At 52.7% G+C, this 230,686-nt stretch carries 166 protein-coding genes, 1 tRNA gene and 1 pseudogene (1 of these 168 cut by a window edge); 80 read left to right on the top strand and 88 right to left on the bottom strand.

Annotated elements, in window-relative coordinates; genetic code table 11:
• Nucleotides 1-1,026: 1,026 nt before the first annotated feature.
• The 5 genes from H7U12_RS09275 to H7U12_RS09295 form a co-directional block, all read right to left on the bottom strand.
• Nucleotides 1,027-1,278: a glutaredoxin family protein gene (locus H7U12_RS09275; RefSeq protein ID WP_186636450.1), complete on the bottom strand. Its 252-nt coding sequence runs from the start codon at nt 1,276-1,278 to the stop codon at nt 1,027-1,029.
• Nucleotides 1,279-1,354: 76 nt separating this feature from the next.
• Nucleotides 1,355-2,374, bottom strand: a complete 1,020-nt coding sequence (locus tag H7U12_RS09280) for a glycosyltransferase family 9 protein (protein WP_186636452.1) — start codon at nt 2,372-2,374, stop codon at nt 1,355-1,357.
• 442 nt (nt 2,375-2,816) lie between these two features.
• Complete coding sequence (locus tag H7U12_RS09285; RefSeq protein WP_186636462.1) at nt 2,817-4,202, bottom strand: M28 family peptidase; 1,386 nt, start codon at nt 4,200-4,202, stop codon at nt 2,817-2,819.
• A 114-nt stretch (nt 4,203-4,316) separates the two neighbouring features.
• A complete protein-coding gene (locus tag H7U12_RS09290; RefSeq protein ID WP_186636464.1) occupies nt 4,317-5,312 on the bottom strand; it encodes a DUF1028 domain-containing protein in 996 nt (331 codons plus the stop codon).
• Between the two features lie 196 nt (nt 5,313-5,508).
• Nucleotides 5,509-7,155: an ABC-F family ATP-binding cassette domain-containing protein gene (locus tag H7U12_RS09295; RefSeq protein ID WP_186636465.1), complete on the bottom strand. Its 1,647-nt coding sequence runs from the start codon at nt 7,153-7,155 to the stop codon at nt 5,509-5,511.
• 405 nt (nt 7,156-7,560) lie between these two features.
• Here H7U12_RS09295 and H7U12_RS09300 point away from each other — a divergent pair, with 405 nt between their 5' ends.
• The 3 genes from H7U12_RS09300 (at nt 7,561) to H7U12_RS09310 (ending at nt 10,930) form a co-directional block, all read left to right on the top strand.
• Nucleotides 7,561-9,228: a S8 family peptidase gene (locus tag H7U12_RS09300; RefSeq protein ID WP_186636466.1), complete on the top strand. Its 1,668-nt coding sequence runs from the start codon at nt 7,561-7,563 to the stop codon at nt 9,226-9,228.
• A gap of 478 nt (nt 9,229-9,706) precedes the next feature.
• Nucleotides 9,707-10,000, top strand: a complete 294-nt coding sequence (locus H7U12_RS09305) for a hypothetical protein (RefSeq protein ID WP_186636467.1) — start codon at nt 9,707-9,709, stop codon at nt 9,998-10,000.
• 201 nt (nt 10,001-10,201) lie between these two features.
• Nucleotides 10,202-10,930 (top strand): porin family protein, encoded by a 729-nt coding sequence (locus tag H7U12_RS09310; RefSeq protein ID WP_186636469.1) that lies wholly within the window; start codon nt 10,202-10,204, stop codon nt 10,928-10,930.
• 128 nt (nt 10,931-11,058) lie between these two features.
• Here H7U12_RS09310 and surE read toward each other — a convergent pair whose 3' ends face one another.
• On the bottom strand, nt 11,059-11,892 hold the full coding sequence (gene surE, locus H7U12_RS09315; RefSeq protein ID WP_186636471.1) for a 5'/3'-nucleotidase SurE: 834 nt from the start codon (nt 11,890-11,892) through the stop codon (nt 11,059-11,061).
• Nucleotides 11,893-12,015: 123 nt separating this feature from the next.
• On the opposite strand from surE, the gene H7U12_RS09320 reads away from it, so the two are divergent.
• On the top strand, nt 12,016-12,741 hold the full coding sequence (locus tag H7U12_RS09320; protein WP_186636474.1) for a hypothetical protein: 726 nt from the start codon (nt 12,016-12,018) through the stop codon (nt 12,739-12,741).
• Nucleotides 12,742-12,891: 150 nt separating this feature from the next.
• Here the strand turns inward: H7U12_RS09320 and H7U12_RS09325 are convergent, their stop codons facing one another.
• Nucleotides 12,892-13,713 (bottom strand): pentapeptide repeat-containing protein, encoded by an 822-nt coding sequence (locus tag H7U12_RS09325; RefSeq protein ID WP_186636477.1) that lies wholly within the window; start codon nt 13,711-13,713, stop codon nt 12,892-12,894.
• Between the two features lie 199 nt (nt 13,714-13,912).
• Here H7U12_RS09325 and H7U12_RS09330 point away from each other — a divergent pair, with 199 nt between their 5' ends.
• The 7 genes from H7U12_RS09330 to H7U12_RS09360 all read left to right on the top strand — a co-directional run bounded on the left by H7U12_RS09330 (nt 13,913) and on the right by H7U12_RS09360 (nt 20,248).
• Nucleotides 13,913-14,353: a DoxX family protein gene (locus H7U12_RS09330; RefSeq protein ID WP_186636480.1), complete on the top strand. Its 441-nt coding sequence runs from the start codon at nt 13,913-13,915 to the stop codon at nt 14,351-14,353.
• Nucleotides 14,354-14,540: 187 nt separating this feature from the next.
• Entirely contained in the window at nt 14,541-16,292 is a 1,752-nt protein-coding gene (locus H7U12_RS09335) for a M14 family metallopeptidase (protein WP_186636483.1), read from the top strand.
• 397 nt (nt 16,293-16,689) lie between these two features.
• A complete protein-coding gene (locus tag H7U12_RS09340) occupies nt 16,690-17,055 on the top strand; it encodes a BlaI/MecI/CopY family transcriptional regulator (protein WP_186636486.1) in 366 nt (121 codons plus the stop codon).
• A gap of 1 nt (nt 17,056) precedes the next feature.
• Entirely contained in the window at nt 17,057-17,254 is a 198-nt protein-coding gene (locus H7U12_RS09345; protein WP_186636488.1) for a hypothetical protein, read from the top strand.
• A gap of 12 nt (nt 17,255-17,266) precedes the next feature.
• Nucleotides 17,267-18,418, top strand: coding sequence for a M56 family metallopeptidase (locus H7U12_RS09350; protein ID WP_186636490.1), 1,152 nt, complete (start codon nt 17,267-17,269; stop codon nt 18,416-18,418).
• Between the two features lie 157 nt (nt 18,419-18,575).
• Complete coding sequence (locus tag H7U12_RS09355; protein WP_186636510.1) at nt 18,576-19,478, top strand: ABC transporter ATP-binding protein; 903 nt, start codon at nt 18,576-18,578, stop codon at nt 19,476-19,478.
• Nucleotides 19,475-20,248 carry an ABC transporter permease gene (locus tag H7U12_RS09360; protein ID WP_186636512.1) on the top strand — a complete coding sequence of 258 codons (774 nt, stop codon included), beginning with the start codon at nt 19,475-19,477 and terminating at the stop codon, nt 20,246-20,248. Before H7U12_RS09355 ends, H7U12_RS09360 begins: the two co-directional genes overlap by 4 nt.
• A 116-nt stretch (nt 20,249-20,364) precedes the next feature.
• Here the strand turns inward: H7U12_RS09360 and H7U12_RS09365 are convergent, their stop codons facing one another.
• From H7U12_RS09365 to H7U12_RS09390, 6 genes are all read right to left on the bottom strand, one after another.
• Nucleotides 20,365-21,060 (bottom strand): hypothetical protein, encoded by a 696-nt coding sequence (locus H7U12_RS09365; RefSeq protein WP_186636514.1) that lies wholly within the window; start codon nt 21,058-21,060, stop codon nt 20,365-20,367.
• A gap of 280 nt (nt 21,061-21,340) precedes the next feature.
• Complete coding sequence (locus tag H7U12_RS09370; protein WP_186636516.1) at nt 21,341-22,543, bottom strand: bifunctional 3,4-dihydroxy-2-butanone-4-phosphate synthase/GTP cyclohydrolase II; 1,203 nt, start codon at nt 22,541-22,543, stop codon at nt 21,341-21,343.
• A gap of 338 nt (nt 22,544-22,881) precedes the next feature.
• Nucleotides 22,882-23,907 carry a potassium channel family protein gene (locus H7U12_RS09375; protein ID WP_186636518.1) on the bottom strand — a complete coding sequence of 342 codons (1,026 nt, stop codon included), beginning with the start codon at nt 23,905-23,907 and terminating at the stop codon, nt 22,882-22,884.
• Nucleotides 23,904-25,904 carry a DNA primase gene (gene dnaG, locus H7U12_RS09380; RefSeq protein WP_186636521.1) on the bottom strand — a complete coding sequence of 667 codons (2,001 nt, stop codon included), beginning with the start codon at nt 25,902-25,904 and terminating at the stop codon, nt 23,904-23,906. Before dnaG ends, H7U12_RS09375 begins: the two co-directional genes overlap by 4 nt.
• Nucleotides 25,905-26,049: 145 nt before the next feature.
• Nucleotides 26,050-26,955: a DUF6252 family protein gene (locus tag H7U12_RS09385; RefSeq protein ID WP_186636524.1), complete on the bottom strand. Its 906-nt coding sequence runs from the start codon at nt 26,953-26,955 to the stop codon at nt 26,050-26,052.
• Between the two features lie 494 nt (nt 26,956-27,449).
• The gene (locus tag H7U12_RS09390; RefSeq protein WP_186636528.1) at nt 27,450-27,974 is read right to left on the bottom strand and encodes an META domain-containing protein; all 525 of its coding nucleotides are present in this window, start codon (nt 27,972-27,974) and stop codon (nt 27,450-27,452) included.
• Nucleotides 27,975-28,171: 197 nt separating this feature from the next.
• On the opposite strand from H7U12_RS09390, the gene H7U12_RS09395 reads away from it, so the two are divergent.
• The 4 genes from H7U12_RS09395 to H7U12_RS09410 all read left to right on the top strand — a co-directional run bounded on the left by H7U12_RS09395 (nt 28,172) and on the right by H7U12_RS09410 (nt 32,662).
• On the top strand, nt 28,172-29,275 hold the full coding sequence (locus H7U12_RS09395) for an Mrp/NBP35 family ATP-binding protein (RefSeq protein ID WP_186636530.1): 1,104 nt from the start codon (nt 28,172-28,174) through the stop codon (nt 29,273-29,275).
• A gap of 4 nt (nt 29,276-29,279) precedes the next feature.
• Entirely contained in the window at nt 29,280-29,549 is a 270-nt protein-coding gene (locus tag H7U12_RS09400; protein ID WP_186636532.1) for a NifU family protein, read from the top strand.
• A gap of 694 nt (nt 29,550-30,243) precedes the next feature.
• Nucleotides 30,244-31,521 (top strand): fumarylacetoacetase, encoded by a 1,278-nt coding sequence (gene fahA / locus H7U12_RS09405; protein WP_186636534.1) that lies wholly within the window; start codon nt 30,244-30,246, stop codon nt 31,519-31,521.
• A 238-nt stretch (nt 31,522-31,759) separates the two neighbouring features.
• Entirely contained in the window at nt 31,760-32,662 is a 903-nt protein-coding gene (locus H7U12_RS09410; protein WP_241749272.1) for a flavin reductase family protein, read from the top strand.
• A gap of 465 nt (nt 32,663-33,127) precedes the next feature.
• Here H7U12_RS09410 and H7U12_RS09415 read toward each other — a convergent pair whose 3' ends face one another.
• From H7U12_RS09415 to porX, 3 genes are read right to left on the bottom strand one after another with little or no spacing between them, the layout of a single operon-like run.
• Nucleotides 33,128-34,363, bottom strand: coding sequence for an alanine dehydrogenase (locus tag H7U12_RS09415; RefSeq protein ID WP_186637014.1), 1,236 nt, complete (start codon nt 34,361-34,363; stop codon nt 33,128-33,130).
• Nucleotides 34,344-34,808 carry a tRNA (adenosine(37)-N6)-threonylcarbamoyltransferase complex ATPase subunit type 1 TsaE gene (tsaE, locus tag H7U12_RS09420; RefSeq protein ID WP_186636549.1) on the bottom strand — a complete coding sequence of 155 codons (465 nt, stop codon included), beginning with the start codon at nt 34,806-34,808 and terminating at the stop codon, nt 34,344-34,346. Before tsaE ends, H7U12_RS09415 begins: the two co-directional genes overlap by 20 nt.
• On the bottom strand, nt 34,801-36,363 hold the full coding sequence (gene porX, locus H7U12_RS09425) for a T9SS response regulator signal transducer PorX (RefSeq protein WP_186636551.1): 1,563 nt from the start codon (nt 36,361-36,363) through the stop codon (nt 34,801-34,803). Before porX ends, tsaE begins: the two co-directional genes overlap by 8 nt.
• Nucleotides 36,364-36,507: 144 nt before the next feature.
• Here porX and H7U12_RS09430 point away from each other — a divergent pair, with 144 nt between their 5' ends.
• Nucleotides 36,508-37,746, top strand: a complete 1,239-nt coding sequence (locus H7U12_RS09430; protein ID WP_186636553.1) for an HD domain-containing protein — start codon at nt 36,508-36,510, stop codon at nt 37,744-37,746.
• A 337-nt stretch (nt 37,747-38,083) separates the two neighbouring features.
• On the opposite strand, the gene H7U12_RS09435 is transcribed toward H7U12_RS09430, so the two are convergent.
• Genes H7U12_RS09435 through H7U12_RS09450 form a run of 4 tightly spaced genes read right to left on the bottom strand, consistent with a single transcriptional unit; the run spans nt 38,084 to nt 46,354 of the window.
• Nucleotides 38,084-40,132, bottom strand: a complete 2,049-nt coding sequence (locus tag H7U12_RS09435; protein ID WP_186636555.1) for a hypothetical protein — start codon at nt 40,130-40,132, stop codon at nt 38,084-38,086.
• An 18-nt stretch (nt 40,133-40,150) separates the two neighbouring features.
• On the bottom strand, nt 40,151-41,332 hold the full coding sequence (locus H7U12_RS09440) for a glycan-binding surface protein (RefSeq protein WP_186636557.1): 1,182 nt from the start codon (nt 41,330-41,332) through the stop codon (nt 40,151-40,153).
• Between the two features lie 30 nt (nt 41,333-41,362).
• Nucleotides 41,363-43,108 (bottom strand): RagB/SusD family nutrient uptake outer membrane protein, encoded by a 1,746-nt coding sequence (locus H7U12_RS09445; protein WP_186636562.1) that lies wholly within the window; start codon nt 43,106-43,108, stop codon nt 41,363-41,365.
• A gap of 21 nt (nt 43,109-43,129) precedes the next feature.
• A complete protein-coding gene (locus H7U12_RS09450; protein ID WP_241749274.1) occupies nt 43,130-46,354 on the bottom strand; it encodes a SusC/RagA family TonB-linked outer membrane protein in 3,225 nt (1,074 codons plus the stop codon).
• A gap of 1,522 nt (nt 46,355-47,876) precedes the next feature.
• Here H7U12_RS09450 and H7U12_RS09455 point away from each other — a divergent pair.
• Nucleotides 47,877-49,103, top strand: a complete 1,227-nt coding sequence (locus tag H7U12_RS09455) for a glycoside hydrolase family 88 protein (protein WP_241749276.1) — start codon at nt 47,877-47,879, stop codon at nt 49,101-49,103.
• A gap of 210 nt (nt 49,104-49,313) precedes the next feature.
• Here H7U12_RS09455 and H7U12_RS09460 read toward each other — a convergent pair whose 3' ends face one another.
• From H7U12_RS09460 to H7U12_RS09495, 8 genes are all read right to left on the bottom strand, one after another.
• On the bottom strand, nt 49,314-51,740 hold the full coding sequence (locus H7U12_RS09460) for a glycosyl hydrolase family 95 catalytic domain-containing protein (RefSeq protein WP_186636564.1): 2,427 nt from the start codon (nt 51,738-51,740) through the stop codon (nt 49,314-49,316).
• Nucleotides 51,741-51,843: 103 nt separating this feature from the next.
• The gene (locus H7U12_RS09465) at nt 51,844-52,491 is read right to left on the bottom strand and encodes a GDSL-type esterase/lipase family protein (protein WP_186636568.1); all 648 of its coding nucleotides are present in this window, start codon (nt 52,489-52,491) and stop codon (nt 51,844-51,846) included.
• A 412-nt stretch (nt 52,492-52,903) separates the two neighbouring features.
• The gene (gene galB / locus H7U12_RS09470) at nt 52,904-55,354 is read right to left on the bottom strand and encodes a beta-galactosidase GalB (protein ID WP_186636569.1); all 2,451 of its coding nucleotides are present in this window, start codon (nt 55,352-55,354) and stop codon (nt 52,904-52,906) included.
• A 273-nt stretch (nt 55,355-55,627) separates the two neighbouring features.
• Nucleotides 55,628-57,007, bottom strand: coding sequence for a hypothetical protein (locus H7U12_RS09475; protein ID WP_186636571.1), 1,380 nt, complete (start codon nt 57,005-57,007; stop codon nt 55,628-55,630).
• Between the two features lie 121 nt (nt 57,008-57,128).
• Nucleotides 57,129-58,718: a RagB/SusD family nutrient uptake outer membrane protein gene (locus tag H7U12_RS09480; protein ID WP_186636574.1), complete on the bottom strand. Its 1,590-nt coding sequence runs from the start codon at nt 58,716-58,718 to the stop codon at nt 57,129-57,131.
• An 18-nt stretch (nt 58,719-58,736) separates the two neighbouring features.
• On the bottom strand, nt 58,737-61,820 hold the full coding sequence (locus tag H7U12_RS09485) for a SusC/RagA family TonB-linked outer membrane protein (RefSeq protein WP_186636585.1): 3,084 nt from the start codon (nt 61,818-61,820) through the stop codon (nt 58,737-58,739).
• 47 nt (nt 61,821-61,867) lie between these two features.
• The gene (locus tag H7U12_RS09490) at nt 61,868-64,726 is read right to left on the bottom strand and encodes a TIM-barrel domain-containing protein (protein ID WP_186636587.1); all 2,859 of its coding nucleotides are present in this window, start codon (nt 64,724-64,726) and stop codon (nt 61,868-61,870) included.
• A gap of 699 nt (nt 64,727-65,425) precedes the next feature.
• On the bottom strand, nt 65,426-69,601 hold the full coding sequence (locus tag H7U12_RS09495) for a hybrid sensor histidine kinase/response regulator transcription factor (RefSeq protein WP_186636589.1): 4,176 nt from the start codon (nt 69,599-69,601) through the stop codon (nt 65,426-65,428).
• Nucleotides 69,602-70,299: 698 nt separating this feature from the next.
• Here H7U12_RS09495 and lpxD point away from each other — a divergent pair.
• Genes lpxD through H7U12_RS09515 form a run of 4 tightly spaced genes read left to right on the top strand, consistent with a single transcriptional unit; the run spans nt 70,300 to nt 74,167 of the window.
• Complete coding sequence (gene lpxD / locus H7U12_RS09500) at nt 70,300-71,322, top strand: UDP-3-O-(3-hydroxymyristoyl)glucosamine N-acyltransferase (protein ID WP_186636590.1); 1,023 nt, start codon at nt 70,300-70,302, stop codon at nt 71,320-71,322.
• A gap of 31 nt (nt 71,323-71,353) precedes the next feature.
• Nucleotides 71,354-72,748: a bifunctional UDP-3-O-[3-hydroxymyristoyl] N-acetylglucosamine deacetylase/3-hydroxyacyl-ACP dehydratase gene (locus tag H7U12_RS09505; RefSeq protein WP_186636591.1), complete on the top strand. Its 1,395-nt coding sequence runs from the start codon at nt 71,354-71,356 to the stop codon at nt 72,746-72,748.
• A complete protein-coding gene (gene lpxA, locus H7U12_RS09510; protein ID WP_186636592.1) occupies nt 72,745-73,536 on the top strand; it encodes an acyl-ACP--UDP-N-acetylglucosamine O-acyltransferase in 792 nt (263 codons plus the stop codon). Before H7U12_RS09505 ends, lpxA begins: the two co-directional genes overlap by 4 nt.
• Nucleotides 73,526-74,167, top strand: coding sequence for an ABC transporter ATP-binding protein (locus tag H7U12_RS09515; protein WP_186636593.1), 642 nt, complete (start codon nt 73,526-73,528; stop codon nt 74,165-74,167). The genes lpxA and H7U12_RS09515 overlap by 11 nt, the downstream gene beginning before the upstream one ends.
• 585 nt (nt 74,168-74,752) lie before the next feature.
• Here the strand turns inward: H7U12_RS09515 and H7U12_RS09520 are convergent.
• Together H7U12_RS09520 and H7U12_RS09525 are read right to left on the bottom strand one after the other, a co-directional pair.
• Nucleotides 74,753-76,033: an erythromycin esterase family protein gene (locus H7U12_RS09520; RefSeq protein WP_186636594.1), complete on the bottom strand. Its 1,281-nt coding sequence runs from the start codon at nt 76,031-76,033 to the stop codon at nt 74,753-74,755.
• A 387-nt stretch (nt 76,034-76,420) separates the two neighbouring features.
• Nucleotides 76,421-77,164, bottom strand: coding sequence for a DUF4197 domain-containing protein (locus H7U12_RS09525; protein ID WP_186636597.1), 744 nt, complete (start codon nt 77,162-77,164; stop codon nt 76,421-76,423).
• Nucleotides 77,165-77,236: 72 nt separating this feature from the next.
• Here H7U12_RS09525 and H7U12_RS09530 point away from each other — a divergent pair, with 72 nt between their 5' ends.
• The 3 genes from H7U12_RS09530 (at nt 77,237) to H7U12_RS09540 (ending at nt 80,790) form a co-directional block, all read left to right on the top strand.
• On the top strand, nt 77,237-78,499 hold the full coding sequence (locus tag H7U12_RS09530; RefSeq protein WP_186636600.1) for a competence/damage-inducible protein A: 1,263 nt from the start codon (nt 77,237-77,239) through the stop codon (nt 78,497-78,499).
• Between the two features lie 164 nt (nt 78,500-78,663).
• A complete protein-coding gene (locus tag H7U12_RS09535) occupies nt 78,664-80,034 on the top strand; it encodes a dihydrolipoamide acetyltransferase family protein (protein ID WP_186636601.1) in 1,371 nt (456 codons plus the stop codon).
• A gap of 213 nt (nt 80,035-80,247) precedes the next feature.
• Nucleotides 80,248-80,790: a hypothetical protein gene (locus tag H7U12_RS09540; RefSeq protein WP_186636602.1), complete on the top strand. Its 543-nt coding sequence runs from the start codon at nt 80,248-80,250 to the stop codon at nt 80,788-80,790.
• 401 nt (nt 80,791-81,191) lie between these two features.
• Here H7U12_RS09540 and H7U12_RS09545 read toward each other — a convergent pair whose 3' ends face one another.
• From H7U12_RS09545 to H7U12_RS09555, 3 genes are all read right to left on the bottom strand, one after another.
• The gene (locus tag H7U12_RS09545) at nt 81,192-83,825 is read right to left on the bottom strand and encodes a valine--tRNA ligase (protein WP_186637023.1); all 2,634 of its coding nucleotides are present in this window, start codon (nt 83,823-83,825) and stop codon (nt 81,192-81,194) included.
• Between the two features lie 294 nt (nt 83,826-84,119).
• Nucleotides 84,120-85,403, bottom strand: a complete 1,284-nt coding sequence (locus H7U12_RS09550) for a hypothetical protein (protein WP_186636603.1) — start codon at nt 85,401-85,403, stop codon at nt 84,120-84,122.
• 661 nt (nt 85,404-86,064) lie between these two features.
• Complete coding sequence (locus H7U12_RS09555) at nt 86,065-86,412, bottom strand: 4Fe-4S binding protein (protein WP_186636604.1); 348 nt, start codon at nt 86,410-86,412, stop codon at nt 86,065-86,067.
• 124 nt (nt 86,413-86,536) lie between these two features.
• Between H7U12_RS09555 and H7U12_RS09560 the strand changes: the two genes are divergently transcribed.
• Both H7U12_RS09560 and H7U12_RS09565 read left to right on the top strand, forming a co-directional pair.
• Nucleotides 86,537-87,556: an acyl-CoA reductase gene (locus tag H7U12_RS09560; protein WP_186636605.1), complete on the top strand. Its 1,020-nt coding sequence runs from the start codon at nt 86,537-86,539 to the stop codon at nt 87,554-87,556.
• A gap of 154 nt (nt 87,557-87,710) precedes the next feature.
• Nucleotides 87,711-88,013 (top strand): hypothetical protein, encoded by a 303-nt coding sequence (locus tag H7U12_RS09565; RefSeq protein ID WP_186636606.1) that lies wholly within the window; start codon nt 87,711-87,713, stop codon nt 88,011-88,013.
• A 91-nt stretch (nt 88,014-88,104) separates the two neighbouring features.
• Here the strand turns inward: H7U12_RS09565 and H7U12_RS09570 are convergent, their stop codons facing one another.
• The 9 genes from H7U12_RS09570 to H7U12_RS09610 all read right to left on the bottom strand — a co-directional run bounded on the left by H7U12_RS09570 (nt 88,105) and on the right by H7U12_RS09610 (nt 99,358).
• A complete protein-coding gene (locus tag H7U12_RS09570) occupies nt 88,105-88,968 on the bottom strand; it encodes a nucleoside phosphorylase (RefSeq protein ID WP_186636607.1) in 864 nt (287 codons plus the stop codon).
• A gap of 139 nt (nt 88,969-89,107) precedes the next feature.
• Nucleotides 89,108-90,076, bottom strand: a complete 969-nt coding sequence (gene trhO / locus H7U12_RS09575) for an oxygen-dependent tRNA uridine(34) hydroxylase TrhO (protein ID WP_186636609.1) — start codon at nt 90,074-90,076, stop codon at nt 89,108-89,110.
• A 198-nt stretch (nt 90,077-90,274) separates the two neighbouring features.
• The gene (locus H7U12_RS09580; protein ID WP_186636614.1) at nt 90,275-90,907 is read right to left on the bottom strand and encodes a NeuD/PglB/VioB family sugar acetyltransferase; all 633 of its coding nucleotides are present in this window, start codon (nt 90,905-90,907) and stop codon (nt 90,275-90,277) included.
• Nucleotides 90,908-91,068: 161 nt separating this feature from the next.
• The gene (locus H7U12_RS09585; RefSeq protein ID WP_186636617.1) at nt 91,069-92,364 is read right to left on the bottom strand and encodes a hypothetical protein; all 1,296 of its coding nucleotides are present in this window, start codon (nt 92,362-92,364) and stop codon (nt 91,069-91,071) included.
• Nucleotides 92,361-93,662 (bottom strand): DUF2851 family protein, encoded by a 1,302-nt coding sequence (locus tag H7U12_RS09590; RefSeq protein ID WP_186636629.1) that lies wholly within the window; start codon nt 93,660-93,662, stop codon nt 92,361-92,363. Before H7U12_RS09590 ends, H7U12_RS09585 begins: the two co-directional genes overlap by 4 nt.
• A 141-nt stretch (nt 93,663-93,803) precedes the next feature.
• Nucleotides 93,804-94,634 carry an orotidine-5'-phosphate decarboxylase gene (pyrF, locus tag H7U12_RS09595; RefSeq protein WP_186636631.1) on the bottom strand — a complete coding sequence of 277 codons (831 nt, stop codon included), beginning with the start codon at nt 94,632-94,634 and terminating at the stop codon, nt 93,804-93,806.
• 205 nt (nt 94,635-94,839) lie between these two features.
• On the bottom strand, nt 94,840-95,493 hold the full coding sequence (locus tag H7U12_RS09600) for a LolA family protein (protein WP_186636633.1): 654 nt from the start codon (nt 95,491-95,493) through the stop codon (nt 94,840-94,842).
• Between the two features lie 37 nt (nt 95,494-95,530).
• A complete protein-coding gene (locus tag H7U12_RS09605; RefSeq protein ID WP_186636636.1) occupies nt 95,531-98,245 on the bottom strand; it encodes a DNA translocase FtsK in 2,715 nt (904 codons plus the stop codon).
• Nucleotides 98,246-98,329: 84 nt separating this feature from the next.
• Entirely contained in the window at nt 98,330-99,358 is a 1,029-nt protein-coding gene (locus tag H7U12_RS09610; RefSeq protein ID WP_186636639.1) for a quinone-dependent dihydroorotate dehydrogenase, read from the bottom strand.
• A 356-nt stretch (nt 99,359-99,714) separates the two neighbouring features.
• On the opposite strand from H7U12_RS09610, the gene H7U12_RS09615 reads away from it, so the two are divergent.
• The 4 genes and pseudogenes from H7U12_RS09615 (at nt 99,715) to H7U12_RS09630 (ending at nt 101,960) form a co-directional block, all read left to right on the top strand.
• Nucleotides 99,715-100,248, top strand: coding sequence for a GAF domain-containing protein (locus H7U12_RS09615; protein ID WP_186636642.1), 534 nt, complete (start codon nt 99,715-99,717; stop codon nt 100,246-100,248).
• On the top strand, nt 100,245-100,541 hold the full coding sequence (locus H7U12_RS09620) for a hypothetical protein (RefSeq protein WP_186636645.1): 297 nt from the start codon (nt 100,245-100,247) through the stop codon (nt 100,539-100,541). Before H7U12_RS09615 ends, H7U12_RS09620 begins: the two co-directional genes overlap by 4 nt.
• Entirely contained in the window at nt 100,514-100,885 is a 372-nt protein-coding gene (locus H7U12_RS09625) for a hypothetical protein (protein ID WP_186636648.1), read from the top strand. The genes H7U12_RS09620 and H7U12_RS09625 overlap by 28 nt, the downstream gene beginning before the upstream one ends.
• 334 nt (nt 100,886-101,219) lie before the next feature.
• Nucleotides 101,220-101,960, top strand: a pseudogene (locus tag H7U12_RS09630) (DUF72 domain-containing protein).
• A 457-nt stretch (nt 101,961-102,417) separates the two neighbouring features.
• On the opposite strand, the gene H7U12_RS09635 reads toward H7U12_RS09630, so the two are convergent.
• A complete protein-coding gene (locus H7U12_RS09635) occupies nt 102,418-103,446 on the bottom strand; it encodes an LLM class flavin-dependent oxidoreductase (protein ID WP_186636650.1) in 1,029 nt (342 codons plus the stop codon).
• Between the two features lie 162 nt (nt 103,447-103,608).
• Between H7U12_RS09635 and H7U12_RS09640 the strand changes: the two genes are divergently transcribed.
• Nucleotides 103,609-106,086, top strand: coding sequence for a penicillin-binding protein 1A (locus H7U12_RS09640; RefSeq protein WP_186636659.1), 2,478 nt, complete (start codon nt 103,609-103,611; stop codon nt 106,084-106,086).
• Between the two features lie 297 nt (nt 106,087-106,383).
• On the opposite strand, the gene folB is transcribed toward H7U12_RS09640, so the two are convergent.
• Genes folB through H7U12_RS09655 form a run of 3 tightly spaced genes read right to left on the bottom strand, consistent with a single transcriptional unit; the run spans nt 106,384 to nt 108,712 of the window.
• Nucleotides 106,384-106,743 (bottom strand): dihydroneopterin aldolase, encoded by a 360-nt coding sequence (gene folB, locus H7U12_RS09645; protein WP_186636661.1) that lies wholly within the window; start codon nt 106,741-106,743, stop codon nt 106,384-106,386.
• An 11-nt stretch (nt 106,744-106,754) separates the two neighbouring features.
• The gene (locus H7U12_RS09650; RefSeq protein WP_186636668.1) at nt 106,755-107,786 is read right to left on the bottom strand and encodes a DivIVA domain-containing protein; all 1,032 of its coding nucleotides are present in this window, start codon (nt 107,784-107,786) and stop codon (nt 106,755-106,757) included.
• Nucleotides 107,783-108,712: a WD40 repeat domain-containing protein gene (locus tag H7U12_RS09655; RefSeq protein WP_186636670.1), complete on the bottom strand. Its 930-nt coding sequence runs from the start codon at nt 108,710-108,712 to the stop codon at nt 107,783-107,785. The genes H7U12_RS09650 and H7U12_RS09655 overlap by 4 nt, the downstream gene beginning before the upstream one ends.
• 82 nt (nt 108,713-108,794) lie before the next feature.
• Here H7U12_RS09655 and H7U12_RS09660 point away from each other — a divergent pair, with 82 nt between their 5' ends.
• The 4 genes from H7U12_RS09660 to H7U12_RS09675 all read left to right on the top strand — a co-directional run bounded on the left by H7U12_RS09660 (nt 108,795) and on the right by H7U12_RS09675 (nt 113,905).
• Entirely contained in the window at nt 108,795-109,436 is a 642-nt protein-coding gene (locus tag H7U12_RS09660; protein WP_186636674.1) for a 4'-phosphopantetheinyl transferase family protein, read from the top strand.
• Between the two features lie 94 nt (nt 109,437-109,530).
• Nucleotides 109,531-110,124, top strand: a complete 594-nt coding sequence (locus tag H7U12_RS09665; RefSeq protein WP_186636676.1) for a redoxin domain-containing protein — start codon at nt 109,531-109,533, stop codon at nt 110,122-110,124.
• 662 nt (nt 110,125-110,786) lie between these two features.
• The gene (locus tag H7U12_RS09670; RefSeq protein WP_186636678.1) at nt 110,787-111,431 is read left to right on the top strand and encodes an O-methyltransferase; all 645 of its coding nucleotides are present in this window, start codon (nt 110,787-110,789) and stop codon (nt 111,429-111,431) included.
• A gap of 206 nt (nt 111,432-111,637) precedes the next feature.
• The gene (locus tag H7U12_RS09675; protein WP_186636686.1) at nt 111,638-113,905 is read left to right on the top strand and encodes a LysM peptidoglycan-binding domain-containing protein; all 2,268 of its coding nucleotides are present in this window, start codon (nt 111,638-111,640) and stop codon (nt 113,903-113,905) included.
• A gap of 643 nt (nt 113,906-114,548) precedes the next feature.
• On the opposite strand, the gene H7U12_RS09680 is transcribed toward H7U12_RS09675, so the two are convergent.
• Entirely contained in the window at nt 114,549-115,892 is a 1,344-nt protein-coding gene (locus tag H7U12_RS09680) for an MFS transporter (RefSeq protein ID WP_206683905.1), read from the bottom strand.
• A gap of 485 nt (nt 115,893-116,377) precedes the next feature.
• Between H7U12_RS09680 and H7U12_RS09685 the strand changes: the two genes are divergently transcribed.
• The 4 genes from H7U12_RS09685 (at nt 116,378) to H7U12_RS09700 (ending at nt 120,455) form a co-directional block, all read left to right on the top strand.
• Entirely contained in the window at nt 116,378-117,463 is a 1,086-nt protein-coding gene (locus H7U12_RS09685) for an AI-2E family transporter (protein WP_186636688.1), read from the top strand.
• 191 nt (nt 117,464-117,654) lie between these two features.
• Nucleotides 117,655-117,894, top strand: coding sequence for a copper chaperone (locus H7U12_RS09690; RefSeq protein WP_186636691.1), 240 nt, complete (start codon nt 117,655-117,657; stop codon nt 117,892-117,894).
• Between the two features lie 143 nt (nt 117,895-118,037).
• The gene (locus tag H7U12_RS09695) at nt 118,038-119,219 is read left to right on the top strand and encodes an SDR family oxidoreductase (protein WP_186636694.1); all 1,182 of its coding nucleotides are present in this window, start codon (nt 118,038-118,040) and stop codon (nt 119,217-119,219) included.
• Between the two features lie 342 nt (nt 119,220-119,561).
• Nucleotides 119,562-120,455, top strand: coding sequence for a cyanophycinase (locus H7U12_RS09700; protein ID WP_186636697.1), 894 nt, complete (start codon nt 119,562-119,564; stop codon nt 120,453-120,455).
• Nucleotides 120,456-120,501: 46 nt separating this feature from the next.
• On the opposite strand, the gene H7U12_RS09705 is transcribed toward H7U12_RS09700, so the two are convergent.
• Entirely contained in the window at nt 120,502-120,810 is a 309-nt protein-coding gene (locus H7U12_RS09705; RefSeq protein WP_186636700.1) for a DUF3817 domain-containing protein, read from the bottom strand.
• Nucleotides 120,811-121,091: 281 nt separating this feature from the next.
• Between H7U12_RS09705 and dnaE the strand changes: the two genes are divergently transcribed.
• Together dnaE and H7U12_RS09715 are read left to right on the top strand one after the other, a co-directional pair.
• Nucleotides 121,092-124,727: a DNA polymerase III subunit alpha gene (gene dnaE / locus H7U12_RS09710; protein ID WP_186636703.1), complete on the top strand. Its 3,636-nt coding sequence runs from the start codon at nt 121,092-121,094 to the stop codon at nt 124,725-124,727.
• A 517-nt stretch (nt 124,728-125,244) separates the two neighbouring features.
• Nucleotides 125,245-125,790 carry an REP-associated tyrosine transposase gene (locus H7U12_RS09715; RefSeq protein ID WP_186636706.1) on the top strand — a complete coding sequence of 182 codons (546 nt, stop codon included), beginning with the start codon at nt 125,245-125,247 and terminating at the stop codon, nt 125,788-125,790.
• Between the two features lie 253 nt (nt 125,791-126,043).
• Here the strand turns inward: H7U12_RS09715 and H7U12_RS09720 are convergent, their stop codons facing one another.
• Nucleotides 126,044-127,201 (bottom strand): SMP-30/gluconolactonase/LRE family protein, encoded by a 1,158-nt coding sequence (locus H7U12_RS09720; RefSeq protein ID WP_186636708.1) that lies wholly within the window; start codon nt 127,199-127,201, stop codon nt 126,044-126,046.
• A gap of 195 nt (nt 127,202-127,396) precedes the next feature.
• Between H7U12_RS09720 and H7U12_RS09725 the strand changes: the two genes are divergently transcribed.
• Both H7U12_RS09725 and trxA read left to right on the top strand, forming a co-directional pair.
• Complete coding sequence (locus H7U12_RS09725; RefSeq protein WP_186636711.1) at nt 127,397-128,161, top strand: hypothetical protein; 765 nt, start codon at nt 127,397-127,399, stop codon at nt 128,159-128,161.
• Between the two features lie 236 nt (nt 128,162-128,397).
• Nucleotides 128,398-128,724 (top strand): thioredoxin, encoded by a 327-nt coding sequence (gene trxA, locus H7U12_RS09730; RefSeq protein WP_186636714.1) that lies wholly within the window; start codon nt 128,398-128,400, stop codon nt 128,722-128,724.
• 136 nt (nt 128,725-128,860) lie between these two features.
• Here the strand turns inward: trxA and H7U12_RS09735 are convergent, their stop codons facing one another.
• Complete coding sequence (locus H7U12_RS09735) at nt 128,861-130,789, bottom strand: hypothetical protein (protein WP_186636716.1); 1,929 nt, start codon at nt 130,787-130,789, stop codon at nt 128,861-128,863.
• 162 nt (nt 130,790-130,951) lie between these two features.
• On the opposite strand from H7U12_RS09735, the gene H7U12_RS09740 reads away from it, so the two are divergent.
• Nucleotides 130,952-132,583: an ArnT family glycosyltransferase gene (locus H7U12_RS09740; protein WP_186636718.1), complete on the top strand. Its 1,632-nt coding sequence runs from the start codon at nt 130,952-130,954 to the stop codon at nt 132,581-132,583.
• A 187-nt stretch (nt 132,584-132,770) separates the two neighbouring features.
• On the opposite strand, the gene H7U12_RS09745 is transcribed toward H7U12_RS09740, so the two are convergent.
• Nucleotides 132,771-133,340 (bottom strand): hypothetical protein, encoded by a 570-nt coding sequence (locus tag H7U12_RS09745; RefSeq protein ID WP_186636720.1) that lies wholly within the window; start codon nt 133,338-133,340, stop codon nt 132,771-132,773.
• Between the two features lie 78 nt (nt 133,341-133,418).
• Here H7U12_RS09745 and H7U12_RS09750 point away from each other — a divergent pair, with 78 nt between their 5' ends.
• Nucleotides 133,419-133,949 (top strand): DUF4385 domain-containing protein, encoded by a 531-nt coding sequence (locus H7U12_RS09750; RefSeq protein ID WP_186636722.1) that lies wholly within the window; start codon nt 133,419-133,421, stop codon nt 133,947-133,949.
• An 82-nt stretch (nt 133,950-134,031) separates the two neighbouring features.
• On the opposite strand, the gene H7U12_RS09755 is transcribed toward H7U12_RS09750, so the two are convergent.
• The gene (locus H7U12_RS09755; protein ID WP_186636723.1) at nt 134,032-136,257 is read right to left on the bottom strand and encodes a protein-disulfide reductase DsbD family protein; all 2,226 of its coding nucleotides are present in this window, start codon (nt 136,255-136,257) and stop codon (nt 134,032-134,034) included.
• Between the two features lie 217 nt (nt 136,258-136,474).
• On the opposite strand from H7U12_RS09755, the gene H7U12_RS09760 reads away from it, so the two are divergent.
• The 14 genes from H7U12_RS09760 to H7U12_RS09825 all read left to right on the top strand — a co-directional run bounded on the left by H7U12_RS09760 (nt 136,475) and on the right by H7U12_RS09825 (nt 153,881).
• The gene (locus H7U12_RS09760; RefSeq protein WP_186636724.1) at nt 136,475-137,785 is read left to right on the top strand and encodes a hemolysin family protein; all 1,311 of its coding nucleotides are present in this window, start codon (nt 136,475-136,477) and stop codon (nt 137,783-137,785) included.
• 593 nt (nt 137,786-138,378) lie between these two features.
• The gene (locus H7U12_RS09765; protein WP_186636726.1) at nt 138,379-139,092 is read left to right on the top strand and encodes an SDR family oxidoreductase; all 714 of its coding nucleotides are present in this window, start codon (nt 138,379-138,381) and stop codon (nt 139,090-139,092) included.
• A gap of 27 nt (nt 139,093-139,119) precedes the next feature.
• Nucleotides 139,120-140,238, top strand: coding sequence for an NAD-dependent epimerase/dehydratase family protein (locus H7U12_RS09770; protein ID WP_186636728.1), 1,119 nt, complete (start codon nt 139,120-139,122; stop codon nt 140,236-140,238).
• 45 nt (nt 140,239-140,283) lie between these two features.
• A complete protein-coding gene (locus H7U12_RS09775; RefSeq protein WP_186636731.1) occupies nt 140,284-142,347 on the top strand; it encodes an SDR family NAD(P)-dependent oxidoreductase in 2,064 nt (687 codons plus the stop codon).
• Nucleotides 142,348-142,356: 9 nt separating this feature from the next.
• Nucleotides 142,357-143,361, top strand: coding sequence for an MDR/zinc-dependent alcohol dehydrogenase-like family protein (locus H7U12_RS09780; RefSeq protein WP_206683906.1), 1,005 nt, complete (start codon nt 142,357-142,359; stop codon nt 143,359-143,361).
• Between the two features lie 258 nt (nt 143,362-143,619).
• Entirely contained in the window at nt 143,620-144,666 is a 1,047-nt protein-coding gene (locus tag H7U12_RS09785; RefSeq protein ID WP_186636734.1) for a Gfo/Idh/MocA family protein, read from the top strand.
• The gene (locus H7U12_RS09790) at nt 144,656-145,780 is read left to right on the top strand and encodes a glycosyltransferase (RefSeq protein WP_241749278.1); all 1,125 of its coding nucleotides are present in this window, start codon (nt 144,656-144,658) and stop codon (nt 145,778-145,780) included. Before H7U12_RS09785 ends, H7U12_RS09790 begins: the two co-directional genes overlap by 11 nt.
• A gap of 168 nt (nt 145,781-145,948) precedes the next feature.
• Complete coding sequence (locus H7U12_RS09795) at nt 145,949-147,088, top strand: CgeB family protein (protein WP_186636737.1); 1,140 nt, start codon at nt 145,949-145,951, stop codon at nt 147,086-147,088.
• A complete protein-coding gene (locus H7U12_RS09800; protein ID WP_186636740.1) occupies nt 147,078-148,205 on the top strand; it encodes a CgeB family protein in 1,128 nt (375 codons plus the stop codon). The genes H7U12_RS09795 and H7U12_RS09800 overlap by 11 nt, the downstream gene beginning before the upstream one ends.
• Nucleotides 148,206-148,506: 301 nt before the next feature.
• Nucleotides 148,507-149,634, top strand: a complete 1,128-nt coding sequence (locus H7U12_RS09805; protein ID WP_186636743.1) for a CgeB family protein — start codon at nt 148,507-148,509, stop codon at nt 149,632-149,634.
• Nucleotides 149,635-149,834: 200 nt separating this feature from the next.
• A complete protein-coding gene (locus H7U12_RS09810; RefSeq protein WP_186636747.1) occupies nt 149,835-150,452 on the top strand; it encodes a hypothetical protein in 618 nt (205 codons plus the stop codon).
• Nucleotides 150,453-150,503: 51 nt separating this feature from the next.
• On the top strand, nt 150,504-152,156 hold the full coding sequence (locus tag H7U12_RS09815) for a carboxylesterase/lipase family protein (protein ID WP_186636749.1): 1,653 nt from the start codon (nt 150,504-150,506) through the stop codon (nt 152,154-152,156).
• Nucleotides 152,157-152,304: 148 nt separating this feature from the next.
• Nucleotides 152,305-153,183 carry a 3-keto-disaccharide hydrolase gene (locus H7U12_RS09820; protein WP_186636751.1) on the top strand — a complete coding sequence of 293 codons (879 nt, stop codon included), beginning with the start codon at nt 152,305-152,307 and terminating at the stop codon, nt 153,181-153,183.
• Between the two features lie 95 nt (nt 153,184-153,278).
• The gene (locus H7U12_RS09825) at nt 153,279-153,881 is read left to right on the top strand and encodes a transposase (RefSeq protein WP_241749280.1); all 603 of its coding nucleotides are present in this window, start codon (nt 153,279-153,281) and stop codon (nt 153,879-153,881) included.
• Between the two features lie 82 nt (nt 153,882-153,963).
• Here H7U12_RS09825 and H7U12_RS09830 read toward each other — a convergent pair whose 3' ends face one another.
• On the bottom strand, nt 153,964-154,755 hold the full coding sequence (locus H7U12_RS09830) for a polysaccharide deacetylase family protein (protein WP_186636753.1): 792 nt from the start codon (nt 154,753-154,755) through the stop codon (nt 153,964-153,966).
• 261 nt (nt 154,756-155,016) lie between these two features.
• Here H7U12_RS09830 and H7U12_RS09835 point away from each other — a divergent pair, with 261 nt between their 5' ends.
• The 4 genes from H7U12_RS09835 to H7U12_RS09850 all read left to right on the top strand — a co-directional run bounded on the left by H7U12_RS09835 (nt 155,017) and on the right by H7U12_RS09850 (nt 158,881).
• Nucleotides 155,017-155,832, top strand: coding sequence for a TIGR04290 family methyltransferase (locus H7U12_RS09835; protein WP_186636756.1), 816 nt, complete (start codon nt 155,017-155,019; stop codon nt 155,830-155,832).
• 89 nt (nt 155,833-155,921) lie between these two features.
• Entirely contained in the window at nt 155,922-156,479 is a 558-nt protein-coding gene (locus H7U12_RS09840) for an NUDIX hydrolase (protein ID WP_186636759.1), read from the top strand.
• Nucleotides 156,480-156,638: 159 nt separating this feature from the next.
• Nucleotides 156,639-157,223, top strand: a complete 585-nt coding sequence (locus H7U12_RS09845; protein WP_186636762.1) for a Pycsar system effector family protein — start codon at nt 156,639-156,641, stop codon at nt 157,221-157,223.
• 191 nt (nt 157,224-157,414) lie between these two features.
• Nucleotides 157,415-158,881 (top strand): glycoside hydrolase 5 family protein, encoded by a 1,467-nt coding sequence (locus tag H7U12_RS09850; RefSeq protein WP_186636766.1) that lies wholly within the window; start codon nt 157,415-157,417, stop codon nt 158,879-158,881.
• A gap of 455 nt (nt 158,882-159,336) precedes the next feature.
• Here the strand turns inward: H7U12_RS09850 and H7U12_RS09855 are convergent, their stop codons facing one another.
• Together H7U12_RS09855 and H7U12_RS09860 are read right to left on the bottom strand one after the other, a co-directional pair.
• Entirely contained in the window at nt 159,337-159,621 is a 285-nt protein-coding gene (locus H7U12_RS09855) for a hypothetical protein (protein WP_186636769.1), read from the bottom strand.
• A 529-nt stretch (nt 159,622-160,150) separates the two neighbouring features.
• A complete protein-coding gene (locus tag H7U12_RS09860) occupies nt 160,151-160,753 on the bottom strand; it encodes a histidine phosphatase family protein (RefSeq protein WP_186636772.1) in 603 nt (200 codons plus the stop codon).
• 357 nt (nt 160,754-161,110) lie between these two features.
• Between H7U12_RS09860 and H7U12_RS09865 the strand changes: the two genes are divergently transcribed.
• Together H7U12_RS09865 and H7U12_RS09870 are read left to right on the top strand one after the other, a co-directional pair.
• Nucleotides 161,111-162,223 (top strand): polysaccharide pyruvyl transferase family protein, encoded by a 1,113-nt coding sequence (locus tag H7U12_RS09865; protein ID WP_186636774.1) that lies wholly within the window; start codon nt 161,111-161,113, stop codon nt 162,221-162,223.
• Nucleotides 162,220-163,608: a Coenzyme F420 hydrogenase/dehydrogenase, beta subunit C-terminal domain gene (locus H7U12_RS09870; RefSeq protein ID WP_206683907.1), complete on the top strand. Its 1,389-nt coding sequence runs from the start codon at nt 162,220-162,222 to the stop codon at nt 163,606-163,608. The genes H7U12_RS09865 and H7U12_RS09870 overlap by 4 nt, the downstream gene beginning before the upstream one ends.
• Before the next feature lie 164 nt (nt 163,609-163,772).
• On the opposite strand, the gene H7U12_RS09875 is transcribed toward H7U12_RS09870, so the two are convergent.
• From H7U12_RS09875 to H7U12_RS09935, 13 genes are all read right to left on the bottom strand, one after another.
• Nucleotides 163,773-164,714, bottom strand: a complete 942-nt coding sequence (locus H7U12_RS09875) for a glycosyltransferase family 9 protein (protein ID WP_186636776.1) — start codon at nt 164,712-164,714, stop codon at nt 163,773-163,775.
• Between the two features lie 317 nt (nt 164,715-165,031).
• Complete coding sequence (locus H7U12_RS09880; protein WP_186636778.1) at nt 165,032-165,916, bottom strand: beta-xylosidase; 885 nt, start codon at nt 165,914-165,916, stop codon at nt 165,032-165,034.
• Between the two features lie 340 nt (nt 165,917-166,256).
• Nucleotides 166,257-167,054, bottom strand: coding sequence for an alpha/beta hydrolase (locus H7U12_RS09885; protein ID WP_186636779.1), 798 nt, complete (start codon nt 167,052-167,054; stop codon nt 166,257-166,259).
• A gap of 354 nt (nt 167,055-167,408) precedes the next feature.
• Nucleotides 167,409-168,152: a hypothetical protein gene (locus H7U12_RS09890; RefSeq protein WP_186636781.1), complete on the bottom strand. Its 744-nt coding sequence runs from the start codon at nt 168,150-168,152 to the stop codon at nt 167,409-167,411.
• A gap of 86 nt (nt 168,153-168,238) precedes the next feature.
• On the bottom strand, nt 168,239-168,613 hold the full coding sequence (locus H7U12_RS09895; protein WP_186636783.1) for a nuclear transport factor 2 family protein: 375 nt from the start codon (nt 168,611-168,613) through the stop codon (nt 168,239-168,241).
• A 217-nt stretch (nt 168,614-168,830) separates the two neighbouring features.
• Entirely contained in the window at nt 168,831-169,304 is a 474-nt protein-coding gene (locus H7U12_RS09900; RefSeq protein ID WP_186636785.1) for a hypothetical protein, read from the bottom strand.
• 57 nt (nt 169,305-169,361) lie between these two features.
• Nucleotides 169,362-170,669, bottom strand: a complete 1,308-nt coding sequence (locus H7U12_RS09905) for a serine hydrolase domain-containing protein (RefSeq protein WP_186636787.1) — start codon at nt 170,667-170,669, stop codon at nt 169,362-169,364.
• 95 nt (nt 170,670-170,764) lie between these two features.
• Nucleotides 170,765-171,220 (bottom strand): hypothetical protein, encoded by a 456-nt coding sequence (locus tag H7U12_RS09910; protein WP_186636789.1) that lies wholly within the window; start codon nt 171,218-171,220, stop codon nt 170,765-170,767.
• Nucleotides 171,221-171,322: 102 nt separating this feature from the next.
• Entirely contained in the window at nt 171,323-171,895 is a 573-nt protein-coding gene (locus H7U12_RS09915; protein ID WP_186636791.1) for a hypothetical protein, read from the bottom strand.
• An 834-nt stretch (nt 171,896-172,729) separates the two neighbouring features.
• A complete protein-coding gene (locus H7U12_RS09920) occupies nt 172,730-173,260 on the bottom strand; it encodes a gamma carbonic anhydrase family protein (protein ID WP_186636793.1) in 531 nt (176 codons plus the stop codon).
• A gap of 557 nt (nt 173,261-173,817) precedes the next feature.
• Nucleotides 173,818-174,798 (bottom strand): radical SAM protein, encoded by a 981-nt coding sequence (locus H7U12_RS09925; RefSeq protein ID WP_186636795.1) that lies wholly within the window; start codon nt 174,796-174,798, stop codon nt 173,818-173,820.
• 365 nt (nt 174,799-175,163) lie between these two features.
• Entirely contained in the window at nt 175,164-177,611 is a 2,448-nt protein-coding gene (locus H7U12_RS09930; protein WP_186636797.1) for a TonB-dependent receptor, read from the bottom strand.
• A gap of 448 nt (nt 177,612-178,059) precedes the next feature.
• Complete coding sequence (locus tag H7U12_RS09935) at nt 178,060-178,659, bottom strand: endonuclease III domain-containing protein (protein ID WP_241749281.1); 600 nt, start codon at nt 178,657-178,659, stop codon at nt 178,060-178,062.
• Between the two features lie 211 nt (nt 178,660-178,870).
• Here H7U12_RS09935 and H7U12_RS09940 point away from each other — a divergent pair, with 211 nt between their 5' ends.
• Nucleotides 178,871-179,590, top strand: a complete 720-nt coding sequence (locus H7U12_RS09940) for an MBL fold metallo-hydrolase (protein WP_186636800.1) — start codon at nt 178,871-178,873, stop codon at nt 179,588-179,590.
• Between the two features lie 106 nt (nt 179,591-179,696).
• Nucleotides 179,697-180,335 (top strand): DUF2238 domain-containing protein, encoded by a 639-nt coding sequence (locus tag H7U12_RS09945; RefSeq protein ID WP_186636802.1) that lies wholly within the window; start codon nt 179,697-179,699, stop codon nt 180,333-180,335.
• 82 nt (nt 180,336-180,417) lie between these two features.
• On the opposite strand, the gene H7U12_RS09950 is transcribed toward H7U12_RS09945, so the two are convergent.
• From H7U12_RS09950 to accD, 3 genes are all read right to left on the bottom strand, one after another.
• Nucleotides 180,418-181,044 carry a hypothetical protein gene (locus H7U12_RS09950; protein WP_186636803.1) on the bottom strand — a complete coding sequence of 209 codons (627 nt, stop codon included), beginning with the start codon at nt 181,042-181,044 and terminating at the stop codon, nt 180,418-180,420.
• Nucleotides 181,045-181,262: 218 nt separating this feature from the next.
• Nucleotides 181,263-181,982, bottom strand: a complete 720-nt coding sequence (locus tag H7U12_RS09955; RefSeq protein WP_241749283.1) for an OmpA family protein — start codon at nt 181,980-181,982, stop codon at nt 181,263-181,265.
• 207 nt (nt 181,983-182,189) lie between these two features.
• The gene (gene accD, locus H7U12_RS09960) at nt 182,190-183,074 is read right to left on the bottom strand and encodes an acetyl-CoA carboxylase, carboxyltransferase subunit beta (protein ID WP_186636813.1); all 885 of its coding nucleotides are present in this window, start codon (nt 183,072-183,074) and stop codon (nt 182,190-182,192) included.
• Between the two features lie 549 nt (nt 183,075-183,623).
• On the opposite strand from accD, the gene H7U12_RS09965 reads away from it, so the two are divergent.
• The 4 genes from H7U12_RS09965 to H7U12_RS09980 all read left to right on the top strand — a co-directional run bounded on the left by H7U12_RS09965 (nt 183,624) and on the right by H7U12_RS09980 (nt 187,665).
• A complete protein-coding gene (locus tag H7U12_RS09965) occupies nt 183,624-184,334 on the top strand; it encodes an OmpA/MotB family protein (protein ID WP_186636815.1) in 711 nt (236 codons plus the stop codon).
• Nucleotides 184,335-184,631: 297 nt separating this feature from the next.
• Entirely contained in the window at nt 184,632-185,627 is a 996-nt protein-coding gene (locus H7U12_RS09970) for an OmpA family protein (protein WP_241749285.1), read from the top strand.
• Between the two features lie 335 nt (nt 185,628-185,962).
• Complete coding sequence (locus tag H7U12_RS09975) at nt 185,963-186,427, top strand: MaoC family dehydratase (protein WP_186636817.1); 465 nt, start codon at nt 185,963-185,965, stop codon at nt 186,425-186,427.
• 164 nt (nt 186,428-186,591) lie between these two features.
• Nucleotides 186,592-187,665 (top strand): NADH:flavin oxidoreductase/NADH oxidase, encoded by a 1,074-nt coding sequence (locus tag H7U12_RS09980; RefSeq protein ID WP_186636820.1) that lies wholly within the window; start codon nt 186,592-186,594, stop codon nt 187,663-187,665.
• 115 nt (nt 187,666-187,780) lie between these two features.
• Here H7U12_RS09980 and H7U12_RS09985 read toward each other — a convergent pair whose 3' ends face one another.
• A complete protein-coding gene (locus tag H7U12_RS09985; protein ID WP_186636823.1) occupies nt 187,781-190,678 on the bottom strand; it encodes a ligand-binding sensor domain-containing protein in 2,898 nt (965 codons plus the stop codon).
• Between the two features lie 252 nt (nt 190,679-190,930).
• Here H7U12_RS09985 and H7U12_RS09990 point away from each other — a divergent pair, with 252 nt between their 5' ends.
• The 5 genes from H7U12_RS09990 to bglX all read left to right on the top strand — a co-directional run bounded on the left by H7U12_RS09990 (nt 190,931) and on the right by bglX (nt 201,539).
• Nucleotides 190,931-194,011 (top strand): SusC/RagA family TonB-linked outer membrane protein, encoded by a 3,081-nt coding sequence (locus tag H7U12_RS09990; RefSeq protein WP_186636826.1) that lies wholly within the window; start codon nt 190,931-190,933, stop codon nt 194,009-194,011.
• An 11-nt stretch (nt 194,012-194,022) separates the two neighbouring features.
• The gene (locus H7U12_RS09995) at nt 194,023-195,609 is read left to right on the top strand and encodes a RagB/SusD family nutrient uptake outer membrane protein (protein WP_186636828.1); all 1,587 of its coding nucleotides are present in this window, start codon (nt 194,023-194,025) and stop codon (nt 195,607-195,609) included.
• Between the two features lie 28 nt (nt 195,610-195,637).
• Nucleotides 195,638-197,020 (top strand): PKD domain-containing protein, encoded by a 1,383-nt coding sequence (locus tag H7U12_RS10000; protein WP_186636830.1) that lies wholly within the window; start codon nt 195,638-195,640, stop codon nt 197,018-197,020.
• Between the two features lie 66 nt (nt 197,021-197,086).
• Nucleotides 197,087-199,201, top strand: a complete 2,115-nt coding sequence (locus H7U12_RS10005) for a family 16 glycosylhydrolase (protein WP_186636842.1) — start codon at nt 197,087-197,089, stop codon at nt 199,199-199,201.
• 76 nt (nt 199,202-199,277) lie between these two features.
• Complete coding sequence (gene bglX, locus H7U12_RS10010) at nt 199,278-201,539, top strand: beta-glucosidase BglX (RefSeq protein ID WP_186636844.1); 2,262 nt, start codon at nt 199,278-199,280, stop codon at nt 201,537-201,539.
• 242 nt (nt 201,540-201,781) lie between these two features.
• On the opposite strand, the gene H7U12_RS10015 is transcribed toward bglX, so the two are convergent.
• Together H7U12_RS10015 and H7U12_RS10020 are read right to left on the bottom strand one after the other, a co-directional pair.
• The gene (locus tag H7U12_RS10015; protein ID WP_186636846.1) at nt 201,782-202,465 is read right to left on the bottom strand and encodes a hypothetical protein; all 684 of its coding nucleotides are present in this window, start codon (nt 202,463-202,465) and stop codon (nt 201,782-201,784) included.
• Between the two features lie 470 nt (nt 202,466-202,935).
• Complete coding sequence (locus H7U12_RS10020; protein ID WP_186636860.1) at nt 202,936-204,075, bottom strand: cystathionine gamma-synthase; 1,140 nt, start codon at nt 204,073-204,075, stop codon at nt 202,936-202,938.
• 126 nt (nt 204,076-204,201) lie between these two features.
• Between H7U12_RS10020 and H7U12_RS10025 the strand changes: the two genes are divergently transcribed.
• The 4 genes from H7U12_RS10025 to H7U12_RS10040 all read left to right on the top strand — a co-directional run bounded on the left by H7U12_RS10025 (nt 204,202) and on the right by H7U12_RS10040 (nt 206,784).
• Complete coding sequence (locus tag H7U12_RS10025) at nt 204,202-204,897, top strand: TVP38/TMEM64 family protein (protein ID WP_186636862.1); 696 nt, start codon at nt 204,202-204,204, stop codon at nt 204,895-204,897.
• Nucleotides 204,898-204,974: 77 nt separating this feature from the next.
• A tRNA-Arg gene (locus H7U12_RS10030) sits at nt 204,975-205,048 on the top strand.
• A 494-nt stretch (nt 205,049-205,542) separates the two neighbouring features.
• Nucleotides 205,543-205,800, top strand: coding sequence for a hypothetical protein (locus H7U12_RS10035; RefSeq protein WP_186636864.1), 258 nt, complete (start codon nt 205,543-205,545; stop codon nt 205,798-205,800).
• A 117-nt stretch (nt 205,801-205,917) separates the two neighbouring features.
• On the top strand, nt 205,918-206,784 hold the full coding sequence (locus H7U12_RS10040; RefSeq protein ID WP_186636866.1) for a hypothetical protein: 867 nt from the start codon (nt 205,918-205,920) through the stop codon (nt 206,782-206,784).
• 307 nt (nt 206,785-207,091) lie between these two features.
• On the opposite strand, the gene H7U12_RS10045 is transcribed toward H7U12_RS10040, so the two are convergent.
• From H7U12_RS10045 to H7U12_RS10110, 14 genes are all read right to left on the bottom strand, one after another.
• Nucleotides 207,092-209,212: a CehA/McbA family metallohydrolase domain-containing protein gene (locus tag H7U12_RS10045; protein WP_186636868.1), complete on the bottom strand. Its 2,121-nt coding sequence runs from the start codon at nt 209,210-209,212 to the stop codon at nt 207,092-207,094.
• 73 nt (nt 209,213-209,285) lie between these two features.
• The gene (locus H7U12_RS10050) at nt 209,286-210,326 is read right to left on the bottom strand and encodes a TlpA disulfide reductase family protein (RefSeq protein WP_186636870.1); all 1,041 of its coding nucleotides are present in this window, start codon (nt 210,324-210,326) and stop codon (nt 209,286-209,288) included.
• A 68-nt stretch (nt 210,327-210,394) separates the two neighbouring features.
• On the bottom strand, nt 210,395-211,813 hold the full coding sequence (locus H7U12_RS10055) for a glycoside hydrolase family 125 protein (RefSeq protein WP_186636876.1): 1,419 nt from the start codon (nt 211,811-211,813) through the stop codon (nt 210,395-210,397).
• Between the two features lie 57 nt (nt 211,814-211,870).
• Nucleotides 211,871-212,905 (bottom strand): glycoside hydrolase family 43 protein, encoded by a 1,035-nt coding sequence (locus H7U12_RS10060; RefSeq protein ID WP_186636880.1) that lies wholly within the window; start codon nt 212,903-212,905, stop codon nt 211,871-211,873.
• A gap of 120 nt (nt 212,906-213,025) precedes the next feature.
• A complete protein-coding gene (locus tag H7U12_RS10065) occupies nt 213,026-215,518 on the bottom strand; it encodes a glutaminase family protein (protein WP_186636883.1) in 2,493 nt (830 codons plus the stop codon).
• Nucleotides 215,519-215,573: 55 nt separating this feature from the next.
• Complete coding sequence (locus H7U12_RS10070) at nt 215,574-217,706, bottom strand: hypothetical protein (protein ID WP_186636885.1); 2,133 nt, start codon at nt 217,704-217,706, stop codon at nt 215,574-215,576.
• A gap of 89 nt (nt 217,707-217,795) precedes the next feature.
• Entirely contained in the window at nt 217,796-218,917 is a 1,122-nt protein-coding gene (locus H7U12_RS10075; protein WP_186636887.1) for a glycoside hydrolase family 76 protein, read from the bottom strand.
• 80 nt (nt 218,918-218,997) lie between these two features.
• On the bottom strand, nt 218,998-221,301 hold the full coding sequence (locus tag H7U12_RS10080; protein WP_186636889.1) for a GH92 family glycosyl hydrolase: 2,304 nt from the start codon (nt 221,299-221,301) through the stop codon (nt 218,998-219,000).
• Nucleotides 221,302-221,469: 168 nt separating this feature from the next.
• The gene (locus H7U12_RS10085; RefSeq protein ID WP_206683909.1) at nt 221,470-223,611 is read right to left on the bottom strand and encodes a glycoside hydrolase domain-containing protein; all 2,142 of its coding nucleotides are present in this window, start codon (nt 223,609-223,611) and stop codon (nt 221,470-221,472) included.
• A 93-nt stretch (nt 223,612-223,704) separates the two neighbouring features.
• Entirely contained in the window at nt 223,705-224,445 is a 741-nt protein-coding gene (locus H7U12_RS10090; protein WP_186636900.1) for a basic secretory protein-like protein, read from the bottom strand.
• A gap of 49 nt (nt 224,446-224,494) precedes the next feature.
• On the bottom strand, nt 224,495-225,403 hold the full coding sequence (locus H7U12_RS10095; RefSeq protein ID WP_186636904.1) for an ROK family protein: 909 nt from the start codon (nt 225,401-225,403) through the stop codon (nt 224,495-224,497).
• Between the two features lie 163 nt (nt 225,404-225,566).
• Nucleotides 225,567-227,879: a GH92 family glycosyl hydrolase gene (locus H7U12_RS10100; RefSeq protein WP_186636908.1), complete on the bottom strand. Its 2,313-nt coding sequence runs from the start codon at nt 227,877-227,879 to the stop codon at nt 225,567-225,569.
• A 186-nt stretch (nt 227,880-228,065) separates the two neighbouring features.
• Complete coding sequence (locus tag H7U12_RS10105) at nt 228,066-228,986, bottom strand: PorP/SprF family type IX secretion system membrane protein (RefSeq protein WP_186636916.1); 921 nt, start codon at nt 228,984-228,986, stop codon at nt 228,066-228,068.
• A 14-nt stretch (nt 228,987-229,000) separates the two neighbouring features.
• On the bottom strand, nt 229,001-230,686 hold the 3' portion of the coding sequence (locus tag H7U12_RS10110; protein WP_186636917.1) for a T9SS type B sorting domain-containing protein. It continues 1,383 nt past the right edge of the window; 1,686 of the gene's 3,069 nt are visible here — the last part of the coding sequence; the start codon falls outside the window, past its right edge — the gene reads right to left on this strand; the stop codon is at nt 229,001-229,003.

Raw genomic sequence — 230,686 nt, forward strand, 5'->3', positions numbered from 1 at the left:
GATACGAGAAGACAGCCGGCAGTTTTGCCGGATTCGTTTTCCTAGCAGCAGCCATGATCCTGCTACACTAATTGTCAACACGCCCTAGCTAAAACAGGCTTGAAACGCTTTTTCCTTTTTATGGCTTTGGAAGGATTTGTCCTTTTTGCTGATGCTAATGAAGTGTCTGGGAGGATTTTGGGCTTGCAGTATAACGACGGGTTTCCTGCACCTGCAGTTTGCTTGTGCTGACGTAGATTATATGGATATTCTTGGGAATGTAGTCCGATGCACTGGTAAATTGGTTAGAACCTATGTGCACGTGGTTAGTACCTAGGTGCACGCATACTGTTTGTGCTGGCGGATGACCGTTATTGGCGTGGGTGCATTAGCTTTTATTGTTTCATAGCTGGGCTCCGAGCGCTCACGGCCGCGAGGCCTCGTCTTCCGGGTTCGCGCTGTTGTTTTAGCCTTGCCCAGCAGGCCTGCCGCGTGCGCGGCACCAGGTCTAAAACAAAGGCGCTCTCCCGAAAGACTGGTTTTGGTGTGTTTAGTAGAAGTCCCTACCACCTGAGACAGCGAACCACCCCCAGCCCCTCCTTAGCCAAGGAGGGGAGCTTTTCTGTAAGTCTTATTCCCCATCTCGGCTCTACGGAGCCTTATTCCCCTCCAGGGAGGGGTAGGGGTGGGTTTCTATACCCATGGTTAAAGTCTGTGACTTGGACCTAACATGATCTGCAGTTTGTAACTGCCGTGAGGCGCTAGCCTCATATTGCCAAACATCTGCGTAAAGCATCACAAGGCAGATCTGCCGCATTCCTTATAAACCCAATATCAGTATGCCATAGCCATTGTTGGTATCTCTCCCATTGTTGGTGTTCTCACCAACAATCCAACTCAGCCTCAAACAGGAATCGATCAACTGCTTTCACTGCAACTAAATGGTAATGCTTTCTTGCTAAACAAGACATACGCGTTTTACAGCCGTTTTCCGGAAAACAGCCCTAAAGTAGCAAGTGGTAAAAAACGAGGAGGAGGAGATTTCCTTTACCTATTGTTTTCGGCTAGGGCAGCGTCTAACTCTTCGGGCGAGGGGTTTTTCAGGGGTTTCTGCTCACCCACAACCACCATCGGGAACCGGACTCTGCCGCGGTTCATGTCCTGGATGGCCTGCATGGCCTCATCGCTTTTCTCCACGTTGATGTAGTCGTAGGCGACGTCGTGCGTTTTGAAATAGTCTTGGATGGCGATGGTCTTCTTGCACCAATCGGCACCGTACAAAATGGGTTGAGTGGCCATAACACAGAGCGTTGCTTTGCCGTTTTGTACGTCTTTTCCAGAAAACAGGCTGAAAACGAAATGCGCTCAGAACGCCTTAGGCGCGGCGTTCTATCACTGGCAACTGAAACTCGAACTTGATTTCCCGCATGCACCGGAAGTGGCGCTCGGGGCATTTGGAATAGCCAATTTTGGAGCAGGGCCGGCAGTAGAGGTTCTTCACTTCCAGCACTTCGAAATCCTGGGTGTACGGGTACATCCCGAAGGCGGGCACGGTGTTGCCCCAGATGCTGTAGATTTTCTTCTGGAAAGCGGCCGCAATATGCATCAGGCCGGTATCATGGCTGAAGACGGCCTGGGCCTGGCGCACCAGCGAGGCCGAGCCGTTGAGGTTGTACTTTCCGCAGGCGTTGTAAATAACCGTTCTATTGTTGGGGTACGGAGTCTCGCTGGAAAAATAGGGTTCTGACGTGAAATACATCTCGATCATCTTGCCTACCTCCGCGTCCTCTTTTCCGCCCAGCAACATAACCGGGCCGTTGATTTTCTCGCAGAGTTCAATCAGCCGATCGACGGGCAGTCGTTTGGTATAGTGCTGCGCCCCGATGGCGATGGCGTAATACCCGTTCTGGTGCGTGGCGGGCAACGTATCTAGGTCTACTTCGTCTTTTTCGGGGATGAAATAGTCCAGTCCTTTGCCGTCGTTTTTCACGCCCAACGGAGCCGCGGTCGCCAGGTAACGGTCCACGATGTGCACACCGGGCAGGCGGTTGATCTTGAACTTCACCAGCAGCCACTTTCGGTAATTGAGCTTATCGAAGCTTCTGCTGGGACGGCCCAGTCTTGCTTTCAGGATGCGAGTGCGCAGGTTGTTGTGCAAATCCAGAATCAGATCATAGTTCTCGGCGCGGAGTTGCTCCAGCAGTTCCTTGAGCGATTTCTCCAGGCAGAATACTTTGTCCACGTACGGATTGCTGGCCACGATATTCCGGAAAGCGGCTTTGGTACAGAAATGGACCTCGGCCCCCGGGACCTGCTCTTTCACGCACCGGATGACCGGCGTAGTCAACACAATATCGCCAATGGACGAGAACCGGATGATGAGGATTTTTTTCAAGCGAACACCGTTTTATGCATCAGCAAAGGTACAGGTCTTCGGGGAGATTTCCCGCGGATGACCGCGCCAGCTTTGCCCCCTCCTGTTTTAGCCTTGCTTTTTGAAAAAGGCCACCAAAACGGCAATCAGGGAAAGCGCCACCGCGAGGTAAGAAAGGTAGTCTGATTTGCTGGTTTTCTGCGCTCCAGGTTGTTTTTGGTGGTTGTTCCGGTAAGCGATTTAGTATTTTCTGTAGGGGCAATCCCTTGTTGTTGCCCTGAAACGGCAGCAAACGCGAAAGGGCAACCACAAGGGATTGCCCCTACACAGCATAAAGTATTCGAACTATTCCTCTTTCACTCCACGCTATAATGCCTTACTGTTTTAGGACCGTTTTCTGAAAAACACATCAAAAAAAGCCTGCAGTTTACACCACAGGCTTTCCTTCTAATGTGCGCGATCGTTACAAGCCGTACTTATCCAGCAAATACACCAGAGCGGCCATGGAGGCGCCGCCGAGTTCCAGTTCGCGGCGGTTGACTTTGTCGAAGGTGTCGTTGGCGGTGTGATGGATGTCAAAGTAGCGCTGGGAGTCTGGTCGGAAGCCGATGAGGGCCACCCGGTCATCTTTCAGCGGTCCGATATCGGCACCGCCGCCGTTGCGGTCTATGTCTTGGAGGCCGTAAGGGGCCAGCAGTTGTTTCCAGGCGAGGGCTTTCTGGTAGGCCGCCTCGGTGATAGTGGCAATCCCGAAGCCACGGGGCGTGAACCCGCCGGCATCTGACTCAATGGCGGCTATGTGTTTATCGCCCTGCTGCTTGGCGACCTCGGCGTATTTGGTGCCGCCGCGCAAGCCGTTCTCCTCGTTCATGTACATGACTGCCCGGATGGTGCGCTTGGGTTTGTAGCCCATGGCGCGCATCAGGCGCAGCACTTCCATGGATTGCACGCAGCCGGTGCCGTCATCATGAGCGCCTTCGCCAATGTCCCAGCTGTCCAGGTGACCGCCTACCACAATGATCTCGTCGGGTTTCTCGGTGCCTTTGATTTCACCGATGACGTTGTAGCTGAGCACATCGGGGAGCCATTGCGGGTTCATGCGCAGGTGAAATTGCAGTTTCTGGTCTTCTTTCAGCAATTTGCTCAAGACATCGGCACCTTTGGTGCTGATGGCCACGGCCGGAATTTTGGGCGCGTCCTCGGCGTAACGCAGTCCGCCGGTGTGCGGGAAATCATCGTTGTTGGAGGCCATGGACCGCACCACTACTCCTACCGCGCCCAGGCGACCGGCCTCGGAGGGACCGCTGGAACGTTGGTCAACGGCCCCGCTATACGCCCGGCTGGTATTGATGTGCGTCTGGTCGAAACCGCGGTTGAAGAACACAATCTTGCCTTGCACCTTCTTCTTGCCCAGTTTCTTGAGTTCATCCAGGCTGTTGACTTCAATGACATCGGCGGTAAGTCCGTTGGCCGGAGTGGCCACCGAGCCGCCCAGCGCCAGCACGTTTACCTCACGGTTAGGCGTGATTCTGGAGTTAACAATGGCGGCGTATTCCTTCTCGCCCCGAACCCAGTGCGGCACCATCACTTCTTGCAGGTACACGCGGTCCAGCCCCATTTTGCTCATTTCCTGTCGGGCCCATTCTACGGCAGCGGCGGCCTGCGGGGAGCCGCTCAACCGTGCCCCGATGCGACTGGTGAGGTAACGGAGCTGTTCATAGCTCTGGCCCTGGGTGAGCGCCAGGTCATAAATTTTACGGATGTGCAGGGAGTCCTGGTTCTGGGCACTGGCCGCCAGCGGAAGGCTGAGGGCCGCCGCCAGGGTAAGGTTCTTAAGCGTACGAAGCATGTTGGTAGTTTGGTGGTATCGTTTCTGAGCTGCTAGTTACCATTCGGCACGCAGAATCAGAAATACGGGGAAGGTAATTATGCGAGTGGCACTCTGTCAGGAGAGGTCCGTTTCTTACTTCAACTCCAGAATCCGCTGCAAATCTGCCGCCGAGACCGTGAGCAAACCCACCGGTGGCAGGCGCTCGGTTAAGGTGCGCCAGTTTTTATCGGCTTTGAATACCGGCTCCAGAATCTGGATGGCTTCGTCTACTTTGCCAGTGTTGGCCAGCGTGATGCCATGCCAGTATTGCATCTCCAGGTTGTTGGGCTGGAGCCGTTCGGCGGCGCTGTATTCCTTCATGGCCAGCGCCATGTCGTTTTTCTCTACGGCCAGGTCGCCGTTGTTCATGTGCTCGTAGGCGCGTTGCACGGTGAGCAGCCGACGGAGTTCCTGCAAAGGCACTTCGTGGTCATCTACCCGCAGGTCTACCAAGCGCTCATTCCAGGGTTCTTTCTTGCTTTTGCCCGGCACCACCAGCAGCGCCGCCGACTGTCTGCCCCGGATGTCTCCGCCCTGGGCCTCGGCAGCGTCCAGGACCGCCAGCATCCGCTCGGCCAAAGGTAAATGCGAATTCCTTTCGAAGGCCTTGGCCATGGCGGGCCAAACGCTCTCGTTCAGCATCATGTTGGCCTGCACCGAGAAATCTTTGCCCGTGATGTGCCCGGCGTACATGACGCATTTTTTGCCGGTGTGCGTGGCTACTCCGCCTTTGGCGTCTAAGATGGCTACCTGGCGCACTTCCCGGCCCGGGTCATTGGCAAGCAGGAGCTTCAAGGTTTCCTGGGCAGTTTTCCCCTGTTTCATCAAGGCCAGCCCGCGCAACCCGAAGGATTTGTTTGTGAACGACTGCGTGGCCACCACGCCTACACCCGCCTCGCCCCAACTCACCGAGGTACCCACCGAGAACCAGTGGCTCTGCACGGCCACCGCCATCTCACCGGTTTTCGGGTCTCGGGCCACAATGGAATAGGTATGGGCCAGGGGTTCCTCGGGTTTATATACCTGCGCTTTGGCGGGACGGCCTACGGCCAGCACTCCCAAGCCTAGCATTACTAGAAGCTTTTTCATGAAATTTTGGTGATATTATAGATAAGTAAGGTACTGAAAATTACCCATTCTCTCAGCCGCAGAGCACGTTCTTTCCATGGAAACGCGTTTTCCTTAGGCAGTAGAAAGCGATGTCAGTTGATGTAAGCGAAAAACCAAAACTCCCCACCCGCCAAACCGTGGCAGATGGGGAGTTCTCGTATTGTAAAATGACCGTTTAGCTGGCCACCGTTTTGCGCTCAATCTCGCGCAGGTTCTCCATTTTCTTGTTGCGCAGGAAGCCGTTGATGTCCTCGAAATGCTCTCTGATGCGCTTGTTCCCGAACTCAAATACTTTCTCGGCGAGGCCGTCCAGGAAGTCCCGGTCGTGGGAAACTAAGATTAGAGTTCCGTCAAAGGCTTTGAGCGCGTCTTTCAGGATGTCTTTGGTTTTGATGTCCAGGTGGTTGGTGGGCTCATCCAGAATCAGGAGGTTCACCGGTTGCAGCAATAGCTTGATCATTGCCAGACGGGTTTTCTCCCCGCCGCTCAGCATTTTCACTTTCTTCTCCACAGTGTCTCCGCTGAACATAAAGGCACCCAGAATGTCTTTGATGCGGGTCCGGATGTCGCCCACGGCGATCTGGTCAATGGTCTGGAAAACCGAAAGGTCCTCGTCCAGCAGGGAAGCCTGGTTCTGCGCGAAGTAGCCGATCATGGAGTTGTGGCCCAGCTGGAGTTTTCCTTCGTAGTCAATCTCGCCCATGATGGCTTTGATGAGCGTGGATTTTCCTTCGCCGTTCTTGCCCACAAACGCCACTTTCTCGCCGCGCTCAATGGTCAGGGACGCATCCTTGAACACGGTGTGGTCGCCGTACTTCTTGGTGAGTTCCTCCACAATGACGGGGTAATTTCCGGAGCGGGGCGCGGGCGGGAATTTCAGGCTCAGCGCCGAGGTGTCTACCTCGTCCACCTCAATCAGCTCAATCTTCTCCAGCATCTTCACGCGCGATTGCACCTGCAGCGTTTTGGAGTACGTTCCCTTAAAACGCTCAATAAACGCCGTGATGTCTGCGATTTCCTTCTGTTGGTCATCGTACTGGCGCTGTTGCTGCTCGCGGCGCTCTTTGCGCAGTTGCAGGTATTGGGTGTAATTTACTTTATAGTCATAGATGCGGCCCATGGTCACCTCAATGGTGCGGTTGGTGATGTTGTCCACGAAGGTTTTGTCGTGGGAAATCACGATCACGGCCTTGGCGTTGTTCACCAGGAAATCTTCCAGCCACTGCACCGACTCGATGTCCAGGTGGTTGGTGGGCTCATCTAGCAGAATCAGATCGGGTTTCTGCAACAGGATTTTGGCCAGCTCAATGCGCATGCGCCATCCGCCGGAAAACTCAGAGGTGGAGCGGGTGAAATCAGAACGCAGGAAACCCAGGCCCAGCAGGGTTTTCTCCACCTCGGCATCGAAGTTGATTTCCTCAATGGAATAGTACTTTTCGCTGAGTTCAGACACGTCCTCAATGAGTTTCATGTAGGCGTCAGACTCGTAGTCGGTGCGGGTTTCCAGCTGCAGGTTCAGCTCGTCCATTTTGGCCTTCATTTCCAGAATCTGCCCGAAAGCCTTGGACGCTTCCTCAAACACGGTGCTCTCGTCTTTGGTGAGCAAATGTTGCGGCAAATAAGCGATCACGGCCTCCTTGGGCGCCGACACTTTGCCTCTGGTGGGTTTGTTTGCCCCGGCAATGATCTTGAGGAGGGTAGATTTTCCGGCTCCGTTCTTCCCCATGAGGGCGATCCGGTCGGTTTCATTGATGTTGAAGGTAACGTTGCTAAATAGAGCCGCGCCGTTAAACTCAACGGCGACCGAATCAACTGAAATCATGGTGTGTTTTACGATTAGAAAACAAAGATACTAGTATTTCCCCGAATAGGCTGAATTTCAAACGCCTCAGCCCAGGTTCAATGCCGTGGGAAGATCACCGGGAAAAACGCACAACACCAAGTCTGGCGATTTTGCTCCATTTTGAGCCTGTTTTTCGGAAATCGCCCCAAAAACGCTTTGCTCTCCGGGCCAGAACGGCAGAGCTCTGTTTCCTGCTTGGTGCTATTTCCCTTCTGTCTGGGTTTTAGGCGTGTTTTACCAAAATTGGCGTTAAAATGGTTTTATTACAGTTGGGAGCCGAGGGCCGGATGCTTAAAAATGCGTACCTTTTCAGAAACAACCCACTTATTGAAGCAAAAACTGGCGACGCGGTGCGCGTGGAATGGTTTTTGCCGTTATGCCTGTATGAACATTCCAATTAGAAAGATACAAAGAACCTCGGCCAGCCTGCTCTTGGCTGGCTTTTCTGTGTTTCCGGCGCTGGCGCAGGATGATCCGGCCCCGTCAGTAGCGGCGTTTGACCAGACCTTGGTGAACTGGCACAACCTGGACCCGGTGCAGGACCAGATCCAGGGCACGGGCGTGAACCGGGCCTACAAAGAACTGCTGACGAATAAAAAGCCGAAGAAGACCGTGGTAGTGGCCGTGATTGACAGCGGCATTGACATTACGCACGAAGACCTGAAAGGCAAGATATGGACCAATCAGAAAGAGATTGCCGGCAACGGCCAGGACGATGACCAGAACGGTTATGTAGACGATGTGCACGGCTGGGGTTTCCTGGGCAATGCCCAGGGCGAGAACATCCGCTACGAGACCTATGAATACGTGCGGCTGCTGCGCAAACTGGCCCCCACTTACCAGAACATCTCTTCCATCAAAGAAGTACCGCTGGCGCAACAGCCCGAGTATAAGACCTACCTGCTCACCAAGCAGACCTACGAGAAGGAATTGGCCAAATACCAGCAGACCCAACAGACGCTGGCCGCCTTTGAAAAAGTCCTGATTCAGGTACAGAACGTGCTGGCCTCGCACCTGAAAACCAAGGAATACACCCTTCAGGACGTGCAGCGCATTTCCACCCCAGACCAGAACGTGATGAACGCCCGGGCCTGGCTCCTGGAGAAATACAGCCGCGGACTCACGGTAGAATCATTCCTGAAATACAAAGAACACACCGATACGTTCCTGGAGAAGCACCTGAACCTGGAGTTTAACCCGCGGGCCATCATCGCCGATAACCCGGAGTCTATCACGGACACCAAGTACGGCAACAGCGATGTGGTGGGTCCCCGCCCAACCCACGGCACCCCGGTTTCAGGGTTAATTGCCGGTTTGCGCGGCAACAACCTGGGCATTGACGGCATTGCCGAGGACGTGCAGATCATGGCTCTCCGGGCGGTGCCCGAGGGCGACGAGCGAGACAAAGACATTGCCCTGGCCATCCGCTACGCCGTAGACAACGGAGCCAATATCATCAACATGAGTTTCGGGAAGACCTTCTCGCCGCAGAAATCTTTTGTGGATGAGGCCGTGAAATATGCCGAGTCGAAAAACGTGCTGCTGGTGCATGCCGCCGGAAACGAAGCCACCGACAATGACAAAGTCACCCACTACCCTACCCGCGTGCTAAACGACGGAAGTCAGATCAAAACTTGGATTGAGGTAGGCGCCTCGTCCAGAATGCTGGGCAAAGACCTGGTAGGCGTGTTCTCCAACTACGGCAAACAGACGGTTGACCTGTTCGCGCCGGGCGTGAACATTGTCTCGCTGGCGCCGGAGAACAAGTATGCCAAAATGGACGGCACTAGTTTCTCCAGCCCCGTGGTGAGCGGCGTGGCGGCCCTGGTTTGGTCGCACTACCCTGAGTTGACCGCAGCCGAACTGAAAGAAGTGCTCCTAAAATCAGCGACGGTGTACCCCAAAGAGATGGCGCTCTACCCCAACCTGGAGAGCGAAACCAGAAAGAAAGCCAAGTTCTCTGATTTATCCAGCACCGGCGGCATTGTAAACGCCTACAATGCGCTGCTCTTGGCCGAGAAAATGGTGAAACAGAAAAATTCCAAAAGCTAAGTTTCACCGTTAGTCGCAAAGTTTTTTCCTATTCCAACGGCCTCTGATGACGCATCAGAGGCCGTTTTGTTTTCTGACGGCAGCACTGCTTCAATTCATCGCCAACCGCGTGCTGGATGTTTCTCCTGAGGCAGCAGAAAACCCGGTTGGAACCGTTTTGAGCCGAGTTTCTCAATTATCCTTTAAAAACGGCATTTGAAACGTAAAGCTCGGGACAGATTACCACGCCTCTCTATAAATAATATAATTAATAGTTTACCAATCATTTAAGCTAATCACAACTAATAGCCAATTGTTTACCTCCTAAACAATGGCTTAACTCATCTAAACGCCACTACCCTGATCTTAACTAAGCACTATTCATTCAATGGATGTTTTTTGTTCAAAAAGAAGCAAAGTCTTTTTTATCGAGGAGAACTAAAGAAAGTCTATCTTTGTCTTACGCTCTACTAAACCCTCTTATTAATATTACTATAGCATGAAACGTCTACTTAAAAAAGCCATCAAACCGTTCCTGCCTTCGTATGAGGTAGTGACCACCACGTATCAGGTAATCCCGGGTTTACCCATCACCAAGAAACTGTCTACCCACTCGTTTGAAAAAGGAGAATCCAAAGAAGCGAAGGCCTTCTATGGCAAAGTAGTATCTTCTGATTTCACTAAAAAACTGGCTCCGGTAGAGGTTCAGCTGCGGGTAGCGGGCATCACCATCAAGAAAGCCCAGTACGGCCCCTTCCAGAACTTCGACAAGAAGAAAATAGCGCAAAACTAATAGCCACCTATATTGTAGCACCGCGTTTGGTCTCGTTTTTAAGATTCATTGCCTGCGCGCTGGTCCGTTTTAAGGCCGTTTCTGGAAAACAGCCTTAAAACGGACCGCACAAGAAAAGCCCTTCCTGGTAGAAGGGCTTTTCTTGTGAAACAGCCTTTTCTATTATTTCTGGCAAGAATGTATTAGTCTATCTATACTTTTATGAATAAAACAATTACCCTCTTCTTTCTTTCACTTGCCTTCACCATTGGTTGCGCTACGGCTCAGGTGACGTTGATCCCTAAAGCAGGAGTTACTTTTAGCAGCTATACGTTTGAGAACTTCCCTGAGCAGAGAGAGGAAGAAACGTATAAGCCGGGCATTGTGGCCGGAGTAGCCCTCAACTTACCCTTCCCGAAACTGCCGTGGCTCTCCCTTCAGCCTGAGATGAATTATCTGCAGAAAAAGCACATGTATCAAACGTTTACCACGCTTCCTTTTGCTCCTGAGGTAGAATTTTCTTCTATGGAGCAGAAGAAAACGCTTTCTTATTTGGAAGTACCCATCCTGGTGAAAGCCACCCGCCAAAAAGGGAATTGGAGCGGGTACCTGAATGTGGGCCCATCATTGGGCTACGCATTGGCTGGCAAGTCTAAAAGTGGAGACAATGAATCAGAGTATGATTTTAGCCGAAGCAATCGGTTGGAACTGAGTGTGCAGGGCGGCGGCGGTGTAGGGCTTACGCTGGGCAGCGGCACGTTGCTGTTGGATGCACGGTTCAGCCTGGGTTTAACGCACCTTGTGAAGGAGTTCACGGGCCCTATTACCATCAACATTCCGGGTGAGGAACCTTGGACGCCCACCATTCACCTGGACGCTGACCAGAAAAGCCGGGTGCTGAGCTTCACCTTGGGCTATGCGTTTCCTTTATCGGCTATTGCCTCAAAATAATCAAACCACATAGCAGCCATCTTTCTCCTGAACGGAACGATCTGGTGGCACCTCAAGGGAAGCACTAAACAAAAGAGCCGCTAACTTCTGTTTAGCGGCTCTTTTTCTGAAAACAGGCTTAAAGTAGCCTAGCCTTCGGCTTGGCCGCTTTCCACGGTTTTGGACGGGGCCGGAGCTTTGGCGCCGGGGTTCAGGTTCCAGTCGTTATTGAGCAGGGTGATGGCGTGGTTGGCGGTCATGTCAAACTGGCACGGAACTACCGAGACGTAGTTCTGGGCCAGGGCGGCTTCATCAGTGTCTTCGCCTTTGTCATGGTTCACGAAATTGCCGGTGAGCCAGAAGTAAACGCGGCCTCTGGGGTCTTGGCGCTCGTCAAACTCTTCCTCCCATTTGGCCCGAGCCTGGCGGCACACCTTCACGCCGGCGATGGGCTGGTCAGATTTCTTCGGAAAATTCACGTTCAGGGCCACGCCCGCCGGGATGCCGTGCTCCAGCGCCTGACGGGTGATCAGCTCCACGTACTCCTCGGTATGCGAGAAGTCAATGTCATGGCCGTAGTCGCAGAGCGAGAACCCGATGGCGGGCAAGCCTTCAATGGCCGCCTCAATAGCCGCCGACATGGTGCCGGAATACAGCACGCTGATGCTGGAGTTGGAGCCGTGGTTGATGCCGCTCACCACCAGATCGGGTTTGCGGTCTTTGAGCACGTGGTGCTTGGCCAGCTTCACGCAGTCGGCGGGCGTGCCGGAGCACTCATAGGATTCCACCTCGTCAAAGGCCAAGGACCGGTCCAGGCGCAGGGTATTGCCGATGGTGATGGCGTGGCCCATGCCAGACTGCGGCCCGTCCGGGGCCACTACCACTACCTCGCCTATCCTCTGCATCACTTTCACCAGCGTGTGAATACCGGGCGCGGTGATGCCGTCATCGTTCGACACTAAAATCAAGGGCTTCTTCTCCATAGTCGTCTGTTCAAAGTTTGGAGCCAAATTAGTTTGTATACGGCCCAACGCCAAATTGAAACAGCAAAGGCTTGCGTTATGCGGGAAGAAACAGTACCTATGCCGTTCTAAAACACCTTTGCCATGAAAAAGACGATTCTTTTGTTTGGAACGCTGCTGGCGCTGGCTTCCTGCAAGAAAGAGACCTCCGATACCACTACTGACGCGAACAGCGCCCAGCTGGAAGAAGCCGCCGGCGATGTCTCCACCGATGCCACCGAGACGGCCGCGGAAAGCCCCGACGGAGCCATGCCGACTCCCGCCGTTTCTGAGCCCATGTCAGAAGAACCGCTGCCGGGCGCTCCCTCCACGGCTTCCACGCCGCCCTCCGCCGCCAACCCGCTCTTCAACCTAAGTCTGCAGAGCGGCCAGGCGGGCGCCGTGAAAATAGGCATGTCCATTGATGCGCTGAAACAGGCCTACGGGCAGAACAAGCTGCGCGAGGTAGACCATACCCTGGAAGGCACCACTACTAAGGCTTACGAAGTGCTGGGCGAACGCCACCGACCTGATCTGCGCGTGGAGCAGGAATGCGCCGGCACCGCCTGCAAGGTTTCCCGCATCACGGTACTGAACCCGGCGTTCAAAACCCAGAACGGGTTGGGCATCGGCAGCACCTTCGGGGAGCTGCAGAAGAGCTTCCGGATCAGCCGCGTGGGCACCGGCGAAGGCAACTTTGTGGCCATTGCCGAGGACGTGAAGATGAGTTTCGTGCTGGACATGCGCGGCATCCCAGCTACCCGCTGGGCCAACATGCAGGTGAAAGACGTTCCGGCCACTACCTTGGTTTCCGGCGTGATGCTCTATTAAACCCGTTTCCCATTTAAAGGAAGATCGCTGAAACCCCACAAAACAGAGAAGCGCCTGCATGAGCAGGCGCTTCTCTGTTTTTATCTGGTACCTGTTTCTGGACCGTTTTACCAAAAAGAGGCCTAAAACAAATCTGGACAGACAATTACCCTAGCGGGCCATTTCATCTAGTGCGGCAGCACTGAACGACTTCTGGTTCATGGAGGTGTATTTCAGGTCCTGGCCGCCTTTGAACGTGGCTCCTTTCCACTGCACGGGGTCAGCAAGCTTGGCGTATTTGAAGTTAGCCAGTCCGGTGAAAGTGGCTCGCTGGAAATCTGCCCCCTTCGGGAAAGCCGCATACTTGAACAGCGCCTCATCCCGGAAGGAAGCGTCCTTAAAATCTACCTGGGACGGGAATTTCACATATTTAAAGTTCGCCACCTCGTTAAACCGGGCTTTCTCAAAATCAATTTTGCCGTTGAATTGAGCGTACTTGAACAGCGCCTCGTTCTGGAAGGTGCTGCCCGCAAAGGAGGCATCGCCCTTGAAAGCCGAGTATTTGAAGGCACTCCGCCGCTCAAAAACACATTTCTCAAACCGGACCTGCTGCTCAAAATTGGTGTTATAGACTTCTTCCTGTCCTTTGCCCCGGAGCACGTTGCTCACTTTGACGTCGCCGTCCAGGCTGTTGGGGTTGAAGTACGCCAGCACATCGCCCTTGAAGGTACAGTTAATAAAAGAAACCGGGGCGGTCACCGTGCTGAGGTATTCTTTGGAATCATACTTGTCATTTTCGCCTTTGGGTTTCTGCAGGGTTTTGTTTTGCAACTGGGTGAGGTCCAGGTCTCCGGTGATGGTCGCATTCTGGTAGGAAACGGCTTCGCCCCGGTTGATTTTAGCCACGATCTCAGCGGCCGGAACCGACGTTTGGGCCCAGGAAAAGGCCGGCAGCAACACAAACAGCAACAGGTAGGTGAGTCTTTTAGACATAGGGGTACAGGTTAAGGGATGGATTTGGTTTCGGGTTTCAGGAGAAGGACGCTGGGCAACACACGTGCTGGTACATCGTCCTATATGTCTATTGACACGGGAATCTGGCAAGGGTTGCAGCTAAAGTTTTTTGAATTCGCTGTTTTTTGCTTTGTTTCGTAAAACCGGGTTAAAAACCTGTTTTCAAAGCACTTCCCCCATGGCTGCTCCCCGTAACTTTTACCGCTTTCAGCAAGAAGGCCTGCTGCTGCTCCGCGTGGGCATCGGGTTTATGTTCATTCTGCACGGCTGGCCCAAGATCACGGGCGGCATGGAGATGTGGGAGAAGGTAGGCAGCGCCATGTCGGTGTTCGGGCTGAGTTCGGGGTTCACGTTCTTCGGGTTCATGGCGGCCTTCGCCGAGACGGTGGGCGGTTTGTTTCTGATGCTGGGGTTCCTGTTCAGGCCCATGGTTGTGCTGTTGTTTATCACCATGGTCATGGCCACCATCCACCATTTGGCGGCCGGCGATGGTTTTGGGGGCGCTTCCCACGCGCTGGAGGCGGCCATCCTGTTCCTGAGCCTCTTTTTCATCGGCCCGGGCCGCTACAGTTTAGACAACAAGATGCTGGGCGATACAGCCAAGAACCGGTTGTATTAGCCGTTTGCCCCGCAGCGGGTGTTTTCTATTTTAGGGGTGGTTTCGGGAAAACGGGCCTAAAGCGCCTTTCCGCTACTTCCGGAGGCCGGTGGACTGCGCTTTTGCTGGCAGGAGGATGCGTGGCACTTTTCATTTTCTGCCGCAGAATCCCTAACATTACCGCTTCAATCTACCGGCATTTATTTCCATGTTCCTGAACCTGCTCGCTACGCTCAGCACCCTTTTTCTTCCCTCTCCGGCCCCCGACTGGAAAACGCCTTACGAGAAAAGCAACCGCAACCAGACCGCCACTTACCAGGAGTGCATTGACTACTACCAGCGCCTGGACGAGGCGTACCCCGAGATCAAAATGTCGCCCGTGGGCATGACCGATGTAGGAAAACCGCTGCACACGGTCGTTATTTCCACCGATGGCGATTTCGATCCGCAATCCATCCACCGGAAAGGCAAGACGGTATTGCTGGTGCAGAACGGCATCCATCCGGGCGAGCCCGAGGGCATTGACGCCACCATGATGCTGGCCCGCGACCTGGTGCAGGATAAGAAACTGCGGAAGCAGCTGGACAACACGGTGCTGGTGATCATCCCCATTTACAACATAGGTGGCGCCCTGAACCGCAACAGCCACACCCGCACGAACCAGAACGGCCCTGAAAGCTACGGTTTTAGAGGTAATTCCCGCAATCTGGACCTAAACCGCGATTTCATCAAGGAGGACTCCAAAAACGCCAAGACCTTCGCCACCATTTTCCGGACCTGGGACCCCGAGGTGTTCGTGGACAACCACACCAGCAACGGCGCCGATTACCAGTACACCATGACGCTCATCCCCACGCAGCACAACAAACTAGGCGGCGCTTTGGGCACGCTTTTGAAAAAGCAGATGATTCCGGCGCTCTACAAAGGCATGGAGAAACGCAAATGGCCGCTGGTGCCGTACGTGAATTCGCGCGGCGAGACCCCGGAGACCGGCATTTTCGGGTTCAGTGATTTACCGCGTTACGCCAGCGGCTACACCACGCTGTTCCAAACGCTGGGTTTCATCCCGGAGACGCACATGCTCAAGTCCTTTGACAAGCGGGTGGCTTCTACCTATGACCTCATGCTGGAGTTCCTGGATTACGTGGCCAAAAACGGAAAAACCATCCAAACCGCCCGCCAGCAAGACCGCGCCGCGCTGCGCACGCAGCAGGAGTTCGTGCTGAACTGGGCCCCGGACACCACGCAGGTAGAAACCATTCAATTCAAGGGCTACGAGGCCAGATACAAAGCCAGCGAAGTAAGCGGTCTGGAACGCCTGTACTATGACCGCAAAGCGCCGTTCACCCGCCCCGTGAAGTTCTTTGACACCTTTGCGCCCACGCTCACCGTCACCAAACCCGTGGCTTACCTCATTCCGCAGGCCTGGACCGAGGTCATTGAGCGTCTGCAGCAGAACCAGGTGGAACTGAAACGCCTGAGCAAAGACACCGTTTTGACCCCCGAGACCTACTACATCACCGACTACAAAACCGCCCCGCGCCCCTACGAAGGCCATTACCTGCACAGCGAGGTACAGGTGAAGAAAGTGCAACAGCCCATCCGGTACTTCGCCGGCGATTACGTGGTGTACCTGAACCAGGTGAGCAACCGCTTTCTGGTGGAGGTGCTGGAACCGCAAGCCCCGGACTCGTACTTCGCCTGGAACTTCTTTGACTCGGTGCTGGGGCAGAAAGAACATTTCTCGGCGTATGTGTTTGAAGACCTGGCCGCCGAGTACCTCCGGAAAGATCCCCAACTGAAAGCCGCCCTTGACGAAGCCAAGGCGAAAGATCCGGCTTTGGCGAAAAGCGCCCAGGCCCAGCTCAACTTCGTGTACCGCCACACGCCGCATTACGAGAACACGCACCTGCGCTATCCGGTGGCCCGCTGGCAAGGCGGCAATCTGCCCGTGCAATAGCCTCGTTTTAAGTCGATTTTCCGAGAAACAGCCCTAAAACCCGAGATGGTTTTAGGGCTGTTTCTCTTTGGAGCCTACCTTTTTCTTATTCTCCCACTATTGTCATCCCGGAAGGATCTTGTGAGTAAGCTAGATAAGGCATTTACTCTTGTGTCATTACCGTTCGCCCACAAGACTCTTTCAAGAAGACAAATAAGGGGAACAAACTGGGAGGAATATCTATCGGAAAGACCAACTAAACCTTCATCTCGCATAAATTCCACCACACACCTAACAAAAAGCCTCTTCCCAACTCAGGAAGAGGCTTTTTTTATTTCCTGAAAATATTTGAGGCAGAAAGCTTTACCTTATTACGAAATATTCGTAGAATTACGAAGACATCGTAATAAATAGACTTATGGAGAAACTGACGCAGCAGGAAGAGGATGCCATGCAGGTGATCTGGGAAACCGGAGGCGGTTTCATCAAGGATTTTTTGGAGAAACTGCCCGAACCCAAACCGCCCTACACCACGCTGGCCTCCACGGTGAAGAACCTGGAGAAGAAAAGCTTTGTGCAGGGCGAAAAGCTGGGCAACATGTTCCGCTACTCCCCGCTCATCAAGGCCGAGGAGTACAAGAAGAAGTTCATGAAGGGTTTTGTGGGCAATTACTTCCAGAACTCCTACAAAGAGCTGGTGGCGTTCTTCGTGAAAGAGAAACAGCTCAGTCCCGAGGAGCTGAAGGAAATTATGGCCATGATCGAAAACCAAAAACCGGACTGACATGCCCGCGCTCCTGCTTTACCTGCTGCAAGTAAACGTGGGTCTGGCCCTGCTTTACGGAATTTACAAACTGGTGCTGCGGCAAACCACGTTTTACCAGTTGAATCGGGGGTTTCTGCTGGCCGGGGTGTTGGTCTCCAGCTTGTATCCATTGGTTGACTTTTCTGCTTTGTTAGAAGAGCAGACCCAGGTGTACTAAACCCTCCAGAGCTTGTCGCCTAGCTGGCAGCTTTCCAGGGCGCTGGCCGCCGAGGCACCCGGTTTTGAGATCTGGACGTTCCTGGTCGTGCTTTTCTGGCTGGGCATGGGCGTGATGACGATCCGTTTCGGGGTGCAGCTGGCCTCATTGTATGCTCTTCACCGCCACTCCAGTCCGGCTCAGTACGGGGGAATCCGGTATCGGCAGATGCAGGCGAAAGTCGCCCCTTTTTCCTTCGGGAAGACCATTTACTTCAACCCCGCGCAGCACCCGCCGCAAGACTGGCAGCCCATCCTGGCGCACGAGCAAACCCACGTACGGCAGTGGCATACGCTGGACATCCTGCTGATAGAGATGGTCACGCTTTTCCATTGGTTTAACCCGGCGGTGTGGCTCCTGCGCCAAGCCCTGAAACAGAACCTGGAGTTTTTCACCGATGAGCAAACGCTGCACGCCGGCATAAACCGGAAACACTACCAGTTCTCGCTGCTGCACACCACGGGTGCGGCCCCTGTCTCCTTTACCTCCTCTTTCAGTTTTCCATCCTTAAAACACCGAATTATGATGATGAACAAACCTCCTTCGGCCTGTATCCAGAAAGTGCGTTTTCTGGCGGCCCTCCCGCTGCTGTTTGCCGGTATGGTTGCCTGCCAGGAAGTGGCCGGTACCAGTCCGGAGTTCAACGAGATCATGGCCCAGGGCAAACCCCTGCAGTCGTCTCCTCCGCAAGACTATGACACCTTCATGGCCAACAACCCTACCATCAGCCGCGTGGGCTGGAACCAGGATTCCTTGTTTGTGCACCTGAAGTCAGGTAAAACCGAGACGTATGCCACTACCCGGCAGGGACTGGCGGCGGCGGAGAAGAAGTACGGGACCTTGCCTCCGCCGCCGCCACCTCCCCCGGCGCCTCCTGCTGCGCCTGATGCCGCTTTGGCTCCGCCTCCCCCACCGCCGCCGTTCAACGTGGACCTGCCCCAGGACTTCAAGAAACGGAACCCCACCGTGCAAGGGCTGAGCGTGAGCGACGGAAGTTTGTACGTGGTCTCTACATCGGGTGAAGTGGAGAGTTATGACATGACGGCCTCCGGTCTAACCGCCTTTGAGAAGAAATACGGCACGCTTCCGCCGCCACCGCCGCCCCGAAAGAAAAAAGACAAGTAATTTTTGATGATTCGCCCGCGTTTCAGGCCTGCTTTTCCCAAAGCAGGCCTGAAACGCTTCCCAGTCGCCTCCAGTTTTCTGCCTCTTGGGCGGCCCTTTCGCTTTTCTGGCAAATCCTCCTAGCTTTGTAGAATACCTTTTTCAACCGCTACAAGACTTGGCAGACATTTTAGACATTCAGGGACTTAGCAAACGCTATGGCGCGGTGCTGGCCCTGGACCAATTGAGCATAAAAGTACCGCAGGGCAGCATATACGGACTGCTGGGCCCCAACGGCAGCGGCAAAACCACCACCCTGGGCATTGTGCTGGACGTGATCAACGCCTCCGCCGGCACCTACCGCTGGTTTGGGCAGCCCATCTCCAAAGCTACGAAACGCCGCATCGGCGCGCTGCTGGAAACCCCTAACTTCTACCCTTACCTGACCGGCGAAGAGAACCTGCGCATCACCGCTGATGTGAAGCGGGTGGACCACTCCCGCATTCCGGCGGTACTGCAAACCGTGGGGCTGGCGGCTCGCAAAGCCAACAAGTTCAAAGGCTACTCGCTGGGCATGAAGCAACGGCTGGCCATTGGCGCTGCCCTGTTGGGTGACCCAGAGGTGCTGGTGCTGGACGAGCCCACCAACGGCCTGGACCCCGAGGGAATTGCCGAAGTGCGCGGCCTGATCATGGACATCGCGGCTCAGGGAAAAACCATTATCCTGGCGAGTCACCTGCTGGACGAGGTGGAGAAAGTCTGTACCCACATGGCGGTGCTGCGCAACGGCAAACTGAAAGCCGAGGGTCCGGTTTCCTCCATCATGGCCACCAATGACCTGGTGTTCATCAGCGGCGGGGCTCCGCTGGAAGCCTTGCTGCAGATAGCCCGTGCGCTGCCCTTCGTGACCGAGGCCCGGCAGGTAAACCAGCAAATCCAACTCACCCTGCAACCCAACAGTGACAGTTCAGACCTGAACCGCGCCTTCTTCGCCCAAGGCATTGCGCTGGGCCAGCTGGTGGTGCGCAAAAAAAGCCTGGAAAGCCAGTTCCTGGAAATCATCAAAGCCGACGCCGTATGACCTCCCTTCTCCGCATAGAACTCCGCAAATTACTGCCTTACTCCACGTTTTGGGTACTGCTGCTGCTCCAGTGCTGCCTGCTCTTCATCTTCTTCTATGCCCGCGGCAACGTGATGGTGAACGGACAGATGGCGGGCGCCGAACTCTACCAGTTCCCAAAGCTCTGGATGCACCTAGCCTACATTTCCAGTTTCCTTAACCTGATTCCGGGCATTCTCATCATAATCCTGGTTTCTGACGAGTACGCGTTCAGGACCTTGCGGCAACAGGTCATTGACGGCTTCTCCCGCGCCAATCTGGTGCAGAGTAAGTACAGCATCATCCTGCTCCTGGCCTTGCTCCTGGCGGCCTACGTGCTGTTTCTGGGCCTCGGCTTTGGCCTGTACCACGGGCAGAACACAGATACCAGCTCTATCTTCACCGATTCCCAGTATATCTTCTATTACCTGGTGCAGTTGGTGGGCTACATGTCGTTAGCCATGCTTGTGGCGTTTTTGGTCAGAAAGACGGGCTTGGCGATCATGGTGTTCATGGCGTACACCTTGGTGGTGGAGCGGTTAATTCAATGGCAAACTCCTGATGCCCTGGACAAATACTTCCCCATGAAAACGCTGGGCGCGCTCACGCCCAACCCGCATGCTGAGATAGAACAACTGATGCTGGGCGTCACGGATACCTTATCGCCCGTCCAGGCCCTGGCGCCGGCGGTGCTGTATGTGACCCTCTTCTGCTTTCTTTCCTACCAACTGCTGCGCTCCCGCGATCTGTAACCGCTTTGGGCCTGTTTTCAGGAAAACTTCGTTAAAACGGAAAACGAGACGGCCCCGCTACTATAGCGGGGCCGTCTCGTTTCTAAAGCTATTCAGATAATTGGGTACTTAGCGGATTACATGTCCACGGAAGAGGTTCTTACCTCGGGCTGGGAGATGGCGCCAAAATAGCTGACAATCTTGGCCAGATCAGGCAGGCTGGTGTACTTCAGTTTGTTTTGCTTCACGTACTCCTTCATCGCGTTGTTCTTCTTCCCAAAAATCGCCTCCAGGTCTTTCTTCACGTTCCGGAGCTCTTTCACTTTGCCGCTGGGCAGCAGAATGAAGAAGTTGTCCAGGCGCTGGTCTACGTACATGGGGCCGCCTACCGGGTAGCCGCCGTACGGATAGTAGCCGCCCCGGTACATGGGATCCCGGCTGATGTCTCTCCGGGTCATGGTCTCGCGCTTGAGCAGACCGTAGTTGCCTATCACAATCTGCTCAAAGAAGGCCGGAGCCAGAAAATCACTGTAATCATTCCCGAAGTTCCAGCGCTGGGTCACAAACACCCGGCGGTAACGTCCTTCGTTGTCAATGGCCTCAAATCCCCGCACGGCCACGGGTGAGTAAGCCACCACCGAGCCATCCGGTTTGTTTATCCGGATGAGATCCTCTGAACGGTGATACGTGATTTTACCACTGAGGGAGTCTCCTGAGGCCAGGTACACTCTACCGGCAGGCCATTCATCTACCAAGCCAGACGATTGCGCCATGGCGTTGGCTGCCCATACCACCAGTACCACCAAAAGCCCACACGCTTTTCTTACCATCATCTTCATATGTTTATATTCCCTTAATTAAAAAGTACTACCCAGTTCTCTTGAAATATACCTTATTAAATCCGAGAAGGTTGTCTTATTCTCAGTACTTTATAACGCCAAAGGAAGATATTTTCGTATGCGGAAAGCGTTTGCGCTGGTGGCCCAGATTTTCTTCCTCTGCGGGGGCTGAATGGGTGGCAGATGAAAGATACGCAAAAAGGGAAACTGTTGGAAGAACAAGCCCTAGAAAAGCGAAAAGGCAGCGGTTTCACCGCTGCCTTTTCGCTTAATGTTATTTTTTCAGGATGGAGTGACCCAGTTTATCCCGTTTGGTAGTCAGGTACCGCTGGTTGTGCTCATTGGGGGTGATTTCAATGGGCAGCTGCTCTACAATCTGCAACCCGTACCCAATCAGGCCGGTGCGTTTGCGGGGGTTATTGGACAGGAGCCGCATTTTGGTCACGCCCAGATCCCGCAGGATCTGCGCACCCACGCCGTAATCCCGCTCATCCGTCCCGAAGCCCAGTTGCAGGTTGGCTTCTACGGTGTCCAGGCCTTGCTCCTGCAGCTTGTAGGCTTTGAGTTTGTTCAGGAGACCAATGCCCCGGCCCTCCTGATTCATGTACACAATCACGCCTTTGCCTTCTTTTTCAATCACCTCCATGGCTTTGTGCAACTGCGGGCCGCAGTCACAGCGGCAGGACCCGAAGATATCACCCGTTACGCAGGAAGAGTGCACGCGCACCAACACCGGCTCGCCTTCTTCCCAGGTGCCTTTTACCAAGGCCAGGTGCTTGGCGTTGTTGCTGATCTGGGTATAGGCATACAAATCAAAGTTTCCCCAGTCGGTGGGCAGTTCCACGGCGATCTCGCGCTCAATGAGGCTTTCTTTCTGCAAGCGGTAGGTGATCAAATCCTTGATAGAGATGAGCTTCAGGTTAAAGCGCTCGGCAACTTTCTCCAGATCGGGCATGCGGGCCATGGTCCCGTCTTCGTTCATGATCTCCACCAGCACACCGGCGGGGGCCAAACCGGCCAGTTGGGCCAGGTCAACGGCCGCCTCAGTGTGGCCGGCTCTTCTGATCACGCCTTCCTTGCGGGCCCGCAGCGGGAAAATGTGACCGGGTTTACCCAGAGAGGCCGGATCGGTTTTAGGATCGGCGAGCGCCAAGATGGTTTTGGCGCGGTCTGAGGCCGAGATGCCCGTGGTGCAGCCGTGGCCCAGCAGATCTACTGACACGGTGAACGGCGTGGCGTGCAGCGCGGTATTGCGGCCCACCATCAACTCCAGACCCAATTCATCGCACCGCTCCTCGGTGAGCGGGGCGCAGATGAGGCCCCGGCCGTGGGTGGCCATGAAATTGACAATCTCAGGGGTAATTTTCTCTGCGGCACAGATAAAGTCGCCTTCGTTCTCGCGGTCATCGTCATCCACCACAATCACTACTTTTCCGGCTTTTATATCTTCAATCGCCTCTTCTATTTTATCTAGCATGATGTTTTTCGTCTTCGGCAAAGCAAAAACCGTCTGTCCTGACAGGCTTTCCTTTGGCTTCGCAAAGATAGGGGTTTTTGAATGGTTTAGATACGCCTTCCCAGACAAGGAACTACGGATATTCTCCTGGAGAACAACTCCCAGGAAGATTTGTTGGCAATGGCTTGATTTCTTCCCAGATGAGCGGGCGAAGGCCACCTGAACGCCGGTTGCGGGCGCAACAACTGGCCCACATAACGAGCCCCGTCACCTGCACGGCAACCTTCTTCCGTTTAAAGCCTGATTTCTGAAAAACGGGCCCAAAACCCGCACAAAGCTTACACGGACCGCAGCTCAAACTACCGTTTCAGGTAGAAAAGCTGGCTGAACGTTTGGATCTGGGAGGGTGAACCCAGCAGAATCAAGACATCGCCGGCCTGCAGGCACGTGTCCGCGTCTGGGCTCACCAGGAACTCACTTCCGTTGCGGTTCAGCCCGATGAGCGTGGCCCCGGAACGGTTCCGGACGTCCAGTTCCCGGATGGAAAGCCCCCGCAGATCTTCGCGCAGTTCATTTAAATGCACCTCTTCTAAGTGCATCTTGTTGGGACCGGTGCCGTTCAGGAGTTCCAGGAAGTGAATCACCTCTGGTTGCGTGATGAGGCTGGCCATGTGGCTGCCACCTATCTCATCTGGCATGACCACGTAATTGGCTCCGGCCCTGAGCAGTTTCTGCTCGGTGGTTTTCTCTGAGGCGCGGGCGATGATCTGCAAGTCTGGGTTGAACCCGCGGGCGGTCAGCGCCACAAACACGTTATCAGCGTCGGTGGGCAGAGTGGAGATGAGGGCTTTGGCCTGCCGTACGCCGGCCTTTTCCAGCATCTCGTCTTCGGTGGCGTTGCCGGTGAGCAGGTTCAGCTTCTCGTCATGATGGCGCTTGTGCAGGGTCACTTCCGGGTTTCGTTCAATGACCACAATGCGTTCGCCGCTGGCTAACAGGTCATTGGTGGCCCGGGCGCCGTTCCGGCCGTAGCCGCAGACAATCACGTGCCCGCTGAAGCGCTTTATTTCGCGTTCGTTCATATAGTTCTGCCAAATGGCCCGCAGTTCGCCTTCAAACAGGTACGTGGTCAGCACCGATACGGTATAGGCGATGATCCCGAGGTTGATGAGCAGGTAAAAGGAAGTGAAAATGCGGCCTTTGGAAGAAAGCGGATGCACCTCCTGAAAACCCGTGGTGGAGATGGTGATCACCGTCATGTAAAACGCCTCTGCCAGGGTATAGCCTTCCATGAAACGGTAGGTGCCCACCCCCACCACCAGACTGGTTAAGATCAGGCCGAAGGCCCAGATAAACCGGTTCAGTCGCAGGAGGCGCCACTTCATCTGCTTACCACAATGCCCAGAAGGTCTGTAATTTGTTTTTCAAGATCCTGCAAAGCTTTGATCTTACGCATCACCGAAGTCAACTCTTGAAAATCAGTCATCTCGCGTAGTTTATTCCTTTCAGTATCGATCAGGAATTGGACATTCCGCCACTTCAATCTTAGAACTTCCCGTTCAGAACCATATTGAATCAGATCGCTTTCGCGAGGCACAATGATCTCATGTTTCGCCCACCCCTCACTTAATTCATACTTTTCACTAACTAAGTCTATTACCTCCTTTACAATTTCCTGATCCTCGTCCTGCATCATCTCTGCGGCCGTAGGCAAAAAGCCTTGTTCAAGTTTCTTAAGGCATAATTTCTGAAGGCGAGCATAGATAGGCGTTCTAAATTCAACATCTTCCAGTTCCCCAAGAATAAATTGGCTGGTGGTAACTCCTTCCTCTATCTGGTTATCAGCGAAGTTGAGAATCCAACGGATCACCTCGCGCTCGCGGGTGCGCAGCAGGTTGCTTTGGTCGGCCTCCTGCTGGTCTTCCTCCTCGTACATGGCCGCCTCAGCGGCCGCTGCGGCTGCGGCTTCGGCTTCCGCCGCCATCTCCTCAAAAGAGCCGGGGGCGTAGGAGGCCGGGGAATTGCCATAAGAGTTTCCCTGCGATGGCTGGGACCGGGCGTTTTTCTGCTCCGTGAGGTGAATCTTGTTGTACTCCGAGATGAGCACCTGTTCGTCAATCCCGAACTGGATGCTGCACTGCTTCAGGAACACCGAGCGCTTGATGGCATCCGGAATCTTGGCGATGGACACCACCATCTCCCGGATAGCCTCGGCTTTCTTGACCGGATTGTCTTTGGCTTCCTGCGCGAACAGCTCTGATTTGAAGGAGATAAAATCCTGGCTGTGCTCCCCCAGATACGCTTTGAACGCGGTATCGCCTACTTTGCGGATGTAGCTGTCCGGGTCGTCACCATCGGGGAACAAAACCACGTTCACGTTCAGGCCACCTTCCAGAATCAGGTCAATGCCGCGCAAAGAGGCTTTAATCCCGGCGGGGTCACCGTCATACAACACCGTGATGTTCTTGGTGTACCGCCCGATGAGCTTGATCTGGTTCTCGGTCAATGACGTGCCCGAGGACGCCACCACGTTCTCAATGCCGCCCTGGTGCAAGGACAAAACATCCAGATACCCTTCCACCAGGTAGCAGTTGTCTTCCTGCCTTATGGATTGCTTGGCCTGGAACATGCCGTACAGCACATCGGACTTGTGGTAAATGGGCGACTCCGGCGAGTTGACGTACTTGGGTGATTTCTTGTCGTTGGTCTTGAGCGTACGCGCCCCAAACCCGATGGTGCGGCCACTCACGTTCTGGATGGGGAACATCACCCGCCCCCGGAACCGGTCATATTGCTTGCCTTCCTCCTGCTTGACGATGGTAAGACCCGTTTCCTCTAGGTATTTTAAAAGGAAGCCTTTTTCCAGCGCCGCCTTGGTGAAATCATCCCAACTGTCTAAGCTGTAGCCCAGCTCAAACTTCTGGATGGTGGCCGCCGAGAGTCCGCGTTGCTTGAAATACGGCGCACCAATGCTCTGGCCCTCGTCGTTCTTATGAAGGGCGTTTACGTAGTATTTTTTGGCGAAATCGGAGAGAATGTAGAGGCTGTCGCGCTCGTTCTGGGCCTGCACCGCCGCCGGGCTCTGGTCTTCCTCAATGTCAATGCTGTACTTCTTGGCCAGGTACTTGAGCGCCTCCACGTAGCTGGTGCCCTCCACGTCCATGATGAACTGCACCGCGTTGCCCGCCTTGCCGCACCCGAAACACTTGTAAATGCCTTTGTTGGGCGCCACGCTGAACGAGGGCGATTTCTCGTGGTGGAACGGGCAGCACGCCCACAGGTTCTGGCCTTTCTTCTTCAGCGACACAAAATCGCCCACCACCTCCACAATGTCGGCTTGCAGGATGATCTGGTCAACAACTTCTTTCTTTATCAGAGCCATGGGTAAACGGGAAAATAAGGCGGTAGACAAAGATACAATCTACCATTTCCTTTTCCGAAAAGAAAAAGCCAGTTCACTGAACTGGCTTTTGAAGAACTCGTTTTCGGCCCGTTTTCTGGAAAACAGGCCAAAAACGCAAGAATGACTAAAAGGGCTTCACTTCTCCTTCAAACAGACCTCCTGAAAAATTTAGCAGCTCTCCTGAGGTTACTGGGTGTACAGCGTTTTTATCTGGTAAATAAACATACGCCTTCTTCAAAGCAACTCTAAAACTGCCTTTTATCTGTTTGGTATCAGGGTTCCAGCTGGTGATTTCCACTTCAGATTCTCCTTCTGGGTTGAATTCATACATGGAGGTCCACACTGCTCCTTCGTATTCATAGAAAAATCCCGTTAGTTTTTGATGGTACGGATATTTACTCACGCCTGTAAACGGAATAAGCAGCAGCAACTGTCCTGTTTCATTTGTAAGGTGAATACGCAAGGAGTCAACGCCTGGCACCAATTTACCCATCTTGATGACCGGCGCTTCTACATTGACCCAGGATACTTCTTTTCTGGTTTGGGTAACCTTTCCTTTCAGTTCTCCGCCCGTAAAGCGAAGGGTCTCTGGTCCACCCGAAGCTCCTCCAGAAGCAGTCTTCTTCAGAGTCACCTGAAACGTGGCCTCCAATTCCTTGGAGGTAGGGTTCCACTTGGTAATCGTCAGCTCAGATGTTTTATCATTAGGGTCAAGGGAATAGGAATTGGTGATCACATCCTGCCCAACTAAGTCATAGTACCGAACCGTTCCTGACTCAGTCAGAGTATAGGTACCTACCCCGTTGAATTTCACTTTAAGTTCTATTTTCCCATTATGTTTATAGCCAATTACCATTAAAGAATCAGGAGAACCGGCAGCACCTTCTATTAATGAAATGGACGCTGCTTGATCAGATTTCCAAGCTTCTACTTTCTTATTGGCATCTACTGGGGCAGGATCATCCTCTGAGCACGAAACGCAAAGAAAAAGAAGCAGCAAGCCCAGGCAGGAAATACGAAAACTTTTCATAAATAATACAAATTCAATCCGTTAATAAAATGTTTTTAGTTAGTAAAGCGGATAATCTAGTTTCAAGCAACAATTAATACACTGGCAAATATATACTTATATATAATAAACAATTCTTCTCTACCAAATTTTAATTACATGCATTTTTTGCACTTTACTCACCCATACAAAATAGAACCGTTGCGAAGGGACAAGACTTTCACCCTTACTGGTGCTTTCCCCAACAATCCAGAGAAGAAGGTGCCTTTCCACTTGCGGGTGAGGATCCGTAGCAGCCCGGTAGTAGCATGCTTCGGCTAAGCTAAACTTGTTCTCAGCTAATCAACAGACACATTTTGGAGCCACACTCCTTGTTCAAGTCTGCGGCTTTTCCCTTGCTCTATGGGCAGGATTGGAGATGACTTTGCGGGAAAAGCCTCGGGAAAGAAGCGAGCTTTGTACTGATCTTCCGTTTAGGGCTTGTTTTCAGAAAATCGGCCTAAAAATGATTGGCTTCATCTGCCGCAGGAGGAGGCGCCTCTGACAAACACCAGTTTCTGGTTCTTCTCTGACGCCCAGAGGGTGAGCACATCGTTCTTCACTTCAAAGGAATCCACGTCCTGAAGCGTCTGAAGGAAGTAACTTTCAAACTTCTTTACGGCAGGAGGAGCGTTCACTTCGGTGATTCCCAGATTGACAAAGCCCAGCTTGCCCGTTTGGCGGAGGAGCGCTTCTTGGGTAACTTGGTAATTTCCCTGATAGGCATTGGTGGGAAGATTACCAGTCATTTTATACCCCCACAAACGGCTGGACTCCGCGGGTTCCTCCTCCTGGGTGAAAACCAGATCGGCGCACATGGCTGGGTCCGGGGCGGCATAGTCATTATAGGCAGCCGGATCAACGTGTGAGAGCAACCAGGAGCCCTGCAGAGAAAGCGCAGGATCCGGGGCAGAGTCAGAGCAGCTCCAGAGAAAGAGGGAACACAGAAAAAAGAACGCGCTGCTTCCCTTCCGGGAAAGGGAGTTGAACAATGGCTTCATAGGGGGCTTGGTTTTTCTATCGTGAGATAAGGTTTTCGGACTGATGACCCTACTGCCCGCCCTATGGTTGCACCTCTTTCTCAGGAACTTCCGTTTTACCCTTTCTTTTTGGAAACCAGCCTTAAAACGCCTTCTGGTAGCTTGTTAAACAGATAGTGTGTATCTTTGTATAAGCGAATTTTAGCGCTCAAGAAAGTATGGCAATTACCCAAGAAGACGTATTAAAAGCCCTCAGCTATGTAGAGGAACCAGATCTGGGCAAAGACCTGGTGACCTTGAACATGATTGAGGACGTACAAATAAACGGTCTGGACGTGGCCTTCACGGTGATCCTGACCACACCGGCGTGCCCACTCAAAGACCTGATCCGCAACGCGTGCATCCGGGCCATCCACACCATGGTAGACAAAGACGCCAACGTGACGGTGAACATGACCTCGCGCGTGACCTCGGCCCGGCAAGACAACCAGGCCCTGCTCAAAGGCGTGAAAAACATCATCGCCGTGGCTTCTGGTAAAGGCGGTGTAGGTAAATCTACCCTCACCGCCAACCTGGCCGTGGCGCTGGCGCAATCTGGAGCCAAGGTGGGTTTGGTGGATGCTGATATCTCCGGGCCATCCGTGCCTACCATGTTTGGCGTGGAAGATGCCCGCCCGGCGGTATATAGAATGCCCGACGGCCGCAATCTCATTGAACCCATTGAGAAATTCGGCATCAAGCTCATGTCCATCGGGTTTTTGGCCCCGGCCGAGAGCGCGGTGGTGTGGCGCGGCCCTATGGCTAGCTCGGCGCTGAAGCAGTTTATCACCGAGGTAGACTGGGGCGAACTGGATTATTTGCTCATTGACCTTCCGCCGGGAACCAGCGACATCCACTTGACGTTGGTACAGACAGTACCGGTGACGGGCGCTATCATTGTGACAACCCCGCAAAAAGTAGCCATTGCCGATGCCGTGAAAGGTTTGCAGATGTTCCGGCAGCCGCAGATCAACGTTCCAATCCTTGGGTTGGTGGAAAACATGGCGTACTTTACGCCTGCCGAGCTTCCGGAGAATAAATATTATATCTTTGGACAGGGCGGCGGCCGCGACTTGGCCGAGCGCTACGGAATCCCGTTCATTGGCGAAGTACCGCTGGTGCAGAGCATCCGCGAAAGCGGCGACCAGGGTGCCCCGCAGATTCTGCAGGAAGGCACCGTTGCTTCGCAGGCGTTTGAAGGAGTGGCACAGGAAGTGGCCCGGCAGGTTTCGGTAAGGAACGCCAGCCTAGGCAAAACCAAAGTAGTAGAAATTAAAGCGTAAGAAGATGGCAGAGAACGCACTAAACGAGATTTTACTCCAGCAAGTAGAGATGGCCCTGGATTCCATTCGCCCGTACCTGAAAACCGATGGCGGTGACGTGAAGGTGCTGGAAATCACCGATGAGCGCGTGGTGTTGCTGGAACTGATGGGTGCCTGCGGCTCCTGCCCCATGTCTGCCATGACCTTCAAAGGAGGCATTGAGCAAGCGATCATGCGCGCCGTGCCCGAGATCAAAGGCATCCAGGCGGTGAACCTTACGCCCATGGACGTTTAAAAACGTCTTATACAATACTTTTAAGAAGCCGGCAGGTGATGGAAGAGCAATCTTTCCTCACCTGCCGGCTCTTTGTTTTTGGCTGGTTTTCTAAAAAAAGGCTCAAAACCAGAAACGCTGGCGCGAGACTCCAGTCTCGTGACCTGGGATGCTGCGAGTCTCCAGACTCGCCGGGAACCATGAGCAAAGAGCCTTTTTTGGATGATGCGGATTTGTTTCAGCCTCATACGGTTCGTTAAAGTTAAAGCAAGGTGTGATTTCGCTGCGGGGCAGCGACGGTAGTCTGGAGACTACCCATCATCTCAAGGCACGAGTCTGGAGACTCGCGCCAGCAGGAATCAAAGGGACAGCTAGTCCGATCAATAGTGGAGATGGCACAAGAAGGCCTGCAGATTTTTTCTGTGGGCCTTCTCCGTTTTGCGGCTTGTTTTATGAAAAAGGGCTTAAAACGGCTATTGGCAGAGACGCTCGCAGGTCCTCCGGACGCTACGAGGTCATTTGAGTAGGCGATATAACGTTAGGAGACTGGCAAAACTCCCCTCCTAATTTAGGAGGGGTGCCCGAAGGGCAGGGTGGTGAAACCAGGCAACTGGGTACTTTTCATCGTACACCTAGAAAGAGGCTTCTCCGGCAAAATGGCGTTCCCTTTTCTCGCAGACCTTTCTATCTTTGTTTGTCACCGTTCCCTACCGCCATGCTAACCGCTAACGATCCGTCGCTCCATTCCTGGATTCAGATTGCCCCAGATTGTGATTTTCAGATTCAGAACCTGCCCTTCGGGATTTTTCAGGCCCCAGACCGAGACCCCAGAGTAGGCGTGGCCATTGGCGAGTATGTGCTGGATGTGTACGTGCTCACGCAACACGGCCTCTTTGACATGCTGGATGTGGAAGACCCTACCGTGTTCCACCGTCCTTACCTCAATGATTTCATGGCCCTGGGCAGAACTATCTGGCGGCAGGTGCGCGGCCGTATCTCCGAACTGTTGCGCAACAACAACCCCGAGATCAGGGACAACCGAGAACTCATGGGCGAGTGTCTCCTGAAGCAGAAAGATGTAGAGATGCTCATGCCCGTAAAGGTGCCCAACTACACCGATTTCTATTCCAGCATGGAGCACGCCACCAACGTGGGCTCCATGTTCCGCGACCCGGCCAACGCGTTGCTCCCCAACTGGAAACATTTGCCGGTGGGCTACCACGGTCGGGCCTCTTCCATAGTGCCCTCGGGCGTGCCCATCAGAAGACCAAAAGGCCAGACCAAACCCGCCGACGCCGATCTGGCGGGTTTCGGCCCTACCAAGCAGCTGGACTTTGAACTGGAGGTAGCCTTTATCACGGGCCAACCCACCGAGCTCGGCACCTCGCTCACCTCCCTGGAGGCCGAAGAATATATTTTCGGGCTGGTGCTGTTCAATGATTGGTCGGCGCGGGACATTCAGGCCTGGGAGTATGTTCCGCTGGGGCCGTTCCTGGCGAAGAACTTCGGGTCGTCCATCTCGCCGTGGGTGGTGACCTTAGATGCCCTGGAGCCTTTCAGAGTGCCCGGGCCGGTGCAAGACCCTAAAGTGTTGCCGTACCTGGAGTTCAGCGGCAGCAAGAACATCAACATTAACCTGGAAGTCACCTTACAAGCGCCTGACCTACCCGAAGAAGTGGTGATCTGCCGTTCCAACTACCAGCACATGTACTGGAACATGAACCAGCAACTGGCGCATCACACCGTCAATGGCTGCAACATTGAAGTGGGTGATCTGTACGCCTCCGGCACCATCAGCGGCCCCACCCCCGATTCCTACGGCTCTATGCTGGAACTAACCTGGCGCGGCACCAAGCCCCTTCAACTCCCCAACGGCACCGAGCGCAAATTCCTCCACGACGGCGACGTGGTCACCATGCGCGGCTACGCCGAAAGAAACGGCATCAGGGTAGGTTTCGGCGAAGTCCGCACCGAGATCTTACCCGCTTTTTAAGATTTGGAGATGTGATGATGTGGAGATTTGAAGATGGCTTTTCTTAAACCTTATGCATTCGTTTTCACCCTTGCGCAAGCGTCTGCTTGGGTTACCACGATTCCAGATCAGGATTACGTACGGGCATAAGCGGACGCTTGCACCAGCAAAGGATCTTCAATCTCCACATTTCCTAATCTCCAAATTTTCTCATCTTCACATTTCCACATCTTCACATCACCAAATCTTCACCTCTGTTTTGAGAACCTTCGATCCTAAAGAACTACCTACCGGCGAGTTTCATAGCCTGATGCTGGGTGCCATTGCTCCCAGGCCCATCGCGTTTGCCAGCACCGTAGACAAGGAAGGGAATGTGAACCTGAGTCCGTTCAGTTTCTTCAACTGTTTCGGTTCCAACCCGCCGGTTCTCATCTTCTCCCCTGCCCGTCGCGTGCGCGACAACACCGGAAAACACACGTTGGACAACGTTCTGGAGACAGGTGAGGTGGTCATCAACATCGGGAACTATGCCATCGTGGAGCAGATGTCGCTGGCCAGCACCGAATACGACAAAGGCGTAAACGAATTCACGAAAGCTGGGCTCACGCCAGTTGCCTCCACGTTGGTGAAACCGCCCCGGGTGGCCGAGGTTCCCGCCGCATTTGAGTGCAGAGTTCTGGAAGTAAAGCCCATCGGGAACAAAGGAGGAGCCGCCAACCTGGTCATTTGCGAAGCCGTCTTACTGCACGTGCAGGAGGAAGTCCTCGGAGGGAACGGAAAAACCATTGATCCGTTCAAGCTGGATGCCGTGGCCCGGCTGGGTGGCGATTGGTACCTGCGGGCCCAAGGAGATTGCCTATTTGAACTACCCAAGCCGCTCCAGAACAAAGGCATGGGCATAGACCAACTGCCCGCGCACATCCGCCACAGCGGCGTGCTCACCGGCAACAACCTCGCCCGCCTCGGCAATACCCAAGCCATCCCCACTAAGGCCGAAGTCCGGGAATTCACCCATGATCCTCTTTATAAGTATCTGGTTCATAAACACCAGGGTAACCCCACTGAGACCAACCGGCAGCTCCACTTGCTGGCCCAACGGTTTCTGGAAGAAGGCCGGGTGCAAGAAGCCTGGAAAGCGTTACTAACCATTGAGAATACCTGATTGCTGCTTTTGGGGTGTTTTTCTCAAACTAGGCTCAAAACGTCTCCGGTTTACATTCCTAACCGATGGCGTAACCAACTCTCTGAAACATGAGGATTTATTGCAGAGACAAGGCATGCCTTGTCTAATGGTTTCTGTTGTTACCCATCTGTAGGGGCATCCCTTGTGGTTGCCCTATACGGCTACTAAGCGCAGTTTAGGTTGTTGGTGAGAACACCAACAACGGCGGGCAACAACAGCGGGCGGATTAATTCGGCGAGTGTTAGCTGGTTTTCAGTCAATAATGAGAAAACAGGCCAGAAACGGGGAATCTTAAAGGGCAACCAAAAGGGATTGTCCCTACCTTCAAATTCTGGCACCTCAGTATATAAATTAGAAAAGCTGTTTTAAGCGCCTTTTACATAAAAGAGGCTCAAAACAGCTTTTCAGTTTAAAATCTAATGTCTAAAGTCCAGCGTCTACAATCTAATTCCTGACGGCAATCATCAGGCTGAGTTCTTTGTAGCGCATGTTGAATTTCTTCGCGATGGAGGCGTTGGTGAGGCTGCCTTTGTAGATGTAGACGCCGCTGCGGTAATGCTCGTGGGTGAACAGGGCCTCGTTGACGCCGCCGTACTTGGAGATCTCCAGGAACATGGGCGTGAAGATGTTGCTCAATGCTTTGGTGGCGGTGCGGGGCACGCGCGACGGGATGTTGGGCACGCAGTAGTGGATGACATCGTACTTGCGGTACACGGGGCGCTTGTGGGTGGTCATCTCGGAGGTTTCAAAGCAGCCGCCTTCGTCAATGCTCACGTCAATGATCACGGAGCCTGGATTCATCTTCGCGACCACTTCCTCGGCAATCATGCAGGGCACCTGCCCATCCTCGGCAGTGACGGCGCCAATGACTACATCGGCGTCCTGAATCTCGCGGTGCAGAATGGTGTGGTCCAGCGTGGAGGTAAACAACTGAGTGCCTACGTTCTGCTTGAGGCGGCGCAGTTTGTACAGATGATCATCAAACACCTTTACCTCGGCACCAAGGCCTAAGGCGGCGCGGGTGGCGTACTCGGCCACGGTTCCGGCCCCAATGATGACTACTTTGGAAGGCGGCACGCCGGTGATTCCGCCTAAGATCACGCCTTTGCCCTCGTTGCTGCTGCTCAGGTACTCGGCGGCAATCAGCATGACGGTGCTCCCGGCAATCTCGCTCATGGCGCGTACCACGGGTTTGGTGTCTGATTTATCTTTCAGGAGCTCAAACGAGATGGCGTTGATTTTCTTGCGGCACAGCGCACTGATGTATTCTGAGGTAAGCGAACCGATCTGCAAGGCCGAGATCAGGGTCTGCCCCGGCTTGAAATACTCCATCTCATCCAATGTGGGCGGGGCAATCTTGAGCAGGATATCGGCTTCGTAGACTTCTTTGGTGGAGTAGACGATGACGCCGCCCGCCTCGGAGAACTCGTGGTCAGAATATTTGGAGGGAGCCCCGGCACCCGACTCAATCCAGACCTCGTGGCCGTTGTCGGTGAGTTGCTTCACGGCTTCCGGCGTGAGCCCAATGCGGTTTTCCTGTAAAGAAGATTCTTTGGGAATGCCAATAAACAGACTGCGTTTACGGGTTTCTATCGCCAACATTGACTCTTTGGGCATCAGGCTCCGCGCCGTTGCCTTGGTCAGGGCCTCAAACCCGGTCTTATCCGTCAATTCCTCCATCATATACGCTCATACTAATAATACGCGCCTCTTCGGCTTCTCCGGTTTCAATAGACACCTCCACTCCCTCCTCAGGCAGCAGATCGGCCACTTTAGAAGGCCACTCAATGAGACAGAGATGACCGGAACTGAAATACTCCAACACCCCCATATCCAGTGCCTCGGCCTGATTTTCGACCCTATAAAAATCAAAATGGTAAATGAGTTCCCCACCGTCGGTTTCATACTCATTCACCAGGGAAAAAGTGGGGCTACTGACCGGTTCCTGCACCCCCAATTGGGCGCATATCGCCTTGATAAAGGTGGTTTTACCGGCCGCCATCTCACCCTCAAACAAAATTATCTTTTTTTGCTTGATAAATGACAATAATTCGACGGCGGCCCTTGGTAAATCCGCTTTTGTGAAGATTCTAATGGTGTGCTGGCGCGCTTCAGGCTCAGGCATTTTTAGTGGAAAGCGTTATGAATGGAATGATACATTCCTCCAAAGATACGCCGCCGTGCTGGAACGTGTCTTTGTAATGGTTCACGTAATAGTTGTAATTGTTGGGGTACGCGAAGAAGTCATCGTTCATGGCGAAGACGTAGGCCGTAGACACGTTGCTCTTGGGCAAATGGAAACGCTCCGGCTTGCGGCACACCAGCACATCTTTCTCGGTGAAGCCCAGGTTCTTGCCGTGTTTGTAGCGCAGGTTGGTGTTGGTGTTGCGGTCGCCCACAATCTTGAACGGCTTCTTCACGCGCACGGTGCCGTGGTCAGTGGTGATGACGAGACGCCCTTTCTTGTCCGCGATGGCTTTGAGCGTGTCAAACAGCGGCGAGTGCAGAAACCAGGACCGCGTGAGCGAACGGTACGCAGCCTCGTCGGCGGCCAGTTCCCGGATCATCTGCATGTCGGTGCGGGCGTGCGAGAGCATGTCCACGAAGTTGTAGACAATCACGTTGAGCTTGTTGTTCTCCAGGTTGTTGAACTTGGCCAGCAGTTCCTTTCCAGCGGTGTTGTTGGTGATTTTGTGGTAACTGAACTTCTCGTTGACTTTGTTCTGCTGGAACTGAATCTCCAGAAAATCCTCTTCGTGCAGGTTCTTGCCTTCCTCTTCATCGTCAGACACCCACAAGTTGGGGTACTTCTTGGCGATGTCGGCGGGCAGCATGCCGGAGAAGATGGCGTTACGGGCGTAGGCGGTGGTGGTGGGCAGAATGGAGTAGTACATCTCCTCGTGGTCCACGTTGAAGTAATCGGTGATGATGGGCTCCAGTACCTTCCACTGGTCGTAACGCAGGTTGTCAATCAAGACAAAGTACACGGGCACGTTGCTTTCCTTCATCATGGGAAACACACGGTCTTTGAACAACCGGTGGCTCATGAGCGGAATCTCGTCGGTCTCGTCGTTCACCCACTCCTCGTAGTTGTCCATGATGAACCGGGCGAAGTTGGTGTTGGCTTCGTCTTTCTGCATGTTGATGACATCGGCCATGCTCTTGCCCTCAGTATCGGCGATCTCCAGTTCCCAGTACACTAGTTTCTTGTAGACATCAGCCCACTCCTGGTAGCTCAGGCGCTCCCCAAAGGCCATGCCCAGCGTCCGGAAATCGCGTTGGTACGAGCTGTTGGTTCTCTCTTCCACCAGACGGCGGTTGTCCAGGATACGCTTCGCGGAAAGCAGAATCTGGTTCGGGTTGATGGGCTTGATGAGGTAATCGGCAATCTTAGACCCGATGGCCTCTTCCATAATATGCTCTTCCTCGCTCTTGGTGATCATGACCACGGGCAGCGTGGGGCGAGTGGCTTTGATCTCGGCCAGCGCCTCCAGGCCACTCAGACCGGGCATGTTCTCGTCCAGAAAAACAAGGTCATAGGTTTGTTCCTGCACCTTCTCTACGGCATCGGCCCCGCTGTTAACCGGAGTGATGTCGTAACCTCTCTCCTGTAAGAAGAGAATATGGGGCTTGAGAAGGTCAATCTCGTCGTCCGCCCACAAAATAGTATATCTTTGCATGGCTAGTTATTGGTTTTCATAGCGTGTGTTGTAAGGTGCGTTTCCTGCGTTATTTCGGAAAAGTTGCCCTAAAACGACTTCTTCCGTAGACATACGCATGATTCTACATTAACCGACAACGGACACTCGAAGAACTAAGTTATCTTGAATAAGAAAAAAATCTTTAACGACCCGGTTTACGGCTTCATCACGGTTCCGTCTGAGCTGCTGTTTGACATCATCCAGCACCCGTACTTCCAGCGCCTGCGCCGGATCAAGCAACTGGGGCTCACGGAGTTTGTGTACCCCGGCGCTCTACACACCCGGTTTCACCACGCGCTGGGCGCCATGCACCTGATGAGCATTGCGCTGCAGAGCCTCAGCGGCAAAGATAACATCATTACCGACAAAGAATGCGAAGCCTCCATGGCCGCCATTCTGCTGCACGATGTGGGCCACGGGCCTTTTTCGCACGCGTTGGAGACGGCCATCTTTGACCAGGTGCCGCATGAGCAGATCTCGCTGCACATCATGGAGCTTCTGAATCAGGAGTTTGGCGGTCGCCTGCAACTGGCCATTGACATCTTCACCGACAATTACCACCGTCACTTCTTCCATCAGCTGGTGTCCAGCCAACTGGACGTGGACCGCCTGGACTACCTCAACCGGGACAGTTTCTACACCGGTGTCTCCGAGGGCAAGATTGGGGCGGACCGTCTGCTCAAGATGTTGAACGTAGCCGATGATCAACTGGTGGTGGAGGAAAAGGGTATCTACTCCATTGAGAGTTTCCTGGTAAGCCGTCGCCTGATGTACTGGCAGGTGTACATGCACAAAACCGTGACCAGCGCCGAGCAGATGGTGATGAAGATCATGCAACGGGCCCGCGAACTAACCCAACGCGGCATTGACGTGCCCGCCAGCCCTCACCTGCAGTACTTCCTCCGTGAAAGTCTTTCTATCCTGGATTTTGAGCGGGACCCCAACATCCTGAAGCGCTTCGTCTCCCTGGATGACTACGATATCTGGAGCGGCATCAAAGCCTGGTCTGAGCACCCCGACAACATCCTGAGCTATCTTTCCACCTGCATGCTGGAGCGGAAACTCTTCAAGATCCTGATCTCCCCTACTCCGTTTGACTTAGATTTTCTGGTGGGCGTTCGGGAATTGGCGCAGGAGCATTTCCATATCTCCCCAGAGGAAGCGCATTACCTGGTAGTGGAAGGCAAGATCAGCAACAACGCCTATGAGTCTGGCGGCGAGAACATCAACGTCCTCACCAAGCAGAGCCTGGTAGTAGACGTAGCCGTAGCTTCTGACTTGCCTAACATCCAGGCGTTGAGCAAAAAGGTGGAGAAATACTACGTGTGTTATCCCAAGGAGATTACCCGGATAGATTTGTAATCCAGACATTTCATAAAAAAGCGTTTTGGGTCTGTTTTTAGAAAAACAGACCCAAAACGCTTTTTAGTTAGAAAGGTTCATCTTCAAGGTTGTTTTGGCAGGACATACTCCAATTAGACAAACCGCCTAGCCTTAAAAAAGAAACTTCTGCTCTTCAATAGATTCTGATCTGGAATAACTTACTATCAAAACCCAAACAGATACTACTGGGATGTAAAATTACGGTTGGCAATTTTCTGAGTCTACCGCTTACCAGGCATTATAGGTTAGGAGTTTTACTTGTCAGCCAATTTAGCTAATAAAAAAGGGGGTAGAACTTCTACCCCCTTTTTCTTGACTATCTGAATCCGATATGATCTAAGTAAATATCACCTGGCCAATCTGTAGCTGATTGCAACAGGAAGTCAGAGACTGTAGCAATGTCACCTAATTCAGAAATCGGGAACGTATAAGTAGTCCATTTCCCTTCTACTACTTTTACTACTTTAGCAGGTGAAGAGTAGGCCTCGTTGAAAACGACATTCAGGTTTTTATCGTTTGTACCAGATCCACCATATACTGAGAAAGTAAATTCTGAATATGCAGCGGTACTTATAGGAGTGGTTGCATGGAACCGGATTGCACCATATTGCCCGGTAGATATATAGGTCATTTTTGCAGACTTGGTACCCATTCGAGCAACGTCTGTTGCGTCCCATACCCTAGTTCCGCCAAAGCTCCAATCACCCCAGTTTGCGTGTCGCTCATCTGCAAAAAGAGCGTAGGCTATGGCTGGCAAAGGAGTAACTCCTACAATTTCGGCTTCAACATCAGGTACTACAACAACGTTTGTCTGGGTAGTTAAAGTCAATTTCCCCGTTTGAGCACCAGTAGGAACTAAAAGAATGATTTGACTTTCTGATTGAGTTAAGAAAGTAGTCACCTCGGCCCCCCCAGTAAATTTAACAGATTTCACTAAATTCAGGTTAGCTCCATTTATAGTCATGTAAGCACGCGGGCTAACAGGCGCTGGAGTTATACTGGATACAGTTGGCATTATAACCGTCAGCTTAGGTCCTTCAACTACATAACCAGAAGCTAAGGTAAACTTAGGCATACCCGTTTGCGCAGCTGTAGGGACAGTAACTTGTAATCTGGTAGCAGTTTTGTTTAAGAAGGCTGATACTTTAGTAGTCATGCCGCCAAACGTAATGTCTTGAATCAGATCTAAGTTTGTACCATTGATGGTTAAGGTACCATTAGGTGCCACAAGTTCCGGTGCATAAGAACTTACAGACGGCAACAATACATTAAAGTTGTTGGTAGCAGATGTTACTGTAAAATCATGCATGGTTTTAAACTTGAGCGCACCTGGTTTGGCCATTGCCGGCACCGCAACTACAATTTGAGTTGCCGATTGGCTAACAAAGTTTGCTTTAGCCACTGTGAAATCTCCCGGGAAGGTGATTTCTTTTATTTTATCTAAATCAGTACCGGTGATGGTAGTGTTTTGGGTATGTCTAACCGTTGTAATGTTAGAGATAACAGGTAAAATAATAGAAACCGTTTGGGTAGGCTTCACTTCCACCAATGAACCTTTTGCTATCAATGTGGGAGCACCGTTCGTAGCAGTGGTGGGTACCTTCAGAGTAATGGATGTGGCTGACTGGCTTTCAAAAGTAGTTACCTGACCGCCACCGGGGAAATTAACCTGACCTACTAAATCCAGATTAGTACCCGTAATAGTCAGTACTTCATTATGCCGAATAGAAGCGGGCGCAATACTGGTAACCTCTGGTAACGTGATCACTAACTCCTCTTCTGTCTCCAGGAAGGTAGGGTTCTCGCCGCCTCCGTAGATGATGAGGTTACCGGTTTTAGCATTTGCCGGCACCTGAAGTTCAATCTTGGTGGCTGATTGGCTGATGAACTGTTTTACAATCTCGTTGCCAAATCCCACACTATCCACCCAGGTTAACTTAGTTCCAGTAATCGTGATAGTTCCTCCTGGCCTAGCTTCTGCCGTTACATCTGTTACTGTAATTGGCACTTCAAAACTTAAGTCAGTTTTAGAGACAATGTTATCACCAGTGCTAAGTTTCAACGTAACCTTTCCTGCCATGGCCTCTTCTGGCACAGTCAATCTGATTAAAGTTGAGGTTTGCTCTATGAATTGGGCCTTTGCAACGGTAGCTCCTTGCATTTCCACAGATTCTACCTGATCAAGATTATGGCCAATGAATCTGATTTCTTCTCCATGCTTTGCTCCCGTAGGACCAAAGCTCAACAATTGCACCTGTCCACCAGCAAGTGCATTTTCATCATCGTCTCCGCAAGAGGTAAAGAAACCCAGGGACACTACAAACAAGGCAAGCAGTAGTGTTCTTATACTATAGAAGTTTTTCATATATCGTGCTTTCAGAAATTATGGATTTGGTACTACCCGTAAATTGTCCATTGCAAATTGAGCCTTGGTACCTGGGCCTACAAAGTGGAAAGAAACGGCATATCCATCTGGATTGTATTTGAATTCATTCACTCCTTTGTCGTTACTTTTGTTGTTAGCATCGTAGATTTCCTTGAAAGGAATGCTCACTGTCTGCCATTTATTTTTAGTATCCACATTAGCCGCCCATGGGTAAAAAGCTCTCTCTCTGTTTCCCGGACCACCATTACTACTAAACATCAGTTGAACACCATTATAAGATAAAGGGGCAACGGTATTCATTTCAAACTTAAGCGTATAGTTGCCAGGGTTAACAAAGGCATCTTGCGGGATGTTCTTGGTTTTTGTCTTTATAGTACCCTCTCCAACCCAAGCTTCAAACCAGGAGCCAGTACTTTCTTTATCAATGCGCAGGTATTTCCCGCTAATAGGTTGAATTTTATCTTCACTGCTTTTGATAAAGTCTTTGCCATGCCACCAGCCATCATAATCAGTATCCTCATAGTCGGCAATAATGTTGCGGTTGTCGCGGAACCAGAAACTTGACTCTCCTTCTCCAAACTTGCTCTTAATTGTAATTGGGCCGGGTTGAGCATCGGCAGGCACTCTCACCTGTATTACATTGGGTAACACATCTACAACTTCTCCTTCTACTTTAGTATCATTGGCACCAGTAAAGAAAACTTGTACTGGCTCATAGAAGAAGTTTCCTCTAATGGTTGCAATCTCGCCAGCATTTACGTACTCACTTTCCATGTAAGTTGGCATAGGATCACTGATATCTACTGCAAAGTCGTGGATTACTTCTTCTCCATTAGCAAACACAATCCGCAGCTTGTTAGTGATTTCGGAGGGAATGTCTGATGGCACCCGCGCAATGATAGAAGTATTCGTAATAAAGGTAGACTGCAATGCCGCCTGACGATCATTCATCCATAGTTCACGGGCACCCTGCAGGTTTTCACCAATAATCGCAATCATTTGCCCCTGGCCTGCCAACACAATAAGGGAATCAGAGGCTGCCGGCCGGGTAACCCGGACATAGCTAATCATGGGTTTACCGCCGTTCGGAAGATCATCATCTTCCGAACAGCTGGTGAACGTCCCTGTCATCACCAAAGCAATAACTAAGAACAGGAAATATTTTAATTGATTTTTCATACGATTCTATTCTTTTCTGATTCTAAATTTCTAACCTCCAAAATCATAATCAACGGCTGGCTGGCCCAAACTTGGCGACTGGCTAAGCTCCACGGTTGGTAATGGCATGTAGAAATTACCATCGCTTACATTAGGAGTTCTTTCCGTTACCCAAGAGGTCTTCGTAAATTTCCAGCCAGTTGGGTCAGGGAAACGATCTGCCTTAGCCAGGAATAAGGCTCTGTCTTGGTTGTTTATTATCTTATAAGCTTTTTGTGGATTGTAGTAGTGGATTCTAACTAACTCATACCAGGTTAGATTCTCCATGGCAAATTCTTTTACCCACTCCTCAAAAACCTGATCTTTAGTACCAGTTCCAGGATAATTCGAATCCATACGGATGGGACCTTGAACAGCTTGTAAACCTGCCCGCGTACGGATCTCATTAAAGTACTGTACTGCTACAGGATCAGAAGTTGATCCCGCATTCCCCATAGCTGCATCCACATAAGTCAGGTACATCTCAGCCAAACGCAGCATATAGGTATTGTGAGGATATCTTTGCTGAGCAGCCTGTCCTCCTAAATCTAATTCGTTACCAACTACATATTTCTTGATAACTGCAAAGTTGTTTTCAGCTGCATCACCCGGGTTAGGCCAGGTTAATTTCTCCTTTGCTTTTCCAGATCCATCCTTTACTGTTATTTCTGGATAATTAAATCCTGGTAGCATAAAGGTCGCTTTTAACCGTTGGTCCATGGTAAAGCCATTGGCTTGACCATCATTCGCCGGATTATTGTCATCCTGATTGGTGATCAAACCTTCATACAGACTCATCATCCACCAGGTAGCGCTATAGTTACCACCCCAGCCGTCGTTATTCACGGCTATTTCACCCATTGGATAAATCTGGGAGGCCATGGTATTGGCGGCTGCGTAGTTATCGCCAAAAACCCATTGGTTTTCAAACAAAGATTCAGCGTTATTGTCGTAAGGGTACTTAAAAAGATTCTCGTAAGGTCTAACTAAGGATTTACCGCTCATAGTAATTACGCGTTGCGCATATTCCTTCGCCTTGTCCAAGTACTCCTGATTTCTAGATCCGCCTGTTGCACCCACACCCGCCCGGGTGAGATAAGTACGGGCTAACATCCCTTCAGCAGACCATCTGGTTACTCTTCCGGGTTGCGTAGCAGCTAGAGGCAGATTATCTGCCGCAAATAAATAATCACGGGTAATGAATTCCCATACACTTGGAATGGTATTCCGAACTTTGTTTGCGTTGTTTAGATCCGCAACATTGTCTGTGATAATAGGAACTTCTCCAAACGTGGTCACCAAAATGCTGTAAGCTGTGGCACGCATAAACCGAGCCTCTCCAATAGCCTGATTTTTTGCTGCATCACTCACATCTGGCCCCGCTAACTTGTTAATGTTATAGATAGCCATATTAGACTGTGCAATAACATTATAACATGCCTGGTAAGCCCACAACGTAGATCTAGAAACACCAGTGGCTCTGAAAAACACATTGTCTCTACGCTCCGCCGGACCTTCCCATGGATAAAACAAGGTACCACCGCGGATATCGCCTATGAAATAGGAAGCCTGATCATGATAATCTTTCCAGGCAACATTGTACAGGGGAGCAGTAGCGGCTAAAACCTGGGCATCGGTCTTAAAGAAAGCGCCATCCGTAAGTGTGTCCTGTGGTGGCCTCTCTAAGAATTCGTCGTTACACCCGGTGAACATAACCAAGGCGGCAAATGCCCCAGTTAAAATATATCTATTAATCATGGTATGTGTATCTAGTGAAAATTAAAAATCAATTCCAATGTTGAAAGAGTAGATAGGAGTAATTGGGTAGCGGCCGGTGTCAACTCCAATTGGAGCATCATCGTTTCCAACATTTGGCCCTACATAAGTACCTACCTCAGGGTCATATCCTTTGTATTTCGTGAAGGTATACAGGTTCTGAACACTTACTCCCACTCTGGCTGCCTTTACAATTTTTTGCTTAGACACGAGTACATTAGGCAAATTATAGTTGAGGGAGATGTTCTTGATTCTCACAAAAGAACCATCTTCAACATATTTAGTGGTGTGACGGGCGAAGTTCTTGTTTACGTCACCGCCAGACAGACGAGGAACAGTGGTTCCCGGATTTTCCAACACCCCTTCAGCATTAACTCTGGCATAGTTCCGGGCTTCTCTGAACATATTTTGCCCAACGTTTATGTTGTTAGGATTTGAGTTACGGAAGCGGACATAGTTATACACATCATTACCAAACGTTCCAGTTAACAAGATGCTAAGATTCAACCCTTTGTAAGAAAAATCATTGGTAAAACCACCAAAGTATTTAGGCCATGGGCTACCAATCTTCGTCATATCCTGCTCGTTGATCACCATATCCCCATTCAGGTCACGGAATTTCACATCTCCTACCCAGATGCTGTTTTCTCCTACTTCAAAAGGTTTTCCCTGGCTGTCGGCAGGACGGGCACTTGCCTGCACCTCTTCTACGGTTTGGAAAATACCTTCTTCAATATACCCATAGAAAAACCAAGGGGATTCACCTACGACTGTTCTCTGTGACCAAAGAGGTTGGATGTACCAATCTGGAGCATTACGAGCGACTACACTGGTTTCAGTATAAAGCTTTGTAACCTCAGCTTTGAAGTGGGAAATGTTTAGGTTGGTTTCCCATTTGAAGCCGCCTTTGTCTATGTTAACTGTGTTAAGGGATGCACTCCAGCCTTTATTCTGAAGTGCGCCGAAGTTTACAAGCGGAGCCTGAACAGAACCATTACCAGTCGACCCCATATACCATGGCAGGGAACTTCTAACAATTACGTTGTCCGTGTTTTTAACATAGTAATCGGCTTCTAATTGAACACGATTACTTAAAAAACCTAGGTTAATACCTACGTTGTTCGTTGAAGTCTCTTCCCACTTGAAATTTGGGTTAGGGTAATTGGCTGCAAGGAAACCAGATCCCCACTCAGTTGGATATTGCTGGAGTCTTGCATAAATGTTACCACCAGAGCCTTGACTTCCAGTTAAACCGGTTTCAAACCGTAATCTTAAATCACTGATGGCAGGAATAGCAAAAAATGGTTCTTGTGAAACGCGCCAAGCCACGGATACAGAAGGGAAATATCCCCATTTATTGCCTGATCCAAAGTTAGCTGAACCATCAGCACGGAATGCACCTTGTAAAATGTAACGGTCTGCAAAATTATAGTTGATCCTACCCAAGTAAGACTCCATTCCCCAATCGCCTTGCCCACCGCCAGTTCTTTGGTTAGCATTTTGCTCACCCGCGTTGATGTCTATAATCTCATTGGTATTAAACCCGCTTCTTCCGAGAGTAGTATTTTGCCAACTAGACTCCTGCGATTCGTGCGTGGCCATTACAGTTACACTATGTTTGCCGAACTGTTTGGCATACTGCAACATTTGATTCCAGTTCCAATAGGTATTGGTTTCGTTTCTGTTATCTAAGCGGGCAATCACATTCCGCTGGTAACCAAAGCTGTACGTCGGCAAAAAGGTGGTACCAAATCCGGTTCCATAATCCGCATTGAATGACGTCCGAAATTCTAATCCTTTTGCCAAATTCACTGTGGCATTCAAACCCCCTAAAATCCGTCGTCTTACCATATCATTGGTAATGATATTTGCTAAACCAATTGGGTTAGCCGGGGTAAAACGCTCAGCCTCAGAAACGCTACCATCTGGGTTTAGTCTAGGCTCGCCCCCGCCATAGGTTCCATCTAGGTTTCTTACCGGAATGGCTGGCGATAACTGAATAGCGTTATTGATGATATCCCACTGCGTGGTAGAAATCTGTTCGTTTGTTTGGGCAAAACTTAAGTTGGCACCCAAAGTCAGCCATTTGCGGGCTTTACTATCCAAGTTTAACCTCACGGATGCACGATCAAAGCCAGAACCTACGGCCACACCTTCTTGGTCCAGGTACTCCCCTGATAGATAAAACCGGGTATTCTCACTTCCCCCACTTAGGCTCAACTGGTGTTTGTTCATGGGAGCGTTGTCAAATAATTCACGCTGCCAGTTTGTTCCTTCTCCTAGTATAGAAGGATCCAGGAAATCTTCCCGGATAGCCCCTCCGGCAAGGGCTTTGTATTCATTGTCCATTTGGGCGTATTCCCGCATATTCATTACCTCCAATTCTTTCGGAGGAGTTTGGACGCTGTTTAAAAAAGAATAATTTATTTGCAGATCACCTGCTTTACCTCTTTTTGTTGTAATCAACACTACTCCATTGGTACCCCGTGAGCCATAAATAGCAGTTGCAGAGGGCCCCTGCAAAATATCCATACTCTCAATGTCAGATGGATTTAAAGAAGCTAAGGGGTTAACACCTGAGGTAGAAGTAGCACCTTGAACCTGCACACCATCAATCACATATAAAGGCTCGTTAGAACCATTAATGGAGTTGATCCCTCTGATATTCACCGAGATACCACCGCCGGGCGCCCCTGTGTTCTGAGTTACGTACACCCCAGGTGCACGTCCCTGAATAGCTTGCTCAATAGTAGTATTTACCGTTCTTTCAATGGCTTTTGCTCCAATGGTGGTCTGAGCAGAAGGCACATCGCTGGCTCTCAACTCCCCATAACCAGTCACAACCACTTCATTCAGAGTCTGAGCATCTTCCCGGAGGCTTACATTGATGGTAGTTCTGTCGCCCACCGTTACTTCCTGCGCCACATACCCAATAAAGGTGACAACTAACACATCTGTGTTGGCTGCTTCTAAGGAGAAGTTTCCGTTGGCATCTGTAGAGGCCCCGTTAGTGGTACCTTTTACCACAACGCTCACGCCCGGCATCCCCGAGTTATCTGATGCTGCAGTCACCCTGCCGGTAATGGCCCGCCTGGGGCTTTGCGCCATGCCGTCAAAAGCCTGGACGAGGACAGCCAGGACCATGGCCACCATCATCAAAACTTTCTTAGACATCAAGACAGAACTACTCTTTTGGTAATCTTTGTCTGAGTATAAATTTTTAATCATAGGGTAAATTTGAATTAGGTAGTAAACAACATAATGGAGCAAACAAAAAACCACGCCAGATGAAACACAGGCGCACGGGCACTATCATAATCCTAATGAAAACCAGCATAAAAGCTGAACCAACACATTTTCCTGGGCCTCATAAAAAGGCAATCTTCCCAGGCCTAGCCCCTGATGCAAGAATGAAATAATGAAGGTTATTTGCCTAACTCGCCCCACCAACCAACTGCTCTTCTCTTATCCATAGGCAGCTATACAAAACTAAGGAGTTTTTAATCTTCCTTATAATACTTTCTTATCAATTATTTGATTGAAACTAGCTAAACTTCCTCTAAGTTATGCCATCGTTGGCATAACTGCTAATAAAATATGTTTTTAAAGAAATAAAAGTTTTAAGACCACTAAACTAATCATTTTTACTGATTTCACAATATGACAAGATAATTTTAAGGATTTACAGAAACCGATACTTCTGACTTTTGATCTCGACTTCACTCAGAATTGAAGAATCAGCTGCTTCTATTGCTTCATTTTGAGACAAACGAGGTAAATAGAGAAGGTCTTAACCTAGTATATTTTTAACCTCTCTTTTTACTAGTTGGAACTACAATAGAAGAGCTCTCTACTTGTTTAGACACTCACGGTGAAAAAGCACAGGAAAACAGCTAAACAAATCTTGGCAAAAGGCATTACAACAGAGTGAATTCATGTCTTAACACTTTATAAAGAAGAAGCAGGCTTTTTCATGAAGTAATTCAACTTTATTGCACCTAGTCACCTTTTACTCTTAAATCTTCACCCAAAGAGAGTTTTACAGCTACCTAGCTAGCTACTTAAGAGCTTCTAATTAGGAAAGAAGCGTGCTCAATCCCGTAAATCTCTCTTTATTTAAATTTATCAACTCTTTATCAAGAGCCAATTTCTTGCAGCAAAAACAAAATCGACGGATCATTAGACATTCCTAAGATGGTAGTGACTTTTCTTCTCAGTAAATATAGCGCATTCTCCTCAACAGGAGCACCCTTAAATGTTGCGACAGTAGGCATCAAATGTTAAAACAGACTCATTATCCTCTGAAAAATCACAGAAAAAGGCCGAAAACCTCAAAATCAATAAAAACAGGGGGTACTGTTCGGTTAAATCAAAAGAGAACTAACGTTGGGCCCAACATTCCTTAACATCTGTTCTTTTTGGAACTATTCCGGCAATAGCAAATTACAAAGTCTGCAAGGCTAAAGATAAAATGTTAATGAATTCCGAATGAACAGATTTAATTTTCACAAACTCTTTTACATAAACGCTTATTTTACGATATTTTCAACCGAGCTATAAGCTGTTTTCAGGCGCTGTATTGTAATGACACAAAAAGCTGCTATCAAGAGACTGGGCACACCATAAAATAGCACCGGAAACTATATTCTAAGACGATTTATTTGTACCTCTAGCGTTTGAAAAGGGATATCTCCATCATGTATCTCCTCTCTGTTGCGTTACTGCTATTCAGATCCTCCGCCCTTTATTCATGATATCAATGAGAAAGTACTTCCAGATTCTCCTGACCAACTGGATGATAATGCTGCTTTTTGGGTGCAGTTTTAGCAAAACACCCTCAAAACCCGTCACCATCCAGCCGAAGATCCCCGCAGAAACTGTTTCAACCCTTTTGAAGGAGGCCTCTGTTCAATACAAAGTACTTGCCAACAGATTGCCCGCGGGGCAATTCCCGAAGTCGTACCACGACCAGGAAGACAGACTGGAAACCAGCGGCTCTGACTGGTGGTGCAGTGGCTTTTACCCGGGCACGCTGCTTTACCTGTACCAAGCAACCGGAGACAAGGAACTTCAGACCGAGGCCCTTCGCATAATGACGGACTTAAAGAAAGAGCAGTACAACACCACTACCCATGACCTGGGCTTCATGATGTACTGTAGTTTCGGGAATGCAAACCAACTGGCGCCCAGACCAGAATACCGCGACATTCTGGTGAATAGCGCTAAATCCCTCGCCTCCCGCTTCAGCCCGAAGGTGGGCGCCATTAAGTCCTGGGATTCAACACCGAATGATTTTCTGGTGATCATTGACAACATGATGAACCTGGAACTGCTGTTTTGGGCAACCCGGGCTACCGGTGACTCCTCTTTCTACAAATTGGCAGTGACACACGCCAATACCACGCTCCAGCACCACTTCCGGCCCGATTACAGTTCGTATCATGTCTTGAATTACAACTCCACCACCGGAGCCGTGCAACAAAAGAAAACGGCGCAGGGCTACGCCGATGAATCAGCCTGGGCGCGGGGGCAGGCCTGGGGACTCTACGGCTATACCGTGATGTTCCGCGAAACCAAAGATCCCAAGTACTTAACTCAGGCCATGCACCTGGCAGATTTCGTCCTGCAGCACCCCAACCTGCCCGATGACAAAATTCCTTTTTGGGACTACAACGCCCCTAACATCCCCTCGGCGCTCCGAGACGCCTCCGCGGGAGCCATTAACGCATCGGCGCTGCTGGAACTGTGTCGTTACGTGCCCGCCCCTACTGCCCAGCACTATTTCAGCGCCGCTGAGACCATGCTCCAAAGCCTTTCCTCTGATACATACCGGGCGGCGCCGGGCACCAACGGCGGATTTCTCCTGAAGCACGGGGTAGGGCACCTGCCGCAAGGCTCCGAAGTAGACGTTCCCCTCACCTACGCAGATTATTACTACATAGAAGCCTTGCGCCGTTACCAGGAATTCAGGAGATAATCTGGTTACTTGGTACTTTCCGTTTATTGCCTGTATTCTGAAAACAGACCGAAAACGGACCTACCGTAGCCACTCGCGTTTTTAGCTTGTTTTCCTAAACTAGGCTTAAAAACCCATTTCAGCTTTTTGGCCTCTCCATGCACTTGCGCGCTAAGCAGAATGGGCCCTCTTCCTCCTGTTTTCGGTGATGTTTTAATTTGATAGGAACTTCTACTTCGCCCTGAAAACCAACCGCACTTCTTTTCCGGCGGGTAAACGTACCTGAGTAATTCTGGCACCCGACGCGCTCACTGGTTTCCCGCCCGAAACCAGTTGCATGTTTTTTGGGGCCTGTAGGGTGATCTCCTGTTGTTGCGGAGACTTCAAGACCACGGTCACTTCCTGTTTCGCCCAGGTGAGTTGTTGTACTTCCACGCCGCCCCGCAGGAGCAAGCCCGAGATACTGCCGGTTTCCCAGGCCTCCGGCAAGGCGGGCAGAAGCTTCACCAATCCCGGTTCTGAGTACACCAGCGCCCGCATGATCACCGAGGGATAACCGCCGCTCAGGTCCATGTTGAACAGAGAACCGGGGTTGTGGTAGGTACCCAGGCCGTTGGTCCAGTAGAAGCGCGAGAGCCAGTCAATGAGCTGCGCCGTGGTGGGCGCGTCTTCCAGATTGGCGGTCACAAACGCCAGTTGCGCCATCCCGAAGACCATCTCCCCGCCGTTTTCCTTGTAGCGGAACTTCATCTTCTCCTCCACAATCTTCCGGGCTCCGGCCAGCAGCGTGGGGTTATTTTTGAAGTCGGGGTCTACCTGGTCATAGAGGCTGTACAGGTGCGAGATGTGCCGATGCTGGTGGTTGTTCTGCAGACCGGGCCAGAGCCATTCCTTCAGGGCACCGGTCTCATCCAGCTCATAAGCGGGCATTTTGGTGAGCATCTGCTGCCATTTCTTCACCTGGCTTTTATCAGTGTTCAGTTCCTGCGCGGCCGCGATGCAGTTTCTTAGCAGCTGCTTCGCGATCATGACATCCATGGTGGCGTTTATGCTGGCCTGCGAGGCATGGTTGGCCGGGTTGTTCTCGGGCGAGTACGACGGATTGAAGACGTATTTGCCATCTGGGCCCGTTTTCAGAAAATCCTCATAAAACAGCGCTGACTCCTTCATAAACGGGTACGCCCGCTCTTTCAGAAATTTGCGGTCTCCGGTGTGCAGCCAATAGTCATAGTAGAAACTGGCGGTCCAGCCAGCGCCGCCGGTCCAGAGGCTGAGGCACCAGATAGGATCAAAATGGTTGTCCCAGCCGTGGCTGCTGGTGTGCGAGGGCACGTGAATGCCCCGCGTCCCGAACATCTTTTGGGCATTGTCGCGGTAGAACGGGAGGCGCTTGTCATGGTAATCGAAATATGCGCGCATCAACTCGGGCACGCGGCTGGTAAGCAGCGCCGAGATGGCCACTTCCACGTTGCCGTCATGGGTGAAATCGGAGGACCAGGCGGGGCTCCAGGTGCCTCCCCAGATGCCCTGCAAGTTAGGCGGATTGATGCCCGTGGCCGAGATGATGTTATAACGAGCGGCATCGAACTGCTTCTCAATAATAGCCGGGGCTACTTTGCCGCTCTTGGTTTTCAGGTTCAGGGTCTCGGTAAACAAATTAGCCTCGGCCCCGCCGCCTAAATCCAGTTTCACCCGGTTGAACAACTCGCCGTGTACGTTTTTATGGCGGTTCACCAAAGCCTGGTAATCTGCGGGAAGTGACGTCAGATGCTTTTTAAGCTGGTCTACCTGCGAGTGCGCGTAGTCAAAGTTGGCGTTGATCTTGATGAACACCAGCACTTCATCGGCGTTTTGGATGAGGAAGTCGTTGCCTTGGGTGCGGTAGGTGCCGCCTTTCACCTCTACCCGGCCCACACCTTCGTAGCCCTGTAAACTGCCGGGCCAGCGCTTTTTGTAGGCACTGCGGTAGGTGAGCCATTTGTTATCGCTGGCGCCGATGTGCACGTTCTCCACAGTTTTGTTGATCTGCTCCCACTGCGTCCATTCTACCGGGCGACGGGCAAAAGAGAGTTGGCCGTTGATTTTGGCAGTGCCTTTGATAGAGATGACGACGGCACTATCGGGGCGGGACACGAAGAGGCGGCGCTGGTACGTACCGTTGGCATCGGTCCAGGTGACGTTGGCCTCGCCGGTCTCAAAATCCACGGTACGCACGTACTTCTGCACGTTGGAGGGCTCCATCTGCAGCCGCACATCAAACGCCGGCACGTACGGGTTCGACCACAGGTGGCCGCCGTAGCCTTCTTTCATACTCTGCTCCACCGGAATTTTAGCCGCTTCTTCGCCTTTTCCTTGTAAAATTAAAGACCGGATTTCATCTAACCGGCTAGCTTGGTCAATGGGCGGCTTGGGCTCGGTGGCCGGGAGGTACAGCTGGGCCTGGTTCAGGATGAAGGTCTCGTCATGCGGATTGCCCATCACCATGGCCCCCATGGCCCCGTTGCCACTCAGCAAAGCGTGTTCCCAACTAGGGGCGGGCTGCCAACTGGCGAAACCTTTCTTAGGCTGCTGAAAAGGATCTGCCTGGGCAAACACCAGCTGATGACCAGTATAAAACAGGAGCAGAAAAGAAGAGAGAAACGGAAGAAAACGGGTCATGTTAGCGTGGTCATTCGTACCCGAAACAGGTACAGGGTTAAGGTGCCTTTTAAGGGTATTTTCCTGAAAACAGGCTTAAAAGGCACACCGTTGGAGCCGGCGATTACTTCTTCTGGTGGTTTTTGGAAAGCTGTTGGTACACCTCGTTGGCCAGAAGCGCCGCCCCGGCCTCATTGGGGTGGATGCCGTCATACGTGAGATCGGGTTTGCCCAGGAAAGCGGAGTACAGGTCAATGGTCTTCGCCTTCGTTTTGCGGGCGATTTTCTTCACCGCCGGCATCACCTCGGTGTTCACCACCTGCTGCTGGATACTGAATTTCTCCGCAAAAACCGGCACCGGCGTACAGAGAAACACCTTCGGTTTTGAGGCCAGTTTCTGAAAAGATCGTACAAACGCCTGGTAGTCGGGCTTAAACTCCTCCTTGTACACCCAGTTCTGCGGCTTGGAGTCATTGGTACCCAGCTTGATGATCACGATATCCGGGTTCCAGTTCAGGGCATCCTGGTATTTGCTCTCGTTCCAATAGGGTAGATTCCCTTTCTTCAGCAGCGTTCTGCCGCTCACCCCGAAGTTGCGGACTTCATAGGCCTCACCCAACAGCTCCTGCAGCACCATTGGGTACGTTTTCTGCAGCCCGGCCCCTTCCGTGATGCTGTTTCCCACGCAGGCCACCTTGACCCTGCTCTGCGCCGAGGCCCCAAAACAAACCAGCAGCCCGAGCAGCAGGAAGAACGTGATATGCTTTTTCATGCGGATGTTCCTTTCATCAATGATTTACAATACTCCCGTTTTAAGGCCGATTTCCTGAAAACCGCCCCAAAACAACTCATTTCACTAACCTGCCCCAGTGAACAGTAGCTTAAAGCTACCCTTTTACCGGCACAAATTTTCATCGGAAATCCTGCACGCTAACTCCTCGCTGGCGCGAGTCTCCCGACTCGTGCCTCCGGATGTGGGTAGTCTCCAGACTACCCTCGCTGCCTCGCAGCGACACCACGCATTGTTGATGTTAGTTTTTTATTCGTGGTTCCCGGCGAGTCTGGAGACTCACATCATCCCAAGTCACGAGACTTCAGTCTCGCGCCAGAGAAAGCCGCACCCGGTTGGTTATTTTAAGGCTCTTTTGCAGAAATCGGCCTTAAAACAGGTGTAGCCTTTCTGGTTACTTTTTCAGTTCAATGGTAACGGTGGCGGACTGTAGGCCTTCAGAGGTAGCGGTAAGCTTTACCTGGCCGGCTTCTTCCTGGGCCTGTAAGATAGCCAAACATAGCCCGTTGAACGCTTTCCGGTGGTTTGCCTTGAAGGATTCCATACTGGTTTGCAGCCCGTTGTCTACGCCGGCTAGGGTGGCTTTGCCGTCTATCTTGAAGTTCACCAGGTTATCGGCATTGGGTACCAGGTTTCCGGCTTGGTCCAGGATTTTCACCGTCACGAAGGACAGGTCTTTGCCATCGGCGTTGATGGCGGTACGGTCCGCTTCCAGTACGATTTTGGCGGCGGCCCCGGCGGTTTTGATCTCCCTGGTGAGGACTTCTTTGCCGTTGGCGCGGGAAACCGCCCGGATAGTACCCGGCTGGAACGGCACGCGCCATAACACGTGCAGGTCATCGCCCTGCTTTTTCCGGATGCCTTGTGAGGTGCCGTTCAGGAACAGTTCCACTTCATCGGCGTTGTTGTAATAGGCCAGCACATCCACGGTTTTGCCAGGTTGCCAGTTCCAGTGCGGGAAAAGGTGCAGCACGGGTTTGGTGGTCCACTCGCTTTGGTACATGTAATAGACATCTTTGGGGAAACCGGCCAGATCTACCACCCCGAAGTACGAGCTGCGGGCGGGCCACAGGTACGGCGTGGGTTCGCCCAGGTAATCGAAACCGGTCCAGATAAACATGCCGGAGAGGTACGGGTGCTTTTTCAGCACTTTCCAGGTTTCCTCGTGGGTGGAGCCCCAGGGCGTGCTCACGTTGTCATATGCCGAGACGGTCAGGTCTTTGTTGCCGTCATGGAAAGGAATATCCCAACGCTTGGGCCAGCGTCGGATGCTGTCGGCGGGCGTGTCATAGTGGCCGCGGGTCATTAGCGCCGAAACCGCTTCGGTGGCGATGAATTTCTGCCCGGGAAAAGCCTGCGGAAACTTCTCGAAGTCCTGATGGTGGTAGTTGAAACCTACCAGATCCAGCCCGCCGGACTTATAGATACTGTTGTGCGGGTATGGCTCATTCAGCCCCACCGTGATCGGACGCGTGGTGTCCAGATTCTTCACGATGCCCACCAGTTCCGTGGCGATGGCGGTACCCTCGGGGCCGTACTGCTCCGGAATCTCGTTCCCGATGCTCCAGACAATCACGCTGGGGTGGTTGCGGTCGCGCTTGATGAAATCCTCCAGATCGCGTTGGTGCCACTGGTCCCAGGAGTGGCTGTAGTCGAACTTGCTTTTCTCTTTCTTCCACATGTCAAAGGACTCATCCATGACCAGGAAACCCATCCGGTCGCACAGGTCCAGCAACTCCGGCGCGGGCGGGTTGTGCGAGGTCCGGATGGCGTTCACGCCCATGCCCCGCATGATCTCCAGTTGCCGCTCCAGGGCCCGCACGTTGATGGCGGCTCCCAGGGCGCCCAGGTCGTGGTGGTTGCAGACGCCCAGGATCTTCATCGGCTTGCCGTTGAGGAAAAAGCCTTTCTGCGCATCAAAGTTGAAGCTTCTGATGCCCAACGGAGTTTGGTAAGTATCCACCACTTTCCCGTCCTGCTCTATTCTGGTCACCACCGAATACAGGTGCGGCTGCTCTATGGACCACAGCTTGGGCGTAGCCACGGTGAGTTCTTGCTTTACCTCCGTCAGGGAATCTGGCAGAGTGAGGTTCTCCGAAGCGACTTTGGCTACTTCGTGGCCTTCCTGATCGTACACCAGGGTGTGCAGCACAAAAGAGCCTTGCTGCTTTTGGACGTTGGAAATGATGGTGCTCACCACCACTTTTGCGGCTTCCTGGGAAACCTGAGGAGTGGTCACGAAGGTACCGTCCTTGGCTACGTGCACCGGATTGGTTTTCACCAGCCAGACGTTCCGGTAAATGCCAGAACCCGAGTACCAGCGGGAATTGGGCTGCTGCGCGTTGTCTACTTTGACGGCCAGCACGTTCTGCTCCTGCCCGTACTTAAGGTGTGGCGTGAGTTCATAGCGGAACGAGCTATAGCCGTTGGGCCGTTTGCCCAGGTAGTGCCCGTTGATCCAAACTTCTGAGTTGGTGTACACGCCGTCAAAGTCAATGAAGAACAGCTTTCCTTTTTCGGCTTCCTCTACGGTGAAGGTTTTACGATACCAGCCAATGCCGCCCGGTAACGCGCCGCCGCCGGTGCCAGCCGGAGCTTTTTCATCGAACTTGCCTTCAATGCTCCAGTCATGTGGCAGGTTGAGTTTACGCCACTGGCGGTCATTGAAGCTGGGTTCTTGGGCGCTGGCCGGATCATCTAAAACGAAAGACCAGTTCTTGGTAAAATCGGCTCTTTGCCGCACCTGTGGTTCTTCAGTGGATTTACAGCCGCTGCTGCTTACCAGCACGGAAAATAGTACCCCTACACAGAGGAAAGAGAAAGCAGAGTAAAATCTTTTGGACATAGTAAAAGGTGACATAAGAAAAGATCTTCGGAAGATCTGGGGAAGCATTTTTGATGAAGGAACGAACGCTCTGGTTTCAGGAAAAGCGAGCCCGAAGGAAAGATGTACGATCTAGCTACCAATGTCATTTTCAGGCTGTTTTTAGGAAAACAGTCTAAAAACGGCAGGAACCACTTTAAGGCAGGTCTTTCACAGCTTCTTTCCAGAGCTCCTTCCATAAAAAATGCCAACTGGTAGCCCTACAGAGACCACCAGTTGGCCGATTTTACTTAGTTAATTGCCCAGCACATAGTGGAAAGCGAACCACTCATCTTTGGCGGTGTCATAGCTGGTCCCAAACCAGATGCCTTTGGTCTGATAATCGGTTGGGAATGCTTTGATGACCTTGAGTTTGTTGGCGGTAGGGTTCATCCAGGAAGCAGGGTTCTGGAGCAGGGTGTTCCCTACCAAGGTGATTTCATTGGTGGCCTCGTCAATGGTGAAGGTACCGGTGGTCTGCACTCCGTTCTGGAAGCGGGTGTAGTTCTGGCCCCCAAAGCGATCGAACCGAATCCAGGAATTGGCAACCGCTTCGTCCCAGGTGTTATTCCAGCCCCAATCACGGGAGGCAGCGTGGCCGGTTGTCCAGCCGATGCCGGCTTTCACCCAGTCTATCGGGTTGCCGGTGGCGTCCAGTTTCCAGACGCGGCCGGAAGACGGTCCGCCGGTGAGCATGTTCAGGAGTTCGCCCGCTTTAAAGGTTGGGTTGAATCCTTCATCCGGAGGCTGCGGCCCCTGATCTACCGGCACATAATTGTCGGCGTATTCTTTGGAGATATAATTCCAGACGTACAGGTAATCGCCCTCGTTATTGGTTCTGCGCACGCCAATCTGCATGGATGTCTCGGTTAGCGACAAGACCACCAGATTGCTGTTCCAGTTCGTGGCGTTGCCGATGAAGCTAGGCGACCGCAGGATGGTGCCTCCGTTGGTGCTGATGGTGTGGTTAATGGCATCAAAGGAATAGGTGCCGGTCTCGTCTTTGCCTTCCCCTACTTTGTGCGTCTTGAAGAAAGGACCGCCTTTCAAACTGAAGGTCATGGTACTGGCCATGTCGGCTTCCGGGATAATCCAGGAGTTGTCTTTGTAGCTCGGGGCCCATCCTAACTTCGCGGTACCGTCTTTCATGTTTTCCCACTTGGTGAGTGGCTCATAATAATAGAGCGGTCCGTCAAAAACGCCATGTTTCCCGTAGTCCAGGATCCAGGTTTTCTCCTGGCCCACCCCGCCGGTCAAATACGTCCAGAGCGGGTCGTTCACGTACTCAAAATTGTCTTCGGTGACCTGAATGGTAATGGGGGCCGCGTCTACCACCCCGCCGCCGGTCAGAGCGGAGAACTTGATCACGTACTCGCCTTTGAAGGCAAACTGAACGGTATCTACCGTGCGGGTAGATTTGCCGGTGCCGTAATCCCACATAGACACAGTCTCCGGCGTTTCATTGATGAGGATGACGGTGTTCCCGCCCGGATCTATGGACCGGTCTTGAATCACTTTGTACTTCAGCTCTGACTGGTCAAGCATTCTGCCCAATTCCTGGTCATCGTCCTGACACGCCGTGCTCCACAGCAACGGCACCAGGAACAGGTAATAGAGTAATTTTATGTTTTTCATCTGGTTCTGTTTTTAGTGGTAAAAGGAAAGCCGATGGGGTTGGTAGTTTTCACCTGTTTTGGGTAAAATGGCCCCAAAGCCCACCTAGGCCCTGTGTTATCCTATCCAATTTTCTAGCCGATTACCAACCGGGGTTTTGCTTGAGCGTTCCGCCGGACAACGTGATCTGGTTGTAAGGAATCTGCTGCAGGCCTTTGGTTTGCACAACCTTATCCGCGGCAATGGTTTTGGAGACTGCGGTCCCGCCATTCTCCACGGTCGTGGTCTCGGCAATGGCCGCCGCCGCTACGTTGATGCCTTGGCGCAGCAAATCAAAATACCGGATGCCTTCGCCGGCAAACTCCAGACGACGCTCGTTCATGATAGAGGCCTGCGATACCGCCAGCGGTGTGAACTTATCTTTGTAAGCCCGTCTGCGCACTTTGTCAAAATAGGCCTGCGCGTTAGGGCTGCCCAGTTCCGCGGCCGTCAGCAACACATCGGCGTACCGGATGGAGACGTAGTCCTGGAACTGCCCGATCATGAAGTTAGTACCGCCTTGTTTCACGGGTAGGCTGTTTCCTTCTTCATCCACCATGGGGCTGTATTTCTTGATGTAGTAGCCGGTGTACTCGCGTTGCTTGCCTTTGTTTTGGAAGTCAATTTTCTCGTCGGCAATGGAGATAATGGAAGCTACTTTGCGGGTGTCATCGCCGCTGAAGGCATTCCATAATTTAGGGTTCACCGTGGCTCCGCCCCAGCCGTTGCCGTACGGATAGCTGGCCTGCTCCCGCATCCCGATCATCACCATCCAGTGGTTTCCGTCGGTGTTGCCGTTGTAGTTACTGGTGAAGGTGTACTTGACAGCGAACACGGTTTCCTTGTTGTCTTCGCCGGCGTAATTCTTCACCGAGGCGACTGGCCACAGCTTGGCGAAATCATCCAACAGGTCAAAACCGCCATTGGCGATCACATCTTCCACAGCTGCCAAAGCCTGTGACTTGTCTACCTCCCCTACCAGGTCACTCTTGCCGTAGTAGCCGGTGTAGTACAGGAAAGCCCGGGCGGTGAGCGCTTCGGCGGCCCATTTGGTTACCCGCCCATAGGTGGCGGGGTTTTGGGCGGCATAAGTGGTGTTAGGCAGATTAGCTGCGGCAAATTTCAAATCCTGAGCGATCACCTTGTATACCTCGTCTGGGTTGGCTTGCGCGATATTCTCCGCCGAAGGCTCCGTCAACAACGGGATATTCCCCCACAGCCGCACCATGTCAAAATACAGATAAGCGCGCAGGAAGCGGGTTTCGGCCTCGTAGGTAGCTTTCAGGTTGGCTTGGGTACCCCAGTCTATGCCCTCCAATTTACTCAGGAGCACGTTGCAGCGGTATACGGCGGCATAGTACGCTCTCCAATTTGCCTCAAATAAGTTACGGTCCGCGGGAGAACGATTGGGATCAAACTCATCCACGGCCTGGTAGTTAAACCCATCGCCGTTGCCAGCCCCCCCGAAAGAATTGTCTGACAAGACCTCGGCGGCCACCGGTAAACTGATGCCATCTGCCCAGACGCGTTGCAGCCCATCATAACAGCCCACCAGTGCTTTGAAGGCATCTTCTGGAGTGCTGTAAGAGTTGCTTTCGGTTTGGAGGGTGATGGGTTCTGTCTCTAAGAAGTCATTGCAGGCGCCCAGGGAAAGGAGACCAAACGCCAGGGCTATTGTTTTTATGCTTTTCATGTTTTTCAAGGCTAAAAATTAGAATCTCACGTTGGCACCTACCATCACTGTTCTGGGGCGCGGGTAATACCCCACGTCTACCCCTTGCGCGAAACTGTCTGTGTAGCCAATTTCCGGATCCATGCCGTTATAGTTGGTGAACGTGTACAGGTTGAGGACTGAAGCATAGATTCTGAACTGACGCGCGCGGGTGCTTTGCTTTAGAAGTTGCCCCAGGTTGTAGCCGATGGTCACGTTGCTGATTCTCAGGAAATCACCGTCCTGAATGTATAGATCAGAGAAGTTGGTCCAGTTGCGGGAGTCTTCCGTTACCCTGGGCATGGTGTTGGACGAGCCCGGTCCGTGCCAACGGTCCAGAATAGACGCTGTATAGTTGGCATAGGGGTTGGAATGGTTGCGATACGACTGTACAATCTGGTTTCCGGCCACGCCGGAGGCCAGGAAGGAGAAGTCAAAACCTTTGTAATCTCCGGAGAAAGTGAACCCGAAAGTGTACTCGGGGTTAGGGTTCCCGATCATGGTCTTGTCCAGTTCACTGATCATGCCGTCTCCGTTCACATCCACGTAGCGCACGTCACCCGGCTGGGCATTGGGTTGGATAAGGCCGTTCTCCGCGGAGCGGTACTCGTTCACATCGGCCTCGGTCTGGAAAATACCGGCGGTTTTGTACCCGAAGAAGTACCCGATGGGATATCCGTTCTGGGCGCGGTAGAACTCGGGCGCATTATCAAACAACTGGTTGGTGGCCCCGTGGATGATGCCGTCGCCACTGGGGATCTCGCCTACCTTGTTTTTGTTGTAGGCGCCGTTCACCCCTAAACGGTAATTGAAGTCACCTACTTTGCCATTGTAGGCAAGCGCAACCTCTACCCCGCTGTTCTTCACATCTCCTCCGTTGATAAAGGGTGCCTCAGCCCCAGCCGAGGCCAGAATAGGCGCCACAATGAGCCAGTCTTTGCTGGTTTTCACGTAGTAATCGAAATTGAAATCCACTTTCCCGTTCAGGAAACGGGCATCAAAACCCACGTTGGTTTGCTCAGAAGTTTCCCAATGCAGATCTGGGTTACCCAACCGGCTGCTAAAGGAACCCGGGGTTAATACCCCCTCGGTAGGCCCGAAGTTATAAGTGGCATTAATGATTTGTACCGGAGAAAGGTATTGGAAGAAACCACCGTTCATGTTCCCCACCTGTCCCCAGCTGGCTCTCAGCTTCAGGAAAGACAGCCAATTCTCAGAACCGGCCAGAAAACGCTCATTGGTCATGACCCAACCCGCCGAAACGGACGGGAAGTAGCCCCAACGCTTCAGGAAGCGGGAAGTCCCGTCTGCCCTGAACGTGGCATTGATCAGATAAGTCTCTTTGAAGTTGTAGCTCACCCGCCCGAAGTAAGACATCCGTTTGTCTTCATCCGTCGGGCCTCCGCCCAGAGTCATGTTTGGTGACCCTTCGGTGTTGGTAGCGTTTGAAAGCCAGGCGTACCGGAGATCGGCGATGCTGAGGTTCCGGTTGCTGCCGTTGATGCCCGAGCCCAGGAATTGAAAAGCAGACGAACCCGCCATCACTTCCAGGTTATGGTCTTGCCCCATGGTGAAACCGTAGCTCAGGGTATTGTCAAACATAAGGGTTTTCCCTTTGTTCAACGATTGGTTTACCCGGGTGTAGTCACTGAACGAGTACGCCGAAAGTGTGTAAATTGGCGTATAGGACCGGTCTTCGTTCGCGTAATAATCCACGCCTAAGCTGGTTCTGAACCGCAGGTTTTTGATAGGCTCAATAATCAGGTAGATATCCCCTAAAAGGCGTTGGTTGTTGCGTCTGTTCTGATTACCGTATACCATTTGGGCATAAGGGTTGGCCTCGCCAGTGTTCCAGACAGGAGCGGCTTTACCATCGTTGTTCCAAAAATTGCCTTCCGCATCGTACATCGGAACAAAGGGGCTGGTATTGAAGGCCGCCCGCAACGTGTTGTTGTACTGGTTACCTACCCCAATGCCGTTGTTGTTCACGTACGCGAAGGTCAGGTGCTGGCCAAGCTTCAGGACGTCTTTCAGCAGTTTATGCTCCGTGTTGATGCGGAAGTTGTACCGCTCATAATTAGAGAGCTTCTTTCCGCCTACCACTCCTTCGGTGCCGGTGTACGCCAGCGAGGTGGAGAAAGTGGAGATCTGCGATCCGCCGGAAGCACCTAGGGAATAGTTCTGGGTAACGGCGTCTTTCACAAACATCTCATCCATCCAGTCAGTGTCAGTGGCCAGATTGGCGATCTGGTCGTTGGTGAAGTAAGGCGATTTCCCGGAGTTCACGGCGGCCTCGTTCATAATACCGGCATATTCGCGGGCATTCAGCATGCGGGCTTTCCGGGCGATGTTCTGCACGCCGTAATAGGAATCAAAGGTAATTTGGGCCGGGGTGTCTGCTCTCCCCTGCTTGGTAGTCACCAGCACCACGCCATTGGCTGCCTGGGAGCCGTAGATGGCCGCTGAAGCCGCATCTTTCAGCACGTCAATAGACTCAATATCCGCAGGGTTCAGGTAGTTGATATCGCCTGTGATCACACCGTCCACCACGTACAGTGGACTGGCGTTGGCAATGGTACCCAAGCCCCTGATTACCACACGCATGGCTTCGCCCGGCTGACCGGAGGAAGACGCAATCTGCACCCCCGGCGTTTGCCCCTGCAACGCCTGCAACGCGTTAGTGGTACTCTGCCGCTGCAGGTCTTCGCCTTTGACCTGCACGGTGGCGCCGGTCACCAGCTTCTTCTGCTGCACGCCATACCCAATCACCACTACCTCTTCCAGGGCTTTGGCATCTGACTTCAGGACGATGTTCACCTGGGCCCTGCCATTCACGGCTACCTCCTGCGTGACAAACCCGATGTAGGTAATCACCAGGGTTTCATTGCCGGTGGGAAGGTTCAGTTGAAAGTTCCCCTCCACGTCTGTACCGGTAGCCAAGGTCGCGTTGCCCTTCACACTAACGGTGGCTCCAATAATTGCCCCTCCGTCTTCCTGGGAGGTGACTCTTCCCCTGACGGTTTGTTGGGCAAAGGCCGCCCCGCACAAACAGAGCAACCAAGTAAGTAGTAGGTATTTTCTCATAGATTAACAGAATGACATGAAAAATTTAGGATAGGATCAGGTAAGGATTATTTCAGTTTCACGGAGGCGGTATTTCCAGTGTAAGCGATGGTGGCATCGGCTTTGCCATCAAAAGCGAGGGCTTTGGCTTTGCCAGGCTGCACCAGCACCACATGGAAGGTGCGCTTCTGCAGCATGCCGTTGAACTCGCCCTGGCGTTTGCCCACGGTCAGGGTTTTGGAAGCGTTGTGGTAGGTGATGGGAATGGTGGCGAACTTGCCTTTCTCGTAGTTGTAGTTGGTGTTCTCGTCTTCGTAGAGCTCAAAAGAAGCGTCTTTGCCGCCGTAGACGTAGAGCGTGATGGTCTCGGCTGGCTTCTCGGTGGTGTATTGTAGTTCCGGGCCGAAGGGTAGAATAGAGCCTTCTTTCACAAACAGTGGCATGCGCTCATACGGGGCCGCGGCCGTGATCTGCTGACCGCCCTTCTGGTAAGAACCGTCATAGAGGTTGTACCAACCGGTGTTGGCCGGAAGGTACAGTTTGCGGCTGGTGGCCTGGGCCTCAATTACGGGGTTCACGAGCAAGCTGGGCCCAAACATGAACTGATCGCTGATGTTCTGCACGTTTTTATCAGTGCTGAAATCCATCACCAGCGGACGCATGATGGTGGAGTTCTGGTGGTACACCTGGCCGGTAAGGCTGTAGATGTACGGCATCAGGCGATAGCGCAACTTGTTATAGTACACCATAGACTGGTACGCCTTGTGGTTCTCTGGCGCAATGTTGTAAACTTCCCGGAACGGGTACTGCCCATGCGAGCGGAAAAGCGGGGTGAACGTGCCGTACTGATACCAGCGGGTTTGCAGCTCGCGCCATTCTTCCTGGGCCTCCGGGGTCATGGGGCCGCGGTCATACTTGTTTTCCACGAAGAAACCGCCAATGTCAGTGGTCCAGTAGGGCAACCCAGAAAGGGAGAAGTTAAGACCGGCCGGAATCTGGCGGCCCATTTCCTCAAAGGTAGCGGCAATGTCACCGCTCCAGGTGGCGGCTCCGTAGCGCTGCAACCCGCCGAAAGCCGAGCGGGTCAAAATGAAAACCCGGTCGTTGGGATTGGTGCCGCGCTGGCCTTCATAGATGCCTTTGTTGTGTTGCAGCACGTAGGCGTTGAAGTATTTATCGGCGGAGCCTAAATAGGTGGGGTTCATCAAGGCCTTGCGGTGCGCAATGGAGGAGTTAGACAAGATATCTGGCTCAGAAGCATCCTGCCACCACGCATCAACTCCCATTTTATAGAGCTTTTCGTTAATCAGGTCCCAAAACATGCGGCGACCCTCGGGGTTGAAGGCGTCATAGAACGTAGACACGTAGCCTTTGCCAATCCAGTCTCTGATTTGCTCGTTGATGCTGGTTTTGTAGAGCAGGCCTTTCTGATCGAATTTCTTGTAGGCCTCAATGCCTTCGTAGAACTTAGGCCAGGTGGAAATCATGAGGCGGGCATTGTTGGCGTGTACCTCATTGATCATGCCCTGGGCATCGGGGAAACGGGTTTTGTCGAATTCCTGGCTGCCCCACTGGTCTTCTTTCCAGTAAGACCAATCCTGCACAATGTTGTCCAGGCCAATCTTCCGCTTGCGGAATTCTTTCACTACGTCTAACAGCTCCTGCTGCGTTTTGTAGCGCTCACGGCTCTGCCAGAAACCCATGGCCCACTTGGGCATCACCTGGGCTTTCCCGGTCAACTCACGGTAACCGCTGATGACTTCGTCCATGTTCCGGCCGTACACAAAGTAGTAGGTCATTTTATCGCCGGCTTCTGAGGTGAAGGCGATTTTGTTCTGGTCCTGGGCAGGGGGCGGAGTCAGGAACCGAAGTGCCAGGTAAGACACGCCACCATCTGGGTTCCACTCTATCTTAAAGGAGTGTTTCCTGCCTTTCTGCAGCGGCGCCTTGAAGACTGACATGCCCGGGTTCCAGGCTTCACGCCAGCGGTCCAGCAGCAGTTTATTATCGATCCAGACTTTCACATAGCCAGAAGAAGGCATCTCAAACCGGTGATCACCGGTGGCGTCGCTCTCCAGGAAACCTTCCCAGGTCATGAGGCCACCTTCCAGCGAGTAACCCGCCGGAAAGTTCTTCTGATCCTCCAGAAACTCGAAGTTGATTTCGGCCTCCTGCCGCACGATGGGCGCTTTCCCCGCTTTTTTATCAAAGGCGTAGGTGGCGGTGAGGCCGCCGGGTTTCTGGTCTTTGCCGTAGAGTTTCAGTTTGGACAAAGGCTGGTACGGACGCACGTCGCCAAACTTGGTGATGGAGTTGTTGTCCCACAGAATGCCGTAGTTTTTGCTGGAAACCAGGAACGGCACCACGGCCACCGAGTTGTACTGGGTGAGGTCAATCTGCCAGCCCCGGTAGTTCATGAGGCCAGTTTGGTGCTGCCCCAGGCCGTAAAAAGCTTCTTCTTTGTCCGCGTTGAAGGCTTTCTGCAACCGATAGCTCTGTTCATTGCCCAACAACGTCACCGGCGCGAAGGCCTGCTGCCCCTGGTTGTTTTCCTGCAGCAACAGCTTACCGCCTTTGTCATAGAAAGAAACGGCGCCGTTCTCCGCGGAGACTTCCACGCGCAGGTTTTTGGTATTCAGCACCAGGTTTTTGCCTTTCTCCTGGAACTGCCAGTCGGTTTTTCCTTTTTTACTTTCCAGCACCATCAAGCTAGGCTCCTCAGAGAACTTCTCCACGGGCGTGCCCATCACCTGAATAATGTTATCAGTCACAACCCGCAGTTTCACGAATTGTGGATCACCGGCAGCTTTCTGCTCCAGTTTCACAAGCACTCCGTCTTCCAACTTTTGGTAGTTTTTAACCATCGGCTCCTTGAAGGAAAAGAGCCCGGCGACCAGAGCTAAGCAAAGCGTGTTTCTAATTTTCATTAGATCATTTGTAAAGTGAATTCCTGTTTTCCCGAGGAAGAAGATGCACTGTTGAAAGCGGACTTTTCCGGGGAAATTGAACAGGATGAAGGTAAGGAAGCGACCAGGAGAGCATATGTATCAAATGTTTCCTTTCTATGCTCCATCCGTTAACAAATGAAAAAACCGCATTTTTAGCCTGTAAAAGCAGGTTTTATTTTTCAAAATGTTAACAAGCCAGCCAATTGCCGCTGCCACCGCCGGTTTATTGCCTGTTTTCAGAAAAGGAGCCATAAACGGAAAAGCGCTGGAGTTGATGAATGAATCCTGACTTGAGGCGGTAGAGAGACGCCATCGGCACAGACGCTCGCAGGTCCTCCGGACGCTACGAAGTCTTTGGAGCAGACGGTATAGCGGTGGCAAGCAGAAACTCCCCTCCTATTTTAGGAGGGGTGCCCGAAGGGCGGGGTGGTAAAAGGACGGCAGAATGAGTCCAGAACGTGGATGGCCTGCCATGCGCCTGTCGCTGCTATCGCAGCGAGGGTAGTCTGGAGACTACCCGGCATCAGAAGGCACGAGTTGAAAACTCGCGCCAGCAGGAAGGAAGAAAGAAAGAAAGAAAGAAAGGCGCGTGGGCGTTTAGAGGCTGTTTTTGGAAAACGGGACCATAAACGGTAGCTCCTCTCTGGGGTTTGCTGCGGAAGCTATGGGCGGTTTGACCTAAGTGGCTGGCTGAGTCTGTTTGCTTTCTGCGTAAACCGATGGCAGCATGTGGTACTCCTCTTTGAAGTACTTGGAGAAGTACCTCGGGTTGTTGAAGCCGACGGCGTAGGCTACTTCGGCTACGGTGAGCTGGCTTTTCTCCAGAAGTTGCGCGGCCCGGGCCAGCCGAATCTTCCGGATGAACTCTACCGGCGACTGGCCGGTGAGCGCCACAATCTTCTTGTACAGGTACACCCGGCTAATGCCCAGCTCGCGGCTCATCATCTCCACGGAGAACTCGGCGGAGTCCATGTTCTCTTCCACTACCTTGATAGCTTTCTGAATGAGTTTATCGTCCAGGGAGACAATGTCAATGGAGCTGGTTTGCACGCTGATCTTCTTTCCGTAGGCTTTCTGCAGGAGCTGGCACTGGGCAATGAGGTTAGACATGCGCGAAAGCAGCAGCTCAAAATTGAACGGCTTGGTGATGTAGTCGTTGGCGCCAATGCCCAGGCCTTTGAGTTTCTGCTCCTCGGCGGTTTGGGCGGTGAGCAGGATGAACGGAATGTGCGAGGTGCGGGCATCGGACTTAATTTTCTTGCAGAAATCAATGCCGTTGAGCTCCGGCATCATGAGATCGCTCACAATCAGGTCGGGCAAGTTGGAAAGCGCTTTTTGCCAGCCTTCTTTGCCGTTTTTAGCCTCCAGCACGGTAAAATGCGCGCTCAGGTTCTCTTTGAGGTACGTTCTGAAATCCTCGCTGTCCTCTACCAGCAACACCACCAGCTCGTGTTCTGGCGCGTCTGCGGGAGTTCCTTTGGCAGGCACTGGTTTCTTTTCTACGGTCGTAATTTCCTCGGTCAGTTCTTCGGGGTCATCCATCGCCACCACGGCACCGGTCACTTTGATAGGCAGGGTAACAGTAAAGCAACTGCCCAGGCCGGGTTCACTCTGCACCTGAATCAAGCCGCCGTGGATTTTCACGAACTCGCGGGTGATGGACAACCCGATGCCGCTGCCCTGGTTCACCAGATTGTCCGGCACGTCTTCCCGGAAGAAGCGGTCAAAGATCTTCGCCTGGTTTTCTTTGGAGATCCCGATGCCCGTGTCGGTTACCTTGATCTCCAGCAGGTGCAAGCCTTCTGAGGCCGAATCATTCTCGTGGCAGTTCACCTCTACTTTGATGTCTCCGTTCTCGGGCGTGAACTTGAAGGCGTTGGACAGCAGGTTGAACAGGATCTTGCCCAGTTTGTCCATATCAAAGGAGGCGTGCAGCTCCCGCACGGTGGTCTCAAACGACAGGTTCACGTGGTTTTTCTCGGACAAATCTGAGAAAGAATACACTGCCTCTTTGATGAACTTGACAATGTTGCCGTGCGACGGCGCGAAAGCGACTTCCTCCACCTCCAACTTCCTGAAGTCCAGCAACTGGTTCACCAGCAGCAGCAGGCGCTTGGCGTTGCGGTTGATCATCTGGAACTGGCGGGACTGTTCTGCATCCTGCGCGGTGGCCAGCAGTTTTTCCAGTGGGGCCAGAATGAGCGTGAGCGGCGTCCTGAACTCATGGCTGATGTTGGTGAAAAACTTAATCTTCATGAGGTGCAGTTCCCGCATGTGTTTCACCTCCCGGCGCTCCCGCTCCAGCTCAAATTTCTCGTTCGCCTTCTGCTTCTCCATTCTGCGCACCAGCACCAAGATCAAAAAGGCCGATAGAAAATAGGCTACATACGCCATGTCTGAGCGCCAGAACGGCACCTTCACCTCAATGTTCAGACTGATTCCTTCTTTGTTCCAGAGCCCATCGTTGTTTGACGCCTTCACGATCAGCTGGTAGTTTCCCGGGTCTAAGTTGGTGTAGGTGATGCGCCGATTCTTACCGTCTGTGGTGTGCCAGTCTTTGTCAAACCCTTCCAGCTTGTACAGGTACTTGTTTTTCTCGGAGTGGAAGAAGTTGAGGGCGGCAAACTCCACGGTGAACATGTTCTGGTCATGCTGCAGCGTGATCTGGTCGGTCACGGCCAAGGCCTGGGGCAGAATCACGCTTCCGTCCACCTCCTCCCCTACTTTCAGGCTCTTGCTGAACAGCTGGAAATCAGTGAAGACAATGGTGGGCACCACTTGGTTGGAGGTCAGCTCGCCGGGCTGGAATATATTGAATCCATTAGGGCCGCCAAACACCACTTCGCCTTGGCGGGTCAGGAAAGCGGCGTTCTCATTGAAGACTTTGCCCTGCAACCCGTCAGACTCATCATAGTTGTGGACTGCAAAGGAGATTTCTTCGGCTTGCCGGCCTTTGATCTCCAGTTTAGAGATTCCGTTGGGCGTACTGATCCAGAGGTCGTGGTGCCGGTCTTCCAGGATGTTCAGGATGATGTTATCGGCGAGGCCGTTTTCCTTGGTGAATAACCGAAACGAGTTCGTTTCTGGGTTGAAGAGGTTGAGCCCTTCATTGGTCCCCACCCACATGTTCTGCCGGCTGTCTCGGAAAATGCTCAGCACCGCGTTACTGCTCAGGCTTCTGGGGTTTTGGGGATCGTTTTTGAATTGAAGCAGCTTTCCGGAAGCCGGCTGGAGCACTTCCACCCCAATATCGCCTCCGGTCCAGAGGTTGCCTTTGCTGTCTTCGGCGATAGCCGCCACGTACAGGGCATCAATCCCAGGTTGGCCAGGGGCCCGGTGGTACGAGCGGAACTGCCCAGTAGCCGGGTCCAGTTGCTGCAGCCCGCCGCGCATGGTGCCCACCCAAAGCCGGTTCTGGCGGTCCTGGAACATTTCCCACACGTTGTCGTGCCCCAGGCTGGAGGGGTCCTGCGGGTTGTGCCGGTAGCGGGTGAATTTCTTTCCGTCAAACTTGTTCAGGCCACCCAGGTAAGTACCCACCCACAGGTTCTGCTCCTTGTCTAGCAGCAGACTGACCACTACGTTGCTGCTGAGGCTGCGGGGGTCTGCCGGGTTGTGCTGGTAGCGGGTGTACTGCCCGGTGCTGCGGTTCCAGTAAAGCAAACCACCGCCGTTGGTGCCCATCCAGAGATTGCCCTGGGCGTCTTCCAAAAACCGGTTAATGTCGCCGTAGGGTAGGCTGCCTTTGACCAGCAGTTGGTTTTGGTGGTGCTGGAAACGCAGCAGGTTCTTGTGGTAGTAGTTCACCCCTTTTTTATAGGTACCCAACCAGATAATGCCTTCGCGGTCTTTGTAGATGGAGATGAGGCTGTTGTGCGAAAGGCTGTTTCCTATTTCGGGGCAGTTTTGGACAAACTGCACCGAAAGCGCATTTTTATCCACGATGTTGATGCCGCCGTGGTCGGTGGCCAGCCAGATTTTGCCGTCTTCGTTTTCCACGATGCCCCGCACCAGGTTGGAGTTCAGCCGAAGGGAGGGCGCGTGCTCATGAAACTGCTGGAAAGTTCTGGCGGCCGTACGGTACAGAAAAGCCCCAAAGCTTTCAGTGGAAGAGTAAAACCAGAGATCATCGTCTTTGTCAATGGTCATGCCGTAGCCCATCGCCTGGCCTTTGAACGTTTCCTGAAGGCCTTCTTCCTGGGCCACTACTTTCAAGGTCTTGCCGTTCAGCTTTTCCAGTAATCCGTTGGCATGCAGCACCCAGAGATCACCCTGCGCGGTGAATTCAATGGCATTGATGGGGCTGGAAGCGACTTGACTGGCACCGGAAGCAGGGAGCTTCACGGGGAAAGAAACGTTGGTTTTGGGGTTGTACCTGGTAAGACCTGCTCTGGTTTGCAGAAACCAGTAATTGCCGCTTTTGTCTTGCCAGATGTTTTCTACCGGCGCTTGCGGCAGGGAGTACTTTTTAAGTAGTGAGGCGTAATTGCGGTCAAACCTATCTTCCTGGGGTTTGTAGACGGTAAGCCCTTTCTGCGTGGTGATCCAGATGTTGCCGTCCGGGTCTTCAGCAAGTTTGCTGATGCTGTTGTCTCTGAGCGAGGCAGTGCTCCTGGAATTGTGCCGGAAAACTTTTACCTCGTATCCGTCGAACCGGTTCAGCCCGGAAGACGTCCCGATCCAGATGTAGCCTTTGCGGTCTTTCAGAAAGCAGTTGACTTGGTTATGGGAAAGGCCGTTGTTCACATCCAGGCGAAGGAAACGGCGCTGTTCCGGCAGGTTCGCCCACGTGGGTAGGGCAGTGAGGAATCCGGTTACGGCAAAGGCAATATGTAGTAGAAAGCGGATAGACATATTTAAAACTTCACCGGTAAAATCGGGCTACCTCCCTAGGGCACTTTCGTTTCAGAGAAGCGAGAACCTGAAGAAAAGCAGCGGATGGCCCTCGTACGCGCTGCTGTGTGCAGCTGGCGGTCAGGAGGGCAATTTTCAGGCTTGCTGCCGAACGCAGATTCAGCCAACCCGCTTGTCGAATTCTTATGCAATATAGACCTTTTCATAAAAATAAGCCAGATTCAATTTAAAAGCCTCAACCAGCGCAGGTTTCTCTTCTTTTGGATTGCAAAAAATGCAAATCCTTTAAAAGACGAAGGATCATCGTTTCAGCCCTAGTTTACCGAAATCAGCCCAAAAACAAAGCCAGCATCGGGCGCACAGACAAGCATCTTTTTACAGTCCTATAGCCAAAGATCCCAGTTCCAACATCGCTTCCAGCGGTTTGCTACCTGACAACCACCCGAACCGGAAAGCAGAATTTTAAAGTCGATGATCCTGAACAGAATCTGATTCTAGCGGTTTATACAGAACCATCGCGCTGGCAATCTTCCATCGTTTTAGCCGTTCTTTTCATAAAACAGGCCTAAAACAACCGGTTGCTTCTGCCCGGAAGAAACGAGCGGAAACTACTGACCAGCAAGGTTTGCGGAGAAAGCAGGCCGGTCCTGGGTTAGGCAGGTGTCATCGTTTAAAAATTGTTTCCTTAACTTTGCCCTATGGAATTTACGGTACAACAGATTGCTGATCTACTCCAGGGCCAGGTGCAAGGAGACGGAAACGCCACAGTAAACAGACTGGCGAAGATTGAAGAAGGTGCTCCCGGCTCCCTTTCCTTCCTCTCAAACGCGAAATACGAGCACTTCCTCTATACCACCGGGGCTACGGCGGTGATCGTATCCAACACCCTGGAATTAAAGCAGCCGGTTACCGCCAACCTTATTCTGGTGGAAGACCCGTATTCATCTTTCTCCACGTTACTGGAAGTGTACCAACAAGCCGTGGCCGCCGCCCGGCAGGGCGTAGAAGAACCTTGCTTCATCGGGGAGAATTCCACCATCGGCGATCGCCATTACAGGGGTGCTTTCTCCTATATAGGTAAAAACTGCAAGATTGGCAGCGGCGTGCACATCTATCCGCAGGTGTACATTGGTGACAACGTGACCATTGGGGACAACACCGTTCTGTTTTCCGGAGCCAAGATTTACGCCGATTGTGTGATTGGAAGTTCGTGCACCATCCACGCCGGGGCCGTGATTGGCAGTGACGGGTTCGGCTTCGCGCCGCAGAAAGACGGGTCTTACAAGGCCATTCCGCAAATTGGGAACGTAGTGCTGGAAGACCACGTGAGCATTGGGGCCAACACCACCGTAGACTGCGCCACCATGGGCTCTACCATCATCCGGACGGGTACCAAGATTGACAACCTGGTACAGGTGGCCCATAACGTGGAGATTGGCCGCCATACCGTAGTAGCCGCGCAGACGGCTTTTGCGGGCTCGTCTAAAGTAGGGAACTACTGCACCATTGCCGGTCAGGTAGGTGTGGTAGGCCACGTGAGCATCGCTGATAAAACCATCATTGGGGCAAAATCAGGCATTTCCAAAAACATCAAAGAAGAGGGGACTTTCGTGCAGGGAGCGCCCGCTTTCGACTATAAACAGAACCTAAGGGCCATGGCCGTTTTCCGGAAACTACCCGAGTTGCAGAAACAGGTAGAGGAACTCAGAGAAAAGCTTTAACTTTAGCCCCTCTTTACCTATTTAGTGCTTCATGAACGATAAACAGCATACCATAAAGGCGCCGGTGACGGTCTCTGGGATTGGATTGCATACGGGAGTGGTGTCAAACATGACGTTTATACCAGCTCCCATCAACCACGGGTATAAATTCCAACGCATTGATTTGCCTGACCAACCCATAGTTGACGCCGATGTAGACAACGTGGTGGATCTTTCCCGCGGCACTACCATTGAACAGAATGGTGCCCGTGTCAACACCGTGGAGCACGTTTTGGCCGCCTTGGTGGGCTTAGAGATAGACAACGTCCTGATCCAGATTGACGGCCCCGAGCCGCCCATCATGGACGGTTCTTCCATCTTGTTCGTACGTCCGTTGCTGGAAGTGGGCCTGGAAGAGCAGAATGCCCTGCGCAACTTCTTTGAGGTACCCGAGGAGATTATGTTCCGGGACGGATCACGGGAGACCGAGATTGCCATTCTTCCCCTGGATGATTACCGCGTGACCGTGATGGTAGATTACCACTCGCCGGTTCTGGGTTCGCAGCACGCCTCTTTGACCGACCTGCGTCAGTTCAAAGATGAGATTGCCTCCTGCCGCACCTTCTGCTTTCTCCACGAGATTGAGATGCTGTACAAGCAAAACCTGATCAAAGGCGGTGACCTGAGCAACGCCATTGTGGTGGTTGACCGCGTGGTGGAAGACAATGAACTGGACTACCTCTCTGATCTCCTGAAAAAGCCCAAAGTGGCCGTGAAGAAGGAAGGCATTCTCAACAACGTGGACCTGCGCTACAAAAACGAACCCGCTCGCCACAAACTCCTGGATTTGATTGGGGACCTGGCTTTGGTGGGCCGTCCGTTGAAAGGGCAGATTCTGGCCGCCCGTCCGGGGCACGCGTCCAACGTGGCATTTGCCAAGAAGATCAAGAAATACATCAAGGAGACATCGGTGAAGAACGCGCCGGTGTATGATCCCAAGAAGACTCCGGTGATGGACATCAACCGCATCACCCAGACCTTGCCGCACCGGTATCCGTTCATCCTGATTGACAAGATCATCCACCTGGACGAAACCACCGTGACCGGCGTGAAGAACGTGACCATGAACGAGTCCTTCTTCCAGGGACATTTTCCGGGAAACCCCGTGATGCCGGGCGTGATTTTGATTGAGGCGATGGCCCAAACCGGCGGCATTTATGTATTAAGCACCGTTCCAGACCCAGAGAATTACTGGACGTACTTTATGGGCGTGGACAAATGCCGCTTCCGCCGGAAAGTAGTCCCCGGAGATACCATTATTTTTAAATGCGAGCTGTTAGCGCCTATTAAACGGGGCATTGCCAGAATGCAGGGCCAGGCTTACGTGGCCGGGCAACTGGTGATGGAGGCCGAGATGTTAGCAAGTATCGTAAGGAAAGACGCATGAACCAGCCATTAGCTTACATCCACCCCGAAGCCAAAATCGCCACCAACGTGGTGGTAGAGCCGTTCACTACCATCTCTAAAAATGTGGAGATTGGCGAAGGCACCTGGATTGGCCCTAACGTGACCATCATGGAAGGCGCCCGCATTGGGAAAAACTGCCAGATTTACCCGGGCGCGGTGATCTCGGCCCCGCCGCAGGACCTCAAGTACAAAGGCGAGCCTTCCACGGTGACCATCGGGGATAATACCATCATCCGGGAGTGCGTGACGTTGAACCGGGGCACGGCGCTGGACAAGAACACCACCGCCATTGGCACCAACTGCCTCATCATGGCGTACGTGCACGTGGCCCACGACTGCATCATCGGCAACAACGTGATTGTGGCCAACGGGGTGCAATTGGCGGGGCACATTGTGGTGCATGACCATGTATTCATTGGCGGTACCTCGGCGGTGCACCAGTTTGTGAGCATTGGGGCGCATGCTATGGTGTCTGGCGGTTCCTTGGTGCGGAAAGACGTGCCGCCGTTCATCAAAGCCGGCCGTGAGCCGTTGTCGTACGCCGGGGTGAACTCCATTGGCTTGCGCCGCAGAGGGTTTACCAACGAGCAGATCACCGATATTCAGCAGATTTACCGCATTCTCTTCATGAGCGGCCTGAACACGGCCTCGGCGGTAGAGAAAATAGAGATTGACTTAGCGCCCAGCGCCGAGCGCGACGAGATCCTGAACTTTGTGCGCAACTCGGGCCGCGGCATTATCAAAGGCTACCAACGCGATGCAGATTAAGCTTACCTCTTTAGGCAAGCGTTTCAATTACGAGTGGATTTTCCGGAATCTGTCCTATGAGTTTGTCTCGGGCAAGGCGTATGCCGTGCTGGGGCACAATGGGTCCGGGAAATCCACTTTGCTTTCCATCCTCAGCGGTTTCCAACTTCCCACTGAAGGCTCCGTCTCCTATTCCGCCGCCGGGAAAAACATCCCCGTGGAGGAGCTATACCGTTCCTTATCCTTAGCCGCGCCGTACCAGGACCTGCTGGAGGAATTCACGCTGGAGGAGATGATCCAGTTTCATACGCGCTTTAAACCGTTGCGCGGTATCAGCGCCCAGCAACTTCCCGATCTTCTTCAGCTACAGGCCGCCCGGCACAAACTTGTGCGCGACTTCTCCTCGGGCATGCGCCAGCGGCTGAAACTGGGCCTAGCCCTTTACTCAGATACCCCCCTCCTCTTACTGGACGAGCCCACCACCAACCTGGACCAAGCCGGCGTAGCCTGGTACCTAGAACACCTTGCCCGCAACCGGCAGAACCGACTGGTCATCATCGGGTCCAACGTGCTGCACGAGTACAGCTTCTGCGATGAACAACTGCCCATCAATGACTTCCATTACAAAGCACCGGAGCGCAAAAGGCTATAACTGGCACTTGCGTTTTGAGGCAGTTTTGCAGAAATCGGCCTTAAAACAAGTCTAAAACGCAAACAAGTTGAAGGAAGCTTTATCTAATAAGCTACTTGAGGTTAGAATCTGGGCTGTCTGTTGTAGTATTCTAAAGCGAGAGAGGGAATTCAGCAAGGGGGCTGCCCCACTCAATTCCCAGCATACTTCAGAACTCAAAAGACCTCGTAGTGTCCGGAGGTCCTACGAGTGTCTTCCTGCCATGAGCCGTTCCGGCACCGAAACAAGGGAAACCCGTTTCAAGCCTGTTTTCACCAAAATAGTCCCAAAACGCCACAATCTATGGCGCGGATTTACTTCCGTGCCTTTTGGAAAGTAGAGGGAAGTCACGGAAGTAAATCCGCGCCATAGTTGCCCTTTCAGCATTTTGCACTCGTGCATAATAGGGCAACCACAAGGGATTGCCCCTACATTTTAAGCCTGTTTTACCAAAACAACCCCAAAACGCCTAAACTGAAAAAAGCCACCTAACCGGTGGCTTTCCCATATATGTAGTAAGATGGCGCTAATACTCTTTTAATTAAAACAGCTTCAGAACCAATTTGTTTATTCGTTGGCCGGATACATCTCTGGCGGCTCTTTCTCCTTGGTTTTGACGATGAACGGCCGAAGCGCCTCGGTCTCGTCCAGGTATAAAAAGGCGTCATAGCGTTCCGGGATGATGGTGGGCACGTAATTGCCGTACTTCTCGCGGTTAGGGTCGTACACCACGCCAATGGCCCGGTGATCAATCTGTTGCTTCACCTCGGAGATCTCGCGGAGTTCTCTGGAAAGCAAGAGCTTGTCAGTAGCTCCCAAGTTGTGCAGCCAGTCTTCCCAGGAACCTTTGCGGGCGGGCGGCACTTCCATTTTCTTCATGGGCGCGCCCCAGGAGTCACCGGCAATCACGGAACCTTCGTAGGAACCGAAGCCCGCCAGGTACACGTTTTCGCGGCCGTACTGCTCGCGGGCCAGTTGCCCGATGTTCACCATGCCGGCGCGGGCCATGTCAGTAAAGCGTGCATCCCCCACGTGGGTGTTGTGCTCCCAGATGATGGCTTTGGAATCGGGGCCGTGGAATTCCAGCAGGCGGTTGAGCGTCTCCATCATGTGGCCGTCGCGCACGTTCCAGGAATTGCCGCCGCCGCGGACCATGGCTTTGTAGTAGCGCTCAGCGTTTACCGCCACCAGGGCGTTCTGCTCCGCATCGAAAACTGCCTCGGGGTTGGCCGGTTCGCCTTGTTCGCGTTTGCCCAGCTCCTGCAACATGGAAATGACTTCGTCTTCGCAGTCTTCAGAGACATAGGCCACGGCGCGGGCGTATTCCTGCGGATCTGAGCTGTAGGGCTCAAAACATTTGAAGGCTTCTTTGGCGGCTTTCACGGCGTGCCCGTCTTTCTTCTCCAGGTACTTCATGATCTGGTTCAGAGAGTCCCAGAGACTGTACACATCCAAACCGTAGAAACCGATTTTGTTTGTGTTCGGCCGATCGTTGTTTTCTTTGAGCCATTCCACCAAAGCCGCCACTTCCCAGTTGCCCCACATCCAGGTGGGCCAGCGGTTGAAATGCTTGAGCACGTCAGACACTTTGGTGCCGGGTTTGCAGTACCCGCGTATGAACTTGTTGATTTGGTAGCAGTCAGGCCAATCGCCTTCCACCGCAATGAAGGTAAAGCCTTTCTCTTCTATGAGGCGCTTGGAGATGGCCGTCCGCCAGGAGTAATACTCAGAGGTGCCGTGTGAGGCCTCCCCTAGCATTACAATGCGGGCGTCTCCAATATCCTCCAGCAGAACATCTAAATCAGCTTTGTTCTCCAGCCGGTGGTACGGCAGTTTTGAATAGGTCATGGAATTTGAGGGAAAAATGAACTCCCTGCCTTTTACCCCGCATCGCTTTTAAAAGTTTGCCCGTTTTTAGCCTATTTTTTCAAAAAAAGGCCAAAAGGATCCGTCCCCAAAAAGCGTGTCTTAGAATAATAAAATTACAGCGAACTTCTGCCTGCCACGTCTGGCACGTGTCACTATTTCCGATTGGCTCCACTCCCGGCGTGATAGAACGCGGCTTCCATTTCTTCAGATTTCAGGCCGAATGATTTGACAGACCGCTGCTCTACCAGAATAAACCGGCAACATAGGCTGCTCCACGTTTTTGGCCTTATTTCGCAAAAGAGCAAACAAAACGAGGCAGCCATACCCGGTACAGCTGCCTCGTTTCTATTGGTTTATTACAACTGGTTAATTAGAGCCGAACACCCGCTTAAGCAGTTCTGTAGTGCGCGCGATGGGGTTCTCTCTAATGTTGGCTTCCTCCTGGGCTACCAGGGTGAACAGGCCGTCAATGGCGCGCTGGGTGGCGTATGACTCCAGATTAGGATCGGCTTTTTTCACCAGCGGTATTTTGTTGTAGCGGTTCACCAGATCAGAGTAGTACTTGGTGGCACTCACTTTGTCCAGAGACTGCTTCATGATGGGGCTGAACGCCGAGGTCAGCTGGCTGGTGGTGGTTCTTTTCAGGAACTGGGTAGCCGCATCTTTCTCGCCGCGCAGAATGTTCCATACATCGTTGAAGGTGAGCTGCTTGATGGCGTTCAGGAAGATGGGGGCCGCACTTTTGGCCGCGTCCTCGGCCCCGCGGTTGAGCGTCAGGATAAATTTATCCACTTCGGAACCCAGCCCGATGGAACGCAAAGTGTTCTCCACGCGCTGCACATCCGGCGGAAAAGGAATCCGAATGAGGCTGTTTTTATAGAAACCATCAGTTTGGGAAGCCTGCGCCGTACCTTTGTTGATGCCCTGCGACAGCGCTTGTTTCAGACCAGAAGCCACCTCAGACTGGGTTAAAGTTCCGGTTTGTCCCGTTTGCCCGGTTTGCTGCATGACCCCGCCCAGGGCTTGTTGTACCTGAGCGGTGGTGCAGGAAGTGAACCCGATTAAAATGAAGCCGCCCAAAACAAATAAGGGGGAGACTAGTTTCTTCATACGTGCGTACATGTGTAGTAATTTTGATCAAGGAAAGGTCAGGAAGGTATTCGCATAAATCAAGCCAAATAAATGAAAAAGGAAATATCGGCAGAGATCATGACCATTGGGGATGAGCTGCTGTACGGTCAGGTGGTGGACACCAACTCGGCCTGGCTGGGCCAAGAACTAGGGAAAACCGGCATCCGGGTGAAGCAAATCACCAGCATCTCTGACAACCCAGACGCCATCTGCGAGGCCCTGACTCAAGCCATCTCCCGAGTGGATGTGGTGCTGATTACCGGTGGTCTGGGCCCTACCAAAGACGATCTCACCAAGCACACGCTAACCCGCTACTTCAACACCGAGTTGCAACTGCATCAGCCTTCTTTGGATGACGTGGAGGATATTTTCCGGAAGTATAACCGCCCCATGCTGGAGGTAAACCGGCAACAGGCGTTTCTGCCCGCTTCCTGCACGCCCGTCCGGAATGTGCTGGGCACCGCGCCGGGCATGTTGTTCCAGGAGCAGGACACCGTCATTGTGTCCATGCCGGGCGTGCCGTTTGAGATGAAGCGGATGGTCACCGACACGGTCCTTCCCTTTTTGCAACAGCATTTCCAGCTGCCGCAGATCATGCACAAAGTGGTGCAGACCATTGGCATTGGAGAATCTTTCTTAGCCGAGAAAATTGCCGATTGGGAAGACACCCTGCCGCCTAACCTCAAGCTGGCCTACCTACCTTATTTAGCCGGCGTGCGCCTGCGCCTCACCGGTTTTTCTGATAACCAGCCGGTCCTGGAAGCCCAAATGCAAGAGCGCATAGACGCCTTAGCCGCCCTCCTGCCCGACAATATCTTTGCCTTTGGCGAAGTCACCCTGGAAGAAGCCATTGGCCAGCTGCTGAAAGAGCGTAACCTCACCATCTCCACCGCCGAGAGCTGCACCGGCGGCCTGGTGGCCCATAAACTGACTAGCGTCCCTGGCAGTTCGGCCTATTTTACGGGCAGCGTGGTGGCGTACAGCAATGACGTCAAAAAGGTGCAACTGGGCGTGTCCTCAGAAACCTTGGAGACCCACGGAGCCGTGAGCGAGGAGACAGTGAAAGCCATGGCCCAAGGCGTGCGCCGCCTCCTGAAAACCGACATCGGGATTTCCACCAGCGGCATTGCTGGGCCAGACGGCGGCACGCCCGAGAAGCCCGTGGGCACCATCTGGATCGCCTACGCCGATGCCCACCAAACCATTGCCCGCAAGATCAACTACAACAAGACGCGTCTGCTCAATATGGAGTACACCACCCTGCAAGTCCTGGATCTTGTGCGGCAAAGTTTGCGCCGCCGGGTTGAGGAATAAGTAAAAAAGCCTAAATTTGCCTAACAACAGTTAGGTTCACCGGAAACTGTGGCGGCTTTGCAGAAATCATTCGTGGTTTTTCTGTAACATTGTACGTACCGGCACCCTCCGCCTGACTGCGGTACTCGTATCCCAATAACCCTAAAACTGACATACGCATACATATGGCTCTTGTAGAAATGGTGATGCCCAAAATGGGCGAAAGTATCATGGAAGGCACCGTGCTGAAATGGTTAAAGCAAGTGGGCGACACCATTGAGCAAGACGAATCTGTGCTGGAAGTAGCCACTGACAAAGTTGACACCGAAGTGCCAGCCATCCAGGGCGGGGTACTGAAAGAGATTCTGGTGCAGGAAGGCCAGGTAGTAGCCGTAGGGGCTCCTATTGCCATCATCAGCACCGGAGGCGATGAGCAGCCAATTTCTGCTGCCCCCGCAACGGAAGCAGCTCCTGCCGCTCCGGTAACGGAACAGGCCGCTGCTCAACCGGCAGAAGCCGCTCAGGCCGTAGCGCAAACATCTCAGCGGTTAGAGCAACCTGCCTCGGGCCGGTTCTACTCACCGTTGGTGTTGAACATCGCCCGCGAGGAAGGCATTTCCATGCAGGAGTTGGAATACATACCGGGTACCGGCAAAGAAGGACGCGTGTCTAAGAAAGATATTCTGGATTACGTGGCCAATCGCTCAGAAAACGTCGCTCCAGCTGCCGCTTCTCAACAGGCTCCGGCTCCTCAGGCTGCTGCGCCACAAACCGCACCACAACCGCAGGCAGCTCCTGTTGCGCCGGCGGCTCAGGTTTCTACCGCTCCGGCTCAGTCCTACAGCGGCAACGTGGAAATCATCGAGATGGACCGCATGCGCAAGATGATCTCCCAGCGAATGGTGGACAGCAAGCGTATCTCTCCGCACGTGACCTCGTTTGTAGAAGCCGATGTGACCAACATTGTGAACTGGCGGAACAAAACCAAAGACGCTTACAAAAAACGCGAAGGCGAGAACCTCACCTTTACGCCTATCTTCATTGAAGCCATCGTGAAAGCTATCAAAGACTTCCCGATGATCAACGTGAGCGTAGACGGTGACAGAATCATCAAGAAGCGCGACATCAACATCGGAGTGGCTGTGGCGCTGCCTTCCGGTAACCTGATTGTGCCCGTGATCCATAACGCCGACCAGATGAACCTGAACGGCATCTCCAAACGCCTGAACGATCTGGCCAACCGGGCCCGCATCAATAAATTAACCCCGGCTGATTTAGCCGACCCTACCTACACCGTGTCTAACGTGGGTTCTTTCGGGAACGTGATGGGTACGCCCATCATCATGCAGCCGCAGGTCGCCATCATGGCCGTGGGCGCGATCAAGAAGAAACCAGCCGTGATTGAAACGCCGGAGGGGGACCTGATTGGCATCCGGCAGTTCATGTTCCTGTCGCACAGCTATGACCACCGCGTGGTGGATGGTTCCCTGGGTGGCATGTTCGTGCGCCGCGTAGCGGATTACCTGGAAGCCTTCGACCCGAACACCAGCATCTAAACTTAATTAGAAGATTTGAAGATGAGGAGATTTGAAAATGATCTCTTCTACCAGGAAAGCCTCTCCCGCACAGGAGGGGCTTTTTTGCGGGCTCCGTTTTAGGGCTGTTTTGGCGAAAATGGCCTGTAAACAGAAATAGACAACTCACCTCCCCAGAATATAGTAAAAGCTTTATCTTACCAAGGCTTCAGCCGCCCCGACATTTCACCAACTATGAAAAACGCCCTACTCCTGCTTCTGATCGCATTTCTGCTGTTCCTGGCCATCTTCTTCTATTGGAGAAACAACCAAGCCGAAAGTCAACTGGCCATGGCCAATGAGAAAATTACCAGCCTGGAACAACAGATCATGCGCTACACCCAGCCCGCGCCCATGGATACGCTGTCTTCCTCGCAACCGGAGAGCCCCGCGCCAGAGACTCCGGAAACCGTAGAGAAAGTAACGCCTCCTGAATCCACGTCCTTTGAGGAGGAAATTGGGACCTTAAATGAGGGAGACGTGACGCGGTTAAAAAAGAAAGGCCTCAAAAACCCCGAAGCTGATTTGATGAACGACCTCATGCGCAAGCAGAAAAGCCTGCTCACCGCCTCGGGAACCATGGGCGGCACCATGGCCATCCAGGACGTCCGCATCCTCAACGACCGGCACGCCCTCGCCTACTTTGAAGACGGCCACAACGGCGGTTATCTGCTCCTGCGCTACGCCGTGAACAACGGCACCATCACCTGGACAAAACTGGATACTTCCTCTTTGTAGCGTTTTGGGCCTGTTTTCAGGAAAAGAGACCAGAAACGCAAACCTGTGAGTCTTAGTAAACCTCACAGGTTAAGAAACTAACTGTCACGAGACTCCAGTCTCGTGACACAGGATGCTGCGAGTCTCCAGACTCGCCGGGAACCACGAGCAGGGTTATCTTATGTCTAATGGATTGTTGGCGCGGAAGTTACTTCCGTGCCTTTCTGCTACTTTAGAGATGACCTTGCAGAAGATCAGCAATCCTAATTTCGCTGCTAGTGCAGCGAGGGTAGTCTGGAGACTACCCATCATCTACAGGCACGAGTCTGGAGACTCGCGCCAGCAATTCATTTGATATAAACACAAAAACGGCTGCCCTAATCAGGGCAGCCGTTTTTGTGTTTATATCAGATTCTCACTTACTATTCAGCGGGTAAAGCGGCCAGGCTTTGTTCCAGGGCGGCGATTTTGGCTTCGGCATCGGAACGTTTCTTGCGTTCAGCGCCAATGACGGCCTCTGGAGCACCGGCTACGAAGCGTTCGTTACTCAGCTTTTTGTCTACGGAGGCCAGGAAGCCTTTGGTGTAGTCCAGTTCCTTGAGGATGCGTTCGCGCTCGGCGGCGGCGTCAATGTTGCCCTCCATCGGGATGAAGAACTCGGCGCTTTCTACCACGAAGGACAAGGCGTTGTCCAGCGGCTGTTCGGTTTCCTGAATCTCAGAGAGGTTCGCCAGTTTGCTTACTAGGGTCTCATAACCAGCGATGGCGCTTTTGCCTTCGGCCAAGCGCACATAGAGCGCCAGCTTTTTGGCCGGAGAGATGTTCTTGCTGTTCCGCTGGTTCCGGATCTGGCCTACCACGTTGAGTACGTATTCGGTCTGTTTTAGCAAATCTGCCTCAATTCTGCCTTTCTCTGGCCAAGTGGCCACCACCAGGCAATCTTTAGGCGCACGTTCTTTCATGGTGTTCCAGATTTCCTCGGTGATGAACGGCATGAACGGGTGCAGCACCTTCATCAGTTTCTCCAGGAACTCGTTCGTGGCCTGCAACGTCGCCGCATCAATCGGTGAACCGAAAGCGGGTTTAATCATCTCCAGGTAGTTGGAGCAGAAATCGTCCCACACCAGTTTGTAGACCGTGAGCAGGGCATCCGAAATCCGGAACTTGTCAAAGTGGTCTTCCAGCACGTTCAGCGCCTCGTTGAACTTAGAGTCAAACCACTTGATGGTTTTCTCGTTCGGGTTTGGCAAAGTTTCGTCTACTTCCCAGCCGTTGATCAAGCGGAAGGCGTTCCAGATTTTGTTGCTGAAGTTACGGCCCTGCTCGCAGAGTTTCTCATCAAACAGCAGGTCATTACCAGCTGGTGAACTGAAAAGCATGCCCGCGCGAACGCCATCGGCGCCGTACTGCTCAATCAGCAACAGCGGGTCTGGCGAGTTACCTAGTGACTTAGACATTTTGCGGCCTTGCGCGTCACGCACGATACCGGTGAGGTACACATTTTGGAACGGCAGTTCTTTGCGGAACTCATAGCCAGCCATGATCATACGCGCTACCCAGAAGAACAGAATCTCAGGGGCCGTTACCAGGTCATTGGTAGGGTAATAGTACAGGATATCGGCGTTATCCGGGTCTTTGAAACCGTCAAACACGGAGATAGGCCACAGCCACGAAGAAAACCAGGTATCCAGCACGTCCTCGTCCTGACGCAAGTCGGTTAATTGCAGTTCTGGGTTTCCGGTTTTGGTGCGGGCTTCCTCCAGGGCTTCCTCGGCGGTGCGGGCTACTACAAACGTGCCATCGGGCAGGTAGTAGGCCGGGATCTGCTGTCCCCACCACAATTGGCGCGAGATACACCAGTCGTGCACGTTCTCCATCCAAGAACGGTACATGTTCTTGAACTTGGCCGGGTGCAGCTTGATGGTGTCGTTCATCACGTTCTCCAGCGCAGGTTTGGCCATCTGGTCCATTTTGCACCACCACTGCATAGACAGCTTCGGCTCAATCACGGCATCGGTACGCTCAGAGAAACCTACGTTAGAAACGGAGTCTTCCACTTTCTCTAGCAGACCCTGGGCATCCAGGTCCTTCGTGATTTTCTTACGCACCACAAAACGGTCTTCGCCTACGTAGAGGCCGGCACGCTCATGGATGGTTCCGTTGTCGTTGAGCACGTCAATGCTGGGCAGGTTGTGCTTCACGCCCAGTTCGTAGTCATTGATGTCGTGGGCCGGAGTCACTTTCAACACTCCCGTCCCGAACTCGCGGTCTACGTACTCGTCAAAGATGATTGGAATGGCACGGTTCACGAGCGGAATGATGGCTTTCTGGCCTGCCAAATGCTTGTAACGTTCGTCTTCGGGGTGCACGCAGATGGCCACGTCACCCATGATGGTCTCGGGGCGTTTGGTGGCAACCGTCAGTACCTCGTCAGAACCTTCTATCGCGTAGCGCAGGTAGTACAGTTTGCCGTTTACCTGCTTGAAGTTTACTTCCTCGTCAGAGAGCGCAGTCATGCCTTGCGGGTCCCAGTTCACCATGCGTACGCCACGGTAAATCTGGCCTTTGCGGTACAAATCCACGAATACCTGGATGACGGCATCGGTTAGGGCGGGTTCCATGGTGAAACGGGTACGATCCCAGTCGCAGGAAGCACCCAGTTTCTTCAGCTGCTCCAGAATGATGCCGCCGTATTTCTCTTTCCACTCGAAGGCGTGTTGCAGGAACTCCTCGCGGGTAAGGTCACTTTTGCTGATGCCTTTTTCCTTGAGCATGGCTACTACCCTAGCCTCCGTGGCGATAGAAGCGTGGTCCGTACCTGGTACCCAGCAAGCCTCTTTGCCTTGCATACGGGCGCGGCGCACCAGCACATCTTGGATGGTGTTGTTGAGCATGTGGCCCATGTGCAGCACGCCCGTTACGTTGGGCGGCGGAATCACCACGGTGTACGGCTGCTTTCTAGGGTTCGGTTTGGACTTGAAAAAGCCGCGCTCCAGCCAGGTGGCGTACCACTTGTCTTCTACTTCTTTGGGGTTATAGGTCTTCGGAATCGACATCATGTACGTATCAGGTAATGCGTATCAGGTAGCACGTATTCGTTTACTGCCTGATGCAACACCACAGTTGAAAAGCAAAAATAGCAAATAGTTTTGGTACGCACGGAAGTGCGGGTCTGGGATGGTTTGTGTTTTGGGCTGTTTTTTGAGAAAACAGAATTGAAATGCTGCGAGTAGGGTAGTACGTTGAAAACAGGTAAGCTTAGATACGCCCGAAGCTTTAGAGAAAAAAGCCCATAGGTTTGGATTACTCTGGAGTAGTTGTTAGCAAGGACTTCTTGAAATCAAATAAACTCATTGATGCATTTTAAATCTCCATATATCTGATAAATAGGAAAACCCTGTACTTCCCACTCCTATAAAGGCCTGGTCTTTAATTACGAAACTTGACAATCCTTCACGTGAATTCCCTTTAAAATCTGGCATTTGCTTCCATTCATTTGAGGTGGGGTTATATTCTAACATCTCATTGCCGCCGTATCTACCAGAACACGTATACCCTTTTCCGTTCAATGCAAAGCCAGTTGAGTAATAACGTGCGTTACCTGCATAATCTTTTTTAGGTGTCCAGGCATTGTGAACAGGATCAAATTCCCAAAACTGTTTAGTGATGCCCCCTGAAGAAAGTTGTCCAATCCCTATATACCCCTTTCCATTTATTACAAAATTGAAGCAGTTATCGACAGATACACCAGGAAAATCAGGAAGTTGGGTCCATGTGTTGCTTGCAGGAGAATACTCAAAAAATTCTTTGACGTGTATGCCCATAGATCTTCTCATACCAACACCAACATATCCTTTTCCACCAATCCCAAATCCTGAAGCATACTCAATTGTTCCCCCTCTATAATCGGCTTTTCTTACCCAAGCATCACTTGTAGGGTTGTATTCCCAAAAATCTGATGTCCCTTCATAATTGCCATTCAATCCTGTTCCTACATAACCCTTTCCATTTATAGCAAATCCAACTGCACCTATCCTAATGCCGCCAGGAAAATCAGCCTTTCGGGTCCATGATCTAGTCTCTGGATTAAATTCCCAGAAATCTTTTAAGAAAGTGTTTCCTTCTCCCATGCCTAACCCTAGATATCCTTTATCCCCGATGGAGAACGCAACTCCAAGCATTCGTCCCCCACCCGGGAAATTTGCTTCCTGATTCCAAAGTGCTTCGGTAGTTGTAAAGGTAAGTTCGTTAGAATAAGTAATCCCGAGGTTAGTGATGACATATCCCTTATAATAGTAAGTTCTACCGGGCTGCAATCCTTCTATGTTTACTTCAGTAAAACAACTAGTAGCACATACCCCCTTGCTTGTTTTGTGATTCCCATTTGTATTAGGAGATGGCGCAACATCCCAAACAATTCCATATTCAAAAATTTCATTTCCTTTTGTTTCAACACTAAAACCAACTGTAGCTTCAGACACACCTATTTTCTGAGCAGGAAACAACTCCAATACTGCTTCAATTTTTTCAATATCAAGTTCAGGCTCATCAGGCTGACATGACAGACATACAAATATCAATAACACTATACTAATTAATGCATTAACCGAAGCCAATTTAATTTTAAAGAACATTGCTATAATTTTATAAATAATGTTTATTTTCCAATTACTATTAAATATCGTTTTTCTAAAGTACCACCAAAAAATTAATACTAAAATTAAAAAATATTTTTATAAATAGATCTTTCAATTAATTATTTATCTCGCCATTATTAATTAAAATCTTCATTATATACACATTATAATTATTTATAAAATGTTGCTTAGCATTTTACAAAACGATACTAAACATCCTGTCTTAGCACCTAATCTCCTTATAACATATATCCTCCATGTCTCTACAGAATGGCAAATGCTGATTTAGTCTGCGGTGCGGAGTAGCATCTGTAGGTACCGGCTCATTACGTACTCAATGAGATTCTGAGGCACGATGAAGTCAATGAGCAAGTCATTTCCTGGGTCACAAAGGGGCTTTGCTTAGCTACAAACTACGGGTTCAGAAACTGCCACTCAGTTCCCAGTATGTAGAGAGGCGGTCTGCTGGACAAGAACCGCTAGAATACATTTTTCTAGCAAACCACAATTTCATCCTTTGACCTTGCAAGGCTGAAAAGCCAGATAATGATTTACACCGTTGCGTTTTGCCTCTGTATTGCAGAAATCGGCCCTAAAACAGCCCGGCAACAAAAAAACCCGCACGAGGCGGGTTTCCTGAATAGCATGTCTGGAAAGATTAGCTGGCGTGCAGCCACTCTTTTTTAGCTAACAAGGCTTCCTCGGTCTCGCGGTAATCCGGGTCATCTACGCAGCAGTCTACGGGGCAGACGGCGGCGCACTGGGGCTCCTCGTGGAAACCGCAGCACTCGGTGCACTTGTCAGAGACTATATAATAGAATTCGTCAGAGATGGGCGGTTGCGGGGCTTTGCCGTCTACCGTTTCTCCACCGTCAATTTCCACTTTGGTCAGCGAGGTACCATCTCCCCACGTCCACTGAACGCCACCTTCGTAGATGGCCGTGTTGGGGCACTCCGGCTCACATGCGCCGCAGTTGATACACTCATCCGTGATCATTATCGCCATAATCGTATCTCCTGTTTCTTTTTAGTAATTTTGCACCAGATATAGGTACGCCATCCTGCGCGCAAAAGTAATACGTAGCGCGCATTGTATCAAACGTTTCTCACGCTTCCACTGTTACCCCTTCATGTTAACTTTAGAAAACAGACTTTCCGCATTCATACAATTAGGCGATTACCTGCGGCAACTGCCGCAAGAGGAGCGCGAATACCTGGCCCGGCGCGCGGGTCAGCATAATAACTTCTTTGACCTCCCTAATGTTTCAGCGGCGCTGGAAGGCATTGCCGGCATGCTGGAGAAAGATCAGCTGGAAGCCTGGGTGGCGCAGTATAATTTGCCGCAGGTGAACGAAGCCCCCAAAAAAGTAGGCGTGGTGATGGCGGGCAACATTCCGGCCGTAGGTTTCCATGATGCGCTGTGTATTCTCATCACCGGGCACATTCTGCAAGCCAAACCCAGCTCAGATGACCCGTTCCTGCTGCCGCACCTCTTAACTAAACTGACGGAAATTGAACCCGGTTTTCAGGAGCAGATCCAGCTGGTGATGATGCTGAAGGAGTCAGATGCGATCATCGCCACGGGATCAGACAACACGGCCCGCTACTTTGAGTATTACTTTGCCAAACGCCCGCACATCATCAGAAAGAACCGCACCAGCGTGGCCGTGCTCACCGGCAAAGAGACGAAGGAAGAACTGACGGCTTTGGGTGATGACATCCTGCGGTATTACGGACTGGGTTGCCGAAACGTGGCCAAGGCCTTCGTGCCCAGCGGCTATGACTTCACGCCGTTCTTTGAGGCGATGGAGTACAAGAAAGAGGTGGTGAACCACCACAAATACCAGAACAACTACGACTACAACAAGTCTATCTATCTGGTGAATGGCGTGCCGCACCTGGACAACGGTTTCCTGATGGTGACCCAGAGCGAGCAACTGGTCTCCCCTATTTCGGTGCTGTTCTATGAAACGTATGCCGATGACCGGGACCTGGAGCAGAAGCTGGAAGCGGTGCAGGAGAAACTCCAGTGCGTGGTTTCCAAAGAAGCCGTGTGGCCCAACAGCTACGCCTTCGGGCAGGCCCAGTGCCCGTCCGTGAGCGATTACGCCGATGGCGTAGACACCATGGCTTTCCTGCAGCGCCTGTAATTTATTTTGGGGCCGTTTTCCCTAAAACAGCCTTAAAACACCATTTCGGGCTCAATTAACTGTTTTTGGGTAGACTTATTGTGTTAAATACCGTTTGTATAGGTAAGAAATTCTTACTTCATTGGTCTACCGACTAACAACAAACACGCGTACCATGGAAAACAAAACCGTGCTTCATTACCAGCTGATTGAGAAGGAACACATTCCACAATTACATTTCGGGCATGAAGATGTCCTGCAGGATAAAGATGCTAGAGTAAAACGCCAACATGATCTGGAAAGAGCCAGCCGACTGGGCAACGGCTACCAAGGAAAAGTTGAAATCACGTTTCAGGTAGCTTCCGGCGAAATCCTGCGGATGCAGACCACCATCTGGCAAGCCGACAAGGAGTTCACCGCCATTAAGTCAGGCGTGACCATGCCCACCACCTCTATTCTGGGAGTGGAGTTCTTCTAGAGACTTTGCCTGAGAACGGTCTTCGTGCCGAGTACATGAAAAAGGCCTTTGGTTCACACCAAAGGCCTTTTCTGTTTATAGGGTGTTTTGACTAAATCCGGTCTAAAACCTTCACGATCAAGTCATCAATTGTTTGATCTGCATTCTGCGCGAACTGGTGGCTGATGCGGTTGGCCACAATGGCGTTCAGAGAAAGTACCTCGTGGCCCAGCAAGCGGCCCAGGCTGTAAATACCGGCCGTCTCCATCTCAAAGTTGGTGAACCGCACCTCCTCAAACCGAAACGCGCTCAGTTTTTGGATCACTTCTTCAATTTTAGGCTGTAAACGCAGCAAGCGGCCCTGCGGCGCGTAGAACCCCGGGCACGTGATGGTGTTGCCGTGGATCATATCAAACCCGATCTGCTCGCGCAGGATGTCTGAACCTTTGGCGCAGTACGGCAAAAAGCCCGTGCCCAGCGCCAGTTGCATGTTCACGGCAATCTCGGTCTCGTAACCGGTTTCCATGAGCGGGTAAAACTGCATGAGCGTGTCCAGGCCCAGCGCGTATTCGGTGGCCAGGTGACTGCCCAGCGGCACATCCTCCTGCAACGCCCCGGAGGTACCAATCCGGACGATCTTCAGCGCGATGCGGTCTTCCGGCTCCAGGGCTTCGCGGCTCATGAAATCGATGTTCACCAGGGCGTCCAGCTCGTTCATGACGATGTCAATGTTATCCGTCCCGATGCCGGTGGACACCACCGAGATGCGCTTGCCTTTGTAGTAGCCCGTGTGGGTCACAAACTCCCGCTTGGCCACCTGTACCTCTATGGAATCAAAATAGCGGCTCACCCGAGCCACGCGGTCCTGGTCGCCCACGGTGATGATGGTATCAGAAATCTGCTCAGGCAACAGGTTCAGGTGGTAAATGCTGCCATCGGGGTTCAAAATCAATTCAGACTCAGGAATACGCGCCATAGCTTCATAGTTTTTGGTTGGGACAAAAGTCAGAAACAACCGCCTTTACGGGCAGTCGCTTTATTTTAAAGGTATAAAAAAGCGCCAGCTCCTTGCCTTACAGCAACAAGCGGCGCTTTCTCATGGATATGCTTCTTGTTTAAACGGCCTTTGGTTGCTCCGTCTTGCGGCGGTTCAAGCCTTTGTACGGGTTATAACCGTTCGTGTTCTTCTGGTAATAGCCGGTGCCGTCGTACGGGCGTTTATCGGGGTGTTCCTGGCAGGTGGTGGAGCAGGCACCGTCCATCTTGGTGCCGCAGCTCTCGCAGATGGGCACGTGCAGGTTGCAGTGCGGGTTGGCGCAGTTCACCATCCTAGCCGATGGCGTTTCACACACGTGGCAGCGGGAAATCACCACCGGGTTCACTTTGTTCACATCCACGGCTACGCGGTTATCAAAGACATAACATTTGCCCTCGAAGTCTTCGCCGCCGGCTTCCATGCCGTACTTGATGATACCACCGTGCAGCTGGTACACGTTCTCGAAGCCTTTCTCCAGCAGGAACGCGCTCGCTTTCTCGCACTTAATACCGCCGGTGCAGTACGTCAGGATTTTCTTGCCCTCGTACTTCTCCTTCAGCTCATCAATCTTCTCCGGGAACTCCCGGAAATTCTCGATGTCCAAGGTCACGGCGTTTTTGAACTTGCCCATGCTGTGCTCATAATCTGAGCGCACATCCAGCACCACCACGTCTTCCTGGTCTTTCATCTCCCTGAACTCCTGTGGCGACAGATGCACACCGGTACGCTCGGTTGGGTCGATGTTGCGCAAACCGGCATGTACAATCTCGGGTTTGTGGCGCACGTGCAGCTTGGTGAAGGCGTGTTCCTCGGCGTAGTCTACCTTGAAGTCAATGCCCTCAAACCGAGGATCCGCCTGCACGGCGGCCATGTACGCCTCGCAGTCTTCCACCAGGCCAGACACCGTTCCGTTCAGTCCTTCGGGCGCCACAATGATGCGGCCTAACAAATTCAGTTTGAGACACAGCAAATGGTGCTCCTCGCGGAACAGCTCGGGGTCTTCAATCTTGGTATAATGGTAATAGAGTAAGATACTGTACTTTTTCATACGGCTTAGTTTCAGACTAAGTGTGTGGTTAATGTGCTGATGGTTCAAGGTGCTGATGTGCTACTGGCAACAACAGCTTTTCAGATTTGGTGCAAAATTAGGAAAACACCCCCAAAACGGAAAATGACCTTTGTCAGTCCTGAGTTCTGAGTCTGGAGTCTAAATCTAACTTCTAAAATCCAGTGTCTCTCGTCCTGCTTAAACAGGTTTGGCCGGGTTCCCGAAGACGGTTTGCTTGGCAGCAACATCGGCCACGACCACGGCTCCGGCTCCCACGCGGGCGTTCTTTCCAATCTTCACACCAGACACAATTACTGCTCCGGTGCCAATGAAGGCTCCCTCGGCAATGGTCACCCCGGAGTTGACCATGGCTCCGGCTCCCAGTTGCACATGGCTATCCAACACGGCATTGGCATCTACCACCGCGCGCGCGCCAATGATGCAGTTATCACCTACTTTCGCGTTGGGATTAATAATGGCTCCGGCCTGGATGAAGTTCCCGTGGCCCAGCCAGGCGTGCTCAGAGACATAGCTGAATTTATGGATGGCGTTCACCGGCACTACTTTGTAGTCTTCCTTGAGCATGTTGGTTAGGCTCTTGCGGGCGGCATTGTCCTCGGCGGCCACAAACACGTCGCATTTCTTGCCCAGGAGCTTCAGAATGTTCTCGTCTTCGGTGTTGCCCATGACAGTGATCTCGTTCACCTCTTTCTGCTGCAAGGCCACCTGATCATCCAAAAAACAATACACCACCACGTCGTTGCTCTGGAAGGCATCTAACGCCAATACGCCCAATTCCTGGGCACCTAATATGATTACGGGATTTTGCATAAGCTTCTTAACGGTTAATGAATGTCTTGCCCCGGATTCTTTTTGAAAGCCGATGGCACTTTCCTCTTGAACAGAAGGCTACTTCTGTTTTAAGCTTTGTTTCTGAGAAAGAGGCGTAAAACAGATGCGCCTGCAAAAATAGTCAAAGAAAACGGAATAGGTTAGCCCCGGCTTTTGGACCACCGCTGCAGCCACCCCGGAACGGGTCCCCAGGCCAGCACCACCAGAAACAGGAACGGCAGCAGAGGTGCCCGGTACCGGTGCAACGATCCCAGATTGGGCGTTGGCAGCGTCACGAGCACCGCCGAGATACAGAAGAAAACCAGCAGCACGGCCACGAACGCCGGAAGCGCAGGCACTTTCCGTTTACGGATCAAATAAATAAGGGTGATAAGCACCAACAGGACCAGGAACAGGTTCTCCACTGCTACCGCTTTATAGAACAAAGGCGCAGCTTCCCAGACATACGGTCTGAACAGCATCTGCATCACGGCTTCTGGAGCGTGGAACAACACAGAAAACAGATCAGGCTGCAAGTCCGGGAACTCCAGGTGAGGTTTGGTTATGTCCGTTTTGGCAGTAAGATTCCGATAATTCCAAAGGATATGCCGCGCGAAGAAGTTTAGGTTGAAGGTGGGATGAGCAAAGGAAGCGACAAAGGCCCCTATCCCCAGCATTCCCAACCAGAGCAGCCCTTGTCTGCTGGCAGATCGGAAAAGCGGAATGCACCTAGCCAGCCATTTAGCCAAAAGTAGGGCTCCTACCAACACCAGGAGTACCGCTGCCAGGAAAAACTTGATGCGCCAGAGCAGATACACACACGGCAGTAAAAGGAGGAAATTAGTTACGCCCTCTGTAGGTTTGGCGGATTTGTAAAGCCGGAGCAGCAACCCTACTGTAAGGCAAAGACTGCCCATGAACACACTATCTTTTGAAACCCCGCTGGTCCAGAACACCACCGAGGGGAAAAACAAAAAAGCAATGGCCGCCGCAATTCCGTACCTGGAATAATACGTCTGCACCTTCGCCACCAGAAACCAGCCTCCCCAGAAACTAAACAGAGACAAATACAAGCCACTGAACCAATAAGAATTACCTGTGAGAAAATAGAATAAGCTCAACAGCTTTATAAAGAAAAACGAGTTGGAGTAATCTGCCCATTTGGAGAAACCTATTGGGATCTCGCCTTTTTCGTTGAAAACCAGCAAACGTAGGTATTGCTCTGGATCTTGCCGGGAAGTCTGTACTACCTTGATTGTTTGTGCATGGTATTCCCAAGTATCGCCTCCAGAGAAATAATGGCGATAAATGATCCCAATCAAAATTCCCGCACTAAGTTTCAAGAACAAAGCAGGCCAAAAGAACGGGCGCAGGGCTGGAGTTTGCCGGGCCTGAGTCCAGAGCAGGTAAACGAAAAGAAAGAAAACCGGGAGGTGCAGCCAGTTCAGCAGGTTCATGCAGGAGCTAAGTTCTGTTTCATCAGGCGGTGCCCGATGACGCAATGTACGCATTTCCGGGGAGTGCAGTAGGTTTGGTAAAGTCCCAGCAAGGCCTGGGCATCGGCGGCCGTGTTGTTGGGGAATCCCAGACCGGTGTACAGGCGCGTGACTTTGTTCTGTTCCGGCCGGAGGCGCTCCAGAAGTTCCACGGCTTTCTCCTGAAAAGCCGGATTATCCATGCGGCGGCTATAGGCGACCAGCAGCGGCGCCACTACGTTAATCAGAAGCCCTTGAATACTTTCATCTCCTATTCTGGAAAGCGGCTGCGCCGATGTTTTCCCCGGCGCGTAATGTTCCTGCCAATACAGAGGCGGCGTTTGCCGAAAGAAACTGAAATATTCTTCTCTGGTTTCACAAGCCGCCATTCCAGACCAGAGATGCGCCTGCGCCTGAAGCACGGCCAGCCATTGCCCCAACCGGACCGCCGGGAAATTCGCGGGCCTAAGCCGAAGATAATTCCAGACGCTTTTAGGCACTGGATTGGAGAGAGAATGCTTCTGGGCTAAATAGCGGTGCTCTTTCCTCAAACGGATCAGATACTCATCTTGAGATTCTTCGCTCTCCAGATCCAGCAGGCCAGACTGTCCAAAGGCGAGTGCCTCCAACTGCTTTGGAGAGTTTCTGTACTTCTTGACCAGGCTCCACGGTAACACCTGGGTGAGTTGCAAAAACCCTTCCTGGTTGATTTTAAACCCAAACCCTGCCGCCAGCGTCTGATAGACGGTGCTTTCCCAGTCTTGCCGGTTCTGCTGGAGGCGCTCCAGAATCACATCGGCTTTTAGCTCCAGCCGCTCCAGTAAAGTCCGGTCCAGCATGGCAGATTTGTAGACCACTTCTACCCGATCGGCCTGGGAGGCGCAGGGGAGCACGTCTTTGCTCCAGAGCAGTTCCTGGTATTGGGCTTGCAGGGGCAGCGCCACGCGCCCGGCTAATTCCAGCGTAGGCAGAAGCGTTCCCTCCTCCCGTTGCACTTCTTCATCGTTTTCCCAGACTACGTGCAGCACCACCTGGTTGTACTTGGCGTCTAGCTGGTGTTGGTGGCGGCGCCAGTCAGAGGTTTTGAGGTGTAGTTCCACGCTGCCCACCCATTCGGTTTCTCCTATCTTTAGGCGGGCATTGAAGAAATCGGGGCCGGCATCTGAGCGGTTGTAGAAACCGGGGTGCAGGATGATCAACGCCTCGCCTTCGGTGGTTTGCAGGTGCTCTTTGAGGAAGTATTGGTATTGCCAGACGTAGTGCAGAAAATCCTCTTTCATAGAACCAGAACAGCCTTTCAAGTTTCCTGTACATACGCAGGAAGACCCGAAAGGCTGTTCTGTAATCCTCTGGTTTTAAGCAGATTTCTAGAAAATAGACCTAAAGCGGTTCTATATTTCTCTTCTCAGCGGCGGCACCGCTTATTGGGGCAGATATTCGTTCAGGTAGCGTTCCATCTCCTGCTGCACGGCCAAAGCGGCGGCCCGGGCTTTCTCCGCGAAATCTTCGCCCTGCGAGGCATAGATAATCTGGCGGGCCGAGTTCACCAGCAGACCGCACTGGCGGTTCATCCCGAAGCGGGAGACTTCCTCCAGGTTACCTCCCTGCGCACCTACGCCCGGTACCAGCAGGAAATGATCGGGCGCTAATGCCCGAACGCGTTCAATGTAATCATGGCGAGTGGCGCCAATCACGTACATCATGATATCGGCGGAGCCCCAAGCCTGGCTGTTCTGGATCACTTTCTCAAACATAAAGTAGGATTTGCCCTCAGACACCACGCTCAGCAGCTGGAAATCCTCATGCCCGGGGTTGGAGGTGAGCGCCAGCAGAATCACCCACTTGTTAGGGAACTGCAGGAAAGGCGTCACGGAATCCACGCCCATGTAGGGGGCCACTGTCAGGGAATCAAAGCTCAGTTGGTCAAAGAAGGCGCGCGCGTACAGCTCAGACGTGTTCCCGATGTCGCCGCGCTTGGCATCGGCGATGGTGAACACATCCGGCGGAATTACGCTCAGGGTCCGCTCCAGACTCACCCAGCCTTTGGGGCCGTGGGCTTCATAGAAGGCGATGTTGGGCTTGTAGGCCACGCACAGATCAGAGGTCGCCTCAATGATCTGGCGGTTGAACTCAAAGAGGGGATCTTCCAGCTGGAGCAGGTGCGGCGGAATTTTCTTGATGTCGGTATCTAACCCAATGCATAGGTAGGAACGCTTGCGCTGGATCTGTTCAAAAAGTTCTTGTCTGGTCATGAGGCGGTACTGAATTTGCTACAAAGCTAATTTGTTTTCGGATTGTTTTGGGGAAAACAGGCAAAAAATGGCACGACCCATCCTCTCCCAAAGTGGACTTCACCGCATCTGTTTTAAGGCTGTTTTCCGCAAAAAGGCCTTAAAACAAAGAAGGCTCCCTCTTTTCAGCGGGAGCCTTCCTCAGACGCTCTGTTACGTCAATTATCTAGCGCAAATCAACAATTTTCAAGCCTTTGTACTTGGTCCGGTTGAAGACGAAGGTGTTGGCGTCTACCGGCGGATTCGCGGTGAATTTGTTGATCTTGTAGGTGTACCGGTTCCCGTTCTTGCGGAACATCTTCCAGGACTTCAAAGAGTTATCCTTTTTGCTGATGTGCAGCCGCACCTTGAACACCTGATTGTCCCGGTCGTCTGGAGTGAGGTCGATTACGTGCACGGCATCGCCGCCTTCTTTCTCCTCCCCGGCATACACGTAGCGGTAGCCTTTTTTGTAGAGGTTGTAGATCTGGTTGGGCGTCATCTCCTGCTCATCGGGGTCATTGTCAGAGATAGTGACCTCGTTCTCCTTTTTCATGATGGTCCAGATGGTGGCGCCGTTGTTGATGATCTCCTGCCCGGCCACGGACAGAAAATATTTGTTGCCGGAGACGGTGATGTCGCCGTTCATGGATTCCTTGGCCTTGGCCGATGGGCTTTCAATGGTCTGGGTGAACCCGACTTTGAACGCGTTCATGGCCTGGTATTTTTTGCTCATGGCATCCAGGATCTTTTCGGCCTGCGGGTCTTTCTGCACGTTTTGGGCCTGGCTCAGCTGAACCACGGTCAAGAGCGCGAGAAGAAGTGAGAAGTATCGTTTCATGGGTCTGTTTTTACGTTAGATAACTGCAAGTAATAGCTTACGGTTGCATGTTATTCAATAACTGTTCCAAACTGTATTCATCCGGAATTAAAACTTCCCGCGCTTTGCTGCCTTCAAACGGACCCACCACACCGGCGGCTTCCAATTGGTCAATCAGACGGCCGGCTCGGTTGTAGCCCAGTTTCAGACGACGTTGCAAGAGCGAGGTACTTCCCTGCTGGTGTGTGACCACAATGCGGGCGGCCTCCTCAAACATCGCGTCTTTGTTGCTGGGGTCAAACTCGGCTTTGTCATTTCCAGATTCATCGCCCACAAACTCCGGCAACAGGTACGCATCTGAATAGCCCTGCTGCTCGCCAATGAAATCACAGATTCTATCCACCTCGGGCGTGTCCACGAACGCGCACTGCACCCTGATCAGGTCTGAACCCAATGAGAACAGCATATCGCCCTGGCCAATCAACTGATCGGCACCGCCGGTGTCCAGAATGGTGCGGGAGTCAATCTTGGAGGTCACTTTAAAGGAGATACGCGCCGGGAAGTTCGCCTTGATGATACCGGTGATCACGTTTACGGATGGACGCTGCGTGGCTACCACTAAGTGAATACCAATAGCGCGGGCCAGCTGCGCCAGACGCGCAATAGGCGTTTCCACCTCTTTTCCGGCAGTCATCATCAAGTCGGCCAACTCGTCAATCACCAGCACAATGTACGGCATGAACTTGTGGCCTTTCTTAGGATTCAGACGGCGCTCCACAAACTTCAGGTTGTATTCCTTCAGGTTCCGGCAACCGGCATCCTTCAAAAGGTCATAGCGCTGGTCCATCTCCATACAGAGCGAGTTCAGCGTGTTCACCACTTTCTTGGTATCGGTAATGATGGCTTCATCGGTATCCGGAAGTTTGGCCAGGAAATGGCGCTCAATCTTGTTGAACAAAGACAATTCCACCTTTTTAGGGTCTACCAGTACAAACTTGAGCTGCGAAGGATGGCGCTTATAGAGCAGCGAAGTCAGAATCGCGTTCAAACCAACTGATTTCCCTTGGCCCGTGGCTCCCGCCATAAGCAAGTGGGGCATTTTGGCCAAATCGGTGATAAAGACCTCGTTGGTGATGGTTTTCCCGAAGGCGATGGGCAGTTCCATCTCGCTCTTCATGAACTTCTCGGTGCTCAGGATGGACTTGATGGGTACCATCTCCTTTTTCTTGTTGGGCACCTCGATACCAATCGTTCCCTTGCCCGGAATTGGGGCAATGATCCGGATACCAAGCGCGGCCAAACTCAACGCGATGTCGTCTTCCAGACTCTTGATCTTGGAAATCCGCACGCCGGCTTCCGGTACAATTTCGTACAGCGTAACCGTTGGCCCGATGGTGGCTTTGATGCTGGCGATGCCGATGTTGTAGTTCCCCAGGGTCTCTACAATGCGGTCTTTGTTCGCTTCCAGTTCTTCTTTGGTTACTTGCACCTTGGCTACGCCGTAGTCGGTGAGCAGGTCAATGGACGGGTATTGGTAGCGCGGCAAATCCAGCGTGGGGTCATAGTTCTCACTCACCGCCACATCGGCTTCTTCGTCCTCTAGGCCTACATTGGCAATGGCCAGTTCCACTTCCTCTTCAGGTTCTTCCAGCAGAATATCATCGTCCTGCTCAACTTCCAGGGCCAAAGGAACCGAGGTGACCGGAGGAACAGCTGCACGAGGCGTTACCGGCAGCTCATTCACGGAAAACACGTCCTCTTCCGGAGCCTCTACTTCCTCTTCATAGGCTTCCTCGTCCTCCTGGTCGTCATAGTATTCTTCATCCTGTAACTCGTCCTCCTCATCATGCTGATTTTGGTATTCCTCTTCTTCCGGTTCAGGTTGCTTTACCAGAAAAGGGGCCGGAAACGCGGGTTCCTCTTCCTGGGGCTCAAACGTACCGCTGGGGTTGGTGAGGTGGTTCATGCCCGCCGATGGCGAAGCAAACACGCCGGTTTCTGCTCTGTCCACGGCGGCCGTGGCAGACGCAGGTGCCGGGGCTGCCGCCTCGGTTTTCGGGAATCTGGGTCGGCCCAGGGTAGTGATGTTGAAGAAGAACATCACAAAGGCGATGAGGGCAAAGCCCATCAGGAGGCCGGTTCCCCAGCCCAACAAACTCTGCAGCCACAGGGCGGTCTCGTAGCCAATGCCGCCGCTCATGAAGCCGTACGTATCGGTGGCTTCGTTCAACAGCACCAGATAACCAGCCGTCACGCAGCCCCACAGCAACCCGAAAAGGCACAGAGTGACCACGGAGGAAAGGGTGATGGAGGTGCGCCGGAAAACGATTTTATAGCCGATGTAGAACACCACCGGGATAAAGAAAAACGAGGCAACACCAAACCAGCGGTTAATGAAGTAATCGGAGATCCAGGCGCCAAAAAGGCCCAGCCAGTTCTCAGACTCCAGCCCGGCGGCTTTTACGTCTTCGGTGGTCACGGACTCCACAATGCTTTGGTCAGCTGTGCCGGTGAACAGGAACGAGACAAACGCGATGGTCAGGTACAGCGAGGAAAGCAAAAAGAAAAACCCGATGAACAGCTGCAGCCGTCGGTCTTTGAGGAAGTTGAATGAGATCTGCGGCCGGGGCAGCGACTTCTTGGCTTTCGCCTCTTTGGGCTCTTTCACAGCGCGTGATTCTGCCTTCCCTCTTGGTTCATTCTGCTGAATCCTGGGCGCATTCTTAGGCCGCGGACTAGTCCCTACATCCCGTTTATATGTGTTCGTTGCCATGCTGTCTCCAAACTTCAAATCTACACTATTCCGTTCAATAAGCCTTGAACAATTTACCTGTATATGGTTTTCAAAATATAGTATTTACCTGAGTAACCGCTGGTTAATTTGCTTGATCAGGGCCGGGCCTTCGTAGATGAATCCGGTGTATAATTGGACCAAATCGGCCCCGGCCTCCAGTTTCTCCACCGCGTCCTCGGCGGTCATGATGCCGCCCACGCCCACGATCCTGATCTCCTCCGGAAGTTGCTGGCGCAGGTACCGAATCACCTGGGTGGAGGCGCTGGTGAGCGGCTTGCCGCTCAGGCCGCCCGCCCCAATCTCGGTGATCCGCTGGCCCTGCGTCTGCAAGCCGGCCCGGCTGATGGTGGTGTTGGTTCCAATCACGCCCGAGAGCTGGGTTTGGGCCGCAATCTCCACAATGTCATCCAACTGGGCCTGATTCAGGTCAGGGGCAATTTTCAGGAGCAGGGGCTTAGGCCTGTTTTTGCCCTGGTTGCGGTTCTGCAGGTTGCTGAGCAGATCACGCAGCGGCTCTTTTTCCTGTAACGCGCGCAGGTCGGGAGTATTGGGTGAGCTCACGTTCACCACAAAATAATCGACCACGTCATACAAAGCATCAAAGCAATACAGGTAGTCCTGCAGGGCCTGCTCATTGGGCGTGACTTTGTTTTTCCCGATGTTGCCGCCCACAATCACGTTGCTCTTGCGGTTCCGCAGCCGCTCTACGGCCTGGTCTACGCCTTCGTTGTTGAAGCCCATGCGGTTGATGATGGCGCCGTCCTGCGGCAGGCGGAACAAGCGTGGTTTGGGATTCCCCGACTGCGGCTTAGGCGTGAGCGTCCCGATTTCAATGAACCCGAAACCCAACTCGGCAAACTCATCAATCATGCGGGCATCTTTGTCAAAACCAGCCGCTAAGCCTACCGGGTTAGGAAACGTGAGCCCAAACACGTTCCGCTCCAGCCGCTTGTCCGTGACCTGGAACATGCCCCGGGTGATGGACTTGGCCAACGGCAGCTGAAAGCCGGTTTTCAACGCGGAGGTGGTGAGATGGTGCACCTTTTCAGGGTCTACCTTGAACAGTAACGGACGGATGAGATTTTTATACACAGCGCAACAGGTTTAGGCAAAGATAAAAAATAGCCTGCTTCCGGCTTCAATTAAATCACCTCAGGCCCAGAAATGCCTCATCAGCTTTCTGAGTCAGAAGGTTGTCCGCCGCCGTCTGGCACAGCTTTCATCGCCTGCATGAGCAGGTAACGGTACAAGAGCTTTGTTTTAGGCTTGTTTTCTGAAAACCAGGCCTAAAAGGCAGAAAGCGTCCCAATCTGGGAAGCGAAAAATGACAGACGATACGGGCAAATTCTTGCTTTGGGAGATTATTGGGCCTATTTTCCACCTAACAAAGGAAAATGTGCCCGACGGCATGGCTTTTGCTTAGGCAGCAGCAAATAAAAAGCGCGTCAATGTTAGGAAACTGGAACACGAGATTGGAAGTGGTTTGGAGCTCGGAGGAGAAAGCGGCCCTGGATGCGGCGGTTCTGCTCACCCAGCGGTCTGAGCACGCCTCCTATGTCTCTGATGTGCTTCATTTTCTGTATCAACACTCCGGAGCCCACGTGGTCATGATCTGCCACCGAACCCCGGTTCCCGGGGAAATGAAAATCCTGCAGATTCTGTTCCAGGGCAAGCCCTACCCCACCCAAGCCACATATCCGCTAGCCGGTACGCCCTGCGCCAACGTCTCCCGCCACGGAGTACTGTATTTCGACTCGGGCGTGAAGGACCGCTTTCCCTTGGATATTTACCTGGGGGAGTATGGGATTGAAAGCTACTTTGGCGCTCCCCTGCTGAACGCCTCTGATGAATTGGTGGGCGTGGTGGCGCTTCAACACCAGAAATCCTTGCCTAATCCTCACTTTCTGGAACTTCTGCTCACCATCCTTTCCCCCTCACTGGAGGCAGTACTGGAAAAGGTTTCCTCCCCTACTACCGCATGAAAGCAAGCAAAAAATGTCCGCACTGTCACCAATGGTCGCCCTGGAATCAGGATGTTACTGACCGATGCGTGCATTGCCAAAGCCTCTTAGACCCAGCCGCGTTTGAGCGGCAGCAAGCCCAGGAAGAACGCAAACAAGAGGAAAAGGAACGCTTCAGCGTAGATTTCATCCAGATCGATCCCTCAGACTCCGCGTTCACCAAATTCTGGAAAAGCATTGGCCTGGGGTTTCAAATGGCCTTCGTGGGCATTGTCTCGTTCATTTTATGGCTCATCGCGCTGCTGGCCGGGTAAGTTGGCGCACCTTTACGCCCCTTTTCTGGCTGCTGGCCGTTGTCTACCTGGGCCACCGCGGCCTCGTTTGGCTGGAAGCTCCCCGCCCCGCCTGGGTCCGGTTTTATCTCGATGATCTGCTCTGCCTCCCGCTTCTCCTTACCGTTACCTTGTTTCTGATGCGGCTCCTGTACGGACCTGAAATCCGTTTCACCAAGTACCACGTGGGCTTTGTGGTGCTGTATGTCTCCCTGGCGTTTGAGTGGGTTTTCCCAAAATTTCTGCCCCGCTACACGGGTGACCTGGTGGATGTAGCTTTGTATGCCTGGGGCGGCTGGATCTTCTATCGGTTTCTGAACAAGTAAGCGCCTGCCCCTTTAGTTATGAGTTTTGCTTGCAACCAGTGTCTGCAGGCGAGTCGTTTCGGACCTGTTTTGGGCAAATTACCCCGTAAACGGAAAGTAGAGGAGACACTCGTAGGACCTCCGGACACTACGAGGTCTTATGAGATGCTTCTGCTGCGTTTTGAGGCTGTTTTGGCAAAATGCGCTTAAAAGTACCGATCTTCTTCAAGTCCATCCTGCGGAACAAAGAGTAAAAAAGATAGTGCACCCCGCCAGTTTTGAGGCCGTTTTCCAAAAAGAGCCCCAAAACCGACGACGTTCTAACCTGATGCGCCCGCTGCGTATAAGGAAGGCTATGCAGGAAAACGGCACCATCTACATCGGCACCTCGGGGTGGCACTACAACCACTGGAAGGGGAATTTCTACCCGGCGGGCGTGACCGCTAAACACTTCACCCAGTACTATCTGCGCTTCTTCCGGACGGTGGAGATCAACAACTCCTTTTACCGGCTGCCCTCCCCGGAGACCTTTGCAACCTGGAAAGCGAGCGTTCCCGATGAGTTTCTGTTCTCGGTGAAAGCCAGCCGCTACATCACGCACATGAAAAAGCTCAAAGATCCGCAGCAGAGCCTGGCGCAATTTTTAGGCAACGCCCAGGCGCTGGAAGAGAAATTAGGGCCCATTCTGTTTCAACTTCCGCCGGCCTGGCGTCTGAACCTGGACCGCTTCCGGGATTTCCTGAAGGTGTTGCCGCCCTACCACCGCTACACCTTTGAGTTCCGGGACCAAAGCTGGTACTCGCCGGAGGTCTATGCCTTGCTACAACACCACGGCCACGCCTTCTGCATCTATGACCTGGGCGGGCACCTGTCCCCGCTGGAAGTCACCGCCGATTTCGTGTACGTGCGCCTGCACGGCCCCGAGGGGAAATACGATGGCAGCTACTCATAAGACACGCTTCATATCTGGGCCACCCATTGCCGCACCTGGTCCGCCGCCGGAAAAGACGTGTACGTGTACTTCGACAATGACCTGCACGGCTACGCCCCGGCCAACGCCCTCCGGCTACAGGAGTTGACAAAAAGGGAGTTCTGAGTCTGGAGTCCTGAGTCTAGAAAAGAAGTACTCACTATGGCGCAGATTTATTTCCTAGCTATAGTGGGCAATAGTAGTTAGGTGGAAACTGATGGAATCCCGGTTTCGCCGTTGTCAACTATGGCGCGGAAGTTACTTCCGTGACTTAAGATTGCACGTCACGGAAGTAAATTGGCGCTAAGTGATACATGTCATTGTGAGCAATACAGGTTGATGGAAAGTGATGGAAGAAAAAAAATCGGCAGTACCGGTTTCGCCGTTGTCACGGCGAGGGTAGTCTGGAGACTACCCCTCATCGGTGGGCACGAGTTGCAAACTCGCGCCAGCGTTTTGGGCCTGATTTTCTAGTTTTAGCCTACTTTCTAAATAACAGCCTTAAAGCGCACGTCAACCACTTCCAAGTGAAATAAACACTTCAGCAATTAACAACCAACAATTAGCAATTAACAATCAACAATTACTCCCGCGGTTCCAGACCGTATGCCTGGGCCAGTAACTCATAGCTGCGGAGGCGGTCCTGGAAATCGTAGGTGATGGTGACGATGACAATCTCGTCTACGTTGTAGGCCTCGGCTAGGGCATCTAGTTTGGCTTTCACTTGGGCGGGGGTGCCGGAGACCATGCGTTGGCGGTTGTACTGCACGTGGGCCAGTTCATCGGGTTCCAGGTCGGCGTAGAAGGCTTTGGCGGTTTCCAGGGAGGGAACGCCGCTGGCTTTGCCTTGCCGGATGTGCAGCATGAGCATGTCCATGGAGAGTTGCAGTTCCTCGGCCTTCTCCTCAGTATCGGCGCAGAGCACGAAGATGCCGAAGTTCCCGGCGGGCTGCTTCAGCAGGGCCGAGGGGCTGAAGCGCGTCTGGTAGGCGTGCATCATCTCGGGGCCGCCGTTGGGGTTGATGAAGTGGGCGAAGGAAAACCCCATCCCGAAGTGGGCCGCAAACACGCCGCTCTGGCCGCTGGAGCTCAGCAGCCAGCGCTCGGGCGTGGTAGCCGAACGGGGCGTGACTTTCACCTCGGCGGCCTCAGAGCCGTTCAAGCCGTCCTGCAGGTAGCGGTCCAGGTTGATGAGCTGGTCCACGAAATCCTGCTCGTTGAACTGATTGTAGGGGTTGAGCAAGGCGGCGGTTTTACGGTCGGTGCCGGGGGCGCGGCCAATGCCCAGGTCAATGCGGTTGGGGTACAGCGCCTCCAACAACCGGAAATTCTGGGCCACTTTCAGGGCGCTGTAATGCGGCAACATGACGCCGCCCGAGCCCACGCGCAGGTGTTGAGTATGCGCCGCCAGGTACGGAATCAGGACCTCGGGCGATGGCCCCGCCAACCCCAGGGAGTTGTGGTGCTCAGACACCCAATAGCGCGTGTAGCCCAGTTGATCGGCTAGTTGGGCCAATTGCAGGGTTTCTTTCAGGGCCTGTTCCGGGGTGCCGCCCGCCCGCACCGGAGACTGGTCCAGCACGCTTAGTTTTATCTTTTTCGCTTCTGCCATCTGCTTAGATTTCAAGTATTAGCCACATCTTTGGCCCGGAAGGAAACTTCCGCCGCCTCTGTTTTACGGCCAATTTGGAGAAAACGGCCCAGAAATGGCGCAACCTTTGCAGTATCCTTGTGGTAAGCATAGCCTTTGCTTACGTTTATACGTTTTTAGCGCATGCCCTTTTTTAACTCGTACTTCGGAAGCTTCTCAGATTGGTTCAACACCCGGCGCAGGCGCTGGATAGCGCGCCACGGGCAGAAGCTACGCCTCAGCTACTGGCGGTCGTTGAATTCCAAAGGGTGGCTGCGGGTCATGGGCAAGCTCCTGGCTGGCGGACTGATGCTGCTGTTTGTGTTCTACCTGTCGGTGTACTTCGGGCTGTTTGGCTGGCTGCCCACCAAGCGGCAACTCAAAGCCGTGCAGAACAACATGCCGTCTGAGGTCTACACCGCCGACAGCGTGCTCATTGGCCGCTACTTCATCCAGGACCGCACCAACGTGGCCTATGACCAGATTGCCGAGCCCGCCATCAAAGCCCTCATTGCCACCGAGGATGTCCGGTTTTACGAACACGACGGCGTGGATTACCGCAGCCTGGCCCGCGTGTTCATCAAAAGCCTCTTGTTGCAGGAAGAAAGCTCCGGCGGAGGCAGCACCCTGAGCCAGCAGCTGGCCAAAAACCTGTTCCCGCGCAAGAGCCTGGGTTTCCTGTCCATGCCCGTGAACAAGCTGCGCGAAGCCATTCTGGCCCGGCGTTTTGAGGCCATTTATTCCAAAGAAGAGATATTGGGGCTGTACCTGAACACCGTGCCCATGGGCGGGAACGTGTACGGCATAGAATCGGCGGCCCGCCGCTTTTTCAACACCTCCGCTGATTCCCTCAAGACCGAGGAAGCCGCCGTGCTCATCGGGTTGCTCAAAGGCACTACCTCCTACCATCCCAAGCTGTATCCTGAGCGTTCCAAGCAGCGCCGCAACGTGGTACTGGCCCAGATGGCGAAATATGGCTACCTTACTCCCGCCCAGAAAGACTCGCTGCAAAAGCTTCCGCTGGAGCTCCGATACAACCCGTACTCGCATCACAGCGGCCTGGCGCCTTACTTCCGGGAGCACCTGCGCGAGGAACTGGGCCAGTGGGCGGCGCAGCAGAAAGACGCCGACGGCGAGCCCTACAACCTCTACACCGACGGTCTGAAGATTTACACCACCCTAGACAGCAAAATGCAGCGTCACGCCGAGCTGGCCTTGAAGCAGCGCATGAAAGCCTTGCAGATTGATTTTGACAAGCACTGGGGAAACAAAGCGCCCTGGACCGGCCAACCCGATGTCCTGCAAGCCGCCAAGCTGCGGTCACTGCGCTACAAACGCCACAAAGCCGCCGGCCTTTCTGACGAGGAAATTGACGAGATTTTCAAAACGCCCCGCAAAATGCAGGTGTTCCGGTGGCGGGGCGAAACTACCCGCACCATCAGCCCGCTGGATTCGCTGCGGCATTATTTGCGCTACCTGAACGCCGGTTTTATTGCCATGGAACCTAAAAGCGGCTTCGTGCGGGCCTGGGTGGGCGGCATCAACCACAACTACTTTCAATATGACCACGTGCGGTCGCGCCGGCAGGTGGGCTCCACGTTCAAGCCCATTGTGTACGCCACGGCCCTGGAAAAAGGAATCGCCCCTTGCTCCTACTTCTCCAATGACCGGCGCACCTTCCCCGAGTACGAAAACTGGTCGCCCCGCAACGCCGATGACCAGTACGGCGGCTCCTACTCCATGCTGGGCGCGCTTTCGCAGTCTATTAACACGGTATCAGTGAACGTGGCGCTGCAGGCGGGTCTTCCCAACGTGGTGCAAACGGCGCATAGCCTGGGCATCACCGGCGAGCTTCCCTCCACGCCTTCCCTGGCCCTGGGCACCGCCGATGCCAGCCTTTTGGAGATGGTGGCGGCCTACGCGGCTTTGGCCAACGGCGGGTACCAGATCAAACCCCGCTACCTACTGCGCATCACCGACCGGCAAGGCACCGTCCTGCTAGACCAAGCCAACCCGAACGGCCAGGGCCAGCATGTGCTCTCCAGCCAGACAACGGCTCTGCTGCGCCCCATGCTGGAAAACGTGGTGCAGGAAGGCACCGGCCGGCGGCTCCGGAGCGAGTATCGCCTGAAAATGGGGATCGCGGGCAAAACAGGTACCACCCAATCACACGCCGACGGTTGGTTCATCGGGTTCACGCCTGAGTTGGTGGCCGGAGCCTGGGTAGGCGGCGAAGACCGCCGCATCCGTTTCCGGGACCTGGAAAAAGGCGGTGGAGCCAATACCGCGCTTCCCATCTGGGGCAACTTCTTCCAACGCCTGAGCTCCGACCGTACCTACCGCCGATACGGGTACAGCCAATTCGCCCCGCTGCCCGCACATTTACGGAGCTACCTCAACTGCCCGCCCTATCAACCGCCCTTCGTGGAAGAAACTGTGGTGGAGGAAGACCGAGGCATCGATGAGTTCTTCAAAAGAAGCGGCCGCAAACTCAAAGACCTGTTCAAACGGAAAGGCAAGAAGGAAAAAGACCGCGAAAAAGACTGGCAGAAAGACCTGGAGGAAAAGCTGGAAAAACGCGGCAACGGAAAAGGCCGCGGCCGCTGGGGAAGAGAAGATTGATTTGGAGATAAGGAGATTTGAAGATTTGCAGATGTGGAGATGGGAAGATGAAGGATTGGTTCCCGTCTTTATGTAGGGGCAATCCCTTGTGGTTGCCCTTTGCTGATGAAGGATTGTATCTGCCTGTAAAGTAATCCCAACCTAGCGGGCACGATAAGAGCAACCACAAGGGATTGCCCCTACAAGCAACACCAAAAAAAAGTTAAACAAAAAGGCCTCACCTGTCTTGCAACGGGTGAGGCCTTTTCTATTCTTGTTTTCAGCCTGATTTCTTAAAAACAGGCCAAAAACATCGTCTTACGCTTTGTTCTTCTCTACCGTGATTCTGGCCCGGTGGCAGATTCCGCCTAAAGGTGGGTTGAACTTGGAGACGCTGACTTTCACCTGCTGCACGAAGGGGAATTGCTGATAAACGCCTTCTAAGATGCGGTGGGCCACATGCTCCAGAAGACGGGCAGGAATGCTCATCTCGTGTTTTACCAAGTTATACAGCGTCTCGTAGTTTACCGTCTGCTCTAGGTTGTCTGAGGCGCCGGCAGCATGCAGGTCGGTTTGGAGGTAGAGGTCTACCCCGTACTTGTTCCCTATTTTCTGCTCCTCGTCATAATACCCGTGGTAGGCAAAGAACTCCATGCCTTCCAGCGCAATCTGCCCCATAGATGCCAGAACTAGATTTCGTCAAAGAAAGAACCGCCGCTCACCGCAACCGCTGGGGCTGGTTTGGCTTGGGTGGTCATGGGTGGCTGCACCTCTGGGGTGGTAGGCACCGGTTGCTCCCGCTCGGGCGCTGGCTCCTCCACTGGAGTTGGGCTAGGCGCTGGCGGAATATCTGGTTTGGGCTCTTCCCTTCTGGGAGGATCAATGGACGGCGTAGGGATGTGCGGCGGCACAATCTCGGGGGTCCGGGGCTGCACGTCCGGGGCCGGGTTTGGCGTATGGACCGGCTGAATAGTGCCGGGCGTAGAAGGAATAGACTCGCGGCTTCCGCCGCCGCCTATTTCATAGCCGCCTGCCTGGGGCTGGTCTGTGAAGGCCGAAGCCGGGATCTCTGCGCTGGTGGTAGCCGGAGCTACCGGGGCTATGGGCATTGAAGTGAATGCGTTCATGGTCGTATCTTTTTCGTCATCGGGCCGCTGTGCTTTAATTTGAGCGGCTCTTTGTAAGATACTGGCAAGTGAGGCTTTTGGTTTTGCTCTGGTTTTCTCCACCTTGTCCAAGGCGTCTGAGGCCAGGTTCTGAAGATCGCGCACCATGTTCTCCAGGTAATCTTCCAGGCGTAGGTAATCCTGCTCCAGGTTCTTCACCTCAGCATGCATTTCTGCCACGGTTTTGTCGGCTTGCATGTAGGCGCTTTCCAGTACGCTGCGGGCTTTCTGGCGGGCGGCTTCCAGCACCTGATCGGCTTTGAGCTGGGCTTCGCGCACCTGCAGGTCAGCGGCTTTAGTGGCCTGGTCTACAATGCTGGTGCTGGTGTCTTCGGCGGTCTTGAGGGTTTTGTAAAGCGATGATTCCACCTCGCGCAGTTTCTGGACTTCACGGCCGGCCACTTCCAACTTCAGGCGCAGGTCTTTGTTCTCATCCTGCAACTTTTCCCACTGCTGGGAAAGGTTCAGCAGAAATGCGTGCACCTCCTCTTTGTCCAAGCCCCTAAACGCTTTCTCAAACGTTTTCTGTCTGATTTCTAACGGTGTAATCTTCATATTTCCTTCAAGGTTAACGCCCAAACCGCAATGCTGCGGTCATCACTACACGAAACTAACTGATTCCAATGAGCCGACCAAAACAATTTGTTGACAGAGGTGCCGTGGCCGGCGTGCCGGGCTTTGTCTATCACTTTCAATAATTTGAACGTCTGGGCATCCCATACCTTCACGCTTTTGTCCATGCTGCAGGTGGCAAAAAGCCGCCCGTTGGGGCTGAACGCGATGTGGTTCAGGGTGAACAGGTGCGCAATGACGCTGGCATGTTCCTGATACTGGTTTACTGCCTCCCATACGCGCAAATGGGCATCACGGCTGCCGCTGAGCAGGTAATCACCCGCAGGCGTGTACGCCAACGTGAACACCGAGCCGGTATGGCCTTCTAACGTTTGCTTTACGTCCAGCGTCTCCAAATCCAGCATTAAAATTCGGTGGTCGCTCAAGCCCAGCGCCAGTTCCGGTTTCTGCGGATGCAGCGCGATGGTCCGGATACTCTTCTCGGAGAACCGCTTCACTTTCTGCACAGCCAGTTTCTCCAGATCTACCGCCACCAACGAGCCGTCGCCTAAGGCTAGGAATGCCTGTTGCGTGCTCCAGGAATACTGAATGTCAAAGATGGCGGCCGGGGGTAACGGAATGGTTTTTACGATACCCTTGGCCCGGAGGTCCAGTACTTCCAGGCTGTTGTGGTTGTGCCCGATCAGGAGCCATTCTTTCTCCGGCACGTATTTGAGCGCGTACACGCTGGAACTGACGCGGGCCACCAGTTCGCCGTGCTCGGGGTTGGTTAAATCCCACTGCACCACCATGCCATCGGCCCCGGCCGAAAAGAATTTCTGGGGCTCGGGCGCGCGTTCCAGCGTATAGACGCAGTCGCGGTGACCGGTAAGGGTGGTGATTTTCTGAACCTGAAACGGACTAGCCATGGCAAAGGGTAAGGGAACGGAAGCTATTTTTGCCTAAATTTACCAAAAACAGCCCAAAAACCGCTTCCGCCTTTTCGCGCCTATGCCGCTTCACCAGCTCCAGCAACTTTCTTCCACCTCGCTCCTGGGACTTTGGCTGGTAACAGAAACCACTGATCAGTTGCGGGAAGAACTGTTGGCGCGACGCCCTGACCATGAACTGCCGGTTTTCAAAGCCGAGTCACGTACCCGCGAGTGGCTGGCGGCGCGTCTGTTGGCCTACCTGCTGCTGGAAAAGCTCTCGGCCCCGGATATGTACCTGCACACGCAAGAAACGGGCGGACCAGTTTGCTCTGATGCCGCCTGGCACGTCTCCCTGACGCACTCGGGCGAATGGGTGGGGGCCATGGTATCGGGCACGCACCAAGTTGGCATAGATCTTGAACTAAAGGGAGAAAAGGCCCCTCGCCTGGCCCCGCGGTTCCTGAACGAGGCAGAAACAGCGGCCTCGGCGAGTGACTCTGACAAAATACACGTATACTGGAGCGCCAAGGAGACCCTTTACAAAGTGTACCGCCACAAGAAACTCCACTTCAAGGAGAATCTGTTGCTGGAAGATTTTGATCGGCAGGCGGCCGGTGCTTTCACGGGGCGGGTAGTCACGGATACGTTGGAGCAGCGCTTTACCGTTCAGTATGAAATACACCCGGCGTTTGTGCTGACGTATGTACTGGCCCCGCGCTGAACAAGTAGTTGGCTGAATTAGCCTTTCAATAGGGTTTCCCCTGCCGGAGAAACGTTCTCCGGTACACACCCTTCACCTTTTGGACCTAACGAATATGAGATCATTCTTTACTTTTTTAATCGCCTTTTTCTTCACCACCGGTGCCTTCGCCCAGAGCGGATACCGCCTGGGTGCCAAAGTGGACAATTTCACGCTGAAAGATGCCCAGCACCAAGCCGTGGAGTTGTCTAGTTTCAAAGACACCCCGCTGGTGGTGGTGGTCTTCACCAGCGTCAGCTGCCCGTATTCCAAACTTTACGAAAACCGCCTGCAAAGCCTTTCTAAGGCGTACAGCGGCAAAGGCGCTAAGTTCGTGTACGTGAACACGAACATCGGGCTGGAAGAAGGCAGCCAAACCGACAAAGCCCAGCCAGACCGTCCCAGCACCCAGAATTTCCCTTATCTGATTGATGAAGGGCAGCAACTGAGCAAGCAGTTTGGCGCCACCAAAGCGCCGGAGGTATTTGTGCTCCAGAACTCCAATGACGGGTTCTACCTGCGCTACAAAGGCGCCATTGATGACAATCCGCAAGCGGAGAACTATGTGAAAGAGCGGTATTTGGCTGGGGCGCTGGACGCGCTGTTGGCTGGGCGTTCCGTCGCCAACTCAGAACGCCGGGCTACGGGATGTTTGATTAAGCGGTTTTAAGGAGAGCTGTTTTGAGGCTGCTTTTGGGAAAATAGGCTCAAAACGGTTTTTGAGAGAATCTTAATTGCTGGAGAGCCTGCTGCGTATGTGACAGGCTCTTTTTGATGTTCTATGGTGCGGAGTTACTTCCGTGCCTTGCCTTCTTCTTGGTGAATTGTTACCCTACCCGTCTTTGACTATTGCTCCTCAGCGGAGATTCCCCCTTTGAAGGGGGCGAAGGGGGATGTTTACACCTGCTGATTCATTTTCTTCCTACTCCTCTCTCCGTTGTTGGTGTTCTCACCAACAACGGAGACTGCGGTTCAACGACTTCATGGCAATTACGAGTACTTCTTTTAGGAGCAGGGCTGTTTAGGGTGGAATGATGGTTGCTTGTGCTGAATCTGCGAAGCGCAGCGGAGGCTTTCGCCTCATGCACGCCTCAAATTTCTGGATTTTGTAGGGCGAAACTGAAAAGTTAAACCAATGCAAGCAGACCCAGCAAGTCACAGAAGGAAACGCCCTACGTCTGGAAATGGTGGTGTGGTGAATTTGCTTACCTGACCTTTTTAGGGCTGTTTTCTGAAAACTAGGCCAAAACTATCCTCCTAAACTCCGCGGCTGTACCTTTGCCCAGAACTTATTTACACATCTTCAAATTCCCACATCTCCTAATTTACAAAATGGATTTCCTGGACCCAGACCTGAATGCCTACGCCGAGGCGCACACTTCCCCTGAGACCCCGCTCTTGCACCAGCTGAACCGTGAGACGCACCTGAAGGTGATGAAACCGCGCATGCTCTCGGGGCATTTGCAGGGGCGCACGCTGGCCATGTTCTCGCAGATGCTGCGCCCGCGCCGCATCCTGGAGATTGGCACGTACACGGGCTACTCGGCGCTTTGCCTGGCCGAGGGCTTGACCGAAGACGGCGTGCTGCACACCATTGACGTGAACGATGAGCTGGAAGACATGGTGCGCGGCTACATTGGGGCGGCGGGCCTGGAGCAGAAGATTCAGCTGCACATCGGGCAGGCGGCCGAGGTGATTCCTACCCTGCAGGAGCAATGGGATTTGGTGTTCATTGACGCGGATAAGAAAAGCAACGGCCTTTACTATGATCTGGTGCTGGACAGCGTGCGGCCCGGCGGCTTCATCCTCACGGACAATGTGCTCTGGAGCGGCAAGGTGGTGGAGAAATTCAGGCCCAAGCTGGACAAGGACACCGAGCTGGTGCTGGACTTCAACCGCAAGGTGCACGAAGACCCTCGGGTGGAAAACCTGCTGCTGCCCATGAGGGACGGGATTTTGGTGGCTCGGAAAAAGTAATCCACAATCTGTGGACAACCCCGTGGAAAAGCGGGTGGATAAATTTTTACCTACCCCCTTCTTCCTTTACGCCCTCAAAATCACCTACTTTGTAGTACATCTATGCTGACAACTTATTACCCTGTAGCCACTTAGGCGGCGGTAATTCCAGTGTTACAAGAACATAGATTTTCTGCTATTCTTTTACTTATCCCCACGATAATCAGATGAAAAAATCATTATCGCTCCTGTTACTCAGCCTCTTATGCCTGGTGGCGCAAGCGCAAAGCCCGGTAGTTCCCAACAATATCTACTTCGCGGACATCCACCTGCAGATTCAGGAAAGTGCCCGCACCGAGATACAGAAAGTAGTGGACGCGCTCACCAAGCATCCGGGGTACTTCCAGAAGAAAGTGGAGCTCGCCGATGCCTATTTCCCGTTCGTGGAGCAGACGCTCAAGCAAGAAGGCGTTCCCGCCGATTTCAAATACCTGGTTCTGCAGGAAAGCGGTCTGGTATCGGATGCCGTTTCCACCTCCAACGCGGTAGGTTTCTGGCAGTTCAAGGAAGCGTCGGCCACTGAGTTGGGCGTGCGGGTGAACTCACAGGTAGACGAGCGCAAGCACATCATTGAGTCTAGCCGCGGCGCCGCCAAATACATGCTGCGCAGCAACGCGTACTACAAAAACTGGTTCAACACCCTGCTTTCGTATTACCAGGGCCTGAACGGCACCAAAGCCTTGACCAAAACATCAGACATCGGGGCGAAGAAAATGGAGGTAACCAACCAGACCAACAAATACCTGCTCACGTTCTTGGCGCACAAAGTGGCCTATGAAAACGCCATCGGGAAGAACCCCAACCCCACCATTACGCTACAGCCGGTAAAAGCCGTTCCGGGCCAAACCCTCACTGAAATCGCCATGGCGGCCCAAGCCGATGCCGCGGAGGTGGAGCGTTACAACAAATGGCTCATGGCCTCCACGGTGCCTTCTGACAAAGAGTACACGGTGATGATTCCCTATGTTTCTGGTGCTTCCCGGCCGGTGCTCGCCAGCGCTGGTCCGGTTAGAAAATCCGGCGCTACCACTCCTACCAGAGCCATTGCTAACCGGTCTCAGACCAATGCCAGCGGCCTGAAAGGCTTTATTCAGACCATCAAGGCCAAGTTGAACAACACCTACGTTCCGGCCTCTATCGTGGCCCAGCCCGGTGACAATAAAGACATGCTGGCTCTGCAAGGCAACATCTCCACGAGCAAATTCTTGCGCGTGAACGACATGAAAATTGGCGACGAGGTGGTGCCCGGCAAAACGTATTACCTGCAAGGCAAACGCGCCAAAGCCAAAGACACCGAGTTCCACGTAGCACAGCGCGGCGAGACCATGCAGGACATCTCTCAGAAGTATGCGATGAAGCTGAATAAACTGTATTCCAAGAACCGGATGCAGAAAAGTGAGACCCTGGAACCGGGCCGAGTGATGTGGTTACAGGAAACCAGACCTACCAGCATTCCGGTGGAAATCAGACCTTTGGAAGACGAAGCTCCGGCCGCTACGGAGGTTCTGGCCCAGGCCCCCGCCACGCAACCTGCGGCGGCTACCCCGGTAGCCTCAACTCCTAAACCTACCACGCAGCCTACTCCTAAACCAGGCGCCATCAGTGTGGAAGTGGAAGATACCAGTGTACCTCCGTACGTGAAGAAAACGCCTCAGGAAGAGGCAGCCTCTGCCCCGGCCACTTATCCTACTAAGAACCCAGCCGCGGTTGCTACAAACAAACCCGCTCCGGCTCTGGAACGCAAGGCTCCCGAAGAAGCGGTCATCTCAGACGTGAAAGTGGCCGCTCCCCAGCCTATTGCAATTCCGGCCTCCGGTACGCATGTGGTGGAGAAAGGCGAGACATTTTATTCTATCTCCCGGAAATACGGCATCCCGGTGGGCAATTTGCTGGCTTGGAACCAGATGGACGGCAGCGTTCCGTTGGCGCTAGGCAAAGAATTGGTGTTAACCGGCTCCGCCACTACCAGCACCGCTAGCTCCACTCCGGCAACTGCTCCCGCTGCAACATCTGCTCCGGTTACCGCTGCCGCGCCCGTAAAAGCAACCCCGGCCGCAGCCCCTGCCGCTACTTCCGCCACTGAGCACACGGTAGCCCCAAGCGAGACCTTGTATGCCATTTCCCGCAAATACGGCATATCGGTGCAGGACCTGCAGACGTGGAATAACCTGGGTACCGGCGCCATCTCCATCGGCCAGAAACTGGTGGTTTCCGCCCCGGCCGCTGCCACCACCGTTTCTACGGAGGCTGCTCCTGATTCCTCGTCCGCTACCCCGGCCACTGATGCCATCACCCACAAAGTAGCCCCCGGCGAATCCATGTATGGCATCTCCCGCAAATATGGCGTTACCATTCAGCAGCTTCAGGAATGGAACAACAAAACCGATTACAACGTGAGCGTGGGAGAAAGCCTGGTGATTAAACCCAAACAATAAAAACCTACTACAACAACCAACAGCCCCAAAACAGCAGGAGCCGGCCTACAAGCTGGCTCCTGCTGTTTTGGGGCTGTTTTTCTGTAAACGTGCCAGAAACAGATTCAGCCATAAGTTAGATAATGCAAACGATGGGGTGGCGTTTTGGAGACGCTATTCAGGTTGTTGGAGAGAACACCAACAACGGCAAAACGGTATAGGAATGAACTGGGGTAGTCTCAGAGACAGGGTAACCAAGGCTGATGCTATAGATTGCGTTTTGGAAAAGCTGTTCTGGTTGTTGGTGAGAACATCAACAACGGCAAATTGGCAAGAGCATGAACAGCGGCAAAGCAAATGCAGCATTGGGATGACTTCACCAGAGCGGCGAAGAAACGCGACTAGCAGAAGAACCCAAAACCAGTCTTTCGGGTGAGCGCCTTTGTTTTAGATCCGGTGCCGCGCATGCGGCAGGCCTGCTGGCCAGGACTAAAACAACAGCGCTCACCCGGAAGACGAGGCCTCGCGGCCGTGAGCGCTCGGAGCCCAGCTATGAAACAATAAAAGTTAATGCACCCACGCCAACAGCGGCACTTCGCCAGCAAAACCCCAGACGAAATGCCCGAATCCGTTTTACGCCTGTTTTCTAAAAACGAGCTCAAAACTACATCTTACCTCCTTCCGGCGGAGACGTAAGCGTGGAAGCGGTTTGCAGCCCGGTGGCAATCTCGGGCAGAATGCCCAGACGCTCATAGATAGGCCGCACCAGTTGCCGCGACTTGGGGAGGCTCAGCACAAACGGAACAATGCTCAACAGGCAGATGATGCCGCAGCCCAGCAGCGTATACGCCACGCCAATCCGCTCGGCGAGCCAACCGGCCAGTAGGCTCCCGATGGGCGCCATGCCCATGAACGCCATCGAATAGAAGCTCATCACCCGGCCGCGTTTGTCATCATCTACAATGGTCTGGAGGAGGGTGTTGCTGGAAGCCATGCGCAGAATCATGCCCAGCCCTACCACAAAGATCCCTACCAAAGACAGCAGCATGGTTTGGGAAAGAGCAAAGACAATCAGCCCCACCCCAAACAGAATGGACGCCACCACAATGACCCGGGCGAGCCCCAGCACCGATTTGCGAGAGGCCAGGTACAAGGCCCCGAGCAGCGCACCCACGCCCGAAGCGCCCATCAACAGACCCAGCGTACTGGCATCGCCGCCCAGCACATCGCGCGCGATGGCCGGTAAAAGCACCGTGAACGGCATCCCGAAGAGGCTGAGAGTGGCAATGAGCACCAAAATGTCGCGGATGGGCGCAAACCCGAAGGCGTACTGGAATCCCTCTTTCAGCGATTTCAGGACTTGGGTGTCCTGGGCTTTGCGCTCCAGCACGGGCAACCGCATCATGAGCAGGGAGGCCAGTACGGCCAGGTAACTGATGGCGTTGATCAGGAAACAGACACCTTCGCCCAGGGTGGCAATGATCCCGCCCGCCACCGAGGGGCCCACCAACCGCGCCATGTTGAACATGGAGGAGTTCAGGGCGATGGCGTTGCTCATGTCTTCGCGTTTCTCTACCAGGTGTACCACCAAGGACTGTCGCGCACTCATGTCAAAGGCGTTCACAATGCCGGCAAACACGCCCAGGGCCAGAATGTAGGGAATGGTCACGGTATCGGTGAGCACCAGGGCGGCCAGCGTACTGGCTTCGATCAGAAACAGGAACTGCGTCACCAGCAGCACGCGGTGCCGGTCAAAGCGGTCAGAAAGGACTCCGGCGAAAGGCCCCAGCAGAAACGAGGGAATCTGGTTGGCGAAACTCACCATGCCCAGCAGAAAAACAGAATCGGTGAGGCGGTACACAAGCCAGCTCATAGCCACTTGCTGCATCCAGGTGCCAATGAGGGAGATGCCCTGCCCCATGAAAAACAAACGGTAATTGCGGTAGTGAAGCGCCCGGAACATGCCGCCCAGGCGAGAAGGTTTGGTGGTGCCAGAAGTCTCTTCCATGTCTCGTCAACCTTTTGAGGCCGACCCTGTGTACGAGTCTACCCCGCCTTGTTGTTCAGGTGAAACGGTTGGTTTCCTGCAATTGTCCCGTTCCGTTTGCGGCTTGTTTTCCTGAAAACAGCCCTAAAACGTGCTTCTGACCCAGGTAATTTCCAAGACAGTTTTCTTTAGGCAAGAGGCAATCCCCTCAACTTCTCAACGCAATCACTGCCTTTCCATAAGAAGGAAGATCATCACCCCCGCAGGCGTTTTCTTTCTTTGAGTTCCCTCCGCCAAGTGTTCAACTGGCAGGGGCCGAAGTATCCCGTGAGGCGAGCGCCTCAAAAACCATCTTCAGAAACCGAGTCTTTCTTACTTCTTTCCTGAAACGCTGAACGAAACAGTCCAGCTCCTCATCGGGCAGAATTTCCGGGGCCTGCTTTAGGCGGAGGCAAACTGTTTTCCCCAGAATCGTATTATACAGATCGTAATATATAAAAATCACTATGAAAGGTACCTCCATTTTCCGGCTCAACGCCAGGCTCCTCTTCCTTGTTCTGGCAGTGGTCTTGCTGTACTTCGGCCGGCTGTTCCTGATTCCGGTGGGGTTTGCCCTGCTTTTGTCTCTGCTGATGTTGCCGCTGGGCAGAAAACTGGAGCAGTGGGGCGTAAGCCGGATCTGGGCCACGCTGCTGTGCATCCTGCTCATTGTGCTTCTGATTGCCGGGGTGCTGCTGCTGCTCATCGCGCAGGCGGTGAACATCTCAGAAGACTGGCCCCAGATGCAGCCTAAGTTAGAGCAGTTGATTTCCAGCGTGCAGGAATGGATCAGGCAACAGTTTGGGGTTGCGCCGCAGGAGCAGATCAGGATGGTGCAGGAACAGATCAAGAAGTTCTCTGAGTCCGCGAACAAATTGGGCACATCGCTGCTGAAAGGTTCTCTGGGGCTGCTGAGTTCTTTCGTGCTGGTGCTGCTGTACATGTTTTTCCTGCTCTGGAAACGGGAGAAATACCAGGAGTTCTTTCTGCGGCTCTTCAAAGAAGAGCGGCACGCCAAGGTGAACCAGGTGCTGGACCAGATCAAGAAAGTGGCCGGGCAGTACTTAGCGGGCCGCCTGATCTCCATTGCCTTCATTGCCGCGTTCTACGCCATCGGGTTTTCCATCATCGGGCTAGAAAACGCCCTTCTGGTTGCGCCCATTGCCGCGATTCCTATTTTAGTGCCGTACGTGGGCGCATTTGTGGGCAGCGCTTTCCCGTTGGTGTTTGCGTTGGCCAGCGGATCAACTGATCTGGTGCTCCCCACCATGCTGGTGATTGTGGGCGCGCAGATCATCGACAACAATTTCATTGAACCCCTGGCCATGGGCGCGAAACTCAACCTGAGCCCCATCTTCACCATAGTGGCGGTGGTTTCGGGGGAACTGGTGTGGGGAGTGGCGGGCATGATCTTGTTTGAGCCGCTGTTTGCCGTCATCAAAATCCTCTGCGACCAGGTGCCCGCACTTCATCCCTACGGCTACCTGCTGGGGAACGAAGTAAAAGAACCCGGCTGGCTCATGAAACTGAAGAAAGTCTTCCAGAAATCGTAACTCCCCGCCGCTTGTGCTTGCTCGATTTCTATTACAAACGTCTCTTTCTCAACCGATTCAGGAACTGGTCGTTTTAGGTCTCTTTTTCAGAAAACAGGCCTAAAGAGGGGTTACCTGGCCAGACCTTCCTCGGTTAAAATACAACCACCTGCAGAATTTCCAGTAAAAGAAGAAAGCACAAAAGAAACGAGATGGAAATCCTGAAATTCAAAACCAACCTGAGCGGCCAGGAGGAGGTAGCCAAAGTTGCCCCCCTTCTGGACAAAATTGAGACCATCAGTGAGTGGCAGGTTGACACCCAATCCTCGGAAAATGTTCTGAGCATCTCCGGGAAAAACCTGGACCCTCAGCGCGTGGAAAATGCTTTGGCGGAGGCCGGGTTCACCGCCGAAATTCTGCGGGTGCTGGGCATAGACGGAGAAGGTCTGTAACGGCCAGTAGGCGCGCACCAAAACGCATTTACCCGGAGGTAGCTTTCCTGCGCCGCCTGGTATTTCGTGAATCTTAACGGTATCGGCTCCGTAAGAAAAATCCATAAACAAATTAGTATCAAAACTTTAATTAAACCACAGGTATGGCAATCACTTTGAAACCGCTTAAAGAGCAGGTAATTGTAATAACTGGCGCTTCCAGCGGAATTGGCTTGGCCACGGCCTTGGCGGCCGCTAAAAAAGGAGCTACCGTTATACTGGCATCCCGCAACCGCGAGGCCCTGATTGATATTGAACAGCAGATCAGAAACGAGGGCGGACGCGCCTTCCATTGCGTGGCCGATGTGGGCCGCAAAGAAGAAGTGCAGTGGATTGCCGATGTGGCTATCCGGGAATGCGGCGGCTTTGACACCTGGGTGAACGATGCCGGGGTCTCTATTTACGGCCGCATCGCTGAGGTGAGCGACGAAGACAACCGCCGGTTGTTTGACACCAACTTCTGGGGAATCGTGTACGGCTCGCAGATTGCCGCTGAGCACCTGCGGCATAAAGGCGGTGCCATCATCAACCTGGGCAGCGAGGTATCTGACGTTTCTATTCCGCTGCAAGGCATGTACGCCGCCAGCAAGCACGCCGTGAAAGGCTTCACTGATGCCCTCCGGATTGAGCTGATGGAAGAGAAAGCGCCTATCTCGGTGACCTTGATCAAACCCGCCGGTATTGACACGCCTTACCCAGAACACGCCAAAAACTACACTGACAAGGCCCTTACCCTGCCGGCCCCGGTGTATACGCCGGAGGAAGTGGCCGCCGCTATCCTGCACGCCGCCGAACATCCGCACCGTGACATTATGGTAGGGGGCGGAGGCAAGGCCATGAGCGCCCTGAACAAGCGTTTCCCGGGAGCCATGGACTGGATCAGTTCCAAGATTATGACCAAAGAGCAACTGGAAGATGAGCCACCGCTCAACCGGGCCGGTTCGCTGCACCGTCCTTCCACCGCCGGAAACGTGCGCGGCAACCACAAAGGCTATGTGATGAAAACCAGCCTGTACACCCGCGCCATCATGCACCCCGTAGCCACCAGTGCGCTGGTAGTAGCCGCTGGTGCCGCCGTATATGCCTTGATGAACAAAGACGCGCTCAAGAACCTCAACCTGCCCAAAAACGGCCGATTCTCCAAAAAGAACACCCAACCGGAGGATGAAGTGGTGATTGTACGCACTACCATCATTGAAGACGGCAGCTACCCCGCCAGCAACAGCCCGCTGGACAACGACATCTATCCCGGCCTGGACCGAGATCTGGGAAATGACAGATTTTAGAAGTTTCAGGAAAGCACTTTAGAAAGAGAGAAGCTTTTCGCTTAAGGGTATTGCCGGGTTGCACGTACGTGTCCGGCGATACCCTTTTTCTTTGCCGCCTCCCCTTCCAAGCAATTTACTGCACGCCTACATTTAGGGCCTGTTTTCGGTAAAACGATGCTAAAACAGATTCAAATGATGATCGGTCTTCGGGGCGCTCTTTTGCTTGCCTGAGCCGGTACAAACCAAAGACATCCACTCAGATGCAATTTTAGTACACCAAAGTACAAGAGCTGCGTATAGCAAGTGCGAAGTACAACCAGATGAGCGACTTCGTTCAACATTCGTCCCAACGTCACAGTCATGGCAAACGCAAAAAGAAAATCCGTCCCCCATTCACAGGCCTCCAAAATCATCCCGAAGGGAAAACTGTTGGCCATTGGGGGGAAGGAGGACAAAGGCGAGGGCCAGGCGGAGGAAAAGTTTCAGAACATCAACTTCATCCATGAACAGATCCTGAAACGGTTTGTAGACGAACTGCAGGGAGACAATGCGCTAGTAGTAGTCATTCCCACGGCATCGCAGATACCGGAGGAAACGGCTCAGGACTACGTGAAGCTTTTCAAGGAGCTGGGCGTGCACAACGTGCAGGTAGCCGACATCCGGACCCGCCCCGACGCGAACAAACCCGAGTACGTGGAGCTGATCCAGAAAGCGGCCGGCATCATGCTCACCGGCGGCGACCAGCTCCGGCTGACTGCCCTCTTAGGCGGCTCTGAGGTGCTGCGCACCATGAAAGAACGCTACATGTTCACCCAGATCATCATTGCCGGTACCAGCGCCGGCGCCACGGCCATGTCTACGCCCATGATCTATGAAGGCGAATCGCAGGGAGGGTATATCAAAGGCGATGTGCGACTCACCACCGGGCTGGAGTTCCTCAAGAACGTGGCCATCGACACCCATTTTCTTACCCGGGGCCGCATTGTGCGCATGACGCAGGCCATCTGCACCAACCCAGAGTGCATTGGCATTGGTCTGGAAGAAGACACCGCCATCCTGGTCACCGACGGCGGGAACATAGAAGTGGTGGGCAGCGGCCTGGTGACGGTGGTAGACGGCATGGCCATGACCGAGACCAATATTTACGCCATTGAGAACGGCCAGCCGTTCACCGCCAAAGGCCTGAAGATGCATCTACTGGGCGACGAAGACCGATACGTCATTCCGCCGTACCAGCGCGTGCAGTTGCAATAACGCGTTTAGAGGCCATTTTCCTAAAAACAGGCCCTAAACAGAAAGATTAGCGGTTAGGCTGGTCCTGGGCGATTTTCTTGTCAAAGTAGAAAGTCCCAAACGGAACCAGTGACCAGAAGAAGGCGGCCACCGCTTTCTTGAAAGACCAACGGTACTCAATCCAGACCTGCAGCAACAGGAAGGCGAACAGCACGAACAGTACCCCGTGCACCATGCCCGGGTACTTCACCGCTTTTTCCATGCCGCCCAGGTATTTCATGGGCATGGCAATAAACAACAAAACCAAGTAAGAAATGCCTTCAATGATGGCAATCAGCCGGAAACGGCCCAGAGAAGTATTTAAAGCGAAATTCATAAGAATAGAAGAGCGTTAAAGCCCAAAGGTACCGCCTCACGCGCTGAAACCCAAGGCTTTTCCTTTAGCCCGGGTGTGAAAACCCACTCCGTCTGCCATTTTCCCGGTCAAGTACCAAGGCTTCCTGTTTTCGCACCCATTCCTGAAAAACAAGCCCAAAACACCCTTCCGGCGGGCAACTTTTCCGCCGTTCTCCGGGGTTTTCTTTGTATCTTCGTAGTCCTTTTGCGGCTCATTTTTGACTCGCGACTCAGGACTCAGAACTCAAGACTCTTTTAGCCGTGCCAGATTTTTCCCACCTCCACACCCACACCCAGTACTCGCTCCTGGACGGGGCCGCCAGCATTGGCGCGCTCATGAAAAAGGCCTCCGCCGATGGCATGAAAGCCATTGCCATGACCGACCACGGCAACATGTTTGGGGCGTTCAACTTCGTGGCCGAGGCCAACAAGTACAACGTGAAACCCATTGTGGGCTGCGAATTTTATTTAGTGCAGGACCGTCACCAGAAAACCTTCTCTAAAGAGGTAAAAGATGTGCGTCACCACCAGTTGCTGCTGGCCAAAGACCAGGAAGGCTACCAGAACCTGGCCAAGCTCTGCTCCTACTCTTACATTGACGGCCTGTACAGCAAGTGGCCGCGCATTGACAAGGAGTTATTGATGAAATACTCCAAAGGCTTGATCGCTACCTCCTGCTGTATCGGGGCCGAGCTGCCGCAGGCCATTCTCTGGAAAGGCGAAGAAGAAGCCGAGAAACTGCTGAAGTGGTGGTTGGATTTATTTGGCGAAGACTACTACATTGAGATTCAGCGCCACGGCCTCATGAACATTGACGGCACCGGGTTGAGCCAGGAAGACGTAAACCAAGTGCTTCTCAGATTTGCCATCAAGTACAACGTAAAGGTCATCTGCACCAATGACTCGCACTACGTGGAGCAAACCGACTGGAACGCGCATGACATTCTCTTGTGTGTGAACACCGGTGAGCAGGAAACGGTACCGGTGGGCGATTTCCAGACGCAGTACTTTAGAATGATGTCGGGTAGCGGCGAAGTCATTTATGATACTTTAAACAACATCCGGAACACCTACGGCCACGACGAGAACGTGCGCCGCATGCTGTACCGCATTGAGGAAGAGCAGCAGAAGCCTCGTCCGCAGGACCGTTTCGGGTTCCCCAACGACCAGTTCTACTTTAAGAACCAGGCGGAGATGAACCAACTCTTTGCCGATGTTCCGTTTGCCGTAGACAATACGAACGAGATTGTAGACAAGATCACGCCGCCCAAACTGCAGCGCGATATCCTGTTGCCTAACTTCCCGCTCCCCCCGGAGCACCCCACCGCCGACTTGTTTTTACGCCACTTAACCTTTGAGGGCGCTAAAAAGCGGTACCATGAGATTACCCCTGAGGTAGAGGAACGCCTGAACTATGAGCTGGGCATTATTGAAACCATGGGTTTTGCGGGGTACTTCCTCATCACCCAGGATTTCATCAACAAAGGCCGCAGCATGGGCGTGGCCGTGGGTCCGGGCCGTGGTTCGGCGGCGGGTTCTGCCGTGGCCTACTGCGTGGGGATCACCAACATCGACCCCATTAAGTACTCGCTGCTGTTTGAGCGTTTCCTGAACCCGGAGCGGGTGTCCATGCCCGATATTGATATTGACTTTGATGACGTGAACCGCCAGCGCGTGATTGACTACGTGGTAGACAAATACGGCAAAACGCAGGTGGCCCAGATCATCACCTTCGGTACCATGGCCGCAAAATCGTCTATTAAAGACGTAGCCCGCGTGCTGGACCTGCCTTTATCCGAGGCGAACGAATTGGCCAAGATGGTTCCGGAAGCCCCGGGTACCACGCTGGCGAAAGCCTTTATTGAATCACCGGAACTGGCCGCCATCCGCGACGGGAATGATTTAAAGGCCAGAACGCTGAAACTAGCCGAGAAACTGGAAGGCTCCGTGCGGAACACCGGTATTCACGCGGCGGGCGTCATCATCGCTCCGGATGACATCACCAACTACATCCCGGTGTCTACCTCCAAGGACTCTGACCTCTTGGTGACACAGTTCGACGGAAAGGTGATTGAAAGCGCGGGCATGTTGAAGATGGACTTCCTGGGTCTGAAAACCCTGTCCATCCTGAAAGACGCCATGGCCCTCATCAAGCGGAACCACGGCGTGGAGATTGACATCGACAATATTCCGCTGGACGATGAGAAAACCTACGCCCTCTACCAGCGCGGTGATACCATCGGGACGTTCCAGTTTGAGTCCGAGGGCATGCGGATGTACCTCAAAGACCTGAAGCCGACCAACATTGAAGACTTGATTGCCATGAACGCCTTGTACCGTCCGGGCCCGATGCAGTTCATCCCGAACTTCATTAACCGGAAGCAGGGCAAGGAAGAAGTGGAATACCCGCACATCCTGCTGGAGCCGCTCTTGAAGAACACCTACGGGATCATGGTGTACCAGGAGCAGATCATGCAGACGGCGCAGGTACTGGCGGGTTACTCCTTGGGCGGTGCCGACTTGCTGCGCCGCGCGATGGGTAAGAAGGACATGAAGAAAATGGCCCTGGAGCGCGAGAAATTCGTGGCAGGGGCTAAAGAGATTCATAACATTCCGGCCAAGCACGCTTCTGAGGTGTTTGACGTGATGGAGAAGTTCGCGCAGTACGGCTTCAACCGCTCGCACTCCGCTGCTTACTCCGTGGTCGCGTACCAGACCGGTTACCTCAAGGCGCATTACCCCGCCGAGTACATGGCCGCCGTGCTCACCCACAACATGAACGACATCAAGAAGGTGACGTTCTTTATTGAGGAAGCGCGCAAGCAGCAGATTCAGGTACTGGGACCCGATGTGAACGAGTCCATCCACCAGTTCAACGTGAACCAGCAGGGCCAAATCCGTTTCGGGATGGGCGCCGTGAAAGGAACCGGCGAGGCCGCCGTGGAAGCCATCATTGAGGAGCGCGAGAAAAACGGCCCGTACACCGACATCTTTGACTTCGCGAAGCGTGTGAACCTGCGTGCCGTGAACAAGAAAACCTTTGAAAGCCTGGCCCAAGCCGGAGCCTTTGATTCGTTTGAACGCTACCACCGCGCCCAGTACCTGGAAACGCCCGAAGGCGAAAGCATCAACCTGATTGAAAAGGCTGTACGCTTCGGGAACCAGTTCCAGGCGGAGAAAAACGCTGCCCAACAATCGTTATTTGGCGGTGGTGGAGCCGTGGACATGCCATTGCCTAAAGTACCTGACGTACAGCCCTGGACCTTAACCGAGATGCTGAGGCGCGAGAAAGAAGTAATTGGTTTCTACCTCTCGGGGCACCCGCTGGACCAGTTCAAACTGGAAATTGACTCTTACTGCACCTGTAGCCTGGACCGCATTGCTGAGTTCAAGAACCGTGACGTGAATGTCGCGGGTATCATCAGCAACGTGGTCATGCGGACCGGCAAAAACGGGAACCCGTTCCTGCTCTTCTCTTTGGAGGACTATGACAACACCATGGGCTTGGCCTTGTTCGGGGAGGATTTCGTGAAGTTCTCGCCGTACGTGAAAGAAGGCATGTACCTGTTCATTCGGGCCAAAGTGACGCTGCGCTACAAGTCGGAGGACCAGTGGGAGTTGAAGCCGCTTTCCATGCAGCTGCTGAGCGATGTAGCCGATAAGATGGCCAAAGGCGTGCGCATGGACATTGACATCCGGAACATCAATGCCATGCTCATTGATCGCCTGGAAGAAGCCGCCATCAACAGCCCCGGCCAGAAGAAGCTGGAACTAGTGCTCACAGAACCTGGCGAACGGTTGACCGTGGAACTTTTCTCCCGAAGATATCGCATTGACCCTAAGTCGTTCCTGCAGAATGTGAAGGATCTGGAGGTGGCTACTTGTCAGTTGATATAAGAGTATCACTAGCAAGTATCGAGTAGCATGACTTCGGGAAAGCCTAGTAAAGAACAGTAGTTCATTACTAGGCTTTCCTGTTTTAAGGGTGTTTTTTAAAAAAGGAGCCTAAAGCACCCCTTGCTAGGGCGCCTCCTTGTCTTGCAAAAGAAAGAGATTCTACTCCTAACCATCTCTGGGCATGAAGAAAGCCATCAGTTGTAAGTATTATAGCCGCCATGCACCAAGAGTATAAAGCGCAAGAAATAGATGCTATACAGGTTATATCTGTAGGCCGATCTGCAAAAAAACTAACCTTTCACTCTTCCGGATTTATAAATCCGGAAGTTCTCTGTCGGGGATTTATCAATCCCCGTTCCCGCACTTTCTCAAATAGCCATCAACAACGGGGATTAGGAAATCCCCGACAGAGTGGTTCGGGATTGGTAAATCCCGAACAGCAGTCAGCTGTTAAACCGAACAGCATCAAAAGTGGGTTTCAGTGAACTCATAAAGTCAGCACTTCGTACTTTCTAACATGGGCATCAAGAACAAAATCCATGAAGGCTATCTGTACTTTTTGACACTGACGGTTGTAGATTGGATTGATGTCTTCACCAGACCTGTGTACCGCCACATCATTTTAGATTCTCTCAAATTCTGCCAAGAGAAGAAAGGCTTAGAAGTACATGCTTGGGTCCTCATGAGCAACCATCTGCACTTGATTGCATCTGCCAAAGAGGGGTTTCATTTGTCTGACATTCTCCGCGACTTCAAGAAGTTTACCAGCCGAACCATTGTAGCTGCCATTCAACAAGAACATGAAAGCCGAAAGGAATGGATGCTGCACCGGTTTCATTTTCCGGCCAATGTGCAAAGCAAGGTTACCAACTATAAGTTCTGGCAAGACGGCAATGAGGCAAAGGAGATTCATTCTAATGAGTTTCTGCAACAGAAAATAGACTACATTCACCAGAACTCGGTGCGGGCAGAAATTGTGCAGGAACCGGAGCACTACCTGTTCAGTTCAGCGATTGATTATGCTGGCGGCAAAGGGCTACTAGAAATTCTAATTGCAGATTAAGCCTTTTAACAAAAGCAGTCCCACCTCTCCCTTTGTCTCTTCCCAAAATTCCCTTACCTTTGCCTCAACCTTCGGGTTCTTGGCTTTTCTGGTTTAAAGTTGGCTTCCACCTCTTTTTACTGGGAAAGCCTCGTTTTTTATAAGGGTATTTCATTTTTTAGCAAAAGTAGAAGGGCCGCACCAAAGAACAGATGTCTTGGGTGCGGCCCTTCTACTTTTGCCTTCGTTTGAGGAAAGGAGGCTTAAAACTGTTTTACTTACCTACAGCTTTCACTTTATAGATAGGGAACTCCATTTTAGAAATATCTCCCACGGCTTCATGCAGGCGGGAATCGGTCAGGTACAGGGTTCCGTCTTTGCCCAGGGTGAACGTATCGGCCCATTTGAGCATAGGGTCTTGGTACAAGGTTTTTAGCTGCCCCTGGGGTGTACGGTACACGACGGCCTGTTTCTCAAGGTCAGCCATGTACAGGTTACCGGCCTTATCAAAAAGCATTCCGTCCGGCGCTGGCGTTTTGCCCAAGTTTTCAATTTTCGCGGCCAAAGCGACATCCGTAACCTTGTCATCAGCGAGGGCGGCGGTAGGCACCCGGTACAAGGTATAGCCGGTAAGGGCATGGTAGTACAGATGCTGATCGTCTTGGGAGAGCGCGATGCCGTCTGAGTGGATCTGCGGTTTCTTACCGTCCTTCACCCACCGCTTACCTTCCACGGTGAGCCACACATCTTCTGATTTCACTGACGGATGCGCACTCAACCGCCGCTTGGCGATGCCGGTTTTAGGGTCCAGGACCACCAATGCTCCCATGCCTGAGTCAGTGATGTAGATTTTTCCGTGGGTATCGTCTACCCGAAGGTCGTTGAGGTAAGAAGCGGCGGGCGCCACTGATTTGTCAAAGCTCCACTTGTTCTTCAACTTGTTGGTGCCCAGGTCAAATTCGTACAGCATGGCTGTGCCTACCACCCCTTTCATCATCGGGCTGGCCGGATCTAGCACAAAAAGCGAGTTCCCATGGGCTACCACTGACTGCACACAGGTAAAGTGATTGGCCTGCGGCTGACCAGACCAGGTATTCCAGGTAGCATCGGGGTAAGGTTTATGGCTCCCATCGGGCAGTACTTCTACAACTGAAAAAGGAATACTGTCGTGCCAACGCGGGAAATTGGCGAACATCCTGCCATTGTCTGTGATGGTGAGGCCGGTGACCTGGGCTCCCGTGAACGACACCGCTTTGGTGAGAACACTGTCTTGAGCGGGAGAGGCTCCAAAACTGTCTTCAGACGTAGAATCTGAGGCGGCCCGTACGTTGGTTTGGTCTTGCGTAGTAATGGTCTCTGAGGAGGTTTTCTCCTGGCTGCACCCCACAAAAAGGAAGGCGCTTACACAGAACAGACCTAAAATATTCTTCATAGTTTACAGGTAAAATTAAAAAGTGACGTAAAATTGTACCTTAGGTATACTTAAATCCAGCGGGTAAGTTGGTGACGATGGAAACCCAGCCACTCACCCGCAGAGGTTCTGACTTCAGAGGACCACCAGAGCAGGATGTAGGCCAACCTACTCCCCTCTTTTGTCAACTTGCACTTATCACATTGGCACCCCACTATGCACCTCTCCCTCACCCCCCGGAACATCCTGGCCTTTTTGGCGCTTTTGTTTATCTGCCATGAGCTGCACGAGCTGATTCATATCATCACCGGCTATCTGCTGTGCGGTTGCTTCGGGGAGCGGGACTTTGAAGGCTGGGAAGTCTGCGCCACCTGTCCTCCCACGGTAAACCTCGCCTGGATTACCCTTGCTGGCCCATTGCTCACCTACGGGCTCCTATGGGTTGGTTTTATGCTGATGTCGCCCCGCCGCCCCACCAGGCAACGGGTGCTTGGCTGGGCACTGCTGTTCGCTAACTTGCCGCTGGGCCGCATTCTGCCGGTGCTGGACCGCGAAGGGGATGAATCGTATATCACGCGCCAGATCATTCAGAAAACGTCTATGACGGTGCTGTCCTGGGGCACGGAGATCGCCATTGTCTTCCTGCTTACCCTGCCGGTTCTCCTGCGCGCCTGGCAGCTGTTGAGCCCCAGACACCGCCTTTGGGTGTTCAGCGGATTTTTGATTTTACCGTTGCTGGCGGAAACGGTCTTGATGAACAAACTGGCTAACCAACTTCTTCAGTTGGGGGTGTTGGCCGTGCCCGGCCTTCTGGGAAGTCCCCTACTGCTTAACCTATGGAACGCGGGCTGGTTAGTGGTCCTTCTGCTGATGTTCCGGTCGTTAGAAACGCTTCTTTCCCCGGCACAAGAGCTGGCTGAACCCTCAAGCCTGGCTCCAAATGGCGGCCTTCTCCGGGAGCAGAAACAGACTAATCGCTAGCAAGGCGCGCCATTCTGTCATTTGGGCTTCTTTCCTCCTCTGAGCCAACCTTTTCCCCATGAATCAGTAGATATACTAGGTTTGTGGCTAGTTCCCAGAAAACAGGCTGTAAACGGTATCCTGAAGGATAGTGACAAACCTGACACAAATGCGTTAGTTTTACTGTTCAAAGGGAGTTGGTTCTATTTTTGAACAACTTCTTTCATCATTTTTGATACTTATATAAATAGACAATTATGGCACATAAAACAATCGAGATCACCGATGCCAACTTCGAGGAGATCATCAATTCAGATAAACCAGTACTGGTTGACTTTTGGGCAGAGTGGTGCGGTCCTTGCCGCATGGTAGGCCCGGTAGTAGAAGAACTAGCCGGCGACTATGAAGGCCGCGTGGTGATAGGAAAAGTAGACGTAGACGCTAACCCGCAGACGTCTGCCAAATTCGGAATCCGCAGCATTCCTACCTTGTTGGTTTTCAAAAACGGACAAGTAGTAGACAAGCAAGTGGGTGCCGTTCCAAAGAACGTATTGGCCCAGAAATTAGATAGCCAATTGGCATAAGCTATAACTCAGGTTATAGAACAACAGAAAAGCCTCTCCTGTACGGGAGAGGCTTTTCTGTTTTAGGGCTGTTTTAGCGAAAACGCCTCTGAAACGGCTACCTGACACATCAGGCGCTCGGGCAGATTAGGCGAAGTTACTCACACCCGCACAGGTTCTTTTCGGCGGTGCAGATATCGGCGTAGCCTTGGTCTAACCGGCGCATTAACCCGTTGAGGCGTTGGTTGTGTTCTTTCACGGCATCCAGTTTCAGTTCTTTGGGCGGTGATTTGTGCAGGGCATCCAGCTCGCCCACAAATTTGCGCAGCTCCAGTTTTTTCTCGTAGAGGCGTTGCACGTAATCCGGCAAGGACTCGGCGGGATACTGCGTTTTGAAGGCGTTTTCCATGCAATCGTCCTGTTTGAGAAAGGCCAGGATCTTGCGCTCTACTTGCTGATTCAGGTCCAGTAAACGGGCTTTCTCCTTTTCCAGCTGCTGTTCCTCCAGACGCTGATTGAACTGCCGGACGGCCTGCTTCACTTCCTCGCGGCAACTGCGGCACTTGGTAGTATTGGCTTTGTCTAGAAGGGTGTTCCGGAACGAGATATTCTCCTCAGTGGGCGGGAGCTCGCGCAGGCGGGAGACTTCCTTGGCATACACCTCATTGTAGAGCGTAGACTCCAGCCGATTCAGGTGCCTTGACAGACCTTCGCCCTCCAGGGTGCTGGCCAGAAACTCGGGGTTGGGCAGTTCCACGGAGTACAGCTTGTTGAGGTATTGCTCCCGCTGCGCCACGCTGTAAGCTTTGGCTTGCTCCTGGTCCAGATCCAGCAGGGTGTTCACCATTTCCTTGCCGTTTTTCAGATTGTAGTCTGATTCCATGTAGCTGTCGGCGTTGGACAGGATGGAGTTGTACTCGCCTTTGAAAATGCGCTGGTAGGTGTGGTTGCGGGAGAACTCGCGGTCGCGCTGGTAGGCCAGGGTTTTCAGGCGCTTGTAGTCCTGCACCACCGTGAACAGCGTTTTGGCGTTGGCCTCGGGGCTGTTGTTTTTATAGTTCAGCCGGTAGTTGTTCAGATTCTGCTTCAGGTCACTGAAGTTGCGCAGGAACTCCACGAACAGCTTTTCCTGCTTATAGGCATCGTCGGTGACCAGGCCGGCGGTGTAGGCCTGCTCAATGCGCACGCGGCGTTTCTCAATGGTCTCTGAGGTGATGTCGCTTCCCGTCAGGGCATCCATTTTGTAGAGCGATTTGTAATTGGCCACCACCAGCACCGGGTAATCTTTGAAATTCAGGGCCGCCTCCAGTTTCTGGCGCTCAAACCCCTGCGGGCTGTTGCTCAGCAACTCTGTGAGTTTGGGCGTGCGTAAAGCGGGCAGTTTCGCGAAAGAAGGCACAAAAATGTACACCCGCACCGAGTGCAACCGCGTATCGAAATTCTGCCCTTCGTAGAGCCGGATGGTGGAACTGAACTTGTATTCCTTCCGCTGCGCGCTGTTCCTAATCAGGTTCCCGAACTCCCCCACCAGCGACAGCATGGCGGCCTGCGGCGTCATCAGTTTGGAGATGTTGGTGAGCTGGTTGGCGATGAGGCTGAAGAAGACTTCGCGGCTGTCTGAGGTAAACAGTTTGGCTTCTACGGTGGCGTCAATGTTGCGCTCATCGGCGGCCAACGGCAGTTTATCGATGATCCGGATAGCCTCAATGTTATCAGAGATGCGCGACGAATAGTTCTTTTTGTCATTGGCCGGCTCCAGCGCGAAGTTGTACAAAGGATACACCACCGGCTCCTGCCCAAACAATTTAGCGTTCTTGAGCTGCGCCGAGATAAACAGCGACTCCAGGTTGATGTAATCGCGGCGCCGGGCCTTGGTGGTGCCCTGCTCCAGTTCATTGATCACTTTGGAGAACTGGCCGGGGTTAAACAAATACATGTCGGTGGTGAGGTACTGCCATTCGTCTGTGAACTCAAACTTATCCAGGTAATTGTAGCCCAGTCGGGTTTGAATCATGTCCTGGGCCTGGCCGGTGAAGGCGCACAGTAGCAGTAAAAGCAGGAAGGAGCGGGTAATGCTTGTCTTCATGTAGGCACTTGTTATGGTATCTGTTTCTGGGTAACGCAACGAAGCGCTAACACGTGTGCAGTTCCACAAAGTTCGTTCCTAAATCAGCCAATCCCAAAGAGATACGCGTTGCTTTGTGTATTCTTTCTCCCGAACTTTCCCTTTTTAACTCCTTTTCTACCCGTGCCTCGTTTTTTAGCTGATCTGTCGCGTCTTTTTTCTTCTCCCCGGTTCTGGTTGCTGGCCGTCATAGGCTTCACCCTCCTGTATTTTTTTCTGGAGCACGAGGGCTTTTACTATGGTGATGATTATTCTTATGGTTTATATGCTCACCAACTAATAGCAGGAGGGTTTCGGTTCGATGACTATCCTTTTTGTCATCGTTTCATGGTGTTTGTGCCCACTGCACTGTTTTACTGGCTTTGGGGCGTTAATGCTTACACTACTTCTTTATGGCCATTGTGCTGTAGTTTGGGGACTTTAATGGTAGTTTACTTTACATTTAGACGTGAGCATCCGGTAGCGGCAAATTGGGCTATGGTATTCTTTGGTTTCTACTACTTCCAACTCAACACCGTCACTTATTTATACCCTGATAACATTCTGCTGTTCTTGACTTTATGCTGTCTTATTGTTCTATACCAAGCCAGAAAACAGTTGGCTTCATCCACAAAGGAGGTTCTTTATGGAATTTGCTTTGTCATTTTAAATCTAATGGCTTTCTTAACTAAAGAAACCATTGTCTATGCTTTACCCTTTTATTTGATCATTTTTCTCTACCAACTAAACAGAGGAGAGAACAGACGATTTTGGGTGACGTCAGTACTTACTGGTACTCTCTTGTTGTCCATTTATTTTCTGATGTACGAAGTCTTTGCTGGAAACGCTTTTCAACGATTCCAAGACATTGAAACTGCAGGAAGATATGTTACTGGTGAAGAATATTTTGCAAAACGGTCCTCAGTTTTACTCTCTAGATTAACTTACAAGCCTTTCTTATTCTTTGCTGGCTCTGGTTTAGCAGTTCCCATAGGATTTGCGGTAGCTGCAACTATTTTGGGTGGCCGCAATAGTTCTTTCGCTTTGAACAATTCGCTTGGATTCTGGTCAATTGCTAGTTTAAGTATGTTATTCTGTATCTGGTTTGGTAGTGTATCTTTACATTACTATAAGCCTATGTACTTACAACCCCGCATGTTCCACCCTATGCTACCGGCTTTTTGCATTGTGGCAGGTCTTGCCGTGGAACAAATCTGGACCCAACGTAGACTATATTTAATCTTGGCTTTACTTTTCCTACTATGCGCTTACGTGGCTGGAGGCAGTATGTGGGCCATTTATCTTCCACTCACCTTTTTCTTCTTGATTTTTTTTATAGCCAAAAAGCCCATTCCTTTTTTCCTAGGGTTAACAGCAGTAGCTATCGCTACTAGTATCAGGCCGATCTACTTTATATTCAAACCTACTGTATTCTATTATACAGATCAAAAGGCCATAATAGATAAGCATCTCCGCCACCCATCAGGGAATTACGTGGTGCTAACAGACTCAGCAATGTTGGTGAAATATGATTTCTTCTATGGATATCAGACTCCAAAGAACTACGACTATCAGCGATACTCCGCCTTTGATGCTACAAAAATTACGCATGCAGATTCTGTTTTCCTACTTATCAATAATGGAGTTCTAGAGCACCCTGACATGGGAATTAGAACAAGAGAAAGAGACATCCTACCCCTTTTCCCGGCGGCGGAGCTTATTGATCAGAAAGGCAAAGTGAAACTCTTCTATCTGCCCAAAGACACCCTGCGGTAAAGCAAAAGAGGCCGGATGCGTTTCCGGCCTCTTTTGCAAAAAATAGGTTCAAAACAGAAGCGTCTACTAACGCTAAAGTTTGTCGTTTCGAGAACTTACCCAGATAAACTCAGGCACTCATCTTCAAATTACCCAATCTCCCCATCCTCACATTAGCACATCAGCACATTAGAAAATTAGCACATTACTACTGCCCCGCCTGTTCTTTTTTGATCCGCTGGTAATCTTTCAGATCGGCTTTGTTCTCCAAGGCCACGTATTCAGCCTGCAGGGCTTTTATTTTGGTGGCGTGCCGAAGAATGATGTCATCGTGCAGGGCTCTCTCCCGCTCGTTCAGGCGTTTGTAGACGGCATTGGCGTAGTCCCAATCCTCGGTGGTCCAGACTTCTTTGCGGTCTCGCACTTGTTGTAGGAAATACACGAAGGCATCGCGCAGGCTGTCGGCAGGCACTTGGGATAAGGTGCGATAGTTTCCCAGCAGTTCCTTTTCCATCTGGGCCTGTTTCCCGGCTACCGGACCACGGGCCTCGCGCTGCTTCCGTTCGGCCCGTTGCTTGGCCAGGGCTCTTTGCGCTCCTTTCAGCTCATCCTTGGTCTTGGCCGCGGCGGCATTGGCTTTTTCATCCAGTTTCTCCAGTTCACTGGCAACGGCTTCTTCGCGCTGGCGGGGCGTGGTATCACAAGAAGTCACCAGGAAAGCCACCATCACCAATGGAAGCAGCGCTTGGCGTATAGAAAACTGATTTGCTCTTTTCATAGTAGTAAAGGGTTGTAAAACCTCCCATACGCAAGCTAGGAAAGATTAGGTTCTTTCTTAGGCTCCGTAGAGACAAGCATGGCAAAAAACGGCTTTAACTATTCCCTCGATTTTAAAACCACTGATTTCAGGCAACACCCGGAGCTGTACCGCGTGGGCGTGGGCGAGCAGGGCGTCTTGCTGGTGGAACCCTACAAAAGCGAACTCCTGCCCCATTGGAGATTCAAAAATGTGAAGGTGGCGCAGGCATCGGCTGAAAAGATTTACGGGTTGTTTGAGGAATACCTGAACCAACAAGACTTTGTGGGTGCCGACATGGCCCGGAAATTCCTGCAGATGGGCTTCACCCGCGCGCGCCGGTACGCTAATCACAAAGGCGGAAAGAAATACCAGGACTCCCCAGAAGCAAAAAACGAAGGATTACCCTATCCTTACTCTTCGGGAAGCGCAAATAAAGGCAACCCCATCCTTCCGCAGGAGGCCGATGCCCTCACGAACGAGAAAGCCCAGGCGGCCGCCATTTTCAAAGGCTACTGGTTCAGAGCCAAAGACCACCCCGAGTACCTTCGGCAGAAACAGGCGTTCAGAAATCAATATTACGAGCAGTAGCTTTTTGGGCCTGTTTTCAGGAAACAGGCCTAAAACAAAAAAGCCCCGGCAGAACCGAGGCTTTCTTATCATGAACCGTCGTTTACTGAACGGCCATTTTTGCTTTGTGGGCCGCTACGCCAGCATCCAGGAACTGAATGAAGTTCTGCACATTTGGCTCATAGGCGATGGGCTGAACCAGCTGGTTCTCGTTGGCGTCCATGAGCACGTAATACGGCTGGGCGTTCACGTTGAACTTGGTGATCTGGTAATCGGCGTATTTTTTACCCAGGGTGGTTTTCTGTTTCTGGTCGTAGGTGCTGGTGTACCACTCGCTCTGTGGCAGTTCGCTTTTATCGTCTACGTACAAAGCCACAATCACGAAATTTTCGCGCAGGCGTTTCAGCACCTCGGGGTCTGACCACACGTTGGCTTCCATCTCGCGGCAGTTGACGCAACCGTGGCCGGTGAAATCCACGAAAATGGGTTTGCCTTGCTCCTGGGCGCATTTCTTGGCCTGCTCCAGGTCAAAGTAGCCTTGCAGATTATGCGGCAGGGTGAGGAAATCGGCGTACTTAGGGGTTTCGCAGATAGTGTTGGCAGTAGTTCCAGTGGAAGCCACGCCAGCCGACATATCAAAATCCTGCGTGGCCTGAGGGGGCAAATATCCGGCTAAAGCTTTCAGGGGCGCGCCAAACATGCCCGGTATCATGTACACCACAAACGCAAAAGTAGCCACCGCGAACAACAGGCGCGGCACGCTCAAATAAGGCAGGTCTGAGTCATGCGAGAACTTGAGTTTGCCCAGCAGGTACACGCCCATCAGGGAGAAAATCACAATCCAGAGTGCCAGGTAAATCTCGCGGTCCAGCAGGCGCCAGTGGTACACCTGATCCGCGATGCTCAGAAACTTGAGGGCCAGGGCCAACTCAATGAACCCCAGACACACCTTCACCGAATTAAGCCATCCGCCGGACTTAGGCAGGGAACCCAGCCAGTTGGGAAAAATGGCGAACAAGGTAAACGGCAGCGCAAAGGCCATGGAGTACGCAAACATGCCCGAGATCGGCTTCAGGGTCTCACCGCCCGCTGACATCACCAACAGCGAACCCACAATGGGGCCGGTGCAGGAGAACGACACCAATACCAGCGTGATCGCCATGAAGAACACCCCGTAATAACCGCCTTTGTCGGCCTGGGCATCGGCTTTGTTCACGAGCCAGTGCGGCAGCGTGATCTCAAACATGCCCAGAAAAGACATGGCAAACAGCAGAAACACCACAAAGAACAGCAGGTTGGGAAACCAGTGCGTACTCAGGAAGTTCGCCACCTCGGGGCCCGCCAGTTTGGCCACCAACGTCCCGATGAGGGTGTAAAACGCGATGATGGACAAGCCGTACACCAGCGCCTTGAGGATGCCCTTGGCCCGGTTGGCACTGCCCCCGGTGAAGAAGGTAACCGTCATGGGAATCATGGGGAACACGCAGGGCGTCAGCAGCGCGATGAGACCAGACAAAAAGGCCCCCAGCATGAACTCCCAAAGCCCGATGGGCGCCACACCCGCCGAAATAGAGGAAACACCCGCCAACGCAGGCTGCGCCTCAGGTTCAGGCGCAAGCACGGTGCCACTGTCAGTAGCCTCCGGGAAGGCCGTCACGGGCATATCTGGAGTTAGAAGCGATGTATCGGCAGCAGTCGAGGTTGTACTGGGCGTTGCCGGCGCAATGGCAGTTCCGGCCGGGCCGGTGGCGCTTACGCCGGGCGCGGGCGCATCAGGCGCGGGGGTTGTTCCGCCGTTGTTGGTTCCGGCGGCTGGTTCTGGCGTATTGGACGGGGCCGCGCCGGGCAGCACCTTGATCTGGGTGAAGTTGAAATCGCCCTCGCCGGGAATACACTGGCCGTTCACCTCAGAGCACACCTGGTACTCATAGCTTCCTTTCACCACCAGCGTGGGTTGCAGCACTTTGATCCGTTGCCGAAACTGGGCCGTTTTCACGAAATAAGTGTATTCGCCGCCCCAGGTCTGGTCAAACTTCTTCTTGGGGTTCACAGGCTTGATCTTGCCCACCAACGCGTACGACGGGTGTTTCTGGAAAGTGAAGGTGGTGACAATGGGCCCCAAATCCGGGTCAAAGTCTGAGGAGTAGAGGTACCACTCCGGGATGATCTTTGCGTTGAAGATGAGCTCCACCTCCTCGCCTACCTTCACCTCGGCCGCCGATACGTCATGGCTCCACGTGGAAGGCTTGAGTACCTGGGCCTGCGCCGACAGGATGAAAAAGAACAAGGTGAGCAGTAAGCCGCCACCGCGTTGCCAAACTATTTTCATTTGTTTTTTAGCTTCTGAATAAAGAAGGGCAAATTACTACAAATCCCCCGTAAACCCGAACATACCAGCACAAACCCCGCTGATTAACCAGGAGAGAACCTTACTTTCTGGCGCGGTTCACGTACAGGAAACGAACCCCAACACTTTGATAGTGCCAATAAACCTTTAAATTTGATGCAAGTGACCCTTTTATACCCCTAAAGGGCCGCCTACAACTATGATCCTGAATATATTTCTTACCGTTCTGCTAGTAGCACTGAATGGTTTTTTTGTGGCCGCCGAGTTCGCCCTGGTAAAAGTACGGGCCTCACAAATTGAGCTTCGGGCCCAGGCCGGCAACCAGCTGGCCAAGATCGCCTACCACATGATCGGGCACCTGGATGCCTATCTTTCCGCCACCCAATTGGGCATCACCCTGGCCTCGCTGGGCTTGGGTTGGATTGGCGAAGGCGTCGTTTCCGAGATTATCATTGAGATCATGCACGCCTTTGGTGCCGCCCCAGACCCGGTGCTGGCCCATAAGATTGCCTTGCCCATCTCCTTTGCGGTGATCACCGTTTTACACATCGTTTTCGGGGAACTGGCCCCAAAATCGCTGGCCATCCAACGGCCCGAGGCCACGACTTTGGCCGTAGCCATTCCGCTACGGATTGTGTATTACGTGCTACTTCCTTTCATCTGGGTACTGAACGGCTTCTCTAACTTTATCCTGAAGCGCGTGGGCATCACGCCTATGCACGGCTCTGAGGTGCACACCGCCGAGGAGTTGCGCCTGCTTTTTGAGCAAAGTGCCGAAAGCGGCGAGATTGGCGGCAGCCAGCAGGAGCTGATTGAAAACGTCTTTGAGTTCAACGAGCGCATGGTCAAGCAGATCATGGTGCCTCGCACCAAACTGGTGGCTCTGGACCTGGACTCTACCGAGCAGGAAATCTTTGAGGTGGTTTTCAACGAAGGCTACACCCGCATGCCCATCTACCGCGAGACCATTGACAACATTGTGGGCATTCTCTATGTGAAGGATCTGCTGGTGGTGCTGCGCGCCGGCGAGCAGGTGAACCTGGAGAAACTCATGCGCCAGGCCTACTTTGTGCCGGAAACCAAGAAAATCAGCCGTTTGCTCAAAGACTTCCAGCGCAACCGCATGCACATTGCCGTGGTCTCAGACGAATTTGGCGGTACCTCGGGCATTGTCACCATCGAGGACATTATTGAGGAATTGGTGGGCGAGATCCAGGACGAGTATGATGAGGAAGTACCGCTGGTGGAGAAACTGAACGACTTCGAGTTCAAGGTAGACACCTCGGCCTCTATTCTGGACGCGAACGATGACCTGCCCTACCCGCTCCCCGAGGGCGAGGACTACGAAACCGTGGGCGGTTACCTGAACATGATCTACGGCCGCATCCCTGAAATTGGCGAAACCGTGGTGCACGGCGTCTACGAATTCAAGATCCTGGAGAAAACCGAACGCAACGTGGAATCAGTCCTGCTCACCGTCACCGAAGACAAACGCGACGATATCCTGTAATCTCGTTTTAGGGCTTCTTTTCAGAAAACAGCCTTGAAACGGACTTATATACCTACCTCCCGGCCATGGACCGGGAGGTATTTTTTTGCCCTGCCATTTCTATTCCAGCCTTTCGGCAGCCCCGAATAAGAAGGTGATGCTTTTCCGTTTTAGGGCCAGTTTTGTAAAAATCCTCTCAGAACAGAAATCCAACGATTGGGAGCCTGAAAGTGGAAGACCAGTTCAGATGCTTCATCGCTTCAGTTGCTTCGCTCCCACTTTGCTCCGATAACTTGGCTGCACCGCTCTGGGAGAGTTTTTCTATCCCACTATTCTCGCACAACGCCTGCCAGCCCCTGCTTACTTCTAACCAATCAGCAGAAAACCTGATGGTTAACCAGAAGTAACTTTCCTTATTTCCTGATAGACACCACCTAAAGAGACAACCGGAGCAAGCTGAGACGGCTAGTGACTATTTGCAGTTTCTACTCACAAACCGTCCGTATAAATACTAAGAAAGCTTTGTAGCTATAACCCAAAAGTGCTTTTGCACGTTCTTTTCACTAGTTAAAAAAGCAAAAAAGCTATATATTAATTCATCAGCATCTTCTTCTATGGTTCTAACCTCCTCCCCTATTCAGGCGCCGGTAGCAGTGGTAAGTGGCGGAGCGTCTGGAATTGGGAAAGCCATCGCGGAAAAGCTGGCGGCAGCGGGCGCGCAGGTCATCGTGGCAGATATCATCCCGGCAGAAGAAGGTTCTAAGATAGCGTATTTCCCCTGCAACGTCACCAAACCCGACGACATTACCGCGTTTTACGCCCACATTTCGGAAACATACGGCCAACCAGATATTCTGGTGTGCTGCGCCGGGCAGGGCATCCACGAGAAACTCACTGAGGGCGATCCTGACAAATGGCAGGCCGTGCTGGACCTGAACATCATGGGCGCGCTGCGGCTCATCCGGGCGTTCACGCCCGGCATGCTGGAGAAAGGCGCCGGTGACGTGGTCATCATCAGCTCCGTTTCGGCGGGCCAGCCTTATCCGTACGGTGGGGTGTACGCCGCCAGCAAAAGCGCTCTCAACATTCTGGCAGAGACCCTTCGGCAGGAAACCTTACCCACCCTGCGCGTGCTCACGGTAGCGCCGGGTGTCACCCAGACCAGCTTTTTTGAGAACACCATTTCCGGCTATAACACAGTAGAATCCATCGGGTACGGAGCTTTAAGCCCGGAGGAGGTGGCCCAGACGGTGCTGTTTGCTTTAGAGCAACCGCGCCATGTCTCGTTGAACCACCTTACGGTACGCCCTACTCCCCAACCCTTTTAACCCCCTATAAAAACACCCACTGACAACATGAAAAAGAAAGTCTTGATTACAGGCGGTGCCGGCTTCATTGGGTCGCACCTGGCAGATGAGCTGATCAATTTCGGATATGAGGTACGCGCCTTAGATAACCTTTCTGAGCAGGTACACGGCAAAGACTGCGAACGCCCAGAATACCTGAACCCGGCCGTAGAGCTGCAGGTAGGTGACGTGCGCGACAAAGCCGCCGTGCTCAAAGCCCTGGAGGGTGTAGACGCGGTGTTCCACTTCGCCGCCATGGTGGGCGTGGGCCAGAGCATGTACGAGATCAAAGAATATACTGATGTGAACAACATCGGGACGGCCGTTCTGCTGGAGTGCCTCATTGAGAAACCGGTGAGCAAACTGGTGGTGGCTTCCAGCATGAGCATCTACGGCGAAGGAATGTATACCTCTTCCACCGGTGAAAAGGTGATTGCCGCCGAGCGGGGCCTGGAGCAGCTGAAGGCCGGTGACTGGGAACTGAAAGGCGAAAAAGGCGATGTGCTGACGCCCGTGGCTACACCAGAGTCCAAGATCCCGTGCCTGTCCTCGGTGTACGCGCTGTCTAAATATGACCAGGAGCGCCTTTGCCTCATGGTGGGCCGCGCCTATAACATCCCAACGGTGGCCATGCGCTTCTTCAACGTGTACGGCACGCGGCAGGCGCTTTCCAACCCGTACACCGGCGTGCTGGCTATCTTCGCCTCGCGCTTCCTGAACAACAACGCGCCTATGATCTTCGAGGACGGAAACCAGCAACGTGATTTCGTGCACGTGCGCGACGTGGCGTTGGCCTGCCGCCTGGCCATGGAGAAAGAAGAAGCCAATGGGCAGGTCTTCAACGTGGGTAGCGGCAACAACTACACCATCAAGGAAATTGGCGAGCGTCTGGCCGAAGTCATGGGCAAGCAAGACCTCATGCCGGAGATCACCGGCAAGTACCGTGTGGGCGACATCCGCCATTGCTACGCCGACATCAGCCTGGCGCAAAACGTGTTAGGTTTCTACCCGCAGGTAGAATTCAACAGCGGTTTAGCAGAACTAGCCGACTGGCTGGAAGGACAGATTGCCTACGACCGCGTCAATGAGGCGAGCGCCGAGTTAGCCGCCCGTGGCTTGACCGTGTAACCCTGCGTTACCGGCCTGTTTTTCCAAAAGAAGCTTAAAAACGCTATGACTAAAACCGCAAAATCTCAACCTTCACATACTCCCCTCGCCGCCCCCACCATCGGCTTGGTAGAATGGTTCCAGCCTGGTGAGCATGCCCGCGTGGAGAAAGTGCTCGCGGAGCTCAAGGAGTTAGGCGTCACGGAACTGCGCACCGGCATCTCCTGGGCCGACTATTACACCCCCCAAGGCAAGGAGTGGTACAGCTGGCTCATCCCCACGCTGGCCAAGCAAGTGCAGGTACTGCCTTGCTTTCTCTACACGCCGCCCTCTTTGGGCGTAGCTTCTAAAACCTCTTCGCCGCCCCGAGACCTCAAGGCGTACGCCGATTTCCTGGACGTGATCATCACCGACCTGGGCGCGCATTTTGAGTGGGTGGAGCTCTGGAACGAGCCCAACAACAAAGTAGAATATGACTACACCTTAGACCAGAACTGGTTTAAATTCGCGGAGATGGTGGGCGGCGCGGCGCATTGGGCCAAACAACGCGGCAAGAAAACCGTGCTGGGCGGCATGAGCCCCATTGACCCCAACTGGCTGCAACTCATGTTTGACCGCGGCGTGATGCAGTACATTGACGCGGTGGGCATTCACGGGTTCCCCGATGTCTTTGACCAGCAATGGGAAGGCTGGGAAACCAACATCGCCAAAGTGCGCGAGGTACTGAACCGCAACAACTCCAAAGCCGAGCTCTGGATCACCGAAGCCGGTTTCTCTACCTGGCAGCACGACGAGTTCAAGCAGTTCCAGGAGTTCCGTAACGTCTGCAAAGCCCCGGTAAACAAAGTATACTGGTACAGCCTGCACGACCTGGATCAGGACCGCGACACCGTAGGCGGGTTTCACGTGGATGACCGCGAATACTTCTTCGGGCTGAAGCAAACCGATGGCTCTCCCAAGCTTCTTTACAGATTATGGGCCGAAAACGGCTTAGACGGGCTGGACAAGTTCTCCTTCATCCGCCGCAAAACCGATTTCACAGACCAGGAGCGCTACTCCGTGGTAACCGGCGGGGCCGGATTCGTGGGCACCAACTTAGCCAAGCGCCTGCTGGAGCAAGGCAAACGCGTCCTGATTTTCGATAACCTTTCCCGCACCGGGGTAGAGCGCAACCTCCAGTGGCTGCACCAGAACTACGGCGACAAGCTGGAAGTCTACGTAGGAGACATCCGTGATTTGCAAGCCGTAAAACGCGTCATGAGATACGCCAATGAGGTGTACCACTTTGCCGCACAGGTAGCGGTGACCACTTCACTCACTGGACCCATTCAGGACTTTGAAATCAACGCCCGGGGCGTGGTGAACGTGCTGGAAGCCATCCGGGCACAGAAAACTCCTCCTCCATTGGTATTCACGTCTACGAACAAAGTGTACGGCGGCCTGGAGGATCTGCGCTTCATCTCCAATGAAACCCGCTACAACCCGTCAGACAAGAATATCAAGGCCAACGGCATTTCTGAGGCCCGTCCGCTGGACTTCCATAGCCCCTATGGCTGCTCCAAAGGTGCCGCCGATCAGTACGTGGTCGATTACGCCCGTACCTATGGCATCCCGGCCGTGGTGTTTAGGATGAGCTGCATCTACGGCCCGCACCAATACGGCAACGAAGACCAGGGCTGGGTAGCGCACTTCGCCATCCGGGCCATCGAGAACAAAGCCATCAGCATCTACGGCGATGGCAAGCAGGTACGCGACATTCTCTTCGTAGAGGATTTAGTGGACGCTTTCCTGCTGGCCCAAGAGAACATGCAGGACCTGTCTGGTCAGGCTTTCAACATTGGCGGCGGCGTGAAGAACACCACCAGCTTGCTGGAGTTGCTGGATTTGATTGGCACCTACCGCGGCAAGAAAGTGAACCTGAGCTTCGGTGACTGGCGCCCCGGTGATCAACACTATTATGTGTCTGACATCCGCAAGTTCCACGAGGCCACCGGCTGGTACCCTAAAAACAGCGTGCAGGAAGGTGTAGCCAAACTCTATCAATGGCTGTGCGAGACCAGAGGCATTGAGGTCTCTCTCAAGGCGCCCGTAGCTGTTGAACAAGAAACCGATAACGTAGCAGTAGCCTAATACCCTATCATGCAAACCGATCTATTCCAAGAAACCCTTGACACCGCCGCTGCCTCCACCATGGCTGCGGCGGTGATTACCGCTCCTAAACAAGTAGAAATCCAGGAAGTGGCGCTGCCCGAACCAAATGCCACGCAAGTGCGCATTAAGCTGGAAGGCTGCGGACTGTGCGCCTCCAACATTCCCGTGTGGGAAGGCCGCGAGTGGTTCACCTACCCTATCCCGTCGGGGAATCCCGGCCACGAAGGCTGGGGCATCATTGATGCCGTGGGTTCTGAGGTAAAAGACCTGAAAGTAGGCGACCGCGTGGCCGCTCTTTCCTATAATTCCTATGCTGCCTATGACGTAGCTGAGGCCACTTCGGTGGTGAAGTTACCGGAGTCACTGGCGGGCAAACCGTTCCCCGGCGAGCCATTGGGCTGCGCCATGAACATCTTCAAACGTTCCGATATCAAAGCCGGACAGACCGTCGCCATTTTGGGCATCGGGTTTCTGGGGGCTTTGTTGGTACAATTAGCCAAAGAGGCGGGCGCCAGGGTTATTGCCATTTCCCAGCGTCCGTTCTCTTTGGACATCGCGCAGCAGTGCGGTGCCGATGAAATCATCCCGATGGATGACCACTTCAAGATCATCGAGCGCGTGAAAGAACTCACCGGCGAGGTTTTCTGCGACCGCGTGATTGAGTGCACCGGCAAAGAATGGCCTCTGAACCTGTCCGGTGAGTTGTGCCAAGAGCGTGGCAGATTGATCATTGCCGGTTTCCACCAGGACGGCATGCGCCAGGTGAACATCCAGCTCTGGAACTGGCGCGGCCTGGATGTGATCAATGCCCACGAACGTGATCCGCAGATGTACTTAGACGGTATCCAAGAAGCGGTAGAAGCCGTGGAAAGCGGCCGCCTGAAACCCGAGATGCTCTACACCCACACCTTCCCGCTGGAAAACATGGAAGAAGCGTTCGCCGCCTTAACAGACCGACCAGAAGGGTTCATGAAGGCGATTGTGACGATGTAGGATTTGAATGGCACGCATTCCGTCCCCCTTTGAAGGGGGTAGGGGGATGACAAAGCCGCTCAAGTTCTAAGCAAAACCGGCCTCTAGTAATGGCTTAAAAATTGAAATTGGGAAAGTTGCTCAGCACGAGTAAACATCCCCCTCCCCCCCTTCAAAGGGGGACAAACAATAACAAACCAATTTTGGCCCTGTTTTCAGAAAAGCAGGGCCAAAACATGCTTCTACAAAGAAGCTTAACCAAACAGACCCTTTCAACCTATGGCTGAAAATACTTTACTAGAATCAAACAAAGAAGCCGCGGCCCCCACTTCGGCTTCCACAGATACGCTTAAACTCGGTTTCCTGGGCATCGGCTGGATTGGCCGCAACCGCATGGAAGCCATCGCCAACTCCGGCCTGGGCGAAGTCACCGCCGTGGTGGACCCGGTGCCGCAAAACGTAGAAGAAGCCCAGAAAACGGCTCCCAACGCCAAAGTGGGCGACAGCATCAATGATTTATTGACTGAAGAAATAGACGGCGTAGTCATTGCCACCCCTAGCGCTTTCCACGCCGATCAATCCATTCAGGCCTTAGAGAGCGGCAAAGCTGTTTTCTGCCAGAAGCCTTTGGGCCGATTTGCCGAGGAAACCAGACGCGTGGTGGAAGCGGCGCGCAAAGCCGATACGCTGTTGGGCGTAGACCTCTCCTACCGCAGCACCGTGGCCATGCGCAAAGTGTATGATCTGGTGAAATCTGGCGAACTGGGCGACATCTACGGCGTGGAACTGGTGTTCCACAATGCCTATGGCCCTGACAAGCCGTGGTTCTATGACCCGAAGCTTTCCGGCGGCGGCTGCGTGATTGACCTGGGCGTGCACTTAGTGGATTTAGCCCTCTGGACCTTAGATTTCCCCGAGGTGGAAAAGGTGACCAGCAGCCTGTTCACCAAAGGCAAACGCCTGACCTCCGCAGATGATACCGTCGAGGATTACGCCACTGCCAGCATCCAATTGGCAACCGGTCCGCACGTGCAGTTGAGCTGCTCCTGGAACTTGCCCGCCGGGCAGGAAGCCGTCATCAGCGCCACGTTCTACGGCACCAAAGGCGGGGTGGCCTTCAAAAACGTGAACGGCTCTTTCTATGACTTCGTGGCCGAGCGCTTCTGGGGCACCCAAACCGAGACGCTGGTTTCCCCTCCCGATGCCTGGGGCGGACGCGCCGGCGTGGAGTGGGCGCAACGCGTGGCCAACGGCGAGAAGTTCAGCGAAGAAGCCGAGCAGTTTGTGAAAGTAGCAGAAGTACTAGACAGAATTTATGATAGATAAACCGCATCGGCGCGTGCTCATGACCACCGACAGCGTGGGCGGCGTCTGGACGTACAGTCTGGAGCTCATCCGCGCGTTGGCCCCCCATAACGTGCACTTTTACCTGGCCACCATGGGCGCAGCCATCACCCTGCAGCAACGGCAGGAACTGGCGGTCCTCACCAACGTGACCGTCTATGAAAGTGAATACCAACTGGAATGGATGGACAATCCCTGGACCGAGGTAGACCAGGCCGGCGAGTGGCTCCTGGAACTGAACGAACAGCTCAACCCAGACCTCATCCACCTGAACAACTTCTGCCACGGCCATCTGCCCTGGAACAAACCGGTGCTCATGGTCATCCACTCCTGTGTGCAGACCTGGTGGCGCGCCATGAAAGGCGAGAACGCGCCGGCAGACAGACACTATTATTATGAACGCGTCCGCGATGGCCTGCAAGCGGCCGATGTAGTGGTGGCCCCTACCCAGGCCATGCTGGACGAGGCCGAAGCCGTTTACGGGCAGTTTTCCCAAAAACAGGTCATAAACAACGGCCGTGATCCGCATGCCTTCCGCTTCGGGCGCAAAGAGCCGTTCATCTTCAGCATGGGCCGCGTGTGGGACGAAGCCAAGAACATCGCCCTGCTCACCCAGGTAGCCGACAGCGTGGACTGGCCCATTTACATTGCGGGTGATGCCGTGCATCCGGCCACCGGCGACAGCAAGCTGTTCAAGAACGTGCATTTCCTGGGCAAACTCTCCCAGCGCGAAGTAGCCGACTGGCTTTCCCGCGCCTCGTTGTACGTGCTGCCCGCCAAGTATGAGCCCTTCGGGTTGTCTATTCTGGAAGCCGCTTTTTCGGGCTGCGCCCTGGTGCTGGGCAAAATCAATAGCCTCAAAGAAATCTGGGGAACCTCCGCCGAGTACGTAGACACCAACGACGCGGAAGGCTTAGCCACCATTCTCCAGAAGTTCATTGACGATGAATTCCTGCGCAACATCATGGCCTGCCGGGCCGTGAAAAAAGCCCAGGATTACACCACCACGCTCATGGCCCAGGAATATCTGCAAGCCTATGCCACCCTACCCAACCGCGTCAAGGACAGAGCGCCTGATGAGGTGGAGACCTTATAAATTTTCTATCTGGTTCAAGTCTGTGACTTGGACCAGATAGAAAATGTAGGGGCAATCCCTTGTGGTTGCCCTAATGCGGTGCAAACGTGAACGGGCAACCACAAGGGATTGCCCCTACAAACAAAACCAAAATACTAGTACCCAACTACTAGCATCTAACTAAAAACTATGAAACTGGTATTATTCTACCACTCCCTGCTCTCCGACTGGAACCACGGCAACGCCCACTTCCTGCGCGGCATTGTGCAGGAACTCAAGAGCCGCGGCCATGACGTGCAGGTTTACGAACCCAAAGACGGCTGGAGCCTCAGCAACCTCATCTCGCAGTACGGCGAGGAGAAAATTGAGGAGCTGCACCAATACTACCCTGGCCTGGACACCAACTTCTACGAACTGGACACGCTCAACTTAGACGAGGTGCTGGCCGGTGCCGATTTGGTGTTGGTGCACGAATGGAACGACCATGACCTAGTGCGCCTGGTGGGCGAGCATCGCAGCAAAAACAACTACCGCCTGCTGTTCCATGACACCCACCACCGGGCTGTGACCGAGCGCGAGAGCATGGCCGCGTATGACCTCAGCCACTATGATGGCGTGTTGGCCTTCGGGAATGTCATCAAAGAACTGTACCTGAACGAGGGCTGGACCAAGAAAGCCTGGACCTGGCACGAAGCCGCCGATACCCGTATTTTCTATCCGCGCACCGCTACCGAGAAGGAAGGTGATTTGGTCTGGATTGGCAACTGGGGCGACGAGGAACGCACCGCTGAGCTGCACGAATTCCTGCTGAACCCGGTGAAAGAACTCGGCCTGAAAGCCAAAGTCTACGGGGTGCGCTACCCAGACCATGCCATCAAATCTCTGGCCGAAGCTGGCATTGAATACGGTGAGTGGCTGCCCAACTACAAAGCGCCTGAGGTGTTCGCCAAATACAAAGTGACGGTACACGTGCCGCGCCGTCCGTACGTAGAGGCATTACCGGGTATTCCTACCATCCGTCCGTTTGAGGCGCTGGCCTGCGGTATTCCGCTCATCACCGCGCCCTGGGAAGATGCCGAAAACCTGTTCACGCCGGGTGAAGATTTCCTGGTAGCCAGAAACGGCGAAGAAATGAAAAAACACCTCCAAAGCGTGTTGCAAGACACTCGGCGCACCCAAGACATGGTGGCCGATGGCCTGCGCACCATCAACCGCCGACACTCTTGCTCCCACCGCGTGAACGAGCTGGAGGAAATCTGCGAAGAACTGGGCATCGCGCCCGAAAAAATCTATCCATCCTCAAAATCTCCTGTGACCCATGCAGAATAAAAAGCTCAACATCGCCTTCTTCGGCTCAAGTTTAGTATCAGCGTACTGGAACGGTGCCGCCACCTACTACCGCGGCATCGTGCGGGCCTTGCATGACCGCGGCCACCAGGTGACCTTCTATGAACCCGATGCCTACCAACGTCAGGAAAACCGCGACATTCCGGACGCCGAGTACGCCAAAGTAGTGGTGTATCCGGCCACCGAGGAAGCCGTGTACCAGATGCTGGAAGACGCGGCCTCGGCCGATGTGGTAGTAAAAGCCAGCGGCGTGGGCGTTTTTGACGAGCTGCTGGAAGCCGAAGTACTGAAACTACAAAGCCAGAATTGCCTCGTGATTTTCTGGGACGTAGACGCGCCCGCCACCCTGGACCGGGTAGAAAATGACCCCGCCGATCCGTTTAGAGCCCACGTTCCGCAATATGACTTGATTCTGACCTACGGCGGCGGCGACCCGGTCATCAACGCGTACGCCAAATTGGGCGCCAAAAAATGCGTGCCCATCTACAACGCGCTGGACACCGCCACCCACTATCCGGTGGAGCCGGAAGAGCGTTTCGCCTGTGACTTGGCTTTCCTGGGCAACCGCCTACCAGACCGCGAGGCACGCGTAGAGCAGTTCTTCCTGGACGTAGCCGCCAAATTACCCGAGCAGCAGTTCATCATTGGCGGCAGCGGTTGGGGCGATAAACCCATGTCTGCGAACGTGAACTACATCGGGCACGTGTACACCAAGGAGCACAACGCCTTCAACTGCACGCCTAAAGCGGTGTTGAACATTAGCCGCGAGAGCATGGCCCGCTACGGATTTTCCCCAGCTACCCGCGTGTTTGAAGCCGCCGGCGCCGGCGCCTGCATCATCACCGATTACTGGGAAGGCATCGACTTCTTCTTCGAGCCGGAGACTGAAATCTTAGTAGCCAAAGACGGTGCCGAAGTGGCCGAGCAGTTACAGAACCTGACTCCGGAACGTGCCAAAGCCATCGGCGAAGCCGCGTACCAGAAAGTACTGGCCCAGCACACCTATGGCCACCGTGCCGATGAACTAGAGCAGCTGCTCCTGACCACCCCACGCACCACTACGGCCGCCCCTTCCTCGGCAGACGCTTTGGTGTCTTAATGGATTTCCGTTCTGGGGCTGTTTTTCAGAAAATAGCCCTAAAACGGAACATGTCTGAGCCGCTGGCGCGAGCGTCCCGCTCGTGTCCGCACGCATTCCAGAAAAAAACAGTTGCACACACTCCTGTCATCTTGGAAAGATCTTACGGGCGAACTAGAAAAGCCTTGAATATATGTTACTACCGCTCGCTCACAAGATCCTTTCAGGATGACAAAAAGAGGGACCTACCATACGTGCGGACACGAGCCGGAGGCTCGCGCCAGCGAAAAAGTCTTGATACCTGATACTTGTGTCTAAAAATATGAGTCAAAAATCCTTGAACATCGTCATCCTGGGTTTGTCTATTACCTCCAGCTGGGGCAATGGGCACGCCACCACGTTTAGAGGTTTGGTGCGCGAGTTGCGCAACCGGGGCCACCACATCCTGTTCCTGGAGCGCGACGTGCCGTGGTATGCCTCTAACCGTGACTTACCTAATCCGGAGTACTGCCAAACCGAGCTGTACCAATCTCTGGAGGATTTACAGGCCCGTTTCACCGAACAGGTGCAAAACGCGGATTTCGTGCTGGTGGGCTCCTACGTGCCCGAGGGCGTGGCCGTGGGCGAATGGGCCATCCAGACGGCACATGGCGTGACCGGCTTCTATGACATCGACACGCCGGTGACCCTGGCGAAACTGGCCCGCGAGGACTACGAGTACCTACACCCGCGCCTCATCCCGCAGTATGATATGTACTTATCGTTCACCGGTGGCCCTACGCTGGAGAAACTGGAGAAAGAGTTCGGGTCGCCTATGGCGCGACCGCTGTACTGCTCGTTTGACCCAGAGCTGTACTTCCCCGAGCCCGGCGAAGAGAAAGTGTGGGACCTAGGCTACCTGGGCACTTACTCCGATGACCGTCAGCCGCCGCTGGAGAAATTGATGCTGGATGCCGCCCGCGAGTGGCCGCTGGGCAGCTTTGTGGTGGCCGGTCCGCAGTACCCCGAGACCATTCAGTGGCCGGAGAACTGTGAGTACGTCCACCACCTGCCACCCGCCGAGCACCGGAAATTCTACAACCAGCAGCGCTTCACCCAGAACATCACCCGCGCCGACATGATTAAAGCCGGCTACTCGCCCAGCGTGCGCCTCTTCGAAGCCGCCGCCTGCGGTACGCCCATCATCTCCGATTACTGGGACGGGCTAGAGGAACTGTTTGAATTCAACAAAGAGATTCTGGTCTCCTACTCCGCCGAAGACACCCTGAATTTCCTGATTGACTTACCCGAAGCCGAACGCCTGGCCATTGGCGAACGCGCCCGTCAGAAAGTACTGGCCCACCACACCGCCGCCCACCGCGCCCAGGAACTGGAAAGCTACGTTCTGGAAGTCCTGCGTTATGAGTCCAGAGTTATGAGTGGGGAAGAAGAAATAAAGTTGGGAAATTAGATTTTACTTCCATTCACGTGAATGTCGTTTTCGGCCTGTTTTGAGAAAAGCAGGCCGAAAATGGTTTAAGAGAAGCACATCAATAAACAGGTGAAAAGTTTTTCTTGTATACACACTTATCTTATTCCTAACTAAGCTTTACCTAACTCAATTCTGTGGTAAACAGCAAAACATAAAATCAATTAATCAAACTAAGGCTTATGAGATATATGATATTGCTGCTTTTAGCTACAACAACCGTGTATTCATGCAATCATAAACAAGATGAAAAAGCCACAGCTATCAATGCAGAACAAAAACAAATTGTTCTTGCAGCAACTGATTCTACCAAGAATATGCTCAAAAGTGACTCCTTAGATACCAAGAGCAGCTTGAGTTCAAATTCGAGCAAAGATTTGAAACTAATCCCAAAATTTGAAGTGGAAGTAAGATTAAGCGAGGCAGCCGAGACCAAACTCAAAAGTGAAAATGAAACTATAATTGTAGGTGCTGACTTCGCTGGAATTCCTAAAGATAAATCCTCAGACTACTATCGTCATCTTGGCTGGATTGAGGTTGCAAATGCAAAGATGGAACTCCGAACCTCTAGAACGGCTGTATTTAAGAATTTAACTTACCCTAAAGCAATTTTTGATTCTATATCTGAAAAAGACTTTAGAGTAGACATCTATGTTGTTAGCGGAAGAAGATCCAGTCAAAACAATATCTTAGATACTGACTTTATCAGTACGAGGATAAGTAAAGTCGGAGGTAAAAAAATTATTGTTACAGGAAAATTGATAGCAGAAATGGATTCTTTAGAAAGTGTAATTAATTAGGTCTTGTTGTAAATTAATGCATAATTCATAATAAAAAACTAACCACGGGACATGATCCACCGAATTCCTAAACTTCTAACCTTGCTTCTGCTCGCCTTGTTTTTGGCCCCCATAGCCAATGCTCAAACCAAGAAAGCAGCTACCACTTCAGCCAACCAGGTAAAAACCGCCAACGGAACGCTGGAAGGCACCTTGGAGAAAAGCGGCATCCGGTCGTTTAAGGGGGTGCCGTTTGCTGCGCCGCCGGTGGGGGATTTGCGCTGGCGGGAGCCGCAGCCGGTGAAGAACTGGCAGGGCGTGCGCCAGGCGACGCAATTCGGGCCGAGGGCCATGCAGTTGCCGGTGTACGGAGACATGAATTTCCGGAGCAATGGCGTGAGCGAAGACTGTCTGTACCTGAATGTCTGGACGCCGGCCAAAACTGGAAAAGAAAAGTTGCCGGTGCTGGTGTACTTCTATGGCGGCGGTTTTATTGCCGGCGATGGGTCAGAACCGCGCTATGATGGAGAGAGCATGGCTACCAAAGGCATGGTGGCCATTACCGTGAACTACCGTTTGGGCGTGTTCGGGTTCTTCGCGCATCCTGAGCTGAGTCAGGCCTCTCCGTATAAGGGTTCGGGTAACTACGGATTCCTGGACCAGGCGGCGGCTTTGCGCTGGGTGAAAGAGAACATCGCCGCGTTTGGCGGTGATCCTAACCGGGTGACCATTGCCGGCGAATCGGCGGGTTCCATGTCCGTGAGTGCGCAGATGGCGTCTCCGCTCTCCAGAAACCTCATTGCGGGGGCCATTGGCGAAAGCGGGGCTTTGGTGAATACTAGTTTCGGGCCTATTCCGCTGGCCGAGGGAGAGCAGAACGGCGTAAAATTCGCCACCAGCATTGGCGCCACTTCTCTGGCGCAACTGCGCGCCATGGATGCGCAACAGCTGCTGAACGAAGCCGGAAAACCCGGAGTAGCTCGGTTCCCCCCTACCATCGACGGCTACTTCTTCCCCAAAACTCCCGCCGCCATTTTCGCGGCCGGTGAGCAGGCGAAGGTTCCGTTACTGGCCGGTTGGAACTCGCAAGAAATGGGCTACCAGGCCTTATTGGGCAAGGAAGCTCCTACCGTGGAGAACTTCACCAAGGCCGTGCAGCGGTTGTATGGCGAGCAAGCCGGGGAAATCCTGAAGCAATATGCTGTCACCACCGATGAAGAAGCGATGCAAGCCGCCACTGATCTGGCCGGAGATCGGTTTATTGCCTATAGCACCTGGAAATGGATGGATCTGCACGCCAAAACCAGCGGAAAACCCGTGTACCGCTACCTGTACTCCCGCCCTCGGCCCGAGATGGTGCCGGAGATGGGCAATGCCACGCCGGGGCTGGCCGGCGGGGTCATCAAAGACAGCAACGCGCCCAAAGCTCCGCCCGCCCGCGGCGCGTCCCATTCCGCCGAAATCGAATACGCCATGGGTAACCTGTCCACGAACAAAGTCTACGCCTGGAGTCCCGATGACTACAAAGTCTCCAAAACTATGCAGGACTACTTCGCCAACTTCATCAAAACCGGCAACCCCAACGGGGCCAACTTGCCCAAATGGTCCGTGGTAACCAGCGGCAATGCCGCTCCATACATGAACATAGACGTGAACACCCGCTTGGAGACCGAGAAACACCGCGGCCGCTATTTACTTCTGGACCAACTCTCGTCTAAGAAGTAAGACCGTTCCTTAGCCGCAGCAAGCCCACCAAAGGGAAATCAGTTGTTTTCCTTTGGTGGGCTTCTTCATGTTTCCCATATTCAGAGATTCTTTCCTACCTTCCCTTTTTCACCTGTTTTCCTTAAAACGCACCTAAAACAGCATCTGCATGAAGATCAACGTCACTCTGGGGCTTATCGCCTGCCTTACCCTCTGCTTTGGTTTGTCTTCCTTCCTGGGCAAGAAAGAATGGACTCCCCTGCTGGACAAGAACCTGTCACATTGGGAAACTTACCTAAGCTATCGGCATAAAATAGGGTACAACGGCAAAGTGCCGGTAGATGCGCAGGGGAAAGAGATCGCGCCCATCGGGTACAACCAAAAGGGCCAGACGGTCTTCACGTACATGGAGGAGAAAGGCGAGCCCATGCTGAAAGTAAGCGGCGAGGTGTACGGCTGCGTCTATACCAAGCAGGAGTACGAGAATTACCACCTCAAGCTGAAATATAAGTGGGGCCAGAACAAGTTTGATCCGCGCAAAGACCTGCTCAAAGACTCGGGCGTGCTGTATCATTCCGTGGGCGAAAGCGGGAAAGATTACTGGCGGGCCTGGATGCTCTCGCAGGAATTTCAAATCATGGAAGGCCACACCGGCGACTACTGGAGCATCGCCAACTCGGCTATCGATATTAAAGCGTTTCTTCCCGAGGGCATGATGAACGCCGTAGCCGATGCCAAACAACCGTTCCTTTCTTTCGGACGGGGCTCGGGGAGAGACGGCCTGTGCCTCCGCAGCGAAAACCGCGAAAGTAAAAACAACGACTGGACGGAGATTGAGCTGATCTGTTTCCAGGGCAAAAGCCTGCACATTGTGAACGGCCAGGTGGTGATGGTGCTGCAAAACTCCCGCTACGTGGAAAACGACAAAGCCACCCCGCTCACCAAAGGCAAAATCCAGATCCAGAGCGAAGCCGCCGAAGTCTACTACAAAGACATCCTGATCAAAGAACTAGACGCCATGCCGAAGGAATACGCCGCGTATTTCTAAGCGTAGGGGCAATCCCTTGTGGTTGCCCTTCTCGTGCATGACAGCGTGCATGATAATTTAACGGTGAAAGGGCAACCACAAGGGATTGCCCCTACATGTTCAAATCAGAAACTGAAATGGCCTATAATCATCTGCTGCACCATCGTAGGTCTATCCGGCTGCACGGCTATGATTATGCGCAGGCTGGTCTGTATTTCATTACCCTCTGCGTGCAGGACAAGGCGTATCTGTTTGGCGAAATTTCAGATTCTGCAATGATTTTGAACGAAGCTGGTAAAATGGTGGAACAACAATGGCTTACCCTGCCGCAACGATTCCCTACGGTTGCCTTGCATCCCTACGTGATCATGCCCAATCATTTTCATGGCATTATTGAAAATGTAGGGGCAACCCTTGTGGTTGCCCAAAATGCAAAAGATGCAGTAACCACGTTAGAACAAGCGAATGACGGGAACCTCGGGCAAGGGCAACCACAAGGGATTGCCCCTACCATCAGCTCTATCATCAGTGCCTTCAAATCCATCACTACTGTGGAGTACATTCGAGGAGTGAAAGCAAAAAGTTGGATTGCTTTCAACAATAGACTATGGCAGCGGAATTACTGGGAGCATATTATCAGGGATGAGAAAGAGTATGCTTCTATCTGTGAGTACATCCAGGACAATCCTCTGAATTGGGAGACTGATAAGCTAAAATAACAAACAAAAACCCCGTCTGCTTTGGGGCCGTTTTTCAGAAAACGGCCCCAAAGCAGACGGGGTTTTACAACTAGAAACCAGACTACTTCTTCGCGGAAGCGGTCGCTTTCAGGTGCTTGGCGGCTTCCAGGAAGGTGGTGATCCAGATGTCTTTTTCGTTTTTCTTGAGGTACTGCAGCAGTTTCCGGTGCGCCTCCAGCGAGACGTTCAGCGAGTGCTCGCCGCCTACCCCGTGGAACAGGAACACGATCATGCTGTTGGTTTCCTGGGCCTTTTTCACCATCGCTATCAGTTCCTCGCCGGTTTGTCCATTGATCATGAAGGAACCCACGTTGTACACGTCGGTCTGGGTTTTGGGTACGTAGACACCTTGCACACCGCGGGCTGCCACTAGGTCTCCCTTCAGGTTATTTATAAAATTAACGCCGGCTACTTGGGTATCGCCGCAGGGGTAGGCAAAGGTGTGTTCCTTCTTCCCATCTACGGCTTCCAGGGCGGCGTTCGTCATTTTGATTTCGTCGGTGATGCGGCGAACGGTGTAGGTGGCCAGATCATAGTCTGGGATCACGAAGCTACGGCCGGGCTGGCTTCCGTTACAGGGGTGGAAAAGGGAATGGTTGGCGAGTTCGTGGTGGTTGGCGGCCGCCTTCCGCCACTCGGGCAAGCGCTTAGTGAACGCCGGAGAGGAGGCGATGAGGTAAAATGTACCCTTCAGTTTCAGCGAGTCCAGGGCCGGGATTACTTGGTCCAGGTGCGTATTGAGGGCATCGTCATAGGTCAAGACCACGGCGCATTTTTTCTTATTCCAGTCCTGCGCAAATGCAGAAACGCTCATGAGGCAGAGCAGGTAAGTCAGGGTTCTTTTTAAACTCATTTTGTTTGGTGAGAAGGAAGTGAAGGACGAGACACACGCCCGTGTATGAAGTTACAGGAACTCCGTTACAAGTGACACATTTTAGGCCAGATTTTCTGAAAACAGGTTCAAAACAGGCAAAAAACTCTGGTTCAGGCAGTTTTCCGATCCCGCCCACGTCAGACGCCGAGGCCATTTCCGTTCCCCGCATAAACATATAACTTTTACTATCCTGTTTTCCGTAAAAGCGGTTGAATTCATTCTCTAACGCAAACACCCCCTATGGATCTAACACAGGAAATAGCCCAACTAGGCCCCTGGTTTCATAACCTGCACCTCCCCGACGGCACCCAGACTGCCCCTAACCATAGCTTAGGCGATTTCCCGGCCTTTAAATGGGAACACATCAAAGACTACATCCCGCAGGATTTAACCGGCTGGCGCGTGCTGGACGTGGGCTGCAACGCGGGCTTCTACACCATGGAACTGGCCAAACGCGGCGCCTCGGTGCTGGGCATTGACGTAGACCCGCATTACCTGCGCCAAGCTGCGTGGGTGGCCCAGAAGTTTGGCCTTGATGACAAGGTGGAGTTCCGGCAGATGCAGGTCTACGACGTAGCGCGCCTGGAAGAGAAATTCGACCTCATCTGGTACATGGGCGTGATGTACCACCTGCGCTACCCGCTGCTGTCTTTGGACATCCTGTCGCAGAAAACCACCCGCCTCATGGTGTTCCAGACGTTGACCATGCCGGGCGAGGAAGTGGCCGAAATCCCCAATGATATTGAGTTCAACGAGCGCGAGGTGATGCTGGAGGAAGGCTACCCCAAGATGGCGTTCATCGAGAACAAACTGGCCGGCGATGTGACCAACTGGTGGGCCCCCAACCACGCCTGCATTGAGGCCATGCTGCGTTCCTGCGGCCTGAAAGTGACCCAGAAGCCAGACCACGAGATCTACGTCTGCGAGCCAGACCCCAGAAACCAGAACAGCACCCACACCTGGAACAGCTCAGAGCTGCTCTCGGCTACCGGCCAGGCCTGGCAAGAAGCCGTGGCCGCCAAAGTAGAAGGCAAAAACCGAACGCTCACACGCTAAGCGCACCAAATAACGGATGCTCGTTTTTAGCCGATTTTCTTGAAATAAGGCTAAAAACGAGCATCTTTGCTTTTAAACAAGTTAGAATCATGTCTACCCCCCGCCCCTGGCGATTGCTTCGCTCCCAGATTGCTTTCAAACACAAGTGGTACACCCTGCGCCGAGACGAGGTGGAACTACCCAACGGCCATGTGGTAGATGATTTCTTTGTCAGCGAGCGGCCCGATGGCGCCTACGTGTTTCCGGTCACCCAGGAGAACGAGGTGCTGTTCGTTCGGCAGTACAAGCACGCCGCCCAGAAAATCTTCCTGGAGCTGCCCGCCGGTTCCTTCTTCCCCAATGAAGAGAAAGCCGAGGACGCCGCCACCCGAGAACTGCTCGAAGAAACCGGGGCGGTCCTGACCCAGGACTTGGTGCCCCTTGCCGTACTACATGACAATCCGGCCAAAGACACCAACCGCATTCACCTGTTCCTGGCGCAGAATGTGCGCGTGGAGCAGTCTCAAGTACTGGATGTGACCGAAGACATTGAAGTGGTGCGGGTACCCTTAGACCAGGTGCTGGCCAAGGTACTGAACGGCGAAATCTGCGTCTCTGGTTCGGTGGCGCTGTGTTTTTTGGCGCTCAAGCATCTGCAACGCCTTTAGCATCAAGGCCCCAGCGGCTCCCCGGAAAGAAAGTAGAAAGATTGCTCAACCACAAGCCCAAAACTAAGTATAGGGAATGTAACAGCAGAAGAAGGCACCTTGCCCCTTGCAGAAATCCGGTTACGCCAAATCCCCATTATACTTAAAGACAGCAGCGCAATGGCTGAAGTGAACAAGGGACAACTCCCTGAAGAGAAAACGAAAAAAGACAAGTCAGACAAATCAAGAAGAGGCGTGGAAACCATGTTCCGGATCACCGCCGCGAACCAGATGCGCCTCAGTGACATGGCCGACAACAAGGCCCATATCCTGCTTACCATCAACTCCATCATCGTTTCCATCCTGCTTTCGGTGCTGTTCCGGAAACTGGACACCGAACCGGAGTTGATTGTGCCGGCCATTCTTTTTCTGTTCACCTCCCTGACCACCATGGTCATGGCCATTCTGGTGACCATGCCCCGCATCAAGCGCAACAAACCGGTGCAGCGCGACCCCGCCGCCGAGAAGGTCAACCTCATGTTCTTCGGGGATTACCACAGCATGACCCTGCTGGAGTATGAGGCCGGTATCACCGAGCTGATGACTACTTCCCAAAGCCTGTACGGCAGCATGATCAAAGACAACTACCACCTGGGTCTGGTGCTGCAGAAGAAATACACCAGCCTGCGGTTTGCCTACATCTTCTTCATGGTGGGCTTTGTGATCTCCGTGCTTTCCTTTGTGGTGACGGAACTGTTTTTCTAGGCCGCTGCCGCCCCGGTTTTCAGTATTTATTCCTCATCCCTGCCCCACTTCTTTACGTTTAACCATGCCAGGCTAAATCTCCGTTTCGCCTGGCTATCTATTGCCCAGACACCAATCTTACACCAAATAGCATCGGCTGGTCTATGCGCCGCTGATCACAGGACCAACCCATTCACAGCAAGCAAAGAAATATGCGTCAAGCCTCTCTCTTACCACCTGCTCCTGCTTCCAAGACTTCGCCTTTACCTGTTACCGCCTCCCTGCCCTGGATTCAGGTAGCACCAGACGCTCCTTATTTCATCACCGAAGACGGTCAGCCCTGGACACCCGTGGGCCAGAACGATGCCATTACCTGGCCGGAGCTGGAAGGCTTGTTCCGCCGCAAGAACCTGGCGGCCGTGGAAGAGTACCTGGCGTACCTCCAGCAGCACGGGGTTACCTGCCTCCGGCTCATGCTGGAATACGCCCAAGTGAAGCACCGCTACTTTGAGAAACCCGCGGGCACGTTCAACCCCAGCATGATCAAGCTCTGGGATGATCTTTTCGCCCTTTGCGCCAAGTACGGGCTGCGTATTCTGCTCACGCCCTATGACACCTTCTGGATGTGGCTCAAGTGGAAGTACCACCCTTACAACAAGCAATTGGGTGGCCCCTGTGCCAATCGGGGCCAGTGGCTTCTCTGCCCAGATACCCTACAGGCCATCAAAGCCCGGCTCACCTTTGTGGTGGAACGCTGGGGCGGCAGCGGCGTGCTCTTCGCCTGGGATCTCTGGAACGAAATGCACCCCGCTCACATGGGCAACAGCTCGGCCAACTTCTCGGCCGTGGCCACGGAGCTGAGCACCCACGTACGCGATCTGGAGATGCGCTTGTACGGCCGTTCGCACCCGCAGACCATCTCCATCTTTGGGCCCATCCTGTACACCAACCCAGACACCGCCGATACTATTTTCCGGCACCCGCTCCTGGATTTCGCCAGTACCCATTTCTATGACGCCAAAACCATTGACTACCCCAAAAACACGGTAGACTCGGCCATCAAAGTGGGCGAACTGGTGCGCGAGGCCCTGGAGCACGCCCCCGCCAACCGACCTTTTTTCGACAGTGAGCACGGCCCCATTCACCTGTTCAAAGACAAAAAACACACGCTGGCCCCCGAATTTGACGACGAGTACTTCCGGCACATTCAGTGGGCGCACCTGGCTTCTGGCGCGGCGGGCGGCGGCATGCGCTGGCCCAACCGGCACCCGCACACCTTAACCCCCGGCATGCGCGTGGCCCAGAAAAACATGATAGGTTTTCTGGACCTGATCCACTGGGCCACCTTCCGTCGAAGGAACCTGAACCAGGAGATCAAGTGCTCTGCACCGTCCTTCGCGGTGATGGGCTGCGGCGATACGCAACAGGCCGTGGTCTGGCTTTTACGAACAGATGCCCTCTACCAACGCAAACGCCTCATGAACCCCGAGGCCACGCCTTTGAACGTGGAGCTGCACATCCCGTATCTGGAAGACGGCAAGTACCAGATCACCACCTGGAACACGCAGGAAGGAAAAATCCGGGAGCAATTCCAGACGGATGCCTGGGAGGGCTTTTGCTGCTTCACCGTACCCTCCGTCCGGACTGATGTCGCCATCGCCGTAGTGAAAATAGGTTAAAACAGCTTGGTTCGCTTGTAGCCGTTTAGGGGCTGCTTTCCTGAAATCAGCTCCTAAACGGCAAGGATTAGGTAAAGCTCTTATGGCGCGGAGGTGACTTCTATGGTTTTGATGCACGTCATGATGGGCGCTCCTATGGCGCGGAAGTTACTTCCGTGACTCACTATCTTAAGTCACGGAAGTCACCTCCGCGCCATAGATGGTGTCTACCTCAACAAGAGTCATCTTCCCCTTCCAAGAGTAAGGCCGTGAAGTTCTAAAAATCTACCTGGTTCAAGTTTCCAACTTGGACCTAAAATGAGCTGAAGTTTGCAAATCAGTGAGCCGTGAGGCTCAAAATAGACAGTAGTTGCCTTCTTGATGGAACCAAACCATTGAAACAGAAACCAACCTTCAAAGAGGAGCGAAATGCGTGAGCATTGGTTTAAAACGGCTTCGCTCTTGTATGGAGTGCGTTACAGAAAGGTCCGTACTAACGCTTCCCATTCTTCTTGCAGAGAAACAGAAGGCCGTTTCTTACCGGCTCGTCTATACCAATAATCAGCGTTCCAGAGGTCCCCTTCTTTGCGGTGGAAATAGGCGTGAATCCAAGAGGCATTCTGGTCCGGCACATCCTGAATTAGTTCATGCCCTTGCTCCCACTGGCCTTGGGCATCATACCACAAGGCTTGCAGGTACACGGAGGTTCCTGCGGGAGGCGAAGGTGCGGAAAGGGTTTTCTGGAAATCTGCAAAGTCCATGGGCAGCTAGGTTTAAGAGGATTTCGGTGAGCTTCTGGTGTAGTTGCAAAATACGCCATTCACCCCCTTGCTGGTAGTAATCTTCGCAAGCACATGGGCTCATTCTTGCACAACCAGCATCTGATTTTCTAGCGCGAGTTGCGATTACCAACGCGTGTGAACCCACCCCTACCCCTCCGAGGAGGGGAGTTCTGCATAAGAAGTAAACTCCCCTCTTGGGGGTAGGACCGTTAAGTTCTAAAAATATAGCTGGTTCAAGTTTGCAACTTGGACCCAACTTGAGCTGAAGTTTGCAACTTCAGTGAGGCGGCAGCCTCAAAGTCTACAAGAATGGCAATAGGCTTCACCGAAGTTTAAACCTTAAATGTAGAACTTAACGGCCCTGCCCTCTTGGGAAGGGGTACGGGTGAGTAATTCTTTTCTCCCGGAAAGCCTCAGTTTATACTCAACAAATTCGGTTACCTCATCCAATCTACCGTTTCAGGGCTGTTTTCCTTAAAATACCCCTAAAACGCAATAGGACTATAGGTTAAGCCATCAAGCTGCCGGTATCGTTCACCACCATAATCCGGGCGGTCTCTTCGTACACCTCCACCACGCTCACGGAGGCGGGGCTGATTTCCAGGCGCTGGAACATATCCAGGGGAATACCAGCGTAGTAGGCCACCGCCGCTTTGATGAGGTCTGAATGGCTTACCACCGCCACGGTTTCATGCGGGTGTTTTTGGCAGAGTTCCTGTAAACCGGCCACAAAACGTGCCTGGGCCTCCAGCATCATCTCGCCGCCCGGAATGCGGGTCACGCTCCTGAAGGTGTTGAACTGCTGAAACTGCGGGTTGCCGTGCAGCTCTTCGAAGCTCAGGTTCGTCCAGTCGCCAAAATTCAGTTCCAGGAACGCCTCGTTCACGAGCGAGGTAAGTTGGTGGTGCCGGGCAAGGGCATCGGCGGTTTGCCGGGTGCGCTCCAGGGGGCTGGTGTAAATGGCCGCGATGGGCAAACCGGCGAGGCGCTGCCCCAACTGCCGGGCTTGGGCTTGGCCTTCCTCGTTTAGGTTCACCCCTGGCGTGCGGCCCGATAATCGTTTGCCCACCGAGTCTGTGGTGGCGTGGCGAATCAGTAAAAGTTTGGTCATGGGTTGGTTTGAAGTGCTGGTGCTGGTTTCCTGGCCGGCGTTTTCGGCTCGTTTTCTGAAAAGGAGCCCGAAACGGAACAAGCCGTGTCTTTAAACGGCTGGCGGCACAAACCGTTTTATCCGCGGGCAAGGTACCTTTCTGGTTTTGGCGGGCACCTGAAAACAAAGAAAATATCTTTATCTTTCAGGGAAAGGATACCGCTGAAAACCAGCCGAAAAGGCATTTTGCGGTCATCCTTGTAGAACCTAAACCAGAGGGGAGCCGTTGGCATGAATCGGTGGCGATCCCGTCCTACCCATTTCCCTGTTTCTGCCCGTATGCACCGGCAGAATGCGCAACACAAACACTGATACACCTTGGAGAATACGACAAACAAACCTGTTTTAAAGATTGGGGTACTGACCTTTCACCGCTGCATTAATTTTGGGAGTTACTGGCAGGCCCGCTGCCTGACTGAGGGCTTGCAGGCCCGCGGCCACCAGGCCGAAATCCTGGACCATGACTCGCGCCGGGTGAACCTGGTGGAATGGAAATGCGCTTTCCAGCCGGTGCTGCCCACGCCGGTTCCCGCCTCAGACCGGCCGCTGTACCGCCAGAAAATCCGGAAGTTCTTCTCCGTTTTTGACACCCTGCCGCTTTCGCCCCGTTTCCAGCTGGACAACCCCGCGGAGATGGAAGACTACGATGTGGTGGTGGTAGGCAGTGACGAGGTCTGGAACATGTCACACCCGTGGTACGGCCGTTGCCCCATTTTCTATGGTGATGGCGTGAAAGCGCAGCACCTCATTTCCTATGCCGCCAGCTTTGGGAACTATGACGCGGCCTGGGGCCTGGAGCAGGACTGGGCCGAGAAGCTCCGGAACAATTTTGACGCCATCTCAGTGCGGGACGCCAACTCGCAGACCATTATCCAAAACGCCCTTGGGTTTGAGCCCGAGATGGTGCTGGACCCGTGTCTGCAGTTCCCCATCACCCCCGATGCCCGCGACCACGAGATTCTGAGCAGACGCTACGTAGCCGTTTACGGACACAACTTCACCGAGTCCTTCACCCGCGAAATCAGACAATACGCCGATAGCCAGAACCTGCCGCTCATCAGTTTCGGGTACCGCAACGACTGGGCCGACGAACAGTGGATCACCACCGATCCGCATGACTTCGCGCATTTTATGGCCAACGCCCAGGCCGTGGCCACCAACTTCTTCCACGGCTGCGTGTTCGCGCTGCGCAACGCCAAGCCGTTCGTGTGTGAATCCTCGCCGTACCGCCGGCATAAGTTACAGGGGCTGATGGCAAAGATTGGGGGCGAACAACACCTGCTCCCCGAAGGCACCCCCTCGGCAGTTTACCAGACGCTGTTAAGCGAGCCCTTGAACCCCGAGATCCTGCAGAAGATAGACCAATTGCGGAAAACCTCTGATGCCTATCTTGACCGGGCTTTGGTGTTTAAACAAGTATCCGTCGCATGAAAGACCTGTTAAGCCCCCGTGACATTGTCACCTCCGGTTTGTGCATTGGCTGCGGCAGCTGCGTGGCCCAGGCCAACCGCCCCGACACCCGCATGGACTTTGACGCCTACGGCCAGTTGAAGCCGCAAGGCAACTCCCAATGGTTGAACAGCAGCTCAGAAAGCTTCACCAGAACCTGTCCGTTCTCGCCGGGCTCCCGGAACGAAGATTTCCTGGGTGCCCAACTCTTCCCCGAGGCTCCCATTCTGGACAATGCCCTAGGCCGATTCCAGTCGGCGTACGTGGGGCACGTGTCTGAGGAGGATTTCCGGATGCAGGGCAGCTCGGGCGGCATGGTGACCTGGGTCGCCACCGAACTGCTGCGCCAGGGCTTGATTGACGGCGTGGCCCACGTGATCGCCACGCAGGACCCGCAGGAAGACGGCCGCTACTTCCGCTACCGCATTGCCCGCACCGAGGCCGAGATCAGAGAGGGAGCCAAGTCCCGCTACTACCCCATTGAGCTGTCAGAAGTGCTTTCGCTGATCAGAGACGTGCCGGGCCGCTACGCGGTGGTGGGCATTCCGTGTTTCATCAAAGCCGTGCAGCTCCTCCGGAAGGAAGACCCGCTTTTCCGCGAACGCATTCAGTACACCCTGGGCCTTTTCTGCGGCCACATGAAGAGCGCCCGCTTTGTGGAGAGTTTCGCCTGGCAGATGGACGTGCCCGTAGACGAGGTGGAGCGCGTAGAGTATCGGCAGAAAGACCCCAGCCGTCCGGCCAACTGGTACAACGCCAAACTCAGCCTACGCAACGGAGACTCCGTGAACCGCGACTGGTGGCACCTCGCCGACGGCGATTGGGGTGCGGGTTTCTACATGAACTCGGCCTGTAATTACTGTGACGATGTAGTGGCCGAAACCTCTGACATTTCCTTCGGCGATGCCTGGGTGGAACCGTATTCCTCAGACGGGCGCGGCACCAACGTAGTAGTGGTGCGCTCTCCCTTGGTGGACCGCCTGGTGTCCAACGCCATTCAGGAAGGCCGGCTGCAACTGGAGCAGGTAGATGCCCGCTTTGTGGAGCAGACGCAGGCGGCCGGTTTCCGGCAGCGCCGCGAAGGCTTGGCCTATCGCCTCACGTGGCCCCGCAGCGGCGTACAACCCCGCAAGCGCGTCACGCCAGACGACAAGACGCCTACGCCGCAACGCAAGCTGATTTACCGGATGCGATATTATTTATCCATCGGGAGTCACAAGATGTTCTGGCTGGCCCGCCAACTGCAAACCCCGCAACTGTACATTGACTGGGCCCGCATGTCTCTGGCCGCTTACCACGGCTTTGCCTACCACCAGGGCAATTTCAAGGAAATCAAGAATCGGTATGAACAGCTAAAAGGACACTAAAAAAGCGGAGGGGCAGCCCTCCGCTTTTTTAGTGTCCTTTTAGCAAAACAGGGCTAAATCATAAAAGACTTGTCTACCTCCTCTTTTGTCATCTTGGAAAGATCTTGTAGGTGAACGGCGGTAGCGTTTATGTTGCGCTATTCTAGTTCGCCCACGGGATCCTTTCAGGACGACAAAGGTGTGTGTGCCTTGTTCGTTAGCTTCTCCAGCTCAGTTGCCACCCGCTTAATTACGCCGGCCCAATCGTCTACTACTTCTTGCCGGAAGAGGCGCATGGAAGGGTACCAGGGGCTGTCCAGTCGGTCATCCATCCAGCGCCAGTCGGCATGGGCATGTAGTAGCGTCCAGACGGGCACGTTCAGGGCTCCCGCCAGGTGGACGGGCATGGAGTCAACGGAAATCAACAAGTCTAAACCTTTAATGACGCGGGCGTACTCATACAGACTGAACTCGCCAGGGTGAATCCCGAAACCTTCCTGCCAACCGTTCTCAGCGGCATTGGCCTGGAGAATATAAAACTGAACGCCTTGCAACTCCGCCAAAGGCGCGAAAAACGAAAAGGGAATGGACCGATGCGGGTTCCAGTCGCCGGGTTTCCAGACCAAACCTACCTTCAGCTTCTTGTTTTCGTCGGGCAGCGGCAGGGGCTCTACCTGCAGGTAAGGAATCTGGGAAGGAATGGTGTTGATGGTGGTTCTAAAGATGTGGGTTAGTTCCATCACTTCCACGTCCACGTCGTACTCCACGTCCGGGGTGCCGTCGTGCAGGGGCAGCAGCCGGTCAATGCCTTCTACGGTTTCAAGGAGCGGGATGAGCGGGGCCTGCGCCCAGACAATCACTTCTCTGGCGATGGCTTTGAGCTGAGGCGCGAACCGGATGAACTGAATGGTGTCACCCAGCCCGTGGTAGCAGCGCACCAACACGCGTTTGCCTTCCAGCGAGGAGCCGTCCCAGATGTACTGGAAGTGCCGGGGCCAATGCCAGCACGGTTTCCCAGCCCGCTCTTTCAGGACGGCATCGCTGTGCTTCCAGGCCTCTTCAAAGGTGCCTCGGCGCATGTTCAGCATCCAAACATCGGGGGTTTCTTCCTGTTGGGTCTGGCTCATAAATGGTGGGTAATGAGGTGTTGGTAAGCTCGGTTTATCTGTTTCAAGGCTGTTTCCTGTAAAACAGCCCGAAATGACACCATCTAAGGAGGAGACTCGCTATGGTTTTAATAAAAGATTCTACTATGGCGCGGATTTACTTCCGTGACTTTTGAAACTTTAGTAAGTCACGGAAGTAACTTCCGCGCCATAGTGGGTGATAGTACATTTCGTAAGTCCTAATATAAGTTATCTAATTGCATCTCCGTTTAGAGCCTGTTTTACAGAAAACGTGCCCTAAACGGAGATGCCTTTACTAAGATGACATCGGGAAAGTCTTAGGCGTAGCGCTGCATCATGAGAGCGCAGAAATCAGCGAATTCTTCTACGTTCTGGGGCGGACTGGTGTGGTGCGGCTGAATACCCTTAGCTTCTGGGGTGAAGCAGAACGTGGCGGTCACATCGAAATCGTCCAGGGCCAGCATCACGCGGTCAAACCACTTCTCGGCATCGGGGCGCAGCCAATCGGCCCAGCTCAGGCCGGTTCTAAGTTTCTTCACCCCCATGTCTTTGAGGTGTTTGACGGCGGCATCCAGGCGATGGTCTTCAAAGTGGAACCACTGGCAAATGCCCATCTCGGGGGTATAATCAGCGAAGTACTTGTGCGCCAGCTTGGGCGTTCCGTCTTCTTTCAATAACCCCATGTGGAAATGGCGGTAGTACGAAGAACCCTCGGCCTCGCGGTGGCGCGTGGTGGCTTCCCAGGCCTGCGGCAAGTCATAGAGGCTGTACCAGAAAATGCGGTCCACGCGGCCCATCAGCAACTCAGCGGTTTTCCGAAGGCCGAACTCCTGCACTTCCTCGGCCCCGAATGTGGAAATCCCCACTTCGGTCACCCATACGGGCAGGTCGGTCACGGCTTCAATCTCGGAGATTTTATCGGGCCACTCGTGGATGCTCCAGAGGTTCCAATCCAGCGGAAAGCCGTGTACGGCCACCGCGTTCAGGTCCTGCAACGTTCCCTGGTCTTTCAGTTTGGTGATAAAGTGCGGATCAATGGGCGAAATGCCGCCCAGCACGCGGAGTACTTCGGGTTTCTCGGCTTTCACGGCCTGGGCACCCAGCTTGACCATTTCGGAGAAGATGCGCCATTCGGGGTCAATCTCGAAAGCCCAGTGCGATTTGTTGTTTGGTTCGTTCCAGAATTTAACTGCTTCTATCATAGTTTCTTACTTAGCATATCTTTTAGCCGCACGCAGATGACCCGCGCCCTGGCGTTGGGAAGCACATTTTGGCGGCTGACGCGGGCACCTGCTCAATAGGCACCTCGACCGTTTTAAGCCTGTTTTAAGGAAAGTGGCCTATAAACAAGCCAACCCGATACCCAGCCCTGAAGCCCGCGCTGACCTGATACGCGCGCACGTAAAAACGCTGCATTGCACCAGCATCAACTTTCCTTGGCTGAGCCATTGCCTACTACGCACGTCACCCGGCACCGTTACAAAACATTAGAAAGTTACAATATTATAGCAGGCTCCCGGAATTTGAGCTGCGGGCTTGTTTCTACTGCAGGATCTGTTGCAAGGCCGCCAGGTAAGCCGGATTACTGCTCATGCCGTTATGCCCCTGCCCTGCCAAGGTGATGAGCGTGTCTGAGGGTTTCATCCGTTCCCTGAGCTTTAGGGAAGAGCCGTAGTAGATGATTTCATCCTGTTCGCCGTGGAACAGCACCACCGGCATGGCGCACTGCGGGAGGTATTGGAAGGTCTGGAATTTATATTTGAGGAGGACGGATGGCACGAAGGGAAAGTAATGGCGCATGAGATCTGGGAGGCTGTAGTAAGGCGCCTGCAGGATCAACAGCCCAGGCTTATTCACACTAGCCACGTGGGCGGCAGGCCCAGTCCCGATGGAGTAGCCCAGCACCACGATGTCTTCTTCGGCGTAGCGGGTCTTCAGGTGGTCATAGGCAGTCTGCATGTCCTGGTAGAACTGGCGCTGGCCACTGATCTTCCCCTCGCTTTTCCCGTAGCCCCGATAATCCAGCATGAAAACGTCATAGTGCAGAGCGGTATAGACCTGCGCCACCTCTCCCCAGGAAGCCAGAGAACCGGCGTTCCCGTGCAGATAGAAGATGACGCCTTTGGGCCGATCTGTGGTAAAAAGAAGCGCGTTCAGCTGAACACGGTCCGGCATTTTAAGGCTGATTTCCTGAAAAGGCCCCTGAAACCGGAACCTGAAATCTGGGCTTAGCTTCTCTGGGAAGAAGATCAACTTCTCCTGCAGAAAATACAGGAGCACGCACACCGCCACATACAACAAAACGGCCAGTTTGATGACACCCAGGATGATTTCCTTCATAGTAACAGGTTCTCTCTTAGCAGCACTTTCTGGTACTGCTCTACAGTTGCAGAAAGACTAGTCTACGGCCCATGCGCAGGGAATGATGTGCAGGCCAGGTGTTGCTCGGAACTACGGGCATGCTTGCATTTACCTGTTTTCTTGAACGTAAGCGTTAGCGTTAACGCTTGGGAAGAACACGGAGCAGGAAGATTTATTCACTGATGTCTTCACTGTTGCCCCAGCACCATGCCGCGCTGGCGGTGCAGCTAAAATCAGTAAATAATCCCAAAGATGGATAATTGGGCTTCTTGTCAGCAGTAGCCGATGTTATCAAGATTTAAAGAATGTTGGCGCAATAGCACACCTGCGTTTCTACTGGATTTTTATGTCTTTGAAGGGGAGTTTTGTACCTGACTGGGCATATTTCACCTCTATCAGTTCCATCAGCAATCTGGTTTGGTCTATGTTTCTGTAGTCCAGTTTTACAAAGCCGTATTCCGGGTTGAAATAGGCCTTCAGTTCGGTCCGTTCAAACTTACTTTTGGTGAAGCTGTCAATCTCATAACAGGCAAACGTGCCCATGGGAATTTGAACGGGTAGTTTTCTGGTGATTTTGTAGGTGCTGAAAAAGCTTTCATTCGTATGGTCAGCCCACTCAGCAAAACCGGCTATACTGTAATGGCCCCCAATCAGTAAATTCCACGTCCAGGTGTGACCAGCCTCCAGCGGAAACTCCACCATGGGGAAGGGACTAAGCTCCAGTTTCTTGTATCTGCCATCACGCGGGGGATGAATCCAAACGGCCGTGTCCTGCTCCGTAATTCCAGTGGAGTTACTGCCGAAGTCTCCACCAGTGGAAGCCCAGGAGCTCCAGGTTTGCCCGTATTTCTCACTGAAAACTTCACCGCTCGTAGCTAAGTACAACGTGTCCAGGTCAGAGAGCTTTCCCGCCTTGTCAAAATGCGATGCTAGAAACGTGAATTTCCTATCTCTTTTGTAGATGGACGGGCTCTCAGGTTCTCTCTGACTTTCAGCTTCTGTTCGACTGCCTTTCTGCGCTTCAGTACATCCCTGGAAAACAGCGAACACCAATAGTACAAGAGCGAGTTTTCTCATTGTTCTGGTTGCGTTTCGGCATTTACCACTTAGTGCGTTCAGCACATTTTCTGTCAAGCCGATTTGTCGTAAAAAGTACTGGATTGCTATTCCTGAAAGTTGTCATAGTAGGTAAAGTCTTTCACAATTTGCCCCTTTTCAAAGGTAAAAATCGTGCAGATAGGCAACTCAAATTTTGAGCTATCAGGGGCTGTTCCTGTCGAGACAAATTCTACAATGACATGTTGGCCTCCCGAAGGATACATGCTTACCACTTCATCTTTCACATCGGGGAACATCTGGCTTAATTCTTCATACTTCTTTACTATCTGCTCCCGAGTCTGTTTCACGATTCCCTGCCCTAAGGAAGGATCTTTGAAATCGGCTGTCTCAGAATACATATCTGCCATTTTCCTCCAATCATGGTTATTGAAGTGCTCAAAGTATTGTTTCACTAGTCTTTCGTTGTCAGTAGCATTCATATTTTTTGGTGATTGAGTGTTACAAGAAGACAATAAAATGGTCAAACAAAAGAATATCGCCCAGTACTTCATTGCGTTTATTTTGTTAGTTGTTCTCTTTCTATAGAATAGAAGGTATAGCTGTAGGTTTAATTAGTATCACGCTTTTAAAGAACCCTTGAAGCGGCAGAGACCGTCGGCCGAAAACCAAGGAGACGTTTACATATTATCCGTCTTATTAAATAATCAACCAAATAAAAACAGGAACAATTAGGTTGAATGGCATTAGAAATTCACTAAGCGCAGTTTCTCTTTTTACAAAGAAGCTAAACCCTGGAATAATCAGCAATATCGGAATTAAAGGAAATAGACTGTAAAGTCTAGAGAAAACAATTTGAGCAGTTCCGTCTTTAGACTTAAATCCATAAATTCTATTCAAGATAGTAGTTTTCAAGACATTCAATGTATCACCAATATTTGTTTCTGAAAAAACCAATCTATTGACGCTTATTACTTGGTCTTCAAGCGTTAAGAAATAGTTATAGGAGTGAGATGATGGACTTCTTAAACTACTTTTACTGCTTTCCATCCAAGTCTCAGTTACACTTATTCTTTCTTGTTTCTTAGGTAGATAAAAGTCGACTATTAGCGCCAACCCAGCGATAACACAAGTTCCACAATAAAGCAGATAGAATATTCTGAGCGGATTCATACTTATTATCAAGACTAACGAGTTTGGACAAGAGGAGAACAAGGTGTGGCCGTGGCTTTACTCTTGTGCCGTGTTGTAAGCAGTCTTTTTGTTTTCCTTTGTTAAAAGAGAGAGCAACTTGCACAAATAGGCATTTTCCTTACCGAAGTCTTTCTGCAGATTCCATTCCTGCAAAATAACAGCTACCACTTTTTCTTCCGGCAGAAGCAGAATGTATTGCCCCCCTTTGCCCCTGGCTGTGTAGACAGGCTTATCGTTGTAGTTCAACAGCCACCAGGAGTAGCCATACCCAATCTCCTCATAACAGTCTAAGGTTCGGAAAGCTTTACTTTCACTTGTATAGTTGGTGAGGCTCTTATCCACCCATGAAGAATCCAGAAGCGGCACCCCATTGACTTTGCCTTTGTTGAGGTACAACTCCCCGAATCTCGCAAGGTCTCTTGCCGTGAAATAAGTCTCGTCTCCGCCAGCATAGTAGCCGTCCACTTTCCGCCAGAAGCCGCACTGGATACCAAGTGGTTTGAACAGCTTCTCCTGGGCAAACTCTTTTGTAGTTGTTTTGGAGGCTTTCGTGATTACACCGGAGAGAAGCATTTGGGAGCCTGTGAAGTAGTTAAATTCCTGTCCCATTTTTTTCTCAGAAACTTCTTCTTTCAGTAGCACTTGCTCTACATTCTGCGGCCCGTCCCAACCGGTGAACCCACCCCGCATGGACAACAAATGCGCTACTGTTAATTTTTCCTTCTGCAGATTCTGTTCACGCTTCTGGTACTCCGGGAAGAAGGGCATTACATACTCGTTTTCGGATTCTAGATACCCTTCCTGGATGGACAAGCCTGTCAGGGCTGATGTGATACTTTTAGTAACAGAATGAACATTGAATGCGCTAAACCTGGTAGTCCCTTTCTGATATCTCTCTAGCACCAATTTCCCGTCTTTGATTACGACCAGCCCTCTGAGCCTTTCCCAACCTTCAATTTCCTTGAGATATTGCTCTATTTCTTCCTGATTATACCCTGCACTTTCTGGAGTGGCAGTTTGCCATTCATAAGGCTCATGGCTGACTTCAAACGACTGTGAGTTTGTAAAGGGCAGGGAAAGACTGAGCGGATGCCATTCCAGGAAATAGTTCATGCTATTGACTACTATCAACAAAGTGGCTGCTGATGCCAAGCCAAGAAACAGTTTCATTCGCCGATGCTTCTTCCAAATCAATACTACTGCTGTGAATAGCAGGATTAGCAAAACTAACACATACTCAATGGCATTTGGGTAGGGTAAGTAAAAGTAGTCATCTTTGATTTTGTAGGAGACACCAATACATAGTACAGTCAGAAATAAGAAAGTGATGTACAGGTTTTTCATTCAATTGAGGATTACTTACAACAGACTAGTATAAACGATGGCGTAGGCCGTCGGCCAAGGTGACATTTATACTAGACGTTGTGCAAAGTAGTTTTTTAACCGTCTATCAAAACTGCTTGAGGTTCATGTCCGCTGAACTCTACCGTGACTTGGTGGTTTTCATCGTGTTCCGTGTCGAATGACAAATCCCAAATCAAAGGTTTCTTATCCTGGTTGGGAATTGATAAAGCAACTAACTGAAATTCGCTGTCGAAGTTTTTTATTGTGAAGTCTTCTTTCCAATTCCTGAACTCATCTTCTATTAGTGGCTTGAACTTTATCACCAAGTCGCTATAGTTTTCCTGAATCCAATTATAAAACTCTTTTTGTTTTTGGTCGGGTCCGTCCTCGTTTGCGGTGATGAAATACTCAATTTCTTTTCCAGTCGGTTTGAAAAGGCCTTTTCCTACAAAGTAGCTTTTTCCTTCGGCTTTCATTTTCCTGAACCTTAGATTTTCGAAAAAGTCATCCTGGATTGCTACTGGCTTTTTGAAGATGTTGAATAATCTCATTTTCTATATTTTATATTTTGCCCAACGGCCTCGTGTAAACAACGTGCTAGGCCGTCGGCCGACGCATGATGTTTACACGAGGCCGTTGGGCAAAATAATTTTTTAGTTAGGTACAATGTTGAAATTATATTCTTCAGCTTGACTTCTATTTCTTAAGAAAAGAATCATGTTTCCTCTAATGACCATTTCTCTAGGTATGAAAGAATCCGCTACTCTGTCGAGAATCAAAGTGTCTCCTTTTTGAATATATTGCCCAAAATAACTTTTACTGCTCAACATTCCAGAAGAGGTCAATCTATAGTGATTCTGCCAAAGGGTCAAATCGTTTCTGCCAAAGTCCCCGATTAGTTCAGCATCTAGTTTCTTCTCGCCAAAGAAATATCCGTCGCGATAGAAGTATACAAGTGAAAAAGTCCCAACAATAATCAGGTTTAGGAGCAACAATTTAAACTTTAACTTTCTCCATTTTACTGCTGTAATCACAAAAACAGTCAATAAGGAGATAAAATATACAAAGCCACTAACTATACTTATTATCCCTCCAATAAATGTAAGCCAATTGATGTTGGTAATTGAAATGTAATATCCAAAACTAAAAATCAATCCAATAGCTGTTACCGTCTTCCATTCCGATAATTGCTTTTTCTTGTTTTCACTACCTCCCAACTTATTCATGTTTTTTATTTTGCCCAACGTACTAGGCTAAACGGCGGGCGAGGCCGTCGGCCGAAGACTGCCGTTTAGGTGTTGTTACCCGCTGTTGTTTCTTCACTTCTGCTTCTCTAGCCGCCTTTTCAAAATTCTGCTTTTGCCCTGCTTTCTGAAAATGGAGCCATAAACGCTTTTTCTTTACCCGTCCGTTACTCCTCTTTTCGGTCAGAGTAGGTGGTATCTGTTTTTTGATTTTTTTTAGAAAAGTAGGCTAAAAACGCCTGCCGTTCTCCAAAATACAGTTTTTATTAATTTCTATAAAATTAAACCTTAAGTACATTTTGAGTCAGCCACCCTATTTATATTAAATTAATCCCTTAAGTCAAAATCAAAAGAAAATGAAACGATGAAAGCCCAACAAAACACATACAGAATAAATATATAAAACAAGAATCTGTAGAAAGTATAATTTACATACCGTAACAGATAAATCATATATGATGCAAACAAAACATGGATTATTCTTAATAGATTAGCCTGTTCATCCATTAAATTATGAATTGAAGCTTCATGTTCACTTGATAAATGTAACCAATAATAAAACAAGTAAAATGCAACATATACAATCAATCCAATTAAAACTTTATGAGTATTTATCAAAGTCCACATAGTTGCTCTTAAATACCTTATCCCTTATTATATTTAAATTAAATATTAAAAAGCATTGATGTCATCATATATCAATTGCGGGTAACTATAGAATAAACGTGAACATACGCTTATCTGCACTATATCTGCAGTACTCCTGTATGAGCAGTAATGACACTTTACTACCTATCTCTGGAAAGATGGCCTGAATCAGGCTTGTTTATCGGTTCCATGTTGGAACCAGCTGGCGTACAGCACATAGTTATCCGCTGTTTGGGCCATGCCGGAGATCTGCTCTGGGGTCAGGGCTTTGACTTTTTTGGCGGGAACCCCGGCGTAGATATAGCCGCTCTCACAAATGCTTTTTTCCAGCACCACTGCCCCGGCAGCCACAATACAGTGCTCCTGCACTACGGCATTGTCCATCACGATGGCTCCCATCCCGATGAGCACGTTGTCCTCGATGGTGCAGCCGTGCACGATGGCGTTGTGGCCAATGCTAACATTGTTCCCGATGTGGGTGGCCGTCTTGTGGTAGGTACAATGGATGACGGCCCCGTCCTGGATATTGGTCTTGTCCCCGATGCGGATCTGGTTCACGTCTCCCCGCACCACTGCGTTAAACCATACTGTACACTGGTTCCCCAGCACCACATCGCCCACAATGGTGGCATTTGGCGCCACAAAACAGTCATTTCCGAGCACAGGATGAACTCCTTTTACTGGTAAAATATAAGCCATATTTGTTGTTTGGTAGTGATTATAAAAAGCTGACTCTAGGAAATGATTCACATTCTCCACAGAGGTATCATTAATTAAAACTACGCCTTTGTCTAGCTACTTCTCCTTGCTCCCCCCTTATTCTACAGCAAAGCACCAGGAAAACAATGGTCAAGCTTTTGCATAGGTTTTAGGTTGAAAGCTTAGAATAAGAGCATTCTCCTTTGACGTACATTCCTGTTCAGTCCAAACATTCACCGGAGTGCTTTGGAATTCGAGCCACTGAATATTCTGGTCAATCAGGAAGAACTTAGAAGGATATATTCAGTTAGCATCTTATCACATATTCAGAGCTTAAGGTAAGAGACTCCAGTCCTAAATACAAGAGGTGCACTTCAAACCTAAGTTTACATCAAGTGGAAGAGAATCGTCTTACAACCTTTCCCCGGCTGTGGATGCACAACTACATAGAAAGAGCTAACTATATCTATTCTTTCAATGACATGACTCTGCTACGCTTTGTATATCAGAAAGCCGATTTTCAATCCGTTTTGAAAATGGAGGCAGGAAACACCCCTTTATGAAAGCATGCGTTTCCAGGTGCCTTTGCGGAGATTGTATTTGAGGGTGCTGGGCAGGGCTTTCCACCAGTAGCTGTTCATCTCCACCGCGAAGCTGGGTTGCATGTAGCAGTTGATGGTACAGCCTTCGCAGGCGGGCAGGCGACCTTCCAGAGCGATAAGTTTCCTGACATCCTCTGATTTGTAGAGCTCGTGCAGCTTTCCGTTAATCGGGAATTTCTGCGCGCCCAGGTGGTAACAGGGCAACACTAACTCATTCTCGGGGGAAATCACCAGGGTGGTGCTGGCGGCTTTGCAGACGGGCTGGTCTATGTGGTTTCCGCCGTCTTTGCGCAACTGGACGAAGGCCTCGTTCAGGTACACCCATTTTTTCTTCCCGAAAGCGGAAAGGTAGTCCAATTCATCGGCTGAGAGCTGGTCGCCGGTTTCTACCTGGTTGTACTCAAAAGCCGGGTTCAGGAGCAGCATCAGGTTGTTGGGCAAGCAAATCTCTTCGTACACCCGCTCAATCTGGTGCAGGTTGTGCTTGAAAACGGTAAAGAGGATATCGGGGCGCTCGCCTAGGCTTTTGGCTACTTCTATAGACTGCAGCACGAAATCAAAGCAGGCCACGCCCCGGCCGGTGTCATGCTCGGTTTTGTCAGCGGAGTCCAGCGAGAAGTGCAGCATGTCTACCTTGCCTTTTAGGCGCTCGGCCCACTTGGGGTACAGCAGTCCGTTGGTGGTGAGGGTGGTGATGAAGCCCAATTCCTGCGCCACTTCCAGAAACTGATCAATCTGCCGGTGCAGCAAGGGCTCGCCGCCGGTAAAATCCACCACGTTTACGCCCAGCTTGCGCAAATCCGTGAGGTTCTGCCGCACATCGTCCAGCTGAATATACGGCGATGGCTTCTCCCAAATGTCACAGAACGAGCACTTGGCGTTGCAGCGGTACGTCACGTAGTAATTGGCCAGAACGGGATGATGGATTAAGCGCATGCGGATTTTCTAAACGGAATGCCTCGGCACCTGCAAGGTACGCATTGCTTACGGAATTCAGGCGAAGCGGATGGTACACCTGTTATAATAGCGCACCCGTTTTTGACCTGTTTTCAGAAAAACAGCCGCTAAACGCCATCAACGGTTTTACCAAGCAGGAGCTTCTGCGTCCCCCTTTGAAGGGGGTAGGGGGATGATAAAGGCCATTGAAGAACCATCAGCTTCAACTAAGGGGAATAGAAAGAATGATCCTCGGGAATGTTTAACTCTGCACGAGTAGTCATCCCCCTACCCCCTTCAAAGGGGGACGGAATGCGTGAGGCGTTTAGAGGCTATTTATGGAAAAACAATTCCTAAACGGAAACTTAGAACTCCAGTACAAACCCGATGGACGGCAGGAACGTCACGTCATCTTCGTCCAAGATCAGCGGAATGCCGTTGGAGCCGTTGGCACGTAGCGGCTGGCCGTCGGTAGTGACGAAACCTGAGTTGTCTGCGGTGCGCTGGAACGTGTACTGCGGCAAAGACGGACCTTTGAACCGGAAAATGTTCTGGATATCCACGTACAGGTCCAGGGTGGTGCGTTTGTAGTTCCATTTCTTGTCCAGGCGCACGTCCAGCTGCTGGAACGAGCGCAGCCGAAGCGTGTTCAGGCGGTCATAGTCCAGCAGACCGGTGCCCAAAGAGGCGTAGTTCTGTTGCGAGGCCTCCAGGTCAAACGGCGTGTAGGGCGAACCTCCAGCAAAGCGGTATTTTCCGCCCAACTCCCAGTTCTTGCCAAACTGCCAGCCCAGCAACGCCGACACCAGATGCCGGTTATCCCACGCCGAGGCGATGTAGTTGTCAGTATTCAACCCCGTAAACTCACTGCGCACCAAGGTGTAGGAGAACAGCCCGTACAGACCGCGCGTGAGCTTCTGCTGGAAAAAGAACTCGGCCCCGTAGGCACGTCCTTTGCCCACGCTAGCCACCGCCTCGTTGCCAATCGCGCCAAACTCAATGCCCTGGTTCGCCAGCGAGACGCCGTCACGCAAAGAAACCGGGTAATTGCCGTAGCGTTTGTAGAAACCTTCCACGGTGAGGCGGTTAGCAATGGACGGCAGAAACTCCACTCCCGCCACATAATGCGTGGACTTGATGTAGTCGCTGTTTTTATTGGCGTAGGCACCCGTGGCATCTTTATAGCCCAGCACCGTGTAAATAGGCAGGCGGTAATAGGTGCCCACCGATGCGTTTAGTTTCCAGCGGTCGGCCAGCGCGTAAGACGCCGACACGCGCGGCGAAAGCGTCTCCAGCGGATTGTTGCCATCGGTGGTGAACGAGTTCATATCGGAGCGCACCCCCAAAGACAAACTTAACTTATCTTCAAAGAAGCTCTTAGACGTTTGCCCGTACACGCCGTAGCGGAAGAAATTTAAATCGGTGTCAAAATCCAGCACCACGCGGGGCTGCACCACGGTACCGTTCTGGTCACGCACTTCCTGCCGAATCTGGCTGAAGAAGTCATTGGTATAACCCACGTACTGGCCAATGGCGCCGTACGAGAACTTCCAACTGCCCACAAACTTGTTCACGTCTACCCGCAGCTTGTTCTCCTTTTCCTGCGACCGCGCCTTGAGCACCCTCCTAGATTCATCACCATACTGCGCGTCTTCAAAGCGGTCCAGGCGGTTCTCAAACACGTTTCGGCTCAGAGACATCTGCACAAAACCGTTCTCCAAAGAGCGTTTCAAACTCGCCCCCACCGTGTAATTCCACTGGTTGATGAGCGGATTGGAGCGCAGCGCGTATTCCTTCTCGGGCGAAGACTCTTTGGGCACCGCGAAGCTGAAATCATCAATGGCCCCAATGCCCAGCGCGGTGAGCGTGGTTTTGGAATCCAGCTGGTGCGTGACCTTGTACTGGAAATCCCAATAATTGGGCCTGATGGGCAAGTCAATGGCCTTGAACAGCAACTGCAAATAAGAGCGGCGCGCCGAGGCCAGGAACGTGGTCTTGGGCGCGAGCGGACCTTCCAGCGTAGCGGCCAACTCGGTCGCGCTCAGGCGCACGTTGCCCTGCAGGCGGTCGGGGTTACCGTCGCGCTGCCTAAACTGGAACACGCTGGAGAGGGCATTGTCATAGCGGGCATCAAAGGCGCTGGTGCTCAGGGTCACGTCCTCAATAAACGACACGTTCAAAATGCCCTGCGGACCGCCGCTGCTGCCCTGCGTAGAAAAGTGGTTGATGACCGGTATCTCAATGCCGTCCAGGAAAAAGACGTTCTCGCCGGGCCCGCCGCCCCTGATCACAATGTCGTTCCGGAAACCGGCCCCCGTGCTGCCCGCCCCGGCCACGCCCGGCAACGTCTGAATCACCCTGGAAATGTCAAAATTCCCGCCGGGGTTGCTCTTGATTTCCTCGCTGCTCAGACTTTGAATGGATAAAGGGGTTTCAATGGAAGCCGCCCTGATGGAACGGTCTACGGTAATGTTCACTTCCTGCAACCGGTTCTGGCTGGGCATGAGCTCCAGGTTCAGCGTAAGGGCGTTGCCCGATGTCACCGGCACATTATAGCGGGTCACCGGCTCGTAGCCCAGGAAAGAAGCTCTGATGTTGTAACTGCCGGTGGGCACATTCTCCAGCCGGTAACGGCCCTGCGCGTCGGTAGCGGCGGCAATGGTGGTAGCCTCCAGCGCCACAGTAGCGCCAATGACCGGTTCCTGGGTATTTCTATCGCGCACTACACCCGTGATTCTGCCGGTGCTCTGGGCCTGCACCTGAAACGACACTAGGAAAAGCAGCGCATAGACAAGCGTATAAAATTTAGTCATGTGAGAGTAAAGAAAGGGCTTCAGATTTCAAGGTGCAAACCAGTAATAGTTGGTTTTGTTTTACGGGAAGGAATGATTGCCGTTTTTGGCCTTCTTTCTGAAAAGGAGGCTCAAAACGGAAGCTCTTCCAGCAAAATATTTGCAAACTTCAGCTCATTTTAGGTCCAAGTTAGAAACATGGACCAGCTGCATTGGCGGACGAACCCACCCCTACCCATCCCTGGAGGGGAATCCTGCACGAGTAATGTAGAACGACCTTCTTCTTCATCCTACATCTAGAGGCGTTTTTACCGTATTCATTTCAAAGCGCAAACCCACCCCAACCCCTCCTGGGAGGGGTTAGGGTGGGTTTGCGCACATCAAAATAGCACAGCCACTTCTATAATGCGGCTCCCAAGTCAACTCCTGTTTTAAGCCTGTTTTCGCAAAAATGGCCCCTAAACAGAATTCATTGGCCAATGCCTTTCTGGCGCACCTCGGCATAATAATTACACAAATCTCGCAGCACGCATACTTCGCACTTGGGGGCGCGCCAGGTACAGATTTTCTGGCCGTGTTTGAGCATATGGCGGTGCAGGTTGTAGAGCACCAGCGCGTCTTTGGGCAGCAGGTCCAGCAGAATCTGGTGGGCTTTCTCGTGGGTGACTTTGGCCCCGATGAGCCCCACCCGCTGACTGATGCGGTGCACGTGGGTGTCTACCGGGAACACGGGTTTGTAGAAATTAAACAAAAGGACCAGGGTCGCTGTTTTCAACCCCACGCCGGGCAGGGCCATGAGCCAGTCCATGGCGGGCTCCACCTCCAGCTCGTGCAGGAAATCAAGGTTGTAATCTGGGTGTTCGGCCTGGATGATTTTTAAAGCCTTCTGGATGTTGACCGCCTTGGCACCGGGGAACTCGGCCGGGGCCAGGGCATCGGCTAGTTCTTCTATCGGCGCAGCCATGACGGCTTCCCAGGTGGGGAACTTCTCCAGCATCTGGAAGTACGCCTTCTCCTCGTTAGCGTGGGTGGTGCGGTGCGAGAGCATGGTGGAAATGAGCTCGCGCATGGGGTCGCGGCGGGGATGACCGGAAAGATGACCGAAAACTTCATTTAACCGTATATGAACTTGCCATATCTTTTCTGAGGGAGAAAGCTGCTGATTTGCTTCAGCCATAGTCATTCCTTTTTCCCTCTAAACGAGCCCCCGATGGTAATGTTTGCTTGAGAACTGCCCTTCTTCTAGCGTTTAGAAACAGCCTTAGAATTAAGATACAACTATGAAATTTACTTTCTTGGGGACAGGCGGAGCTTTTGACGTGGCTTACGGAAACTCCGCGGCGTTGGTGGAATTCAAGGGCCATACCATTCTGCTGGACTGCGGTTTCACCGTCTACCCCACCCTGCGGCAGCACCAACTCACCAGCAAAGTAGAATACATCCTCCTCACGCACCTGCATAACGACCATACCGGCAGTCTGGCCAACATCCTGCTGCATTGCCATTACTACAACACCAACTGCAAACCCATCATCCTGTACCCAGACGATGATTTCCGCGATGAGGTGTATGAGTTCCTACGGCTGCAGGTGCAGAAACCGGAGAACTACGTAGACTTCACCCCGCTTTCTGAATTGCCCGGCATCACCGCCATTGACACCTTCGGGCTGCACACCGAGAAACTGCAGACCTACGCCTACGTGTTTGAGGAGAACGCCGAACGGGTCGCCTTCTCCGGAGACATCGGCCAGCCCGATGCGCTGTTCGCCTTCCTGCGCGGCATGCCCCCCAAGGCCACCACGGTTTTTCATGACATCACCTTCTCTGAGCAGAATAGCACGCACACGTACTACAAGAAGCTCATCCCCATGATGCAGGATTACCACATCTACGGCTACCACTGTGACCCGTCCCAGAGCCCCGAGGATAATCCGTTCCAGTTGGTGCACCACCAGCCCCACCTGATGCTGAGCGGGCGGCTGCAGGAAGCCATGAACTAAACGGCCCGTTTCCCGTTCATTTAAATCAAATTGCCGCCAAAGCACCGCAGCCCCGTCTGCCAACGCCTGCTGATGGTAGCTTCACTCGCTTTAAGACCTTCCTTGCATGGCTTTCTCCTTCGCGACAGACCAGGAACATACGCACTTTCGCAAGAATCCGCTTCTCATTGCCTATGTCGTACTATTTGGATTATTCTGGGCTTACACCGGATTTACCACCTCAGACTCCAAGAACTGGTGGCTGGAGAACACGCTCACTTTCACGGCTATCATTCTGCTGGTGGCGTTCTACAAACATTACCGGTTTTCAGACTTCAGCTACACCTGCATTTTCCTGTACCTGATGCTGCACGTGTACGGCGCGCAGCACACCTACGCTGAGAACCCTTTCGGTTTCTGGGTGCAGGAAAAGCTGCAACTGGAGCGCAACCACTATGACCGGCTGGTGCATTTCGGGTTCGGTTTTTTCCTGGCGTACCCCATGCAGGAAGTATTCCGGCGCTTGACCAACATGCGCCCTTTCTTCACCTACGCCTTGCCCGTTGAGTTAACCATCAGCATGGGGGCTTTCTATGAGCTGATTGAGTGGGCGGTGGCCGATGTCTTTTTCCCCGCGCAGGGCATGACGTACCTGGGCACCCAGGGCGATGTCTGGGATGCCCAGAAAGACATTGCCGTCGCGTTATTAGGTGCTCTGCTCACCATGACCGCCGTTGGGCTAACGCGTAAAAAGCCGCGTCCCTGAGCTGTTTTAGGCCTATTTTCCATAAAACAGGGGTAAAACAGATCAGCGACGCGGCCGAGTTTCCTCGCGTGGCGAAGGAAGGTTAGTCGTATTTGATTTTTATGTCATTCCCCTCAATCTTCACTTTTCCGCGGGGGGTTTCTATCTTGGTTTCCTCGGTTGAAATCTTGATTTTGGTATCGCCGGCTACGTACTTGATGTCTTTGGTGGCCCGGCGGTAATAGTGTTGCCGGCGCAGCCAATAGTTTTTCAACTGCGGCAGATCCATCTGGTTAGATCGGCGGGCATCACGGGCCAGGGCTGTTTGCAACTGCTGCCGGGTAGGCCGCACGTAGCGTTTCCGGGCTGGGGCAGCTTTCGCGGTTGCAGCACTTCCGCCGGACGCCACAGCCGTGCGGGTTCCTTCGTTCGTTTCCGCTGAGGCAGTTCTGGTTCCGGTGGAAGTGGCGGCATCGCTTCGGTCCTGATCCTCGGCTGTAGCCAAACCGTCGGTATCGGACTGGGCGTAGGTATCTGTGCCGGTGTGTGCATCCAGGTCAGTTTCGGTGAGAACGGTGTCCATCTCCAAGGTATCCGGGGTGAAAACCAGCGTGTCTTCCACCGATGTTTTAGGCAGATCGGCTACGGCTTCTTTGTCTTTCACGCGTTCACACGCTCCTAAAAGAGACAAGGCCAGCAGCAGGAAGAACCCATTTGTTACTTTTCCCATACTCTACTTTCTATTGGTTTTCCTCCCTAAACGCGGAAGGCGCGCCGGAGGTTAACAAACGCAGGTACGCACCGGGCCTCCAGCGCAACCTGTTTCAGGGCCGTTTTGAGGAAAACAGCCTCAAAACAGGTACTTACCCACTAGCGGCAGAAACGGGGCAAAAAAAAGAAAGGCTAACCGTTAGGTTAGCCTTTCTACTAAAAAGATAGTGTCTCTGCTTATTTGATTTCGCCACGCTCAGCGGCTTTTTTCAATTCTTCGCTGGCGAAGATGGCCACCTCTACGCGACGGTTCTGCTGACGACCGGCGGCAGTAGTGTTGTCAGCTACAGGCTGGGTAGAACCATAGCCACGGGTCTGGATGCGGTTAGACTCTACGCCTAAAGAAGTAGCGTAGTTGGCTACGGCCTGGGCTCTGCGCTCAGACAACGGCTGGTTGATGGCATCGGTACCGGTGTTATCGGCGTGGCCTTCTACCAATACGTTGGTGCCTGGATATTTCTTCAGGGTTTCGGCCAATTTCTGGATATCAGCACGGGAAGAAGACTGCAACTCAGCAGAATTGGTAGCGAAAAGCAAACCGGCGTCAAACGTTACTTTGATACCTTCGCCCACGCGCTCTACCTGGGCATTCTGCATTTCTTTCTCCAGCTCAGCAGCCTGTTTGTCCATGCGGCGGCCAATCACAGCACCAGTGGCACCCCCTACGGCTGCCCCAATGATGGCACCACGGGCAGTGTTACCAGTCGCTTTCCCGATGATACCTCCCAGAACGGCTCCACCGCCGGCTCCCAGAAGACCGCCTTTGGCTGTTTTGTTCATGCCTTTATTTTGAGAGGTAGAAGTGCCGGTAGTGCCAGCCGTCTGACTTGATTTGCAGGAAGAGAAAAGTAAGCTTCCTACTAACATGGCTGTGAATGTTCCTTTTAAAAATTTCATAGTCTTAGTTTTTTTTGGTTGTAAACGTACGCTTAAAGTTGGTTAGTATCGGGGTTACATACTGATTTGGAAATAAAATGTTCCCATATAGCTCCCCTTTCTATATGGACTGCAATAATAATCGTGCCAGACCGGAAATAAAAAACCTGCCTTTTCAGAAGGCAGGTTTCTCTATATCGACCACGCTGTAAACCAGCCATTTGGCCGCTACTGTTTTTTTCCATCCGCCACCGGGGCCGGAATTTCTTCGGGCTGCAGGAGGGTGATCAGGTCAGAAATGCGGGTTTTGAGTTCTTTGCGGTGTACTATAAAATCAAGGAAGCCGTGCTCCAGCACAAACTCGGCGCTCTGGAACCCTTTGGGCAAATCTTTCCCGATGGTTTCCTTGATCACGCGCGGTCCGGCAAACCCGATGAGGGCACCCGGCTCAGAGATATTGAAATCGCCCAGCATCGCGAACGAGGCGGTCACGCCACCCGTGGTAGGGTCGGTGAGCAGGGAGATGTACGGCACTTTCTCCTCGGAGAGCAACGCCAGCTTAGCCGATGTTTTGGCCATCTGCATGAGCGAGTAACCGGCCTCCATCATCCGGGCTCCGCCCGATTTGGAGATCATCAGGAACGGGATCTTGTTTTCGCGGCTGTAGTCAATGGCCCGGGAGATCTTCTCGCCTACCACTGATCCCATAGACCCGCCAATGAAGTTGAAGTCCATACAGGCTACCACCAGATCCAGGCCGTTGATGGTGCCGTGGGCGGTACGAACCGCGTCTTTCAGGTTGGTTTTGCGCTGGGTAGCCTTGATGCGCTCTGGATACGGTTTGGTATCCACGAAGTGCAGCGGGTCTGAGGAAGTCAGGTTCTCGTCCAGTTCCTGGAACTCGTTCTCGTCAAACAGCACCTCAAAGTACTCCTGGGAGTTGATGCGGTCATGGTGGTCGCATTTGGCGCACGTGTACAGCTGTTGCCGGTGCTCAGCCGTGCTGATGACGGTCTTACACTCGGGGCACTTGTGCCACAGACCGTCTGGGGTTTCTTTTTTCTGCTCCGTTGGGGTGACGATCCCTTTTTCTACTCTTTTAAACCAAGCCATATGATGCTCTAAAGGTTTTTTTATCAACAATGAAGCCTCCAGTGGGAAACCGCAAGCAGTTACAAATTCACGTGCAAAGATAAAAAAGAAAAGATAGCTCCCTAGCTTACCTACTAAAACAGACCAATTCCCTCATCCAGAGGGGTTGTACCCATTTTCACCTTCTTTTGTTTTGAATCTGGGCACCTGGAAAACGGAGGGCAGAAAGGCAGACGTTCACCGCTCCTACTCCGGGCGGCGAACAGGGTGCTCAGTAACCGGCGGCGCATGACGGATTAGCCCAAATTCCTCCTGCTTTAGACTTCTTTTCCTAAAAACAGGATTAAAACAAGTCAACGACCCGGCCCCGGCTTCTCACCAACAGCGGCGTGATAACGCCTTTTCCTTCAATACATTACAACGAAGGGAAAGTAAATTAGAATACTTCGGGCAATTATTATTTATTTGCATCCGTTTCAAAGCCAAAGCCGCTCCCGGGAAAACTGCTCCCGCTGAGCGCCGGCCAAGTTTCAAAGACAAAAGACAAAAACACCACAAAAACAGTCATCTATGAAGAAAACACGTTTCGCCTCATCCGCCGCTGCCTTGGTTTTAGGAGTAGCTGTCCTTGGTTCCTGTGTCTCATCTAAGAAATACAAAGAACTGGAAGCGAGCAAAAATGCGCTGGAACAAGAGAAAACTGCTGCACAGCGCAGCCTGGAACAGGCCAACGCCGATCTGCGTGACCGTGATGCCAAACTGGCCCAGTACCAACAGCAAATCGCCCAGAAAGAAAGAATCCTTAACGAGCTGAGAACATCGGTGAACGAGGCGCTGGCCGGTTTTCAGGAGCAGGGCCTGACCGTGGCCATCCGCGACGGGAAAGTATACGTGACCATGCCGGAGAAACTGCTTTTCGCCTCGGGCAGCACCAAAGTGAACCCCAACGGACAGTCCGCGCTGGGCAAGCTGGCCGCCGCCATCCGCTCGCAACGCGACACCGAAATCTTGATTGAGGGCCACACCGATGACGTAGCCGTGGCCTCGGCCAATGTGACCTACAAAGACAACTGGGACCTGAGCGTGCTGCGCGCCACTGAGATTACCCGTCTCCTGATCAACAACGGGGTTCCGCCGCAGATGGTGGTACCGGCCGGCCGCGGACAGTACACTCCGGTAGCCATGACCCGCACCCCGGAGGCCCGTCAGAGCAACCGCCGCACTGAGATCATCCTGGCCCCTAACTTTGAGAAAATCCTGAAGCTGATCCAGACCAATTAATTCATGCGGGTTCCCCTCCGCCTCAACCAGAGGGAAGAGCGCAGGAAAATGAAACAGCATTAATCAAAGAAGCCGGGCCAATTGCCCGGCTTCTTGCGTTTCTGGCCTCTTTTTAGGAAAATAGCCAGAAAACAGGCGCCCGGTTCTTTGCCTAAGATTGCTTCCTGCTTATCTTTGGGTAGCGGCCAGGTGCTAACCACCTGCCCGCCTTGTGTTTTTACCTTTCGGCCAGCCTCGTCTGGCGTGAAACAAGCTCCGTTCCTGAATTTGCATTATAAACATTTACCTAACCCGCTCATGTTGCATCACTCCATGCTCCGGTACGCCGGCGTAGCCCTTTTTAGTACCTTTCTCTTAGGTTCCTGTACCTCCACCAAAAAATACGAATCTGTGCTGGCCCAGAAGGTGAAGCTGGAACGCGACAAAGCCGACTGCCAAAGCGCCCTCTCCAAGTCCAGAAAAGAAAGTGCTGATCTCTCCAAGCAAGTAGCCAGCCTCACTGAGTACCGCTCCCAACTGGCCGCCGACACCACCCTGCTGGGCGGCACCCTCCGGAAAACCCAGTCGCTGTACGCCGATCTGAGCAGCACCTATGACAAGCTCATCAAGAACCATGACCGCCTCATGGCCAACAGCGCGCTGGAGTCTTCCAAACTCTCCAAAGACTTGTCGCGCCGCGATGAGGAGCTGAACAAACTGAACGAGACCCTGACCAAGAACCGCTCGCAGTTAGACCAGCTCAGCAAAGACCTGAAAACCCGCGAAGAGCGCCTGAACGAGCTGGAGCGCATCCTCGCCGAAAAAGACAAGGCGGTGAACGCCCTGCGCGCCAAAGTAAGCAACGCCCTGCTGGGTTTCAACAGCAAAGACCTCTCCGTGGATGTGCGCAACGGCAAAGTGTACGTGTCGCTTTCTGAGCAGCTGCTGTTCAAATCCGGCTCCACCAAAGTAGACGTGAAAGGCCAGGACGCCCTCCGCAAACTGGCTACCGCCCTCAAAGACCAGCAAGACGTGAACGTGGTGGTGGAAGGCCACACCGATGATGTTCCTGTTTCCAGAGGCACCGCCGGCATGCAGGACAACTGGGACCTGAGCGTGCTGCGCGCCACTGAGATCACCCGCATCCTGACCAACGCCGGTCTGGCGGGCACCAAAATCACCCCATCCGGCCGCGCCGAGAACGTGCCGCTGGACGCTGCCAAAACCGCCGAAGCCCGCCAGAAGAACCGCCGCACCGAGATCATCCTCACACCTAAACTGGACGAGCTCTTCCAGATTTTGGAGGCCAACTAATAAGTACGCTTACCATCTCCGGCTTCGCCGATGTCTGATTTAAGCACATTTTCACCAAAACACCCTTAAAACAGTGGCCGCCTGCGCTGCTGCTTCAAGGGTGTTTTTCTTTAAAGATCGATGATCTCCTTTCCTGGTCAATTGATCTTTCTAATCCTTGCAAGTCAAGACTGGCACAAGAGGCATACAGCCTAGGTACTGGCCTGAACTTGCGCTGTATGCGGGTGAAAGCGGCCGCCTGCGGGTAGGTTTTGGCAGCCTCTTTCACAAATACATAAAAGAGGCTACCTTTAGGCCTGTATTCCCGCTACCATTCTAAGAGAAGAGACTAGTTCATGAGCAAAATAATCATCCGCAGTTTTGAAGAGCTGCAACAGTACGAAGGAACCGAAATGGGTGTGTCTGAGTACCACACCATCACGCAGGAGCAGATCAACCTGTTTGCAGACGCCACCTTAGACCACCAGTGGATTCACCTGGATGCGGAGCGCGCCCAAACCGAGTCTCCTTTCAAGAGCACCATCGCGCACGGCTACCTGACCGTATCCTTGCTGCCTTATCTCTGGGGGCAGATCATCCAGATAGAGAACCTGAAAATGCAGGTGAACTATGAGATTGAGAGCCTTCGGTTCAACCAGGCCGTGGTGGTCAACTCTGCGTTGCGCCTGCGTGTGAAACTGCTCTCGGCCAAGGATCTGCGCGGCGTAATCAAAGCCCGCCTGGAAGTGACCATGGAAATTGAGGACAGCCGCAAACCAGCCTTCACCGGGGTCATCACGTTCCTGTACCATTTCAACTAACCGCAGCAGCCCTCGCAAGCGACTTCCTATCTGCTTCTGTTTTGACTTCCGTTTAGGGGCCGTTTTCTCAAAAATGGCCCCTAAACGGAAGTCCTGCGTTAGGCCCTTTCTGAACCATTGCCGCGCAGAGCCAGTATGATAGCTTTTAGTCAAGACAGAATACTATGAGCACTCTCTTCACGCCTTTACAGATAAGAAACCTCCAACTGAAAAACCGAATTGTGGTTTCGCCCATGTGTCAATACTCGGCGCAGGACGGGTTTGCCAATGACTGGCATTTGGTGCATCTGGGAAGCCGGGCAGTGGGCGGTGCCGGGCTCATCCTCTTTGAAGCCACCGCCGTTTCGCCGGAAGGCCGCATTACGCCAGACGATTTGGGCCTCTGGCAAGACGAGCACATGCCGTTTCTGCAGCGCATCGTTTCGTTTATAGAAAGCCAGGGATCAGTGGCCGGAGTTCAGCTGGCGCACGCCGGACGCAAGGCCAGCCACCAGTCGCCCTGGAAAGGCGGGGCCGCCATTCCGCCAGACGCCGAAAGTGGTTGGCAGACCGTGGCTCCCAGCGCCGTTCCTTTTCTGGAAACTGAACCTACTCCCCTGGCCCTGGACCAAGCCGGCATAGCCAAAGTGATCGCTGATTTCAGGGAGGCCGCTCGCCGGGCGCTGGAAGTGGGATTCAAAGTGATTGAACTGCACGGCGCGCACGGGTATCTGCTGCATGAGTTCCTCTCGCCGCTGAGCAACCACCGCACCGATGCCTACGGCGGTTCCTTCGAGAACCGCATCCGATTGCTGCTGGAAGTAACCAAAGCCGTGCGGGAAGTGTGGCCTCTGGAAAATCCATTGTTCGTGCGCCTCTCCGCCACCGACTGGACCGAAGGCGGCTGGACCGAGGAAGACTCCATCCAACTGGCCAGCATCCTGAAAGAGCACGAGGTAGATCTGATTGACTGCTCTACCGGCGGAAACGTACCCAAAGCGCCCATTCCCGTAGGGCCGCTGTACCAGGTGCGCTTCGCGGAAAGCATCAAAAAGCAGGCGGGCATCATGACCGGCGCCGTAGGCATCATCACAACCGCCCAGGAAGCCGAAACCATTATTTCCACTGGCCAAGCCGATCTGGTGCTTATCGCCCGGCAATCGCTCCGCGATCCTAATTTCCCGCTGCGGGCGGCGCATGAACTACACACCGAGGTGGAATGGCCGGTGCAGTATGAACGGGCGCAGTTCCGGTCCTAACCTTTCATAAGTTCCTCAATATGGCATTGCGTTTAGAGGCTCTTTTTGGGAAAAGAGCCTCTAAACGCAATGCTTTTTACGTGCATCCATCAGCTAAAGCTTTAGAATCAGCTCGCTAGAATTTCAGCATAAAGTCCGTGAGGTTATCGCTGCGGTCCAGGCAAAGGCGCTTCCGGAGGCGGTAGCGGCTGATCTCCACGCCGCGCACGGAGATGTTGAGCAACTGGGCGATGTCTTTGGTGGTGAGGTTCAGGCGCAGATACGTGCTGAGTTTGATTTCCTGCGGCGTGAGGTTGGGAAACTGATCCTGCAACCGATGGATAAAGTCGCCGTGCACGTGGTTAAAGTGCAGTTCAAACTGTTTCCAGTCAATCTCACTGGTGATGTTCTGGTCAATATTCCGGATGATTTTTTTCAGTTCCTCCTGTGAGGGAGTCCGCCCACCGTTGTTCAGGATGCTTTGCAGTTCCAGTTTCACGCTGCTCAGCAGTTCGTTCTTGTTGATGAGGTGGATGGTGGAATACGTCAGCTCGCGGTTCTTGTGGTCCAGCTCAGCCTGGAACTTCTCGTTGCGCAGACGGTCAATCTCCTGCTCGCTCTGGTTGGTGATGTGCCGGATCTCGATCTCCTTCTGCCCCAGTTTCCGTTCTTTGTCCAGCAAGATGCGGCGCTTCTCGTTCTTGAACCGGTTGTCTACCTGGTAAAAGGCAGCTCCCAGCAGCAGCATCCCCAGGATGGTGTACACCACGTAAGCTAAGGTGCTGCGGTAAAATGGAGGCTTCACCACAAACGTAAAGCTTTTGGCCTCACTGATGGTGCCGTAGATGTTGCGCGCCCGCACCTGGAAAACATAGGTCCCCTCGGGCAGGTTGGTGTATTCTTTCTCGGTTTTGGTGGTCCACTCAGACCAGGCGGTGTCAAAATTTTTCAGGAGGTACTGAAACTGCGTTTTCTCGGGCTTTTCGTAAAAAGAGGCAGCATACACAAACCGCAGGGAGTTCAGGGCAAACGGAAGCTCAAGACCTGAGGACTTGTCCAGCAAACGGCCGGACAGCAGCAGCGAATCGGACTCGTTGGAGATGGTGTAGAACTTGGCTAACCGGGTATGGAACGGCGCCATCCGTTTGTTTTTGGCCGCATTGTAATGGATGAATCCTTCCTTGGCCCCAAACAGCACGTTGTTGATGTCCAGGACCTGAATAAAGCTCAAGTCATCATTCAGCTGCTCCCGCAGGTTGTTGAACAGCCGGTCTTCCAGGGTGGGTTTCCCGAATTTATCAAACGTGATTTTGCCAACCCGTTGGTTGGAGATGAAATAGATGTTGCCCTGCACGTCTTCCTCCATCTCAATCACGTGCTCATCCGGGGCAAACAGGCTGGAGTATTTCTTATCCAGCACAAATCGGTCTTTGGCTTTATCGAACCGATACACGCCGTACATGGCCGGGAAGATAAGTTCGTTCCCGATCTTCTCCATGTTCACCAGGTGGTCGGCGGGCAACCCGTGTTTTGAATTGTAGAACTTCACCGAGGTGATTTCCTCTTTCTTCTGATCCAGGGTAATCCGGAACAGCCCTTTGTAGCCGTGGGCCATCCAGAGTTCGCCGTCCTTGTCAAACTCCAGCACCCGCGATGATTCCTCCAGGCCAGGGAGGTTCTTCAGAAACGTGAGCCCTTTCTCATCTGCGGAGAGCAGACTGATGCCCTTGTACGTGCCCATCACTACCTTGCCGGGCTGGTTGGGCAGCGGTACGAACTCCCAGGCGCCGGCTCCCGGGTATAGCTGCGTCGCCTGCCCCTCTTTGACCAGAAAAGGCCCGTTGTGGTGCCCCATCATGACCTGGTTCCAGATCTGGCTGAGGTGGTAAACCTGGCCGGTGCCGTTAGGAACCGGGGCAAAGCTCTTCTTTGGGGAAGACACGTCAGAGACAAACAAACCGCTGTTGGTGCCCAGGTACAGGTTATTTCCTTTCTGCAACGCCGCATACCCCGTCCCGGACAACCCCATGGTCCCGTCCAGCCGACTGAAGGGGGAACTCAGTTCCACCATGGAAATGCCGTTGTTCATGGCCAGCCACAGGTTGTCCTGCGTATCCTGGTACAGCGTGTGGATGGTATTGTCCAGCAGTCCTTCGCGTAGGGTCGTGTTCAGCAACAGACGTCCCCGGTTATCCATGAGCACCAGGCCTTTATTCTGGGTAGCCAACGCAAAGTTCCCGTCTTTTAATAGCAATGCCTGGTTGATGATCAGCCCGTTGCCTACCACCTCCTGAGACAACTGGAACGGCGCTACCGCATGGCCATCATATAAGTACACCCCATCTTTGATGGTGAAGATGAGCAGTTGGTTTTTATCAAAGGGCAAGATGGAGGCAATCTGTTTATCGGCGAAAAAGTTACCACCGGGCAGCAGGTGCAGCGCATTGTTCTCCAGCAAAGCCAGTCCCTTGCCCCACATGAGGGAATAGATTTCCCGGTTCACCTGAAAGGAGAAATCTAAAGGAGTATCTGGCACCAGGACCTGCACCTTTTTACCCGGCGCATAAGAATAGATGTTCTTGAAGGTAAAGAAATAGATACGCCCCCCTTGCTCATAGATGCGCCACACCTCGTCAAAGTTCCGGTACTTTTGTGGTAGGCTGTCGGCGAGGGAAAAGTACTGGAGCACGCCCTGCTTGTCTGGCTGGAAGTACCCGAAATCGGCTTGGCTGCCCACGTAAACTTTTCCGTCCTCGCCCACATAGACAGACCGCACCTTGGTTCCGCTTTTAGGGGAATACAGGCTCCAGGTAGCGCCGTCAAACTCCAGCAATCCGAAGTTATTGGCAATGTACAGCAGTTCCCGATCGTCCTGCACCATGCCCCAACTCTGGATGCCTCCCTTGAATTCCTCGGGTTTGTAATTCCGGATAACCGGGTGCCCAAAGAAGTACTGTTGCGCCTGACCTGTTGTGGTAGTCAGCACCACCAAAACTGCCAGAATCCATTGCCTAAAAGGTCTATTGCCTAGCATACCAATGCAACATTTGTATAATCTAGTTTAAATGTACTGATGTAATTGCTAAAAATTAATTTTTACTCCAAATTTTTATAATTACCGCACAAACAGCCTGAAAAGGGAGATTTTACCTACTTGATGTAATTCTGATGTAATGGTTTACGCGCCTCTGATGTAGTTATGATGTACCGTCTTGCTAGGAGAGACCTCCCAGCTTCCTCTACATTTATGGCAGCTTAACCGCTAAAGAACTAACCAATCTTACACATGAAGAAAAAGCTACTAGTACTCTTGCTATGCCATCTCTGTGGGATAGCTCTTGCCCAGACTTCTATTACTGGGCGCGTCACCTCAGCCAGGGGCGGGGAACCGTTACCCGGCGTAAGTGTCGTGGTGAAAGGCACCACCGCCGGGTCTTCCACAGACGTAGACGGCAGGTTCCAGATTCAGGCTCCCGCCACCGGCACCACCCTGGTATTCTCTTATATAGGCTTCGTTTCCAAAGAAGAACCCATCAATGGCAGAACCACTATTGATATCGCCTTACAAGATGACCAGCGCGCTTTGGAAGAAGTGGTAGTAGTGGGCTACGGAACGCAGCTCCGACGCGAAGTCACCTCGGCCATCTCTTCCGTTACGCCAGAGGAAATCACCCAAACCCCGGTCACCCGCATTGAACAAGCCTTACAGGGCAGAGTAGCGGGCGTACAGGTGACCAACATTTCCGGTCAGCCCGGTGATGCGCCCACAGTTCGCATCAGGGGCATCGGCTCTACCGGCAATTCAAGTCCGCTGTACATAGTAGACGGGTTTCCAGTGGGAGGCATTGACTACCTCAACCCCGGCGATATTGAATCCTTGGAAGTTTTGAAAGATGCTGCCTCGGCGGCCATTTACGGAGCCCGGGGCGGAAACGGCGTGGTGCTCATCACCACCAAACAAGGCAAAAGGGACGGCAACATGAACGTCTCCTATGACGGCTATGTGGGCATCCAGAATCCCTGGCGGAAACTGGAGCTTCTGAACGCCCGCGAGTACGCCACCATCATGAATGAAGGAGCCGCCAATGCGGGTTCTCCCCCTCCGTTCGCTGACCCGTCCCAGTTTGGGGAAGGCACCGATTGGCAAGATGCTATTTTCGAGAAGAATGCCCTCATTCAGAACCACCAGGTCACCATTAACGGCGGCAATGAGAAATCTGGGTACTCAGCGGCCCTCTCCTTCTTTGATCAGGACGGCATTGTGGGTGGCGACAAATCCAACTTCCAGCGCTACACGGCCCGGGTGAACGCCGACAACCAGGTAAAAAGCTGGTTGAAATTCGGAACCAACTTAGCCTATACGCACATTAAAAGAAGAGCTTTTGATGCCAACCAGGAATTTGGCGGGATTCTGAGCAACGCCCTCAACCTTGACCCCATGACGCCTGTTTATGAAACAGATCCTGCAAAACTGGCCCAAACCACCTACACGCTCAACCCCGTAGTGCGGGATGACCAGGGCCGGGTCTTTGGCATCTCCCCGTTTGTGTCACAAGAAGTGGTGAACCCATTAGCCCGCCTACAGGTCATGAACGGCCTCACCAACGTAGACAAGCTGGTGGGCAACATCTACGGTGAACTGAAGCTTTTGGAAGGCCTCACCTTCCGGTCTACTTTAGGCATCGACCTGGCCTATGTAGTGTCCAGCAATTACAACCCGGTTTACTTCCTGAACGCTGCCCAGCAAAACGGGACGGCTTTGGTGTCCAGGGGCACAGACCGGTACTACACCTGGCAGGCGGAAAATTACTTCAACTACAACAAAGAGTTCGGTGACCACAGTCTGGGCTTAACCGCAGGAACGTCGGCCCTGAAAACCCATAACGAAGGGTTGTATGGCTCCAACACAGGTTTGGTCACCACTGACCGGGACATGGCTTACCTGAACCTGGCCGTAGGAGCCGGAACTGCCATTGCCACGGGTGGGGCGAGCGAAAGAACCTTGCTGTCCTTCTTCGGGCGAGCGAACTACGGTTTCAAAGGCCGGTATCTGTTTTCAGCCACCGTGCGGAGAGACGGCTCTTCCCGTTTCGGGGAAAACAACAAGTACGCCACCTTTCCTTCTTTCTCAGCGGGCTGGGTGCTATCTGATGAGCCTTTCTTCCCGCAATCCAGCACCTTCAATTTCGCCAAGTTAAGAGCTTCCTGGGGGCAGAATGGAAATGAAGAGATCGGCGGGTTCTACCCTTGGGCCGCCCGAGTTGGGGTTGGACGAGGCTACAGCTTTTATGCCCCTACCGGCAGAGGGTACACCAGCGGTGCCGCCGCTGAAGCCGCCGCCAACCCAGACTTACGCTGGGAAACGTCAGAACAGACCAACGTGGGCTTGGATCTAGCCTTCTTCAACAACGCCCTCTCTGTTACCGCAGATTACTACGTGAAATCAACCAAAGGCTTGCTGGTGACGCCTCCCATCTTAGGAAGCACCGGTTACAATGCCCCTCCGGTTAACGGGGGCTCCGTCAGAAACTCGGGCTTTGAACTGGCCCTGAACTACAACGGCAACGTGAGTAGCCTGGGATACAGCGTGGGAATTAACGGAAGCATCAACAAAAACGAGGTAACCAGCATCAACAACGCTGAGAAAATTCTCCAGGGCGCTTCTTTCTCCACTTATGGCGTAGCCTCCCGCAGCATGGTGGGGGAACCCGTGGGTTATTTGTACGGCTATAAAACCGCCGGTATTTTCCAGAACCAGGCCGAAGTAGAGGCGCAGTCACTGCAGACTAATGCCGTACCCGGCGATGTGCGGTTTGTTGACTTGAACAACGACGGCAAACTGACCGGCGATGACCGCACCAAAATTGGAAACCCTACGCCTAAAGCTGTTTTGGGCCTGAATTTGGGATTTGACTTCAAAAACTTCGATCTCAACGCCTTCTTCAACGGTGCCTTCGGTCATCAGATCTTCAATGGTATCCGGCGCTATGACATTCCAAGGGCCAACATGCAGACCAAATTCCTGAACCGCTGGACCGGCGAGGGCAGCACCAATGAATACCCAAGATTCACCTGGAATGACACCAACGGAAACTACACCAAGCTATCTGATCTGTATGTGGAAGACGGAGACTTTGTACGGTTGAAAACTTTGCAGTTGGGCTACAATCTGCCTTCTGCGGCTCTCACAAAAATCCATCTCCAGAAACTACGCATCTACGTGTCAGCCGACAATCTACTCACCTTCACCGACTACTCTGGATTTGACCCCGAAATAGGAGCCAGAGGCAGCCTTGACATTGGAATTGATCGCGGAGTGTATCCGCAGTCCAAGACCTTCAGAGTAGGATTCAACGCCACCTTCTAATGCCAACCTCCATGAAAAATATAACTCAAAAAACATCCAGATTACTTCTCATAGGTGTGTTCCTGGGGGTTACCGCCACCAGCTGCGACAGCTTTCTTGACCAGGAGCCGCTAGACACCAGAATTGAAGAGACCTTCTATAAAACGCAGGCAGATGCCACCGAAGCCTTGATTGGGGTGTATGATGTTCTCCAGTGGAATACGGTCATCGGGTTCCATCCTACTCCTCTGGTGCTGGATGTCCTTTCCGATGATGCCTATTCAGCGGGCCAGCCTTCCTCAGAGCCCTCGCTGCTGCAGATGGACCGGCACCAGATCCTGACCACCAATGGTGAGGTACAAGGTCTTTGGAAAAAGCACTACATCGGAATTTCGCGGGCCAATACCCTACTCCAGAAAATAGAAGGCATAGAGGCTCCTGAAGATTTCAAGAAAAGAACCATTGCCGAAGCCAAGTTCCTGAGAGCCCACTTCTATCTTGATCTGGTGCGCCTGTTTGAAAACGTTCCCTTGATTTTAGCGCCGCAGATTGCCTCTGAATACAACCAGCCCCAGGCAACGCCTAAAGCAGTCTATGATCAGATTGCGCTGGATTTAACCGATGCGATCGCAGATTTGCCTGCGTCTGACTTACGCACTAGCACCGGCCGGGCCACCAAATGGGCCGCTAAAGCCTTGCTGGCGAAGGCCTACCTGTTCTACAAAGGAGTATACAACCAAGAATTGCAGGCAGGCGGCACCACCGTAAATGCCCAGGCAGCCCTCCAGCACCTGAATGACATCATCGCCTCCAGTGGTCACAACCTTCTGCCTAATTATGCAGACAACTTCACCAGAGCCAATGAGTTCAGCATAGAGTCTGTGTGGGAAATCTCCTACTCAGACGAAAACCCTTGGTTTGACTGGGGCTATGTACAAGGCGGTGAAGGCAACATGCAGCCGCAGCAGCAAGGGCCTCGCATTAAAAACACGGGTATTGAAAACTATCTGGCTGGCTGGAGTACTGCCACTCCCACCCAAGAATTGTATGACGCCTTTGCAGCAAATGACCCGCGCCGAGACGCCACCATCTTAGCTGAAACCGAATTGGCAGGGGGCAAAGACAACCTGAACATTGGATACCAGCACACGGGGTATTTCAGCCAGAAGTACACCACCTCCAAAGAATACAGGCCCTCTGGGGGCCAACTAGAGCTGAACTGGGGAAACAACTACCGCGCCATCCGGTTCTCTGACGTGCTGCTAATGGCTTCTGAACTTATGGTTATGACCGGTACCGGTGACGCACAAGTCCCGTTAACCCGCGTAAGGGCCAGAGTAGGCTTAGCCCCAGTGCCTGCCACCCTGGACAACATCTACCAGGAACGCCGGTTAGAGCTCGCGCTGGAAGGCCACCGGTACTGGGATTTGTTGCGCCGCGGGACCGCTGTAGCCAATGCGGCCATCACGGTTAACCGATCTACCTTGCCAGCTTCCTATGTAGGCACCCTTAGTGATTTCAACCTCCAGTTTAACCCAGCCAGAAAAGGGTTCCTGCCCATTCCGCAGAGTGAAATTGACCTTTCCGCAGGGGTGCTCAAACCAAACGCCGGGTATTAATCTCACATCCTACCAATAAAACATGATCATGAAGAAATATATAACTTATATCACGTTCCTGTTTCTGGCCTCTTTTGTGTGGACAGGCTGTGAACTGGACGACCCGGAGTTAGGCACTCCCCCCACCCCGCAGCAGGTGACCTTTACCCATGCGTATGATACCGAAAACCCCAACATCGTGCATTTTAAAAGTACGGCTCCCGGGTTCAAGGCCATCTGGGATTTCGGGAACGGCAGCAGTGCCGAAGGAGCGGAAGTAGACGGAGCCTACCCTTTGGCCGGCGATTACACGGTGAAGCTCACCATCTACACCAGCGGTGGTTCAGCCAGCAGCAGCAAAACCATCAACATCGAGAAAACCAACCCGCTCATGCTGGATCGGGAAGATTACAATTTCCTTACCGGTGGTGCGAGCCAGTTAGAAGGAAAAACCTGGGTTTTCGCCCCTACTGGTCCTATGAACTTTGGCGGGGAAATCGTCAACGGCGGAAACAACTGGTGGAGCCAGGCCCTGGCAGACCAGAACGACTGCATGAAGGATGACGAATACACGTTCTCCTTAGCCGGTTTCAAGTTTGAGAACAAAAGCAAAGGTGCCATGTGGGGCATCAACAACGGGGCAGAGAACCAATGCGTTCCGCAGCCGGCTACCCCGGTCGCCAGCAACTGGAGCCTATCTCAGGACAATGGCAAGACCATACTATCGGTGAGCAACGGCGAAACCATTGCCTGGGACGATGACCAGGGCACGTATGAAGTCATGGAACTCTCCGAAAACAGGCTCCACATCAGGAAAGTGTGCTGCGGCGGCGCCGGGGTCCGCAACTATGTGCTGGTGCCCAAAGGCTACGCTCCACCGGTGGTTCAGAAGCCGTTCAAAGTAGTAGACATCAACGACACCTTTGACGAGCCGGGCAACTTCACCTGGTCCACCGACCAAGCCGTGTTCATTGAGACCTTCGACAACCCCGCCCAGATAGGCCTCAACACCTCAGACAAAGTGGCCCGCTACACCAAACGCGCCGGCCAAGCCGATGAGTTTGCCAACGTCTTCATTGATCTAGGCTACCGCATTGATTTGTCTCAGCGCCACATCATCAAACTGAAAGTGTTCATGCCCTCCTTCAACGACTACAACGCCATGGGCGGGGCCGAGGACTGGGCCGTCAAAACGCTGCAGAAACAGGTGTCCGTGAAACTCCAGAACTCTTTGCTGGGCGGGAATGCCTACACCACCCAGGCCGAGGTCATCCAACGGGTAACGGAAATGGACCAGTGGGTGGAGCTCACGTTTGACTTCAGCGCCGTGAAAGACCGGACCGATTTTGACAAGATTGTGGTGCAGATTGGGGGCGAAGGGCACTTCAACCCGGGCATCTTCTACCTGGATGATTTCCGCCTGATGCCTTAAACCTTCACTGGAAAGTAAGCCAGAGGCCTTCCGTTTTTGGCTTACTTTCCTAAAAACAGACCTAAAATGCAGAAACTATCTTATTTAGCACTTCTCCTCTGCTTCACCTTGCTGTGCTTACAGGCAGCGGCCCAGACCACCACGTACAATGAATTAATCTGGAGCGACGAGTTTGAGGGCGAAGGCGCGCTTAACCCTACCTGGTGGGGTTATGACCTGGGCAATGGCGATAACGGCTGGGGTAACCGCGAGCTGCAATCCTACACCAACCAGCTGGCCAACGTACGCCAGTCAGACGGCAAGCTGGTGATTGAGGCTCTTAAACAGAATGGCAACTGGACCTCGGGCCGGGTGAAAACCCAGGGCAAATTCGGTTTCACGTACGGGCGGGTGGAGTTCAGAGCCAAGTTGGCCCCGGGCGTGGGCACCTGGCCCGCCCTCTGGATGCTGGGCGAAAGTATCACCACCAAAGGATGGCCTGCCTGCGGCGAAATTGACGTCATGGAATACGTAGACCGGCTACCGGGCAAAGTACAGGCGGCCCTGCACACCCCGTCCAGCTTTGGCAACACCCAGAACGTGGGTTCCACCCAGGTACCCGATGCCACTACCGCTTTCCACGTGTACGCGGCCGAATGGTCTCCCAATGACATCAAGTTCTACGTAGACAACACCTTGTACTACACCTACGCGCCAGCCGTGAAAGACGCCAGAACCTGGCCTTTCACCGAAGACCAGTTCCTCATCATGAACATCGCCGTTGGCGGAAACATGGGCAGCGAGTCTACCCTGGAAAGCAATGGCCTCAAAAACGGAATCGATCCCAGGCTCACCAGCACGCGCATGGAAGTGGACTACGTACGGGTGTACCAGCAATTCAAGGAACTTACGCTCACCGGTCCCGCCATCGTGCGGCCCGCCGCCCAGAACCTTACCTTCAAAACCAGCCGTCTGGCCAACGCCACGTATACCTGGACCCTTCCATCGGGAGCAACAGTGGTCAGCGGGGGAAACTCGCCGGAGGTGGTGGTCAACTGGGGAAACCGGTCTGGGCAGGTGCGGGTGGAGGTGCAACACAACGGCCAGACCTATTCCAAGACCATGACGGTGAAAACCAAGACGGTTCCCAGCGGCACTTCTTTTCTCCTGGAAGGCTTTTCCCCGTTCCCCACCACCCAACTCACCACGTCAGGCGGCACCTTTGAGCTGAGCCAGGCCCCGGAGGCCCTGAAGATTAAGTACCAGGTGACCACGCCCGCCAACCTGCCCAACGTGCTGTATGAACTGGAGAACCCCATAGACATGACGGGGTACCCGGTGCTGGCCGCTGCCGTGAAAACCTTCAATAAAAGCCGAAAGGTCTCGCTACGGCTGGATCTGATGGATGCCGCCGGTAAAGTGACCGGCGGCAATCAGGTATTCAGCCTGGCACCTCTGATTGATGATGGCGAGTTTTACACCTACTATTTCAATTACCAGCCTTTGTTCGGCACCGGTTCTGGCCAGGTAAACCCAGAGGAGATAAGTAAAATCAGGCTTTTGGTGAACTACGGGTTTCTTGGAAGCGCCGGCCAGGACACCCTCTGGCTTGACCACTTCAGCCTTCTGCCCGCCGTTCCTACCCTCCCTAACCGGGCCTCCCACGTAGCCGCCACCCTGGCGGCTACTGGCGTTAAGATAGACTGGCAAGACAATGCCGCCAATGAACAGGGCTTTAAGGTATTCAAGGCCAGCCAGAGCCACGGCGATTACACTCAGATTGCGTCTTTACCCGCCAATACCAGAACCTTTACCGATGCCGCCGGCACCCGGGAGGCCTTCTACAAAGTACAGGGGTTCAACGCCTCCGGCAACGCTGACTTCTCCAACATTGCTACCGTGGCGGGTGTGATCAGCGGAGTCCGGGAAGAGCAGCTTGCCCGGCAAGTGGTAGTGTACCCGAACCCCGCGGCTAACCGGTTTTTCCTGCGGCTGCCCGCCAACCTTAAGATCAAAGCGGTAAGATTGTTCAACGCCAGCAGTCAGGAAGTTCCCCTGGTGGTTTCTTTTGAACGGGGAGAGAAATCCACCGCTGAGGTGCAACCCACCTCGGTACTACCCTCCGGGCTTTACCTCTGTCAGATAGAAACGGAAAACACCGTGTTCACCAAGCGTCTGCTCATCCAGAACCAGCTTTTATAACATTTCCGGCGCTACCTTTGCCTTCTCCAGACCGAGAACCGAAAAGCTACGCCCTTTTTTACCTTACATAAACTCCATGAAAAGATTTACCGTCACCCTGTTGGCCCTTAGTCTTACCTGTGTCACCTTTACTTCTTTCACCACGCCGCCCCCAAAAGAACCCATAGAAAAGCGAGTTGAGGCCCTTTTAGCCAAAATGACCCTAGAAGAGAAAGCAGGTCAGCTCAACTTTGTGGTGGGCGAGATGTTCAATACCGGCCCTACCGCCAACGCTTCGCAACTTACCAAAATCAACGAGTCAATTAAGAAAGGCGAGATCACAGGTTTATTTAATACCCACGGGGCCGAGTACATTGGCAAGCTGCAGCGCATTGCCGTGAAAGAATCCCGCCTGGGCATCCCGCTGTTGATTGGGGCCGATATCATCCACGGCTTCAAAACCATTTTCCCGATTCCGCTGGGCGAATCGGCGAGCTGGGATCTGGCGGCCATTGAGAACGGCGCGCGCGTGGCGGCGCTGGAGTCTACCGCCGGCGGCATCAACCTCACCTTCGCCCCCATGGTAGACATTACCCGCGACTCGCGCTGGGGCCGCACCGCCGAGGGCGCCGGCGAAGACCCGTATCTGGGCTCGCTCATTGCCGCCGCCCGCGTGAAAGGGTTCCAGGGCAAAGACCTGGCCGATCCGCGCACCATGGCGGCCTGCGTGAAGCACTTTGTGGCCTACGGTGCCGCCGAGGCGGGCCGGGATTACAACACCACCGATGTCTCTGAGTACCTGCTGCGCGACGTGTACCTGCCGCCGTTCAAGGCGGCGCTGGATGCCGGCTCAGCTACCCTCATGTCGTCCTTCAATGAGCTGAATGGCGTACCGGCCACCGGTAACATGTTTACCATGCAGCAAATCCTGCGCAAAGAGTGGGGCTTTACCGGCGCGGTGATCTCAGACTGGCAAAACATCACCGAGATGGTGCACCACGGCTATTCCAAAGACCACGCGCAAGCCGCTGAACAAGCCCTGAAAGCGGGCACCGATGTGGACATGATGGGCGATGCGTACCTGCGCTACATCCCGGAGCTGGTGAAAAGCGGCAAACTGGACCAGAAAGTGCTGGACGAATCGGTGCGGAGGGTGCTGTGGCTCAAGTTCAAGCTGGGGTTGTTTGACAAACCAGAACTGTACTCAGACACCAAGCGGGAGAAAAAGGAGATCCGCTCCAAAGAAAACCTGGCCGCTGCGTTTGACATGGCCCGCAAATCCATCGTGCTCCTGAAAAACCAGGGCAACGTGCTTCCGCTCACCGCCAACGTGAAAAGAATTGCGGTCATCGGGCCGCTGGGCAACAACAAAGCTGATATGAATGGCACCTGGTCTTTCTTCGGGGAGGAGCAGCACGCGGTGAGCTTTCTGGAAGGTATCCGGAAATACGCCAAAGGCGCGGAGGTGACCTACGCCCAGGGCTGTGACCTGTATACCAACTCTACCGCCCTGTTCGCCGAGGCCGTGGCCGCCGCCCAGAAAGCCGATGTCGTGATCATGGCCATTGGCGAAAGCGCGGTCATGAACGGCGAAGGCGCCTCCCGCGCCGACATCGGGTTACCCGGCAATCAGCTGGACCTGGTGAAGGAAATCCACAAAACCGGCAAACCTATTGTCGCGCTGGTGAGCAGTGGCCGGGCGCTGGAACTGAACTGGTTGGACCAGAACATCCCCGCCATCCTAGCCACCTGGTCGTTGGGTTCAGAAGCCGGGAACGCCGCCGCGAGCGTGCTGTTCGGGGAGTACAATCCGGCGGGCAAGCTTCCCCTGTCCTTCCCCAGAGCCGTGGGGCAGTTGCCGCTGTACTACAACCACAAAAGCACCGGCCGCATGTACGATGGCAACCATTCCGAGCCGGGCAGCGAACGCGTGTACAAATCCCGCTACCGCGATGTTCCCAACACGCCGCTCTACCCTTTCGGTTACGGCCTGAGTTACACCACTTTCAGCTACGGCAAACCCACGTTGAGCAAGAGCAGCATGTCCGGCAACGAAACCTTAACCATAACGGTAGACGTGACCAACACCGGAAAAGTAGCCGGCGAGGAAGTGGTGCAGCTTTACATCCGCGACCTGGTGGGCAGCACCGCCCGCCCGGTGAAACAGCTCAAGAAGTTCCAGAAGCTTTCGTTTAAGCCCGGCGAGAAGAAAACCGTCACCTTCACCCTGAACGCCGCCGATCTGTCTTTCTGGCGCCAGGACATGACCTTTGGCGCAGAACCCGGCGACTTCAAAGTGATGGTGGGCGGCAACTCCCGAGACGTCCAGGAGCTGCCCTTCACCCTGACTTCCCTGTAAACGGGGCATCGGTTTTAAGCCTCTTTTTCGTAAACGAACCAAAAAACGCCAGCGGGTTGCCGCTGGCGTTTTTGATGATCACCCGTTCCTCTTCTCAGTTTTACGCCTCCCGGAAGTGGTTAGACGAGGCAGGATTAGAATTCTGCCGGATGTTGCTGTTCTTCGCTGCGTTCCGTTTTAGGGCCGTTTTCCGGAAATAAAGCCTAAAATGGCCTACTGGAAAAGCAGCACTTGCGAAGGAGTTACCGTTTGAACGGCGGCTCCGCCTCTGGGTTCCAGACCTGGTGGGCCAGTTCGTTCAGGGCCAGCCGGGCGTATTGAAATCCTTCGGCGAGCTGATGGTAGATCTGGGCTAATTCCAGTTGCGTGGCCAGCCGGTGGTGCGCCGCGGTCCGGAAACTGGTGCGGCCCACTTCTTCATAGAAGGAGAAATCCGGGGCTCCGCGCTGCTGGCGGCGCTCAATCCAGGACCGGAACATCCCCGACAGAAACAAGGCGTAATTCCCGATGTGGACCCTGATCAGGAATGCCTCAGCGGCCGAGGCATTGGCCAGGGCCTCCAGCATCTCCACAATGTAATGGAACTGGTGGGGCAATTTATCATGGGGCGAGTGCAGGTGCTGCACCGTGGAGAAGCGCCAGAGCAGGGCGCCCATGTAATCGGCGAGGTCGCGGTCTTCTATGCCCTGCCGCCGGAGGGCCGTTCGGGCCAGCACGTAGAAATACAGCTGCTGTGAAACCGCCACCTGCCCCGTTTTAGACAACAAGGCCTTGGCTACCGCCTCGTGGTCCAGCATTTCGTCACGGCAGTCGGGGTCACTCAGCAACTCCACCAAACTCACCCGATTACCCTTGTGGGAGAGGGCCCGGGCTACAAACTCAAAATCAGCGGCAGTAAACTGGGCCCGGCAATTCGCTAACACCATGGTTGCTCCTTTCCATTAACACCTACAATGATTTCTCCTGCGTGAACTCTGGCGCTACCAGGGGGCCAGAACTTCTTTCTCTATAAAAACGAAGTAGCATTTTGGAAGGTTATCGGCGGAAGCCAGTTTCGCGTTTTAGGCCTCTTTTCTTAGAAATAGGCCTAAAATGCTCTTCCCCATTCTCTCGCGTCAGTTGAATTATTGGCTTCTCGTAGGGGCAATCCCTTGTGGTTGCCCATTGCTTCTGCGGCCGAAGAGGGCAACCACAAGGGATTGCCCCTACATTGGGTAACGCACGGGATGAGAAGGCTGAGACAAGATATGCCCACCATGTTGCAGCTACTTGCCCGTTTTAGGGCTATTTTTAGGAAAAGAGGCCCAAAACAAAAGCCTGCCCGGCACAACACCAGACAGGCTTTTTCTATTCAGTTATCTGAATTCACTCAATCACTCGCCCACTCCATCAAGCATTAGCCGATGGCCTGCTCCAGGTCAGCGATCAAGTCTTCTACGTCTTCAATGCCCACGCTCAGGCGGATGAGCGAGTCCGACAGGCCACCTTTGAGGCGCTCTACCTGCGGAATGCTGGCGTGCGTCATAGTGGCCGGGTGCCCGCAGAGCGATTCCACGCCGCCCAGTGACTCGGCTAACGCGAAATAGTGCAGTTTCTCCAGCACCTGGATGGCGTCTTCCTGCCGGTCGCCTTTCAGGACGAAGGAAATCATTCCCCCGAAATCGCGCATCTGGTCGCGGGCGATCTGGTGGTTGGGGTGGTTCTCGAAACCGGGCCAGAACACTTTCTCCACCTTGGGGTGCTGGCGCAGGTACTCGGCTACGGCTTTGCCATTTTCGCAGTGGCGCTGCATGCGCACGTGCAGGGTCTTGAGGCCACGCAGCACCAGGAAGCAGTCCTGCGGTCCGGGCGTGCCGCCGCAGGCATTCTGCAGGAACGCCAGGCGCTCGGCCAGTTCATCGTCCTGCACCACAATGGCGCCCATCACTACGTCTGAGTGACCGGCCATGTATTTGGTGAGCGAGTGCATCACAATGTCGGCTCCCAGATCCAGCGGGGTTTGCAGGTACGGCGTGGAGAAGGTGTTGTCCACCACCAGCGTGAGGTTGCGTCGCTTGCAGATCTCGGCGGCGCCTTTGATGTCAATGATGTTGAGCAGCGGGTTGGTAGGCGTCTCCACCCACACCATCTTGGTGTTCTCGGTCACATACTGCTCAATGCTGCTGATGTCGGCCATGGACACGAACTGGAACTTGATGCCGTACTCCTGGAACACCTTGGTGAAGATGCGGTAGGTGCCGCCGTACAGGTCGTTGGTGGCGATGACCTCATCGCCGGGTTTCAGCATTTTGATGATACAGTCTGTGGCGGCCATGCCCGAGGCGAAGCACAGCCCGTGTTTCCCGTTCTCCAGCGCGGCCAGCGCACTTTGCAGCGCGCTGCGGGTGGGGTTGTGGGTACGGGAATATTCATAGCCCTGGTGATCGCCGGGGGAGCGCTGCACGTAGGTAGAAGTCTGGTAGATGGGCGTCATGATGGCGCCGGTGGTTGGGTCTGGCGCTACGCCCGCGTGTATGGTCTTGGTTCCGAATTTCATAGAGTCTTATACGGTGGTCTTGCTGCAAGTTAGAGAAATTGCCTATAAGTTTCCAAGCCGCCCGCGCGTCACCCTCCCTCCCGTTTTACCCGTACTTTCCTAAAAATACCCGATATTCGGACGCTTATGTGGAAGAAACTCCTGCAACAGAACACTGGTACGCTTCTTTATTCTCTTCTTCTGGTGGTGGTTCCGGTGCTGGCCAGCTCTGGCTTAGCCCTTTGGCTCTACCATAACCAGGACTTTCTACAGACGCTGTCGCCGCTGCAGGTGCTCCTGTATTTTCTGGTGGTCTCCCTCACCATGGCCTTTGCCATCACGCCCACTACTTTTGTGGCGCTGGCCACGGGCTTTCTATTCGGCTGGAGCGCTTTCCCCGGCGTAGTGATTTCCTACGGAGTGGCCGCGCTCATTGGCTACGCGGTGGCCCGCCTGATTGACCACGGCAAGATGACGGCTTTCCTGCACCAGTTTCCCAAAGCCGAGGGCGTGATGGACGAATTGCGCGAACACAGCCTGAGCCTGATCATCCTGACCCGCATCTCGCCGGTTCTGCCTTTTGCGTTCATGACCTTTGTCTTGTCCCTGGTGCAGGTGCCCCGGGGTCGGTTTCTTCTGGCGAGTATGCTGGGTATGCTGCCCCGCACGCTCTTCTTTTTCTGGGTGGGCACCCAGGCGCAGGACCTGCTGGCGCTCCTGAAAGACCCCAATGCGGGCACTTCGGGCAAGCTTTTGCTGGGTGCGTTGGTGGTAATCTCCCTGGGCGGGATCTATTTTCTGCTGAACCGCGCCATCAAAAAGGCCTTATCTAGAAGCAGATAGCAATTTTTTAAACTTTTTTTCAGCCGAATGCTTGCGCAGCACCGTAAAAGCTTCTACATTTGCATCATCAAATAACAGGTCACGTAGCTCAACTGGATAGAGCATCTGACTACGAATCAGAAGGTTTGGGGTTCGACTCCCTACGCGACCACACAAAACCGCTTCTAGACAATCTGGGAGCGGTTTTTGTTTTTACCGGGTACGGGTTTCTGCCGCAGCTCTTCCTCCATCCAATGACCACCCTAGAATCTTTCTAAATACCTCTATTCCGCTAGAGGTATTACTAACTTTTGCATATTTTGCAGTATAGTTTTGGCCTTCTTCCGGTGAACTTGCAGCAGACTGAGGATTCATCCATTTCTTATAACTGCATCTTGGAGAATATCTTTTGAAATTCACACGAGGGGCAAACTCCTACTCTATTTAGATATTCTGGCGCGAACTCAACTTACTAAGTTTGCATTATTCCCTATATTGGATATTAGATTAGGTTAGATATAAATCAATAGAAAAAGCAAACCTGCAGCAGCGGCTGAAGGATAATGAGAAGTTGAATAGAGGTACTGAAGGGAAGTAGCGTTTTAGGGAAAAGTGGCTCAAAACAAGTTGAAGTTTAAATCAAATAAAAACATAACCCTTACCTGTATGAAGAACCAGTTAGACTTCAAATCACTCGCAATCGGGTTCCTGAGCGCCGCCCTGCTGATCATGGGCTTCAGCTTCAAGGACAGTTCCCCTGGTCAAGGCGGCAGGTTCCAGACAGAGGTCGGAGTAAACGGCGTGATTGTGTTGGACACGGAGTCTGGAGCCTACATTATCAATACGAACATGGCCAATGTCGGATGGCGTAAGGGTGATTTCGAGACCACACATAAAGTCAGCAAGGATAATTTGGGGAAGTAACTACTGTTCCAGAAGTAAACTCAGCACTACCAAAGTTTGAGCAGCGGCTGAAGGGAGTTGATAGAGGTACTGAGAGGAAAATAGCAGAAGGCTTATAGGCTGATTTCTACAAAACACATGAAAAACGTTATACCCTTCCTTTTGTTCCTGCTGCTTTCTTTTGCGGCAATCTCCTGCTCCGATGACAAGGAAGAGGAGGAGGTTGTGCCATTGCCCGAAAAACTGCAACTCTCCAAATTGACAGTGACTAGCACTGAGCGCCCAGGCTACCCATTGACGGTTACCTTCGACTACCATGGAGAACTATTAAAGTTTTACAAGGAAACGGATACCAACGGCAAGGTTATGGTCAATGCCCTGCTTGACTACGATGATCTGGCCCGCCTGTCCCAGATGGCCTCCCTCATAGACAGCTACCAAAACCCTAGCCCTTCAACAATTGCGGACAAGCGCCAAAACATCACCTATGACGCGAGCGGGAGGTTATCCTTGATAATCTTAACAGAGAAGTGGGCCGGTGACGTTGCCAATTACCACTATACCCTAAACTACCACTTCTCATATGACAATCAGGGGCGCATCAGCTCAATCAGGGAAAGCATGCCGCCATCGCTAGGCATCCAGTCTGACCATGTCTTTGACTATGACGCCAAGGGCAACGTGATCCGGTACCGCATTCACGTAATCAATTCCGGCGTCAAGGAACCTGCTGTGATCGACATGGCTATAACCTATGATGACAAGAAAAACCCTTTCTATAAATTAGGTTCTATCCTTGCCCCCTATGGCCTTCCCCATCCTTATCTCAACAGCTTCATTTACCATCTAAGCCCCAACAACCCGGTTAGTATCAAATACACACAAACTCTTTACACATCAACTCTGGAGTTTACACTTTCATATAGCTATAACAAATCCGGCTATCCCACAGAGATCTATTTTGATGACACTACCCATAAGTTGGAATACTTGGAACAGCAATAAATGTAAGCAATCAATTTCTGGGATCAACCCTTCCTCCAATCCACTACTTATTGCTACTTCTTCATTGATTTGTTCGGCATAAGCCAGAAGCAACACCTTCCAAGTACATAACGTAAACCAAAAGTTTATTCTATTTACAAATTTTTATCTCGATAATGATACAAGGTATTGAGTAGAAGATACTAGCTAGCTCTGCGGTATATACCTATCTGCCTCCTTCTACTTTAGTAGCCGTTTCAGCCAGGGTCATTAGTAAATGAAGAGACTTAACAAGTAAACAAATGCCATATATAAATATGGCTCAATGCTATTCTAACCAAACTTGTTGCGTGAAGGCACCGTTCGCGGCAATGTCCCATAGTTCAAGCCTTACCCATTTTCGGTTCGCCAGATTAACCGTAAATTCAAATTGCTTTTTCCCAAATGCCAAGGTATTATTTAGGCTTATGCGTTCACGGTATACTTCTTTTCCATCGCCTGACACTACCTCCGCAAAGTTCAAGGGGAAGGTCCAATCAGCGGAAAGAACAATCTTTGTCTTGCCGGAGGAAGAGATTTTAGCCGTGTCTCCGGATTTCTTGCCATTAACGGTAAATTCCGGTAGAAGTACCTCTCCGGTGGAGACAAAGAACTTTCCTTGTCGCATTGCATCTAGTACTGGCTGCCACCCGTCTTTAAAATTAGGGACTTTATCAAGCTGCAGGTAATTTACGTTTAAATGGGCGTACATCTCGTTCTGCTCTGTAATCGTAAAGATATCGCTCTCCGCAATCACGTGCTTTTTCAATCCCCAGTTTGCCATATCATCAAGGAGATTGAGGACGCGCTTGCTTAAGGTTGGCAAAGAAAGGTCGGCCGGAATAGCTTTCCACGCTGCTCCCATGAAGGTTTCAGACTTGAAAAAGCCTTCCTCCTTATAGGCATCGGGATATCCGGTTGAAGCCTTCGTGCGGGCGTGCGCGGTCCAGGCAAGGCCGTTCTCCAGCTCTAGCAATTTCAGCATTTCATCTTTGTTCCCTATCCGGTACACCTTCCCGTATTGGGGATGTTCTGAAACAAAAGGCATGTCGGGCTTTCTTGACATAATCCAGTTAACCGGTTTAGGGAAGAAACTTAGCCAATGGCCGCCATAGAAGTTGTTAGGCTCCTCGCCCGGCAACAAAAGGAAGTTATTATCAGAGAGCCGGGCGCATTGTTCATGAAGCGCTTGCAGCTCTTTCAAGCGTTCTTCATCTGGCCCCTTTGGGTGGCCTGGACCGTGGAACTCTCCCAGATGCACAATATTCACCCCGGCTTTTTCAAAGACTTCTTTGAATTCGGGTTTTTCGGGCACAGGTAATCCCTTTAGCACCACATCCATGATAAACTCATTGTGGAAGTGACTGGCCATAGTTTTATAGCCCGGCAGCGGAACATAGGAATCATGATGAGTGAACTTCTTTACTTCCTCTAAAACTGCCGCCGGGCTGCCGGCATTCAGCAAACAGAAATAGTTTAAACGTTGATTGGTTTTAGGCGGTGCGTTAAACCATGGCACGAAACGTCTGTCTCCTAAAGGATCTTGCCGGATGCCAATTCCATAGCCAAGCATCAGGTTTCCATAGTTCTGCCCCCACCAGGTAAACTTTAGATTGAAAGCTTCGTCCAGAGGGTAGAAATATTGGTGGGGAGGAGGAAACAGCGCGATGCTTCCCTCCTTGCTTTGCCCGATGATGGTACGATACTTTACCTCCTGATTTCGTGCAGCCGTTCCATGAGCCACCTTTGCAGTTTGAAGCGTATTCTTCACATCTGACCAGGACACATTCTGCCAAACCTGGGTTTTACTTACCAAACCGGCATCATATAGAATGGCTGTAGAATCAGCTTCTGTAGTCATGACAGCTGCTACATTGAATAAAGGGCTGCCAGTATATAAGGTTATTTCAAGCGCCCCCTTGAAGGAGGCTGCCTGCATACCAGAAATGCGAATGATGGTATGTGCGCCTGAACTGCTTACGCTTGCAGAGCGCTTGTCAAAGCCTAGCAAGTAAGACTTATAAGGCTTCTGAGGAACACGGTCAAAAAACACGTCCCACCCTCCGCTTTTTGGGTCTAAGGTTCTTTTCCCGATGGTAAGAATGAAAGCAGGATCAAGCCCTGCCGCAATTTCTTTAAACCCATCTTTTGACTCCATACCCACGCTTTTAAACAAGGGCATACTCTTTTCAAGATCAAATATTATCCTTCCTTTTCCGTTCTTACCCGCAGGCCATTTAACATCTATCAGCTTACCTTCTACCTGCACCTTTACTCCAGTCCGCTTATTTAACTGAGAGACATCTACAAGGTGCTGTGCACTTAAATCCAATGCACAAACAAAAAATAAAAGAAGAAAACTACCCCATTTTATTAAGAATGAAACCGACTTGTTTTGACAAAAAACCATAGAATAAGAATAGAAGATGGTTAGTGGACAGGTAAACTATAGATAGCAGGCAATTCGCGATGAAGAAGTCAGATCAAAAAACGTTATTAAGAAGCTGCTCTAATTCTTCAGAGCTTATCTTTTTTGCGATGATTCTGCCTTCTCTGTCAATCAAAATATTGTCAGGTATAACTTCTACATTAAACAGGAGAGCCACTTCATTTTGACTTCCTCTTAAATCTGAAACATTCAACCAAGTTAACTTGTCTTGTTCAACAGCCTTTAACCAATTCTTTTGGTTAGCATCCAAAGACACTCCTAAAACCTCAAATCCTTTACTTTTATATTTTTGATATATCCTTATCAGGTTAGGATTTTCTTGTCTACATGGAAGACACCAAGAGGCCCAAAAATTTACAAGAACCCATTTACCCCGAAGGCTGCTTATTGAAATAAGCTTACCATGCAAATCAGTTTGGGCAAAATCCTTGATTGGTGTTTTAACAACAGCCTTATTATTTTTATCAATAATCTTTTTAAGCCTTACCCCATAATAACTGTTCTTGGCCTTTACATCAAAAGCCTCATAAAAAGAGATCAGTTCTTGCTGAGAAAATCCAGGGCTTGCTTGTTCAATGAGAATCATTGAAGCCATTTCTTTGGGATATTGGCTTACAAACCCTCTAAGTGCTTGGATATATTTCTGTTTTTTATCGGTAATACTTTTATGTTCTAAACTGCTTCTGTTCGCGGCGAAAGAATTATAAAAAGAATCAAGCAAAGCGTTTGTCTTTCCACCTCCTAAAACCGTTGAATTGACACTGTAAATTAATTTCCCATTAAAATTCTTTGTTGTCGTATCTACCTGGACATTCAATTCACCTGGTTCTAAAACAAACTCATTATAGTAAACCTGCCTAGAATCTTTTGTTATTAGACTCGCTGGAATGGGAAGGTCAATATCACCTGTAAATGCGAAGATGCCATTTCTTACAAAAGCACTATCTGTCATGTTATTATAGTTCAGATAAATCACCCCATCATAGTCTTTGAATGACCCTTTAATGGCAAATGAATTTTGAACAATAAGTTGATTATAGTAAAACAATAAGAGAACAGAAAGATATTGCAGCATAAAACCAACCTATTTATGTTAGCAGATTTGTCAATCTTATAAATTCACGGATAACTTGTGCCTCTTTGCTAAGCCAAAAGCTTAGGATTATCCTGGTACGTTTTCCAGAGGAACTCCCCGAAGAGCGTATTAGCCCAGGCAAACCAGGAGCGTGTGAAGTTTTTGGGGTCATTCTTGTGGAAAGACTCATGCATGAAGCCGGTCCCGCCGTGGGTCTTTTTCAGGGATTCAATGCAGGTTTTCACTTCCTGAGCATCGGTGGAGGTGAGGCCGCGCATGGTGATGGCCATGGGCCAGATCATGTCCTGCCCCACGTGCGGACCGCCAATTCCCTCGGCGGCGCTGCCTTTAAAGAAGAAGGGGTTGTCCTCTGACAGAATGTATTTGCGCGTGTTTTGGTAAATCGGGTCAGAAACGGGCAAGGCTCCCAGATACGGCAAAGACAAGAGGCTAGGCACGTTGGCATCGTCCATGAAGTAACTATTCCCGAAACCGTCTACCTCAAAAGCGTAAATTCTGCCGTGCTGCGGATGATCCACCACTGCGTGGGTTTGCAAGGCTTTCTCCACCTCCGAAGCCATGCTCAGCAAAGCATCTGCGGTGCCCTTGTCTTTGGCGATGGCGTTCATCATCTCGGCGGCTTGCCGTAAACTCACCACCGCAAAGAAATTAGAAGGAACCAGGAAGGAATAAATGGTGGCGTCATCGCTGGGCCTAAATGCAGAGCAGATCAAGCCCACGGGTTTTACCGGAAAACCGTAACCGCCCATGGGCAACGTATCAGTGGGGGCATGGGTGACGCGCTGGAATTTGTAAGGACCCAGGTTCTCTTTTCGTTGCTGTTCTTTAAAGGTTTTGTGAATGGTTTTGATGGCCTGCTGCCATTGGGCATCAAACGGCTTGGTGTCGCCGGTTGCCTTCCAGTAATGATAAGCCAGCCTGATGGGGTAACACAAGGAATCAATCTCCCACTTGCGCTCGTGCACCCCAGGCTTCATGTTGGTTAAATCCGTCTTCCACTCCCCTACCTTGTTTTCATCACCGTAGAACGCATTCGCATACGGATCTTTCAGAACATAGGTAGTTTGTCGATTGATGACGCCGGCCACCAATTGCCGCAGCGGCTCGTCCTTCTTCAGGAACTGGAGGTACGGCCACATCTGGGCCGAGCTGTCGCGCATCCACATGGCGTCAATATCGCCGGTGATGACGTAAGTATCGGGCTTGCCATTGTTGTTTCGGTAGGTCACGGTGGTGTCCAGCGTGCTGGGGAAACAGTTCTCAAACAGCCAGCCCAGTTCTTTGTCCTTCACATTCTTCCGAAACTCCTTGATAGCTGCCTCCACGGATTTGCTCTGGAAGTTACGCTTGGCCGCCGGAACCCGCACCACCGGAAAATCAGCGGTTGAGGCGAATAAAGACATGGGGGCAATGACGGCTCCTGCGCCTAAAACGGCCGAGCTTTGGATGAAAGTTCTCCTGTTCATGTAGGTTGAATTGTTTGAATATCGATTGAATTAACTTCTCCTGTTTCCTAGGTAAGCCTATTTGATTTTCTGCTTCGTTACGCCTTCCTTCGTGATTTTAACTGGCTGGATAAAGCCTTTCTCGTCAAAGGTCATGCGGTCAATGCAGGTCACCCGATGGTCCCTACCGGTATCGCCCAGGGGTCTTCTGTGGTAGACAATGTACCAGTCCTTTGACTTGGGATCATGCATGATGGAGTGGTGCCCGGCGCTGGTGGCTACCTGCGGGTCTTGCGCCAGAATGGTGCTGATGCGCTTGAAAGGTCCCATGGGAGAATCAGCAATGGCGTAGGCCACGCGGTAGTCAGGTCCGCCCCAGCCGCCTTCTGACCACATGAAGTAATACTTGCCGTTCTTCTCAAACATGAAAGGACCTTCTACATAGCCCTCAGGCGTGATTTCCTTAAAAGTGGTTCCGTCTTCAAAGGGCGTGAAGCCGGTGAAATCATCCTTCAACTTGGCGATGTTGCAGTGCCGCCAACCGCCGTAGATCATGTAGTATTGCCCGTCTTTGTCTTTGAACACGAACTGGTCAATGGGCTGGGCACCGTTGTGGAATTTGTCGATCAGCGGCTTGCCCAGATAATCTTTGAAAGGGCCTTCCGGTTTATCGGAGACGGCTACGCCGATGCCTCCTACTTCATTATCGCTCTGGATATCGTTCGCCCCGAAAAACAGGAAGTACTTGCCTTTTTTCTCCACTACGGCCGGGGCCCAGATGGCTTTATGCGCCCATTTCACCCCTGTGGTGTCCAGGATGCGGGCGTGCTTGGTCCAGTTCACCAGATCCGGGGATGAGAAGGCATCAAAGAACACCTGCTTCTCATAAACCGCCGAAAAGGTGGGGTAAATCCAATACTTCTTCCCGAAGATGGCCCCCTCCGGATCGGCGTACCAACCAGGGAAAACCGGATTGCCCGAGGTGGTTTTTTCATTGGTTTTGGCCGCTTTCTTAGAAGCTGTTTTAGGGACGTTTTGGGAAAAAGCCGGCAGAAACGCAGCAGACAGAAGACTAAAGAGAACTAACTTTTTAAGCGATACTTGTAAAGGCATAGTCGTACGTGAAAATTTAGAAAAGCTACCTGCCCTTTTCCGGAAGGCAGCTTAATTGAGGATTAAAGTCCTACAAAATAGGCATTGTAGCGGACTGTTTTACAGGAGAATAAACAGAATCTATTTGGCATTGGAACTCTGCAGCGATCCGTTGTCCAACTTCTGCTCCAGCAATTTCAGGAAGTAACCGCCCACTACTGAACGGGCCCTGAAGTTAGGCACCTCAGCATTGGTGGTCTCGTGCCAGTCACTAATGGGAATTCTGGCCGGAGTTTCGTTCGCGTATTTCCAAACCGGGGCAATGATGGCTTTGAAATCCTGGGGGTTATCGGCGAGGGTAGCGGTCCAGACAATCCAGTCAGACTTGGTGTAGGTTTTGCGGCTGTCCAGCGGCAAGCCGTAGGTGCCTTGCTTGGTGAGGTAATACTTCACCTCCGTTTTCCGCACGTTTTCCGGAAAGATGTTCAAATCCAGGATCGTGTCCCAGGCGAGGTTGTATTTTTGGCTCCAGGTGCCAGGTTTCTCAAAGGCTAAGGTGTAATGGTCTCCGTCCTGGGCCAGTTTCATCCATTTCTGCGCCATCTCTTTGGCGTCGTTGGTGTATTGTTTGGCCACATCGGCTTTGCCCAACATGCCTGCCATCATGCCGTAAGCGGCCAGAGCCTCAATGGCTTTCACCGAAAGGTTCGCGTTACGGGCCAGGTGCCCGGCAAAATCATCAGTGGACAATTGGTTCTCGGGGTCAAAACCGCTTTTCTTCAGGTATTCGGCCCAGGTGGTTAAAGTTTGCCAGTGCTTTTGGGCGTAGTTGGCGTTGCCTTCCACTTTCGCGATGGCAGCCGCCAGAATAAGCATGTTCCCAGCTTCCTCTACAGGCATGTCCTCGCCGTAAATCTGGCCGTTTGCCACCGGATAGGTTCCTAAATCATGGGCCGGATACGGCTTCTTCCATTGTCCGCTCTCGCTGTAATAGAAGATGCCATTCAGCATGCCTTTCAACAGTTCTGGGTTATAGGCCAGGAACAAAGGCGCGGAAGGATAGGTCACATCTACCGTGTTAATGAACCCACCACTGAAGTTCTCTTTGGACAAAAATAAAGTCTCGCCGGTTGGGCTTTTCACCAACGTGTGCGCCGAGATGGCCTGACGATAGGCTAATTCGCATAAATCAGCGTATTCTTTGCCACCTGCTTTTTCGGCATCCTGGTACATCTGTTTGTCAAAGGCCTGGCACTGCTGAATAATTTTCGCGTAGTCGGTGGAGGCCTGCGCTAGTTGCTTTTCAATGGTAGCCGAGGCATTGTTTTTCCACCACGGCTTCAGGTTCTGCTTGAAATATTGCACTGAGTACAGTTCATCGTACCCTAGCATGAATACCTGCTCTTTGGCGGTAGTCCCTACTTTACCCAACGGCACAATGGTGCTCAAAACCAGGCTTCTTCCCTCCTGCGTGTTCTGCGGATTACCAACTGAGGCGGAGATAAACGGAGTCGCTTCTTTGCCTACCGGCGACACGTACTGAACGGCTTTGGCAGCCGCCGGAACCGCTACATACAGATAGCCCCAGTCAATGCGCACGTTGTCTCCTTTTTTCTGGAGCATGGGTTGCTCTTTGGTACCGGCTTTCAGAATAGAAAGTTTTTCTGAAGTGTACTCCTGGCTTATGACTTCCTGCTCCGGGGTATTCACGGCCAGATCTGACGAAGCTCCAAAGTACAACTGCACGTCATGCGCGGCCTTGTCGTTTGACTTGGTCTTCACCGAAACATAGGTCACCGGGCGGGCCAGCACGTCCAGGTTGTTCAGCAGCAACGGCGAAGTGAAGGTAGCGGTGACGTCCACTTTTCCGCAGGTGAACTGGTAAATGGTTTGGGTAGCGTTCAGTTGCACGCTTTTCTGCACGGCAGGCGTCACTTTGGCATAGGCTTTAGACGTTTCTTCCCGTACAATCCCAGCATCTAACCAGCGGCCACCGGCGGTATTGGCCACGTGAATGGCCAACACGTTTCCTTCTTTCTTCAGCTTTTTAGCGATGGCGGCAGGCAGCGGAATGTACTCGTATTTGTGGGTCCAGCCGGAAAGGCGGTACACTTCCTCGCCGTTCAAATACACTTCCACGTTGTCGTCATGGCTCAGTTTTAGGTACAGGTTTTCGGTGCCTGCATCGTCCAGGGAGAAAGTTCTGCGCACCCATAGGTTGCTGCTTTCCCAGAGGGTCTTAGCGCGGGCTTTATCATCTCCGAACGGAGCGGCTCCGGTTTTCCAGGAGGCGGCATTAAATTGGGGGTTCATCCAACCGGCTCCGGGCTCATTCTCTGTGTAGGTGAACGAATACGGCTTCTCATCGGCGGCCGCCACCACGGTACGGTAGGCTTTGGCTTCCTTGCCCAGGAAACGGTACACCTGCCCATCTACTTTCACCATTCCGGTGAGGGCAGCCTCCTGCCCGGTCCAGTGTTTTGTGGGCGATTTTGCCAATTCATCGCCAAAAGACCATACACTAAAATAGGTATTATGCGTGACCAAAGGGTAAGCCGGTGCCCGTAGGTTTTGCGCCTGAAGCACCACCTGCGGCAACCAGAAGAGAAATAGAAATACGCCGATTTTTCTCATAAAAGCAGATATAACGTTGGATTGATTATCAATAGGAAATCTTGGATGGGCAGGCTTACCAATTCACCTGCACCTTTATGCCTTTGCTGTCATTTTCGAACTGCACCAGGTAGGTGTTGGTCTCTTTGTGCCAGGCCGTCTGCACGTCGGTGAGTTTCTGTCCTCCGGCATCGGTAAGGGTGATGGTCTTGGGTTCAGCGGGAAGTACCATGCGCATGGCGTTTCTGGTGTTGGAAGGGCTTTTGGTCAGGAAGGAATAAGCCGTTTTGCCTTTCTTCTCTTCGTACACCCGAGAGGCGGCACACAGCACTGCGGGTTCTTTTTTGTTTTTCAGGCGGGTGAGGTTATAGAGGTAGGCTTGCTGTCCGGGCTTCACTATTTTCTCGGGCAAGACCGGCAACGCAGGGTCAAACAAATCCACTACTGGACCCGGTATTCTCAAGGGAGCATCACCCATGCTTTCGTCTAGAACCGCGGCAATGTCATAGGGCCCGCGTTGCAGAAGGAAGTGGTTCTTTGTAGTGACCTTTCCTGCTTTGGCATCCGTTTCGTAGGCGTTTTTCACCAAAGAGATGAAATCGGTATCCTGCTTAGCTTGCAGCACCAGTTCTTTGGGATCGCGGCGCAGGAGGTACACTTTTCCTTTGCCCACTGCATAGCTTTGCTTCCCTGAAGCCTCGGAAATACCTAGCTGCTCCAAGAGGTGTTCTGAAGGCACCTTATAGGTTTTGCCTCCCGTATTCCACCATTCTTTTACCGTCTGAAATGGGTCCTGGTCCCGACCCACGTACACCAACACGCCGCCGTTTTTGACCCATTTAGCCAAAATCTCGTGTGAAACAGGCGACATTGGTTTCATGTTGGCGTAGCTCATGATGAGTACTTTGGTGTTCTTCAGGGTTTGATCCAGGCCCAGGTTTTCCATGTGCACCGTGCCTACCGGAATGCCCTGTTTCAGGAGGGGCATCACCATGCCGTAGAAGTTAGAAAGCTGCGGGTCTTCATAGCCTTTGTGCGTGGGGAACCGCTGGAACATCATGGAATTGGCCAGCAGGATGTCAATGCCTTTAGTGCCGCTCACCTGGTTTGAGGACAGGGGCATGTCGTTGAGGGAATTCACCATCACCTGCATCTGGGTGGCGTAGGTTCTGGGGATGGGCTGCGTTTCATTGCTGTTTTCCATCTTGAACTTACCCAGGTAAATGCGCTTGGGCCAGGGCATCACCTCATAGGAAGCCACCGTGGGGTACAGCAGTTGCGCGGTGAACGTGGCTTCGTAGTTTCGTTTGTAGTCGTCCCAGGTTTGGCGGCGGTCTTCAATAGGATCGGTGAGGAAAAACATTTTGCGGCCGGTGGGCGCGGTCATGGACACCATGGAGCCGTACTCCAGGAAGGCATTCTCAAACACGCGCTCCTTCAGGACGCCGTTGAAGTGGATAGGCTCCCGAGAGGTACCCGTCCAGACCTGCGCAATATAGCCGTCCATTCCCTCCAGATTCGCCAGGCTGGCTTCCGGACTCACTATGGCCCAGGAGGAATAGTTGATGAGCGAGTGCGTGGGCACGTAACACTTGACGGTAACACCCTTGCTTTGGCTGTAGGACCGCACATAGGCGAACACCTCTTTCAGGGCGTTGAAGTAGAGCTGGTATTTCAGTTTGGAGGAAAGGTAGGTCGCCTCGGGAGATTCGTCCTGCGCCATCCAGGGGAAGCCGTACTGTTTTTCCCATTCTTTTTTGAAAGAAGGCCCATAACCGGCGCGGGCCCAGAACTCCGGTTCCTCCAGGTGCACGGCGGTGACTCCGGCATCAATGGCTCTTTTCACCAGCTCCTTCATATAGGTGAGGTAGGTGGCCGAGGGTACCACGTAGGGCACGTCTTTGCCGTGCCAGATGGTCTCGCCGTTCTTCATCACCTGGCCGTCTTCCCAGTGGGTTTTGCCGTCGTACTTTCCGGTGAAGTAGTCCTGGTACTCTCCCCAAGCGATGCCGGTCATGAAATGTACTTTGTAGCCTTTGTCGCGCCAGCTTTTCACGCGGCCCTCAAAGTCACCGCCTGCATCATTAATGCCGTAGACAATCGCCACATCTGAGCGCACATCATAGTCCGCCGCCCAGGCATCGGCAATCTGGAAAGCGGTTTTCTCGCCATCGGGTTTGGGGGCTTTCTGCTGTGCATAACTCGTCATTCCCAATAGCAGGGCACCACTCAGAAAAAAAGCAACTCTTGATTTCAGGACCATGGGGTTACGGTTGAAAGCGTTTAGGTAAACTCAAGCTATTCCTTGGGAGGGCACACCTGCATCATGCCCACCACGCTGCTAGCCTCATAGGACTGGATAGTGCCAGTTGGGCAAGCCACCCGGTAGTCCCTGAAAGTGAGATCCCGCGTCTTGTCCCGATTTTTCCAAGCAAGGGTGATGTTATCCTGAATCCAGGGCAGGTACTGGGGCTGGTTCGCGTCTTTGATGAGCATCATAATGTAGCGCCCGAAAATAGCTTTCAACACCCCTTGCTCGTTCCAGTCGCCCTCGGCGGGCAGGATTCCCTTGGCATCGCTCATTTTCTGCTTCGTGTAATCGGCGGCCAATTTGGCATCGGTGAGGTAAGACTCTGTGCCGGTGGCTTTGTACAGCATCACGGCGGCCCCAATGCAGGTTCCCTGGTTGTAGGTATAATCGCTCCAGCCTACATTGCCTTGGGCCACGTGAATGTTATCGGCCACCCGGCCATTGTTGAAGAGATTGGCCCTTGACCAAGCGTAGATATTCTTGGCTTTGTCCAGGTACTGCTCGTCTTTGGTGATCTTGTAGAGCTCCATGGCGGCAATGACCGTGGGGTAATTAATGCAGGCGTTCTTGCCGTCTTTGGCGAAATTCCAGAACATGCCGCCGTTTACCGGATCATAGGATCTGCCCCAAACGTTTTGGAACCCTTCTTTGGCTTTGTCCAGATACACTTGGTTTCCGGTGATCTGGTGCGCTCTGGCCAACGAAATGATCCACCACATCATGTCATCGTAGATAAACCATTCGGTGGTGTTGTTCCAGTTATAGCCGTCGTATTCCTGAAAGCCGCCCTGGTACATGTCATTCACCAACTTCAGCTGGTTAACGTCTTTGGTGCGGTTGTAAGCGTCCATGGCGATGTCCCAGTAAATGGCCTGCGTCCAGATGGCACCTAAACCTGTCTTAGCCGAAGTGCTGTAATACAGTTTTGCCTCCGGATTGTAAAAATGGGCGTTAAACGCAGTATAGGCAGTGGTTACATCAGCTGCGGTGAAAGAAGCCGTTTCGGTGGGCTTGGTAGGAATTACTTCCTCCTCTTCTTCTTTCTCGCTCCCGCAACCAAGGAACAGCAGCACCAACGCGGCCAAAGTAAAATATTGTAGCTTTTTCATCTTCTAGAATTTACATGTTGATTGATTAGATGCGCTTCCCAATTGAACCCACCCGCTGCGGCGATGTCTTCAGACAAGCCCTATTTTTTGCCTAATTCTATCTCCGGTCCTGGGCCAGGAGCAGATAGAGAGAAAGGTTTGTTTTCCTCTTTAACACCTCGGTTCAAGGCTGGTTTGTCGCCCATGACAAAGCTCAAGGTTCCGCCGGCGGTGATATCTGCGTGCCGGATATAGTTGTGGTCATAAGGCTTGCCGTTGAGCGTAGCCGACTGGATGTACACGTTCTGTTTGCTGTTATTCTTGGCTTCCACGGTGAACTTTTTGCAGTTCTCCAGCGTGACAGTGGCTTTCTGGAACACCGGGCTTCCGATGACATATTGATCGGTGCCGGGGCACACGCTGTAGATGCCCAGGGCGCTCAGCACGTACCAGGAAGAGGTTTGGCCTTGGTCTTCATCGCCGGGATAGCCGTTCTCGGTGGAGTTGTACAGACGATCCATGACCATGCGCACTTTCTCCTGCGATTTCCAGGGCTCGCCGCCATAATTGTAGAGGTACGGCATGTGCTGGATGGGCTGGTTGCCGTGGGCGTACTGGCCCATGTTAGCCATCACCATCTCGGTCATCTCGTGGATCATTCGACCATAAGAACCTACTTTCACGGTATTGGGTACACTGAACACCGAGTCTAATTTGGCCGTGAACCGCTTCTCGCCGCCCATTAGTTTAATCAACCCTTGGATATCCTGGAACACCGACCACTGCCAGTGCCAGGCGTTGCCCTCGGTGAAAGGGCCGCCCCATTCCACCGGGTCGAAATTGGGCAGCCACTCGCCGTTTTCCTTGCGGCCGCGCATGAACCCGGTGCCGGGGTCATACACGTTTTTGTAGTTGTACATATTCCGGGCGAAGAGCTGCTCATAGAAAGAGTGACCAGTGAGTTTGGCCAGTTGGTAGCCGCAGAAATCGTCGTAGGCGTATTCCAGGGTTTTCGCGGTGGCTTCGCCGTGACGGGGCATGGAAACGTAGCCTAGCGTGTAGTAATCTTTCCAGCCTTCGCGTCCGTTGGCCGGTCCCCAGGGACCTTTGTTCGTGGCTTCGTGGTAATAAGCGTCTAAGGCGCGCTTGGGGTCGAAGGTGCGGATGTTTTTCACCCAGGCATCGGTGAGCAGGGAAATGGCGTGGTTCCCGATCATACTGCCCGCCTCGCCGGGAAACGACCAGGAAGGCAACCAACCGCACTGGTCCTTGGCATCTAGCAGGGCCACCATGTAGCGGCCGTGCATGGTGGGGTGCAGGATAGAGTTCAGTGGAAACTGCGCCCGGAAGGTGTCCCAGAAACCGGTATCGGTGTACATGTAGCCCTCGTGCACTTTGCCGTCATACGGGCTGAAGTAGTAAGGCTTGCCGTCTTTGTCGTATTCAAAAAACTGGCGCGAAAACAGGCTGGCCCTGAAAAAACAGGAATAGAACGTGGCTTTCTCTTCCTCGGTGCCACCCTCTACCATCACCCGGCTCAGGTGCTTGTTCCAGACTGCCTCGGCGGCGGCTTTGGTGTCTTCCAGCTTCTTGTGCTTGCCTAGTTCTCTGCTTAAGGTAAGTTCGGCCTGCTCCGGGCTGATGTACGAGGAGGCTACTTTCGCCTGTACTTTTTCGCCGTCTTTAAACTGCACGTACGCGCCAACGCCTTGCCCTTCGCCAGACAAATTGCCTGCGGAGATCTTGCCTTCTTTGTTTTCCCAGGTTCCCTGGCTGATGAACGGTTTGTCAAAAACGATTACGAAATAGCTCTTGAAGTTGTCCTTCAGCCCGCGGCCGTTGTGCACATAGCCAATGATTTTCCGCTCCTTAGGGATGATCTTCACCATGCTGGCGCCGGTGTAGCCATCCAGCACGATGTAAGATCCTTCGGTTTTAGGGAACGAGAAACGAGCGTGCACTCCCCGCTCCGTAGGAGACATCTCGGTGGTGATGTTGTTGTCTAGTTTTACTTTGTAGTAGTGCGGTTTTGCGACCTCGTTGGCGTGGCTGAATTTGGTGGCTCGCTTGTCTTCGTGCACCTCCAGTTTCCCGATCACCGGCATCAAGGAGAAAACTGCGTAGTCATTGGACCAGGAACTGCACTGGTGCGCCTGCTGAAATCCTCTGATGGTGTTTTTGGAATATTGGTATTTCCAGCCGTCGCCGTTCTGGCCGGTTTGAGGCGTCCAAGTGTGCATTGCAAACGGCAGCGCGGTGGTGGGGTAGGTATTGCCGCGAGTCAGGTCAAAGGAAGAATTGGTACCCTGCAAGGTGTTCACATACTGCACCAGGCTGGGTGTCCCTGCAAAGCTTGAGGCGCTGCAAAGCCAAAGAAAGAGGAAGAAGAGGAATCTTAATTTCATCTGTGTTTTCAATAAAGGATATGGAAAGCGTAAGCGAAATCAGGAGTAAGCCAAGCCGTTTTCCCAATGGTTTTCAGAAAACAGGCTAAAAACCACTACGGGTGGCAATATATATCTATGAGATCTGGTCAGGAAGTGCCAGGCACAAGCCCTACAGACTATTTGGTCCTATTCGGTTGCCTCCATTTTGGACACCCACTGGTTCTCCACGCCCCAGGTTTTCTCCGGGGTGCTGGAAGCCACAATCGTCAGGTTCCCACCCCTGGTGATTTCATCGTGGGTGAGCCAGTTGCGGGTCAGTTTCTCTCCGTTCAGGTAGGCTTCTTTCACGTAGCAGGCCTTTGCCGTATGGTCATTGACTTCGATGGAAAAACTTTTGCCATCCGGCCAGTTGAATGCCACCTTTTCAAACAGGGGGACGTGCAGGTAGTACACCGGCCAGCCCACGGCGGCGGGGTACACGCCCGTCGCCGCAAACACAAACCACGAGGACATAGCACCGGCGTCATCGTCCATGGTTCTGAGGTAAGCGGCCGGTTGGTTTTTGAAAATGGGTCCTACGTAAGAACCAATCCCCCGGCTGTTGTCATTGAAATAATGCTGCACCACGGTATCTACCGCCAGCTTGTGCATCAGGGCCTGGGCTTTCCAAGGCTCTGCAGAGGCATTGTATAGCGTGGGCACCTGCAGGTCTGGTTCGTTGGCCCGGTTAAACAGATCCCGCCCGAAGAACTCATCCAGTTGCTGCACAAAAGCCTCCTTACCGCCGGTTTGCCCAATCAAACCTTTCACGTCAAAGGGCACCGACCACCGGTACTGCCAGACCGTGCCCTGGTACATGCCCCGAACCGACATCCGATCCACATCAGGTCGGGTAAGGTCTTTAAAGTCTTTGTTCCAGTAAGTTTTGTATTCCAGCGCTTTTTGCCGGTATCTCTTGCTCAAGTCTTTTTGGCCCAGTTCCGCTAGAATCTGCGACAAAGCCCAGGCGTCATAGGAAGACTCCAACGTTTTGTCTGGACGAGAGTAATCCAGTTTGTTTACCTCCTGCACCAGTGAGTCACAGATGGATTGGACTTTCAGCGGATATCCTTTGCGGTAAGCATCCAGCAGCACCACAATGGCGTGCTCGGTTCGCACGGTATTGGACGGCTCATGCGCGGTGGCGTAGTCTTTCTTGCCGAAGCGGTACAAGTTGGCAATGGATGACGCGATGTTCCGGAACTGGTCTGGATACACCAATGACAGTAAAGGAAGCTGCGTTTTGTAGTTGTCCCAGATAGACCAACCATTATAGACCTGTGTCTGAGAAGTTTGTCTTGTACCATCCGTGGCTCGGTAGGTTCCATCGTTCTCTGAGACTACGTAGGGCGACTGCAACGTACGGTACAATAAAGAGTAAAAAAGCTTCTCTCTTTCTGGATCCCCCTTCACCTGGATATGCCCTAACATCTGGTTCCAATCCTGGGCGGTTTTCAGCTTGATTTCCTCAAAAGAACCTGTTTCCAGAGAAGCTTTGGCATAAGAGACATCCACCGAAGAGAAGCCAATCTCAATTTCCGCCACTTTCTGATCAGTGGGCAACGTAGCAATTAGCTGGTGTTTACCTTGTTGAGACCATTGCACCGGTTGCCGGAATCTCAGGTAATAATACAGCCGATAGGTGCCCGCGCTACAGGTGGTTTTAGAATCGATCCAGCCGCTCACAGAACTACCATCCATAGAATGTTCCTCAGCTACAAACCGATTCACAAAGGCATGGCTTAGGTCAATAGAAATGCCCTTCTCCCCGGCCGGAAACTGGTATCGCTGCAAACCCGATTTTTTGTAGACCGTCATCTCGGCTTTGATCTGGTTGGAGAAGCCCACCTGGTAAAATCCGGGTCCGGCCGTTTCCGATACTTTAGTAAGCGTAGAGGCTTTCGGGTCTTTTCCCAAGAAGGGTTTGAGGAGGATATTGCCACCGCTTCCCTCACAGCCAACACCTTCAAAACGGTTCAATGTAAACCCTAAAAACGTTTTAGCAAGATATTCATACCCCATGTGCGTAGTAGGATACGTCTGCGGCCCGATGCTCATCATGCTAAAGGGATAAGACGCTGCCGGAGACAGTTGCCCATGGTCACCGGAGGAACCCAGGAAGACATTTACTAACTCCGTTTTGGCGGTGTTTTTCCCAAAAGGCCCCGAAAACGAGGTTCCCTTCTCCGTCTTTTGAACAGAGCAGGAACAGAAGAAAAACACAGTAAAACAGAAAGTCAAAAGTCTCATTCTATATCCTCGGGGCATTAATGGAAGGCTTCTCAACATCCAGCAACATTGTTTTGCAGTAGCGTTTTGGGCCTGTTTTCAAGAAATTACCTTTCCTCTGAAAAGCTTCGGTTTAGAAGGTTTGGTTTCTGCTTACAAGGCTGGGTTGGCGGCGTATTGCTGCCACAGTTCATCCACAGTTTTGCCGGTCAGTTTCACCCACAGTTCAGGCGTGTAGGTGTTTTTCCGGAGGGCGGCGTCCAGGCTGTCCACTATCTTCGGATTATTGTTCTTTTCCAGCCAAGCCAGAAAACGGCCGGTGATGCGGTAGCTGTTGGTGTAGTGGTGCTGTGGATTAAACGGCGTCAAAGACCAGCCTCCGCCGGCATTGTCTACGCCAAATTTATAGCGCACGTAATCAGTGATGCCTTCGGTGAGCCAGCCCGGGCCTGCCTCATTAGGGTAGGCTTGCACCAAATGAAATACCTCATGCGTGACCACGTCAATGTCGCCGGGGTGTTGTAACATCCAGAGCGGGCTGTACCGGATAATGCCGTCGCTGGCGGCCGCTACTCCCTGGTAGGCCGGGTCAATGATGAAAGTGACTTTCTTGGTGGTGTTAGGGTTGAACCGAGCCGCTTCCTTGGGATAGACTTTGAAGAAAGTATCGATCATCCGGTTTTTGATCTGCTCGCCTTGATGCGCAAACGCCTGGTCACGGTTGTAGAATACAAGCGTGTAAGGACCTTTGGTGACAGAATCTTTGCTGATGTAATTCCCGATGTACATCCAGTCATCAATGCGGTCTTTGTTTTTCTCCTGATTTGGGCCCTGCGCACAAGCAGCGGTAACGGAACCAAGAACCAGCAAAGAACCTATTAAAAATCGTTTCATAAGGATAGGGGATATTATGAGTAAAATACTTCTAAGGGCAGAACTAACTCTATTTCCTTAAGGCGCTGGCGGCTTCCTCTTTCTCCAGCAGGCTGCCTTTCCAGGAGCTCGCCGCCCCGATCAGGGCTGACTCCTCTCCTAGCTCGGCTACCCGGATGGGGATGGATAAACCTTCATTTTGCAGCTGCTTCTCCAGCTCCCCGGAGAACAGCGGATAGGCTTTTGAGATGTTGCCGCCAATCACCACCATAACCGCACCCAGGGGTTTCACGGCCAATTTTATAAAATCGGCCAAATTCCGCCCGAACTCATTGAAAACAGTTTGCACGGTAGGGTTCTGGGAAGCCAGATCAACCAGTTCTTTCACGCCTTTCACTTCCTGCCCGGTAAGCTCCCGGAACCGGTTCACGAACCAGCGGGTAGAAAGGTAATCCTCTGCGATGCCTTCTTTGAAGGGCGAGTTCCACAGGTCAGCGTCTTCCACTTTGCCGTGGTGGCACCAGGCCGAACCCAAACCGGTACCTAAGGTTAGACCCAGTACTTGTTCTACGCCCTGGGCGGCGCCGCAGAAAACTTCGCCCAGCAGGAAACATTCGGCATCGTTCAGAAACCGGATATCGTCTGCCTGCACTAAAAGCTTTTCTGCCAATAATTCCTTTACATTCAGTTTGTAGAGGATGTCGTATTTATTCTGGTCCTTGATAAGGGAAACGCCATTGGGATAATCAAACGGACCCGGCATGGCAATCCCGATTTTACCGGAGGAAGTCCCGTCAAACTTCTGGGCTTGCTGAATGACGTCACACCAATTGTCAATGATTTCCTCTACGGAGCCCTGCGTGTTTATTTCCCTCCTGACATAGCTGCCTGACACGAGGGCACTCGTTTCCATGTCCACAAGGGCTGCGGAGATATGTGAGCCTCCCACATCAATGCCCACTACTGTTGTATGATTCATATACTGTTGATTTTGCACCTGATGAAAGCCATGCTCCGGTTACAGAAACCTTCTCTTTGCCTTACTTAGGATGGACTTTTGCTATTCTTTTAATTTCGCCAGTCTCCCACTTTGAACAGGAGACCGGCTTCCAGCTCGAAACATTAGAAAGATTTTCTTCTCCTTATTTCCCGTTCTGGGTGACGTACTGCGGTTTGGAGAACGAGTAAGGGAAGGCACTCTCCTCGGTTCCGCGCTTGGTGTTGGGCTTATCCCCCATATCGAAGCGCAGTTTGGCGCCTTTCAATAATTCATAGTGACCAACCCAATTCTTCTCGTGCTTCTTGCCGTTGAGTTTCAGGTCCTGCACGTAGAGGTTGTCTTTGCTGTTGTTGGGTGCCTCAATCTCCACCTTCTTGCCGTTCTCCAGTTCCAGGGTCATCTTGGGGAAGAGCGGTGCACCTAATACGTACTGGTCGGTGCCGGGGCAAACCGGGTAGAAGCCCATGGCGCTGAACACGTACCAGGCCGAGGTCTGGCCGTTGTCCTCGTCGCCGCAATAGCCGTCCGGAGTTGGTTTGTACATGCGGTTCATGGTCTCGCGGGCCCAGTACTGGGTTTTCCACGGCTCTCCGGCGAAATTGTACAGGTACGTCATGTGCTGGATAGGCTGGTTGCCGTGCGCGTACTGGCCCATGTTGGCGATCTGCATCTCCCGGATTTCGTGGATCACACCGCCGTAGTAAGAGTCATCAAACACCGGAGGCAAGGTAAACACCGAGTCCAGTTTCTTCACGAAGTTCTGTTTGCCGCCCATCAGGTCAATGAGGCCCTGCACGTCATGGAACACTGACCAGGAGTAATGCCAGCTGTTTCCCTCGGTGAAAGCATCGCCCCACTTGAACGGGTTGAAAGGTGCTTGGAACTTGCCGTCCTTGTTCTTGCCGCGCATCAGGCCCGTGGCCGGATCATAGAGGTTGCGGTAGTTCTGGCTGCGTTTGGCGTACAGGTCGATCTCGGCCTGCGGTCTTTTTAGCGCCTTGGCTAATTGGTAAATGGCAAAGTCATCGTAGGCGTACTCCAGGGTGCGGGCGGCGTTCTCATTGATGTTCACGTCATAAGGCACGTAGCCCAGCTTGTTGTAGTACTCCACCCCTTTCCGGCCGATGGCGGTGATAGGGCCTTCGTTGTTAGCGCCGTGCACCAGGGCTTCGTAGAGTTTCTCAATGTCATAGCCGCGCAAGCCTTTCATGTAGGCATCCGCCACCACTGAGGCCGAGTTGTTCCCGATCATGATGTCTGAATAACCCGGGCTGGACCACTCGGGCAACCAACCACCTTCTTTGTAGTCGTTGATGAGCCCTTCCTGCATTTCTTTGTTGATAGCAGGGTACATAAGGTTCAGGAAAGGATACAAGGCCCGGAACGTATCCCAGAAACCAGTACCGGCGAAACGGTAGCCGTCGTGCACTTTTCCGGTATACGGGCTGTAGTGAACCACCTTGTTAGCGGCGTTCAGCTCATACATTTTGTGGGGGAAAAACAGCGTGCGGTAAAGGCAGGAATAGAACGTGCGTTGCTGCTCCTCGGTACCGCCTTCCACTTTGATGCGACCCAGGGTTTTCTCCCACCGGTCGCGGGCTTTGGCCATGGTAGCATCAAAATTGTCTTGCGCCAGCTCCCGGCTCAGGTTCAGTTCGGCCTGCTCCTGGCTGATGAAAGAAGAAGCGACTTTCAGATTCACCTTTTCACCCTTGCTGGTTTTAAACCCGATCACTGCGCCCGAATGGTTAGAGGTGAGTTCCAGGGAATCTCTGCCCGTTAATGCCTTGCCGCGGAAGGTGCGGGCCAGCACGATAGGTTTGTCCACGTAGATGACGAAGTGATTTTTGAACTCCTTCAATGGGCCGCGGGCGTATTTGGTGGTATAGCCCACGATTTTCCGCTCTTTGGGCAGCACCTTCACGTAGGAACCCTTGTCCAGCGCATCGATCACGATGAACGAGCTGTCTGACTTGGGGTAGGTGAACCGGAACTGGGCGGCGCGCTCGGTGGGGGTAAGCTCGGCGGTTACGTCGTGGTCGGCCAGGTAAACGCCGTAGTAGTAAGGCTTGGCCGTCTCAGATTTGTGGGAGTACCAGCTGGCGCGGCCATCCTGATCGAACTTCATCTTGCCCGTCACCGGCATGATCACGAACTGGCCGTAATCGTTCATCCAGGGCGAAGGTTGGTGCGTCTGCTTGAAGCCCCTGATTTTGTCGGCGGCGTAGGTATAGGCCCAGCCGTTACCCATCGTGCCGGTCTGCGGCGTCCAGAGGTTCATGCCCCAGGGCACCGCCACCGCCGGGTACGTGTTCCCGTTGGAGAGCTCCGGCTTGGAATCGGTGCCCATTAACGGGTTCATCAAGTCCACGGGGGATACAACTGTTTTTTTAGAGATCTGAGCGGAAGAGAAGAACGGAGCGCTTACCAGAAGCCAAAGGAGAAGTTTTTTCATTTGATGGAGGCTTTTAATATTGCCTGAAGCTTGATTTGATGATTTGCAGAAAACAGCCTTTCAGCTTTGCTGGCTCGTCTGACAGAGACCCCATACCTTAAGGAGTTTGGGGAAGGACGGACGTTTTTAAGCTGTTTTCTGCAAATTAATGCTAAAACGTTTTAAAGCGATAATATAAACTATTTTTTATTGCGCGTTCCAGAGCGAGGCTCTCAAACCTAACTCAAAACTTCCCTTCACCCCAGTAAGATTGTCCAGAGCCGGAGAACCAGTGGTATACATCCCGGTAAGCGCCAAGCGTCTTTTCACGTCTACCCCGAAGCCGAAGGTCACGTTCTCTGAGCTGTGATACATGCCAAACACGTTGAACTGATTGTCCACAAAAGTTAGGTTAGCACCTGCATCAATGAGATCATCATATCCTTTCACGCCACGGTACACCACTTTTGGCTCCACTCCTACATTGGAACCAAGGGCAATCTTATAGCTGGCGGCGGCAAAGTAGGTGGAACGGTTGATAGTGTTATTTTCATTCAGGCTCTTGTCTAGAAAAGCCCTGATATTGGGAAAAGAGCCTTGAATCGTGAGCTTCGAATCAGTGTAGGCAATCCCAACTTCCCCTTCAAAATAAGGCCCCTGGTCTTTGAATCTGGCAACGGTGTTGTCATCCACATCGCCCACCAGCTCGTCCATGTCAATCTGCTCGTTCACTACCCCGGCAGACAACCCAAAATGCAACTGGCGGGTACTTTGGTTCAAAGGCAGGTGATACGAATAGGTAGCCATGGCTCTGGATCTTTTCAGCAAGCCCTCGCGGCTCTGCCCTAGGTTCAGGCCAAGGCCTACTTTGTTGCTCAGGCCGTAATCTGCCGTGATGGCCTCCGTGGAAGGAGCATCAGAGATGCTCCCCCACTGGTTGCGGTAATGGAGGTTTACCCTTAACCCACCATTCACCCCAGCCATGGCCGGATTAGCCAGGTACTGATTTTGAAAATAGATTGCTTTCAAAGGGTTGATCTGGGCCACACTCTCCTGCACCAGTGCTAGGCAGCAAAAAATCAGGAGAAATAATGGTAGCCCTTTGTTTAAATTATATAGCTTTTTCATATGGCTTTCTATTTTTAATCACGAAGAATAGTGAGGGCTCCTTTTGCGGGAGAAATGCCTGAACCTAAGTCAATCACATAGTAGTACACGCCTTGTGCTAACGGCGAGCCATTGTAAGTCCCGTTCCAATCATTCGCATAGTTCTCTGTCTCGTACACAACTCTACCAGCAGTGTCAAAGACCCTTAACTTGCTGCCTGGATAGGTATTAATGTTCCAGATTACCCAAACATCGTTCTTCCCATCACCATTAGGAGTTAGAATATTGTTGGCCTGTAATTTCACGCCACCCTCTACCTGCACGGTAAACTGAGCTTCCCTGGTACAACCTTCAGCAGTGCTGGCAGTTACTTTGTAAACGTATCCCTGAGTTGGCTTAATAGAGAGCACATTGCTGTTCTGTCCGCTGATAATGCCCGGACCGTCTGCCCAGGTGTAAGTGTAGCCTTCCTCGCCGGTCACTGTCAACTGGATGGTTTCCCCTCTTGGTACTTTTTCATTGCGGTTAGCAGCAATGCTCATGTTTAACTCATAAGAAGTAATCTTGAAGGTTCTGGTGAAGGTGTCGGTACCATTATTCAAGGTGCCACCGTCGTCTTTCACAGTCACGGTCACTGTAGCTTCTCCGGGCTGTCCTTTTACCAACTTGTATTTAAGAGTGGCTTTTCCATTTTCCACTTTGCTTACAGATAACTCACTGAAGAGGGCGCTTCTGTTGGTGGTAACGGAGAGGCTCAGCTGCTGGCCTGGCTCAGATGCTAACCCCTCTAATGGAAGGGTATAGGCATCTACCACATTACAACTTTTCTGATCAGCGATTGCAGCCAAAGTAGGCGCTTGGTTTGAACCACTGGTAATTGTTTCTGCCACGGAAGAATAAGGGGCATTGATTCCAGATGATTGACTGTACTCATTGATTGGCCTTATTCTGTAGTAATAACGAGTGGCTAATTGAAGCCTTTCGTCTGTATAGGTGGTTACGTCAGCGGCAACAGTTTGGAGCAAGGCATAAGAGGTTCCGTTCGTAGACCGCTCAATCTGAAATTCGGTCTCGTTTTCTGACTTATCAACCCAATCCAACTTCACCTGGTTTTCTGACAAGGTAGTAGCCACCAGATTTTCGGCTGGCAAGGGCAGTCTTTCATCGTACAAAGTGGTTCCACTTATGATAGGTGAAAAGATAGAATTACCCGATGCACTTATTGCTTTTACCCGATACTGGTAAGTGGCTAGCACACCCAAATTGGTATCAGTATAAGTGGTAGTACCAGCAGTAACTGAATTCAATCTAGTGAAAGTGGCTCCGTCTGTTGATCGCCAGATTTCATACTCTGTTTCGTTGGCCACATCGCTCCAACTGAGGGTAAGTGTACTTTCCGTTGGGTTCGTAATATTAAAATTACTAGGTACAGCTGGCGCATTCTGGGGAATTCCCCAAATTTGCCATTCTGACATCTGGGTACCACTAGAACCATTATTAGCAGTAACATCTAATTTGAAATACTCATACGTCTCATTGTTTTTGAAGGAAAACGCATTTTCCTGAAATCGCCCTGTAAAAACTTGATTTTTGCGCGTGTCAAGAACGGTCCAGGTTGTTCCATCTTTTGATCCTTGAAAAGTCCAGTCTTTTGGATCTCTGTCAGGGAAATCATTTGCTGAAACAATCACGTATTTTGTAACAATTGCATTAGAAGCAGT

The sequence above is a fragment of the Rufibacter sediminis genome (assembly GCF_014269285.1).
In the GTDB taxonomy this organism is placed as follows: domain Bacteria; phylum Bacteroidota; class Bacteroidia; order Cytophagales; family Hymenobacteraceae; genus Nibribacter; species Nibribacter sediminis.

Coding starts and splice junctions, on each gene's coding strand:
- H7U12_RS09650 (WP_186636668.1), bottom strand. CDS start 107,786: ATGAAGATTACACCGTTAGAAATCAGACAGAAAACGTTTGAGAAAGCG.
- tsaE (WP_186636549.1), bottom strand. CDS start 34,808: ATGCCTGAGCCTGAAGCGCGCCAGCACACCATTAGAATCTTCACAAAA.
- H7U12_RS09330 (WP_186636480.1), top strand. CDS start 13,913: ATGGCTGCTCCCCGTAACTTTTACCGCTTTCAGCAAGAAGGCCTGCTG.
- H7U12_RS09635 (WP_186636650.1), bottom strand. CDS start 103,446: ATGGCAGAAGCGAAAAAGATAAAACTAAGCGTGCTGGACCAGTCTCCG.
- H7U12_RS09525 (WP_186636597.1), bottom strand. CDS start 77,164: ATGAAGAAACTAGTCTCCCCCTTATTTGTTTTGGGCGGCTTCATTTTA.
- H7U12_RS09655 (WP_186636670.1), bottom strand. CDS start 108,712: ATGGCTAGTCCGTTTCAGGTTCAGAAAATCACCACCCTTACCGGTCAC.
- H7U12_RS09885 (WP_186636779.1), bottom strand. CDS start 167,054: ATGAAGGAAATCATCCTGGGTGTCATCAAACTGGCCGTTTTGTTGTAT.
- H7U12_RS10050 (WP_186636870.1), bottom strand. CDS start 210,326: ATGCTGCAATATCTTTCTGTTCTCTTATTGTTTTACTATAATCAACTT.
- H7U12_RS09445 (WP_186636562.1), bottom strand. CDS start 43,108: ATGATTAATAGATATATTTTAACTGGGGCATTTGCCGCCTTGGTTATG.
- H7U12_RS09465 (WP_186636568.1), bottom strand. CDS start 52,491: ATGAAAAAGCATATCACGTTCTTCCTGCTGCTCGGGCTGCTGGTTTGT.
- H7U12_RS09345 (WP_186636488.1), top strand. CDS start 17,057: ATGCCCGCGCTCCTGCTTTACCTGCTGCAAGTAAACGTGGGTCTGGCC.
- H7U12_RS10070 (WP_186636885.1), bottom strand. CDS start 217,706: ATGACGAGTTATGCACAGCAGAAAGCCCCCAAACCCGATGGCGAGAAA.
- H7U12_RS09850 (WP_186636766.1), top strand. CDS start 157,415: ATGCGTCAAGCCTCTCTCTTACCACCTGCTCCTGCTTCCAAGACTTCG.
- H7U12_RS09495 (WP_186636589.1), bottom strand. CDS start 69,601: ATGTCTATCCGCTTTCTACTACATATTGCCTTTGCCGTAACCGGATTC.
- H7U12_RS09745 (WP_186636720.1), bottom strand. CDS start 133,340: ATGAAAAGAGCAAATCAGTTTTCTATACGCCAAGCGCTGCTTCCATTG.
- surE (WP_186636471.1), bottom strand. CDS start 11,892: ATGGAGAAGAAGCCCTTGATTTTAGTGTCGAACGATGACGGCATCACC.
- trxA (WP_186636714.1), top strand. CDS start 128,398: ATGGCACATAAAACAATCGAGATCACCGATGCCAACTTCGAGGAGATC.
- H7U12_RS09670 (WP_186636678.1), top strand. CDS start 110,787: ATGGATTTCCTGGACCCAGACCTGAATGCCTACGCCGAGGCGCACACT.
- H7U12_RS09955 (WP_241749283.1), bottom strand. CDS start 181,982: ATGAAATTTTTAAAAGGAACATTCACAGCCATGTTAGTAGGAAGCTTA.
- H7U12_RS10075 (WP_186636887.1), bottom strand. CDS start 218,917: ATGAAAAAGCTACAATATTTTACTTTGGCCGCGTTGGTGCTGCTGTTC.
- H7U12_RS09450 (WP_241749274.1), bottom strand. CDS start 46,354: ATGATTAAAAATTTATACTCAGACAAAGATTACCAAAAGAGTAGTTCT.
- H7U12_RS10060 (WP_186636880.1), bottom strand. CDS start 212,905: ATGCCTTTACAAGTATCGCTTAAAAAGTTAGTTCTCTTTAGTCTTCTG.
- trhO (WP_186636609.1), bottom strand. CDS start 90,076: ATGAAAAAGTACAGTATCTTACTCTATTACCATTATACCAAGATTGAA.
- H7U12_RS09975 (WP_186636817.1), top strand. CDS start 185,963: ATGAGCAAAATAATCATCCGCAGTTTTGAAGAGCTGCAACAGTACGAA.
- H7U12_RS09835 (WP_186636756.1), top strand. CDS start 155,017: ATGGATCTAACACAGGAAATAGCCCAACTAGGCCCCTGGTTTCATAAC.
- H7U12_RS09970 (WP_241749285.1), top strand. CDS start 184,632: ATGTTGCATCACTCCATGCTCCGGTACGCCGGCGTAGCCCTTTTTAGT.
- H7U12_RS09300 (WP_186636466.1), top strand. CDS start 7,561: ATGAACATTCCAATTAGAAAGATACAAAGAACCTCGGCCAGCCTGCTC.
- H7U12_RS09390 (WP_186636528.1), bottom strand. CDS start 27,974: ATGAAGCCATTGTTCAACTCCCTTTCCCGGAAGGGAAGCAGCGCGTTC.
- H7U12_RS09535 (WP_186636601.1), top strand. CDS start 78,664: ATGGCTCTTGTAGAAATGGTGATGCCCAAAATGGGCGAAAGTATCATG.
- H7U12_RS09985 (WP_186636823.1), bottom strand. CDS start 190,678: ATGCTAGGCAATAGACCTTTTAGGCAATGGATTCTGGCAGTTTTGGTG.
- H7U12_RS09925 (WP_186636795.1), bottom strand. CDS start 174,798: ATGCGCTTAATCCATCATCCCGTTCTGGCCAATTACTACGTGACGTAC.
- H7U12_RS09685 (WP_186636688.1), top strand. CDS start 116,378: ATGAAAGGTACCTCCATTTTCCGGCTCAACGCCAGGCTCCTCTTCCTT.
- H7U12_RS09360 (WP_186636512.1), top strand. CDS start 19,475: ATGACCTCCCTTCTCCGCATAGAACTCCGCAAATTACTGCCTTACTCC.
- H7U12_RS09810 (WP_186636747.1), top strand. CDS start 149,835: ATGAGATATATGATATTGCTGCTTTTAGCTACAACAACCGTGTATTCA.
- H7U12_RS09545 (WP_186637023.1), bottom strand. CDS start 83,825: ATGTCGATTCCGAAGACCTATAACCCCAAAGAAGTAGAAGACAAGTGG.
- H7U12_RS10090 (WP_186636900.1), bottom strand. CDS start 224,445: ATGAAACGATTTTTAATAGGTTCTTTGCTGGTTCTTGGTTCCGTTACC.
- H7U12_RS10080 (WP_186636889.1), bottom strand. CDS start 221,301: ATGAAATTAAGATTCCTCTTCTTCCTCTTTCTTTGGCTTTGCAGCGCC.
- H7U12_RS09965 (WP_186636815.1), top strand. CDS start 183,624: ATGAAGAAAACACGTTTCGCCTCATCCGCCGCTGCCTTGGTTTTAGGA.
- porX (WP_186636551.1), bottom strand. CDS start 36,363: ATGCAAAGATATACTATTTTGTGGGCGGACGACGAGATTGACCTTCTC.
- H7U12_RS09605 (WP_186636636.1), bottom strand. CDS start 98,245: ATGGCAACGAACACATATAAACGGGATGTAGGGACTAGTCCGCGGCCT.
- lpxA (WP_186636592.1), top strand. CDS start 72,745: ATGAACCAGCCATTAGCTTACATCCACCCCGAAGCCAAAATCGCCACC.
- H7U12_RS09555 (WP_186636604.1), bottom strand. CDS start 86,412: ATGGCGATAATGATCACGGATGAGTGTATCAACTGCGGCGCATGTGAG.
- H7U12_RS09340 (WP_186636486.1), top strand. CDS start 16,690: ATGGAGAAACTGACGCAGCAGGAAGAGGATGCCATGCAGGTGATCTGG.
- H7U12_RS09375 (WP_186636518.1), bottom strand. CDS start 23,907: ATGAAGTGGCGCCTCCTGCGACTGAACCGGTTTATCTGGGCCTTCGGC.
- H7U12_RS09950 (WP_186636803.1), bottom strand. CDS start 181,044: ATGGGAAAAGTAACAAATGGGTTCTTCCTGCTGCTGGCCTTGTCTCTT.
- H7U12_RS09980 (WP_186636820.1), top strand. CDS start 186,592: ATGAGCACTCTCTTCACGCCTTTACAGATAAGAAACCTCCAACTGAAA.
- H7U12_RS09335 (WP_186636483.1), top strand. CDS start 14,541: ATGTTCCTGAACCTGCTCGCTACGCTCAGCACCCTTTTTCTTCCCTCT.
- H7U12_RS09365 (WP_186636514.1), bottom strand. CDS start 21,060: ATGATGGTAAGAAAAGCGTGTGGGCTTTTGGTGGTACTGGTGGTATGG.
- H7U12_RS09440 (WP_186636557.1), bottom strand. CDS start 41,332: ATGAAAAATCAATTAAAATATTTCCTGTTCTTAGTTATTGCTTTGGTG.
- H7U12_RS09895 (WP_186636783.1), bottom strand. CDS start 168,613: ATGAATGCTACTGACAACGAAAGACTAGTGAAACAATACTTTGAGCAC.
- H7U12_RS09765 (WP_186636726.1), top strand. CDS start 138,379: ATGGTTCTAACCTCCTCCCCTATTCAGGCGCCGGTAGCAGTGGTAAGT.
- H7U12_RS09275 (WP_186636450.1), bottom strand. CDS start 1,278: ATGGCCACTCAACCCATTTTGTACGGTGCCGATTGGTGCAAGAAGACC.
- H7U12_RS09945 (WP_186636802.1), top strand. CDS start 179,697: ATGGCTTTCTCCTTCGCGACAGACCAGGAACATACGCACTTTCGCAAG.
- dnaG (WP_186636521.1), bottom strand. CDS start 25,904: ATGGCTCTGATAAAGAAAGAAGTTGTTGACCAGATCATCCTGCAAGCC.
- H7U12_RS09930 (WP_186636797.1), bottom strand. CDS start 177,611: ATGACTAAATTTTATACGCTTGTCTATGCGCTGCTTTTCCTAGTGTCG.
- H7U12_RS09415 (WP_186637014.1), bottom strand. CDS start 34,363: ATGGAGGAATTGACGGATAAGACCGGGTTTGAGGCCCTGACCAAGGCA.
- H7U12_RS09860 (WP_186636772.1), bottom strand. CDS start 160,753: ATGACCAAACTTTTACTGATTCGCCACGCCACCACAGACTCGGTGGGC.
- H7U12_RS09795 (WP_186636737.1), top strand. CDS start 145,949: ATGAAACTGGTATTATTCTACCACTCCCTGCTCTCCGACTGGAACCAC.
- H7U12_RS10100 (WP_186636908.1), bottom strand. CDS start 227,879: ATGAAAAAACTTCTCCTTTGGCTTCTGGTAAGCGCTCCGTTCTTCTCT.
- H7U12_RS09715 (WP_186636706.1), top strand. CDS start 125,245: ATGGGCATCAAGAACAAAATCCATGAAGGCTATCTGTACTTTTTGACA.
- H7U12_RS09675 (WP_186636686.1), top strand. CDS start 111,638: ATGAAAAAATCATTATCGCTCCTGTTACTCAGCCTCTTATGCCTGGTG.
- H7U12_RS09540 (WP_186636602.1), top strand. CDS start 80,248: ATGAAAAACGCCCTACTCCTGCTTCTGATCGCATTTCTGCTGTTCCTG.
- H7U12_RS09460 (WP_186636564.1), bottom strand. CDS start 51,740: ATGACCCGTTTTCTTCCGTTTCTCTCTTCTTTTCTGCTCCTGTTTTAT.
- H7U12_RS09840 (WP_186636759.1), top strand. CDS start 155,922: ATGTCTACCCCCCGCCCCTGGCGATTGCTTCGCTCCCAGATTGCTTTC.
- H7U12_RS09780 (WP_206683906.1), top strand. CDS start 142,357: ATGCAAACCGATCTATTCCAAGAAACCCTTGACACCGCCGCTGCCTCC.
- H7U12_RS10095 (WP_186636904.1), bottom strand. CDS start 225,403: ATGAATCATACAACAGTAGTGGGCATTGATGTGGGAGGCTCACATATC.
- H7U12_RS09640 (WP_186636659.1), top strand. CDS start 103,609: ATGCCCTTTTTTAACTCGTACTTCGGAAGCTTCTCAGATTGGTTCAAC.
- H7U12_RS09600 (WP_186636633.1), bottom strand. CDS start 95,493: ATGAAACGATACTTCTCACTTCTTCTCGCGCTCTTGACCGTGGTTCAG.
- H7U12_RS09400 (WP_186636532.1), top strand. CDS start 29,280: ATGGCAGAGAACGCACTAAACGAGATTTTACTCCAGCAAGTAGAGATG.
- H7U12_RS09620 (WP_186636645.1), top strand. CDS start 100,245: ATGAAAGCAAGCAAAAAATGTCCGCACTGTCACCAATGGTCGCCCTGG.
- H7U12_RS10025 (WP_186636862.1), top strand. CDS start 204,202: ATGTGGAAGAAACTCCTGCAACAGAACACTGGTACGCTTCTTTATTCT.
- H7U12_RS09285 (WP_186636462.1), bottom strand. CDS start 4,202: ATGCTTCGTACGCTTAAGAACCTTACCCTGGCGGCGGCCCTCAGCCTT.
- H7U12_RS09700 (WP_186636697.1), top strand. CDS start 119,562: ATGGCAAACGCAAAAAGAAAATCCGTCCCCCATTCACAGGCCTCCAAA.
- H7U12_RS09900 (WP_186636785.1), bottom strand. CDS start 169,304: ATGAATCCGCTCAGAATATTCTATCTGCTTTATTGTGGAACTTGTGTT.
- H7U12_RS09590 (WP_186636629.1), bottom strand. CDS start 93,662: ATGAAAGAGGATTTTCTGCACTACGTCTGGCAATACCAATACTTCCTC.
- H7U12_RS09805 (WP_186636743.1), top strand. CDS start 148,507: ATGAGTCAAAAATCCTTGAACATCGTCATCCTGGGTTTGTCTATTACC.
- H7U12_RS09775 (WP_186636731.1), top strand. CDS start 140,284: ATGACTAAAACCGCAAAATCTCAACCTTCACATACTCCCCTCGCCGCC.
- H7U12_RS09480 (WP_186636574.1), bottom strand. CDS start 58,718: ATGAAAAGCATAAAAACAATAGCCCTGGCGTTTGGTCTCCTTTCCCTG.
- H7U12_RS09310 (WP_186636469.1), top strand. CDS start 10,202: ATGAATAAAACAATTACCCTCTTCTTTCTTTCACTTGCCTTCACCATT.
- H7U12_RS09910 (WP_186636789.1), bottom strand. CDS start 171,220: ATGAGATTATTCAACATCTTCAAAAAGCCAGTAGCAATCCAGGATGAC.
- H7U12_RS10105 (WP_186636916.1), bottom strand. CDS start 228,986: ATGAAAAAGCTATATAATTTAAACAAAGGGCTACCATTATTTCTCCTG.
- H7U12_RS09870 (WP_206683907.1), top strand. CDS start 162,220: ATGAAAGACCTGTTAAGCCCCCGTGACATTGTCACCTCCGGTTTGTGC.
- H7U12_RS09520 (WP_186636594.1), bottom strand. CDS start 76,033: ATGACCTATTCAAAACTGCCGTACCACCGGCTGGAGAACAAAGCTGAT.
- H7U12_RS10085 (WP_206683909.1), bottom strand. CDS start 223,611: ATGTTGAGAAGCCTTCCATTAATGCCCCGAGGATATAGAATGAGACTT.
- H7U12_RS10000 (WP_186636830.1), top strand. CDS start 195,638: ATGAAGAAATATATAACTTATATCACGTTCCTGTTTCTGGCCTCTTTT.
- H7U12_RS09320 (WP_186636474.1), top strand. CDS start 12,016: ATGAAAAAGACGATTCTTTTGTTTGGAACGCTGCTGGCGCTGGCTTCC.
- H7U12_RS09385 (WP_186636524.1), bottom strand. CDS start 26,955: ATGAAAAGTTTTCGTATTTCCTGCCTGGGCTTGCTGCTTCTTTTTCTT.
- H7U12_RS09855 (WP_186636769.1), bottom strand. CDS start 159,621: ATGGACTTTGCAGATTTCCAGAAAACCCTTTCCGCACCTTCGCCTCCC.
- H7U12_RS10015 (WP_186636846.1), bottom strand. CDS start 202,465: ATGGTGTTAGCGAATTGCCGGGCCCAGTTTACTGCCGCTGATTTTGAG.
- H7U12_RS09790 (WP_241749278.1), top strand. CDS start 144,656: ATGATAGATAAACCGCATCGGCGCGTGCTCATGACCACCGACAGCGTG.
- folB (WP_186636661.1), bottom strand. CDS start 106,743: ATGGGGCAGATTGCGCTGGAAGGCATGGAGTTCTTTGCCTACCACGGG.
- H7U12_RS09305 (WP_186636467.1), top strand. CDS start 9,707: ATGAAACGTCTACTTAAAAAAGCCATCAAACCGTTCCTGCCTTCGTAT.
- H7U12_RS09920 (WP_186636793.1), bottom strand. CDS start 173,260: ATGGCTTATATTTTACCAGTAAAAGGAGTTCATCCTGTGCTCGGAAAT.
- H7U12_RS09995 (WP_186636828.1), top strand. CDS start 194,023: ATGAAAAATATAACTCAAAAAACATCCAGATTACTTCTCATAGGTGTG.
- H7U12_RS10005 (WP_186636842.1), top strand. CDS start 197,087: ATGCAGAAACTATCTTATTTAGCACTTCTCCTCTGCTTCACCTTGCTG.
- H7U12_RS09875 (WP_186636776.1), bottom strand. CDS start 164,714: ATGAGCCAGACCCAACAGGAAGAAACCCCCGATGTTTGGATGCTGAAC.
- H7U12_RS09370 (WP_186636516.1), bottom strand. CDS start 22,543: ATGCTAGATAAAATAGAAGAGGCGATTGAAGATATAAAAGCCGGAAAA.
- H7U12_RS09725 (WP_186636711.1), top strand. CDS start 127,397: ATGCACCTCTCCCTCACCCCCCGGAACATCCTGGCCTTTTTGGCGCTT.
- lpxD (WP_186636590.1), top strand. CDS start 70,300: ATGGAATTTACGGTACAACAGATTGCTGATCTACTCCAGGGCCAGGTG.
- H7U12_RS09660 (WP_186636674.1), top strand. CDS start 108,795: ATGCCGCTTCACCAGCTCCAGCAACTTTCTTCCACCTCGCTCCTGGGA.
- H7U12_RS09680 (WP_206683905.1), bottom strand. CDS start 115,892: ATGGAAGAGACTTCTGGCACCACCAAACCTTCTCGCCTGGGCGGCATG.
- H7U12_RS10055 (WP_186636876.1), bottom strand. CDS start 211,813: ATGAACAGGAGAACTTTCATCCAAAGCTCGGCCGTTTTAGGCGCAGGA.
- H7U12_RS09785 (WP_186636734.1), top strand. CDS start 143,620: ATGGCTGAAAATACTTTACTAGAATCAAACAAAGAAGCCGCGGCCCCC.
- H7U12_RS10040 (WP_186636866.1), top strand. CDS start 205,918: ATGAAAAACGTTATACCCTTCCTTTTGTTCCTGCTGCTTTCTTTTGCG.
- accD (WP_186636813.1), bottom strand. CDS start 183,074: ATGGCTTGGTTTAAAAGAGTAGAAAAAGGGATCGTCACCCCAACGGAG.
- H7U12_RS09825 (WP_241749280.1), top strand. CDS start 153,279: ATGTTCAAATCAGAAACTGAAATGGCCTATAATCATCTGCTGCACCAT.
- H7U12_RS09800 (WP_186636740.1), top strand. CDS start 147,078: ATGCAGAATAAAAAGCTCAACATCGCCTTCTTCGGCTCAAGTTTAGTA.
- H7U12_RS09820 (WP_186636751.1), top strand. CDS start 152,305: ATGAAGATCAACGTCACTCTGGGGCTTATCGCCTGCCTTACCCTCTGC.
- H7U12_RS09755 (WP_186636723.1), bottom strand. CDS start 136,257: ATGAAAATAGTTTGGCAACGCGGTGGCGGCTTACTGCTCACCTTGTTC.
- H7U12_RS09990 (WP_186636826.1), top strand. CDS start 190,931: ATGAAGAAAAAGCTACTAGTACTCTTGCTATGCCATCTCTGTGGGATA.
- H7U12_RS09690 (WP_186636691.1), top strand. CDS start 117,655: ATGGAAATCCTGAAATTCAAAACCAACCTGAGCGGCCAGGAGGAGGTA.
- H7U12_RS09905 (WP_186636787.1), bottom strand. CDS start 170,669: ATGAAAAACCTGTACATCACTTTCTTATTTCTGACTGTACTATGTATT.
- H7U12_RS09435 (WP_186636555.1), bottom strand. CDS start 40,132: ATGAAAAACTTCTATAGTATAAGAACACTACTGCTTGCCTTGTTTGTA.
- H7U12_RS10020 (WP_186636860.1), bottom strand. CDS start 204,075: ATGAAATTCGGAACCAAGACCATACACGCGGGCGTAGCGCCAGACCCA.
- H7U12_RS09935 (WP_241749281.1), bottom strand. CDS start 178,659: ATGCGCGAGCTCATTTCCACCATGCTCTCGCACCGCACCACCCACGCT.
- pyrF (WP_186636631.1), bottom strand. CDS start 94,634: ATGACCAGACAAGAACTTTTTGAACAGATCCAGCGCAAGCGTTCCTAC.
- H7U12_RS09760 (WP_186636724.1), top strand. CDS start 136,475: ATGATCCTGAATATATTTCTTACCGTTCTGCTAGTAGCACTGAATGGT.
- H7U12_RS09915 (WP_186636791.1), bottom strand. CDS start 171,895: ATGAATAAGTTGGGAGGTAGTGAAAACAAGAAAAAGCAATTATCGGAA.
- H7U12_RS09720 (WP_186636708.1), bottom strand. CDS start 127,201: ATGAAGAATATTTTAGGTCTGTTCTGTGTAAGCGCCTTCCTTTTTGTG.
- H7U12_RS09705 (WP_186636700.1), bottom strand. CDS start 120,810: ATGAATTTCGCTTTAAATACTTCTCTGGGCCGTTTCCGGCTGATTGCC.
- H7U12_RS09455 (WP_241749276.1), top strand. CDS start 47,877: ATGATATCAATGAGAAAGTACTTCCAGATTCTCCTGACCAACTGGATG.
- H7U12_RS09475 (WP_186636571.1), bottom strand. CDS start 57,007: ATGAAAAACATAAAATTACTCTATTACCTGTTCCTGGTGCCGTTGCTG.
- galB (WP_186636569.1), bottom strand. CDS start 55,354: ATGTCCAAAAGATTTTACTCTGCTTTCTCTTTCCTCTGTGTAGGGGTA.
- H7U12_RS09295 (WP_186636465.1), bottom strand. CDS start 7,155: ATGATTTCAGTTGATTCGGTCGCCGTTGAGTTTAACGGCGCGGCTCTA.
- H7U12_RS09940 (WP_186636800.1), top strand. CDS start 178,871: ATGAAATTTACTTTCTTGGGGACAGGCGGAGCTTTTGACGTGGCTTAC.
- H7U12_RS10065 (WP_186636883.1), bottom strand. CDS start 215,518: ATGAGAAAAATCGGCGTATTTCTATTTCTCTTCTGGTTGCCGCAGGTG.
- H7U12_RS09665 (WP_186636676.1), top strand. CDS start 109,531: ATGAGATCATTCTTTACTTTTTTAATCGCCTTTTTCTTCACCACCGGT.
- H7U12_RS09845 (WP_186636762.1), top strand. CDS start 156,639: ATGGCTGAAGTGAACAAGGGACAACTCCCTGAAGAGAAAACGAAAAAA.
- H7U12_RS09530 (WP_186636600.1), top strand. CDS start 77,237: ATGAAAAAGGAAATATCGGCAGAGATCATGACCATTGGGGATGAGCTG.
- H7U12_RS09735 (WP_186636716.1), bottom strand. CDS start 130,789: ATGAAGACAAGCATTACCCGCTCCTTCCTGCTTTTACTGCTACTGTGC.
- H7U12_RS09890 (WP_186636781.1), bottom strand. CDS start 168,152: ATGAGAAAACTCGCTCTTGTACTATTGGTGTTCGCTGTTTTCCAGGGA.
- H7U12_RS10035 (WP_186636864.1), top strand. CDS start 205,543: ATGAAGAACCAGTTAGACTTCAAATCACTCGCAATCGGGTTCCTGAGC.
- H7U12_RS09490 (WP_186636587.1), bottom strand. CDS start 64,726: ATGAAAATTAGAAACACGCTTTGCTTAGCTCTGGTCGCCGGGCTCTTT.
- H7U12_RS09580 (WP_186636614.1), bottom strand. CDS start 90,907: ATGCAAAATCCCGTAATCATATTAGGTGCCCAGGAATTGGGCGTATTG.
- H7U12_RS09485 (WP_186636585.1), bottom strand. CDS start 61,820: ATGAGAAAATACCTACTACTTACTTGGTTGCTCTGTTTGTGCGGGGCG.
- H7U12_RS09880 (WP_186636778.1), bottom strand. CDS start 165,916: ATGATAGAAGCAGTTAAATTCTGGAACGAACCAAACAACAAATCGCAC.
- H7U12_RS09750 (WP_186636722.1), top strand. CDS start 133,419: ATGGCAAAAAACGGCTTTAACTATTCCCTCGATTTTAAAACCACTGAT.
- H7U12_RS09325 (WP_186636477.1), bottom strand. CDS start 13,713: ATGTCTAAAAGACTCACCTACCTGTTGCTGTTTGTGTTGCTGCCGGCC.
- H7U12_RS09815 (WP_186636749.1), top strand. CDS start 150,504: ATGATCCACCGAATTCCTAAACTTCTAACCTTGCTTCTGCTCGCCTTG.
- H7U12_RS10045 (WP_186636868.1), bottom strand. CDS start 209,212: ATGGTTTTTTGTCAAAACAAGTCGGTTTCATTCTTAATAAAATGGGGT.
- H7U12_RS09395 (WP_186636530.1), top strand. CDS start 28,172: ATGGCAATTACCCAAGAAGACGTATTAAAAGCCCTCAGCTATGTAGAG.
- H7U12_RS09290 (WP_186636464.1), bottom strand. CDS start 5,312: ATGAAAAAGCTTCTAGTAATGCTAGGCTTGGGAGTGCTGGCCGTAGGC.
- H7U12_RS09505 (WP_186636591.1), top strand. CDS start 71,354: ATGAACGATAAACAGCATACCATAAAGGCGCCGGTGACGGTCTCTGGG.
- H7U12_RS09770 (WP_186636728.1), top strand. CDS start 139,120: ATGAAAAAGAAAGTCTTGATTACAGGCGGTGCCGGCTTCATTGGGTCG.
- H7U12_RS09565 (WP_186636606.1), top strand. CDS start 87,711: ATGGAAAACAAAACCGTGCTTCATTACCAGCTGATTGAGAAGGAACAC.
- H7U12_RS09560 (WP_186636605.1), top strand. CDS start 86,537: ATGTTAACTTTAGAAAACAGACTTTCCGCATTCATACAATTAGGCGAT.
- bglX (WP_186636844.1), top strand. CDS start 199,278: ATGAAAAGATTTACCGTCACCCTGTTGGCCCTTAGTCTTACCTGTGTC.
- H7U12_RS09830 (WP_186636753.1), bottom strand. CDS start 154,755: ATGAGTTTAAAAAGAACCCTGACTTACCTGCTCTGCCTCATGAGCGTT.
- H7U12_RS09585 (WP_186636617.1), bottom strand. CDS start 92,364: ATGAACCTGCTGAACTGGCTGCACCTCCCGGTTTTCTTTCTTTTCGTT.
- H7U12_RS09550 (WP_186636603.1), bottom strand. CDS start 85,403: ATGTTCTTTAAAATTAAATTGGCTTCGGTTAATGCATTAATTAGTATA.
- H7U12_RS09615 (WP_186636642.1), top strand. CDS start 99,715: ATGTTAGGAAACTGGAACACGAGATTGGAAGTGGTTTGGAGCTCGGAG.
- H7U12_RS09570 (WP_186636607.1), bottom strand. CDS start 88,968: ATGGCGCGTATTCCTGAGTCTGAATTGATTTTGAACCCCGATGGCAGC.
- H7U12_RS09515 (WP_186636593.1), top strand. CDS start 73,526: ATGCAGATTAAGCTTACCTCTTTAGGCAAGCGTTTCAATTACGAGTGG.
- H7U12_RS09625 (WP_186636648.1), top strand. CDS start 100,514: ATGGCTCATCGCGCTGCTGGCCGGGTAAGTTGGCGCACCTTTACGCCC.
- H7U12_RS09695 (WP_186636694.1), top strand. CDS start 118,038: ATGGCAATCACTTTGAAACCGCTTAAAGAGCAGGTAATTGTAATAACT.
- fahA (WP_186636534.1), top strand. CDS start 30,244: ATGCTAACCGCTAACGATCCGTCGCTCCATTCCTGGATTCAGATTGCC.